Raw genomic sequence first — 211,144 nt, 5'->3', positions numbered from 1 at the left:
GCCGTATTGGGAACTACTGGCCGAAAATGGGATGCGCTTTTATTTTCTACCTCCTTACAGTCCTGAGCTGAATCGGATTGAAATGCTATGGCGCAAAATGAAATACGAGTGGCTGCCATTCCAATCGTTTACACCTACCGAACTTGAGGATGCTATCGATGAAATCGGCTCTGGTTTTGGCTCTCAATACCAATTTACTTTCTGCTAAGCACTTAATGTGTGTTTCCGAACAGACAGTCCACTAGGAAACAGACATTATAGCCATAACGATTGCCGTTGTATTCTGGCGGTTCGTTCTAGATACCCCTTTAGGTATTTAAAAATTTTTAAAGAAACCACTCTAAATAATCAAAACCGAGAATATGCTCAAAATTGCCAACCAAAAACGAGACCCAGTATTTTTTATACTATACGGCGTGGTGTTTTAGTTGACAAAGCATATCGGATTTGATTATTAAAACTTATACGCGATAGAAAACCAATAGATGATACCATTTCTTAAAATCCTCAAAAAGGAGTAGTTTGTATGAATATTCGACAAATATTATTAACGGGCACAACGGTTATGCTGCTAGCGACAGGTAATGTTTGGGCAAGAGGCAACAGTCAAGAGGGTAACAGCCAAGGTGGCAACAGCCAATGGGGCCACAGCCAAGGGAGCAACAGCCAAGGGGGCAACAGCCAAGGGAGCAAGAGCCAAGGTGGCTACTTGGTTCCCGAAATTGATGCCGCATCGGGAGCCACTGCGATAGCGCTGCTAACCGGTATTTTATTACTAGTAGGTGAACGGTCTCGATCTCGGCGTTCTTAATATTTATTACTTGACGTTAAGCTTTGAAGTCGGATCAAGCAATCGTATTCTGATCCGGCTTTTTTCTAACGAATAAGTTTACTTGATAATGCAAATTGAAGTGCTGGAAAACTCAAAGCGATTCATGATTCGCTGGATATTGCTTATAGCGCTCCAGGCACTCGAACTCGTGGCGATAACCGCGCGGTATGAAGCGCCTTCTCTCTTGATAAATAATGTCGGTTGGTCAGCGCAGCTATTCCAGTTTTCGAAAGCGATTTGGCCGGCAGGGCTATGGATTGCCGGCGCCTGTCTTATTGCACTCAGCCCTCGGCTCAAGATCATTCTTGGCGATTTGCGGGCGCAGTCGACTAAACATCGCTGGCAGGTTTGGCTAGTTTTTCACATCTTAGCTTTCGCTGCATTCGTGGTTGTTACCGAACTCGTTTTCGGAATACCCACCCATTCTACGCATCTCTCAACACCCTGGTTTGCAGTTTGGTTTGTGTTGGCATGTGCAACACTGTTGTTATGGTTGCTCGCTCTCGCTCCGGGTTATTTTTGGTTGCGATTGATTCGCCAAGAGCATATGGCACTGCTTGCGGGGTGCGTGCTGGGAATATGCGCCTCAATACTCATAGGCATACTCAGTCAGTATGAATCCTCTGTCCTCGGCCAAAAAGAATTTTGGGATTCTCTGTCCATACCGACTTTATATCTCGTCCATACACTGCTCGGCTGGTTTTATTCCGATCTTGTCAATCAGCCGGAGAGATTATTGCTGGGTACACCCTCTTTCCAAGTTAAAATCAGCTATGCATGTTCAGGTATCGAAGGAATTTCACTGATAACGATATTTCTCACCCTTTATCTCTGGCTATTTCGCAAGGAACTGCGATTTCCTCAGGCCTTTTGGCTATTTCCTTTAGGCATCATCTTCATGTGGTTAGCCAACGCCGTGCGTATCGCCATACTGATTGCAATCGGAGCATCCTTTTCTCCTGAAGTGGCGCTAAAGGGTTTTCATATGCAAGCCGGCTGGATAGCCTTTACCCTAATTGCAATCGCGGCGATTGCTCTGTCGAACCGGATGCAGTTTTTTACCGTTGCCAAGCCCGACTTTCCTGTTATTAGAACCCGCGAACCTCTTGCCGCCGCCCTTCTCGTTCCCTTCTTGGTTCTGTTGGCTGCATCGATGGTAACATCAGCGGTCTCCATCGGCTTTGATCTGCTATATCCCTTGCGCGTTACTGCTGTTGCCATCATGCTTTGCTATTTTCGCAAGGCCTATAATGACCTCGGTTGGAACTGGACTTGGCAAGCACCGGCAATAGGAACTATGGTGTTCATAATCTGGATATTGCTGGAACCGAATGCCGACAGCGACGAGACGGCGTTAGCCCATGGCTTGGCGAAACTTACCGGTGGCTCCGCGGCAGTCTGGCTGGTTTTCCGCGTGCTCGGCTCGGTAGTCATAGCGCCTATAGCTGAGGAACTGGCTTTCCGCGGTTACCTAATCCGAAAACTGATTGCGAAAGACTTCGAAAATGTACCGCTGAGGCAGTTCTCCTGGCTTTCGTTCCTGCTGACTTCCTTACTTTTCGGATTGCTGCATGAGCGTTGGATTGCCGGGACTTTAGCGGGGATGGGTTATGCCTTGGCCCTTTACCGCAGCGGCCAGTTTAGCGACGCTATCATAGCCCACATGACGACTAATGCGCTGATTGCCATTTTCGTTCTGACCCAGGCGAGATGGTCTTTATGGTCATAAGATGGGCGAGTTCTGCTTCAGTTCTGCCGATATGCTTCGGTAGCCATGACCGATAGGCCGGTTCGTTATGAGATGCGTTTATCATCGTAAGGCATACTTTATCTTTTCACTCGTTTGGACTGACAGACTGTTTTTCGATTGGCATCGGCATCTTTTTTCTGGACGGATCGGGTTTTGCACCCCCAACCTGAGCGTTCGGATAGCCCGCCGCAAACGAGAACCATCAAGTCTATCCGCTCGTATCCACACGGTGGCGCGCCACAGGCAATGGCTTATGCATCCCCCCGCATCAACCCCAACAGATCATCGGCCGACATCTTGCCGCTGATATCCGCGCCGTCGAGCAGGCTGTCGGCGAGGTCGCGCTTGTGGCTGTGCAGCGCGACGATTTTTTCCTCGATGGTCTGCTTCGCGATCATCCGGTAGATCGTGACCGGGCGCTGCTGGCCCATCCGATGCGCGCGGTCGGAAGCCTGATCCTCGACCGCCGGATTCCACCACGGGTCCATGTGGATCACATAGTCGGCCGCGGTCAGGTTCAGGCCGACGCCGCCGGCTTTCAGGCTGATCAGGAACAGTTCGCCGTCGCCGCGCTGGAACGCGTCGACGCGCTGCTGGCGCTCCTTCGCCGGCGTCGAGCCGTCCAGGTATTGGTAGGCGATGCCGCGCTGTTCGACATAGTCCTTGATGATCTGCAAATGATCGACGAACTGGCTGAACACCAGCGCCTTGTGTTTGTTGTCGAGCAGTTCCTCGACGATCTCGCCGAAGGCCGCCAGCTTGCTGCTCGGCAGGCTGATCTCGGCGTTGGCCAGGCGGCTGTTGCAGCAACTGCGGCGCAGCTTGGTGATCGCGGCCAGGATTTGCAGATGCTTTTGGCCGGGAGGTCCGTCCGTGCTGGCCAATGCGTTTAAACTTTCGCGGCGGATCGCTTCGTAAAACGCCATTTCGTCCGGGCTGAGTTCGACATAGACCGGAATTTCGGTGCGCGGCGGCAATTCCTGCAAGACCTGGGTCTTGGTGCGGCGCAGGATGAAGGGCTGGATCAGCTTCTTCAATTGCTGACGCGCCTGATGGCTGCGGTCGCGTTCGATCGGCCCCGCAAAACGCTGGTTGAATTGTTCCTGCGAACCCAATAGCCCCGGATTGATGAAGCGGAACAGGTTCCAGAGTTCGCCGAGATGATTTTCCAGGGGCGTTCCGGTCATGATGATGCGGAAATCGCCTTGCAGATTCATCGCGCCTTGCGAGCGGCGGGTCGCGGTGTTTTTGATCGCCTGCGCCTCGTCGAGAATTACCGTTTGAAAACTGATCTTCGCGAGCATCTCGGCGACCTGCTCCTGCTGCAACAGGCCGTAGCTGCAAATCAACAGATCGTAAGGCCCGAGACGGTCCAACTGCCGCTGGCGGTCGCCGCCGCCCAATTGCTGAGGATTCAGCGTCGGCGCGAAGCGGTTCGCCTCGATTTCCCAGTTCATGCATACCGAGGTCGGCGCGACGATCAGCGACGGGCCGTTCGGCGCGCGTTCGACCAAGAGGGCGAGGCCCTGAATCGTTTTGCCGAGTCCCATGTCGTCGGCCAGGCAGGCGCCGACGCCCCACTCGGCCAGCCGGGCCAGCCAGGCGTAACCGTCCATTTGATAATCGCGCAGCTCCGCCTGAAAGGTCGACGGCAGCACCGGCTGAAACTCGCGCGCCGATTTCAGCCGCCGCACCTGCTCCTGCCAATGCTTGTCGGCCTTGAAGGTGCCGCCGTCCTCGCCCCAGTCTTCCAGGGTCAAGGCGGCGAGCGGATTGAGCCTGACTTTCCTGCCGCTGATGTCGGCATAGGCTTTGAGGTCTTCCAGACGGCGGCGGAACGCATCGGTCAAGGCGACGAACTGGCCGTCCCGCAAGCGCAGGAAGCGGCCCTTGCTGTTGCCGAGCAATGCCAGCAATTCCTGCATTTCGATCACCGTCGCATCATTGATCTTCAATTCGCCCTGCAACGCAAACCAGTCGTTGTCGCGCTTGATGTGCATGCTGAAGGCCGAACTGCCGGCCTGGCCGAGCAGCCGGAATTTGACACCCTCCGGCCACTCGACGATCGTCTGCCCTTCCGGCAGCGCCTGTAATTGCAGCAGCAGCTCGAGGCATTGCTCCGGGTCCTCGAGCAGCCATTCGCCGGCCTCGTCCTGCACAGCCTGCGCCAGCGCCGGACAGGCGTCGAAAAGTTCGGCGGCGCGCTGTCTTTCGAGCTTCAGGTCGCGCCTGGCTTGCACACGTCTGCCGTCGATTTCGGCCAGCACGCTTTCGCCGCCCTGCCCCGGTACATAATAGGCGCCGTCGGTCGCAAAAGGCCGTATCAGCAAAGCGGCCTTCAGCCCCTCGCCGAGAGGCAAGAGATGCAGGCGCGGCGTGGCGTCGGCCTTGACCTGTTCGGCCGTGCTGGAACTGCCGCCGATGTCCGACTGCACGGTCAACAGCCCCGAGATGCCGGTCAGGGTCTGCAGCACGCGCTGCTGTGCGGACAACGGCACTTCCAACCCCTTAGGGCCCAGCACCGAATAAATCTTTTGATGTTCGGTGGTGAATTCGACGACTCTGAGACGGGTTGGGGTTTCCTTGCTGATATGGATTTTTTGTTCAACCCCTGGCGCCGGCTGTAACTTGATCCGTATTTTGTCGCTGTTATCCAGCTTGCTGACCCGCAATTCGGCCTCGCCCCTGACCACTTCAACCCTGACCTCGGGCGAATCCGCCCAAAACAGCAACGGATGGCCGACCAGTTCGATCGGCATCCTGCCGCCAAAGTCGAAATAGGTCGCCCCGTACCAGCTGCTGTCGCGGTACTCCTTGATCGTTTTGCACAGCTTCAGATCCTGTTCGCTCAGGTAATCGAAGCTTTCGCGTTCCGCATGCAGGCGCTTCAAGGCCACGGTCCGGCCTTTGCTCCAGCCGCCCTTGGCCTGCTGCCTCTGCTCGCGCGGCTCGATTTTAAGGGTATGACTGGCGTCATGATAGGAGACCAGCCAGATCAACCGGGCCGGTTTGTCCGCGGCCGCTGGCTGCTCGGCGCTTTTGGCGCCCTGCGGCGTGATGTTCAGCAACGCGTCCAGCGCCAGATCCCAGTCTGGACGGCTCTCGAACAACTCGGCCAGCGCGACTGGGCGCTCTGTCAAAAAGCCCGCATCCCAGTTTTTGGCCTCGTAAGGATTGATCTTCGCGAACAGCTTGGCCAGTTCCGCCGCCGGCCAGCGGTAACCGTTATCGTGCAGATGGTGGTACAGGCGTTTGTGATCGGGGGTTACCCTGCTGAAATGTGCCGAGTCGACCCAGAATTTGATGAGCAGCAAAAAGACATGCTGCAATAAACTCGGCCGCACGATCGTCGCTTCCGGGAGACCGTCTTCGGTAAAACCGGAACTGATCTTATACGGGATCGCAATCGAAAGTAATTCGGCGCGCCGCTGCAATTCGCCCTGTTGAAACTGCTGAAACAATGCGAAATAACGGTAAATCTCGGTCCAAAGGCCGTTCGCCTTGACCGCTTGCGCGAGCAGCGTATCCAGTTTCGCCAACTGCTTGCTATCCTTTTCCTTCAATATGGCCAGCGGATAGATCAATCCCGACAGACCGAGAAAATAGGAGGTACGTTTGCCGGTGGTTTTTCTGAGCGCCGCCAGTGCCTGTTCGAACTGGCCGAGCGCCTGCGCGGTATCACCATTCAGAAACGTCAGCGCGGCCGCTACAGCCTGCAACTCCGCTTCCTCGCGGCCACCTATCCAGCCCTGAAGTTCATCCCATTCGCCGCGCAGCAACTGCAATTCCGCGTATGTCCGTGTCGCCAGAGGCAACTTGGTGATGCCCGGCCGCAGCGCGCACTGCCGTAAAAAGTCATCAACGGAAGGATCGGCATGCAGATGCATCAACTGATGCAGGCCAATGTAACCGGCGATGTCGTTATAGATGACCGGATGCCGGTTCTGCAGCCAGCCGGAGTCGAGCGGATTCAAAATCCATAACAGATAGATATCGAACGTGTCCGGCAGGTGTAAGGTATACCGGCCGACTTTCAGACATTCATTCGCCTTCGCGTAATCGCGGCGATGAAACTGCATCCGCGCTTCGCGCAGGCAATCGTCAACCTTGCTGTAACGGTAGTAACCGCCGCGCACCGGCGCATGTTTTTCGATGCTGAGCGCGACTTTTTCGAACGCGCGCTTGTCTTCCGCCAGTTTTCGGGTCAAAAGTTCGATAAATCTCCGGGGGCAGCGGTAAGCGCCTTGTTTGGGGTCTTTCTCGACCAGTCGCAAGGCTTGCAGCGCCTCGAGATAAGGCAAGACTGTAGCGGATTTCGGCTCCCTGCCTTTCTTGTCCTTGAAACCCAGGTAGAACAGACATTTGCCGATCAATGTCGGCGTCGCATAGCCGTAATACACGGCCAGCACATTCATCACGGCTTGTTGTTCGGGAGGAAGTTGTTCGTAATGTGCGAACAGTTCGGCAAGTGGCTCTGGCGTCATCGTATGCGGGTCGTCATGCCGCTGGACAGGCTGCATGTTGATATTTTGGAGAATAGCGATGCAGGAAGGTTCTCCCGCATCGGTTTGAGGGGAATTTATTCAGCCGTGCCGAGGATCTCGGCAGTTCGTGCTTTCCTGAAATTGCGGTCGAAAATGATAGGCTGTTCGGGATGCACCGGCGCATCTTCGGCTTGCCCACCCCGTTGCAGGCCGGCGAAGTCGAAAAGCGCGGCATCGGCAAGCTGCGAAGGAGCAACGTTTTGCAAACTGGTGAAGATCGTTTCGAGACGCCCCGGAAACTGTTTGTCCCAGCCTCTCAGCATCTGCTTCATCGCCTTGCGTTGCAGATTTTCCTGCGAACCGCACAGGTTGCACGGAATGATCGGAAAATCCTTGAAGACGGAGAAACGCTCGATGTCCTTCTCGCGGCAATAGGCGAGCGGCCGGATCACGATGTTTCTCTTATCATCGCTCAAAAGCTTCGGCGGCATCGCTTTCAGTTTGCCGCCGTAGAAAATGTTCAGGAAGAACGTTTCCAGGATGTCGTCGCGGTGATGGCCGAGCGCGATCTTGGTCACCCCGTGCTCTTCGGCAAAACCGTACAGAATGCCGCGCCTGAGCCGCGAGCACAGCCCGCAGGTGGTGGCGCCTTCCGGGATCACCCGCTTGACCACGCTATAGGTGTCGCGCTCGATGATATGGTAAGGCACGCCGATCGATTCGAGGTATTCCGGCAGCACATGCTCCGGAAAACCGGGCTGCTTCTGGTCCAGGTTCACCGCGATGATCTCGAACTCAATCGGCGCGGTCTTTTGCAGATTCAGCAGAATGTCAAGCAGCGTATATGAGTCCTTGCCGCCGGACAGACAGACCATGACCTTGTCGCCGTTCTCGATCATGTTGTAATCGGCGATCGCGTCGCCGACGTTGTGGCGCAGGCGTTTTTGCAGTTTGTTGAATTGGGTGCGGGTTTTCGAGCGGGTATCCGACATGCGCGGCAACTAAAAAGCAGATTAAAGAAAAAGAAGACCTACGCGGGAGGGTTTGCAACCCCGCCCCTCGCGTTATTACCTTGAAAGGTACGAGACTATGCGGACGGGGCAACATGCCCCGTCCGGCCAGAGCAACCTTGCGGCTCTCGTGAAAATGCTTTAGCCGGTGTAGCGTTCGAACACCAGGGTCGCATTCGTGCCGCCGAAACCGAAGCTGTTCGACATGATCGTGTTCAGCGTAACATTGTCCTCGCGCGCGCGTACGATAGGGATACCTTCCGCGCCCGGATCCAGATGGGTGATGTTCGCCGAAGCGCTCAGAAAGTTTTCTTCCATCATCAGCAACGAATAGATCGCTTCATTCACGCCCGCCGCGCCCAAGGCATGGCCCGTCAGCGATTTGGTCGAACTGACCTTCGGCACTTGACCCGCGCCGAATACGGTGCGCAAGGCTTCGAGCTCGCGGGTGTCACCGACCGGCGTGCTGGTGCCGTGCGCGTTGATGTAATCGACTTTGTTACGCACGGTCGCCAGGGCCTGACGCATGCAGCGCACCGCGCCCTCGCCGGACGGTTGCACCATGTCGTAACCGTCGGAGGTCGCGCCGTAACCGGTCAATTCGGCATAAATTTTCGCGCCGCGCGCCTTTGCGTGCTCGAGTTCTTCGATCACCAACACGCCGCCGCCGCCCGAAATAACGAAACCGTCGCGAGTCTCGTCATAGGGACGCGACGCCGCTTCCGGGATTTCGTTATATTTGGACGACAAGGCACCCATCGCATCGAACAGCACCGACATGGTCCAGTGCACTTCCTCGCCGCCGCCGGCGAAGACGATGTCTTGTTTGCCCATTTGGATCAGTTCAGACGCATGACCGATGCAGTGAGCACTGGTCGCGCAGGCGGAGCTGATCGAATAATTGACACCCTTGATCTTGAACGGGGTCGCAAGACAGGCGGTGTTGGTGCTGGACATCGTGCGCGGCACCATGTACGGGCCGACTTTTTTGATGCCTTTTTCGCGCAGAATATCCGCCGCTTCGACCAGATTCGAGGTCGAAGGCCCGCCCGAGCCCATCACCAGGCCGGTTCTCTCATTCGAAATATCGCTTTCCGCCAGGCCGGAATCATCGATCGCCTGTTGCATCGCGATATAGTTGAACGCCGCGCCGTCGCCCATGAAACGTTTGATTTTGCGATCGATATGCGCTTCCAGATCGATCTTGATCGCGCCGTGGATATGGCTACGAAAACCAAGCTCCCGGTAAATGTCCGCAAAGCCGATGCCGGAACGGCCAAGTTTCAACGATTCGACAACCTCATCCCGGTTATTGCCAATACTCGAAACAATCCCCAAACCGGTTACCACAACTCTTTTCATTACCTTAAACCCTAGAAATCTTCTGTAGAAGTAAACAAACCGACACGCAGATCGGTCGCTTCATAAATCTTTTTACCGTCCACTTCCATCGTCGCGTCTGCAATGCCCATCACCAGCTTGCGCAGGATCAACCGTTTCATGTGGATGTGATAAACCACCTTTTTCGCGGTCGGCAGTACCTGCCCGGTAAATTTGACCTCGCCGACGCCGAGCGCGCGCCCTTTGCCAGGGCCACCCATCCAGCAGAGAAAAAAACCGACCAATTGCCACATTGCATCAAGTCCCAAACAGCCCGGCATCACCGGATCGCCCTGAAAATGGCAGTCGAAAAACCATAAATCGGGCTTGATATCAAGCTCGGCGATGATTTCGCCCTTGCCGTACAAGCCGCCTTCATCGGTGATCAGGGTAATGCGATCCATCATCAGCATAGGCGGTAACGGCAATTGTGCATTTTTGGGTCCGTACAGTTCGCCCCTCCCGGACATCAACAACTCCTCGCGCGTTAAGCTATGCTTTTTCTCCATTCGATGTTTACCTTGGCAATTTTTTATGGGGTTAGTTCCACATATTATCCATCAGGCACTAAAAAAAATCAGCTCATTTTTACCCGGACGGAATCGCCGGCATCAGGTCCCTCAACTTCAATGCATTTTTATTGAGCCGTTGTTGATAGATAATCGCATAAGATAAAACCGAGGCTACATATTTCCGGGTTTCCTTGAACGGAATCGTTTCGACCCAAATATCGGCGGGTATCGACCCCGTGCTCGGCAACCATTTCCCCACTCGTGCGGGACCCGCGTTATAAGCCGCCGTTGCTAAAACCATATTGCCATCGAAGCGTATCAGAAGTTTCTTAAAGTAATAAGATCCCAAGCGAATATTCAGATCAGGATCGAACAGGCTATAGTCAGAAGCCAGAGTTTGCTGAATTTCTCTGGCGATCTGCCGGCCGGTTGCCGGCATTACCTGCATCAGTCCCTTCGCGCCGACAGAAGACTCGGCCCGACTGTCGAGCATGCTTTCCTGCCGCATCAAACCGAAGACGACCGCGGAATCGAGATTATGCAGAAAGGCATTGCTCTGCACTTGTTCCAGATAACGGACCGGAAAACGCAAGGCCAGATCATCCCAGTAGTCGGCCTTGACCAAGGTCTTGATCGCGACATGCGGCCAGCCCCAAGACTCTGCCACCTTGGCGGCCTGCGCCAGTCTCTCCTTACTCAATTTACTGACCGCAAACCACCATTGCCGCTCCGCTTCCATGTCGCGATTTAAAGCCCTGAGTTCAAATACAGCCTGAAAATCTTGTTCGGCCGCCAAATCGTTCAGGCCATTCGCGGCCGGCAGCACCGGCTTATCGGTCAGGCGATAGGGTTGCGACACCGCATCGGCGGCCAAAAAGCCATAAAAACTCCGGTCGTTGGCAGCTTGTGAGTACTGCGTACGCGCAGCCTCATTATTTCCGGCGGAAGCCAGTAAGCGCGCCTGCCAATATTGCCAGCGCGCTTCTTTTAGCTCGTCAAGCGTCAGTCCCGACAACGCCGCTGCGATGTGCCCCCAGTTTTGTTCGAACAAAGCCGATCTGACTCGCCACTCCCTGACCTCGCTGTCATTGGCAATCAGACCTGTCAACCTGTCATAGGCCCCGGTTTTTCTTTGAGCGGCCAAGGCCAGCGCCAGTCGACGCTCGATCATTTGTTTAATGCTGTCTTCCAAAGGCAAACCATTTTTTTCGGCATCCCAAAGCAGCACCGCGGCATCCGGGTCCGACTTGGCCATACGCTCAATTCCGTACGCAAATATCCGTGAGGAAAGTTTATCCTTACGCAAACGGATTTTATCTTCCTTGATCAGTTCGGGATTCTTATCGACTTGCAGCCATGACTCAGCAGCGTCGCGGTCTAAACCTTTAATCTGGCGCGCAAGATACTCGGCCAATTGCCGATTGTTTTCCTTTAACGCCATCTCGAAACGCTGCCAAATCATCTCTGGGGTCATCACGGCAGAAATTGATAACGCAGTAAATAACGGCTCGCATTCGCTCGGCTGCGAACTGCCGCTCATCCAGAGGCGCTTGGCATGTATTAAAGCCTGATCTCGGAAGCCGGCTTGGTATTGCGCCCAGTGGTACAGACATTCTAGCGCCACATCGCCGTCGGCCTGATAGTTGTCGATATAGCCCCGCCACTGGCCATGCTCGGCCATGGTTTTGAGCCATTTGCCGCGCAACAGCGAAGCATAGCGCGTATCTTTATAAGCCGTTAGAAATGCGCGGATTTTATCGGTTTGCGTCAGGTCTTTTTTTAACCACTGGTATTGAAGGTAAGGATACAGCGGATACTCGGTTAACGCCCCGGCAAGTGTCTGAAAGGCGGGGGAATTGCCCTGCTCGACCGCTTGTTCGGCCAGCACGAAATCGGCGCGCTCGCGCTGCCAATCGCGAGCCCAAACGGCATCGGACGACAACATCAGGCATAGCGCCAAGAAAATGAATTGCAAAGACTTCATCCTGTTTGAGAAATTAGCTGAAAAATCGGCATAGGCAAGACAACCGGAGATTGGGCAAGCTATGCCGGAACCCGAGGCTCCGCTATAATGGCGCGGAAAATGAAGACTATGACTGAAAACGTGCATACCAAGCCCTCCAAATCCCAGGCAACGCCTTTTGGCTGGGATTATATCTTTCAAATCGCCCGCCAACATAAAAAAGCGCTGATTTATTCGAATATAATTGCGGTTTTGGCGATGGTCGCGAGCGTTCCGGTACCGCTATTCATGCCTCTGCTGGTCGATGAGATCCTGCTGCACAAGCCCGGCCTGATCATCCGAACACTGAACCCTCTCGTGCCGCCTGCCTGGCAGACGCCGATCTTTTATATCACCGCCGTCCTGTTTGCGAGCCTACTGCTCCGGATCATCGCGATCATTTTCAACATTGTCCAGGCCCGAGAGTTTTCCCGCATCGCGAAAGACATCATCTTCCGCATCCGCAAGCATTTGATCGGCCATCTACAAACGATTTCGATGGCTGAATACGAAAGCCTCGGCACCGGCTCGATCGCGACCCATCTGGTCACCGATCTCGACACGATCGACAATTTCATCGGCAACACGATCAGCAAACTCCTGGTCGCCTGCCTGACCATTTTCGGCACCGCAGTGATCCTGCTCTGGATGAACTGGCAACTGGGCCTGTTCATTTTGCTGTTGAACCCCGTTGTTATCTATTTCACACGCGTGGTCGGCGGCAAGGTCAAGGATCTGAAGAGCAAGGAAAACACCGCCTATGGTATCTTTCAGGAAGCGCTGACCGAAACGCTCGAAGCGATTCATCAGATTCGCGCCAGCAACCGCGAAAAACATTATTGCCGGCAACTGATCGAAGCGGCGCTGTATGTGAAGGATTACTCTGCCGCCTATGCCTGGAAAAGCGACGCCGCGAATCGGCTGAGTTTTTTGATTTTTTTGTTCGGCTTCGACGTATTTCGCGCATTGGCGATGCTGATGGTGTTTTATGCAGACCTGACGATAGGCCAGATGCTCGCGGTATTCGGCTATCTCTGGTTCATGATGGCGCCGGTGCAGGAAATTTTGAACATCCAGTATGCGTTTTACGCGGCGAAAGCGGCCTTGGGGCGGATCAACAAACTGAAAGCGCTGAAGCAAGAACCGCATTACCCGCATCTTGAAAATCCGTTTCTGGATAAAAAAACAGTCGCGATCCGCATCGATGATCTGCATTTTAGCTACGGCGAGGAAAAAGTGCTGAACGGCATCAATCTGACGATCAACGCTGGCGATAAAGTCGCCTTGGTCGGCGCGAGCGGCGGCGGCAAATCGACCCTGATCCAGACCTTGATCGGCCTGTATCCGGCCGAAAGTGGCACGATTTATTTCGATGACGCGCCGATGGAACGGATCGGACTGGAGGTAGTCAGAGAAAATGTGGTCACCGTTTTGCAGCAACCGATTTTGTTCAACGACACGATACGCGCGAATCTAACCTTGGGTCGAACCGCAACCAGTAAAGAATTATGGAATGCGCTGGCGACCGCGCAACTCGACGACATTGTGAAGGATTTGCCGACCGGTCTGGACACAGTCGTCGGCCGTCACGGCATGCGTCTGTCCGGGGGCCAGAGACAGCGCCTCGCAATCGCGCGGATGATCGTCGCGAAACCGAAAGTCGTGATACTCGACGAAGCGACCTCCGCGCTCGACAGCGAAACCGAACATAATCTGCATCAGGCGCTGGCCGAGTTCTTAAAAGGTTTAACCACGATTATCATCGCGCACCGGCTCAGCGCGGTCAAACAAGCCGATCATGTCTATGTGTTTGAGGAAGGTAAAATCTGCGAACAGGGGCGGCATGAAACGCTGATCGCGCAAAAGGGGCTTTATGCGAAACTGTACGGGGAATATCAATAACAGCAGGTTCAAGGTGCAATGGAATAAGTTTGCACGAATACAAAAAATTATAACGATAACAATAAACCATGCCAGAAATATATGACCTGCATTGCCATTCCACCGCCTCCGACGGCGCCCTCTCTCCCGCCGCGTTGGTCGAACGCGCGCACCAGCAAGGCGTGACCGCGCTCGCGCTGACCGATCACGATACCACCGCGGGGCTCGACGAAGCGAAACGCTCGGCGGACGCCGCCGGCATCCGCTTCATTTCCGGCATCGAACTCTCCAGTCACTGGCAAAGCAAATGCTTGCATATCGTTGGACTCGGCATCGATCCCGCCTATGTCCCGCTTGCCGAAGCGACGCATAATCTCCGCAATACGCGCCTGCAACGCGCCGAACAGATTGCACTGAAACTCGAGAAAAAACGCATTCCGGGAGCCTTGGCAGCAGTCAAAAAAATGGCCGGCGACAGCATGATCACGCGCACTCATTTCGCCGATTTTCTGCTCTCGCAAGGCCACGTGCTTAGCCAGCAGGAAGCGTTCGACCGCTACCTTGCGAAAGGCAAACCGGCCTATGTCTCAACCCCCTGGGCGGACATGAGCGTCGCTATCGACTGGATTATAAAATCCGGCGGCGTCGCGGTGCTCGCGCATCCGTTACGCTACCAATTGACCGCCAGTTGGCTCAGACGTCTGCTGAATGCTTTCAAGGAAGCTGGCGGCCAAGCGGTCGAAATCGTAACCGGACGCTATAATGCCGAAGAAATCAAAAATATGGCCGATTATGCGAAGCGTTTCGGCCTGGCGGGATCGGCTGGATCGGACTTTCATAGTCCGGCCAATCAATATGTCGAACTGGGCCGGCTTGCGCCGCTACCCCCGGAAATCCAACCGGTTTGGGACCTGCTTACATCGTGACAGCCACGCCCGTTCGACGAAAACAGGCAATAAAAGCTAATACGACTATTTATAAAATAAAGCCACGGCCGGCAAAAACCACAAGCTAACCAGGAAATACGCAATAACCGACGCCAGTATCCTCGATTCCGAGACACTGGATCAGTTATTGGACATCGGCAACTCCAGCTGTTCCGCCTGGGCCGACAGCGCCTATCTCTCCGAGAACACCGAAACGGACTTAAGAAGCCAAAGGCTACCACACGCAAGGATGCCCGCGGCAAACAGCAGACTGCATGTAAAAAGCAAGGCAACAAGACCCGTTCCAAAACCCGCTGGCGGAGCGGGCACATGTTTGCCTATACGGTTCAAAGTGGCTGCAAGGCTGTGTGCTGTATCAATCTCGCCCGCGCCGAAGTATGCATCGGCGTCATTAACTTGATCTACAACATGCTGCTTTTTGCACCCTCCGCAGAATATCGGCGTCTTGAAGACGGGGAACAGGGCGAAAGACTCCTTCAAAACAACACGGGAAAACATAAATTTATGCCAAAATGCGGGTTTTGATGGCGCCAAATGGCTGGAATTTCGGGTTTTTGTATTTTTAGAGATTCTCTTAACGCATTAACGTTAAAAAAACTAGGGTTATAAATGTTGACTATTTTAATGGGTTAAGATTAAAATCGGGTGACACTACTATTTTTTTGTAAGGATTAATGTTGTGCGCTTGACTACCAAAGGCCGCTATGCGGTCACCGCGATGCTTGATCTTGCTTTTCACAGCCAAAAGACCCCTGTTACATTGACCGACATCGCGACTCGGCAAACCATTTCGCTGTCTTATCTAGAACAATTATTTGCCCGCCTGCGCCGCGCCGGTATGGTCAAGGGCGTGCGCGGCCCCGGCGGCGGTTATACGCTGGCCGGCCAAACCTCATCGATCAATATTGCGGACATCATTGCCGCGGTCGATGAACAAATCGATGCGACCAAATGCGGCGGCGAAGCCAATTGCCAAAATCACAAGGCCTGCCTGACGCACGACTTATGGATGGGCCTCAGCGACCAAATCCGCGACTATCTAAAAGGCATTACGCTGGCCGATCTCCTGGAAAAACATCATGTGCAGGAAATCGCCCGGAGGCAGGAACAGGACGCCCAGCGCGTGATCGAGTTCCATCACCAAACAGGAATCAGCGCCTACCCTAAATGATCTATCTGGATCATAACGCGACCACCCCGATAGATGATCGGGTGCTCGAAGCGATGCTGCCCTATCTGAAAAGCTTTTACGGCAATGCATCCGGGCTGTACCGACTCGGCAGGCTTGCAAGAAGCGCTGTCGATACGGCACGCAATCAAGTCGCGGAACTGGTCGGCGCCTCGGCAAGCCAGGTAATTTTTACCAGCGGCGGCACCGAAGCGAATAACCAGGCCCTAGCGAATCTCGAACCGGCGGCCGGCCTTGCGGTGTCGGCGATCGAACATCCGTCCATCCTCGAACCGACCGAGCGCTTGCGGCAACAAGGCCATCCCGTGTCGATCATCGGCGTCGATCAACACGGATTGATCCGGCAAGAAGCCATCGACGAGATCATCCGCGATCCAAAAACGGCCTGGGTTTCAATCATGCTCGCGAATAATGAAACCGGCGTGATTCAGGATGTTACGCGCCATGCCGGACAATTGAAAGACCACAATATTTCGCTGCATACCGACGCGGTGCAGGCGGCCGGCAAGATCCCGATCGATTTCAAAAGATTGGGCGTGCAATTGCTGTCGCTGTCCAGCCACAAGATTTATGGCCCGAAGGGTGCCGGCGCGCTGGTTTTCGAGAAAGGCGTCAGACTCTCGCCGCTGCTGCTCGGCGGCGGACAGGAACAAGGCTATCGGGCCGGCACCGAGAACGTCGCCGCGATCGTCGGTTTCGGCAAGGCGGCGGAACTTGCAAAGTCCGAACTTGACCAACGCAATGAACGTCTTTCACTTTTAAACACCCATCTGGAAGATGGGCTCCGGTCGATTCCGGGCTTGACCATTTTTTCCGAAGCAGCCCCCCGATTGCCTAATACGGTACAGTTCGGCCTGCCGAATAGCGACGGCGAAATGCTGCTGATGAAACTCGATCAGCAGGGCATTGCGGTATCCAGCGGCTCTGCCTGCGCCAGCGGCGGCAGGGAGCCGAGTTATGTGTTGACTGCAATGGGCGTCGATCCGGTATTGGCCCAAAGCGCGCTTCGGATCAGCCTCGGAACAGCCAATACCCCTGACCAGATAACCCAATTTATCAAACTGTTAAAAGCCCTGGTTTGCCAGGAAGGATGAAAAAACTTATGTCAGTCATGCTCACCGAGAAAGCCGCCAAGCAGATCAAGAAACAGCTCGAAAAACGCGGCAAAGGCATCGGCCTGAAAATCGGCGTCAAAAAATCGGGCTGCTCGGGCTATGCTTATGCGCTCGACTATGCCGATCAGCTTGAGGATAATGAAACGGTGTTTGAGGAATACGGCGTCAAACTGATCGTCAAGCAGGCCGACCTACCCTACATCGACGGCATGGAACTCGATTACCGCCGCGAAGGCATCAACGAGGCGTTTCAATTCAACAATCCGAATGTGAAGGCGACCTGCGGCTGCGGCGAAAGCTTTAGCGTATAAATTAAAAATAAACCCTTTGGCTTTTCATTAACTCAACACCGCACCGAATTCAACAACGCGGTCAGTTCTTCGTCATGAATTGGCTTGGTCAGATAGGCATCGAAACCGGCCGCCAAGGCTTCATTGATGCGGCCTTCGTCGGCATAAGCGCTGACCGCGACCATTTTGAGGGCCTTGTCCCGACGTCTGACGATCGTCAATAATTCGAGACCGGTCATCACCGGCATATTCAAATCGAACAGCGCCAGTCGGTAATGGTTCTTTTCGAGAAACGCCAGCGCTTCCCTGCCGTTGGTAGCCGAATCGACGCTGCAACCTTCAAGCTCGAGCAAATTGGCCAGCAGCAAAAGGTTGATTTGATTATCGTCCGCGATCAGCACCCGCAACGGCCCGTCAATCGGCGGCCTCGCACTGTTGTCAGTCAACCCCGCTAACGGCTCATCTGCAACGATCGGCAACGGCAGCGACACCGAAAATCGGCTGCCCGAGCCGGGCTTACTCGTCACACTGATGGCGCCGCCCATGATATGGATCAATTCGCGGGTAATCGCCAACCCCAAGCCCAGGCCGGGCCGGATGAATTCATCCTCGTTCAGTTGCGTGAAGGGTGTGAAGATAGCATCCAAATCCTGTTCGGCAATCCCACAGCCGGTATCCTCGATTGTGATACACCAATGCCCGTCGACATAACCCGATGTCAGCGCCACCCTACCATTCTCGGTGTATTTGATCGCGTTATCGAGTAGATTGACGATCACCTGGCGAATGCGTTTTTGATCGCCTAACAACAACCGCGGGATCGCCAACACCTGCACATCGAGTTCAAGCCGCTTGGACTCGGCGTCCAATCGGCAAATATCGATGATATTTTTCAATAATTTATGGCTATCGAAGACTTTGACGTCGGTCCTGATTTTGTTCGATTCGATCGATGCAATGTCCAAAATGCCGGTAATCAACTCCAACAAATGGTTGCTGCATTGCTTGATCGTATTGATTTGCTCGTAATCTTCTTTCTGAAAAATGCGCTTCTTCAGCAAAAGTTGTGAGAAACCAAGTATCGCATTCAACGGCGTGCGCAACTCATGACTGATATTTGCCAGAAATCGGCTTTTTGAATCATTCGCCGCTTCCGCAGCGATTTTAGCCTTGAGCAACTCTTTGGTACGCTCCCTGATGACGGTCTCGGTCCGAAAATAGCGCCCGGTCAGCATCAGCAGACCGACGCCCAACAGACTGGTAAACAGCAAGCCACTGACCAATACCCACCAAATCGGCCAAGGCAACTGCGAATTTTCCCTGCCTTGATAGAAAGACAACAGCCAACGCTGCCCACCAGCTTCCGTCGCATACTGTCTAACGGCTTCGGTTTGCGGAAAACCGGCCGGCTGATTCGAATAAATCAAGTTATATGGCCCGGCCGCCCCTTTTTCCAGGACGATCGTCAGTAAACAGCCGGTATTTTTCAGTGCCTGTGTCGAAAAATGCACCAGATCGGCAATCGAAAACGAAGCCGATACCCATCCCCTAAGGCTCTTGCGGCTATTCGATTCGTGAGTGAAAACCGGGGAAAACACAATTGCCTGACCGTATTCGATCGTAAAATCAACGTCTTCCGCACTGATCCGGCGGCTTTTGAGCATATTTTTTTGATAGCTCGACAGGACGCCCTGCATAGACACATCTTTCTTCGAGGATTCGTTCAATACCGAGATAAATTCCAGCTTTATGCCGCCGTCTTTCGCAACAGTGATCCAACTGCTCGACTTGATTTCAGGAAACATCCCCAGCGTTTGTCGGGTAAACAACTCGAATTCTTGTTGCTCAACCCGGCGGGAGCCATAAAAAAAATTGCGCACCGTATAGATCGCATGCATGTCGCCCTGCAGCCGATTGATAATGGCTTGAGACAAAGTAACGGTTCGATCGTCGAATTCCTGGCGTCGCCGCTCCGCTTCGAGTTGCCGGACATGGAAATACAGGAAGATCACCAGCACAAACGTCGTCATCAGCGGCAAACCGACCGAATACCGGCGTTCGCCCCAAACCGCCCTGGGCTCGGCATAGGCGATCAGTATGACCGGGGTAAACACCAGCACGCCCATCATATCGTCTATCCACCACGGAAACCAATACGAGAATATTTCCGCAGCACCGATCATGCCTGCCTGTTGCAGCGCAATGACGCCCATGGTTGGCGTAATCAAACAGCTCAACGGCCCGCCGATCAGCATGAACAGTATGATGCTGCGATCTTCGATCAAAGGATTCGGAAAGCCCACAAACCTCTGGATCAGCACGCAACCCAGCACCGCCGATAGCGTCGCGGCCACCGCATTCACCGCATGAATCGCAACCATCGACGCATCGATGCTGAACCCATAGGCATAGGCGCTGATTGCAAAACTACCGAGAAACACGCCCGGCCATAGGCGATTGCCGAGCAACAGCAATGCCGCCTGAGCGATGCCGGAAGAGGGCCCTAAAACGCCTGCCTGGTTGGACATCACGGTCAGCAGTTGGCCCAGGATGCCGAAACCAAAACAAACGAGCGCCAGAACGATCACTATGAACAGATAATTCAACACGCGCATAGGGAATAAATCGCTCATCAATTACAGTCCTAGCCATAGTTCATCAATCCGGCACTCATTTTATCACCGTTGCGCGCGATCGATTTGAAAGCGCCCGCCTGATTTTTTTATGATCATCAACTTATCGTTCGGTCTGCAGATGCGCTCCGTGTGGTCCTGATTACATTACTCTTTCTATTTTTGTGGACACATGTTTGCAGCTGGCGGCCAGCCTCTATCAACGCCGCCCTAGAGGTCGATTCGACGAGCCGCACCGCCCGCCGTTTGCGGAATTATAGCCAGAACCAGCCGGCCGAAGCCCCAACACGGCCGCCATTGGCTATGTCATCGACAGCATGGTAATTCTGCACGCCGGAGAAATGATTCTCTTCAACTGCTTGGTCTGATCGGCACAAATCTTCTTGTAATCGATGCCCCTCCCCCTGCCCAGCGAATTGACGGCGATGACAGGCAAACCGAAGCCCTGCCGCAGACCGATTTGCCGCTCGCAAAAAAATAATAATCTGCGATTCATGAGTACGACCGAAATGGTGGGGGCTTTATGTACAAACCAGCGGCAGCGCCGAGCATACGCATTCCCGCACCGAAAAAGGCTCACGCGTGCAACGAATGTTGCATACCGAGCCATTGACGCGAATGACTGGTCGATCGCCGCTACGGCGAATTCATCGGTGTTGATATTCGAAGAACGGAAGAGATTACCGATTGCCGCCCGGCAATTAGTAATGAGGAGAAGCGAAAAAATCCGAAAGCTGAGCGCCGAGCGATTGTCAGGGTGCGCCTTAAACGCGCCCTGACCGATACGCGGGTTATTGATGCTCTTTAATTAAACGATTTGCCGGGCGTACCTGGCAAACGCGGCATCGTTTGCTTCGGGAACTCACCGGTAAGCGCGTTCAGAAAAGCAACGATATCTTCAATATCTTTTCTTTCCAGATCCTTGTTCAATTGCAGTTTGGCCATCACCTTAACGGCCTGATCCAACGATTTGACCGAACCATTATGGAAATAAGGCGCTGTCAACGCCACGTTACGCAATGTCGGCACTTTGAACAGATGCTCATCGGCCGGATTCTTCGAGACTTCGGCGACGCCCTTGTCTTTCGAGAAATGATATTGGGCTTCGAAATAGCCGTTTTCAAACACTGGGAATTTCTGGAACGAACCGCCGCCGTTGAATGCGGGCCCGCTGTGACAACTGGTGCACCCCAGTTCGGCCGCTTTATTCAAACCACGCACTTGCTGCTCGGTCAAGGCCGACTGATCGCCGCCGACATATTTATCATAAGCGCTGTTCGGCGTAATCAGCGTTCTTTCATAAGCAGCGATCGCTTTGGTCGCAGTGTCCTTAGAAATTTCTCCTCCCGGAAACGCTTCATCAAAAGCCTTCTGATAACCCTCTATCGTTTTCAAGCGCGCGACCACATCGTCCCAGCTCTTCATACCCATCTCGATCGGATTGGTGACAGGGCCTGCCGCCTGATCTTCCAGACTGGCCGCCCGGCCGTCCCAGAACTGTACTTTGTTGAATGCCGAATTCCAGACAGTCGGCGCGCTGCGGCCGCCGGTTTGGCCGTTCACGCCCATCGAATTTGGCCGGTTGTCTTCGCCGCCCAGCATCGTGTTATGGCAGGAGGCGCAAGACACGGTGCCCGTCGATGACAAACGCGGGTCATGATAGAGCATTTTGCCCAATTCGACTTTGGCTTCGCTAGTGGGATTGTCGGCCGGCGCGGGAGCTTCGGTCGGCAAAGTTTCGAGCGCCCAAGCCACTGAAACAGAACTCGCTAAAGCCAGCGCTGTCGCCAGCGCACGAAATTTAAACATATGATCCTCCTAAGTTGTTGTAGTTATTTTGTATAGCAAGACTTCATTGCTGTTGATCTTGAAAAAACATAGCGTTAAAGCCGGAACGCGAGGCGTAGGCGCAAACCGTCGAACGAAGTCAGCCATCCTGTTAAATATAACTCTATCGCCAATTGTAAGCAACGCTTCATTGACTCGGCCGGTATTCATTTCTGCGTAAAACCGCACTCGGCTCCATTCAGCCGCTATTTTGGCCTCAGCAAATCAGACTGCCAGATCATGGAGATGTAAACGACCGCCGAGCCACTTGCACATGAGTTATGAGCTTACTGGCTGTAATCGAGTTAATCGCCTAAAGTGGTGATTGGATAGCCGTAGAAAAGCAAAAAAAATGCCGGGCCAAACGGATTGGCCCGGCATTCCTTTCTTCTAAATCAGAAGTTAGCGTGATTATTTAGGTGCCGCTTCTGGCGCTGGAGCGGGAGCTGCCGCACCCGGAGCACCCGCCTCGCCCTGGGCACCCGCCGCGCCCGGAGCACCGGCCGCACCCGGGGCACCCGCTTCGCCCTGGGCACCCGCCGCACCCGGAGCACCGGCCTCGCCCTGAGCACCCGCCGCTGCAGGCTGAGATGTGCCTTCTGCCGCTTTGTCTTCAGACTTTTGGCAGCCTGCCAACAACGCCAGACTAACGATACCTGCTGCAATGATTTTCAAAGTTTTCATACTTGATATCCTAGGAAGTTATATTTTTATAAATCGCTACCCCTTTCCAGGGTCATAGCGTGCGATAACATACCAAATCCATAACGGCATTACTAGAACCTTTAGAGATAAAGTGTATCTGTCGCAACCTCAAGCGAAGCAAAAATTAAGTTCAAACCATGACAAAGAAAAAACGACCGTTTGCAACTCAGGCGGGCAGAAAAGCATTCACACCCGCCCTTGCCAATGCCCCGTATCTTACAGCTTCGCCAACACCTCGGCTACGGTCCCTCCCATCGAAGCCGGCGTCGGACAGATCGTGACGCCGAGTTCCTTCAGTATTGCAACCTTTTCGGCCGCGCCTTCGCCCGCCGAGGAAATGATCGCGCCGGCATGACCCATGCGGCGGCCTTCCGGCGCAGTAAGTCCTGCGATGTAAGCAACGACTGGCTTAGTCATGTGTTCTTTCGCGAACAGGCCGGCTTCGACCTCCTGCGGGCCGCCAATTTCACCGATCATCAGCACGACTTGCGTTTCGGGATCTTGCTCGAATTGTTCGAGTATGTCGCGGTGCGAGCTACCGTTGATCGGGTCGCCACCGATGCCGACCGATGTCGAAACGCCGATACCGAGACGTTTCATCTGGTCGGCGGCTTCATAGCCGAGCGTTCCTGAACGGCCGACGATGCCGACATTGCCTTGTTTATAAATATGTCCCGGCATGATACCCAGCATCGAACGACCCGGGCTGATCGTGCCGGCGCAATTCGGGCCGGTCAGAATCATACGTTTGTCTTTCGGAAAACGGCGCAAAAAATTCTTGACCGTCATCATGTCCTGAGTCGGAATACCATCGGTAATGGCGACGCAATACCGGATGCCCGCATCGGCGGCTTCCATGATCGAATCGGCAGCAAAGGCCGGCGGCACGAACACGATACTGGCTTCCGCATCGGCTTTTTGTACCGCTTCCTTAACCGTGTTGAATACCGGCAGGCCCAGATGGGTTTGACCGCCTTTGCCGGGCGTGACGCCGCCGACGACATTGGAGCCGTATTTGATCATGTCCTCGGCATGAAACGAACCGATCTTGCCGGTAAAGCCCTGAACGATGATGCGTGTGTTTTCGTCGATAAAAATTGCCATCTTGATTCCTTAACAACCTTCTGTAGCGTGCGCTGCTTTCGCGACGACCTGATTACGCGCCTGCACCGCTTTTTCGGCCGCCTCGGCCAGGGTATCGGCGGTAATGATCGGCAGACCGCTTTCTTTGATGATGCGCTGACCTTCCTCGACGTTGGTGCCGGACAGACGCACGATCAAAGGAATTTGCATGTCGATTTTTTTTACCGCGTGCACGACGCCCTCGGCGATCCAGTCGCAGCGATTGATGCCGGCGAAAATATTGACCAGCATTGCCTTCACGTTCTTGTCGGCCAACACCAAGCGGAAGGCTTTTTCGGTACGCTCTGCCGAGGCGCCGCCGCCGACGTCGAGAAAGTTCGCTGGTTCCCCGCCTGCCAGTTTGATCATGTCCATCGTCGCCATCGCGAGGCCAGCGCCGTTGATCATGCAGCCGATATCGCCGTCGAGGCCGACATAGCTGAGGCCTCGGTCGGCGGCGGCCATTTCGCGCGGGTCTTCCTGGGTTTTATCGCGCAACTCGGAAATTTTCGGCCGACGGAACAAGGCGTTGTCGTCGAAGCCCATCTTCGCGTCCAAGGCGACCAACTCGTTGCTGCGGGTAATTACCAGCGGGTTGATTTCGAGCATGCTGCAATCGAGCTCACGGAGTGCCTTATAGCAGCCTTTGATCGTCTTGACCGCGTGGCTGATGATTTCTGAGTCGAGACCCAACGCGAAAGCCATTTCGCGCGCCTGATAGTCGAGCAGGCCGACCGCCGGTTCTATGTAAATCTTGGTGATCGCTTCCGGCCGGGTCTTCGCCAGCTCCTCGATATCCATCCCGCCCTCGGCGGAACCGATCATCACGATCCGCTCGGCGCTGCGATCGACCAGCAGGCAAAAATACAATTCTTTCGCGATCTCGGTGCCCGCTTCGATATAAAGGCGGTTGCAGACCTTGCCGGCTGGGCCTGTCTGATGCGTTCGCAGCCGTTTGCCGAGCAGGCTATCGGCGGCCGCTTCAACTTCGTCGTGAGTCTTGCAGATCTTGATACCGCCGGCCTTGCCGCGCGCGCCGGAATGAATCTGCGCCTTGACCACCCACAGATGGCCGCCGATTTCGCGGGCACGCTGGACAGCGTCTTCCGGGCTGTAGGCCAGACCGCCCTCGGCGATCTTTACGCCATAGCCCTGTAAAATTTCTTTCGCCTGATACTCATGAATATCCACGACTCTTGCCTCTCCGCTATCAGTTATTATTTAGTTTTCGCGGCAATCGCTTCGGCCGCTCTGACGATATTGTTCGCCATTTTTTCGGAAGCCGCATCGATCAGGCGACCGTCCAGCGAGGCCGCGCCTTTGCCTTGCGCCGCCGCTTCCTGCATGGCAATCAGAATGCGCTTGGCTTTTTCGACTTCGGCGGCCGGCGGCGTAAACACCTCATTGGCCAATTCGATTTGCGACGGATGAATCGCCCATTTGCCTTCGCAGCCGAGCGCGGCGGCGCGCCGTGCGGCCTGTTTGTAACCTTCCGGATCTTTCAGATCGCCGAACGGTCCGTCGATCGGACGCAAGCCGTAAGCGCGGCAGGCCACGGTCATACGACTGATCGCCGCGTGCCACTGGTCGCCCGGATAGTCTGGATTCAGACCGCCGATATTGACGGTCCGCGCACGGTTGCTGGCCGCATAATCGGCGACGCCGAAATGCAACGCTTCGAGACGGCCGCTGGCGCCCTGTCTTGCGATGTCCTCGACATTGGCCATGCCCAGCGCAGTTTCGATCAACGCTTCGATGCCGATCTTGTTTTTCAGGCCCTGCTGCATTTCAAGCTGATTCAGCATCGCCTCGACCATGTACACATCGCCGTAAACGCCGACCTTAGGAATCAGAATCGTGTCGATTTTGGCGCCGGCCTGTTCGACCAGATCGACCACGTCGCGCACCATATATTGGGTGTCCAGACCGTTGATCCGCACGGACAAGGTAATGCCGTGGCCCTTCCAGTCCAAATCGTTGATCGCTTCGATGATGTTTTTGCGCGCCTGTAATTTGTCGTCGGGCGCCACCGCATCTTCGAGGTCGAGAAAAATGAAGTCCACACCGCTTTTCAAGGCTTTTTCGAACATGCCGGGATTCGATCCGGGAACTGCTAGTTCACAGCGCTGAATGCGCTGCACCGACGCCGTGTATAAAGTGTGACTCATTGTTGACTACCTGCCTATTGTTCGTACTGTAATTAAGATAAATCCGCCATTGTACTTTCGGAGATTTCAAAGTCAATGATTACCGCGTTTGTTTAGCGGTTACAGGGCGTGGGCGTCAGTGGCAGGGCTTTGCTCCGGCTATTGCCGATTGCAGCCCAGTATGTCATCATTGGCGGTTTTTGAATTTTGGCGCATTGAGTGCCCAACCCCGTTTTTATAACGTTTAACTACCCTGACGAGGCAAATCCATGGCTGGTCGCAACCACCTTTATATTCCTGGCCCTACCAACGTTCCTCATGAAGTTTTAAGCGCGATGCACGCGCCGATGGAAGACCACCGTTCGCCCAAATTCCCGACGCTGTTCAAGCCATTGCTCGAAGACATGAAAAAAGTCTTCCGCACCGAAAAAGGACAATGCTTCATTTTTCCCGCGACCGGCACCGCCGGCTGGGAAGTCGCGTTGACCAACACGCTGAATCCGGGCGACAAAGTGATCATTTACCGCTTCGGCCAATTCAGCCACCTGTGGGCCGAAATGGCGAAACGCTTAGGGTTCGATGTCGAAATCCATCAGGAAACCTGGGGCAAGGGCATTCCGCTGGACAAGTTGGAAGCGCGCCTGAAGGAAGACAAAAATCACGAAATCAAGGCGGTGTTGACGACCCACAACGAAACCGCGACCGGCGTGACCAGCGACATCGCCGGCGTCCGCAAAGCCATGGATGCGGCAGGCCACCCTGCGCTACTGTTCGTAGACGGCGTCAGCTCGATCGCCAGCCTGGATTTCCGGATGGACGACTGGGGCGTCGACGGCGCGATCAGCGGCTCGCAAAAAGGCTTCATGCTGCCGGCCGGCGGCGCGTTTCTGTGCTTCAGCCAAAAAGCATTGAACGCGACCGAAACCAGCAAATATCCGCGCTGCTTCCTGGATCTGCGTGATCAGATGAACCAGAACAAGGACGGCTACACGCCTTATACCCCGGCTCTGCCGATTCTGTACGGCTTGCGCAAGGCGCTGGATCTGTTGCTCGAAGAAGGTATGGACAATGTTTATGCCCGTCACCACCGTCTCGCCGAAGGCACTCGCCAGGCCATTGCGGCCTGGGGCCTGAAACTGTGCGCGCACCCCGGCTTCGAGTCCGATACCGTCTCGGCAGTCGTCGTGCCTGAAGACAAGGATGCCCGCGAAGTGATCAGCGTCGCGTTCAAAAAATACAACATTTCGCTCGGTGCGGGCCTGTCCGAATTGTCTGGCAAGGTATTCCGCATCGGCCATGTCGGCGACATGAACGATGTGTCGATGCTCGGCGCGTTCGCCGGCGTCGAAATGGCGATGCTGGATTGTGGCTTCGACATCAAGCCGGGCAGCGGCGTTGGGGCGGCAGTCGAATATTACCGTTCCACCGCGAAGTAAAAACGATAAGCCGGGTTGTGTGCCCCAACCCGGCTTTATAGGTGATTGACCTATGTTGAGATGATGCCATGAGCAAACCCAAAGTCGTCGTGACCCGCAGATGGCCCTCGGAAGTCGAGGCGAAATTGAAAGAATTGTACGACGTCACGCTGAATGAAACAGACGTGCCGATGACCGCCGACGCATTGAAAGGGGCGCTGCAAAATGCCGATGCGCTGCTGCCGACCGTCACCGATCCGATCACCGCCGATATTCTGCGCGTCCCGAACAAGCGCGCCCGGATCATCGGCAATTTCGGGGTCGGCTATAACAATATCGACATCGCCGCCGCAAAGGAACAAGGGTTGGTCGTGACCAACACGCCTGGCGTCCTGACCGACTGCACCGCCGATATTGCCATGCTGCTGCTGTTGATGTCGGCCCGCCGCGCCTCCGAAGGCGATCACCTGGTGCGTAGCGGCCAATGGGCCGGCTGGGGACCGACGCACTTGCTCGGCCAAAAAGTCACCGGCAAGACGCTCGGATTGATCGGCTTCGGCCGGATTGCGCAAGCGGTCGCAAAAAAGGCGCATCATGGTTTTGGAATGAAAATCCTATTTTATACACCACGCAATCCGCCGGCACAGGAAGTTATCGACGACGTTCAGGCCAGCCGCTGCGCGACAATCGAGGAACTATTGAGCAAATCTGATTTTGTTTCATTGCATTGTCCTGGCAGCGCTGAAAACCGGCATCTGATCAATGAAGAGCGTTTAAAGCTGATGCGTCCGGCCGGACACTTGATCAATACCGCGCGCGGCGATGTGGTTGACAATCGGGCCTTGTGCAAGGCATTGAAGGAACGCTGGATCACCGGAGCGGGCCTGGATGTTTACGAGGGCGAGCCAAATGTCTACCCAGGCTTCCTGGAACTCGACAACGTGGCCCTGCTGCCGCATCTTGGCAGTGCGACGGTGGAAACCCGCGTCGCGATGGGCAACCGGGTGCTGGAAAATATCGCGGCGTTTTTTGCGGGGCAGGAACCACGCGATCGGGTTGTATAATTTTAAAACTCTTTCAAGATTACGGTAATGTCGGGTTACGCTACGCTAACCCGACTTTTTGATCAATTCGGCAGATTTATAGCAAATGCCGGATCGCGTCCCGTTCTTCCTTCAACTCAGTCTCGGTCAGCCGCATCTTTTGCATGCTGAATTCATTGATATTTAGCCCTTTCACGATACTGACCTCGCCATGGGTGACGGTTACCGGAAAGGAATACATCAGATCCCTTTCGATCGCATAACTGCCATCGGAGAGGATGCCCATGCTGACCCAGTCGCCATCCGGCGTATCCAGGGCCCAATCACGCATATGATCGATGGCGGCATTGGCCGCGGAAGCCGCGCTCGACAAGCCGCGCGCCTTGATCACCGCCGCGCCGCGCTGCTGCACGGTCGGAATGAAATCATCGATGAACCAGTGGCGTTCGACCAAGGACAGCGCATCCTGGCCTTTGACTTTCGCGTGATGCAAATCGGGATATTGAGTGGTCGAATGATTGCCCCAAATCGTCATGTTCTTCACGTCGGTCGCCAACACGCCACATTTATCTGCGAGCAGACTGATCGAGCGATTGTGATCCAACCGGGTCATCGACGAAAAATTTTCAGGCCCAAGGTCCGGCGCGTTTTTCAGCGCAATCAGCGCATTCGTATTGGCTGGATTGCCGGTTACCAGGACTTTCACCTTGCGGCTCGCGACATCGCTCAAGGCCCTGCCCTGCACCGAAAATATCTCCGCATTCACTTCCAACAAATCCTTACGCTCCATACCCGGTCCCCGAGGGCGCGCGCCGACCAGAAACACATAATCGGCGTTTCTAAACGCAACACGCGGGTCGTCGGACGTTTCGACGCGGTGCAGCAAGGGACTGGCGCAATCCTGCAATTCCATTACCACGCCGTCCAAAACGCGCATCGCCTGAGGAATTTCGAGCAAGTGCAGAATGATCGGCTGATCGGGACCCAGTAATGAGCCCGAAGCCAGGCGGAACAACAGAGAATAGCTAATTTGTCCGGCAGCGCCCGAAACCGCGATATGAACGGGTGTTTTCATTTGTTATCCCTAATGATTAAATTTGTAAGTGTATTATTCGATAACGCTTGATTTGGAAAACATCATCGCTCGCGGCAAATAACCACTGCGGGAAGCCTGAGCATTCACGCCATTCGCATCATCATCGAGCCCTGTCTGCCTACGGTTAATGATAACGTCAAGCCCTCACGCCCGCAAGCCGATTGATCGCCGCTTGATCGTTAATTACGGCCTTAGGCCGGCCGACATCAACAACGCATCTCAGGTATAATAATCCCCCATTTAACATTTGCATTCGGCCGTCATCGGCCTGCTCTCCGACATCCATGAAAAAACTGCTGTTCCAATTCGATACCGACCTGCATCCCGCCGTCTTCGATACGGTCGTTGCCTATGACGGAGGCGCCGATCATGTGACCGGTTTCGGCGCACTCACGCCGGACAATATTGGCGGCCTGGTCGAAGGCGCGATTTTTACACGGGCGCCGAAAGACAAAAAAAATACCGCGATCTTCATCGGCGGCAGCGACATGATCGCCGGGCAAAATCTGCTGAAAGCGGTCCAAAGCAAATTTTTCCCAGGCTTTCAAGTCTCGGTGATGCTGGACAGCAACGGCGGCAACACCACCGCCGCGGCGGCGGTCGCCAAATTGGCGGTCAGCGGCACGTTATCCGGTAAAAAAGCGGTCGTCCTGGCCGGCACCGGGCCTGTCGGACAACGGGCGGCGGTGATGCTGAGCCGCGAAGGCGCGATCGTTTCGATGACCGGCCGCAAAATGGCAAAAGTCGTCGAGGCTTGCCAAGCAATGGAAGCTCGCTTCGGCGTCAACATCACCCCCATCGAAGCTGCCGACCATGACTCCAGAGGCCATGCGATCGAAAACGCGAACATCGTGTTTGCGGCCGGCGCGGCCGGCATCGAACTGATCGGCGCCGAACATTGGCAAAACAATCCCGACATCGAACTGATCGCGGATGCGAACGCGACCCCGCCAATCGGTATCGGCGGCATCGACGTATTCGACAAGGGCAAGGAACGCTACGGCAAGATCGTCTGGGGCGCGCTTGGCTTCGGCCCGTTAAAACTCGAACTGCACCGCGCCTGCATCGGCAAATTGTTTACCGACAACAAACTGGTTTTCGACGCGGAAAACATTTTCGAATTAGCCAAGCAAATGGCTTGATTACCGTTTCCACAAACCGATTCAATTCAGTGGAAAGTGAATCATCCCTCGCGTTGCGCGACAATGCCTTTGCCATTTACCAGGCGGGCGTGGCGGCGGCCGACCCGTATCTGGCAGTTAAAAACTGCCTCTCGGCCAGTGCGCGGCATTTGGCGATCCGCCTGGATATTGGCGACCCCAGCAAACAGCGCCTGGGCAAATGGCCAAAAATTCATCTGATCGCTTTTGGCAAGGCCGCCTCGGCGATGGCCAAAGCGACCGAAGAGATGATCCCCGAATCATTATGGGCGGGCAAAGGTATTGCCGTGACCTACTACGAGAACGTTGCTACGCTGGACCACACCGAAGTCTTCGGCGCGGGCCATCCGTTGCCGGACGTAGCGGGATATAAAGCCGCCCAACGGCTCGCCGAAAAAGCCAGCCGGGCGCAAGCCGGCGAACTGGTGCTGACGCTGGTCAGCGGCGGCGGTTCGGCCCTGATCCCCTGCCCTGTCGACGCTATTTCCTTACCCGAAAAATGCGAGGTTACCCGCCTATTGTTGGCCAGCGGCGCGGACATCAACGAGATCAACTGTGTGCGCAAGCATCTGTCGCAATTGAAAGGCGGCGGCCTCGCAAAGCTCGCCTCGCCGGCCGATTTGCACGCGCTGATTCTGTCCGATGTGCTCGGCGACGATCTGAGTGCGATTGCGAGCGGCCCGACCGTGCCCGATCCGAGCACTTTTCACGAGGCGATCCGCATCCTACAAAACCGACAGCTTTGGCAACAGGTTCCCGTTTCGGTCCGAGACCATTTGCAAAACGGTGCGAGTGGAAATGCCCCCGAAACACCGAAGCCGAATGATCCAATCTTTGAAAAAACCGGCCATACCTTGATCGGCAGCAATACGATCAGCCTGAATGCCGCAGCCCAAATGGCAAAGCATCTTGGCTATGAGCCCGTTATCTACAGTGATCATTTATGTGGTATTGCCAGAGAAACCGCCGAACACTGGGCGAATACTCTCGCCGACTTCCAAAAAATCCACCAGCCGATGGCCTTTCTGGCGGGCGGCGAAACAACCGTCAAACTGGCCGGCAACGGTCTCGGCGGCCGCAATCAGGAAATGGCGCTGGCGTTTGCATTGTTCGAAGAACGTAAGAAACTCGACGCGGACTGGGTTTTTCTAAGCGCCGGCACCGACGGCCGCGACGGCCCCACCGATGCGGCGGGCGGACGAGTGGATGCCGGTTCGTTGACGCGGATGCGCTCCCAAGGCATCGATCCCATAGCGTTGCTCAGCATCAACGATTCGTATCACGCCTTGCAAGCTTCGGGCGATTTACTGATCACCGGCGCGACCGGCACCAATGTCGCCGATCTACAGATTCTATTGATTCACCCGAAAACCTAGGGCTATACGATAACTCTTTGCACCACAGCCCCGACAAGCCCTAAAATATCCCAAATTCATAAGGAGATTCACATGTTTAATAAATCGATGACTATCAAAGGTTACGACGATGAACTGTTCCAGGCGCTCGAAGATGAACGCCGGCGCCAGGAAGACCACATCGAACTGATCGCTTCGGAAAACTACTCCAGCCCGCGCGTACTGGAAGCGCAAGGCACGGTGCTAACCAACAAATACGCGGAAGGTTACCCGGGCAAACGCTACTATGGCGGCTGCGAATATGTCGATGTCGTCGAGCAACTGGCCATCGATCGCGCCAAGCAACTGTTCGGGGCAGACTGGGCGAACGTACAGGCGCACTCCGGCTCACAAGCCAACGCCGCCGCCTACATGGCGCTGATCCAACCGGGCGACACCATTTTAGGCTTGGCGCTGTCCGATGGCGGCCATTTGACGCACGGCGCGAAGCCGAATTTCTCCGGTAAAATTTACAACGCCGTACAATACCATTTGGATCCCGCCACCGGCCTGCTCGATTACGATCAAATCGAAGCCTTGGCGCGCGAACATCACCCGAAAGTGATCGTCGCCGGTTTCTCCGCGTATTCGCGGATCATGGATTGGGCGCGTTTCCGTGCGATCGCCGACGCGGTCGGCGCCTACCTGCTGGTCGATATGGCGCATGTCGCGGGATTGGTCGCGGCAGGCCTTTATCCGAACCCGGTGCCTTACGCCGACATCGTCACCACCACGACGCATAAAAGTCTGCGCGGCCCGCGCGGCGGCATCATCCTGGGCAAAGCCAACGCCGAGCTCGAAAAGAAAATCAACTCGATGATTTTCCCCGGCATTCAGGGCGGCCCTTTGATGCACGTGATCGCGGCCAAGGCCGTCGCCTTCAAGGAAGCGCTGGAACCGGAATTCAAAGCCTATCAGCAGCAGGTGATCAAGAATGCACAGGCGATGGCGAAAGTCTTCATCGAACGCGGCTTCGACGTAGTCTCGGGCGGCACCGACAACCATTTGATGCTGGTCTCCTTGATTCCGAAAGGCATTACCGGCAAGGCCGCCGACGCGGCGCTCGGCAAGGCGCACATCACGGTGAACAAAAATGCGGTACCTAATGACCCGCAGTCACCTTTCGTAACCAGCGGCATCCGCGTCGGCACCCCGGCGCCGACCACGCGCGGCTTCAAGGAAGAACAGGTGATCAATGTCGCGCACTGGATGTGCGACGTGATGGAGAACATCGACGATGAAAACGTAATTGCGGCGGTGCGTGAAAAAGTCGCGGCGCTGTGTGCTCGTTTTCCAGTCTACGGTGCTTAAAACGGCCTACGCCAACGCATCCATTATGTAGAGTGGCCAAACGGCCTTACCGTTTGCCACCTTGAACATTCACTTACGGTGGGCAGTTTAGCGCTGCCCACCCTACGAGGAAAGCATGTCTGACATAGAAATCGCCCAGCAGGCCAAGATGAAGCCGATCATCGGCCTGGCGAAAGAGCATTTCGGCATCGACGCCGAACATCTCGATCCTTACGGCCATTACAAGGCCAAATTGTCGCTGGATTATGTAAACAGCCTCGGCGACAAACCGGACGGCAAACTGATCCTGGTCACCGCGATCAGCCCGACGCCGGCCGGCGAAGGCAAGACCACTACCTCGGTCGGCCTCGGCGATGCGCTGAACCGTGTCGGCAAGAAGACGATCATGTGCTTGCGCGAGCCTTCGCTCGGCCCCTGCTTCGGCGTCAAAGGGGGAGCCGCCGGCGGCGGCCATGCGCAGGTCGTGCCAATGGAAGACATCAACCTGCATTTCACCGGCGACTTTCATGCGATCGGCGTCGCGCACAACCTGCTCTCGGCACTGATCGACAACCACATCAACCACGGCAATGCGCTCGGCATCGACCCTCGCCGGATTCAATGGAAGCGCGTCGTCGACATGAACGACCGCGCGCTGCGCCACATCGTGGTCGGCATGGGCGGCCCCGCGAACGGCTATCTGCGCGAGGACGGCTACGACATCGTGGTCGCCTCGGAAGTGATGGCGATTCTCTGCCTCGCGACCAGCCGCGCCGACTTGAAGGAACGCCTCGGCCGCATCGTGATCGGCTACAAGATCGACAATAAGACACCGGTTTACGCGCGCGACCTGAATGCGCACGGGGCAATGGCGGCCTTGTTGAAGGACGCGATCAAGCCGAACCTGGTGCAAACGCTCGAAAACAATATCGCCTTCATTCACGGCGGCCCGTTCGCGAACATCGCGCACGGCTGTAATACGGTCACCGCGACCAAGACCGCTTTAAAACTGGCCGATTATGTGATAACCGAAGCCGGCTTCGGCGCGGATCTCGGCGCCGAAAAATTCGTCGACATCAAATGCCGGATGGCGGGATTGAAGCCGTCGGCAGCCGTCCTGGTCGCAACGGTCAGGGCTCTCAAATTCCACGGCGGCGTGGCGAAAGAAGACTTGAACCAGGAAAACCTGAGCGCACTCGACAAAGGCTTCGCAAACCTGGAGCGGCATTACCGGAACATCACCGAGCACTACGGCCTGCCTTGCGTAATCTGCATCAACCATTTCACCTTCGACACCGAGGCCGAGCTGAACCTGTTGCAGGACAAGTGCCGGACCCTCGGAGCGGTCTGCATCGTCTCGAACCACTGGGCCGAAGGCGGCAAGGGCGCCGAACAGCTCGCGCATGCGGTCGCCGAAACGGCCGATCACCATCACGACGGCTGCCGTTTCGTTTACGACGATCACCTGAGCCTCTGGGAAAAGATCGAAACGATCGCGACCAAACTGTACGGTGCAGCAAATGTCACCGCGAATGCGAAGGTTAAGGCGCAGCTTGCGGCCTGGAACGGCGAATACGGCCATTTCCCGGTCTGCATGGCCAAGACGCAGATGTCTTTCTCGACCGACGCCTCGGTCAAAGGCGCCCCTTCCGGGCACACAGTCGAAATCCGCGAAGTCCGCCTCGCCAACGGCGCTGGCTTCATCGTCGCGATTGCGGGCGACATCATGACCATGCCTGGCCTGCCGAAAGTACCTGCGGCCGAAAAGATCGATATCGACGAAAACGGGCGGATCAGCGGGCTGTTTTAACGCATCGGACAGCCTCGATGCGGTGCAAGGGCATCGAGGTTAATTGCCGTTTTTTGCCTCCTATAGCGATTTTGCCATCATTACCAATGTACCGGCATCGTAATGATGCTTAACCCACTCCACCGAAAATCCCCCCACAAACTCGGCAAGATTTCACTGCAACTTCATCGACGGTGCCTACCTGGAAATAGCCGGCGATGATCATGAACGCTATCTTGTAAAAATCGAAGATCTCGATGAGCCTGATTTTATTATGCAGCGCGAAGTCGAGGCCGGACAGTGGATAAGAACGCCGCATCGCTATTTCGTGCGCTGGCGAGTCAATGTTTTCAGTCAAGCCGATAACAGCCTGCTATACCATCACACTTACGATTGCCAAAATAAACGGGTTTACATCGCCTTCGAATCGAGTTCGCTGGGCGATACGCTGGCCTGGCTTCCGGCCGTCGAGGAGTTCCGTAAACGGCATCATTGCCATATGATTTGTTCGACATATTTGAACGATCTCTTCAGAGAAAATTATCCGGAAATAGAATTTATCGCCCCCGGAGAAACAGCTCACGATCTTTATGCCATGTATCGAATAGGCTTGTTTTATAAGGAAGACGGCGAATACGATTACAGCAAAAATCCCACGGACTTTCGAGAACAACCGCTGGCTCAACCGGCATTCGACATTTTGGGATTGCCTTTTAGCGAAATCAAACCGCTGATCAGCATCCCCGATTTGCCGCGCCTAATCGATAAACCCTATGTCTGTATCGGCCTGCACGCCACGTGCCAAGCGAAATACTGGAACAATCCCAAAGGCTGGGATGAAGTTGTGCGCTTTCTGCGTTATAAAGGTTATAACGTCGTACTGTTGTCGAAAGAAGGTAAGAAACACATGGGCAACAGCGCCCCCCAAGGGGTGAAATGTCTGCAAGAAGGCGGCTTGGAGACAGTGATCAACTATCTACGGCACGCTAAGCTGTTTATCGGCGTCGGCAGCGGCCTCAGTTGGCTGTCCTGGGCCACCGGCTGCAGGACCTGCCTGATCAGCGGCTTTTCCTATCCCTATGCGGAAATGCAGGACTGTATCCGAATATTTCCGCCGGGTGGAGTTTGCAGCGGATGCTTTAACCGTTACCGCCTGGACGCCAGCAATTGGGACTGGTGCCCCGATCATAAGGAGACGCCGCGTATGTTCGAGTGTACCCGGCTCATCAGCGGCCGCCAGGTCATAAGTGCCATCTCTCCGTATCTTTGAAAAAGCGGACAGGATCAAAGCCAAACTCACGGTTGAACTCCGAACAAGCCCGCAATGGGATAATCGTCCCCATTCCCCCGTTCCGAGCTTGATTGTCAAAAGGCCAGCTAACTTTCTAAAAAGAAATTCGCGCTAATTCCGTATTGGCGGTGGCTAAGTCATCGTCTCCATCATATTCAATGACGACAGAATCGCCCGTGTAAGCAGGGATATCGTTGGATTCGCAAAATCCTTTCCTTTCCTGATAAACCCCGTTGCGCGTCCGGACTTTTAATGAATACTTATAGTATTTACGGCTTTTCCCGATACCCTCCAGTTCGCAGACGGAATTATCGGGAAATCTTGCAATCACAACGCCCTCCTCAAAATTATCGTCGGTCACTAAACTGCCTTTACCGATATAGACCTTGAGTTCGAGGTCCTGTTTGAGACCGTTCTTTTTGAAGGTCTTTTTATGCGCGACTTTCACAGCCGGTTCGGAAATACTCGGGCTGACCGTACATCGAACCGATACGGACCGATCCGTAGAGCATTTCATCACTGAACTCCCTGACGATCCCGAAGTACCCGAAGTACCCGAAGTACCAGATGAACTCGACGAGCTTGAACTGCTGGACGAGTTACCGTCGTCTGAACCGCTCGCAAATACGGGGGCGGCGACAACCAGGCTGCCAACCAGTAAAAGCGCCAATTCTTTATGTTTTGTTGTTTTCATTGTTGTTCCTTCAAATGGGGAAGTTGAATTGCTCAAAAAATATAAAAACTTTTATCCTGTTGGTTCTATTTCATCCGCTGGTTCTAAAAGCTTCAACTACTGGATTCCTCGTACCTTGAAAAAGGTTCAATCGGAGCGAAAAATTGCTTCCGCGCCTAGGCGGCAAGACGCCGACATACCGATTGACAATACACGCTTCTCGTTGGCGGGGACCAAACCTACCGTTCTACCTGAGCATTTTCTCTAATATTCGAAAGGTTTGATATACTTTCAGCCATAGACACCTCCTGTACCCTATCCGGATTTAGGCGACTGCCCAGCGCGGCGATTCTTCTCTTGCACTTCGCCCCTGCCGGTGCCGAAATTCATGCATCGGCGACTGTCATGAGCGAGAACATCGGCAAAGGCTTTTCCAAAAGCACCGGTAAATTTTCGGGTCTTGTCAATCTCGATTATCAGCATGCGGCCGGTTTTTATTCTGACGTCAATACAGCCTATGTGAATTTTGGCGACAACAAGAATGCCGACGCCGCCCATATCGAAATCAACCCCTATCTGGGCTGGGCCTTCAGTTTGCCCGGTGATTGGCGGCTTGACGGCCAATGGTCACGCTATCTCTACGATGGAAATATTTTCGGGAAGCCATCGGATTACAACGAAATCGGCCTTTTTTTGCATTTCCGGGATATTCTGAGCGCGAACGTTTCCTTCTCCGAGGATTATTATCAGCGCGGCCATGCCGCCATGAATTATGAAATGACCGGCCGCTACCCCGTCACCGACTTTCTGGAATTTTCCGCAGGCATCGGCTATACGCAAGCCGAGCGCACTTTGGAATATGACTATTTGTATTGGAATGCCGGATTCAGTACGTTTTTCAAGTTTGTCACACTCGATTTGCGATACGTGCATGCGGTGGATACGGCCAGCAGCACAAATTCGCAGCCCGATGGTCACTCGGATTATTACCCTCCGCCCCTGAATCCGACTTTTTTGTTCAGCATTTCCGCCGGTTTTTAAGCACCCATAAAGCTAAATTTTTTCAGTCCATTGAACCTTTTCCGGTTGCACCGCGATATATCGGTAAATACTTACCGCCGGCGATGAATGTATTCAGGTAACCCATTGAACATCGACAACCAAACGCCCCCGGAAGACCCTGAAGCCGAACTTATGAACTTGATCGTGCAGGGCGACGAACAAGCTTTCGAACGGCTTTATCACCGGCTTTACAGCCGTTTGTTCCGTTTCGTTGCGCGCATGACGCGCAGACCCGAGCTGATCGAGGAAATCATTAACGATACGATGTACGTAGTTTGGGAAAAGGCCTCCACGTATAACCGGCAATGCCGCCCGTCAACCTGGATATTCGGCATTGCCTTCAACAAGGCGCGGCAGTCGCTGCGCAACGCGGTTCAGGGCAACACCGTTTGGCTAGACGATATGGAAGGCGATGCGCGGGAGCATGCGCTTGAAGACAACGGACCGCTGCAAATCGAACTGGACGATTGGCTGGAGTTTGCCTTGGACTGCCTCTCGCCCGAGCAGCGTGCCGTCATTGAGCTGACCTACTACCAGGAACTTCATTACAACGAAATTGCCGAGTTGATGGAGTGCTCGGAAAATACAATTAAAACGAGAATGCACTACGCGCGCAAAAAACTGGCTGCCTTTTTGAACGACAAAAGGAATTAATCAGGATTCTACGATGAAAGACGATAACGCAAACCCTTACCCCGCTCATCACGACATCATGCTGTTGTTGCCGTGGTACGTCAATAAAACCCTGGACGATGCTGAACTGAGGGCGGTCGAGAATCATCTCAAAGTCTGTTCTACCTGCAAGCGCGAAATTGCCGAGCTGAATAAACTGTCCTTGGCGATAAAACAAGCGGCTACCATCGACGACCCCCAAGCGTCTTTTTCCCGCTTGCGAGCGCGCATGCATCGGGGCGGCGATCGCAAGGAACAGATGACCACGAGTATGCGATCGCGGCAGGGAAAGAGAAAGTTCAACTTCGTATTGCCAATTTTTCCGTATCGGGCGATCGCGGCGCTGGCGTTGTGCATCTTGTCGATCCCCGCTTATTTTATCGTCGCTCGTCAGTTTGAAAACAGCTACCGGACCCTCGCCGCTTCGGAAATCCCTGTCGCGCACGACAATGAAATTCGGGTCGTGTTTTCTGAAAGCGCCGATAGCAGGCAAAGAAAGTCGGTGATCGATTCCATTGCCGGAGAAATCGTCGAAGGACCCAATACCCTGGGCGTGTATCTAATCCGCCTTAAACCGGCGCTCGCCACCCGGCAGGTTCTCGAAACACTGGCGACGCTGAGAAAAAATTCGCAAGTCATTTTTGCCGAGCCGGCGTTTTCGTTATCGGCTGCACTCATGCCCCAGGAAAAACCGCAATGAAACTTGGATGGTTATTATTGTGCTTTGCGAGCCTCTCGTTTGCCGCCGAAAGGGGCATCTCGAGTCCGGCTGCCGCGAACTTTCCCCGACAACCCAACCCGGCCGAGGCGGAGCGCATGATACTGGTCGGTTTTGCCGATCAATCCATCGACCGGAAGTCAACGCCGATGCCGCTTTCCAGTTACCGACGCCGCGGCGACTACCAGAGTTCTACCTGGAGCCGCCGCACCTCCGCGCAAATCGCCGAGGACTATCATCTGCAAAAGCTGGCCGAATGGCCGATGACCGCAGTCGGCGTGCAATGCGTGGTCTATAAAGTCCTGACCGCCGGCCCGATTGCGGACACGCTGGAGCTGATGGCCAAGGATGCTCGTATCAACATCGTGCAAAAGATGCATTGGTTTACGACGCAAGGAAGACACGTATACAACGCCCCCTATTTCAAGCTTCAGTCCAATCTCCATACCATGCAGTTGGATCGGGTGCATGATCTGGCCACCGGACGTAACGTCACGATCGCCATAATCGACACCGGCGTCGATCCCGGCCACCCCGATCTCTCCGGGCAAATCAGCCGGCAGGAAAACTTTGCGGACGATATGTCGCCGGGATTCGCAGAAGACATCCACGGTACCGCCGTCGCGGGCGTAATGATTGCCGGGAAAGACAATGGCGTCGGCATCACCGGCATCGCTCCCGACGCCAATCTGCTTGCATTGAAAGCCTGCTGGCCGGTAAAAGCCGGTACGATAGCGGCGGTTTGCAACAGCTACACGTTGGCGCTGGCGATCAATACGGCGATCAAAGCGGGCGCCGACATTCTGAATATGAGCCTTGCCGGGCCGCAAGACCCTTTGCTTGAACTGCTCTTGAACGAAGCGATTGAACGCGGGATTGTCGTCGTAGCGGCCGATGCGGGAACGGCGCAGGCGCAAGATAATTTTCCCGCCACGCTGAAAGATGTCATTCCAGTCCAGGCTTTATCAAACACCAAAGATCAGAAGTCAAATCCTGACGGACGGATAGAAGCACCCGGAGAAAACGTGCTAACCACACTGCCGCATAATACCTATGATTTCATTTCCGGCAGTTCGATCGCCGCTGCCGAAGTCTCCGGGCTTGTCGCGCTATTGTTGGAACTGAAACCCGGTTTGAGTTCTCAGAACATCAAAGCGCTGTTGCTAAAATCCCAACAAGAATTATTGCTTAAACCCGAAGTTGGCGAAAAATCGGACAAGTTTTCCGGCATCAATGCGAATCATGCGGTGGCGTCGCTCTGCAAAATTGCGAACTGTGCCGATGAAAGATTCGCTTTCGTATGGAGCCGATAAACGAAAACACTTTACATTCCGATGATTCCAGCAATCAGCCATATTCGGCCAGTAAATCCAACACAGCAGTTTCGCAAGCCCCGCACCCCGCGCAAGCACCTGTAAGCCTTGATATGTTGTCCAGATCGTCGATCCCGTTATCAACAAGCTCCTTAATTTTCTCTACAGTGGTCCCACTACAATGGCAAATAAAGTCCGTTTTTTTGTCTGGTTTGACATCATTCATAATGATGGTCGGGAAGATAGAACAAGGATTCGTAAGCTACAAATTAGCATGCCGGCTGGCTCATGAACCGGGCGTTCGCGTGTTTAAAGCGTTATAAATTTGTCTGGAATGCTTGCATGTGTTGCGGAAATATACCCAAAAAACATCGTAGCAAATACGAAGGTCAAGGCTCTATTGCAGACCGGCTTTCTGTTGGGGGGTACGCATTCGACGTTAATGCAGGTGCGGGAATCTACTCACACCTGCATAACGTGCGGATTACCTTGATTTGATGCTTTGGTTTTGGAAAATTTCTCCAGTCACGACCGACGGGGCCGGGATAGACAAAATTATTTTAAACCAGCGCAATCCTGATATTTGGGATGATCAGTACTCATCACAACCACCCGATGATGTTGGTCGGGCATGTTGTCGGGACCTTCCGCTTCGCCCGCCGCCTTAACGCGCAATTGCTCAGCCTTGGCGCCGTGTTCGACGAGCAGTTTGGTGACGGTTTCAGCCCTTCTCTCCGCCAAATTCTGATTGCTGGCAGCACTGCCAACGGTATCGGTATAAGCGGTCACATCGGCGAACGCATCGGGATGCGCCTGCAGATAGCTGGCCATGGCCGAGATCGCATGATGATCGGTGCTGTAAGGGACTGCACTGCCGGTTTTAAAATAGGCGGCGTCATGTTTCGCCACCTCGTACATATGATGATTAGGGCTATGCACGGCGGTCAACCACTGGCACAGCGCTTTTTCCGATTCGAGCCGGTGCTGGGAGGCGGCTCGGGCTGCATCGACCCCACGTTGCCCTTCTTCAATATTCCAGTAATGGTCGTTTTTCCAATGGTTTAATACATTATTGGCTTCTTCCAATTTTTCCTCGGCCAACTCTTCGTGATAAATGGACTGACCGTAATCGCCGCCGACAACGGCGTCAACTTCCGAAGTCAGCAGCGGAATGTCTTTATGAGGCGGCGTAGTACACCCGGCAAGAGCCGCGGCGAACACCACACAAGGCAAGTAAAAATATTGTCTGTTCATGATCTTATCCTCTTAATCCAAATCAACCGCAGTTACATGGCGAAAGCATGCAACGATTTTCTAATGGGCCGTTGAGCGAGCGTCGTCATCGCCATCATCCAATGGACCATAAGTGGTCCAGAAACCGGGATAATGCACACCAAAATAACGGGTATCCTCGCTAAAACGGTCCCAGACATAGGGCGGTGAAATGAATTCGTCGGTTGGGATGGGAGACGTAATTAGTTCACCCACGCCGAGAACGGTACGGCTGACGGCATGCCCAACGCCCCGGAGCAGCCCCCAGGAACAACCGACAAAAATATTTTGATCATGACTGATGTTGACAATATTCTTGGGAATTTCAATCCACCCTGCAGTCGTATTGAAAAATCCCTGACTTACCTTGGACGTAAAACCAGACAGATAGGTATGCTGCTCATCTGCATGAGACGGCCCCGCCGACAACAGAGCGCCTGCAAGAACACAGATGCCATAGAGGTGTTTGTTGTTCATTTTTGATTCCTCCTAAAATTTTAAACAATCAGACAATTTCTCGCCGAAACAAGTTCGGCCGGAAATTTAATCCACTGAGTCGAGCAAAAGAGATAAGACAGCTATAAATCCCTTTGCGCTAACATTATTACTAGATAAGAATAATGTCAAATGGTTTAACTGGCGTTGGCATTTATATCACTGGCTTAATTGCCGCGCTCCCTCACCTTGGCCACTCCATTTCGCCCCATCGGGCGCGACCAAGGATAGCGCGCGGCATTCGGGATTTCACCAGCAATATTGCCCCCGCAATTATTCAGACAAAGCGGATTTCAGAACAGAGTTATCATGGCAAGTTATTGTAAGCGACTCGTAACAAGTTTACAGACACTCGTTACTAACGGTGAAAGCTAAAACGATGCCGCAGAAACTTGAATGCCGCCGAACTTGTTGCTAACCACTTACTCCTTGAACCTGTTTTGATTTCTCTACCTTCTGTGTCTTGTTATATGAAAACACAATCAGTATAAATACTTAGCAACCTAGACTATGCTTCATATTTCCCATAGAGTCAGTATATCCCAGTGCAAGTAAACAAACTATTGGACTTTAGTCCAATGTCAAGACTGTAAAATAAGATCTTAACAACAAATCACCAGACGTTTAGATAGAGGGTTTTCAAAAACAACCGGGCAACGGAATGAGAATCATACGAACCGGACTGACTGTAAGCGAACGAGCATCAATGCCTCCAAAATGCCAGGTCATTCTGCGGTTTCCGAATTCAAAACGCTTTCTTCGTCGAAATCGCTGCCGTCCGACGTCGGCGGTTCGAGTAAATGATTCAGCCAGGCTTCGGCTGCCGCTTTCTGATTATCCAAAATCATATTGGGCCACAGCCCGAATGAAATGACCAGCGCTCCGAACAGACAGAGAACGCCGAGTTCGCGCGGGCGCAGGTCCTGCAATTGATTGACCGCAGCGCTTGCGGTCGGCCCCATGAAGGCGCGGCGCGTAAACGAGAGCATATAGGCAGCGCTGAGGACGGTTCCGGCCAGCGCGGCAATGGCGAGGCTCGGGTGGGAGGTCAAAGCGCTGACGACAAGCAACAATTCGGCAGGAAAGCCGTCGGTTCCTGGCAATCCCAAGCTAGCCAGCATGAACAGAAAATAAAAGCCGGTCAAACGCGGCATCACTTTGGCGAGTCCGCCCATGTGAATTCTTTCGGTACTGCCCAGACGGTGGTGAATGAAGCCGGCAATCAGCATCAAGGCGCTCGCATCGACCGAAAAATTGACCAATTGGAACAGCGCCCCCTGAATGCCCTGCAAGTTCAGCGAAGACAGACCGACGACGATTAGGCCGATATGACTGATGCTGGCATAAGCCAACAAGCGGCGTAAATTGCTTTGCTGCAAAGCGACCAACGCACCGTAGATCAGCGTGACCGCGCCGATGATGCCGAGCGCCCAGTTGTATTCGACCGCCGCGGTCGGCGCGAGAGGCAAAGCAAAGCGGACGATGCCATAAACGCCGAGTTTTAGACCGGTCAACAATGCGGTCATCTGCGTAGAGCCTTCCATCGCTACGGTCGGCAGCCAAGTATGAAAAGGCGGCAATGGCGCCTTGACCGCAAACCCGAGCATCAACAACAAAAATACCGCCGCTTCCCTATGACCGGATAACGGCGTGGTCAGCAGCACCGGCAGACTAAATGCCAGATCGTTAGGAACAGCGCCTTGTATCGCTTCAACATGATTGAACGCGAGCAGAATGATCGCAAACAATAAGGCAACCCCGCCGAACAGCATGACCAGCGTGTATTTCATCGCCGCATTGCGCCGACCGGGGCCGATGCCCCACAGCCCGATCAAAAAGAAGATCGGCGGCAGAGTCAGTTCCCAAAACAAAAAGAACAGCATCATGTCCATCGCTGTAAACACGCCCATGGTGATGCCTTCGAGCGCCAGCAGCAGAGCCAGATGGAAATGCGGCAGGCGCTGCACCGAATTCCATGTTGCGAGCAGAGTCAATAAGGTCAACAACGCCGACAGCGGCAACATCAGGATCGAGACACCATCGACACCGAGAAAATACTCGATGTTCAAACGCTCGATCCAGGCATGGTGTTCGACCCATTGCAACTCGTTGCCGCTATCTGACTGAAATCGGTCGACAGCGAACAGCGCAACGGCCAATTCGAAACCGGCAACCAGCAATGCGCCCCATTTGGCTGCCTGTCGATTTCGGATAAAGCCGACTAAAACCGCACCGGCCAAAGGCAGCCAGACAAGAATGCTAAGCAACGGAAACTCTGCCCCATTCATAACTGTTCATCCTCGGGCCGAATCTCATCCGGTTGCGGTTCTTCCGCCGGTTGTCCATGCGGCATCGAACTGTGAATCGGATAACCCTTCGTAATCATCGACGCATCCTGATCAACAAGCCTGAGCCAGGGCCGCATATAAAAACCGGTGCCGATCAGTAAGAGGCAAATCACCACAGTAATCAGGCGTTCTTTCAACACCGGATGGTGCAAACTCGAATAAGGTTGTGCAAAACGTTTGGAACTGGCTAAAAAGATGCGCTGGAAAGCCCAAAGAATAAAGGCCGCCGCCAGTAAGTTGCCGGTCAATATCGCAATCGCCAACAGCCAGCCATATTCTTCGATGGTGCCTTCGATGATGAGATGGGTCGCATCGAAGCCCGGTGTTCCCGGCTTGACCAACGTGCTCAGCGACGACACCAGAAACAACATACCCAACGTCAGATTCGAGTCGAACAAGCCGCCAAGCCTAGGCATCAGCGCGGTACCGGTCCGTTCATAGATCAGGCCGACGCTGAACAGCATACCAGCGGTCGCCAGGCCGTAAGCGACCGATAGCATGATACTGCCTTCCAGGCCAAAATCGTTAAAGCAGAACAGCCCAATCACCAAAATGCCGGTTTGGCTGAGCACTGCAAACGCCAACAAACGCCGGATATTGATTTGCAGTAAAGCCATCACCGCGCCGTAGAAAGTACTGATCAACGCCAATGTCAGCACCAGTCCGGCCCAGTCTTCGGCAACCCCGGGCAAGATCGGTAAAATAAACCGCAGCACCGCAAAAATCCCAAGCTTCAGGCCGACCAGAAAAATCGCACAGCTGGCGACCGTGCCGTGTTCTGCCAGAACCGGCAACCAGCCGTGAAACGGAAACAACGGCATTCGAATCGCAAACCCATAAAACAGCAGCACAAAGATCAAAGCTTCGTCATGCAGATACGCATTGTTCTGTTTGATCGTGAGCCAGTCGAAAGTCAAAGGATGCTCGGAATCGATCAGACCGAACGCCAGCAGTAAAAATCCGGTCAAGGTCATCAGAAAACCGCTAAGCCAGTATTGCAGGAAGCGGTCAACCGCCCAACGGCGGCGCAGTCCGGTGCCGGAGTGCAGCGTCAAATAAACCACCGGGACCAATTCCAAGACGCTCCAGATCCAGAACTGCATGACGTTTAAAGACGCAAACGCGCCGATCAGCACGGTTTCATAGCCCAGCACGCTGACCACATAAAAACGATCCCGATAACGATTTTGCGCATGCGAAAAGGTATAGAGCAGCACCAAAAAAGCGATCACGGCGGTCAGCGGAATGAACAGAATATTGACGCCGTCAACCCCTACCGTATAGCTCAATCCCGCAAAATTCGCCTGTTCGAACAAATTGATGCCGGAAACTTCCGAATCGAATACCACGAGTAAATAGATGCTCAACAACACGGTCAACGACGTGCCGGCAAAACCGAAACGCAAGGCTGCCGTCAACGAGCGCGAACAGAGCACCCCGACCATTGCGGCAAGCGGCGTCAGCGTCATCGCAGTCAGTACGGGAAAGGCCGCCGCTTCGGGCCAGGGATTAACGGGGAAATACATCAGCGCCTCAAAATGCGGCCATCAGAGTTATGAATACAAACAGCACCAGGTAGCGCGGCCTTATAATATAGGCTTCAAAGCGATTGGCGGATTGCCCGACCCTTCTGCCGAAATCCGCGGCATTTTTACCATAGCCACGCAGCATATAACGGCTTTCAAAACCATGAATCACCGCCGATGTCCATTCGGCCAGTTTGCCGGCCAGACCGCTGCCTTGCGCAAACTGGTCGGACTCGTCATTCAGGCGCGCTCCAATCTTTTGCTCTTCATATTGCGCCAGCGACGAAATCGCACGTATCGCGGGGGCGGGGGAGCCTAGAATCCGGTCGATGATATAGTCATCGAAATAGCGGAGATCGTGCGACAAGCGCCCTATCGGCCTGACCAACACACAATCGATCAGGGAATCGAGCCAGAACCGCTGCAACGAGACGGTATAAGCCCAGTAGTGTTTGGCCAGCGCGGGCTTAACCGGTTTGATCGGATTATCCAGAATATTGTGCATCAGCGATGGCGCAGCCAATAATTGATAGGCGCGAACGATTACATGCGCGCATAAATGCCAGCCCGCCAATTGCCAGAACCCCAAACCGCACTCCAAAAACATCAATCCCAATTGAACCGAGGTCGCCGCAATCAATGAGGTCTTCACATCGGTTTGAGTGAATCCGAGCAGATAACTGTAAACCGCTGTCGCCAAACCGACCACGGCCAGCGTAGCCATCGCAAATGGCGACATTTCAAAAAGCGGCTGCAACAGGTAAACCAAAAAAACGCCGGCATGCACCATCACCGATCCGTAGAAGACCGCGCTCGAAGGCGTCGGACCTTCCAGAGCGCGCAGCAACCAGGGCGTGAACGGCAACTGCGCGGATTTGACTAACGCTGCGAGGGCAAAACAAAATGCAATGCCGGTCGCCTCGCCCGTCGACAATTGTTTGGACAGCGCATTCAATTTCATCCAATCGACGCTTTCCGCAAAGGCGTAGCTTAACCCGATTCCGATCACGAAAGCTGCGTCACCGATACGGCTCGTGACGAAAACACGCGCCGCATTCGCGGCGGCGACCGGACGGTCATAGGCATAAGCAATCAACAAATAGGAGCACAGACCGGCGATTTCCCAACCCATGAAAGTACCGACCGCGTTTCCGGACAACACCAGCCACTGCATCGCCCCCGAAAACAGCGTCAACACAAAAAAGAAACGGTGAAAACCAACTTCCCGGTGCATATAATTGACCGAAAAGCGGAGCACCACGGCTAGAATGATCCCGAATAAAGCGGATAATCGAAGCCCGAAACCGTGGGTCAGGAAGTTGATTGAAATTTCGAACGTATCGCTTTGCAGCCAGGTTCCAAGAATGAACGAACCACGGTTCATTCCGAGTACATCCGCGCCGTACAAAGTCAATGACAAAAGACCGGACATCGTAACGGCCCACAACGCGATGCCGGCGCTCGCCCCTTCTTTTTCTTCGCCGGTCAGCCAATCGAACAAGATGCCAAGGCCCAGTATCGCCGCGGCGCTGAAAGGCAGTAAAGGGATCAGGATAACCAGAGAATCCATGCTTAGCCCCCCGCGGCAACCGGTTGTCTGATCAAAACCGGCGCGACCGGCCCCGTTTGGTCGCGGTAGGCGGCTTGCGAATTTTCGACCGTCAAAATCGGCATGTCTCCCCCTTGCCAGCGCACAAAGCCTCTGCCGCGTTCGAACATGAAGATTTCTCCTGTTTCGGGGTCGATCGAACTTAAATGAATCCAGCCGTTTGCGATCAACTCGCGAAGCGGGGCCTGGCGCTGATAAATTTGTTCCAAAACGGCAGTCTTGGCATCCACGATCACTTGCAGGCGCATCGGCTCGTGAATTTCGATCATCTGGCTCGGCAAGCCGGTGCGCAGATCGCTGCTCGCGCCTTCCATCACACCGAAGAGTCCGATCACATTATGCGGCACTTTGGTGCCGCAACCGAAACGGTCGTTATCTATGGTCGAAAAGTAATACTCCAGATTGATGCCGGCCCCGACCGGCCCTACCGCCAGCAGAATATTTTCGACGATAAGTCCTTCCGGATCCTGCGTCGGATCGTAAGAAATCAAAAACATCCGGCGATCGAAAAAAGCGCCCTGAGTAATCGACCGGCGGCCGACCAGCGCACAAGCGTTCGTCGCATGTCCCAGTTCCGGCCGCGCCTGCGAAAAATCGTCGGCACGTTCCTCGATATGCGCCAATGCCTCTTCCGGCGTCGGATTACGCGGCGCGGAAGCCAGCCGCCGGCAGCGTTCATGCGCGGACCTCCGGCGCACCTCGGACAAGGTGTCGCGGAGTCTCTGCAAAGCCGGTTGCAGCGCTGTAGGCAGATCGTTTTGATCGAACCAGATGATTTCTTCGTTGCAGGTATTATGTTCAGCACCGATAAACCAGGTGTCCGCCGGCACATCGATGCCGCGTTCGCCCAAAAGTTTGCGGATTTCCTGCCGGTTCGCCATCGCCGCAAACACGCGCGCGTTCGGACCGCCATGCCGCCCGCTGCAGGCGCCGCAGTCATAGGCGGCCCGGTGCGGGTTGTTCTGGCTGCTCGAACCGTGCCCGACCAGTACGACCAATGGCGAGAATCCATGGGTCAAGCCGGTGCTTTTCAAGAAACCAGCAACCCGGTCGGCCTGTTCCGTATCGGTAAAGCCCGGTTTCGCAAGCGCCGGCACGGCAGGCTGTTGATCCGTCGCGACAAATACCAGCCGCGTCGGCACCTCCGGCGCCACGGCTCCGGCCAAGCGGCCCAGCAAGCGGTTTTGCGGTTTAGGCAGTAAGGACTTTGCCAATAAGCCAAGCAAAACCGCAGGAGCAAACGCATCGATCATAAGATGCGCGGACATGAAGTTGCGGCGTAAACCGTGATGCAACAGATTGCCCAACCCCAGATTCAGCTTACGCCCTTCGCTATGCCGCCGTAAATCTTCCTCGCATCCAGAACGCGCGACTTCCCGCACCTCGTGGGCGGGCGTCACGACGACCGGGCACAGCGGCGATGTTTTGGTGTCGTCGAGTCCCTTGTAATACATAGGTATGCCGAAAAAACCGGCCGCTCCGAGCGTTTCTACGGCAGGATTCACTTCTTCGAGATGCCTCCGAAAACTTTCCTCGCGCTCATCCATGCAAAAAATCAATTGCGCCTCCGGCCCCTGCCTGCGACTGGCCCAACGCCCCCGCCCCCGATTGGCGCTCAATGCCTGAAACAGTTTTTCGCGGTAATTTCGCTCGTAAGCCGTCAGCCAGACCTTGCCGCGCTCGGCGAATGTAAATGCATTCAACAGCTTGAGCAATGCCTCGACCTCGCCTTGAGGCAAGGCTTCGACCGCGGCTCCGGTCATACCCAAATGCTGACAGAGGCGGAACAGTTGCCAGCCGCTGCTCCAGTGGTAATGCCGGTCCTTTCGCCTGGCCAGAGGACTCAATTGCCAAGTACGGATCTGATCGGAAAGCTCCTGCCATTCGGGTTTAAAATGCCGCTCGGAACGGGCACGGAGTATCAATGCCTTGGCTTTTTGTGCGAGGTATTCCGGCAACTCGCCTTTGTACAATTCACTTCGCACCATAAGCTCGGAAAGATTTTTCCGGAAGTAGCTTTCGATCGCATTGAGTCTGGCCTCAATTTTCCAGACATCCCGGCAAATTTGGCCGAGCCAAAGCCGGTCGTAGACCAGCCGGATCGCCAGATAATCGGCAAGGCTAACGTCCGTATGGTTGCCAATTAGATAACCTGGATGCTGCTGCCGCCAATTGATCATGCCCGACCAGCCCGGCAATTCGAGCGCCAAGCGCTGCAAATAGCCTGTCCATTTGGCGCGCGGAAGATTCAGATAGGTCAACTGCTCGATGATTGCATCGACTGCGTCCTCGGGAAGTTTATCCACCAATCCGGACCACTCCGGCAACTCGAGAAAAACCGGATTCACATCGCACCGAAACATTTTGCGCCAGCCGGCATAAAGCCCCAATGAATCGCGCTCCGGCAGTTGCCAGGGCGCCATGCCTTCGTCCATCGCCGAGGCGCAGATCCGAATAAGCTGCGGCCGGATAACTTCGAGAATATCGATGCCGGTGATCGCCCGAATAAAACCGCCTAAAGTCAGTCTCTCGCCGACTTCTGCGATAAAACGGCTCAAGGTTGCGCCGGCTTCCCTGCGCATCATTTCATGCAAGGTTTGAGCGGCGCCGTCCGGCTGATCCCGCATCGCCAAGGCCAGCCACGCCTCGGCCTGCTCCCGGGACAAATCGAGCAGGTTTTCAGGGTGCGGAACCGTTTCGTCGAGGTTCAGCTTCGCCAGTATGCGGTTCCAAAGCTGACGGACCCGATTTTTTTCGCCGATGGACGTTGCATCCTCGCCCAAGAAACAGGCCCTGACCTGCTTCGGCACATCCTGTTGTATCGCGTCCAACGCACCCAGTTCCTCGATATTCCAGTTCAACTGGCTTTCGGTGATCGGCTCCAGATCAAACAGCATGGCGATCCGGTAAACATCCCGACGCAGAATTTTTTTGCCGTTGACCGTACAAACGAGCTCTTCGGCGTTCGAATCCGCATCTTGCGGTAGCGCGGCAAACAAATCGTCATCGCTGATCCGGCCTTGCCGATAATAACCCCGGAACTTGCTTTCGGGCAGATAGCCGCAAATTCCGGTGATCCGCTCGGCTTCCGCCAATGCTTCTTCGAAAGGCAGATGCTGATAACCGTGCAGCGTATTATGGTGCACAAAATCGAGAATCGGCGCTTGCCCGGGCAATACATGATCCAGCTCGTGCAAAATACGGCCGATCTCGGCGCGCAGTGCGGCATCGCCGGCTTCTTCGTGGATTGCTGATGCCAGGGGTATGTCCTGCATGCCTAAACCTATGGCAATACTAATATTAAGGAATGAAGATGGGTAATGGTGGCCTCGGACAGATGAATCAACGGCTGCGGCATCACACCCAGAATTACAATGCCGCTAACCAGAATCCCGGCAGTGAACATCTCGGACGCGGTCAAATCGCCGACATTCTGCATCTTGGCCTTGACCGGCCCGGTGAACAGCAGGCCGACTGTCCGTATCGCATAAGAAGCGCTCAATAAAATACCGAGACTGAATAAGGCCATCCAGCCGCCCCATCGTTCAAAACCGCCGGTCAGTGTATGCAACTCGGCGACAAAACCGACAGTGCCCGGCAAACCCATCGCAGCGAACAAAGCCAGCGTGGTGAAAACTGCAAATCGCGGCGTCGCCAGCACCAAGGAACTGTAATCCTGAATGTTGCGGGTATGCGTTCTTTCATAAAGCAAACCGACCAGCAGAAACATCGCCGCCGCGATAAATCCATGCGCGGTCATTTGCAGTACGGCTCCGGCCATGCCGGTTTCGTTCAGCGACGCAATGCCCAACAAAACGATGCCCATGTGACTGATCGAGGAATAAGCGACCATCGCCTTCAAGTCGGTCTGCCGCCAAGCCAGCAGCCCCCCGTAAATCATCGCGATCAACGCCAGGATCGTTAATGCGAGTTGAAAAAATTGCGCCGCCTGCGGCAGCATCGCGATCGCGCGCAGCAAGCCGTATGCACCCATTTTCAATAAGATGCCGGACAACAGGATACTGACCGGGCTAGGTGCTTCGACATGCGCCAAAGGCAGCCAGCCATGCAGAGGGAAAATCGGCATTTTTACGCCGAAACCGATAATCAGGCCGAGCAGCACAAAAATCTGCTCGGTCCTGGACATCGAGACCGTGGATTGACTCAACGACGCCATCAGCGAGCCTCCGTATTCGAGATCGTACTGACTGATCGCCAACAGACTGATCAGCATGAAAATCGACCCACCCATCGTGTAGAGCACGAAATTCAGGCTGGCCGCATGACGGCGGTTGCCGCCCCAGCGGCCGATCAGAAAAAACAACGGGATCAGCGTGACTTCCCAGAAGACATAGAATAAGGCCCAGTCCTGCGCGAGAAAAACGCCCAACATGCCGAATTCCAGCAACAGGAGACAGAAATAATAGCCCTTCACGCCGTTGGTAATCGAATCGGAAACCTGCACGGCGCAACAGGTCAACAGTGCGGCCATGAACGCCATCGGCATTGATAGTCCATCAACGCCAAGCGCATAGGCACTGCCGACATCGGGGTTCAATATAAAAAACTCGCTGAACTGCAGATGCGCCTGATTCGGATCGAAAATTGCCAGCAACCGGCAGGCAAAAACTAAAGTCAGCAGCGAAAACGTCTGCGCGGTCAAACGAATGAAGAATGCATTATGACCCGGCAGTACCGCAAGCAAGAAAGCCCCCAGTACCGGCGTCCAGAGCAAAACGCTGAGTATCCCCATGATCGATGATCCTTTCACTGCGCAATGCAGTTCAATGTTTGCAATACGACAGCAGCGAACGCTCGGCGCAAACCGACGCATCCAACTATATCGAATCGATACCGATAATTATATTATGTCCATTATACCTTCCCTAAATCGCCCAGACAAAATCGTCTTCGCCTGCTCGTTGCAAGCGGACGGGAGAGGCGAAATTAACGCAATGCCGGAGACTTTACCCTGTTAACGCTCACGGTAGACCGTCAATTTAAATTTTGACAGAAAAAAATCTCCACTTCCCAATGCGCATGGCTTTCATAATCGCCGACGGTTTTAACCCGTATGGCGCGCCAATTCAGTTCAAATCAACCGATAAATGGTTTTTTTAACCAATCGATTGAATTTTTTAGTCACCCTGTCCTTTAAAAAACAATAATTTATAAATACGGCATGAAATATGCTGTATTTATCTGTAAAGAGCCGGTTTCGAAATGATCGGCAACATCACAGGGCGTTGTCCTCTCACTTTCAGGCTTGTACAAAAAAGACGGTTCTTTTTTTGATCAAGGCAGGCGATCAATAAAAGGCGCTTGAATAGGCCCGGTTCGTACACCCCGTCAGAAATTGGCTTTTTGATACTCCCTGTTTTTGATCGTCCGATTATCTTTTATTCTCGAGGTTTAATGTCTCAAGATGACCACTAGCACACCCGTTCGACCCGTAACACGCATCGCCGACGTCCGCAAAACGGCGCCTGAATTCAATTTGGATGCGACCATCGATCATATCTCGCATTGGCTGCCGACCCAGGGGCCGATCAAAGACTTTATCCACCATAATACCTTACATGCCGTACAGCACCATCCCTTTCATGAAGGCGTTGCGGTTGCGGCTAGAATTTTCGGCGCGCGCAGTTATTTGCCGCTGGCCGATTATCAAAAACGCTACCGGCAGGGCAGAATCACCGATAAGGCTATTTCCTGGGCTATCAAGCAGTCGGCAGCCGATATCAAGGATGTCGAAAAATTCCGCTGCTCTTTGTTTATTGAAGACGACCGCAGCCATTATCCCCCCGTTTCATTGGCCAACCAAGGCATCCGCAATACCTGGCTGACCGGACTGGAAATCGATCTGAATGCATTGGTGCACCCGGTGCTATTCCGCCTGCTCGCGAATTTTTTGGATCAAGGCATCAGCCGCTGGAGCCTGCCGCGCAGCGGCGAACGTTTTTGGGATTGCGTTGGGCGGCTCGTGCACAACAGTCTGCTGCCGCTCTATCCTTTCCATGAACCCGTCGTACGCGCGCTGCTGCTCGAAAAACCGGACCAGGTGATCCTGACTTGTCTCGAAAAAATGGTCGGCGATGAACAACTTTACGAACAATATATGCTCGAAATGCTGCTCGCGCATCCGGGCTGGGCCGGCATGGTACGCCTAATCGAGCTCAATCCGCAATCGTTGCTGGCCCGCCCCGCCATCTCCTTGAAAGAAATGATCGCGGTCGAACTCGCCTGCGAACTGGCTTTTCTGCATTTGAAAAAAGGACGCCAGTTTCAGAATATCGCCGGCTCGCCTAAATCCCATGCGGTCCCCTTGCTCAATGACCATGACTTCAAACCGGCAATACCGCTGCGGCTGAAGGTCTGGCATGAAGCAATGGAATGGACGCTGCACACCGAACTGCTCAAGGCGATGGCCACGGAGGCGGCGAAAAGCCCTGCCGCCGGCGTCGAAAGCCCCGCGCCTTTAGCGCAGGCTCTATTTTGTATCGACGACCGCGAATGTTCCTTGCGCCGCCACATTGAAGAGCTAAATCCGGCGATCGAAACCTTCGGCGTGGCCGGCTTTTTCGGCATCGATTTCCTCTATCAAGGGCTGGACGACGCATTTCCTGTCGCACAATGCCCGGTGATCATCCAGCCGAAACACCTCGTCCGCGAATCAAGCCTGACCCAAGAGCCCGCCAAAAAGAAGAACGGCGAGCATATGAATGATCTGCACGTCAAATCGCATTCCCTGTTCAGAGGCTGGCTTTATACGCAAACACTCGGTATCGGCTATGCGATCCGCCTCGCCTGGAACGTGTTCCGTCCCGACGGACAATTGCCGAATATCAAAAAATTGAGTGAAGTCAAAGCGCACACGCACCTGCATCTTTTGCGCGAAAGCGACACGCCTACCGAAGACGGCCGCATGCTCGGATTTTCCTTTACCGAAATGACGGACCGTATCGAAGGCTTGTTGCGCAATATCGGATTGACGCACGATTTTGCGCCGATGGTCGTGGTCGTCGCGCACGGTTCCAGCAGCGTCAACAATCCGCATTTCGCCGCTTACGACTGCGGAGCCTGCTCCGGCAAACCCGGGGCGCCGAATGCGCGCGCTTTTGCGTGGATGGCGAATCATGAATCGGTGCGCGCGTTGCTCCGCGAACGGGGCATCGACATCCCCGAGACAACCCGCTTTATCGCGGCGATGCATAACACTAGCCGAGACGAAATCACCTATTTCGATGAATACCTTCTCGAAAAGCATCCGTTAGCCGGGCTGCAAACCTTCAAGGAAACGATGCAGAGCGCGCTCGAACTGAATGCGCTCGAACGCTGCCGCTGGTTCGAGCTGGGCCCTCAAAACCATGACAAACAGGCGGCGCACGCTCATGTCAAGGGGCGCTCCGTATCGATATTCGAGCCTAGACCAGAATACAACCACTCGAACAATCTGTATTGCATCGTCGGAAAACGCGCGCTGACCCGAGATATCTATATGGACAGGCGCGCCTTTCTGCATTCCTACGACCCGGCAACCGACGCCCAGGGGGCCGTTCTGGCCAGAATCCTGAATGCGATCATCCCGGTCTGCGGCGGCATCAATCTGGAATACCTGTTCTCGCGCATCGACAATTCGGTGTACGGCGCCGGCACCAAGCTGCCTCATAACGTCATCGGTTTGCTCGGCGTCGCCAACGGCGTCGAGGGCGATCTTCGTACCGGCCTGCCGAATCAAATGATCGAAGTACATGAACCGGCCCGCTTATTGATCGTGATCGAGCAATCCCGGGACATCATCGACAAGGCCCTGGTCAAAATCGGCGAGTTGAGAGAGTGGCTCGACCATGACTGGGTCAGGCTCGCCTGCTTTGAACCGACCAGCCACGCCATGTATTTTTATTCCGGAAAGGGCTGGCAGAGCGTCGATTTGACCGACATCGCACCGACGCCCGAAGCGGCCTGTTCGGAAGCCGTTTTTGCCGGCCAGGTCAAGACCGTTCCGGTCCACCGCTTAACGAAGACACGGAGTGCATCATGAATGTCTTACTGCTGGACTGCCAGCTCATGCCCTTACTGGGTTTCCTGACGATCTTCCTGGCGCCGAAGGATCTGAAAAAATTTTCCGAATTTGAATACTGGAGCGTCGCGGAAAAAAGAATCGCCGCGATCAGTTACGGATTCGCGGTCGCGCTGGGCATCAGCATCGCCTCCCTGCTTATCGTTTGGGCGCTGGCGGGCTTCCCGGCTCACGAATACGAGGCCTTCATCCTTTACGAGAAAGGCGATTACCGCTTTCCGGTGCTGTTCTATCTCGACAAGGTCGGCGCGGTTTACCTGTTATGCGTCTGGATCATTTTTTCGATCATCATCCGCTACTGCCGCTATTATCTGCACCGCGAAGCCGGCTATAAACGCTTCTTTCTGACCATTTATGCGTTCGTGTTCGGCCTGATCATGGTCATTTTGTCCGGCTCGATCGATATGTTGTTCGCGGGCTGGGAGATCGTCGGCGTGTCGTCCTTTCTGTTGATCGCCTTTTACCGCCACCGACCGCAACCGGTCCGTAACGCCTTGCGCGCCTACACGATTTACCGTTTTTGCGACATCGGTCTGCTGCTGGGCGCCTGGATGACGCATCTGTTGTTCCATGAAAGCGATCATTTCAGTCAGATCGCCGGTTTATTCGAAAACGATGCGATGCCGCCTGCCGGCTATCCTGCCCTATTGTTGTTATCGCTATTGATCGTAATGGCCGCATCGGGAAAATCGGCGCAATTTCCGTTCAGTTTCTGGCTGCCGCGCGCAATGGAAGGGCCCACGCCCTCGAGCGCGATATTTTACGGCGCCTTGTCGGTGCATCTCGGCGTATTCCTGCTGCTGCGCACGATGCCGATCTGGTCTTACCACATCCTGACTCGCGCGATCGTGTTTCTAATCGGCTTGTTGACGGTTTGTACCGCGAGCCTGTCCGAAAAAACCCAATCCAACATCAAGGGCCAGATCGCCTATGGCTCGATTACCCAGGTCGGCTTCATGTTCATGGAATTGGCTTTGGGGCTGGAAGCGCTGGTACTGGTGCATTTTCTGGGCAATGCATTTTTGCGCTGTTATCAGTTGCTGGTATCGCCTTCGATCGTCGCTCATTTACTGCGGCTGGAAGGCTCCGCCGACACCGAGTTTTACATTAAAAGCGGCACGATGCGCGACAAACTGCCGGCCTCGATCCGTGACACCCTGCCGGACGTGCTGCGCAATACCTTGTATGTATTTTCGTTACAGGAATGCAATCTCGAACTGCTAGTCCGCTTTTTGTTGTGGGAGCCGCTGAAAAAAGTCGGCGCCGAGATGAACGCAATAAGCCCTTGGATCAAAGGATTGACCGCACTGATAATTTTCGGCCTGTTCATATTCGTGGCTGAAGTGGATTTGATGCATCACAAATATCTGGCCATTCCCGCCTCGATCTCGATGGTATTGGCCACGTTGAGCGGCTTCAGCCAAAAACACAGTCCTTTCAGAACCTGGAACGATATTGCGCTCAGCTACTTTTTCGCCTGCGTCGCGGTCTGGTTCATGGTCAATTCCGCCTGGGACGATGCGGTATTGTTTCTGACCGGCATCATCCCGGCCTGGCTGCTCGGCATCGCGGTATTAAACCGGATGTTGAAATCGGAAAATTTCGCGGAGACGCCGTTCGCCTATCGAGGCATGGCGGAAACCAAACCCGGTTTATCGCTGTTATTGTTCATCAGCTTTTTGGGACTGGTCGGCTTCCCGATTACACCGGCCTTCGTCGGCGAAGACTTGCTGCTCTATCACGCCAGCAGCCAGCATCCCTGGTTTGCGGCGCTGATAGCATTTTCGTTCGTAGTCAACGGCATCGCCGCCGCCCGCATCTTCCTCAGATTGTGCATGGGACGGCCGGTGGAGTTGAATAAAAGCTATTATTGAACAGAGTAGTCCGGATTCCGCTTCGCGGCATCCGGACTACTCGCGTTCTGACGGACTGACTGCGTCATTGATCCCTTGCCCTATGCCGTGAACCGCGTTTCTCGTGCCATGACCGATTTCCCTGGCCGCATCGCGTGTACCATGCCCAATCCCTTTGACCACATCGCGCGTACCGTGGCCGATTGCCCGAGTCACATCGCGCGTCGTATGCCCGATGACTTTTCCGGTCTGTTTGACCTCGGCGCATGCGCACAATAAACAGGATGAAAACAAAACCAAGAGCCGCCGGTTAAACGCTATCAAAATTTTCCGTTCCCGGCTTGCCACTGTCTCGCGCCCTGCAAGGTTACATCCCGATGCCGCCGCGCCGCGGTTTTTTGGTCGCCGGCTTGCCGCCGCGTTTCGGCGTTTTATTGTGATGCCGATAATCTTTTTTGCCGGATGGATTTTTAGGCGCCTTCGGATTCGCACGGTCCATCACTTTCAGAGAGACTGGCTCGTAACCGGTATCGGCGACCCGCGGCAACTCCCGTCCGAGCAGCTTTTCGATCTGGGCAAGCTGATAGGCTTCCTCGGGACAAACCAGCGAAATCGCTTCGCCGTTCGCGCCCGCGCGGCCGGTGCGGCCGATCCTGTGAATATAGTCTTCCGGGACTTGCGGCAGGTCAAAATTGATTACGTGCGGCAAGTCGTCGATGTCGAGTCCGCGCGCGGCGATGTCGGTCGCGACAAGAGCTGCGACCTGACCTGCCTTGAATTGTTCAAGCGCACGGGTGCGCGCGCCCTGCGATTTGTCGCCGTGCAGCGCGGCGGTGCGTATGCCGTCCTTGATCAACTGCTTTTCGAGGCGGTCCGCGCCGTGCTTGGTGCGCACAAAGATCAGCACTTGCTTCCAGTTGTTGCTGCCGATCAGATACGACAGCAACTCGCGCTTGTATTCCTTGCCGATGCCGTAACACAGTTCCTTAATGTTGTCGGCGGTCGTATTGTGCGGTGTGACCGATACTTCAGCCGGTTCATTCAGCAATTGCTTGGCGAGTCCCTTTATCTCCTCCGGAAAGGTCGCCGAAAACAGCAGGCTTTGCTTCTGTTTCGGCAAATGGCCGATGATCCTCCGGATGTCCGGCAAAAAGCCCATGTCGAGCATCCGGTCCGCCTCGTCGAGTACCAATATTTGCAGGTGGGATAGATCGATGTTTTTTTGCAGTAGATGATCGAGCAGGCGCCCCGGCGTCGCGACGACGATGTCGCAGCCCCTTTGCAGACTGCGGATTTGGCCGTTGATGCTGACGCCGCCGACGATCACTTCGGCAAATAACGGCAAATGCTTGCCGTAGGCTCTGACGCTGTCATAAACCTGTGCGGCCAGTTCGCGGGTCGGCGTCAGAATCAGCGCCCGGATTTTACGCGGTTTTTGCGGTTTGATTTCGGATTCGGCCAAAAGCTGCAACAGCGGCAGCGAGAAACCGGCAGTTTTGCCGGTGCCGGTTTGCGCGCCGGCCAGCACATCCCGGCCTTCCAGAATCAGAGGGATCGATTGCCGCTGGATCGGGGTCGGGGTGACATAGCCTTGTTCCGCAACTGATTTCAGCAAAGGCGCGGCAAGGCCGAGTTGTTCAAATGACATCAAGAAGCTCGATAAAAGATAAGGTAAGAAGACGCGCGGCCTAGCCGCCGGTCATGTTCATGTAGCGGAGGATCACCGGCTGTTCTTGCAGGTTGAACTCGTGGCGAAGGGGTTTGATCTGCATCGCGTCGATCAGCGTTTGTTTCAGCAGGTCGATATTGCCCGGATGCGTGCGGAGAACCTGTTTCAGATCGACCGAATGTTCGTTGCCGAGGCAGAGCAACAGGCGGCCTTCGGCGGTCAGCCTGACCCGGTTGCAGGCGCTGCAAAAATTATGGCTGTGCGGCGAAATGAAACCGACGCGGGTCACGCTGCCGGCGACACGGAAATAAGTGGAAGGTCCGCCGGTTTTTTCGGGCGTCGCGAGCAGCGCAAAGCGCGCCGCCAGATCCTTTTTGATCATATCGCTCGAATAATAAGACATTGACCGGTCGTGATGTTCGACAACACCGAGCGGCATCTCCTCGATAAAACTGATGTCGATTTCGCTGTCGACCGCGAATTGCACCAGATCGCAGACTTCCGTATGATTGCTGTCCTTCAGCACGACCGTGTTGATCTTGATTCGGTCAAAACCTTCGGCCTTCGCGGCGGCGATGCCGTTCAGCACGGTCTGTAAATTGCCGGTGCGGGTGATTGCCTTGAATTTTGCCGGATCGAGTGAATCGACACTGATGTTGATCCGTCTAACGCCGGCTTTTTTCAAGGCCGGAGCCATCGTTTCGAGCTGCGCGCCGTTGGTCGTAATCACCAGCTCCTTGAGTCCCGGCAACCTGCCGAGGTTCGCCAGTAAGTCCAACGCGCCTTTGCGAACCAACGGCTCGCCGCCGGTAATGCGGATTTTTTTGACGCCAAGCTCGGTAAATGCGCTTGCGATCGTCTCGATTTCTTCCAGTGTTAGAATTTGCGCGCGCGGCAGAAACGTCATGTCCTCGGCCATGCAATAGACGCAACGGAAATCGCAACGGTCGGTGATCGAAATACGCAGGTAATCGATCTTTCTGCCGAAACGGTCTATCAGTTGCCTGGCTTCAGAAGGTTGGGTCATTGCGACTCACATGGTGTTAAGGGTCCGCCCGCCGAAAAAGCGCCGAATCGCCGAAATTTTCATAAAACTGTCGAATTTTACCATAAATAAGACAGCTGTTGACGCCGCGGCTCGGCAATGGTTTATTTTCCGAATAGGGACAAAAACTTGCCATAGCCTTCCTTTTCCATTTCTTCGACCGGAATAAAGCGTAGCGCGGCCGAATTGATGCAATACCTCAATCCCGTCGGCTTGGGGCCGTCGTCAAACACATGCCCGAGATGCGAATCGGCGGCGCGGCTGCGAACTTCGGTGCGCGGCACGATCAAGAGAAAATCCTTTTTCTTGATAATGTTATCTTCGACCAGCGGTTTCGTGAAACTCGGCCAGCCGGTGCCGGAATCGTACTTGTCTTTCGATGAAAACAGCGGTTCGCCGCTGACCACATCGACATAGATGCCGTCGTGCTTTTCATTCCAATAAGCGTTTTTGAACGGCGGCTCGGTCGTTTCTTCCTGCGTGACTTGATATTGAAGTTCGGTCAGGCGCCTGGCAAGCTCTTCCTTCGAGGGTTTGGTAAAGGCGCCGGACTGTGCCTTAGGAGCAATATTCAAGTGCAAATCATCGCCCCAGGTTTTTTCCAGATACTGGTCGCGGCCCGAACGATAGCGGTAATATTTGTAGCGCAGCGGATTGTTTTTGTAATAATCCTGATGATAATCCTCGGCCGGATAAAAATTCTCGAATTTGCGGATTTCGGTCACAATCGGCGCGGAATAACGTTTCGATGCCGCCAACTCCGCGAGCGATTTTTCGGCCTGGGCTTTTTGCTCTTCGTCATGATAAAAAATCACCGAACGGTATTGATTGCCGCGATCGACAAACGAACCTTCGTTGTCGGTCGGGTCGATCATGCGCCAGAAGGCTTGCAGCAGTGTTGCATAATCGATCTCATTGGGGTCGAAATAAACCTGCACGCTTTCGACGTGGCCTGTCTTTCCGCCGGAAACTTGTTCATAGGTCGGATTGGCGACCAGCCCCCCGCTGAACCCCGAAATGACTTTTTTGACGCCGGGCAGTTTTTCGAAATCGGACTCGGTGCACCAGAAACAGCCCCCCGCAAAGGTCGCGACCGCCAAACCGGAAACGCCTTGCCGGCTGTCCTCGGCCTGACTCAGGGCTCCTTTCAGCACGCATGCAAAGAGCATCGCCAGCATAATCATCTTTTTCATTTTCTATCTTCCTCCGCTACTAAGACCAAGGGCTAAATCCGATGTTCAACGACAGGGCAACGCCCGCATATTATCGGCATAAACGGGCACACTTTGAAAGGGGGTCTCAACGCGGATAATCGATATGGCGCATCTGCCTAAGAATCCATTGCTGCCGCGCATGGACATAGGATGACGGACGCGCCGCTTTGAGGCGCAACGGATTCGGCAACGTCGCCGCGAGCAAGGCAGCCTGCGCGCGGCTCAATTTACTGGCCGGAACGCCGAAATAGCGCTGGCTGGCGGCTTCGATGCCGAACAGATGGTCGCCGAACTCCGCGACGTTCAAATAAACGGTCAAAATCCGCTCTTTGCTCCAGAACATTTCCAGCAGAACCGTAAACCAGACTTCGAAGCCTTTGCGGATAAGGCTTTTGGAAGGGCTTAAAAACAGATTTTTCGCCACCTGCTGCGAAATCGTGCTGGCTCCCCGAAGACGGCGTCCGTCGAAATAGTTATCGACCGCCGCCTGAATCGAGAGGAAATCAAAGCCCGCATGGTCAAAAAATCGCTGGTCCTCGGAGGCGATTACCGCCTGGTAAGCGGCAGACGAAATCTTTTTGGCGCCGACCCAACGGTAGTCTATCGATCGGAATGCGGTCTCGTAACGAAAATCCTCGACATGACGGTTCAGCATGAAAGCGGTCGTCGGCAGCGGCAGCCAACGGAACAGCAAACAAAATCCGACTGACGAAGCAATGAATGCCCACATGACCTGCCAGGCAAATTTGTAGAGAATGGCGCGGAGAGCTGGTGACCGGGAGTCGGTGCGCTTTGAGTGGCGATGTTTTCTGGTCAAGCGAGAGATAGTGTGGGAAACTTTCAGCATCATATGATATAGGCTTTGGGCGGGATTGAATACCCGAGGCCGATTTTTGATCGAATCTGCGCTAGGTAATTATACCAATAGCCAATAAGGTGGCTTTCGCGCACAATGACTCCCGCTGATTATTAACTGAGGATTACACTATGATGACCACCTGGGTAGTTGTTGCAGACCACAGCCGCGCGCGCTTCTTTCAAATCGACTCGTCTTCCGCGCCGTTACAGGAAATAGATACATTGGTGCACGCGGAAGGCCGTTTGCACGACCGCGAAATGACTTCGGACTTGCCCGGCAGGGTCAAAAATCCCGGCGGGCTCGGCGGCCATGCATTCGAACAGCCAACCGATCCGAAAAAGCACGAGGCCGATGTCTTCGCGACCGAAATCGTGCATTACCTCGAATACGCGCATAACACCAACCGTTTCAACCAACTGATCGTGATCGCCGGTCCGTCTATTTTAGGATTGATCAGACAGCATATGCCGAACCACTTGAACACGCATATTACTCTTGAACTGAACAAAAATCTTGCCGACTTGAGCGCAGCCGACATCAGAACGCATTTACCGGAGTTTTTGCCGTAATAGTCTGATGGCGGCAAGGCGGTTGCGCATATACGCGTATCGAGTTGACGGATAGGACGCGTCTCCGCGCCGGGCTATGGACCGTTCGAAGCGTTGTGGCTTCGCGGATCAGGGAGCGTTGATGCGCTCCCTGATCCGCGCTTTGCAATATTTATTGTGAGAAAGCGCCTAAATAAACCCCCCAAAATGCTCGGGGGCGACCTTCTTGGCGACTGCGCGTCCAACTTCGCTTAATTCATCGACATATTTGATCGAGTCCAGCTGTTGAACCTGCGCCGGCTGAATATGAGGCAAACCGAGATCAGTTAAGCCTTTGACGCTCAACTCGGCATTGTAGCGGGCATAGGTAAATAGTTTGGCGGCAGTGGGCCAATGCCGGTTTTGATCGATCAAATCGCCGATTTCGCTGTCCAGCTCGTGCCCGAACACGCATTTGCCGAATACCCGGCATAACAGATCCTGCTCATTCAGCGCTGCAAACATCAAGGCAGACGGAATCGATTTCGCATTGTAGATCAGATTCATTTCATCCGGCCCCAAATCGGCGTTCGCCTCCGCATTCGCGCCGGTGCCTATCGAAACGATCAATAATTTGTCTACCCCGGTTTGCCAATTCAACTTGTAGGGTCCAACCGTCGCCATCAAAAATGCCTGAAAGGACGGGTTGTTGTACATTGTAATACCGCCGTCAACAAACACGAAAGGATACGGCTGCGTCTTACCCAAGGTAATTTTTTCGGGCGGAAAATAGGTCGGCGCGGCGGTGCTGGCCCGCACCAGTTGCCAAAGCGGTAAATTCAAATTACAGTCGTCCCGGCTTTTATCATTATATTTTGCGTTCGGATTGTTGCTGACCGGCCATGGCGAATCGGTCGTCGCATTGCGCATTACCATCATCAACAAGGTTTTCAGATCAGGACTCCCCAGGGTCGTGTTCTGACCGAACTCCTGCCGCAACAGCCCTTTCAGCTCTTCATCTTCATAAGAATATTTGAATCTTTTCAGCAAACTGGCCTTGTCGAACATTTTAGCGCCGCTGCTGCGATAAAAATCGCGGATTTTATCGACCGGCCAGCCCAGGCTCAGACAGGCCGCGATGATCGCTCCGGTGCTGGTGCCGGCTATGTAATCAAAATAATCGGCCAATACAAAATCGCTGCCTCGATTCAATTCCTTGCGCAACAATGTCTCGATTTGTTTCAACACCTCGACCGTGATCATGCCCCTTATCCCTCCGCCATCCAGCGCCAGGATTTTTTTGGGGTGCGTTGCCTCGATTTTCTGCGCTAGCGTCATAAACTGTCTCCTGTTGAGGGAATATTAAAAAGGGTATGGGTATCCAATACATAAACGCGGCCAGCACGCTGTTTGACAGTATCATGCATTTGGCGCGTGCCACCGGGACCGTCGCCGCCCTTCCCGTCCCATAAACAGATAAAATAGACCTTTTCGGCCCCCCATGAAATCGCCGAATACAGTTGCCAAAGGTTATTGCGCTCGTAAGGATTGGTGTTGTGCGGCAATTCACCGAGTTCATCGGGCATCACGAACAGGCGCGTATTCGGATGATGCTGAACCGCGAAATAACGATCCCGCCAGTTATCTCCGGCGAAGCTGACCGATTTTTCGAGAAACTCCGGCACAGCGAAAGGAATACGGATCTGCAATTGCAAGCCATGCCGCAGGCACGCCTCGGCAAAGATCAAATCGCCGCCGCAAGCGCCGCCGCACATGGCAAGATCGTCAGGACCGGCCTCAAGAGCGGCTAACTGCTTCGCAATCGCATTGATCGCATCCTTTTCCTTAGCCGCCGGAAAACGTGGAGCGGTCCGGCCGGCCGCATCGACCATGTGGCCGCTGAACAAAAACACCTTGCGCGGCGGCCGGCTGCTTTCAGGCTTTTCCAGCGCGGCGAGCGCTTTGTCGAATACGTTAATCGCGGCGGATACCGGCTCCGGACGAAAATCGAGTGCCTGCAATAAGCGCAACTGCTGCCGGGAAGAATCCAGAGCGAACCAATCGTCGCGCGCCGCCGCGACCGCATATTTATAGGCCTTATCTACTGTTTTTTCGTCGCCGACCAAGACTTCGAGATCAGCCAGCGTGACTCTGGCCCAATAATTCTTTTTATTGGAGGTTTCGCGGGTCAACTCGCTAGTTACGGCCCAGCGCACGCCGCCGATCATCGCGGTCAATTCCTCGTCGTCCTTGTTTTCGTCCAACAAATACCGCAGCAAAAAAGACAGGGTCAAGGCGTTGATGCCCGCATAGTAGCTTTCCGGCTGTTCGATAAAGCCCTGACGATAAGCCCGGATCGCTTCCTTTAATTGCTCGCTCTCACAGGCCGCATCATCTTTCATGACATCCTTGCCAACGCCTTCTTTTCGCCACAGTCCGATCCAGCGTTCTTTCTCTAATCGGCCAAGTAACGCCCAGGTCTCGGCATCGCGGGGATGCTTATCCGATAAATCCTTGAACCATTGCCCGGCAAGCGCGGTTTTCCCGAGCCGCCCCAGTGCAATTCCTTTTTTCTGCGCGCAGGCCAAATCATCCGGTTCGATCGCCAGCGCCTTTTCGAATTGTTCGAGCGCATAGGCAAATTGGCCGACACTCATCAAGGCATTGCCGGCAGTCCGGTAGCCTTCCAGCTTCAATGCATAAGACGGCGCTTCATCGGCCAGCACCAGAATGTCGCCAGGCCTGTTATTCTTGCGCGCAACCTCGACCCGGCTTTCCCATTGTTCATGTTTGCGCCAGAACCCATCCGCGTTCTTGACGCGCAACGACTTCCAGTCGGGCTCCTGCAAATTGGGCAGATATTGATAGACCGGGCTGCTTGGCCGGCTTCGTTGCGATTGCAGGGTTTCCAACGCCACCTTGCCCAAAAGCGCTCGATCCTCCTTCAAAAACGCGGGATCGGGCGCGCCGTCCTGCAAATGGTAATGCAGGGTTCGATCCACACAGACATCGAACGGAATCTTGTCGGAACCTGAGCGAATCTGCACGATGCCGCGCGCGCGGAGGCCATGCCGCACACCTAGTTCATACCAGGCGTTGGCGTTGTTGATCGACAAATCGGCCACCACCAGATCGGCCATCAGCAATTCCTGAAACATGTCGGCGCGAATATCGCCCGGCAAAATATCTTCGTCGGCCCGAAACGGCTCCAGCCCAACATCCAATAAGGCCGGTTTGATCAAGTCCCGATAAACGCTGTTAAAGTCGATGCCTTCTTTGACGCCAAAAGGCATCACGATAAATACGTGTTGAGCCATGTCGGTTGGGTACTCCGGTTCGCTTGCGTTACATCTAGTCTAAGTGGACTTTGGCAGCGTTTGCAACTTTAATCCGGCTCCGGCAACCCGATAGGCTCCAGATCGCTCTCGATGCCCAACACTTCGACGCCGCGCAATTTTCTTTCCATGACCGCGGTGCGTGTCGTTTTCAGTCTTTCCAGTGAATTCGATGCGGTCGTGAGCTGCTTATAAACAGTATCCAAAAGTTCGGAATATTTACCGAATTCGGTCTTCACCTCGGCCAGCACCTTCCAGACCTCACTGCTGCGTTGTTGCACGGCCAATGTCCGAAAACCCATGTGCAGGCTGTTCAGCAAGGCCGACAAGGTGGTCGGGCCGGTAATCGTGACCCGGTAAGTGCGCTGCAATTTTTCGAACAGCTCCGGCGACCGCAGGACTTCCGCATACAAGCTTTCGACCGGCAGGAACATGATTGCAAAATCGGTCGTATGCGGCGGGTCCAGGTATTTGCCGGCGATATCCTTCGCGAAACTTTCGATCGCTTTCAGCAGCTGTTTTTGCGCCGCATCGATCGCCGCCGGATTGCCTTCGTCCAACGCACCGAGCAGTAATTGATAGCTTTCGAGCGGAAATTTCGAATCGATCGGCAGCCAAACGGTCTTATCGTCGGCTTTGCCCGGCAGTTTGACCGCATACTCGACATTCGCCTGACTGCCCTTTTTGGTCGCGACATTCACGCCGTATTGCTCGGGCGACAGGATTTGTTCCAGAATGTTGCCGAGCTGGTATTCGCCGAGGATGCCGCGCGTTTTGACATTGGACAGCACTTTCTTCAAATCGCCGACGCCGACCGCCAGATTCTGCATCTCGCCGAGCCCCTTATGCACCTGATCCAAACGGTCGCTGACCAGTTTGAACGACTCGCCGAGACGCTGTTCCAACGTATTGTGCAACTTTTCATCGACGGTCTGGCGCATTTCATTCAGTTGCCGGGAGTTGTCTTCCCGGATCGCAAGCAGCTGTTTTTCGATCGCTTCGCGGATTTCGCTGATGCCGGTTTTGGCCAATTGATTCGCTTCTTGTTGCTGGCGATTCAAATCGGAGAATTTAAGCCGTAGCTGTTCGTTGAAATCCTTGATGCCTTCGGCAAATTTGGCTTCGAACGAATTGAGTCCGAGGGTCAATTCCTGGCGGTTTTCCTTCGCATCGGCTTTAATGCCTTCCTGAAACTGTTTTAATGTCTCGGCGGTTTTATCCCTAAAATCGTCTTGTTTTCGGTTTAACGACTCGCCGGTCGCCTGGAACGACCGACTGACGCTTTCCCTGAATTCGCTGGCGTTATTGATCAGTCTTTCGGACATGTTTGCCAGGCCATTCTTGAATGTATCCATCTGCACATTTTGCGTGCGCTGGCTTTCGACGATCCGGTTCAACAAGGCATCCTGGAGATTTTTAAACGCTTCCTGCAACTCGCGCCGATTTTCCGCGCTGACCTCCCGGAGTTCCTTTCTGGAGTCTGCAAAGCCCTGCTGCAAAGCGGCTTCCATATTTTTTAACTTCAACAGAAGCTCCTGCAAACCGGCATCCTGCGCAGCCTTCAGCAAAACCTGCAAACGCTGCAATACGAGCAGTTGCATGATCACGCTCGCCACCAATAATAAACCGGCGATGATCGCCGCCGGCATCCAGTCAAACGCCATACCATTCCTCTCTCGTTTAAGTCAAAATGATCAACAATAGCCGCGGCCAACCCCATTTTGATGGCGAATTCAGCCCTAAGCAAATTTCGCCAAAAGTAATGAATGGGGATTCAACATTCCGCAACGCTTCATAAAACGCTCATAATTCTACGCTGTCCGATTCGCTCTCGCGTCACTGGGGATCGTCTGGCGAGTGATTCTTTAGCTTTTTGCCGTAGATAGCGCCGCTTATTGATAATGTCCGTCAATTCTTCGGTAGTGAGCTGCCGACACGGTCGCCGAATCATCGAATGACAACATGAACCGCTGGCAGCATAGAGGCTCTTCGGGATTGAAAGAGCCCTCGGATGTCGCTGTAGAATCACGCGTCGAAGAGGAAAAATTGATGGAATACAGCCGAATACGCACTGCCCCCTGGAAGCCCTTGCAGGGCAGGAATCAGTGCGAGTCTAGAATCCTCGCGATACCTGCCGCAATAATACTTTATATAACAATGTTTTATTATACATTAATCAGCGGTCGTGGACAGGTTCTTTAATTTGGCAAAGTATAATTAGCAACCTGATTTCTATCATTTTGCCAAAACCTCGCGGACATTCAGTATTAATCAACATGCAAAATTTTCCAGACATCGGCACACCACCCGCCCATGGCGATTGAAAGGTAAATGATCGATAATAATACTGTTTTTATTTTTTGCCTGGAAAATAAAATTGCTAAAAACCGGTATTTTTTTGCACGGAAATTAACAATAACGCCATTAAAACAATGGATTTCGCTAACTGAAACTAATACGATGGTAATATGGCCGCATCTAGATTATAACTTGATAGGTCTCGCCGGCCGGAGTGTATCGAGGCCGTGTTTGGAATCTTTTTCATCCGATAAGAGGAGCCGAGATAAATGAAAACGCGAAACAAACCGAGGTTATGGGCAGCTTTCGCTGCCGTTCTCACGGCAACTCCCTGTCCCAGCATCGGGCAGACACTCCCCAGCGCGCAGGCAGCACTCGAGTATAATTACTCGACCCCAATCATGCCAGGTATCGCGGCGCCGGACAGGATCGAAACGCACGTCGGCACGTTGAACTTTTTCGACGGAGTCCCCGACAATGCATCCGTCGAGAAGCTCTATGACAGCCTCGATTTTCAACGCGCGGTACAAGCCTATCTGCTGGCGATACCGGCCGTGAGCCAAGTCGCGAATCGCAACGCCATCCGTGAACTTGGGCCGGTGAATGGCACCGTGCCGATTTTCGAGCAATTAATGGACTCCCGTTCGATCTTTCTCACTCCGAACGACAACACCGTCTACAGTTGGGCTTGGCTCGATCTCAGCAAAGGCCCGCTGGTACTGAACGTGCCGCCGAAGGTGCTCGGCGCGATCAACGACATGTGGTTTCGCTGGGTAATTGATCTCGGTATTACCGGGCCGGACAAAGGCAAGGGCGGCAAGTACCTGTTGCTGCCGCCCGGCTACAAAGGCCAAGTGCCGAAAGGCTACACCGTCGTGCAATCGCCGACGTTCAATCTCTGGATCCCTTGGCGAAGTTTCCTCGTCAACGGCGACCCAAAACCGGGTGTGGAGCTGGTAAAAAAGTTCACGAAAATATACCCGCTCTCCCAAGCCGCCAAGCCGCCGCAACTGAAGTTCGTCGACCTCTCCGGCAAGCCTTTCAACACGGTCGCCCCCGCCAACTACGGATTCTGGGAACTGCTTGATCAGGTCGTTCAGGAAGAGCCGAGCGAGTCGCTCGATCAAATCCGGCTCGGGTTCTATGCTGCGGTCGGCATCCAGAAAGGCAAGCCGTTCGCGCCGGATAGCCGGATGAAGAAGATCCTCTCCGATGCCGCCGCGGTGGGTGATGCAACCGCCCGTGCGATCGCCTTCAAGATTCGAGATAAAGACGCCTATTACTATCCGAACAGTGCCTGGCAACTTCCGTTCATCGGTGGCTACAAATTTCAGACTCAGTCGAATGTGCTGAACCTCGATGCCTACATTTTTTACTACTTCATGGCCACCGGCGTCACACCAGCCATGGAGGAGAAAATGGTCGGCCGCGGCTCCCAATACGCATGGGCTGCCCGTGACGCCAACCGGGAGCCGCTCAACGGCGGGAAGAACTATAAGCTGCACTTGCCGCCCAACATACCCGTGAAGGATTTCTGGTCGGTGATCGTCTACAGCAACCAGACGCGCGCGATGCTCCAGACCGACCAGCAGTTCCCGAGCGTCTCCAGCCAAACCAAAGGGCTCATGGTGAATGAGGACGGATCGGTGGATATCTACTTCGGGCCGAAACCGCCCCCCGGCAAGGAAACGAATTGGGTGCAGACTATCCCCGGAAAAGGCTGGAACACGATTCTGCGCCTCTACGGCCCCCTGAAGCCCTGGTTCGACAAGACGTGGCGGCCTGGAGAAATCGAACTCCAATCATGACTAACTCACACGGTCCATTGGCGGAAGCGCCGACGGGCAGTTCAACAACGGGATGAATCTGACGCACAAATACCGGCGTTTCGTTGCGGTCTGAGCGCCGGCTTGCCCGAACGCTCTCAGAAACGGTAGCCTGCGAATTTAACTTTTTACAGTGGCGCCTCAAGGCTGCGTGTCAATCCAGCTGGATAACCACCATTTCTTAGGCAACCACATTTGGGCTAACGAGGTGAATAACATCACGGTAGAAGCAAGACTGTAGCCGATGCCGCCGATCATGGTCAACCAGGCAAATACGGGAAAGAACTTAGTGAGCCACCAGGATAGAACATCTAACATGAGGAATGCAAAAGGTGTTGCAATCAAGAGAATTTGCCAGCGGCTTGGAAATTCAGCCATCGCAAAAATCCAGCCCACAAACATAAAGATGAAAGAGATACCGAATAAATGAATATGGGAAACTCGTGTGAGCAGGCTAATACTAGCGCCATGATCAACCTGAGCGGCTTTTTCTAAGTTCTCAAGTTTGGTGAAATTGGGTAATTCCGAACCGCCATTATGACAAGAGGCGCAATACTTTTGAATTATCGGTTCGATTTTATCTGTCCATTGCGCGGCAGGTGCTCCGTCATGGGTCCATTGAATGAGTTCAAATCTGACTTCAGCGGGCGCCATAGCTTTCATCTGGCCGTTTAACATAGATTCCAACTTGGATCCTGTACGATTACCGTAGTAACTGTAAATGATGTCATTAATTGAAAGTCCGGGCTTGCCATCGGCCATACCATGGGTAAGCATAATTTGTGCGCCTGCCATCATTAAACCTAAGCCGATAACCATCAGGAATCCTGTAAACAGGACTTTATACTTTAGGGGAAGCAGAAAGAGCGAAGTCACTTGGGTCACTTGAGAAAACCTTGTCGGATTTGAAACAAAAGAACGAGGGCATGATTCTATTTAAAAAATGTCGCTGGATTTTACACGAATATGCGGTTAGCAATACTCTTGCTAATCATGATGAAATAATTGGTTGGGAACCCGCAACCAATATTTATCACTTTCAGTAACTGTTTTAATGGGGCACGCGCAATAAATTTTTATAAAAAATGCGGTCGGAATTATTTACACAGTCAAGTTTAGCACTGCTCCGCGGCAGATATTGTATGCCGCAGAACAAGGTTAATACCGGAAATACGCTTATACTTGGCTACATCTAATGCGCTTAGGAGGCTGGATGAAGATCGTCAACCGAATACTTAATGCGAATAAAGGCCGTGATCCCGAGCGGCTGGCCTTGAAATACAGCGCGATGCGTAGCAATGCTTTTGCTTTTCTAAGAGGTACGAACCATCTCTTCTATGACCGTTTGCCTAAGAGCGGCATCTGTAAATCGGCACCGCTGACGTGGTGTTGTGGTGATCTGCATCTAGAGAATTTCGGCAGCTATAAGGGCGACAATCGGCTCGTTTATTTCGATATCAATGATTTCGACGAAGCCGCGCTGGCGCCGCCCAGTTGGGAGTTGTCGAGAATGATCACAAGCATCATGGTAAGCGCACATTCCTTTGACATTTCTACCGAGAATGCAAAAAAGCTATCGGAGCAATTCATCGAGTCCTATGCTGAGGCACTGTTAACGGGTAAAGCCCGCTGGGTCGAGAGAGAAACAACTCAAGGAATGGTTAGAGAATTACTGGAGCAATTGCGGCAGCGCACTCGCGTAGATTTTCTTAATACTCGTACTCAGAAACAACACAAGCTACGGCATTTTATTTTGGATGGCAAGAAATCACTTCCGGTATCCGAGGCGCAGCGTACCGAAGTAACCCGCTTTATGGAGCGTTTCGCTAGCACTCAGCCTCATCCGGAGTTCTATAAAGTTTTGGACGTTGCTCGCCGTATCGCCGGAACAGGAAGCCTTGGTGTCGAACGTTATGCCATTCTGGTCGAGGGCAAGGGATCGCCTGACCAGAACTATCTGCTTGACTTGAAACAGGCGCGACCCTCGTCTATGGCGAAACATTTAACAACTATTCAACCCGCGTGGAATAATGAAGCGGAAAGAGTCGTTACATTGCAACGACGCATGCAAGCCGTTTCGATGGCCTTTCTGTATCCGGAAGTCATCGGTACGCGGTCCTACGTTTTACAGGCTTTGCAACCGTTCGAAGACCGTGTTCCGTTGGCTAAATACCACCGCCATATCGACAGCCTGACAGGCGTGGTGCAGGTAATGGGGCAGTGCGTGGCATGGGCTCAGTTAAGGAGTTCGGGGCGTCAAGGCTCGGCCATCGCTGATGAGCTCATTGATTTTGCGGAGCGCAAAAAATGGCGCTTCAAATTGTTGGAACTGGCCTACGAACTTTCAAATCAAGTCAAGGAAGACTGGCAGACATACTCCGAGTCTTATGATGACGGCGCATTCCAAGTTATCTAAAAAATAGGTGGGCACGAACATGATAACGATGTATCTATTAATGCCGGCAAACATCCTGCAGCTTACAACATGACCTGGCTAGTAGAGGCCTTAAATCAGGGTTCTTGCGCCCTCAACTGGTCAGGTCCCGGGTTGGCTGTCAACATCAAGCTGCTGATTAAATTGCTGGCCGCCCTTCTTCTCGGTGTGCTGGTCGGCTATGAACGCTTCTATCATGGACACGCCGCAGGCATGCGGACTTATGGACTGGTCTGTATGGCTTCATCCGGGTTGGTTGCAATTTCTGGCTACCCGGAAGCCTGGTTAGACGGTCATATTGCGGTTGCCAATATGACGGAACCGACGCGTGTTATTCAAGGAATCGTGACAGGCATTGGCTTTCTCGGAGCTGGCGTTATCGTGCACGAACAGTTTTCCACCCGCGGCCTGACCTCGGCGGCATCGATCTGGGCATCTTCGGTGATTGGCATCATGGTCGGCATAGGATTCTATCCGGGGGCTATTTTCCTCACCGCCCTCTCAGCAATGTGTATGGTTTTGGTTAAAACGATTGAAAATCGACTGCCCACACATGAGGAAATAGCCGTAATACTTGAGTTTCGCAAGGATGCCGCTCCGAGCGTCGAGCACCTGCGGCAGTATGCCAAGGAAAGAGGATATACTATTGCCAGCCGATCATTTTCCATCATTACCCGTGACGCGAAGGTTGAATGGCATTTCATTGCAGTGGCAATCGACCGCTCCGTTGAAGAGCCGATTGCCGCGCTCGCCGAAGAGCTATCCATCATTGACGGTGTCATCGGGTTCCAGTTTGCGTATGCACGCAATTAATATTGAATGTTCGGTCTTTCCTGCTGTGGCGGCCTCAAATCGACTCTGCGCCAGTCCTCAAAAATTCTGATTGGCCAAAAATTACCCCGCATCTTAAAGTCCTAGTCAATGCTAAAAATCGGCCATTGAGCACTTGAAGAAATCGGTCGCGGCAGAATTGCAGTTTTTTTAATCTCGGCGTTTAAATACAAACTCGTGCATCGGTTCAAGGCTTAATTTTGAGGTTTTACTAGCAGGTTTACGTCCACCGTCCGCTTGGTTTTTGACGCAGTGGCGAATAAAATTATCAAGCTCTTCCTTCGCGATTTTTTCGTTGCTAAAAGGCCCAAAGCTGCATTCCCGCGCATAAAAGAACCATTCTGTCATTCCTGTTTTAGGGTTACGTTGGCTATAAATTCTTTCTGCCTCAAACATTTTAATCTTCCCCCGATTGAAAATAGAACAGATTATCGTAGCAAACAAAGCACCACAAAAAGTCCCTTTTTTGATAGAGACAATGGCCGAAGGTTTTAATTGGGTTTAATGACATAGTTTCAATAGGACGCTGGCCGGAAATTTAAAAAAAATGGCGATAAACAGCAAACAGGAATAGTCTACCGAACGCCATAGTTTAGTTCGCCCCCCCAGAAATCTTCCTTCGGTGGATACGCAATTACTTGGTGACCTTGGACAACAGGTAGTCCAAGGTCTCTTCCTGATTGGGCGTAAGGGGCTTGTCTTTATTCAACCGCTGCCGTAAGTTCAATAGAAACTGTCCTTCAAAAGGCCTCAGCCTACTCTTATGCGCCTCGCAATCGTCAATCTGTTTAATAAGTTCGTCTTTCCAATCGGCCATGGTACTCACCTTCCTGAGGACATAAACTTTTGATAATCACTGCTTCTCCCATGTATCGAAGAAAGAAGGCACTTACTGTAAATATTCTTTGAAAAAGATTAGCAGAATGATTAGGTTCTGTTGACATTTTGTAACCACTATACAAAGTTCCCGCCCATTATAGACGAAGATGAGTAACGGAATTGAGCGACAACCAATGGAAAATACTTTATGCTGGATCATGGACGAGTCTGTTGGGCCCATAGAAACATGTCTTCCGTTTCCGAAAGCCGTGTTACGGATTTTGCGTAGCGGTACGCAAGGGCGTTTGTTGCCGACGTCATTGCGCAATTGGCATTCTGTTTTTAAACGATTCTCGCGCCGGTGCAAACAGGATGTCTGGAAAAGACTGCACGCAAGCTGTAGCTGCTACCGGATGTACGGCAAGTATTGGTCGATAGCAGGATAAAATGCTCTTCCTGTTGATACCGGTTGAAACTCTATCAAACATTTCGATTCTAAGCTATTAAATTTACAGGAAGAATCTTATCAATTCGTTGGCCGATCAAAATCCGGAATGAGTCCATAACGCCTGCCAAAATTCAATCGGTGCCAATACTTAAAAGGTTTCGGGCGGGAACGAGGCCCCTTCGATTGTTGTTTTTGCCGAACCGGACAATTCCAAGAGATCAATCACATTCAACCTAATCGCCAATCGCATGAGTTCTATGTCACTGGCCACGCCGAGTTTGCGTTTGATCACATAATGGCAATTGCAGACCGTTTTCGGGCTGATGTTGAGAGTTTGCGCAATGTCTTCGACCGTTTGCGCGTCGACCAGCAGGCGCAGAATCTCGAACTCCCGTACCGTGAGCGTCTCCAGGGCCATACGCTCGCTGCCCAGTTTTTCCAGCGCCAGAGCCTGGGCGATATCGGGACTCAGGGTGTACCGGCCGGCATAGACTTCGCCAATCGCACACAGCAAGACCTTCGGCGCACTGCTTTTGGTAATGTAACCCAAGGCACCGGCGCGGCATGCCTGCACCGCAAAACTCGGATTTTGATGCATGCTGAACACCAGAATCTTTGCCTCCGTACTGCGTTGTTTGATACGGCTGATGAGTTCCAGACCGCTGCTTCCGGGTAGGGAAAGATCGGTAATCACGACATCCGGACTGCATTCTTTGAATTGCCGATAGGCCTGGACAGCGTCTGCCGCTTCCGCGACCACCCGCAAGCCGGCGTGCTTTGCCAGCAGCGCGCGATAGCCTTCGCGAACGATGGCGTGATCGTCAACCAGGAGAATATTGATCGTTGCCGAAAAAGTCATGTCTACGCCTCAATCGGCAATTCGGCTTCGACCCGCAAACCGTGCGGCTGGACGATTGCAAGCGCTAGATGGCCCTGCAACGCAGTGACGCGCTCGCGGATGCCGAGCAGGCCGATGCCCGGCCCCTCGACAAAAGGCTGTGCGTTGGCGATGCCGTCGTCCTGGACGGTCAAAGTGACCACATCCTTGCCGACAGTCAGCGTCACGTTGGCCGTCGCTGCAGCCGCATGTTTCGCAATATTGGTTAGGCACTCCTGAGCAATCCGAAACAGCGTAACCGCCAGCGGCTCAGGCAGCGCGGCACAGTCGCCGACGATGTTCAGCCGATAACGGGTCCGGCCGCCGCTACGTGTATTCCATCCCGCTACCAGGCTATTCAGACTGGCGGCAAGCCCCAGTTCGTCGAGCTCGGCGGAGCGCAAACGCCCCAGCAACCCACGCACGCCGCCCATCATTCGCTGGCTGATTCGGCCGATATGCTCGGCTTCATCGATCAACGCCGAGCCCTGTTGCTCTGCGCTATGGGCAATCGATGCGGCGACGGCGTTGATGGCGGCCAGACATTGACCGAACTCGTCATGCAGTTCGCGCGCCAGATAGCGGCGCTCTTCTTCTTGCATATTGATAAGCTTGACGGCGAGCTTTTGGCGTTCTTCTAAAAGTTGCTGCTGACTGGCCGCGAGTTGATTGATGGCGGCGGCAGTACGTTGCCATTCAAGCAATTCAAACGTTGGCAGACGATAAGCTAAATTGCCTTTTCCCATCGTTTCCAATGCGGAGACAATAATGCCTGCCGGGCGTAAGGCCCGCTCGATACTTAGATAAACCAATGCGCAAACCGCCAAAACGGTAATCGCAGACAGCCCCATCAGGTCGCAGATATTGCTCCAGGTCTGCTCTATGTCCATCTCGACACTGGAAGCAACCGTCAGCGAACCATAAACCCGGTCATTAAATGCAATCGGTCGGCTTATCTCAAAACCGGGATTGAAAAACCGACGGTAAAAAGTCTCGAACACATCCGGCCATCCGTGCGTAGACGGTTTGGCCCCGTTGCACAGACTGTATGGGACTGAAGCGTCTACCGGCACAAAGCGGACACAAATTCCAGGCGCGCTGGCAGTCTGCTTCCAGAGCGCAAAATCAGGAAACTGGCGGGCTTGGCCAAAACCGGCGTTGATCCGCAACAACTGAAAGTCCAGTTGCTTGCCCAGCGATTCAGCGGTGTCCTGCGTCCTCTGTATGGATTGCCGGTCACTGCGATACAGCACATAGGCGGACGTAGCCAACAAGCACACCAAGGCGCCCACAACGATACGGGACAATAAATGGAATTGTAGATTCATGATCGGTCTGCCTGGCTACCTATCCGGCGGTAAACTGCATTCTAAGAGACGCGAAGCGCTCTGAAAAGAGGTTTGATCGAACGCGGGCAAATTGCCCGTACTTTGCAGGCAAATCTCGGTTTACGGCCCCTCCATCATGTCATAAATTGTTGCTTGCCTGGAGCCGCATCATAAGCCCAAGGCAATTAAAAAACACTCGATCCTCAGAACCCTAACAACCATAAGGAAAAATCCCATGTCCGGCCACCTTTTTGAAAACGCAGACATCAAATGGCAAACCTTGGGCGATATCGAGCATTTGCTTTATTCGATTCTTGATATTGACGAGCAGAACAAGATTATCGACATAATTTTTAAGTTTGCCGCACACCGGCAGATTGTGCTGCACAGGCATAAGGCCCTGAATAAAACCTTTGTTATACAAGGCGAGCATCGCCTGTATGAAGCCGATGGCAGACTCAAGGAAATCAGGCCGGTCGGCAGTTACACCTCCAGCCTGCCCATTGACGAACCGCATCGGGAAGGCGGCGGAGATCAGGATGCGGTCGTCTATTTCAGCATTCGCGGTAACGAGGGCGTACTCTATGAGATTCTGGATGATGACGGGAACGTAATTGCCACATTGAGTATGCAGGATTTCATTAATTTATACAAAAACCAGACGCAGTCAGCGTTAAATTGACTCACACTCGCCAGGAGAACACCATGAACCGGTTGACATTAACGGGAACCGTCCTGTCTATTCTATTGCTGGCCAGCCCTTCCGGACAGGCCGCGCCCCGCATCGCGATTTTGAGCTTTGAACTGAACGATATCACGTCACTACCCCATACGCCCCAGGAACAAGTGCGCACCGCATCCATTCGGCCATTGCTGGAACAAGCACTCAGCCGGGCCGGCGATTACGAAATCATTCGGATCGATGCCAACGATCAAGCCGCCGCCAATTCGGGCTTCGGCTATCTGTTCCGCTTCCATGAACTTGCCGCCAAATTGGGCGAGCAGTTCGGCGCCGACTGGGTGATTGTCGGCCAGCATAGCAAACCCAGCTTTTTGTTTTCCTATCTGCTGGCGAATGTGATTCAGGTAAAAAACTCATCGCTTGTTGCAAGCTATGCGATTGAACTCAAAGGCAGCCACGAAAAAGTCACTCAAAGAGGCGTAAATTCGCTGGCCGATAAAATTCAGGCATCGCTCGACCAATCAGCTCAATAGTTATCCGGCTACTCACCCTCAACCCGCCCCGATCGTGCCTATTGCAATAACCCAAACTTCGCCGACAACACGACGCATGTCGCCTCCAAACCGCAATCCTGCAAGACGACCACCTCAGAGACATCGGGAACGCACAAAGTCGTGTGCTGAAGATGCCGGACGACGATCTCAGCTCCATGACCGTAGGCATTGGCCTTGATGCAGAATCGCACTTGCCGTGTTCCGCTCCCTGTTGCTCAAACAGCCTGATGTTATGGACTCAACCGATCCGGATGCGGGCGGACCCTGGTCAGGCGACGGGGGGCGGAATCGATGCTAGGCGGACATGACGCGGTGATCGAACAAGCCGCCGCGGAAGCAACGCTTTTCGACGTAGAGCGAGGTCATCGCCGCCAGCAGTGCTGCGTAATTGAGATTGAAGGACAAGATGTCGCCGAGCTGGATGCGCCGACCAGCGCGGCCGGCTCAACCGGCGTGATGCCTTCGACATTGACATCCTGCCTGCCGATATTGACCAGCGCGTGCAAAATGTCGCCGTGATTCTCGAAATTCGGATGGCCGCCGAAGGCGTCTTCTCCACGCTCGCCGTTAAACGCCGAAGGCTTCTTTTTCAACTCGACGACTTCGGCCTGCAGCACGAAGGCATCCTGATAGGTGCCGGGCCAGGCGTTTCTGCGGGTGGTTTCGCGCCCCAGCAGGATACCCTCTCCTATCCGGGCATAATTGATGCGCGCAGGCAGCCTTCCCTCGGACAGCAGGATCAGGCCGCTGGAATTTAGGCCCGCAACCCATTCCAGCGATAGCGCGCAGGCCCGCTCGATTTCGCCAGCCAATTCGGAAAGATAGCGCATGTTGTTTCGGGTCGGCACAGTGCCTCCGAAACAGGCCAGGTTGGTGCCGATCCCTTTCAGCTTGATTCCTGCCAGCGGCATCATGGCTTTAGCCAAGTCGATGACATGATCGGGCCAGACTCCCTCGCGCAAATCGCCCAGATCGACCATCACGATCGTGTCATGAACCCTGCCCTGGCGCAGCGCTTATATCATGTTCCTCCTGGGGGCGATTACCATAGAGTTGCTTTTTCACTTAAACCAAGGTTCGGTTTTTGGGCGGCCATATCTAGAATCGACGCGTGGCGTTCACCGCCACGGCCCCGGATATCTGTTTGACGAATAAATTCAGATGGCTAAAGCTCAACCCTAACCCCCAACTCGACCACGCGATCCACCGGGATCTTGAAAAAGTCGATCGGACTCGTTGAGTTGTCGAACAAGAAACAAAATAGACCGCGTCGCCAGGGCGGCATCGGACTGCGCATCCGAAACGAAACGTGCTCGCTGCCGATAAAAAATGAAACCTTTTTCGGATCGAAAACTAGGCCTTCCCTGTTCAATAGTTCGAGCACTCGGCGCACATCCGCGTTTTGCTTGAAGCCATAATACAGTTTCACCCGGTAAAATTTACGGGTTTTACCGAACATTCGAATCTTAACCCGGTGCGCTTCATCCACATAAGGCTCGTCCTTGGTGACGATGGTCAGCACGATGATCTGTTCATGCAGCGCGTGATTGTGTTCGAGATTGTGCAACAGCACCGGCGGCACGCCTTTTAGCGTTCTTGCGAGATAAATCGCAGTGCCTTCGACAGTCACGAGGTTGCCGGCGATTTCCTGCTCGATCTCCTCGAACAATAAATGCTTCTCCTCCATATATTCAAGCAGCAATGCGCGTCCTTTGGCCCAGGTGGTCATCACGATATAGACGAGTGCGCCGACCCCCAACGGCACCCAACCTCCGGTCTGGATCTTCAGGCTGTTCGCAAACAGAAACTGGAAGTCGATCGCCAGAAATATCGCCAAAAAAGCCAGGCTCGTGGTTCTTTGCCATTGCCAGAGCGCCTGGATCACGATAAAAGCCAATACCGAATCGACAATCATCGTACCGGTCACCGCGATGCCATAAGCGGACGCCAGTGCCGAAGTCGATTGAAAATTGAACACCAACGTGGTCACAGCCAGCATCAAGAGCCAATTGACGGCCGGCAAATAGACTCGGCTCTTTCCGCCATCCGAGATATGCAATACATTCAGGCGCGGACAATAACCGAGCTGAATCGCCTGACGGGTCACCGAGAAGGCCCCGGAAATGACTGCTTGCGAGGCAATCACTGCCGCAAGCGTGGCCAAAATCAGCAGCGGAAATCGCGCCCAAGTAGGCGCTAGTAAATAAAATGGATTTTGCACCGCCTCAGGCTGTTCGATCAGCAAGGCGCCTTGGCCGAAATAATTCAGCAGCAAGGCAGGAAATACATAACCGAACCAAGCGAAGCGGACCGGTTTCAAACCGAACTGTCCCATATCCGCATAGAGCGCCTCGGCGCCGGTAATCACCAGCACGATCGCTCCCATGACCAGAAAACCTTTCCAGCCGACTTCGCACAAAAATTGCACTGCGTAATAAGGGTTGACCGCGAGCAGAACATCCGGATGCTGCATCAGATTGGTCAATCCCATCAAGGCAAGCGAGCCGAACCACACACACATCACCGGCGAAAAAATTTTGCTGACTTTTGCCGTTATCGAGGATTGAAAAATGAACAGACCACCCAGCGCCAGCAGCGCGATCGGCCAGACCTTGCCGTTCATGGGAGGCGAAATGATTTGCAGTCCCTCGACCGCGCCAAGCACCGAAATTGCGGGCGTGATGATGATGTCTCCGAAAAACAGCGCAGCGCCGAGGATGCCGAGCGTGACGACCGACGCCGCTTTCCGAGTATCATCCTTGCAGCCACTCAAGGCCAGCGCCATCAACGCCATGATGCCGCCCTCGCCTTTATTGTTAGCGCGCATGATGAAAAGCGTGTATTTGCACGATACGACCAGCGTCAGCGACCAGAAGATCAGCGACAGAACGCCGAAGACATGGATTTTTTCGACCGCGACACCATCCTGGAAAACTTCCTTCAGCGCATAGAGCGGGCTGGTGCCGATATCGCAAAAAACGACGCCGACAGCGCCAAACGCCAGATTGGCTATGTGTTCGCGGATAGGAGGCTGGGAATCTGAGGGCATGAAAGTATCCTCAAGAAAAAGAAGCGAGCTGGGCTGACAAGATCAGCCAGACATTGAATCTAAACTGCCGGGTTGCCAAAAACCAGGCAACCCGGCCTCAGCTAGCTGATAGCAAGAAAAATTTTATGCTTTTGAATATGACAGGCGATTTTACATATGGTCCAAAATCGCCCGTTTGACCGCATCGAGCTCGGCTTCGATCGTCAAGGTGCGCGCCGCCGAGCATTGCTTGATTGCGGTATCCGGATCTTTCAAACCGGCACCGGTTAGCGTACAAACGATCTTGCTGCCTTCGGGAATTTTGCCGTTGCGAATGTCGCGCCAGGCGCCGGCCACCGAAGTCGCCGATGCCGGTTCGCAAAAGATGCCCTCATATTGCGACAGCAGCTTTTGCGCTTCGAGAATCTCTTCGTCGGTGAATTTGTCGAACCAGCCGCCAGATTCCTTTTGCGCGGCCCAGGCGAAATCCCAGGACTGCGGATGGCCGATCCGGATCGCGGTTGCGATCGTTTCCGGGTTGTCGATCATATGGCCGGCCACGAACGGCGCGGCGCCGGCCGCCTGATAGCCGCACATGACCGGACGTTTCCGAGTCACCGCCTTATGCGTCTCGCTGTCGGTCGAATATTCCTTGTAGCCTTTCCAGTAGGCGGTGATGTTGCCCGCGTTGCCGACCGGCAGACAGTGATAGTCCGGCGCCTCGCCGAGCGCGTCGATGATTTCGAACGACGCAGTCTTCTGGCCGTCGATCCGGTAAGGATTGATCGAATTCACGATCGTGACCGGCGCGTGAGCGGCGACTTCCTTAACCAGATTCATGCCCTGGTCGAAATTCCCCCGGATCTGGAGAATCGTCGCATCGTACATCAGAGTCTGCGCGAGCTTGCCGAGGGCGATCTTGCCTTCGGGGATAATCACGAAGGCCTTGATGCCGGCGCGCGCGGCGTAAGCCGCCGCCGCTGCCGAAGTATTGCCGGTCGATGCGCAGATGATGGCGCGGCTGCCTTCCTCGACTGCCTTGGTGACCGCCATCGTCATGCCGCGGTCCTTGAACGAACCGGTCGGATTCAGGCCTTCGAATTTGACGTAGATGTCGACATCCTTGCCCGCCAGGCGCGGGATGTTCTGCAACTGAATCAGCGGCGTGTTGCCTTCGTTCAGGCTGATGATGCGCGTCGAGGCCGAAACCGGCAGACGATCGCGGTAACGGTCGATCAGACCGGTGTAATGTTTTGCATTAGACATGTGTCATTTATCCCAGGGTTTCCAGGCGAATCCGGCAGACTTGGCCGGTTACGGTTGGCAAGGCTTCGATCTTGGCGATCGCATCGTTCATTTCTTTTTCGAGCGTGATTTGGGTCAGCAGGATGATCGGCACCGCCGTCTCATTCGCCAGCGGCTCTTTCTGAATGATCGCTTCGATGCTGATCTGATGGTCGGCCAGAATTTTGGTCACGTCGGCCAATACGCCGGGCTTGTCTTCGGCGTTCAGGCGCAGATAATAAGCCGACTTGAAGCGGTCCGGAGAAAGTATCGGAATTTCCTTGATCGCGTCGGGCTGGAAGGCCAGATGCGGCACCCGGTTTTCCGGATCGCTGGTCAATGCCCGGACCACGTCGATCACATCGGCAACCACGGCCGAGGCAGTCGGATCGGCGCCAGCGCCGGCACCATAATAGAGCGTCGGCCCGACCGCATCGCCCTTAACCAGCACCGCATTCATCACGCCATTCACGTTCGCGATCAGCCGGCGCTCGGGGATCAGGGTCGGATGCACGCGCAGTTCGATGCCTTCATCAGTCTTGCGCGCGATACCCAGATGCTTGATCCGGTAGCCCAACTGTTCGGCATATTCGACATCGACGCGGGTTATCTTGGTGATGCCTTCGGTATAGACCTTGTCGAACTGCAGCGGAATGCCGAAAGCGATTGAAGCCAGAATCGTCAATTTGTGCGCGGCATCGATACCTTCGACATCGAAGGTCGGATCCGCTTCGGCATAGCCCAAGGCCTGCGCTTCGGCAAGCACATCCGCAAAATCGCGGCCTTTTTCTCGCATCTCGGTCAGGATGAAATTGCCGGTGCCGTTGATGATGCCGGCCAGCCATTGAATCTGATTGCCGCTGAGACCCTCGCGTATTGCCTTGATGATCGGAATGCCGCCGGCGACCGCCGCCTCGAATGCGACGATCACACCCTTGGCGCTGGCTTTCGCGAATATCTCGTTGCCATGCAGAGCGATCAGCGACTTGTTAGCGGTAACAACATGCTTGCCGTTCGCAATCGAGGCCAACACCATGTCTTTGACGGGGCCAGCACCGCCGATCAATTCGAGCACGATGTCGATTTCAGGGTCGTTGATCACATCATAAGGATCGGTCGTGACCGCAATACCTTCGGTATTGCAGATACGCGGTTTGCCCAGATCCCGGCTCGACGCGCGAGTCACGATAATTTCGCGCCCGGCCCGGCGGGCAATCTCGGCCGCATTGCGTGTAAGGACATTGACCGTGCCGCCGCCGACCGTCCCTAGTCCCAATATTCCGACTTTTACCGGTTTCAAAACAAACTCCCGAAATAGTTGTAGGGCACGCTGCGCGTACCATTTTTTATCCGACTGAATGCGCAAGAAAGGTACGCGCAGCGTACCCTGCATTGACCTAGCCGGCTATTATACAACCTTGTCCTTCTTCATCATATGGCGAATGCCGCGGACCGCCTGCCGGGTACGGTGTTCGTTCTCGATCAGGCCGAAGCGGACATGATCGTCTCCATACTGGCCGAAGCCGATACCGGGCGCGACCGCGACTTTCGCCTCGTGCAACATCTTTTTCGAAAATTCGAGGGATCCCATTTCTTTGTAAGGCTCGGGGATAGGCGCCCACACGAACATCGTCGCCTTCGGCTTCTCGACCGGCCAGCCGGCCGCGTTCAGGCCCTCGCAGAGCACGTCGCGCCTGCGCTGGTACATCGCGGCGATTTCATGCACGCAGTCCTGCGGTCCTTCGAGTGCGGTAATCGCGGCAATCTGGATCGGGGTAAAGGTGCCATAGTCGAGATAGGACTTGATCCGCGCCAAGGCGCCGACCAGCTTCTTGTTGCCGCACATGAAGCCGACGCGCCAGCCCGGCATGTTATAGCTCTTCGACAGCGAGAAAAATTCGACCGCGATATCTTTCGCGCCGGGAACCTGCAGGATCGAAGGCGCCTTGTAGCCGTCGAAGACGATGTCGATATAGGCGATATCGTGCACGACCCAGATCTTGTGTTCTTTCGCGAGTTCGATAATCTTTTCGAAAAAGTCCAGCTCGACGCATTGACTGGTCGGATTGCCCGGAAAATTCAGGATCAGCATCTTCGGCTTCGGCCAGGTTTCGACGATCGCGCGCTGCAATTCCTCGATGAAATCGACGCCCGGAACCAAGGGCACATGACGCAAATCGGCGCCCGCGATCACGACTCCGTAAGGATGGATCGGATAGGCCGGATTCGGCACCAGCACCACGTCGCCGGGGCCTAAAGTCGCCAGCGCCAGATGCGCGAGACCTTCTTTCGAGCCGATCGTGACGATCGCCTCGCTTTCCGGGTCCAGGTCGACATCGAAGCGGTTCTTGTACCAGGTGCAGATCGCCTTGCGCAGGCGAGGTATGCCTTTCGACATCGAGTAGCGGTGCGTGTCCGGCCGTTTCGCCGCTTCGAGCATCTTGTTCACGATATGATCCGGCGTCGGCTGATCCGGATTGCCCATGCCGAAATCGATAATATCCTCGCCCGCCGCTCGCGCTTTGGCCTTCAGTTCGTTCACGATGTTGAAAACATAGGGGGGCAAGCGGCTGATGCGGGGAAATTGGTCCATTTATTCAGATCTATACGAAAAAATAATTAAAGGGTCCGTCGTTGATCGACAGTATATTCTAGTCCGCCGAACCGAGAAACTGCTCGACGCGCTGCAAGTCTTCAAGCGTATCCACACCGGCCGGCGGAATTTTATCGACTATGCTGACCGCGATCGCTTCGCCGTGCCACAAAATACGGAGCTGTTCGAGCGATTCGGTTTTCTCCAGCAAGGAAGCGTCCCAGTTGCAGTAACGCCGCAAAAAATCGACCGTGTACGCATACATGCCGATGTGCCGGTAATAAGGCATGTTGCCTATCAAAGTTCTGTTGCCGGCAGCAAATCCGTCCCGATCCCAGGGAATCGGCGCGCGGCTGAAATACAACGCGTAGCCGTTCCGGTTCAGGACGACCTTGACCGCGTTCGGATTGAAGATTTCCTCGCTGTTCCGAATTTCGGCCGCCAGTGTCGCAATGCCGGCCCGCTGCTGGCCGGCTAGCACGGCCGCGGCGGCGCGCAGGTAAGCCGGATCGATTAACGGCTCATCACCTTGCAGATTCACGATGATGTCATCGCCGGCCCAGCCCAACTGCTCGGCCACTTCCGCGATCCTTTCGGTACCGCTCTGATGATCGGCTCGAGTCATTACCGCGTTGAGGCCCAATTCCCGAACGAACCGATAAATACGCTCATCATCGGTCGCGACGACGATCTCGTCCGCATCCGCCTCACGGGCGCGCTCGCAGACATGCGCGATCATGGGTTTGCCGGCGATAGCCAACAACGGTTTGCCGGGCAGCCGGGTGGAACCGTAGCGCGCCGGAATCACGACTTTGAAGCGAACGCTCATTATTTGCTCAGAGCTTCGGCTTCTTCTAGGCTCAGCGCACGCGCCTCATCCTCCAGCATCACCGGAATATCGTCGCGAATCGGAAAGGCCAGCCGGTCGGGCTTGCAAATCAATTCCTGTTTGGCTTTATCATAAATCAGCGAACTCTTGCAGATTGGACAAGCCAGAATGTCGAGCAATTTTTTATCTATCATGCTTCTCACTTAATAATTCGATTAACCGTACGGCAAAAGCGGGATCAACTTCCGCCTGCACCGGAACAGCCCAAAGCTTTTCATTGGCAAATTCTTTACATTTTACCGCATCCTTGTCGGTCATTAGAACCGGAAGCGTATCGCTGAATTCGACATCCTGACGCTGAAAGGCAAAATGATCTGGAAAATCATGCCGGATACAGGCCAGCCCGGCAGTTTCCAGGTGGTTAAAAAATCGCGCCGGATACCCGATACCGGCCACTGCATGACAAGCCCCACCCTTAAATTCAGCCAGCGGTTTGCATTGCCCAGTCACAAGATTTACCGCTTCCCGCCCTGTCATCCGCATCGTGAATTCATTCGGCTGCGCCTCGCAGCCGTTCACGACGACCAAATCGACTTCGCCGAGTCTTGTCACCGGCTCCCGCAAAGGGCCGGCCGGCAGACACCAGCCATTGCCGAAGCGCCTTTCGCCATCGATCATCGCGATCTCGATCGCTCTGCCGAGCGCGTAATGCTGCAAGCCGTCATCGGACAACACCACATTGCAATGCGCCCTTTCGAGCAGCAATTGACAGGCTTCGACCCTAATCGGCGACACCGTCATCGGGCAACCGGTCTTCACCGCGATCAGCAGCGCTTCATCGCCGACTGCACTGGCATCGCTCCCGGCGTCGACCCATTGCGGCCACTTATCCGGCTTGCCGCCATAGCCTCGGCTCACAATGCCCGGGTAAAAACCTTGTTCTTTTAAAAACCGCGCCAGCCAGATGATCAACGGCGTCTTGCCCGAACCGCCGACCGTGATATTGCCGACCACGATCACCGGCACCTGAAACGTTGTGGTTTTCAACAAACCACGACGGTAACACGCCCGGCGCAGCTTGACGATGCCTTCGAATAATTCGCTCAAAGGCCACAACAAAGCACCGACGCAAGTTTTCTGATACCAGATTCGTGCCGCCTGCCGCGACAGCCAAAGTTTCATTCGTCCTGTTTAGGCTGCTGCGCTTCGAAAGTAATATGCGTAAACCCGGCGCGGCCTGCCGCATCGAGCGCGCTGATCACCGCCTGATGCGGCGTCTTGCCGTCCGCGCTGATGATGAACGGCAGGTCGGTCAAGTTGGCAGCCATTTTTTGCAACTCGCGCAGCAGAGTCTCCGGCTTTTGATCGATCAGTTGATGCAGCATGCCGTCGGCACCCTTCATATAATACAGGCCGTCCGCATCGATCACTAACGTAATCGATTTTGGCAGCGCTTCAGCCTCGGAAGCGCTGGCTTCAGGCAATTTGATGCTGACTTGAGTTTGCCGGTTGAACGTCGTGGATACCATAAAAAAAAGCAAGAGTACAAAAAGTACATCGATCATCGATATCAATGTAATATCGATTTTTCGCCTTTTTCTACGCTGGAAATTCATAAAACCGCCTCGCGCTCGCCATGCATCATTTCGATCAGCCGCAATGCTTCCATTTCCATACTGATCACATAATCATCGACTCGGCGCAGGAAATAGCGATGAAAAATCAAGCTAGGAATCGCGACGGTCAGGCCGGTCGCGGTTGTGATCAGCGCGACCGAAATACCGCCCGCGAGGACCGTCGGATCGCCCGCGCCATGCTGCATCAGTTCGGAAAAAATCTCAATCATGCCGAACACGGTGCCCAACAAGCCAAGCAAGGGTGAAATTTCGGCGATCGTGCCCAGTGCATCGAGAAAGCGCTCGAGATCATGAGTCACCTGACGCCCCACGTCTTCAATCGATTCTTTCATCATCTCGCGGCCGTGCGCACTGTCCACGATACCGGACGCGATGATGCGGCCCAAGGGGGAACTGGTTTTCAGCCGGCGCAGCGTCATTTCATCGAGCCTGTTTTCACGATGCAGTTTCCACACCTGCACAACCAGATCCTGCGGTATGATTTTGTTGCGCTGCAGAGTCCAGAACCGTTCCGCCACAATGCCCATCGCGCCGATCGAACAGATTATCAAGGGCAACATCATCCAGCCGCCGCTTTTAATTATTTCAAACACATTACACCTTGTTATTCAAAAAAGTTTGCCAAGTCACGAAATCCCCTAAACCCGCTATTCTAGCCTTGCTGCGACGATTTCGCCATGCTTCCTCGCATCCCTGCACAGGCGATCACAAAAGCCAGAAAAGACAATAGTGCCGCGATCGCAAAAATTATGGCGGCGCCCAGCACATCCCAGAAATAACCACTGTACAGACTGCCCAGCATGCCGCCGATTCCGAAACTGAAACTGCTGTACAACGCCTGCCCCTTGCTCAGATGCTGTTCTCCAAAATAGTGCTGCACCAAATGGATCGCAGCAATATGGGCGGAACCGAAGCTCGCCGCATGCAGCAACTGTGCCGATACGAGAAATATCGGATTGCCCGCATAGCAACCGATCAGCAACCAGCGCGCCGTCGCCAACAGCAGACTCCAGAGCAGAATGCTCCGCAGGCTGAAGCGGCCGAGCAAGGGCCGCATGAAAATGAAAAGAATGATCTCCGCGAATACGCCCAACGCCCATAGACTGCCGGTCGTTGCGGCAGAATAGTCCAACTGCTGAAGATAGATCGAATAAAAAACATAATATGGCCCATGCGCGGCCTGCAACAACATCGATACCACCAGAAAAGCCAGCACTTCGGGGCGTTTCAATACGGACAGCACACCGGAAGTGGAAACGTGCGCCGGACGAGGAGCGGCCCGCGGCAGCATCAGCGTCACGATCCAGTTCAACAGCAGCAGCGTGATAATGAACAACGGCAACTGTATAAACGAACGATGGTCAAACCACCACCCAAGGCCCAGCACCGTCAAGATGAATCCCACCGAGCCCCAGAGCCGAATCCGGCTGTAGCGGTGCGCATCGTTGCCGAGATTCTCCAGGGTAACCGCTTCGAAAAGCGGCAACGACGCGTTCCAGAAAGCGCCAAAACCGAAGGTGCAGACTGCCATCCCAAGATAACCGCGCGCAACTAAAAACCACGAAAATGCCATGGCCGAGGAAAACAGCGTCAGCCGAATCAGACGCAGATTTCTGCCGGTCCGGTCCGCGATCCAGCCCCAAAAATTCGGTGCGATGATCCGGGTTCCGACCAGCACCGCCGACAAATTGCCGATTTGCACCGCATCGAAACCGAGATGTTTAAGGTACAGGTTCCAATAGGGCAAAAAGCCGCCGAGCGTCGCGAAATAAAACAGATAAAAACCCGACAGGCGCCAATAGGGAACGGACATCAAAACAGTTCAGGATAAAGGCCATTTGGCCGGATGGGGCGGGTCTCAGGCGCAAAGCGATACACTTTTGCGCCAATCGGGCTTATCTTAAAATCGGTAAGCCGGACCGCACATCGCTATTCTGCGCCCGATGCCGGAGATAATGATCCATGATCACGATCGCCATCATCGCCTCCGCGATCGGCGTTGCGCGAATGCCGACGCAAGGATCGTGACGCCCCTCGGTGACGACTTCGATCGACTCGCCGCGCACGTTGATGCTTCTGCCGGGGAGTCGCAGGCTCGAAGTCGGCTTCAACGCAATGCTGGCGATAACATCCTGGCCGCTCGAAATGCCGCCCAATATGCCGCCCGCATGATTGCTCAAGAAACCGTCCGGTGTGATCTCGTCGCGAAACTGGGTGCCCTTGCTGTCGATGCAGGCGAAACCGTCGCCGATCTCGACACCCTTGACCGCATTGATGCTCATCAGTGCATGCGCGAGGTCCGCATCGAGCCGGTCGAAAATCGGCTCGCCGAGGCCCGGCGGCACATTCGTCGCGACCACGTTGATGCGCGCACCGATCGACTCGCCTTCTTTGCGTAGCGCATCCATAAATTTTTCGAGTTCAGGAACGCGCTCCACATCCGGGCAAAAAAATGGGTTTGTATTCACGACCGACCAATCCAGCTTGTCGATCTTGATCGGGCCCAACTGCGCCAGATAGCCGCGAATCTCGATGCCGACCTTTTCCCGCAGATATTTTTTCGCGATTGCGGCCGCCGCGACCCGCATCGCGGTTTCGCGCGCCGACGAACGGCCGCCGCCGCGGTAATCCCGGAAGCCGTATTTATGTTGATAGGTGTAATCGGCATGGCCGGGCCGAAACGACTCGGCGATTTTCGTATAATCCTTTGAACGCTGATCGGTGTTTTCGATCAGCAGGCCGATCGGCGTACCGGTGGTTCTGCCCTCGAATACGCCGGACAATATCTTCACTTCATCGGCTTCGCGCCGCTGCGTCGTGTGCCGGGAGGTACCGGGCTTGCGACGATCGAGGTCGTGCTGAATGTCGGCCTCGCTTAATTCCAGCCCCGGCGGACAACCATCGACGATGCAGCCGAGCCCGGGCCCGTGGCTTTCGCCGAAGGTGGTGACGGTAAACAATTTTCCGAAGGTATTGCCAGACATATTAATTCAAAGCCGCGATGAATTGATCGTGATAGAGCGCGAGTTGTTCGCCAGTCAGTAAAAACACCCCGTCGCCGCCGCGCTCGAAATCGAGCCAGTAAAAAGGAATGTCAGGGAACGTATCCTGTAGCGTTTGCGCGCTGCTGCCAACCTCGGCGACCAGGATGCCATGCTCGGTCAAATAATGGTTCGCTTCGGCCAGAATGCGCAGCACAATGTCCAGACCGCTCTTGCCGCCGGTGAAGCCCATTTTAGGCTCGGCGTGGTATTCGGCCGGCAGGCTTTCCCATTCGGCGATCGCCACATAAGGCGGATTGCTGACGATAATGTCGTATTGGTTGCCCGGCAGTCCTTCAAATAAATCGGACTGATACAGCGTGACCGAATCCTCGGACTGATGCTTGGCAACATTGATCTTGGCCACCGCCAAGGCATCGGGCGACAAATCGACCGCATCGACTGCCGCGGTCGGAAACGCATAAGCGCAGGCAATCGCGATGCAGCCGCTGCCGGTGCACAAATCCAGAATATTATCGACCCGGTCTTCCTCGACCCACGGCGCAAAACGCTGTTCGATCAGTTCCGCGATCGGCGACCTCGGCACCAAGACCCGCTCATCAATATAAAATGGCAGGCCCGCAAAAACAGCTTCATGCGTCAGATACGCGGCGGGTTTTCTTTCGTTGACACGGCGTTCGACGATATCAATCACCGCCTGTCTTTCCGGATGGGTCAATACCGCCTCCAGATAATACGACGACACGTTATAAGGCAGATGCAGCGTGTGCAATATCAATGCCGCCGCCTCGTCGATCGCGGTCAGAGAGCCGTGGCCAAAATAGGCCTTGGCATCGGTAAAGCGGCTGGCCGCCCAACGGATATAGTCCCGTATCGTGGTTAAGGTAGTGATGACTTCGGTCGATGAATCGTACATGATAAAAAAATCTTGGCTGCTCGGCTTTACGCAAAGATGGAAATTTTAAACTAAACTTATCCCACATGTCCGAATTTTAAGCTATTCCGATGCAAGAAGTTGCCGAACCGATAATAAAAGACTCCGGCGCCGGCCCGGCCGAAAATAAGCTGTTGCAGGCGTGTTGCAAGGATCTCGAAAAAAATGCATTGATCCTGCCGACGATTCCCGAAGTCGCGTTCAAAATCCGCCGCGCGATTAATGATGAAAAAGCCAACAGCACCAAGATCGCCCGCATCGTACAAGTCGATCTCTCGCTGACCGCGCGCCTGATCAAGATCTCTAACTCCCCCTTGTACCGTGGCCGCAAAACCATCGAAAGCTGCCCGGAAGCAATCACCCGGCTAGGTCTGAAGGCTGCGCAAGACATCATCACCGCATTCTCGCTGAAAACGGTCTTTGCCGCCAAGTCGCCGTTCATCCGCCATAAAATGATCGAATTGTGGACGCACAGCAGCTTTGTCGCATCGATCAGCGCGGTACTGGCGCACAAGGCGAAAGGTTTCGACCCCGACCGCGCGATGCTGGCCGGATTAATTCATGATATCGGCAAGGTCCCGATATTGATCTTTGCCGATCGGCACAACGAATTGGCCCTGAATCTAAATCATCTTAATGAAACGTTAGCCAGGCTGCATAAACCGACCGGCCTGAATATTATCCGGCAATGGAATTTTCCGGCCGATTTTGAGGATGTCGTGACCCACTCGGAAAATTGGCTGCGCGATACCGCCAAACCATCCGATTATGCCGACATCGTGATGCTGGCACAATTCCATAGCTTGATCGGCAAAGTCGATATTAAAACGCTGCCCAAAATCGGCTCCCTGCCCGCCTATAAAAAAATCGCGCGCCATCTCGACGCGAACGACAGCATCGCGATTCTGGATATTGCCAAGGATGAAATCGAAATGATTCAGCAAATACTCGGATGAACCAATACGAGAACGCATCCACCAATAACTCATTAATATGATTTAGTCATGAAAACCCAAAGAATATTAGTTAAAAACTGTATCGACGAAATCGCGGACACCCGCGAAGAACTTTCGCGCCTGTTCTTCCGCGAACTGTTTCATCTCGACATCAATCTCAAAAAGTTCTTACCGGGCAACACCGTGTTTCTGAACCGGAAGTTTTTCAATATGCTGGCCGCGCTGCAGAACGTCAAATATCTCGAGAATATCGCCGAATCGGTCGTCAAACTGGGCGAACGCCATCTTATTAAATACGGCGCGCAAATCGAGCATTTCGATACACTAAAGCAGGCGCTGCTAAAGGCCCTTGAACAGCATCTTGGCGACCGCTTCACGCCGCAATTGCAAGAGGCCTGGAACGGCGTTTTCGACGAAGTCGCCGCAGTGATGAAGCAGGCGATGACCACGGCCGACCGCCGTATGGAAACCCGTCCGCAGTATGACGAAAGCACCTACGACCCGAATTTGTTGCACGAAATCGGCGGCGAGGAAGGCGTTTACCGCGTCCACGAGCGCTTTTACGAAGTAATGTTCAACCATCCCTGGCTCGGACAATTCTTTTTCGGCAAGTCCGAAGAGGTGTTGATCGCCAAACAGACCCAGTTCATGGTCGCCGCCTTTAACGGCCCGAACAACTACACCGGCGACACCCCGGCCTTCGTGCACATGCATATGTTCATCACAGAAGATATGGCCGATCTGCGCGAGCAAATTCTGCGCCAAGCGATCCTTGAAGAAGGCTTATCCGAATCGGTCGCGGACCGTTGGCTGAAAGTCGATCAAAGCTTCCGCCCGGCGATTGTCAAAAAATCGATCGATGAATGTGTATTGAAATGCGTCGGGCAGGTCCCGGTGACGGCTACGAAGCCTTTGCTTATGGAGCCTTGACCTTCGCTTTGTCATGCATTCTTTTCAAGAGTCGACTTTAAGATTATCGTGCTAGTTTTCTGAAATTAAACGCGGTTTTAACGGCTCAACATCAATTTCGAAATCTATCCGAATGCGTTTCGCGACGGCTTTCACTTCTTTTTTGTTTTTAAAAGGCCCAGCGATGACCTGATAGGCATTGTCTTTTCGAATTTTACGCGTAGGTATGATCGGCCCCTGATGATTGAGCATGGTTGCCAGTTTTTGTGCTTCCGTCTCGTTATCGAAGCTAGCCACCAAAATCGACCAGTCGCTATCCTTTAATTCTGCAACAATAGGTTGTTGATAGAGTTGTTCAGGATGCTCCAACTGCACTGCGTTTGCCGCGATGTCTGCCAGGTCCGGGCTTTGCGCAAGAATCGGCGTAGGAATGCCATCCGATCGCTGAACAATGCGCTCGACTTTCTCCCAATCGATAGTAACATGCTTTTTTGAGCTGATTTCATGCAATTGTTTAAGTAACTGTTTTTTTAGTCGGGATTTATCATGAATCCATTTTGACAGCGGTTCGTTGGCTTCAAGATAAAGCATGTCCTGATGCCAAGCCGCTAGATAGGGCTGGTGAATTATCCGCACCGGCATTCCTACCGATACTTTTTTGAACAGCACAGCAATATCCTCTGGGTAAAGTTGCACACAGCCATGGCTAATTTGCATCCCGATCCCATAAGGCTTGTTGGTGCCGTGGATCAGATAACCGGGAAAACCGAGGCGCATTGCATAAAGCCCCAAGGGATTATCAGGTCCCGGGGATACTACTTTAGGTAAAGAATGGCCTTTTTGTGTATGCTCCTGCTGAATGGATACGGGTACAACCCAGCTTGGATTGGCTTTTTTAGCAACGATGCTGGTTAAGCCCAAAGGCGTGTTCCATCCTTGCCGACCGATGCCGACAGGATAAACGAACACCTTATCTGGCTGCTTTTTGGGATAGTAAAACAATCGCATTTTCGCCAGATTCAGAACAATACCCTTATGGGGAGTACTGGGTAGAATAAATTGTAAGGGTAATAATACACGGCTACCCGTCGCGGGCGTCCAGGGAGCAATAGCGGGGTTGGCTTTGCTAATATCGTTATAACCAAGACCGAAATGCCGGGCAATATCAGACAATGTGTCACCTTCGCGCGTGTTGACCGCGGCAATCGTCCCGACCATAGTTTGACCATCGGATAACGGAAATACATGGGTCTCTATGGTTTTTGATTTGCTTTCGGTTTCCGGGTGTAATTCGGGTGCGACACTATTTGCGGTTACCTCCGGATTTTCAATTAAATCGGGAAAAAATGCCACATGCTGGCAACTGCTGGTTAAACCACTGAGCAGAACCACTCCTAACAATTGGATAACATGCGTTGTTGATTCTTTAAAGTCTGACAAAGTCACTTGAATATTATCCAGGAGGCATATTGGTATGAGTCGCCGATACAACTATGATCATCTATGGCGTAAAATCGTTTCAATACAGTGACGATTAATGGATTAAGAAGTGTGACAATCACCCTTCATAAGGCATAAAAATATGCACGGCGGTTTTCCCGACGGGCTGTTTTCTGCTCTAAAACAACAATGATTTATTGCATTATTGGCACCGGTTAAAAATTAGCCGGTAAACCGACAAGATTCTTCCTGTAATTTTGTAAATTTATCGTCAAACCGCTTGATCGAATTGCAATCCGCACATCAGATCGATGCGCATCAGCCGCATTAAGGAAAGTAGCATCCCGGCAAAACAATCCAATCGACACTTGCCCCAACCTGGATGTCCTTTTAGAATCTCTCAATCCATCGCTCAATTCCATTTCGCCTCCTATTTTGTCGCAAAAAAGTGAAACCGATTGGCGATCGGACTTTCGAGCCCGCTATTTGTCCGTTTTGTTAATCACTGGGTTAGGATTTTTGCCGTGCACGGAGGTTTCGTTGTTGAAAAAGGTTGCTAACCCGCCGCGCGGACCTCTACCAAAGGAGATGAACGCTTGGCGAGCTATCACCATAATCGTAACCGCAGCGATCGTCACCGGTGTTTCATGCTTTGGCTGGCCGACAGCAGCCGTTGCGCGGCCGATCAGGCCCGCGGCCAAAACGACCGCGACCGTTGTGGGTACATTACCGCCACCGTCTACGACAGACCTTCCCGGAAGTACAAACGCTCCGTTCGCAACTTCAGTCGCTCCGGCGACGACACGTGATCAGGGTCCGTTTCACCCGTCCAAGATGCTTAAAGTCGGCTCGCGAGGCGAGGCGGTGCTGGCTCTGGAGAAACGGCTTGCGGAACTTCGTTACGACGTGGGTGCTGTTGATGGTCGTTACGACCAACAGACGTGGCAGGGCGTCGTGGCGTTTCAGAAGTACGCCAAACTGAAACGCACCGGCACATACACGCTGGAAACGCAGGAAGCATTGCACGCAGCGATTCTTCCTGAAGGGCTTCATCCTGAGTTGGGTTTACCTCGCATCGAGATCGATATTAAGCGTGGAATACTCCTGTTTTTCGATGAGCAAGGACTTAACCGCGTTATCGCAGTCTCAACGGGCTCGAATCGCAAGTATTGCGAAACGTCGAAAAAATCGGGAGAACGGATTTGCGGCGTGGGCCATACGCCTCGAGGCACGTTCCGCATTCAATACAAAATTTCCGGTTGGCGCGAAAGCGATCTCGGAAAGCTTTATAACCCCTTGTATTTCAAGGACGGGTACGCAATTCATGGGTCGCCGTCAGTTCCGGCCTACAATGTGTCCCACGGTTGCGTCCGAATGTCTATAGCAACATCGGAATGGTTTTTCGGCACCGTCAAAAACGGTACGCCAGTCATCGTGTTTGGCTGATTTAACGCATCAGCTTCCAGTCATCTGGTGCAGTTTTTCGGATTGGACTCGATTACTAAGATTCTCTAATAATGCCGTAAACCTTTTAGAAATGACCAACTTCCCCACAGCCAATGCTGATTGCTACGAGAACAGCTTATCGAAGCAAGCGGCGTTGATCGGGAAATCAGACCTTCCACCGCTTGGGTAAGGCGACCAATCAACTCCTGTTTCGCAGCATAAGATGAGCCGGGAGGCGATATTCGCTTGTCTACCAGGTTCTAAACCTGCCAGTATCTAAATGGACAAAATTACTCTGTGGATAATAACCCACGCCGCCTTGCGCCATCGTCAGCGCTGCGTTTCTAATCGTTTTGGATGAGACGCCTTCAACCCTTATGTCGATAGCCCTGCCTTGCATGTGAAAACTATGTTCCGCAACCCCATGACTATGTTTGTGTAACTGGGCATTGGTAAACGGAGAACGATAAGCGGAAATGATGTGAAAAGGTTTATTAACGCCAAGCGTTTGTTTCAGATAAAACAGCTGATCCAGTAATGCGGTGTCAATGGGATGAATATCATCGGTACGAAAGTCGCGGAGCAGATAATTGATTTCTTGCAGTGCTTCTTTAATATAACTGCCGTCTTCAAAATAGGTTAATTTTAATTTATCGCCGGTATGCGTATGCTCGAAGGAAAGTGTTTTGTATTCGGAAGCATGCAGATAGGGTGTCGGAGTATGCTGTGTAAAATTACGCGACTGAACTTGTCGCGCATGAGTGTGGATCGGTTGTGCATGCGCACGACTGTGCCCGTGCCGCCCCGGAATGATGACATGTCGAACAGCCGCTGCCGCAACCTCGGATCCGCCCAATGCCATCAAAGATCCACACGCCAGCTTCTTCAAAAATTTACGTCTTGATGCCAACGTAACATCTTCGTCAATCTTCGTGTCTTTTGATGGTTGCTTATTCATAGTTTTCATCTGGTAACGCTTTCTTCTATTTTCCGCTATAAAGCCTTAATTTGATCTTAAATAGATGCTCATTGGTGGACTGATCTTGTCCTGATTGTAAAATGGCTTTTAATCTTTTCCACAATTCAGCGCTGTTTATTTCGCTCGGCAAAAATGACCTATGAATTGAAAACTAGGTCAGCCTCGTCAACATCACGTTTTGCATGACTTTAATCCCTTGCTTATGCAACCAGACCACTTGCTTGCACCTTTTATGCATTTGGTCCTATGTTCGATATTTTGCATTTTCTTTATGTAAAAAGGTTAGGCCGCAAATATTATTGAAAGTTCAAACTGCAATGACACTGATCAATAGCGCGCCTTTTTCAATACAATCGGTCGAATTCAGCTAATCGGAATCAGATAGAGGCATGGATTAAGCCAACTGATGTTACTGAAGTGGCGAATACCTTGCGTTTCAGGTATCCGGCATATTGGCCGGCTCATACGCGCCGAGCAAACACCGCAATGCCTTCTGCACGGTCTGTCGCCGTATCGCATGCCGGCCGCCTACTAAATGCTGTTCCAGGCAACGGCACGGATGCCCGCGCAACTGCCAGGCTATGAATACCAGTCCGACCGGCTTTTCAATCGTACCACCGCCGGGACCCGCGATTCCGGTGACGGCCAAGGCAATATCCGCGTCGCTGTGTTCCAATGCGCCGGCAACCATTTCGCAAGCGGTTTGCGAACTGACCGCGCCATACTGCTGCAAGGTGTTTTGACTGACACCGAGCATCGTGATTTTCGCGGCATTGCTATAGGTCACAAAGCCCCGGTCGAACCATGCAGAGCTGCCGGCGATTTCGGTTATGCTTTGCGCAATCCAGCCGCCGGTGCAGGATTCGGCCAGAGCCAGCAGGTGGCCTGCCTTATACAGTTGTTGGCCCAACTGCTCGGCGAGCGCTATTAAATCGTCATGCATGATCGTCACATTATGAAAAGTTATAGCGCCCTACCCTCCTAGTCGGCCGATACCTCGATAAATCCGTGCAGGCCGCGTTTGGATTTGACGGCCAGCCAGTCCTTCAAAAACTTCAACTCCGGGGTTTCCTCCAGAGCATCCAGGCTTTTTTTATTTTTCAACAGACGAAACGCTGCCGACAGCACATTGTAGCGCTCGCCGGTGATGCCGGCCCGTCTCAAGCCGACCGTATTCAGCCGGTAATGCCGCGCCGGCCGGCCGCCGACCAGCATGAACGGAATCACGTCCATGTTCAGACCGGTGGTGCCCTGCACGATCGCATACGCACCGATCCTGCAAAACTGGTGAGCGACGACCGCACCGCCCATGAACACATTATTGCCGACTTCGACATGGCCGCCGATCGCGACATTGTTCGCGAAGATCGTTTTGTCGCCGATCGAGCAATCGTGGGCGACATGGCTGTTGTTCATGAAAAAACAGTCGGAGCCGATCCGCGTTTCGGCGTTTTCCTTGCTCGCGCGGTGCGCGGTGAAGCCTTCGCGAAACACATTGTTGTCGCCGATGATCAGCCAGCTGACCGTTTCCGCCTTGAAGCCAAGGTCCTGAGGCAGGCCGCCCAACACCGCATGGGGATGTAGAATATTGCCCGCCCCCATTCTGACATGTCCGTGCACGACCGCATGCGCGCCAACCTCACAGTGATCGCCGAGCACCGCTCCGCTCTCGATCACCGCGAACGGCCCGACGATGATGCCGTCTCCGAGCTTGACATCGGAGCCGATATAAGCGGTCGGGTGAATCTGTTGCGTCATTTTGGTTAGCCTCGTGGGTGGAATTTGGAATGTAAATCTTTGAGCCGTTCGCGCGCGATGTGCGTGTAAATCTGCGTGGTCGACAAGTCCGCATGGCCGAGCAACAATTGCACCACGCGCAAATCGGCGCCGTGGTTCAGCAAATGCGTCGCGAAGGCGTGCCGCAAGGTATGCGGAGACAGTTCCTTGGCAATGCCGGCTTTTTTCGCATGCCGCTTGATGATATGCCAAAAGGCCTGCCGGGTCATGCCTTCCGCTCGATTGGTCACGAACAGATAATCGCATTGGCGCGCGACGAGCAGGTCCGGCCGCGCCTGGTTCATGTAGGTTTCGAGCCAGCTCATCGCGACTTCGCCAACCGGCACCAGCCGTTCCTTGCCACCTTTGCCGGTGATGCGCACCACACCCTGGCGGAAACTGATCTGCTCGAACGTGAGCCCAACCAGTTCGGACACCCGAAGTCCTGTCGCATACAAAATTTCGAGCATCGTTTTATCGCGCAGGCCGCGCGCGTTCGAAACCTCGGGCGCTTCGAGGAGGCGTTCGACATCCTTTTCGGACAACGACTGCGGCAACGGCCGGCCGATGTAAGGCGATTCGATCAGCGCGGTCGGATCGGCGACGATCCGGTTTTCGCGCAAATGATAACCGTAAAAACCGCGCAAGGTCGAAAGAATACGCGCGGTGGAGCGACTGCCGATGCCCTGCTGATAGCGGAATGCAAGGAACCGCGAGAGTTGCTCGCCATTGGCTTCGAGCAGCGATTTTCCTTTCAGCCAGCCCGCGAAAATCCGCAAGTCGCTGCCATAGGCGGCCAGCGTGTTTTCGCTGAGTCCCTGCTCTGCCCATGCCGCATCCAGATATTGGTCGATCGCATCCGCGGCTCTCATCGGCAATGTTCCGCCTCGAAACGTAACAGTTTGATCTTGATGTCGAGCAAGGGGCCCTCGGTGGCGCCACAGTAGCCGCCCATGCCGGATGCCGAAACGACCCGGTGGCACGGGATGATAGGCGCATACGGATTGTCGCGGCAGGCATTGCCGACCGCGCGGGGCGAGGACGCCAAGTTTTTGGACAAGGCCGAATAACTGGCTGTCGTTCCGCAAGGGATCCGGCAGAGTGCGCCCCATACGCGGCGCCGGTAAGGACTGCCCTGCGCCAGCAGATTCAACTCGATCGTGTGATCCGGCGTGGACCAGTAGGCATCAAACACGCGCTGCCAGAACTCGCTGACAGGCGGCGCCATGTCATGATCGAGCAGCCAATCGGTATTCACGATCACATCCCCGCATACCGTCAAGGCCAACAAACCGGCAGGCGTTTGCGTCGCGACGATTTGCGCCGGCCCGGTACAACCCTCCACCCATGTAATCGAAAACGACATCGCTTTACCCATTTTATCTTACAGACAGCAAAAACCGGTCTTGCGGGCCTGCCGAGTTACTTTGACTTGAGATTACAAGCTGTTGAGTCATCTGAATAATCTTTATTCGCGCCCGATCCCATTTCATGGTTGACAACAAATCCCGGTTAGGTTCACAATTAGAATGATAATTTCGACTAGAAACACAAATGACTCGGTCAGTGCAAGTGATTTTTTTAAGAAAATTCTCTTGCGAATGCACGCTACCAACGCGAGCTGAGTGCTATTCTTAAGTGCTATTCTAACCGAGTTTGCCGAGGAATCATCCAAAACGGATTCAGCTCCGTCTGCACGGTAATTACAATAAAAAGAGGCCGCATCTAAAAAATCATCATCTAAACCGCTTCATCAACGGAGGTTAACCACACCATAGCGTAGTCCAACCGTGCAATCCATTTGCATGATTTTCACTTTTACTGGGGAGACTAAAAATGAAACTGAAAAAATCAGCCCTTGCGCTGATGCTGACCGGAGTCGGATTTATCGGCCTGGCTGGCTACAGCAGCGTGAGCTTAGCGACGCTTTTTACCAGCAAGGCCTGCAAAAACGCAGCAGACGAGATTCTGGACGAGGCCATGTGCGTCGGCCGCACCGCCGACAGCCTGAAAGGCGCGGACGAAGACTACTTCCGCGACATGGACTACGGTATCACCAAAAATCCTGAAGAACTGGCCAAGACTCTAGCGCCGTTCGTTCCCGGCATTACGCCCGAAGAAGCCGCCAAACGCGTCGCGATCGGCCGTAACAACTGGATCGTCTGGACTGCGGGCAACGACCGCCTGTGGGACACGATGAGCTATCGCAGCGTCGGCACGCTCGATTTTCTGAAATCCCTGTCCAATCACCCCAGCCTGAAATTCAGCCGTAGCAACCGCTGGAATTATTTGGGCCTGGTCAACGAACCCTGCTTCGAAAAACCGGCCGGGCCGCGCAAAGACCGTTACGGACTCTGGCTCGACGTGCGTTCGAAAGATTGCGCGCCCGATCCGTTCGAAAATGAAACCAAATATCCAGGGGTAAAATACGGCGCGCGCGGTAAAAACATCCCCGCCGGATCCTACTACGGTTATGCGACCGGCATCGTCGGCGTGCGGCTGTTTCCGAACCCTGACTTCGACGCGGAAGCGGAAAAGAAATGGGACCCTGAACGTTACTATACCGATCCGAGTTATTACAACAACAAGGACTTGGTTCGGCCTTACCGCGTCGGCATGGCCTGCGGCTTTTGCCACGTCGGCCCGAACCCGACCAACCCGCCCGCTGATCCCGAAAATCCGAAATGGGAAAACCTGAATTCGAATCCGGGCGCGCAATATTTTTGGATCAACAGGATCTTCTCCTGGGATGCCGATAGAAGCAGCTTCCCTTATCAACTGTTCACCACTTCGCGTCCCGGCGCGCTGGATACCTCGCTGATTTCGAGCGACTACATCAACAACCCGCGCACGATGAACGCGGTCTATAACCTGGTGCCGCGCTTGTTGAACGCGCAAAAATTCGGCGAGGAAAAACTCGGCGACGGCAGCTTGAACAACAAGCAGTTGAACGACTACGTGCCTGCCGATTCGCCGCTGGCCGGATTCTACAAAGCGCCGGATACCGTATTCACGCCACGCGTCTTGAAAGACGGCGCCGATTCGGTCGGCGCGCTGGGTGCATTGAACCGCGTCTTCATCAACATCGGCCTGTTCAGCGAAGAATGGCTGACCCACTTCAATCCGTTGATCGGCGGCAAGCCCATCACTCCGATTCCGATCAAGCAATCACGTAAAAACTCGTCCTATTGGCAGGCCAACGAAGCTCAAACGCCGGATCTGGCACTGTTCTTCATCGCCGGTACCCGTCCCGACTACCTGAAAAACGCGCCCGGCGGCGACAAGCATCTGAGCACCGATGCGGCCGTTTTGACCCGCGGCAAGGAAGTGTTCGGCGAACGCTGCGCGCGCTGCCATTCCAGTAAATTACCCCCTAAAGCCTACAGCTTCTTCCCGAACGGCGGAGTCGGCAAGGATTACCTGAAATATTGGGATAATTACTGGAAATGGACGCAAACGGATGAATTCAAGAAAGCGATCGGCGAAATTGTCAAAAAGGATGACTTCCTGCAAGACAACTTCCTGTCCACAGATCTTCGTGTCCCGGTCACGTTACTCGAAACCAATGCGTGCAGTCCATTGGCGACCAACGCGATCGAAGGCAACATCTGGAACGACTTCTCGTCGCAATCGTACAAGAATCTGCCATCGGTCGGTAAGTTCACCGTGCATCATCCGATGACCGGCAAGCCTTGGCAATTCGACATGCCGGGCGGCGGCCGCGGCTTTACCCGTCCGGCTTCGCTGGTCAGCGTATGGTCAACCGCGCCGTTCCTGCTGAACAACTCGGTCGGCGATTTCAACCCAAGCCCGGCGGTCGAAGACAGACTGCAATCGTTCGACAGTTCGATCGAACAAATGCTGTGGCCGGAAAAGCGCAAGGGCAATATTCAGTACCAAACCGCGAACGGCAAGCTACTGCCGGGCTGGATCGACAGAACTTACGACACCAGCTACCTCAGGGTTCCGTCCGGCTATCTGCCGACGTTGCTGAACAAGCTTGCCGGCAAGATCGAAGGCGGCAAATTTGCCGGCGAACAAGGTCTGGAACTCGGTCCGATTCCAAAAGGTACGCCAGTCAACCTGCTGACCAACATCGATCTGGACCAACGCACCGGCTTATGGAACAAGCTTACACATGGCGTCAAGTTGCTCGATGTTCTGGTTACACTCAAGCATGACCTGAAGAAGTTGCCGAAAGACGCGACCGACGAGCAAGCCGCCAAGGTGTTTGCGAACGCGGTCGAACCTTTGGTCAACGCAAGCAAATGTCCTGACTATATCGTCAACCGCGGCCATTATTTCGGCACCGATTATTTCAAGGAAGCCGACAAAGAGCCGGGCCTGAGCGATGCCGACAAGAAAGCGCTGATCGCATTCCTGAAGACTTTCTAAGCCTTCGTTTCGATCGGGGGCGGCATGACGCAGCCCCTCCGAACCATCAGGGACAGCGCGACGAGACCGCCCGACCGTCACCGATCGGGCGGTCTCTATTCATTAGAGCAGGAGAACTGACAATGACCGATAACTATAATACTGCAACTTACGATTACATCGTCGTCGGCTCCGGAGCCGGCGGCGGCACGGTGGCCGCGCGGCTCGCCGAACGCGGCAAGAAAGTGCTGGTGCTGGAAGCCGGCGGCGACCCGAAACAACTGCAAGGCGACAATTTGGCCTTCCCCGGCGAAAAACGGCTGCCCGATGACTATGACGTGCCTGTCATGCATCCGTTTTCGACCGAAAACGAAGCGATGCGCTGGGACTTTTTCGTGCGACATTATGAAACCGAATCGATTCAGGCCCAGGACCCCAAATACACCAAAGCCGAGAAAGGCGTATTGTACCCACGCGCCGGCTGCCTCGGCGGCTGCACCGCGCACAATGCGATGATCACGGTCTATCCGCACAACGCCGACTGGGACGAAGTCGCGGAAATCACCGGCGATACGTCCTGGAAGGCCGACAACATGCGCAAATATTTCGAATTGATGGAATACTGCGAGCATCGGCCCATCCTTAGGAAGCTCGCCACCTGGCTCGGCATCAATCCGTCGCGCCACGGCTTCAAGGGCTGGTTTCAGACCGAAGCCGCGCTGCCGCTCGAGGCCTTGTCAAAAGACAAAAAACTGATCGAGGCAATACTCGATTCGGCAATCAAGGCCGCCGGCACGCTGCCGAACTTTTTTGACCGTCTGAAATGGCAAATCCAGGGGCTGGCCGATCCGAACGACTGGCGTCTGGTCAAGGAAAATTCCACGGGTCTGCGCTATCCACCGCTGGCTACCCAAAACGGCAAACGCCACAGCACCCGAGAACGCCTGCTCGTGGTGCAGCAAAAACATCCCGACAATCTGACCATCGAACTCGATGCGCTGGTCACCAAAGTGATTCTCGACGACAATAACCGGGCGGTCGGCGTCGAGTATCTGAAAGGCGCAAAGCTTTACAAGGCACACGCGAATCCGAGCAACGAGCCCGGCGAAGCCCGCAAAGCCTATGCCGCGAAAGAAGTGATTCTGGCCGGCGGCGCCTACAATACGCCGCAACTGTTGATGCTGTCCGGCATTGGCCCTAAAGAGGAACTGCAAAAGCACGGCATTCCGGTCAAGCATCACCTGCCAGGCGTCGGCACCAACTTGCAGGACCGCTACGAAGTCGGAGTCGTGAACAAAATGAATCAGGACTGGGAAGTGCTGAAAGGTGCCAAGTATTCCCCCGGCGATCCGCAATACAACGAATGGAAGAACGAAAACAAAGGCGTATACACGACCAACGGCGCGGTGCTGGCAGTGATCAGACGTTCCGTCGAAGAACGACCGCTGCCCGATCTGTTTTGTTTTTCCTTGCTCGGCAATTTCAGAGGCTATTTCCCAGGCTACTCCAAATTGATCAAGGACGGCCTGAACTACCTGACCTGGGCCGTGCTGAAGGCGCACACGATCAACCGCGCCGGCGAAGTCAGATTGGTGTCCAGCGATCCGCGCGACCGTCCTTACATCAACTTCCGCTATTTCGAGGAAGGCAGCGACGTTCTGGGCGAGGATCTCGATTCGGTCGTCCAGGGCGTCAAATTCGTGCGCAGCATCACCAAGCCGTTGTTCGAACAAGGCATCCTGACTGAAGAAGTCGCGCCCGGCAAGGACGTGCAGACTGAGGAGCAACTGCGCGACTTCGTCCGCTATAACGCCTGGGGCCACCACGCTTCCTGCACCTGCCCGATCGGCGCCGACAACGACCCGATGGCGGTACTGGACAGTAAGTTCCGCGTCCGCGGCATCCAGGGCCTGCGCGTCGTCGACGCGTCGGTATTCCCGAAGATTCCGGGCTTCTTCATCGTGTCCTCGGTGTATATGATCGGCGAAAAAGCCGCCGATGCGATATTGAACGGTTAACCAGCAATCCACGGTGGGCAGCGCTTTTCTGCCCACCGCCTTTTCCATTCATAGCCAACATGCGTTATCCTAATAGGGCTTGATCAGTTCCGGTTAGACTTTGCAACAGGGAGGGGAGAAGACCTTCCCAAGCTTGAACGGCTAGCTGGCGAGTGCAACCGGACCCATAAACTATCAACCGTTGGAGTTCGCCGGCTTATGAAGATTGCGATCATCGGCACCGGCCATGTCGGCTCGGCGACCGCTTATGCGCTGGTGCTGAAAGGCCTCTGCGACCATCTGGTCCTGGCCGGCAGGAATCTTGCCAAAGCGCACGGCGATGCGCTGGATTTGCAGCACACCCTGGCTTTTTGCGAACGCTCGATAACCGTCGAAAGCGCCGCGCTCGATGAGGTCGCCGATAGCGACATCCTGGTCGTAACTGCCTCGATGCCCTCCTCCGGGCATATGACTTCACGCCTCGAACTCGGCCCGGCCAATGTGCAATTGTTCCGGCAATTGATCCCGATGCTGGCGCGCAACAATCCGCAGGCGGTTTTGATCATCATTACCAATCCGGTCGACATCATGACCTATCTGGCGACGCAGATCTCGGGATTTCCGGCCTCAAGAATCATCGGCGTCGGCACCCTGGTCGATTCGGCCCGCTTCCGGTCGCTGCTGTCGATCCAGGAGCAGATCCATCCGGACGATTTACGCGCTTATATCCTCGGTGAACACGGCCCCAACCAGTTTCCGTTGTTCAGCACCGCCTCGGCAGGCAGCGAACATATCGTCGATAACACCTCGCATCGCGAGATTTTCAACGCCGTTTACAATGCCGGATTCGATGTTTACAACGCCAAGGGTTACACGAATTATGCGATCTCTGCTGCGGCCTGCGAGGTGATCAAGGCGATTGTTTACGACTCGCATCGAACCTTGCCGCTCAGCACCTACCTTGAGGATTGGCTCGGTATCCGGGATAATTGTTTCAGTATCCCGGTTGTGGTCGGCCGGCACGGTATCATTCGCCATCTGCATCCCGACTTGAACCGCCAGGAAAAAAAGGCGCTGGAAAAGGCAGCAAGATTGATCAAAGATCAGATCGATCATTTGCTTTTACCTGAAGACCGCTCGCGTTAACTTGGAGAACCGAATGCAACCCCATCCCCCGGAAGCCCATCGCACCCATCGCACCGGCTGGCTGCGCGCCGCGGTATTGGGCGCCAACGACGGCATCGTCTCAACCGCCAGTTTGATCGTGGGAATTGCGGCCTCACAGGCAACGCAACACGATGTCCTGCTGGCCGGCGTCGCGGGGCTGGTTGCCGGCGCAATGTCGATGGCGGCCGGCGAATATGTCTCGGTCAGCTCGCAGGCCGATACCGAAAAGGCCGACCTGGCGCGCGAACGTAAAGAACTAGAGGAAAACCACCCGTATGAACTGAACGAGCTAACTGAAATTTATATCCAGCGCGGCCTCGATCCGCTGCTCGCCGAACAAGTCGCGACCCAATTGATGGCGCACGACGCACTCGGGACGCATGCGCTCGAAGAATTGGGCATTTCGACGCAAGGCTCCGCCCGTCCGCTTCAGGCCGCTTTTACCTCGGCGACGACGTTTGCGATAGGCGCGGCGCTACCTTTGCTAACCGCGCTATTCGCGCCCGGCCCCTTTATCGCGCGCGCGGTCTCGTCGTCATCGCTGCTTTTTCTGGCGCTGCTCGGCATCGTCGCGGCTTATACCGGCGGCTCGAGCCTGCTCAAGGGGGCGGTTCGGGTCACTTTCTGGGGCGCATTGGCAATGGGCCTAACCGCCGGCGCCGGCGCGTTATTCGGCGCGGCCGTTTAAAGGGCGATGACCTGGTTTGTCTATATAATCCTGTGCAACGACGACACCTTTTATACCGGCATCACGAATGACGTGTGGCGCCGATTCGAGCAGCACGCCAGCGGGCGCGGCGCGAAATATTTCTACGGACGGCAGCCTCGACGGCTGGTTTATCTGGAAGCCGGTCATGATCGCAGCTCTGCCAGCCAGCGCGAGCTTCGCCTGAAAAAATTGAGCCGGCGAGAAAAAGTGTTGCTGATCGAGTCGGATTGCAACCGGATCGACGATTTCCTGACTGAATCTGCCGCACTACGGCCGGCGGAAGACCATGCCTAATCCTTCATTGATCCATATCTTCGGCGAAGTGTTGTTCGCCCATTTCCCGGACGGCAGCCGCGTTCCGGGCGGCGCGCCGTTCAATGTCGCCTGGCATTTGCATGCTTTCGGACAATCGCCCCGCTTGATCAGCCGCATCGGAGATGATCCGGAAGGACAGGAAATCGTCCAATTGATGCGCGACTGGCGCATGCGCCCCGATGCCCTGCAAACCGATCCAACACATCCGACCGGTAGCGTGCAGGTATCGATCGATCGCGGCGAACCTCGCTACGAGATTGTCGTCGATTGCGCCTACGACTTCATCGACGCAAGTCTCTTGGCCGACAAAACCAGCCAAGGCATTTTCTATCACGGCTCGCTGGCGATCCGCACTCCCGCCTCGCTCGCCGCCTTGCAAACGGCAAAAGACAAGCATCGAGGCAAGATATTTATTGATGTCAATCTGCGTCCGCCTTGGTGGGAAGCAGTTACGCTGCAGCCGCTGCTGCACGATGCGGAATGGGTCAAACTGAATGAAGACGAACTGCTCACGCTATGCCCCGGTCATCCCGACTTGGAAACCGCCATGCAGGCATTCTTTGAAGAATTCAATCTCGAAATCTTGTTCACCACCCGCGGCGCACAAGGCACTCTGGCTTATGACCAACAGCATGGGTTTATTTCAGTCAAACCGCCTTCCATAACAACCGTGGTCGACACCGTCGGTGCGGGCGATGCATTCGCCTCAATCCTGCTGTTGGGCCTGAACGAGCAATGGCCGCTACCGACGACGCTGGAACGCGCGCAAGCTTTTGCTGGCGCGCTGGTTAGCAGACGCGGGGCGACTATCGGCGACAAGGCTTTTTATCGTACATTCGCAAACCAATGGGGCACGCCTTGCTTTTAACAAGATGCTTTAGGAATTGCACTTTGACTTTAACTTCAAGGCCATTCTACATGGCTAAGTTATTGTCAGCCTTCCCATTCCAATTCCGCAAACGCCGTCGAAACATTTTTGCGGTGAAAATCGTCGAAGAGTTTCCACGCGGATTTCTCGCCATAGCCGATTGACTCGAGCGCCTGTTCCAGAAATCCGCCGCTTTTGATCAAGGCTCTGATGTCGTTCAGCAGCGACTGCAAATAGCGCTTTTCAGGTTGCAGGCTTTGTGGCCAGTCGGTGACTATCGGGCCGTGGCCCGGAATTACAATTTTGTAGGCGTGACGTTCCAACTGCTCTATCTCTGCGAGCCAGCCTTTCAGGCTGCCGTCGATTACGGGCAGGTGTTCGAGGAATAACAGATCGGCCAGCCAAAGGGTGTCGGTTAGCGGATCATAAACCGAGAGATCATTGTCGGTATGCGCGGGCTGGTGCGCGGTCAACTTCAGGATGCGCCCGCCGAGATCGATATCGAGTTCCTTTTCGACTGTAATGTCGGGTGGAATTATGTCACCGGCGGTGAGATCGATGCCCAACAGTTCCTTCGCCTTGGCAAGATAAAATGGTCCGCGCGCGGCCATCGCTCGGCCAAGTTTATGGTGACCGACAAACTTGACACCCTCGGCTTTGAATGCGCTGTTTCCGTAAATGTGGTCGGGGTGCACATGCGTATTGATTACATAACAGATCGGCTTGTCGGTCGTATGTTTGATAGCATGGTAAAGCGCCCTGCCCTGGCCGGGATTGCCGCCGGTGTCTATCACTGCGACACAGCGTTCGCCGACGATGAAGCCGACATTCGCAATTGCTCCGTGATTGTGGGCGTCGGGAATTTCATGAGGCCCAAGATGCACATAGATGCCAGGGGCGACCTGGGTTACCGACAACACGGCTGCGGCTGTCGCAGGCTGAATCGCCGGTAACAAAAGAGTCGGCAACCATAGCATCAGTGCATAAAGCAGGTCGATAGTCGTTCGCTCGCGGCTCGACATAGGCAGACCGAGGAGTTGATGATTGAAAGGAATAAGGGACGAACAAGCTCAGCTCATTGCAGATAAGATTGCAAGGGGATGGAAAGCAAAGCATATCCTCCCCTAAATCCTGCAATCTTAATCAACAATGCAAAGCGGATTCCCAAACCGAAAACAGACTCGGGACGGTACAAGCCGGTTATTTTTTGGCCTGTTCTTCTTTCAGGATTTCAGCCAACTGTTTTGCCGGCACATAGCCTGGCAACAAATTGCCTTTTTCGGTCACGATCAGCGGCGTACCGCGCGCTTCAAAATCTTCCGCCAGTTGCATGTGCTGATCGACGGGGTTATCGCAGGTCTTTTCCTTCGGCGTCGAACCTTTTTTCGCACTGGTCAGAGCGGCGTTACGGTCGTCCGCGCACCAGACCGAAACGGCTTTTTTATAGGAGTCCGAGCCTTTGCCGGCGCGAGGGTAAAACAGATATCTGACCGTGATGCCTTCGGCAAGATACTGATCGATTTCGGAGTGCAACTTACGGCAATAACCGCAATCGATATCGGTAAACACCGAAATCATGTATTTGCCGATCTTCGGCTTGAAGATGATCATGTTCTTTTCACCGACCTTGTCGAGCGCGGCCTTGCGGGCGCCGCTCAATTTTTCTTCGGTCAAATCGATGTGTGAAGCCAAATCGACCAGATGCCCTTGCAACAAATATTTACCGTCTTCGCTCACATAGAAAATATTGGCGCCGACCATCACTTCAAACACACCCTTAATCTCGGAGGGCTTGACCGAATCAAGCTTGACCGATGGCATGGCCTTAGCTAATGCTTCCTTGACGGCGTTTTCATCCGCATGCAGCGTTCCGACAAATAGCGCCGATACAGCGAAAGCGGCAACAGAAATAATTTTCTTCATGATCTGCTCGTTTTAAATAGTGAAAAGAGTTTGCGGATTGTGGAAAAATGAAAAGACTGTTTATTGGAACAGGCGTTGAATGTCCATCACCATTCCCAATGCCATCAGGGTGACGAGTATAGCAATGCCGATTTGTTGAAAGAACAGCTGGCTTCTTTCGGAAAGCGGCCTGCCTTTGACGGCTTCGATGCCGAAAAACAATAAATGGCCGCCGTCCAGCACCGGTATCGGCAACAAATTCAGCACACCAAGACTTACGCTGACCAACGCAATGAACTTCAAGAAATGCACGAAACCGATTTCCGCGGATTCGCCCGCATATTGCGCGATGCTGATCGGGCCGCTCAAATTTTTGATCGAGGCCTGACCGAGCACCATCTTGCTCATCATTTTGAGCGTCGAAAGCGAATAATCGTAGGTCTTGATGAATGCGGCGGGCACCGCTTCGAGCGGACCCAGCGAATATTTGGCCGTCAGCGAGTTTCTGATTTCTTCGGGAATGAACACCGATGCGCCTATTTTTCCTTCGGCTTTCGGCGCTTCGCCTTTGGTGGCAGAAGGAACCGGCACGACTTTCGGTGTGATCGACAAGGTCTGACGCACACCGTCACGCTCGATTTCGACCGCTACCCGTTGGCCGGGATGGCTTTTGACATATTCGACCCATTGCTGCCAATCGTCGATAGGCGCACCATCGGCGCTGATCAGCAAATCCCGCGGCTTCATTCCGGCCGCCAAGGCGGCGCCGTCCGGCAACACCTTGTCGACTATCGGCTGCAATTTCGGCATCCAGGGAGTGAATCCGAGCCGTTTATATAATTTCTCAGGATCCACGACGTCGGCATCAAGCAATTTGATCCAACGGACATCTTCCCTGCCCTGCCGGTCTTTAACGACCAGCTTGATTTCCCGGTCGCCGTCGAGCGCTGCGCTGATGAAGACATTCAACGCTTCGGTCCAGGTTGGCGCCGGCTTGTCATTGACCGAAATGAATTCGTCGCCTTCGAGCAGGCCCGCCTCGGCCGCGATCGTGCCCGACTCGATCTTGCCGAGAATCGGTTTGGAACCTTCTTCGCCGGCAACCAGCACGACCCAGAATAGGGCAACGGCCAGAATCAGATTAAAAATCGGCCCTGCCGCAACGATCGCGGACCGCGCTGCAAGCCCTTGCCGATTAAAGGCATAAGGCAGATCCTCGCTTTTGACTTCACCCTCGCGTTCATCGACCATCTTCACATAGCCGCCCAATGGTATCGCCGAGAGCACATATTCGGTCGTCTCCGGCGCTTTTTGATAAGACCACAGCACCTTGCCGAAACCGACCGAAAAGCGCAACACCTTGACGCCCGCTTTGCGGGCGACCCAAAAGTGCCCGAATTCATGAAACGAAACCAGGACGCCTATCGTGATGATGAAATAAAACAGAGTGCTCATGAAAAATTAGCCAGTCAATTGCTCGATAATTCGATTAGACACAATTCTAGCTAATTTATCCTGATCCAAAATGATTTCGAGTGAATCGGCCGTTTTGACTTCGATCGCATCCATGCAGCGTTCGATGATGACCGGAATGTCGGTAAATCGCACCCGACGATTCAGGAAGGCATCCACCGCGACTTCGTTCGCCGCGTTCAATACCGCCGGCATCGTGCCCCCTGCTTCGATCGCCTTGTAGGCCAGACGCAAACAAGGAAAACGCTCAAAGTTCGGCTCGTCGAAATCCATTCTGCGCACGTTGAAGATATTCAGCGGCTCCGCGCCGGACTCGAAGCGCTCGGGCCAGGCCAGTGCATGCGCGATCGGAATGCGCATGTCCGGATTGCCCATCTGTGCAAGCACGGTGCCGTCGATGTAATCGACCATCGAATGAATCACGCTTTGCGGATGGATCACGACCTGGATCTGCTCCGGCTTCATGTTGAACAACAGACAGGCTTCGATCATTTCAAGGCCTTTGTTCATCATCGTTGCCGAATCGACCGAGATTTTCTTGCCCATATCCCAATTCGGATGCGCAACAGCCTGTTCCGGGGTCACATGTACCAGATCGGCGACCGGCGTCTGCCGGAACGGGCCGCCCGATGCGGTCAGCAGGATGCGCCTGGCCGCCTTCGCGGCCACGCCGGTCGTATAAGTAGCCGGCATGCATTGAAAAATCGCGTTGTGTTCGCTGTCGATCGGCAAAAGTTGAGCACCCGAATCCACGATCGCCTGCATGAAGATGCCGCCGGACATCACCAAGGCTTCCTTATTCGCCAACAACACAGTCTTGCCGGCTTTCGCCGCCGCCAAAGTCGGCAGCAAACCGGCCGCACCGACGATCGCCGCCATCACCGAATCGACATTATCCAGCGTAGCAGCTTCTGCCAAAGCCGCAGCTCCGGCTAGCACCCTGACGCCGTCAACCGCCGTACCGGCGATTTTTTCTTTGAATGCCGCGGCTTTCGCTTCGTCGGCGACGACGACCAGTTCCGGCCGATGCCGCAGGCATTGTTCGAGCAATAAGTCGATATTGTTGTTCGCGGTCAGCGCGACGACCCTGTAAAGATCAGGATGTCTTGCGACTACATCGAGCGTGCTGACCCCGATCGAACCGGTCGCACCGAGTATGCATATGCCCTTTTTCATCAGATCAGCCCAGCAATCAGGTAAATGCCGGCATAAAACAACGGAATCGCCGCGATCAGGCTGTCAACCCGATCCAGAATGCCGCCATGTCCGGGCAGGATCGCGCCGCTGTCCTTGACGCCGCGCTGGCGCTTGACGACGCTGAAAAACAGGTCTCCGTAAACCGAAATCAACACGGTCAACATCGACAACAAGGCGAAATCTGCCGCGTAAACATAATTGAAACGGTAGATCAGGCTCAGCACGATCGCGCAGACCAAACCAGCGGCCAAGGCTCCGTAGAAACCTGCAACCGTTTTTCCGGGACTGATGTCCGGCGCCAATTTAGTTTTGCCGTATTTCTTGCCGAAGAAATACGCACTGATATCGGCCGCCCAGATCAGCACCAGAAAATACATGGTCATCGGCGGCTCGTAAAACGCGCGCAACCGGGTCAGGAACATATAGCAGGCGAGCAGGATGAACCAGCCGATTAAAGCCTTATAACGCAAGCGCAGTTGCAAGTTCAGCACACTGTTCGGCAGATTTCGGATCGAAATCATCACCACGATCCAGAACAGAATCGGCGGAATCACTAACCATTCGAGAATACCCGAATAAAACCGGATATCCGGCCACTTGGTCAATTGCGCTAGCAGTTCCAGAAACTGTGTCCACAGATGCAATCCAATCATCGGCAGGATCAACGCGAGCAGGAACAACAATTTTTTTGCGATCGACCGCACGTCGATCAGATACAGCCATTCCCAAGCCGCGGCCAGCGTCAGGATGCCGAGCAACAGAGAAAAATATTGGGAAGAAAGCGTAAATACCGCCGTAGCAATCAGGGCGGCCAGAATCGATGCAGTGATAATTCGCTTGAGCAACATTGTTATAATTATCGTTAAAGTTAGAGGGTAACTGCTTTGCCGAGCACCTGCTCGCCGGTATGACCGAAGCGCCTTTGCCGGCCTTTGAAACTCAAGATCGCCTCTTCGAGCGATTTCTGGTCGAAATCAGGCCAGAGGGTATCGGTGAAATACAATTCGGAATAGGCGAGTTGCCATAATAAAAAATTACTGACACGCTGCTCGCCACCGGTTCTAATGAATAAATCCGGTTCCGGCAAATCCGCGGTCGATAAATGGCGATTGATCAGATTTTCATCGATGTCTTGCGCCTTCAATTCGCCGGCCAAAATTTTTTGATTAACTGTGCGAAATGCCTGACATAAATCCCAACGGCCACCGTAGTTGACTGCAATAACCAAGGTCAATGCAGTATTAGCGCTGGTTTGCGCCTCGCCTTCGAGCATTTTTTTTTGCAATGACTCAGAAAAGCGGCTTCTATCGCCGATGAAGCGCAGGCGAATATTGTTTTTATCCAGTTTGTTGATTTCACCCTGGAGCGTCGACAAAAACAATTCCATCAACAGCGACACTTCCTCGGATGGCCGCCGCCAGTTTTCGCTACTGAATGCGAATAGAGTCAACACTTCGACCCCATCTTTGGCGCAGTGCTCGACGATTTTGCGAACCGCCTTCACGCCCGCCCGATGACCGACGGCGCGAGGCATGAAGCGTTTCTGCGCCCAACGGCCATTGCCGTCCATGATGATCGCGATATGGCGCGGAACGCCGTTATCGATGGGGTTAAAGCAAGCGTTGTCTGACGACATGGCTGGCATCCGAATCAAAGCGACAACAGATCGGCTTCTTTGGCTTCCAACAACTTTTCGACTTCCTTGACAAATTGGTCGGTAATTTTTTGAATTTTTTCTTCCGCGTTGCGAGCGTCATCTTCGGAAATCAGCTTTTCCTTCAAGGCTTCCTTGATCGCGTTATTTGCGTCGCGACGGATGTTGCGGATCGCCACCCGGCCGTTTTCGGCCTCGTGTTTGACAACCTTGACCAGTTCGCGGCGGCGTTGCTCGGTCAACGGGGGCAACGGGATACGGATCGTCATGCCGTTGGTGGAAGGGTTAAGACCGAGATCCGACTTCATGATCGCTTTCTCGATCGCCTGCACCATGTTTTTTTCCCATGGCGTAATCGTCAACGTCCGAGCGTCCTCGACCGCAATATTCGCGACCTGGGACAGCGACGAATCGGTGCCGTAATAAGACACGCTGATCTGGTCGAGCAGGCTCGGATGCGCGCGCCCGGTTCGGATCTTCGAAAACTCATGTTTCAGCGCTTCGATGCTTTTGCCCATGCGGGACGCTGCATCCTGTTGAATATCATTCATCATTATTTTGTTCCTCGTTCAATCAGCGAACCGATTTCTTCGCCCTTCATCAACCGCATCACCGCACCCTGTTCAAAGATGTTCATTACCCGCATCGGAATGTTATTGTCACGGCACAGCACTAAGGCGGTGGTGTCCATCACATTCAACCGCTGGTCCAGCGCCTCGTCATAAGTCAGACGCTGATAGAAGACGGCGTCCTTGACTTTTTCGGGGTCGGCCGAATAGACGCCTTTGACCTTGGTCGCTTTGATCATCAATTCCGCATTGATTTCGATCGCCCGGAGACTGGCCGCCGAATCGGTCGTAAAGAAGGGATTGCCGGTGCCGGCCGCAAAAATCACAATCCGGCCTTTTTCCAGATGACGGACCGCGCGGCGGCGAATATAATCCTCGCAGACCTGATTGATTTTCAGCGCGGACATCACCCGGGCCTGCAAGCCCTGATGCTCGAGCGCATCCTGCATCGCCAGCGCATTGATCACGGTCGCCAGCATGCCCATCTGGTCGCTGGTGACCCGGTCCAATCCCTCGGAGGCCTTATCTGCGCCGCGCAGGATATTGCCGCCGCCGATTACCAGACCGATCTGGACGCCGAAATCGGATAATTCCTTGATTTCGGCGGCCAGGCGATTCAGGATATCGGAGTCGATGCTGCCGCCCGTTTCGCTCATCAGCGCCTCGCCGCTCAGCTTTAATAAAATTCTCTGGCAAATCGGTTTTTTCATAGTTCTTTGTCGGATGGTTTATTAATAGCTTGTTACAAGGCCTGCCGTCAGACCAAATTTAGCTGGCCCGCACTTGCGCCATCACTTCTTCGGCAAAGTTTTCTTCTTTCTTTTCGATGCCTTCACCGACTTCCAGGCGGCTGAAACGCACGACGCCGTTGCCTTTTGAAGACACCAGCTTGCCGACCGAAACTTTGTCGTCCTTGATGAACGGTTGACCCAGCAAGGTCACTTCCGCGAAGAATTTGCTGATCCGTCCGGCGACCATTTTTTCGATGATGTCGGCTGGTTTGCCACTTTCGGCCGCTTGCGCCTTAAAGATTTCCTTTTCCTTTTCGATAGTTTCCTGGGAAACCTCAGCCTCTGAAACGCAGATCGGCTTGCTCGCCGCGATATGCATCGCCACATCCTTGCCCAATTCCTTGTCGGCTTTGGCCAGCTCGACGATCACGCCGATCTTGCTGCCGTGCAGATAGCAAGCGGTGCCGCCTTCCGCTGTGTGGAATCTTTCGAAGCGTCTGACCGTGATGTTTTCGCCCAGTTTCGCGATCAGCGCGCGGCGGGTTTCTTCAACGGTTGCGCCGTCGCCCAGTTTTACGTCGAGCAATTGCGCATCGGTCGCAACGTCGGCGTTAAGCAAAGCGGAAGCCACGTCGTTCACGAACTTGACGAAATCCGGCGACTTGGCGACAAAATCGGTTTCACAGTTGATGTCGACGATTGCGGCGGTTTTTTCGTCGTCGCTGATCTTGGCGCCAATACTGCCTTCCGCCGCGATACGGCCGGATTTTTTGTCTGCCTTCGCAAGACCGGCCTTGCGCATGTTTTCAATCGCCAACTCCATGTCGCCGTTGGCCTCTTGCAGGGCTTTTTTACATTCCATCATGCCAGAACCGGTTCTTTCACGCAGTTCCTTAACCATACCCGCAGTAATACTCATTCTCTTTTTTTCCTCAACTTGTCATCACTATGAAAACGCCCCCAAAAGGAGGCGTTTTCAGGTCTCATCGAAACGCTGTTTCGGCTTATTCGGCTGCCGGAGCCTCTTCAACGAAGTCATCCGCTTTGGCCGACAATCCTTGCGTCGCGGCTTTCGCTTCTAAAACCGCTGCGGAAGCGCATTCGCAATACAATTTAACCGCGCGGATCGAATCGTCATTGCCCGGAATCACATAATCGATGCTTTCCGGCGAGTTGTTCGAATCGACAACGCCGACCACCGGAATGCCGAGTTTTTTGGCTTCGCTGATCGCATTTTTTTCGTAACCGACATCCAGCACGAAAATCACGTCCGGAATGCCTCTCATGTCTTTGATGCCGCCCAGGCTGCGCTCGAGTTTCTCGAGTTCGCGTTCCATCATCAGGGCTTCTTTCTTGCCGAAGCGCTGATACAGGGTGCCGTCGGCCTTCATCGCTTCCAGTTCCTTCAAGCGATTGATCGACTTTTTGATGGTCTTGAAATTGGTCAGCATGCCGCCCAGCCAACGATGGTTGACATAAGGCATGCCGCAACGGCTCGCCTCTTCCGCAATCACTTTGCGCGCCGCTTTCTTGGTGCCGACAAACAGGATGTTGCCTTTGTTTGCGGACATTTGACCCAGATAATTCATCGCGTCGTTGAACAGAGGAAGCGTTTTTTCCAGATCGATGATATGGATCTTGTTACGGGCGCCGAACAGGTATGAAGCCATTTTCGGGTTCCAGTAACGGGTTTGGTGTCCAAAATGAACGCCTGCTTCCAACATTTGACGCATTGAAACTGCCGCCATTAATTTTCTCCTAAGTATAAAATTTCGGAACAAAGTTCCGGTGGGTTACGCCTCCCTTTACCCCGCTTGCCAACCCGCTGCAGTATCGATTAAAGCAGGCACCCTGGCAAGTGTGACGGTAACGGTGAGTATTTATTTCAGAAAAACTGAACCTAACTTTATACCATATTCTGACGCAATCAACAAATTGTATTCCTGGCCGCTGCCTGTTACGCCCTGGCATAAGTTCATCACTATGGGGACAAATCAACCCAATAATACATCGGCGTATTACCGCGAAAAACATACCTCCAAAGCCCGCCAGTAATCCAGATGTGGTATATTGTAAGGATTATTTACGGCAACTCTCAGGATGTTCCTTGCGCCGTAAACCAGCAATGCCACTTTACCTTTAATCAAACTCTCTAAATTGCCCCGAGTCTTTGCCCAATCCATGAGCATCACCATCAAAACCGAAACTGAAATCGAAAAAATGCGCATTGCCGGCCGCTTGGCCGCCGAAGTGCTGGAAATGATCGAACCGCATGTCGTTCCGGGCATTACGACCAATGAACTAAACAACATCTGTCACGATTACATCGTGAATGTGCAAAATGCAATTCCGGCGCCACTGAATTACCGCGGCTTTCCGAAATCGATCTGCACCTCGATCAATCAGCAGGTCTGCCACGGCATTCCCGGCGAAAAAAAGCTAAAGTCCGGCGACATCGTCAATATCGACATTACCGTGATCAAGGATGGCTATCACGGCGACACCAGCAAAATGTTCTGTGTCGGCGAGGTCAGCCCACACGCCAAGCGCTTGATCAACGTGACTCGGGAATCGATGTATCTTGGCATCCAGCAGGTCAAACCGGGCGCGACACTGGGCGACATCGGCGAGGCGATCCAGAAGCACGCGGAAGGCAACCGTTACTCGGTAGTCAGGGAGTTTTGCGGGCACGGCATCGGCAAAATCTTTCACGAAGACCCGCAAGTGCTGCATTACGGTAAAGCCGGCACCGGCGAAGTGCTCCAAGCGGGCATGATCTTCACGATCGAACCGATGATCAATCTTGGCAAACGGCATATCAAGGTGTTGTCGGACGGTTGGACCGTCGTGACCAAGGACCGCAGCCTCTCCGCGCAATGGGAGCACACGGTGTTGGTCACCGCCGACGGATACGAGATACTGACGTTACGACAAGAAGAAAGGTAACTCCGTTGCGCAACATCACCGATACCATGCCCTTCTCCGCCTCCGACAGTCTGCCGTTCTTTAAGCAACTGCTCAAGGAGAAGAACACCGAGCTTAGCTTGCAATTCGATCCGCACCGGTCGGTGTTGCCGCTGCTGCACGCCAGGTCCGATTTCATCGACGCTCTCCTGTGCCGTTGCTGGCGTCGCTTTCTTGACGACCATGCGCTCCGCCTGAGCCTGGTCGCGGTCGGCGGTTACGGACGGCGTGAGTTGTTTCCTAGTTCCGATGTGGACATCATGGTCCTGCTCGATTCGGAAGGAGACGCGCCTCATCAGGACGCGCTAGTGCAATTTTTCACCTTTCTCTGGGACATTGGCCTTAAACCCGGCCACAGCGTGCGTACGATCAATGAATGCGTGCGTCTGGCGAGGGACGACCAGACCATCATCACCAGCTTGATGGAAATGCGCCTGATTTGCGGCAATCAGGATCTCTATGAAACGCTCAGGGAAAACATTTCGCCCGATAGGATTTGGCCTTCGGACCAATTTTTCGTCGCCAAGATGGAAGAGCAACGGCAACGTTACGCCAAATTCCATGACACTGCCTATAACCTGGAGCCGAACATCAAGGAAGGCCCCGGAGGGTTACGCGACCGCCAGGTGATTGCTTGGGTATTCAAGCGTCATTACAATTCATCGACGCTGAAGGAACTGATCAAATATGGCTTTTTACCCATCTCGGAATATAACGAGCTAGTGGATGCGGTCGAGGTGCTCTGGCGTATCCGTTACGCGCTGCACCTGCTGACCAACCGCTGCGAAGATCGTCTGATTTTCGACTATCAGCGCGAGCTGGCCACTCAATTCGGCTTTAGTTGCGAAGATCAGCATTACAACCAAGATGTCGAACTGTTCATGCAGTTCTATTTCAAAACCGTGCAGGGTCTCGAGCGTTTGAACGAAATGCTGCTGCAACTGTTTCACGAACGCTTTATCAACGGCCATACCGACATCAAGCCGATTCCGGGAAACGCGCAATTTGTTGCGATCAACGGCTATCTGGAAGCGGTCGACGAACAGGTCTTCGCCAAAAATCCTGCCGCCCTGCTCGAACTGATTCTGATACTGGAACAAAATCCCAAACTCAAAGGGGTACGCGCGGCCACGATCCGTCTTATCCGCAAAAATCTGCACCTGATCGATGATAACTTTCGCCATGACAAGAACGCGAATCGTCTGTTTGTCGAAATTTTCCAGCAGCCCAGCGGCCTGACCCATGAGCTGCGCAGGATGAACCGCTATGGAATCCTGGCCGCCTATCTGCCCTGCTTCGCGAATATCGTCGCCCGGATGCAGTACGACCTGTTCCATATCTATACGGTCGATGAACATACGCTGTTCGTGATCCGCAATCTACGCCGTTTCTCGCTCGAAAAGCACAAAGATGAACTGCCGTTCTGCAATCAGATCTTCCTTTTGATCGGTAAACCCGAACTGCTCTACCTGGCTGGACTTTTTCACGACATCGCCAAAGGCAGAAACGGCGACCACTCGTCGATCGGCGAAGATATCGCCCGAGAGTTCTGTCAGCAACACGGTTTTTCCGCGCATGACACCAAACTGGTCGCTTGGCTGGTGCGCAACCATTTGATCATGTCGATGACCGCGCAACGCAAGGACATCGGCGACCCGGACATAATCCATGAGTTCGCTCAACAAGTCGGCAGCGTCGAGTATTTGAACCACCTCTATCTCTTGACCGTCGCCGACATTCGCGCGACCAATCCTGAACTGTGGAATTCGTGGAAGGATTCACTACTCAAAGAGCTTTATACCGCGACCCATCTGATGCTGCGCCGAGGTTTGCCGAACCCTGTCGGCCAAACCGACCGCATCCTCGAAACCAAGAAAGAAGCGCGCGACGAACTAATCCAACTCGGTTTGTCCGAACAAGATATCGACGCCTCTTGGCAGCATGCGAACGACGATTATTTTCTGCGCTATTCGGCCAATGAAGTCGTCTGGCATACGATTGCAATTGCCTCTTCCAGCGAAGAGGAGTTGCCGCTAGTCCTGCTGCGTCCGCAAACCCAGCGCGGCAGCGCGGAAGTTTTCATCTATACGAAAAACGCAGGGAACATCTTTTCGATCAGCACCGCTACACTGGACCAATTGGGTCTGACCGTGCTCGACGCCCGGATCATGACAACAACGGACAATTATGTCCTGAACAGCTTTCAAGTACTCGAACAAAACGGCGAACCGATCAGAGACCTGATCCGTGAAGTGCATATTTGCTCCGCACTGCGTAACAATTTATTACATAAAGCGGTCCAGGAGCGTAAAAACATTCATCGCCAGTCCCGGCAAGCCAAACACTTTCCGATTCCGACCAGCATCCGGTTTCATGATGATCCTTTGAGCCATTGCACGATCATCGAGTTGATCACCACCGACAGCGCCGGCCTGCTTTCCAAAATCGGACGCGCGTTCGTCAAGCAACACATCAACCTGCATAACGCCAAGATCACCACGATCGGTAGCCGCGTGGAAGATATGTTCTACGTCACCGACAGCACGCTGCGACCGATTACCGATCCCGGCACTCAGGAAAAACTGCGGAAAGAAATCATTAGCGCACTGGAGGGGTAAAAAACTTGGGGAAACTGAATTTTGTCTAACTCCTCCCCCTGTGAGCGGAACCTGGCGCAGCCACAAAGGGTGAATTGTATAGGATGTGGCGGCCTGCTTTCTAAATCGGCCGATGCGCCTGATTGAATCCAGCCGATTTACTAATGTAGCTAACCAACCGATTCAGACTGTTATTTTCGATTTCGACGTAACGCATGCAGATCATGCACTGCTCCTTCGATAGACGCCGTGCATAGGCAATATGACATTTCGCCTGCACAGGAACATTTTGCCCCTCGCCATCAGGGAGATTCAGCGCAATCGATAGCCGCATGGGACGCCCGCCGATCACAAAATTACCGCCTGGCGCGATCGCATCACGCTGATAAATATCGCACAAAACATTTACGCCATCCCCCGTCGTTTCGACAGCAGTCACATGCAGTTCACTGCCGCCTTCATTGAAGATGGTCGCAGGAAGTTTCTCCGAAACTCTACCATATATTTTCTTCTCCATCACTCTCAGCCCTCTCGTTATCATTCATTGTGAATACAGGTGCGAAATCTGCTCTTTTATATACGGTAAGTTTTGTCTACTTTTCTTAAAAGTCAATCCTAAATATTCAATAATGTTTAGGGCTGAACGTTCGTCCGAAACTTATCGAAAGATAGGTGGCTTTGGCGCTCTGTTTCACGCACCGCCAAAGCAATGCAAAACGGCAATCCGGGCCGAGATCGGAAATGATACAAAGGGAGGACGCTTTTTACGTGCCGCTTGAATGTAAGGAAAGGCTGGCAACCACTCTTTCCATCTGACCGCAAAGCACTATATAGGGATACAAATTGGTCGGCGTAAAATGATTAATCTCCTGGACTAGATTCGAATAACGGATCATATCGTCATGCGCTTTGAACGCCTCGAAATAGGCGCCGCAAGAAGGCGCGGAACCGGCCATGATCTCGATCAACAGCCTGCCGGTCAGCATCATCAACTTTTCCCGCAAGGAGCCGTTGACCCTGCTCTGCCATGCATCCTGGCTAGGCAATAGCGACAGCCGCTTAAAGACCGCATCTAACCCCAAAAGCCCCCTGACTTCCTGATTCCGTTGCGAAACAACCGCCAACTCCTGCCCGGTTTCTTCCGCTAGGTCAACGAGCCATAAAAAATCATCCAAACCGGCGATGAAAGCCATCCTGAGAGCGAGATCACTTTCGATTCCCTGCGTTTGATAGCGCGCCACGTGGGCCTTGACCGACTCATCATTCACACCGCCCTGTTCGCTGAAATAGCGCCAAGACTCCTGCAAATAACGCTGATAGCGCTCCATTGTCGCGTTGTCTAGCCGGATTCGGCGGTGATGGCGCAATGCCCAGCGACAGAAGCGTTCGAGCATGTTTTCGGTGCCCAGCAAGCACTCATATTGCAGTGCCGCCGGGATTTTATTATCTAAACCCTCGATACGCCGCCGCAGATCATCCGCCTGCAGGATACGTTCAAACCCGAGATAACAGTTGATCCGTTCCAACAGATCGTTTTTCTCGCCATCAACCCACGTACTCAAAAAACAGCAGCCCGCCTGATTGATGATCTTGTTGCTGATAAAAGTCGCCTTGATCTTGTCCGCCAGAGGGTGTAGATACAACACGTCTTGATAATCCCTGACGAGCGGATCGGGAAAATAATCGTGGAGATAACCATCGCAACACGGGTCACCCAGCAGAGCCGTATGCTCTTGAATTAGATCGGTGAAAAACATTTTGACGGCCGACATCAACACCGCGAACTCCGGGCGGGTAATTGTCTTGGCTAGACGGTTCTGCACTTCTTTCTCGCTGGGGAACAATTCCGTTGCCCCTTCGAAAAAGCCGGCGGCTTCCAGACGCTCGGCGACCTCAAAAAACGGCGCGGCACTTTCCGCCGCGCGCAATTGTTCCAGCGACAGGCATTGGCTCTGTGCATAATTGTCCGCCAGCACCAAACGGCAAACCTGGCCGGTCATCTCGGCAAACAACGTTTGGCCTCCGCTCAGCAGATTTTTCTTGTGCAGCAGCGTCAGAAAGATTTTTAAATTGACTTCATGATCGGAGGTATCGACGCCGGCCGAATTGTCGACCGCATCGGTGTTGATCTTGCCGCCCTTCAGGCTGTATTCGATGCGCGCTTGCTGGGTAAAGCCCAGATTCGCGCCCTCGCCGACCACCTTCGCGCGCAACGCGGATGCATCGACACGCACATTATCGTTCGCGCGATCGGAGACATCTTCATGTTTTTCGGTGCTAGCCTTCACATAGGTGCCAATGCCACCGAGCCATAACAGATCGGTTTCGGCGGTCAACAGATAACGAATCAACGATTCGCCGTCGAGCGAGCGGTAATGTACGCCGAGCCATTTTTTCAGCTCGGGCGACAACGGAATGTCTTTCGCGGAACGCAAATAGACGCCGCCGCCTTCGGACAGCAGCGTGCGATCGTAATCATTCCAACTGGAGCCTGGCAACTCGAACAGGCGTTTGCGCTCCCGCAACGCCGCATCGCCCTCCGGAGGGTTCGGATCTAGAAAAATATGCTGGCCGCTGAATGCCGCGAGCAACCGAATGCAGGGCGACAACAACATGCCGTTACCGAACACATCGCCGTCCATGCTGCCGACGCCGATCACGGTAAACGCTTCGCTCTGGATATTTTTGCCGAGTTCGCGGAAATGCCTTTTCACGCACTCCCAAGCGCCGCGCGCGGTAATGCCGAGCGCCTTGTGGTTATAACCGTGCGAGCCTCCGCTCGCAAACGCATCGCCCAGCCAGAACCGATAATCTTTTGACACCGCATTCGCGATGTCCGAAAACTGGGCCGTACCCTTGTCGGCCGCGACGACCAGATAGGGATCGGGATCGTCGTAAACGACCAGATACGGCGGATGCAGCACGGCCTGAGCATCATCATAATTATCGGTCAGATCGAGCAGCCCCTTGATCAGCGTCAGATAAGCCTGTTTGCCGGCCTCCTTGATATCGCGCCGCAAACCGATGCTGGTCAATACAAAACCGCCCTTCGCGCCGGTCGGCACGATCAGTGCATTTTTGCTGACCTGAGTCTGCATCAAGCCGAGAATTTCACTGCGAAAATCGTCGGGCCTGTCGGACCAGCGGATGCCGCCCCGCGATACCTTGCCGGCGCGCAGATGAATACCCTGCATCGCGGCCGCATGCACAAAAATCTCATACTGCGGCTTCGGCGGCGGCATCTCGATCACGCCGAGGCTGTCGATTTTAAAAGCGATCAAATACTCGGACGACTGCCGCCGCAGATGGAAATTGCAGCGCATCGTCGCGTCGATCAAATTGAACAGATTGCGCAAGATCCTGTCGTCGTTCAGATCGGCGACCCTTTCCATGCTTTGCAATAATTCAAGATGCATCGGTAACAAGGATTCCTCTTCCCTGAGCAAGGCATCCTCATCGTCGAGATAGGGTCTGAAACGCGCATCGAAATAATGATACAGGCACAACGCTACGCCGGGATTGCAGAGCAGCGCGTGATGAATGCTCGCGCGGGTGGTGCGGTGGCCCAATTGCAGATAATAATTTCGGTAGGCGCGCAGCACATCGATCTCCTGCCAGTCCAGGCCGGTCAGAATGATCAACTTGTTCAGCGCGTCATTTTCGACGCGCATCTCTAAAATCGCCCGAATCGCCTCCAACAGACGCCGTTTCAACCGCGCCATCGACGCGCAAGGATTTTGCGCGGGCTTGATCGTGAAGCTTTTGATAAAGTACGACGAACCTTCGACATCGGCGATGAACTGCACATGATCCATCGCTCTCAGATGCAGGTTTTCGAGCACCGGGATATATTCATCGAGAAAGCGTTCCTCGCGACTGTAAAAATGCAGACGGTAATGCTCGACTTTTTGGCACGGACTCAGAATGCCTACCGACGGACATTCCGCCGACAGCAGCCACTCCAGATGCAGCATGTCTTTCAATGCAAAGCGCGGTGCAACCAGCGACTGATAGCTCTCGGTCGTCAATGACCGGTATTTGGAGCACAACGCGCGCCCCTGTTCCTTACCGAGCGCGCGTTCGGCCAGCCGCAGCAAAGCATGACGCCAGGTTTCGTAATTTCCCTTCATCAACGCCCTATTCATTTCAGATACTTGATAATTTCGAGCACGTTACCGTCGTTAATCCGCGTGTAGGTAACAGAGTCCATGAATGTGCGAATGAAAAAAATCCCCATGCCGCCTTCTTTCGGATGATCGAAATCCGGGATATCCACTTTTTCCAGATCGAAGCCTTGGCCGTGATCGTAAACCTTGATATTCAATTCCTGATCGTCGATATGAATGGTAATCCTGACGGTATCCTTCGGATCATTGTAGTTGGCGTGCTTGATCGCATTGGCGGTCGCCTCGGTCAAGACCAGATTCAGATGATAAGACAACGCCTCGCGATCGCCGGAGTAATCCTCCAGATCTTTCGCAATTTGTTCGCCGATACTACCGATCAGATTCAGATATTTGGTCTGCGTCGGTATGATCACTTCAACCTGGATAATGGGATCGCACATGGCCAACCTTTAATTTTGACTTCCTAGAGCTTCTGTTAGATCGACATAAATCTCAAAAATTCGGTTCAACCGCGTTAATTCGAACATCGACACCACCTGTTGTTTACATCCCGCCAAAATAAACCGGCCCGATTTTGCCATTGCATTCTTGTGCCCGGACAAGAGAGCGCCAAGACCCGAACTATCGATAAAGCGCACCCTGTCCAATTGCACGATGATGTCGGCTTCTCCCTGCTCGATCAGGTGCAGAAAGATTTCCTTCAGTCCGGCCGAATTATGCGCGTCGATGCGCTCTTCAAGCACATTCACCACGCTGTAGCCGTTGATTTTTTCCAGATTCGCATTCATCGCTGCTTCCATTGTTATTCGTTGATCTTATCAAACCCTCCGCCTCGCGCCAGGCAAAAACTGACGAACTTCCGAAGAACCATAACGGCCAAGAAAATTTTCATCAGCCTGATCGAGGCAATGGCTAGACTTTCGTTCCCCTGCTGATTATCATGCGGAGGGCATCGTCTGTAAACGGTGTTCCGATCCTAATCGCTCAGACAAAAAAATCTTGTCTTGCTTATCGGCCATGCGCGCCGGAGCCGGGCCTCCGCTGAGTGTACCATAATAACTATAACGCTATTTGAGGTGTTCGATGTTAGAAAAACTGCAACCCGCCCCGATGTTCAGAGCATTGAATCAGAATGGTCAACTGGTCAGCCTGTATGATTTCGCCGGCGATAAAAACATCGTTTTATATTTCTATCCGAAAGACGACACTCCCGGCTGCACGATCGAGGCAAACGACTTTACCCAACTGGCCGACGAATTCGCCAAGCTTGATACGGTCGTGATCGGCGTCAGCAAGGACACTTGCCAATGCCATGCCGATTTCATCAAGAAATACAATCTGAATGTAGAACTGCTCGCCGACACCACAGGCGAAATGTGCGTGAATTACGGGGTTTGGCGTGAACGCGAGAAAAATGGTGTCAGAAGTATGCACATTCTGCGTTCGACCTTCATCGTCGACAAGGATGGTATCTTGCAGGACGTCGCCTACGGCGTCAATCACGAAGGACATGCCCAGGCGACGCTGGATAAACTGAAAAATCCGCAGCCCGAAGAGGGAGCCGCCTCGGAAGCCGAGGCGGAATAAGCTTTGCTAAGGCGATTCTGGTTCCCGCGCGGCGCGTGGGAACCAGAAAACCACTTGAGTCCGTTTTAAGAAATATCTTGTTGTCCGGCAATAGACATTCAATGCTTGATGCGATTCCGCTTAGGCGTGGAGCGATTGAATGTGAGTTCAGCGCCATTAAATTTTTACCGGATCGGCATTCGGACTGCCGACCGCTGGTGCTGCTACTGCGCAGTCTTTGAAAGCTTCGAAAAACTGCTGACAAAATCCCGGCATCGCTTTTTCGGCTGGTCTTTGTATGCCGTTAGGCGAAATAGCCGGGTTTATCAATAGGGATTCGAGGACGAAAAAAAGCATCGCGATCAATCCGAGCACAACCCAATGATTGGATAAAAGCGGCAAAGCGACTCATCGCCATTCTCGGGGCAAACAAACTGCGGCCAGTTCCAGAATCTGTTTCCAGGATAAATTATCTTGCTCGCAAGATGCGTTTTTTATTTATCGATTCGAATTTGTTGGCAGGATTCCAAAATAGAACGTTTCCGATGCTCCGAAAAATCATGAACAGAATCAAACACGCGGTACGGATCAAAAAACATCACGACCCGCGAACACGAGAAACCGTCAACCTGCCCTATTTCGATGACCTGCTGAAACTGCTGCATGACGGCAACAAGGAGGTCGAACAAAGCTTCGGGCGGCACGTTCACTGGGGATATTGGGGAAATCCGCAAAAGGCCGAACCGACCGGCGCCGATTTCGCCGAGGCCGCGGAATCTCTGAGCCAGGAAATTTGCCTGGCAGCCGGCGTCCATAACGGCTTGAGCGTGCTGGACGCCGGTTGCGGCTTCGGCGGCACGATCGCGCATATCAACGATAATGACACAGACATGCGGCTGACCGGCCTCAATCTGGACCCACGCCAGTTGCGACGCGCGCGCTCGCAGGTAGTCGCACGCTCCGGAAACCGGATCGAATTCGTGCAGGGCGATGCCTGCAAGCTGCCGTTTCCAGACCAATGTTTCGATGTGGTGCTTGCAGTCGAATGCATTTTTCATTTTCCGAGCCGCGAACAATTTTTTCGGGAAGCTTGGCGCGTATTGAAACCGGGCGGCACTCTGGCCTTATCCGATTTCATTCCTGCGCCGATCATCGTTCCATTCTCCAAAATCAGGCTGCCGGAGCGTCTGAGCCGTGGGTTTTACGGCAAATGCAATGTGCGCTATACGCTGAAGGACTATCGGCATTTAGCCCGTGAATCGGGCTTTGCTATTCAAAGCGAATGGGATATTACCGTAAATACCCTGCCCACCTACCCGCACCTCAGGCGTCTGGCGTGGGAAACCTCTTTTTTTAATGGCTTCGCGATGATCGAGACTGCGACACTGGAACTGTTAAGCCGGCTCGGCTTGATCAAATACTATATCCACGCTTTTCAAAAAGACGATTAGAAACGGTCGGCTAAACATCAGCCACGCCGTATAACTAGCGCAGATTCCCGCAGCTCGATTTACCGACTGATCCTGACCGGCGCGATCGGCAACATAATCAAAAAGCCGATGCCCGATCCGAGCGCCAGCCATTTTACGATCGAATAAAGTCGGCGCAGCTTGCGGTTAGCTTTATTGATGATCGTAAATTCGTTCACATAAATCGTTTCGCAAGCGCCGTTGCCGGTGTCTTCGCGGATGGTGCTGGTGCCCCGGCGGAAGCCGTTGCCCGGATTAGCATATTCGGCAAGCAAACCGGAAAGGCGGATGTGATCACCCGGTTCCGCACTCATCAGCGCGGCTTTCACCTGATCCTTGTCAACAAGCAAATGATTATTCGACAACGCGTTCATTTTAAACACATTGCCGGTTTCCCTGTCCGGCCAGGAAGCCCAGCAGGTCCAACTGTCGTTATGAAAGTTGATCCGGTGATAAACGCCCGACTGCACATTCTGGCCCCAGATCACGCATAAATCGCGCAGGTTCAAAAAATCCTGCCAGCGGCCGTGATGCCAGATGTCGTTCAATTGATTCGCATCATGCAGGCTGACCACAACGCCGTCGAGTCGATACGAAAATTTAGGCGTAATCGTATAGTTCTGGCCGTTCACCGAGGCGCTGAACGCAGTCTCGGCGGTAGGCTCTTGCAAGGGTTCCTGCAACTCATCGAGCTCGTAATAGGAAGGCTCGGGCATCTTGTCCTTATACGCATACAACCCGGCCAACGCCAAGGCGCTGAACCAGAATAACCGTTTGAACAGCGTCTCGAGAAAGGAGGACAATACCACAGTTACACAAGCCCGGCGTCACCTGCTTATCGGCAAATGCAGCGCCATTTTTCTTATCGCCAACGCGCCTTCGTAGAGCGCTTCGGACAGGGTGGGATGCGCATGGATCGTTTTCGCAAGATCTTCGCTGCTGGCCGAGAATTCCATCGCGAGCACCGCTTCGGCAATCAGTTCGGAAGCTCCAGAGCCGATCATGTGCACGCCGAGAATCATATCTGTTTCAGCATGCGTGATGATCTTGACCAGGCCGTCCGTGCGCCCCATAGTCAACGCCCGCGACGAGGCGCTGAACGGAAAAACGCCGACCTTCAACGGCTCGCCGAGCGCCCTCAGCGCCTGCTCGGTCTGCCCGACCCAGGCAATCTCGGGATCGGTATAAATCACGCTCGGCAGCAGATCGTAATTGATCATTGGTTGCAGGCCTGCGATCTGCTCGGCCACGAATACGCCCTCCTCGATGCCCTTATGCGCGAGCATCGGGCCAAGCAAAGTCAGATCGCCGACCGCATAGACGCCGGGTAGATTGGTACGGCAATTTTCATCGACATGCACATAGCCCGATTCGTCGAGCAACAAGTCGGCTTCAGGCGCAGCTAACCCTTCGGAACTGGGTTTGCGGCCGATTGCCACGATCAGGCGGTCAACGCGAAGCATATGGGTGCCCTCATGATCCTGATATTCGATCGTGACTTTCTTGTTGCCCTTCTTGGCCGAAATAACCCTTGCGCCGAGGCGCAATTCCATACCTTGGCCGGCGAAGATCTTATAGGCTTCGCGCGCGATTTGCTGATCCGGCAGATTCAAAAAGTTTTCCTGGGCTTCAAGCAGTATCACTTCGGCGCCCAGTCGCTTCCAGATGCTGGCGATTTCGAGGCCCTTGATGCCCGCCCCGATGATCGCCAGACGTTTCGGCACGGCCGTCAAACTCAACGCCTCGCTGGTGTCGATGATATAGTCGTGATCGATCGGCGCGCAAGGCAAGGTCAACGGCGACGATCCGGTCGCCAGAATGATATGGTCGGCGACTAGGCAGGACGGCGCGCTGCCGTCGACCGGCACAATTTCGACGTGGCCAGCCTGCAACAGGCGGCCCCTGGCAGGGATATGCGTGATCTGATGCGCTTTGAACAGCCCGGCGATCCTTTGATTGATCTCCGAAACGATTTGATCCTTGCGGCGAACCATCGCGGCCACGTTCAGCGTCACATTTTCGGCACTGATCCCGTGCTGCTCGAGGCCGCTAGTCAGCGTGTGATAAATCTTCGCCGATTCGAGCAAGGCCATCGAGGCGACGCAGCCGGCATTCAAATAGGCGCCGCCCAGATGGGGTCGGCCGAATTTGTCGCTCCAACTGTCGATGCAGGCGGTTTTTAATCCCAACTGCCCGCAGCGTATCGCGCTGACGTAACCGGCAGGACCCGCGCCGATAATGATCACATCGTATTTCGCTTGTGGCTTCGGCATAATTTAAATGTTCAATAGTAAATGGGCCGGCGACTCCAGACACTCCTTGATCGTAACTAAAAACTGCACCGCTTCCCGGCCGTCCACCAGGCGGTGATCGTATGACAGCGCAAGGAACATAATCGGCCGGATCACGATTTGGCCGTTTTCGGCGACCGGCCGCTCCTTGATCGCATGCATGCCGAGAATCGCGCATTGCGGCGGATTCAGAATCGGTGTCGACAACATCGAGCCGAAGATGCCGCCGTTGGTGATCGTAAAGGTGCCTCCCTGCAGATCCTCGTAGGTCAAGGTGCCCGAGCGCGCCTTCTCGCCGAAATCGGCGATACTCTTTTCGATGCCGGCAAAATCCAGTTGATCTGCGTCGCGCAGCACCGGTACGATCAAGCCGCGCGGCGTCGACACCGCAATGCCGATGTCGTAATAACCGTGATAGATGATATCGTTGCCGTCGATCGACGCATTGATCGCCGGAAATTTCTTCAATGCCTCGATCGAGGCCTTCACAAAGAACGACATGAAGCCAAGTTTGGCATTGTGTTTTTGCTCGAAGCGGGTCTTGTACTGATTGCGCAGATCGATCACGCTCTGCATGTTGACCTCGTTGAACGTGGTCAGCATCGCCGCGTTTTGCTGCGCCTGCAACAGGCGCTCGGCCACTTTCGCGCGCAATCTCGTCATCGGCACGCGCTGTTCGGGACGCAGATTGTTGGCGCCGACCTGATGACGCTCGGCCTCCCTGGCGCGCGGCGCTTCCTGTATGGCTGCGGGCGCCTGTTGCTCAACTTCGACGGGAGCTTGTTTCTTCAAATGATCGAGCACATCTGATTTGGTAATCCGCCCGCTTCTGCCGGTGCCGGTAATGGCCTGAGGATCGATCGTCGTTTCATGCAGAAGCCGCCGGACCGACGGGCTTAACGGCATTTCCGCGGCCTCATGATGAATTTCCTGAGGTTTTGCAGCGGTGGCGGAGCTTTCGACCGGCGCTGGCGCGGCAACGCTCCCGGCCGTCTGGATCACCGCCAATACCTCGCCGGCGGTCACCACCGCGCCGTTCTCTTTCAGTATACTGGCCAACACGCCGGATTCCGGCGCCGGCACTTCCAGTACAACCTTATCGGTTTCCAGATCAACCAAATTTTCGTTCCTGACGACCGTATCGCCGGGTTGCTTGTGCCAGACAACCAAGGTCGCATCGGCGACCGATTCCGGCAAGTTGGGTACTACGACTTCAATGCTCATTATTATTTTCCTGCGGAATGACCGTATAACGCCGATTCGACCACGGCTTTCTGTTGTTGGATATGATCGTGAAAATGACCGACCGCCGGCGCCGCGGACGCTTCGCGTCCACTGTAGCTCATACGAATGGAGGGTGTCAGATTGTCCCGAAAATGATGATTCGACTGATACCAGGCGCCCTGATTTTTCGGCTCTTCCTGGCACCAGACGAATTCTTCCAAATTCGGATATTTGGCCAATTCCGCCTTGAACAACTCCGTCGGAAACGGGTAAAGCTGCTCGATGCGGGCGATCACGACATGTTTCAGATCGGCCTCGCGGCGCGCTTCGAGCAGATCGTAATAAACCTTGCCGCCACAGAGCACGAAGCGGGTCACTTTTTTCGGATTGATCTCGTCCACCTCGCCGATGATCGACTGGAAATGACCGCCGGTCAAATCCTCCAGCGTCGACACCGCTAGCTTGTGCCGAAGCAGGCTTTTCGGGCTCATCACGATCAACGGTTTCCGGTAAGGCCGGATCAACTGGCGGCGCAGCAGATGGAAGATTTGCGCGGGCGTGGTCGGCGTGCAGACCTGAATATTGTGCTCGGCGCAAAGTTGCAGATAACGCTCCAGGCGCGCCGAGGAATGCTCGGGCCCTTGTCCTTCGTAGCCGTGCGGCAACAACAGCACCAGGCCGCACAGACGGCCCCATTTGGTTTCGCCGGAACTGATGAACTGATCGATTACGACCTGCGCACCGTTCGCGAAATCGCCGAACTGAGCCTCCCAGATCACCAAGGTATTCGGCATCGTGGTGCTGTAGCCGTATTCGAAGCCCAATACGCCCGCCTCGGACAACAGTGAATCATAAATATCCGCACGTCCCTGGTCTTTGTCCAGATGCTGCAGCGGAATGTATTCTTCATTCTTCAACTGATTGTGCAGCACCGCATGGCGGTGCACGAATGTACCCCGGCCGACATCCTGGCCGGTAATGCGCACATGATACTTTTCCATCAGCAGCGTCGCATAGGCCATGTTTTCCGCGAAGCCCCAGTCCAGCGGCAAGGCGCCGGCGGCCATCTTACGGCGGTTGTCCATCACCTTCGCGACGCGCGGGTGAATTTCAAAACCGGCCGGCAAACGCAGCATCCGGTCGCTGCAATAGCGCAACCGGTCGAGCGAAATGGCTGTGTCGCCCGGTGCTTCCCATTGCCGGTCATGAAAATGATTCCACTGGTGCGTATAGGTATAGACTGGGTTTTGCGATAAGGGCCTGGATACCACCTGCCCCTGATCGAGCATTTTTTGATAGTCGTTTACCATCGCCGCGGCTTCCTCGGCGGTAATGACGCCTTCGGCTATCAGCTTTTCGGCGTAGAGCCTGCGCGTCGTTTTGAGATTGCGGATTTTTTTGTACATCATCGGCTGCGTCGCAGCCGGCTCGTCTGCCTCGTTATGACCGAGGCGCCGGTAGCAGATCAGATCTATCACCACGTCCTTCTTGAACGTCATCCGATAATCGAGCGCCAGTTTGCTGACGAAGACCACCGCCTCCGGATCGTCGCCGTTTACATGAAACACCGGCGCCTGGATCATGCTCGCAATGTCGGTGCAATAGAGTGTCGAGCGCGCATCGCGAGGATCGCTGGTCGTAAAGCCGATCTGGTTGTTGATCACGACATGGATCGTGCCGCCGGCCGCAAAGCCACGCGTCTGCGACATGTTCAGCGTTTCCATCACGATACCCTGTCCCGAAAAGGAGGCATCGCCGTGAATCAGTACCGGGATCACCGACTCTTTACCGTCGATACCGGCCCGATCCTGACGCGCCCTGACCGAACCTTCGACGACCGGATTGATGATCTCCAGATGCGACGGGTTGAAAGCAAGCGTCAAATGCACCGGCCCTGTCGGTGTATCAATGTCGGAGGAGAAGCCCATGTGATATTTAACATCGCCGGTACTAACGCCCGGCGACGCCGCCGAATGGCCCGCGAATTCATCGAACAAGAGCGCCGGGCTCTTGCCGAGAATATTAACAAGCACATTCAAACGGCCGCGATGCGCCATACCGATCACGATTTCGTTAACGCCCTTAGTACTGCACCCCAAAATCAGTTCGTCGAGGACCGGAATCAACGACTCGCCGCCTTCGAGCGAAAAGCGCTTCTGGCCGACAAATTTGTTATGCAGATAAACTTCGATGCCTTCGGCCGCGGTCAACAATTTGAGCACCCAGCGCTGTTTTTCAGGATCGAGGGTCAGATTGCCTTTCGCGTTTTCCATCCGGCTGATCAGCCAGCGGCGCGTCGCAGTATCGGCGATGTGCATGTATTCGGAGCCGATACTGCCACAGTAAATTTCTTTTAGATTTGCGATGATCTCGCGCAAGGGCAGACGGTCGACGCCATGCAAAATGCCGGTGTCGAACCAGGTGTCCATATCCGGCTCCGCCAGCCCGTAATAGGCCGGATCCATGTCGGGCGGCGGCGGCAGGGTCTTACCGAGCGGGTTATTATTCGCGATCTGATGGCCGCGCACCCGGTAATGATTGATCAGCCGCGCCACGGCTGCTTGTTTCTTGACGCTCTCCTCGGTAAAGCCCTGCATTTGCGCAAGCCTTCCTTGCGATTTCAGCGCCAGTTCGGCAAAACGCTGGACGATCGGGCTGTGCGGCGTTTCATAACCGCCGCCGTTCTGCATCGCCCGAAAACGCTGCCGCCAATCGGGGTCGACCGCTTCCGGATCTTTCAAATAACGTTCGTATAAATCTTCGATAAACCAGGCGTTGCTTCCATAGAGCGAGGAAGATTCCCGGAATTTTTCAAGCAGCGAGGCCATGATCGGTGTCCTGATGGGAAGAGCGGAAATGTCTGTCGGTCCGGATATCGGATGTATAGTCGTACAAGATAGCGTAGTGGTATATTACCAGCATGCAGGGTCTTTGCTAACTAAAAAGTAAGCTTAAGTCCCGGAAAACCGTTTAGCTCAAAGCCTGATCGATAAATTGATATGACAGACTCAAAAAACATCGTAATCAAAGTCAAATACACTGCGCCGGATGCTGCGGCGGAATTACCGCCCAAAATGATAACAGAATGGAATAGCAAACGAATAGCCGGCGCATTAGGCCTTGTGCTGCTATTGCTTGCTGCGTTCTTCTTCTGGTGGAACGGCAAGTCCGGCGATACCGGCAGCACAAGCCAACAAACCGCAACGACCGAGGCGCCGGCACCCGTGCCCTCCGTGAACGCGGCCAAACCGCAACGACCGCCCGCAGCCCCCGCTTCGATTCCCGCCGCAGCGAGCGAAACCCTCAAGCCCATTCAAGCGCCGCCAGCACCTGTCAAGGCGAGCCAGGGCGGCAGAATCCGCCGGGCCGCGCTCGCCTACCGCATCGTCGGTAAAAAGCCCGCCGATTTGATCGGGTCAACCGTCAGGGTCCGCAACGGCAAACCGGTGCCAGTGTATTATTTTATCGAAGTCAGAGGCAAGAAGGATCAGACTCTCTTCCACGAATGGCTGAAAGACGGGCAAATGATCCTGCGGCATCCGCTGGCGGTCGCCGCGGAAAGATGGCGCACGTCGAGCCAACGTCAGTTGGGATTGGACGACCAGGGACTTTGGCTCGTGCGCACGGTGGATGATAAAGGCAGCGTAATGAATGAAATTCAATTTACAGTATCCGCGAAATAATCTTATTTTCGCCGATATTAGCAATCAGGTTCATCTTCCTTTTTGAATTAATATCGACCTCAGTCTGCTCGTGATTTGAGTTATTACTGATTCTTTTATAATGCATTTAAAAACCGGTATTCATTATGTTATAATTTCTCATTTGCATAATCTTGAGAACCCAATATGACTGACTATCAGAATCTTTCTGTGAACGAATTACAAACTGTTATCGATAACGCCGAGAAGGCATTAAAAAATAAACTTGTGAACCATCGCAAGGAAGTCATTGCGCAGATCAAGGAACTGGCCGCCTCAATCGATGTTACGGTGGAAATCATCGAAAGCGACAAAAAATCCCCTCGCAAAGGCGTTAAAGTGCCGGCCAAATACCGCCACCCTAACGATCCCGATAAAATCTGGACTGGCCGGGGCATGATGCCGAAATGGCTGCGCACGCTGATCGACCAAGGACACGACAGCGCTGAATTTAAAATTTAAAGCGATATCTTCGATACTACCTATAAGCGCTTAGCAATAAATCAACAGGTATGCTCTGTTTTCGTAATGCCATACTGATTGGACCCGACAGAAAACAATACATGTGAGCTTTTTGTAAGGCGCTTATAGAGGCCGTCAAGGTCGCCTCTATATTCCAAGATGTTTCATCTCAAAGCGTCGGCCTTTACAATTTTGCGCAGATAGATAGTCGCGCCGATCACCGCCGCCGGAGCCACAATAATATTGATCACCGGCAAGGCCAACCCTGCCGCCGCCAGTCCGCCGAAACTCAACGCCCCCCATCTGACACTACGTATCAACTTATGTTGCTCGGAAAACAAAACCCCGGCATTCTCCAGAGGATACGCCAGATATTCCAGTGCCATACCCCAGGCGCCAAATAACGCCCACAATACTGGCGCAAGCACATTAATGCCCGGAATAATCGACAATATCACCAACGGTATTGCCCGGACCCCCAAATAAACCGCCCGCTTCAATTCTGCCTTGATCACCTTTAACCAGGGCACTTCGACAAGCATTGCCGATTCTCCGCCGATAATCGACAGCGCTGCCGCAGACAGCATGCCGTAAAAAGGTGCTGCGATTAAATTAGCCACCACCGTAAAGGTAAAGAATCCGGCGATAAAAAAACTGATAAAGAACAGCGGCCATAATATCCAGCGCAGCCATTGCAGCCAACCCGGAATGAAGTGATCGATCATATCGGCAAGATAATAATAACCGAGCGTGAATGCGATTCCATATACTAAAAAATTAATCAAAACCGGAATTAAGACGAATTTTCGCAATTTCGGCTCGCCTAGCAAGCTCATCCCTTGTATAAAAGATTTAATCGCCAACAAAGGATTATTTCCCTTTTGATCAAATACCATAAGCAATACCTCCAGGGTTTTGATTGAGAGTCAGAATGCTCTCAATCGGGCCATGCCTTCGGCGGACGGATTTAATACCACGCCGCTTTCGGTCACGATCGCGCTAATCAAGTCAGCCGGCGTCACGTCAAACACCGGATTCCATGCGTTAACCAATGTTTGCTGCTCTCGGTAGCATGCGGGCAACAACTCCGCCGGGTCGCGTTCTTCGATCTCGATGCGACTGCCGTCCGCGATCGTCCAGTCGATCGTCGAGTTCGGCGCGACCACCATGAACTTAACGCCATGCTGCCTGGCCAAAACCGCCAAGGCATAAGTGCCGATCTTGTTCGCCGCATCGCCGTTCGCCGCGATCCGGTCCGCGCCGACGATAACCCAGTCGATCGCGCCGGAGCGCATCAGCCAGGCCGCCGCCGAATCGGCGATCAGGGTCGCCGGAATGCCGTCCTGCGATAATTCCCAAACGGTCAGGCGCGCGCCTTGCAGCCAGGGTCGGGTCTCGTCGGCATAGACCTTGACCGGCTGGCGGGCATACAAGCTGCGGATCACGCTCAGCGCGGTGCCATAGCCGCCGGTCGCCAAGGCCCCGGCATTGCAGTGCGTCAATACGCCTTTGGCGCCGTCGATCAAATCCGCGCCACGCTCGCCCATTGCCCGGTTCGCGGCAATGTCGTCCGCATGGATTTTCTCGGCCTCGGCCAGCACAGCCGCCAATGGATCAGCATGAGACGCATCAAGCACCGCTTTCATCCGGCCCAAGGCCCAAAACAGATTGACGGCGGTCGGCCGCGATTTGGCCAGCATGTCGATATCGGCATCGACCTTGGCGCGCCAGTCAGCCGCATTTTCCGCGACATGCCGCATCACCGACAACACCACGCCATAGGCCGCCGCAATACCGATCGCCGGCGCTCCACGCACGCGCATCGAAGCGATCGCATCGCCGACCCCTTCGGCCTCGCCACAGTCCTGATAAACAATCTGCTCAGGCACCTTTCTTTGATCCAGCACCTGCAATTTATCGCCGACCCACTTCAAGGCTTCGACAGACAATCTATTTTGTTTCGTCATTATTTGGTCAACAATTCATATAAAAAGTTATAATTTACCGCTTGATTCAAGGAACCTTCATGCAAATCGATACCCTAATCCATGCGCGCTGGATTATACCCGTAGAACCCGAATCAGTAACCTATGCAAACCATAGCCTGGCGATCGACGGCGGCAGGATTGTCGATCTGTTACCGACCGATCTGGCCAAGCAAAAATACGCCGGCACGCACACCGAAGACCTCGGCGACCATGCGCTGTTGCCGGGCCTGATCAATTGTCATACGCACGCCGCGATGACGCTGCTGCGAGGCATCGCGGACGATCTGCAACTGATGGACTGGCTGCAACATCACATCTGGCCGCTCGAACAGCGCTGGGTCAGCGAAGCCTTCGTCAGGGACGGCACCGAGCTGGCGATCGCCGAAATGATTCGCGGCGGCACGACCTGTTTCCAGGAAATGTATTTCTTCCCGGAAGTCGCGGCGCAACAGGCTATTCTACACGGAATCAGAGCCAGCATCGGCCTGGTTGTAGTGGATTTTCCGACCATCTGGGCCGAAAACAGCGACGCCTATATCGAAAAAGGCTTGGCTCTGCATGACCAATTGCGCCACGAACCGCTAATCACGACCGCGTTCGCGCCGCATGCGCCTTACACGGTCTCCGACGAACCGCTCAAAAAAATCCGCATGTTCGCGGACGAACTGGAGCTGCCGGTGCATATTCATCTGCACGAAACGCGGCACGAAATCGAACAGGAACAGGCCAAAACCGGCATAAGGCCGCTTCAGCGCTTGCAGGAACTGGGCCTGGTCACGCCCTCGCTAATGGCGGTGCACATGACACAATTGACTGGTACAGAAATGGACCTGCTCCGGGAAAGCGGCGCGCATGTGGTGCATTGCCCGGAATCGAATCTGAAACTGGCCAGCGGCTTTTGTCCGGTCGCGGAACTCCTCGCTCGCGGCGTCAATGTCGCGCTCGGCACCGACGGCGCGGCCAGCAACAACGACCTCGACATGTTCGGCGAAATGCGCACCGCCGCGCTGCTGGCCAAAGCGGTCGCCAACGATGCGAGCGCCCTGCCGGCAATGACGGCCTTAAAAATGGCAACGATCAACGGCGCGAAGGCGATCGGCATCGAACGGGAGACCGGCTCGCTCGAAATCGGCAAGGCGGCCGACATAATCGCGGTCGATTTGAGCGCTCTCGAAACCCAGCCCCTGTATTGCCCGATCTCGCAAATCGTTTATGCGGCAAGCCGCCGGCAGGTCAGCGACGTATGGGTGGCCGGCAAACGGCTGTTGAAACAGCGCGAACTGACCACGATCGATGTCGCGGAATTGACCGAAAAAATCGGCCAATGGCGGCAGCGACTGTCGTCCTAATTTGCCCAACGTAAGTTTCGCATTTATGTCCCAGAGGGTATCGCGCACCTTCCCAAATACGCTGAGCTTCGAAAAGGTATGCGTTGCGTAACCTAGATACAATATTGATTTGCCCAAAACTATTAACCTAGTAAAATAGTAAACTATAGCATTCACCTACGCCAATCTCTTATGACTGCATCAAACAACGTGCATTTGCACGAAATCAACAAATTCGGCTCCCGTGCCGAGCGCTGGTGGGATCCGCAGGGCGAATTCAAGACCCTGCACGAGATCAATCCGCTGCGGCTCCAGTTCATCAAGCGCTTCATCGGCATCAAAGGCGCGCGGATCGTCGATGTCGGCTGCGGCGGCGGAATTTTGACCGAAGGCCTGGCCAAAGAGGGCGCGGATGCGCTGGGCATCGACCTCAGCGAAGAACTGATCGACATCGCCGATCTGCACGGCCTCGAGACCGGCGTCCGCGCGCAGTATCAGAAAATCAGCGCCGAAGACCTGGCCGCGCAACAGCCGGCCGGCTTCGACCATGTGACCTGCATGGAAATGCTCGAACACGTCCCGGATCCCGGCGCAATCATCAACGCCTGCGCGACGCTGGTCAGACCGGGCGGCATGGTGTTTTTCTCAACCTTGAACCGCAAACCGAAAGCCTATTTATTGGCTATCTTTGCCGCCGAACATGTGCTGAACATGCTGCCGAAAGGCACGCACGATTACAAGACCTTCATCAAGCCGTCCGAGCTTTGTCAATCGGCGCGCAATGCCGGCCTCGAACTGCAAGGCATGGTCGGCATCGAATACAATCCGTTCAGCAAGCGCTTCAGCCTCGGCAAGGACATCGACATCAACTATATCGCCGCTTTCCGGCGTCCCGAGTAAGCGCCGATGCGACTCAGCTGCGTCATGTTCGACCTGGACGGGACCCTGGTCGATACCGCGCCGGACCTGATGCGCTGCCTGAACTTGGCTTTGCTTCAGCACGGTTTCGCGGAGGCCAGCCCGGCGGCAATCAAGCCGTTCATTTCGTTCGGCGCGCGCGCGATGATCGCCGCCAGCCTGACCGCGCCGGCCGATAATCGCACCGAGGAAGCATTGCTAGAAACGATGCTCGATTGCTATGAAAGCCATATCGCCGATCACTCGGTATTTTTTGCCGGCATCGAAGACACCCTGAAGCTGATCGAGGCACAAGGGTTGAAATGGGGCGTCGTGACGAATAAACGCAAGCGCTTCACGAATCCGTTGATGGCGGCATTGAATCTGACCGGCCGCGCCGCGTGCATCGTCAGTGGCGATACGACCGCTTTCGAAAAACCGCATCCCGAACCAATGCTGACCGCCTGCAAACTGGCCGGCGTAGAACCCGAGCAATGCGTCTATATCGGCGATGCCAGCCATGACATCGCAGCCGGCAAAAACGCGAACATGAAAACGCTGGCCGCACGCTACGGCTACCTAAAACCGGGCGACCGGCCGGAAACCTGGGGCGCGGACGCGGTGATCGAATCGCCCGCGCAAATTACCGACTGGATTGGAGCGCATACATGCCACTGAGCAAGCAAGTAGTTTTGATTACCGGCGCGGGCGGCGGCCTCGGCGCGACGGCCGCGCTGGCCCTGGCCAAACATGGCGCGCAAGTGATTCTGCTCGACAACAAGTTGCCGAAACTCGAGGTGGTTTATGACAAGATCGTCGAGGCCGGCGCGCCCGAGCCGATCCTGTATCCGTTCGATCTGGCAGGCGCGACTGAAAATGACTTTCAGGAACTGGCGGATCGGATCGAGGAAAAATACGGCTCGCTGCAAGGCATCCTGCATTCGGCGGTCGAATTCAGCGGCTTCACGCCGCTGTCGCTGCTCGGCACCAAGGAATGGGGCCATGCTTTGAACGTAAATCTAAACGGCCCGTTCCTGCTCTGCCGGGTATTGTTGCCGGTGCTGCAAAAAAGCGAGCACGCCTCGATCGTGTTCACCTCCGACTCCTCCGCCCGCAACACGCCGGCTTATTCCGGCGTCTACGGCGTGTCCAAATGCGCGCTGGAAGGTCTGGCGCACATACTGGCCGAGGAGGTCGAAGCCTTCGGCAAAATCCGGGTCAATATCATGGTCCCCGGCCCCGTCGATTCGCCGTTGCACAAAAAAGCCTATCCGGGCGTCGATAACAGCAGGCTGCCTTCCATGGAATCTCTCGCGCCGGTTTACCTATACCTTTTCGGCCCGCAAAGCATCGGCGTGAACGGCCAGATCATCGATGCGCGCACCTTTCATCTCTAAACACTTTTATGTCTGAACGAGAAGCCTTTGTCCTAACCCGCGACGTCGACATCATTACAATACCGGACGGCGTACCCGGCACCCTGAAAAAGGGCGAAACGGTCGTGATCCACCAGTCGCTTGGCAACAATTACACAGTCGTAACCGAGTTCGGCCATATGGTGCGGATCGCCGGCAGCGACGCCGACGCGCTCGGCAAGGAAACCCACGAATTGCATACCCTGGTGTCCGAGACCAGCCCGGAAGCAGTTGAGAAAAACTGCTGGGAAGTGATGAAGACCGTCTATGACCCGGAAATTCCGGTCAATATTGTCGATCTGGGCCTGGTGTATTCCTGCAAGGTCACCCAAGTCGATGAGCATCTGAACGACGTGCATGTCCGCATGACCTTGACCGCGCCCGGCTGCGGCATGGGACCGGTCATTCAAAGCGATGTCGAAAAATGCATCCGCGCCCTGCCCGGCGTCGATCACGTCATCGTCGAAGTCGTGCTCGACCCGCCCTGGTCGCGCGAGATGATGTCGGAAGTGGCGCAGTTGCAGTTGGGGTTGTATTGATTCAATTTCCCTCCCTATAGCGGTAGCATGCGGTGACCGACTTAACTTTCCATTACCTTAAAAATACCCGTTGCTGGCTGCTCCTGTCATAAAAAGGTCATATCCAAATGTTAAAAGTTGTATTTTTTCAGCCATTTGGAGACTTTCTTATGAAAAAAGCCTTGCTGCTTCTGTCTTTGTACGGAGCATCGGCGATTTGTGCGGCCGACCCTCAACTCATGGCCATCGGCCGTCTGAGCGATGAACACGATCTCTCCGGCTTAACCGGAACCCTTGAGAATGGGGTTGATAGCGCCAATGTGCTGGGCGGCATTGGTTCCGGCCTGGCTTATGCTGGCAACAACACCTTTCTGGCGCTGCCCGATCGAGGCCCCAATGCAACCGAATGGAATGCCGACGTCGACAACACCACTTCCTATATTTCAAGATTTCATACCGTTTCGCTGCAACTCACCGACACGCCATCCAATGGCTTGCCGATGACATTGGCGCCACAACTGCAAAGTACCACCTTGTTATTCAGCCCTTCTACATTGACTTACGGGGCAGCCGTTCCCGATATCAATACCCGTAACCAGCATTTCTTCAGCGGTCGGTCGGACAACTTCGGCGAAGGCGTTTCCACGAATCCCTCTCATGCCCGTCTCGACCCGGAGGCTATTCGTGTAGGACACAATGGCAAAATCTATATTTCCGATGAATACGGCCCTTATGTTTATGAATTTGACCGGCTCACCGGAAAACGCACCCGAATTTTCAGTCTACCGGCCGCATTCACTGCCGACCATCTGAGCGCCAAAGGCGCCGATGAAATCGCTGCCAATACCCAGGGCCGTGTTGCGAATAAAGGCATGGAAGGCCTCGCCATGACACCGGACGGCGGCACGTTGATCGGCTTCGAGCAAAGCCCGTTACTGCAGGACGGCGGCGATGGCGGCAGAACGAACCGGATCGTCACGATCGACATCGAAACCGGTAAAACGCATCAGTATGTTTACGACAACTATCTGGCCGATAAGGGCAAATCGTATAACAGCAGCGAAATTCTGGCGATCAACGATCATGAATTTCTCGTGCTGGAACGCGACGGCAAAGGTTTGGGCGACGGCAGTAAAGCGGTTGTAAAACGTTTATATAAAATCGACTTGAAAGGCGCAACCGACATTGGCCCGCTGAACATTAGCGGCGAAAACAACTTGCTGCCCTTTGCCGTAGAAAAATCATTATTCCTCGATATTGTAAAAATGTTAAATGAAAAATATGGCATCGACGTTAAAAACATTCCCGCCAAACTGGAAGGCATCGCGTTCGGCAGCGATGTGGTTTCAAGCGGCGTCACTTATCATACCCTGTGGATTGCGAACGACAACGACTTTTTGCCGACCGTCGCCGGCGGCAATCTGTTTTATGTCGTTGGTTTCACTGACCAAGACTTGATCGACTTATCGGTTAAAGACGGTCTCGTCGAACAAAAATTCGACCGTCGCAAGCCATTGCGTTGAAAGAAATGAAAAAAATCCGGGTCGTTAAACCCGGATTTTTTCAATGGTTGTTGTCGAATTTCAGCTGACTTTCTCAAAAAAGCCGAATTACAGCCGAACGATCACCGGGCGTTCGGTCAAAGATGGCTCTCATCGTATGGTGTTGTAGCATCTCTACCCGCTCATTGCCCAACACCCTACGGCAATCTTCGGCAATATGAAGCGAAGAGGCGCCGCCAGTCCGAACCCGATATACGAGGCCGCGACCAAGGCATAATATCAAGTTCCGTCCTCCGCTAGTCAGCGACTTGATTCCCAGAACCTGCGCTAAAACTTAGCCAACCCCTCTATTGCATTGCGGTTATCGGCTCCAAACCACGCATTCAGTTATCGATAATCGTTTGACACCCCCCAAGAATCCGCAGAAAGGATGACAGAAATGTGCCAACCGGTTCAAGATCAGTATTTGTGAATTTTGACAACAGTGATCGCTTCAATCACCGAATAAATATGCTCGTCATATTTCCTGTGTCTAATGATAAGTCGGCATCGTTACCAACCTAAACTTGAGGCGAAATCATGAATATCATCCGCTACTTAAAAATTGCCGACTGTTTTACGCTGGGAAACCTGTTCGCTGGCATCTTAGCCGTGTATTTTGCCGCTCTAGGCCAGTTGACCCTCAGCGCTGCTTTATTATTCCTTGCCGCGGTTTTTGACGTACTCGATGGCAAAGTGGCGGGATGGCTGAATGAAAAAAATCAGTTCGGCAAGGAAATCGATTCACTGTCCGATCTGGTATCCTTCGGCGTGGCTCCGGTTCTTGTGTATTTTGTACTCGATACTCCCGGACTTTTCAGAGTGCTAACGGGATTATTTTTTGCCGCTTGCGGCATGTTGCGTCTGGCGCGCTACAATGTGACCGAAAATAGCGGTTTTGAAGGCGTACCAATCTCTGTAAACGGAGTTATTTTTGCGGTGTTATTACTGGTTCAGACCGCTGTTCCTGAAACGCTGCAATTTTGGCCATACCTGTTTTTATTACAGGGAGGGTTGATGATTTCTACGTTTAAAATACAACGGCTATTTTGAAAAAAACTATGCCGGCGCTTAAAAAACGTGCTTCATGACAGCAACGGCCAATAGCCAGGAAATGCTTTGTGCATTGGGCAAAAGAATGAAAGGCGGCTTACCGGCCTGCCCTCATAAAAATTTTTCAACCCGAGATTGATTCAAATTATGGATTCGACAAAATCCGGACATCACATTTCCGGCCAATTTGACATTGAAATTGAATACATCCGCGACCAAGTTCTGTCCATGGGTGGTTTGGTCGAACAGCAAGTCAAATTCGCCATACAGGCCTTCATCAATGGCGATCCCGAGCAAGCTGAAAAAGTCATTCGCCAGGACAAACAAGTACACCTTTACGGAACCATTCTCGATCAAAAATGTGCGGAGATCTTGGCGCTCCGCCAGCCTGCGGCATTCGATTTGAGAATGCTGATCGCCGCGATTAAAATCATCATCGAACTTGAAAGAATCGGTTATTTTGCCGAATATACCGCCATTAAATCGATTAATTTATCCTCGGTTGAAAAAAAAACCGAGAGTTGCCCCGAAGTTCAGCATCTTTACAAATTGAATAAAAAACTGCTTCATGATGTGCTGAATGCATTCGCACAACAGAACATAAACAACATCAATGCGATCATCACCCAATACCGCAACATCGCTCGCGAATATATCCTCATTTTTCGACAATTGAGCGCACGCATGAGCGAAAATCCGCGCGACATCCAACGCACAATGCATTTGCTGAGCACGGTCCGGGACATAGAACGTATCGCTGAACATGCGTTTCACATCTTCGAATACGTGGTCTACCTCGTCAAAGGCGAAAATATCAGACATTTAAGCGCCGAGGAAATAGCGCGCAAATTTGCCAAGCGGGATAAACCGTAAATGAAAGGCTTAAATCGGGGCCGGCATAATGCTCTGCTGAAATAGGATGTCGCCTTCCAAGTTTTTTAGAGTCACCGTCATGATCCGGCTGTCACCGTCGATATCGACCTGTCCGAAAGATTGCATTCCGGACAGCGGCGACAGATTCGATACAGGCGAGGCTTTTTGAAAGATCACTTGCGGACCGAAGGTGTCGTCGAGCTCGTGCGGACCGAAACTGCCCGCATTCAAAGGACCGGCGACAAACTCCCAGAACGGCTCGAAATCCTTAAATCGTGCCTTTGCCGGATCGTAAAAATGCGCGGCCGCATAATGCACATCGGCGGTCAGCCAGAGTGTATTCTTGATGGCGTCCTGCTTCATGAATCCCAGCAACTCGGCCAGTTCAAACTCACGCCCTTGTACCGGACCGTCGCCGTTCGCAAAACTTTCGAATTGCGGCCGGTTCATCTGATCGACGCCGTCCTGCGATTGCAGGCCGAGCGGCATGTCCGCAGCGATCACTTTCCACTCCGCAGCCGAATTTTTCAGCCCGTCTTTCAGCCAATCCAATTGCTCGCGGCCCAGATAAACAGTATCGTCCCCCGGGGTTGTCTGGCGATTGTGATTGTTGCCGCCCCGATACGAACGCATGTCCAGTACGAACACATCGAGTAACGGACCGTAAGACAATTTACGGTAAATCCGCCGAGCCGAATCGGCCACCGGATAACGCATCGGCGCATATTCCATCGCAGCTTTCCTGCCGTGCGCCTCCAACGTTGCGATCGATTTTTCGCGATAGCGCGGATCGCCGTTCACATCCTTCGCGGGAGACCAGTTATTGGTGATCTCATGGTCATCCCAAAGCCAGACGGTCGGCACTTCCGCGTTGAAACGGCGCAGATTATCATCGAGCAGATTGTATTTGTAGCGGCCGCGAAATTCGTCCAACGTTTCGGCGACCTTGGCGACTTCCGGAATCACGAGGTTGTGCCAGATCTCTCCGGTCTGCGGCACGACCTGAGACTCCTGAATCGGGCTGTCGGCATAAATGCTGTCGCCGCAATGGATGAAAAAATCCGGTTCGGTCTGCCGCATCGTTTCAAAAATCTTCATACCGCCAATGTCAGGATTGATGCCCCATCCCTGCCCGCAGGTATCGCCGGACCAGAGGAAACGGATAGCCCTTACGTCGTCGGGCGCAGTCCGAAAATGGCCGTAACAGGGTTGACTCAGGTTTTTTCGATCATCGATGTCCTGAAACATCACTCTGACATAAATCTCCCGGCCCGCCGGCAACCCTGTCAAATCCATACGAACCGTATAGTCGGACTTGGCCAATGCCCGCGGTCCGGTCAGCAATTTGGCTTCGGTAAACGTGGGATTTAAGCTGAATTCGACCAACATTCGGCTCGGACGGTCAGAGCGGCTCCAGACCATCGCCCGGTTCCGCAGCACATCGCCGAATTGAATGCCCTGCGCCAACTGCGGCCGGTCGAATGCCCCCGCCGAATCAACCGACTCGGCAATAATACTGCTGCGTCCGCTCATGGTCGGGACAAAACCCGCACCCAATACCAGCCCCGACGTTTTGATGAAATGGCGGCGGGATTTTTGAAAATCATTCAACATAACACAAACTGAATCCTAATTATTGGTCTGTATTATTGAATGCCTGTTATGACAAGCTCATGACGGGATAATGAACATATGAAGATAATGCAAAGAGTGCGCAAAAAGTGGTCCAGACATCTCTTACGAAAAGGTCGGAATTGACTACACTTTACGATTTACATCGGCTTGCGATCGTCATTCAGCGAGTTGAGATCAATCAGGAGAAAAAATGAAACTCGAATTACCTCGCTCATTTCGAAAAGATTTGCATTTGCATGGCCTGATTTTTCATAACGGGGAAGAGCGGAGCATCATCGTAAAGAATCTGTCGATCACCGGCCTGCTCGCCGAGCTGGATCAGCAAAAAGGCGCCGAAAACGATATCAAGGATATTTTCAATTCGCGGCAATCTTCAACCTTGGTCGACATCTTCATTCCGTCGATGCGTCTGGCCGGCGAAATGGAAGTGGTCAGGGCCGATTCTAAAAAAAATAAGCTATTGATTGCACTGGAATTTAAAACTGTTTCTTACGATGTCGAAGATTTTATCTATAAAAGAAAAGTGTACCGAAAAAGAATGCCGGGGCCCGGCCGCATCTTGTTGAATGGCAATTTTCACCCCTTCACGGCGGTAAATGTTTCAGTCGACGGCCTGATGATTCTTCTAAACAAGAGGATTACGATCGAGGAAACCGACGAGAAGGCTTATTTCGAATTTATAAATCTCGGATTGACCGGAGAAGCAAGCATCGTCTGGACAGACTATCCGCACGAAAACGAAACGTTAATCGGCCTGCGTTATGAGCTTCTGAAGCAAGGCGAACTGAGCGGACTTCCGATTTTTGTGAACAGATAATTGGAACGGAAACATTCGCCCGACATCCTTAGGGCTTTATTCAAAATAAACTGAACAACTTAAGGGACGGCGGAAGCATGGGGTGACGGGCTATTAGTGATGTGCTATGCCATCACTCACCAGATGGGCCTGTTAGCCACATTAAAGGCAGCCCCATCATTCAAATCCCCATAGACTGTCGCCGATCCAGACTCCCCGCTGTGTAGCCTGTGGTTTCCTCCCTCGAGACTTGTCCGACGCCTGCCCCAAGTGCTGTCGCATCTTGCAGTCTTGCGGTTAAGGGCAGGCATCTGGCAACCCTTAACATAAGCTGTCGATCACAATTGGCAAGTGAATGAACGGTCAAGTTTATAAAGCTGTCATTCGTAACTCAATGCATTTCGCATTTTTTATGTGTCCAAAGCGATGACATTACCTTCAACTGAAAAATCCATTTTGCGCAACTGCATTGATCGCTCACGCCGCATACTCACTGAGGCAATTTTTGCCTTTGGTGGTAATAAACAATTGCCGCGAGTTTATTACACCCAAAGAAAACATTTTAACGGAGAATGAAGTGCGATAATGCTGCCGAGCCTTAGGAAGAGAAGATGACTTAAATATTTGTTTTATAAAATATTTATACTAATCGCCTTCTATCTTTAAAAATGGATTTAGTGCTGGCATATAGTTTGCTTTCCTCATCATTAAGAAAAACGTATTTCTTTCCAGCTCATTGGTTTGGCAATCGAAAACTCTTGTTGAATTACCAGATAGATAACGTTAAAACTGAGTGAATGAATGCCCATAGCAATACTTTGAACGAGTTGATTGCTATTGTTCAAATGTTATTTCTAAGCATGCGTTCTCTAACAAAGTCTTACAAAACACTCGAGCTTATGAATTTTTGAAAGAGACCACTATGTCAGTTATTCAGCGATCAATGATAGGTATCTTATTTATTACACCAATTTTCTTTTTAGTTGGCTGCCAAGGGAATTTACCTTACTTTGTTAGAGGACCTGGAAACAGTGTTTACAGCCACAATAACCAGGGTTTCTACAATGGTCTGCAAACCTATGGATACCCGAGCAATGGGTATGCTGGCTACAGTAATGGCTATTCTCAATATCCCGCCTACAGCTATTATGCTTATCCTCCCTATTACACACATCATCGCCATCATCACGACAATGACCGTGATGGCGATTAAAGAGAAACTTTCATGACAAAACTCTATTATATTAAAACCGCAAGCGCTCTTTCCGCAACAATTCTCTTAGTAGCGTCCGCCGCCGGCTTGGCCGATCAGAGCCTTGAAAAAAAACAGGTAAAGACTCCCTCAGCATTACAATTATCCAAGCATAGGAGCCAAGCCCATCAAATCAGTGCGGAGAAAAAGCGCCAATTAGTCAAAGAAGCGGTTGAAACCGTAATGGAAACAGAAAACGCGCTCACAGCCTTGTATAACCACAATACTGAGCAATCCTTGCATTATCTGCAGGACGTTTCCGCAAAACTGCGCATACTTTCTTCCAGGGATAGTAAGTTTAATCTGATTCCCGTGTCCTTTCAGGAAGAAACCGTTATCTACCAGGGCAATCTCGATGACGTAAAGGCAACGACTAAAAAGGCAATGCAGCTTATTGAGGCTGAACAAATACAGCAAGCCAAAAAGCTTCTTGCAGAACTTGCCAGCGAGATCAGAATTAATATTGTCAGTCTACCCTTAAGCGAATATCCAGGCGCCATCGATGAAGCTACGGCGCTAATCAAAGCCGGAAAGGAAGATGATGCTAAAAAGACACTAGAAAAAGTGCTTGATACTTTGGTAGCCAACACCGAAATTTACCCATTACCCGTGCTATCCGCTGAAGCCGATCTGACGGATGCTTATGAATTAGAACATAATTCCGGCTTAAGCAAGAAAGACGGTAAGAAACAAATTCTCCAATTGGCTGATAACACTGAATATCAACTCAAATTAGCCGAAGCCCTTGGCTATGGAGATAAGAAAGATTACGCAACACTTTATCAAGGAATTCAAGCTTTAAGAGACACACTGCATACCGATTCCGACAAATTCAAAGAAACTTGGGAACAAGTTAAGGGCGCCATCGGCTCTCTTAAAGAAAAAATCATTCATCCCAGGTTAAACGTATGAAATAAAGTTGTTCAAACCTAATCAGACAATAACTGGTTTTTTAGAGATTTCTATCAGGTTAAATTCGGCCTAGAAATTTTTTCCAGTCTTTGCCATAAACATAATGATAATATTATGGTCTCAGAATTAGACTTACTGAGGAAGGATATTCCAAGATTGGAGCAGCAGTTCGGAGCGGACAGCCTATTTGTCGAAGTTTTGAAAGCGCAGTTAGCTTCGATGGAAAATCAAACAAAGCAACCGACGCAAGGGGAAAAGAAGCGGCGAGAGTTTGGGAATTTTAAAAATGCTTCAAGCCCGGAAGAGAAATGAAAGTCAAGACAAAGACAAGACCTTTGCTCGCTGCTACGCTAGCAACATATCTGGCGTTTTGTTGCAGTGGTTTAGTTTCCGCACAAGCAATGCCGCGCATCGTCAACGGCCAGCCTACACAGGATAGTGCTGCATCGGGCGCCTTATTGCTTTCCACGCCGACAACTAGTAATACTCCCTATTATCAACAAATTTGTTCAGGGACTTTAATCGGTTGCCAGACGTTTCTGACTGCCGCGCATTGTGTTTGCGCCAATGGGAGCGCTGGCGGTCACAGCTTTTCCACTTGTACCCTGCAAGCTCCCGACAATTTGCTGATCTATTTACAAAACGGGGGCATCTATCCCGTAGCCTCGGTAGAAATGAATCCAGCTTATGTGTTCGGCGGGAGTGGCGACAACGCTGTCCTGACATTAAAAAGCCCTGTAGTCGGGATTCCCCCAGCACACATTAATATTACCGGAACTCCGGCTTTAGGTACCATCGGGACGATTATCGGCTTTGGCAAGACAGGAGGGGCGACTAGCGATTCCGGAATCAAGCGCGAGGGCCGTGTGGCTTTGGCAGACTGTAACAGCGCTATCTCGGGCGTAACGCAACCCGGAAACATATGTTGGCAATATAGCTCCACTTCTACATCGGACACCTGCTTCGGCGATTCGGGCGGACCTATGTTTGTCAATTTGAATGGTACCGATGTAGTTGCTGGCGTGACCTCGGGGGGAACCGGCTCACTTTGTCAAAGTCCCGATTTATCATGGGATGATGACGTCTATTTATCGAAAGGGTTTATTCAAGGAAATATTGATCCGATTAACGATACATTGAAAATTAACAATACATTGAAAAAATGCCGTAATGCGGTGCGGACCTACGCTAGAAAATATCTGGAACAAATCTATACGGCAAACAGAAATTGCCTAGACGCTGTTGTTGCGGGAAAGATTAACAGGGCTTGCCCTGATGCGACAGCGCAAAAATCGATCTCTAGTGCGGCAGCGCTCCTCAATTCAGCAAACATTGCGCAGTACTGTCCTGCAGGCATTCTAGAAAACAGTGGACTAGGGGGCGTTTGTGCCAATGCGAAAACCGCCGATGATCTTAAAACTTGTATTATGGCGGCCGGCGACAGCGCTGTAACGCAAATGCTGAATGTAGAATATGCCGATGATACCCCTTCAGAGCCGATTGCCGATAAAGTCGCCAGAAAATGTCAAAAGGCCATCGCGAATATTTCAAACTCCTATATGCTGGGAAATTTGAATGCCCTTAATAATTGCCAATCAAGAAAGGACAACAATAAAATCACCGATTGTCCTGATGCGACGGCGACTAATAGAATCGATAAATTGAATCTAATCACGGCAAAGAAATTTGCCAAATCCTGCACCAATTCCGCCATTGCCACGCTCATGACCGGAAACTCTGCCGGAAATCCTTTCGGTGTGGGTTGCGTGGGCGCAAATAACGTTTCGGATATCGGCGCTTGTCAAATCGCCGAACACCGTAACGTGGCGAATAACCTGGCTGCTCTGGCTTCAGGACAAGCCGGCGTAAATCCCCCCCCCGCATGTGGTGCTAATACTCAGGTCGGAGACGGAAACACCTTTGTATTGAAACTGGATAATAAATCCGGCGTGCCGGTAGCGATGGGGTATGAACATACATTCGGTTTACCGCCCGGTTTCTCTGTGCTTAGAGTATCCTTGAATGGCATTGAAGATCTCAGCAACGATATCGATCTTTACATAAAATACGGCGCGACGCCGGTTCCTGACCCGACGTATGTTCATCCAAATGCCGATGCTTATTCATTTAATTACGGCGTTTTCGAAGCTGTCGAGATTGCTAATCCTCAAGCCGGAACATGGTATGCACTGGTTGTAGAATCCGGCACGAGCAACCCGATACCTTATTATCAGCTAACTATCACAGCTTTAAAGCCGTGATAGATCCTCGCATTAAGACGTCGAGGATCCTATTTGTGCCTAATTTTATTTTAAAGCCCCAAAAAAACTGATCTTCATGCGTCGGCATAATTAAGTACTCTCACTTTTCACTTCCCAATTGCAAGCAGAGTCTTGGGAGCCATTTATACCGTCACATCCAATCTTTGTTCCGCCGCAATGGTCATTGCCTGTCAAGAAGCGTTGGTCATTGATGTCATACGCTTATGACACGCATCATCAACGGCTCGAATTTGCCGCGACTTCAGCCGTTGAACAACATGGCTGTCAATCAGGGTCGAATTTTTGCCAGCCGAGGTAGATATTCCCAGCATGGGGTATGCCAGAAAAAATGTCACAACTTCGTTGGCATGTCTGTCTAACTATTCAACTCGCATCCGTGTTGCTTGATTAGATTTTACGATCAACATCAGCTTTGAGGTGACGTTATCGGACAATTGCAGTCTTCCCGTGTTCACAAAACGTTGAAGTCAAACGGCCGCTCCCAGCTATAACAAAGACAGTTATTGTGAATAAAAGGGATGTATACCCGCATGAGCTACAAATATATCTCACATTAATTTATTGTCATTGGCTTGTAACCTTCGAGATGTAGCCTCGGACTGCTTTGGTCGCTAGCTTGACCAGAGCGCCCTCTCTGCTCAGGCAACTGGAGCAAATCTCACCGCCATTTCAACAGGAAACTACCTATGAAAAAAATGCTATCCTCAACGGCACTGCTGGTCTATGGGCTAGGCGCAATCACGCCAGCGATCGCAGACAATAACAAGTCGTTTAACTCTCAATCCGAAAATACCGTCACTCTCGCAGTTTACGGAGACTCTCCCTATGGTTGCAAAGCGGGAGAATGTCCATCCGATCAGCCTAATATCAGGCCCGACTCCAAGGACGGCCCGAATCCCGGCGATCCGAGACAGATAGAGGCAACACCCGCCTTCATCAAGGCGATCAATGCTGATCCGAAAGTCCGCCTCGTGCTGCACGTCGGCGACATTCATTCGGGCAGCCAATATTGCACGCTGGCGTATAACCGGACAATTTTCGATCTTTGGACCCAGTTCAAGAATCCGCTCGTCTATACACCCGGCGACAATGAATGGACCGACTGTCAAAAATCCAAGGAAGGCGGTAACGTCAAAGACTCAAACGGCAACTACGTCGATTACGCCAATGGCAATCCAGTTGCAAATTTAGCGCTTATCCGTTCAATATTCTTTACCAATCCCGGCGAGACGCTCGGAGGACATGAAAAGAGGGTGATTTCACAGGCACAGGCATATGATCCCGCTCATCCTCAGGATGCGGAATATGTCGAAAACGTGATGTGGGAGCAATCAGGGGTGCTGTTCGTGACCTTGAACATCCCAGGCGGTTCAAACAACGATGCCGATAACTGGTATGGCACCACGACTAAAACCGGAGAGCAGATACAGGAAGCTGCGCAGCGGACAGCCGCAGATATTCGTTGGCTGGACGCAGCGTTCGAGAAAGCGCAGACCGATGGTATGAAAGCAGTCGTCATCGCGGAGCAGGCCGACATGTGGGATCTGGATGGCACAAATCCGGCGGACCAACACATTGCCAACTACAAACCGTTCATCGAGAGCATCGCTTCGCATACCGCCGCATTCGGCAAACCGGTCCTGCTGATGAATGGCGACTCGCACAAGTACCGCTCGGATAATCCGCTTATAGACAACACTCCTTGCGTAATTGAGGCAGCGGTTGGTACTGAGGCAGCATGTACAGACGACAGTTACGATAATCAGCCACACGGCTACAATGTCCAGAACTTTCACCGAATTGTCGTGCACGGCAGTTACTTCCCGCTCGAATACCTGCGCCTGTCGGTTGATCCGCATGCAAATTACGCGGAAAGTGATTCAGCCTTTGGTCCTTTCACCTGGGATCGAGTGATTCCATAGTATTTTAAGCATCCGTTTGGCGGAACGTTTCGAATGCTAGCGCGGTGATGCGCAATTCGTTTCGCCAGACATTTCATGTCAAATAACACCAGTTGGAATGAGTACCACTAGAACTCAGTCATTGTTGTTATGTCGGGTACCATTTGAAACGAACACGGCTAAATGCCGCTTCCAGCAAGGAATAAGCCGAACACAATTCACTGATTAGTCAATAATCCAATCTAAGGACGCTTAAAATACCCAGCATAGGCAGCAGGGACTATAATCGTGAAGCGCCAATTTCGGGGCCCGCATGGCCTACAGCAATATAAGCGACACTCGAGCCCGCGACACCCTGGATCGTCTATCCGGCTAGATAAAGCGCGTCACCTTTCTCAATGAGAAATCAGGTTTCAGCGTTGCGCGACAAAGTCAAAGGCAACCGTGACTTGGTAACTGCCATCGGTTCGGCGGCCAGCGTCACGGCCGGAGAATTCATCGAATACCTTGGGTTTTGGAACAACGGCCAGCACCCCGGTCCGCAATCCACAGCGGACGATTTGGCATTTCCACTCCCGCCTCGTCTGGAAGCCCCCCGAACTTGCAGACATGAGGAGGTTTTACCTAAACTATTTCAGTCCCCACATCATTTCCGGCACATATTATGAAATCAACAGCCAAAATCATTGTCGGCTTGGCCTTGACAGGATTACTCGGCGCATGCTCCGGGCACAAGCCCGCCACCACGACCGTCACGGCAAAAACGGCCACCACAGCCAGCACCATCGACGCCCGCCCGCAAGCTCAGGCCGACCGGAAAATGTATTACATCCTACTTAGCGAGCTGCCCGGCCAACGGACCGTGGAGGATATTCTGCAAATTTACGGTGCATACGCGACGAGCAAACTCAAACCCTATTTCGCCAAGGCCAAGGTGCCGTATCCCCCCCGGGAAGTTACCTTCATCGCTTTGAAACAGGAAAAGAAACTGGAACTATGGGCCAGGGACAGCGGTGAATTCCGCTTTATCCGCGACTATGGCATCTGGGATGCCAGTGGCGTAGCCGGCCCCAAATTGCGCCAAGGCGACAGGCAGGTGCCGGAAGGCATTTATCGCATCGCGGGGTTGAATCCCAACAGCCATTACCATTTGTCGATGAAAATAAATTATCCCAACGAATTCGACCTCTTCTATGCCTCACAGGAGGGGCGCGCCGATCCGGGTTCGGATATTTTTATCCACGGGAAAGCCGCCTCCCTCGGTTGCTTGGCCATGGACGATGAGGCAATAGAGGAACTTTTCGTCGTTACCGCGCAAGTGGGCGCCGAAAATGTGAAAGTCGTGATTGCCCCGCACGATCCCAGGACCCACCCTCTGGAAGCTGACTCCGAAGAACTCCCGGCATGGACCTCGGAGCTTTATTCGATCATCTCCCGCGAAATTAAAGCCCTGTCACCCGTAGTGAAGTCAGCAAAAACCGGGTTATGATCATAAAGACCGGATTTTATTAGCCAGACTCAGAGGGAAAATGGATAAAGCTAGGATGAAGTGGCGCGGCTTAGCCGCGATTGAAGGCAAGAATCGCGACTAAAGATGCTCCTACCACATCGGCGATCCAGGGAGTTTTTTAATCAAATCCTTAATCGCCGATCATGCCCTTCGCCTGCAAATCGGCATGATACGAAGAGCGGACCAGCGGTGCGCTGGCTACCTGTTCGAAGCCCATTGCATTAGCCGTTTTGCCGAATTCGTCGAATTCCGCCGGTGTGATATAGCGCTTGACCGGCAGATGCGATTTACTGGGTTGCAGATATTGGCCGAGCGTCAGCATCGTGCAGCCGTGGTCGAGCAAGTCCCGCATGACCTGATAGACCTCCTCCGGTTCTTCGCCCAGACCGAGCATCAACCCGGATTTGGTCGGCGTCTGCGGCAGCACTTTTTTATAGCCTTCGAGCAGTTTCAAGGAACCCAAATAATCGGCTCCAGGCCGGGCCTGCTTATACAAGCGCGGAACGGTTTCAAGGTTGTGATTGAACACATCGCAAGGTTCGTCTACAAGAATCGAGATAGCCTTGTCCATCCGTCCCCGAAAATCGGGTACCAGAATCTCGATCTTGGTTTGGGGTGATTGCTGCCTGATTTCCTTGATGCAAGCGGCGAAATGCGCTGCGCCGCCATCGCGGAGATCATCACGGTCAACCGATGTAATCACGACATAGTTCAGCGCCAGCGCCTTGAGCGCTTCGGCCAACTGGCGGGGTTCGTTCGGATCGAGCGGCAGCGGTTTGCCGTGCGCAACATCGCAGAACGGGCAGCGACGCGTGCAAAGGTCACCCATGATCATGAACGTCGCGGTGCCGTGCCGGAAGCATTCGGCCAGATTCGGGCAGGCGGCTTCCTCGCAGACCGTGTGCAGGTTATGCGCACGCAGCAGCTCTTTTACGCGGGTCACTTCATTGCCCGCGGACAGTTTGATTCGTATCCATTCCGGCTTGCGCAGCGGCGACTCGGTGGTTTCGACCTTGACCGGAATGCGTGCGAGTTTTTCGGTACTGCGTTGATGAGTTTCCGGCGTGGCGCGAGAGGGCGCTTGATAAGTCATGATTGTAGTTTTCCCGTCAGTATTTGAAGCACGATTCCAGCCAGTTCATCATGGCTGGCAGACACACCGAGATCGGCCAGTTGGGTAACTTCGAGGCCGGCATAGCCGCAGGGGTTGATGAATTTGAACGGAGTCAAGTCCATCGCGCGGTTCAGACTTAGGCCATGATAGCAGCAATGGTTCTTGATACGAATCCCGATCGAGCCGATTTTTTTGCTCTTTACATAAACGCCCGGCGCTTCAGGCCGCGCGCTTGCGCTGATGCCGTAGCGCGCGAGCGCATCGATCATCGTTTGCTCCAGCAAAGTCACCAACGGCCGCACGCCGAGTTCGCGTCGTCTGAGGTTCAGTAACGGATAGACGACCAGTTGTCCCGGACCGTGATAGGTTACCTGCCCTCCCCGATCCGTCTGAACAACCGGGATCGCGCCGGTATTCAGCAAATGCTCGCGTTTGCCGTTCAGACCGAGCGTATAAACCGGCTTATGTTCGACGATCCAAATCTGATCCCGCGTCTCCGGTGTCCTGTTCAGGGTGAAGCGCTGCATGGCCTGCCACGTGGCTTCGTAGTCCTGTAAGCCGAGTTGCCGGATCGTAATCGTCATAAGATAGGCCGATAGCCGAAAGGCTTTCGCCTGATTTATAACGTCATCAGAATATGCGGACTGCGGTTCAAGTCCAGATAAATCGCATCCAATTGCTGGCGGCTGTGCGCTTCGATCACAACTGTGATCGCTGTATAATTACCGCCCTTGCTCGGGCGCGAAGAGACCGCGCCCTCGCCGAAATTTGGACTGTGCCGGCGCACGATTTCGACGACAACCAGGTCGAGTTCGGGGCTGCTCTTGCCCATCGCCTTGATCGCGAAGGTGCAGGGGAAAGTTAAGAGTGATTCTTCGCTCATCGGAAAGAGTGTTTGTAAGCCTGAAACAGGCGGTTGACCGTTTGCCAAACCGGCCCTGGCTTGCCGCCGCCAATGGTCTGGTCATCGAGCGCGACGACCGGCACGATTTCGCGGATCGAACTCGCGATCCATATTTCATCGGCTTTTTTCAGGTCATCGATCGAAATGGCTTGTGCATGGCAAGGTATATGGTTCGCCTCGGCAATTTTCAAGATCACCTGCCGGGTGATGCCATCCAAAATGCCGGGGTTGAGCTGCGGAGTTAACACGATGCCGTCAATTACGGCGAACACATTGCTCGATGAACCTTCGGTGACAAAGCCGTTTTTGATCAGGATCGCCTCCGCACCCCCGTGTTCGAACGCTTCCTGTCTGAGCAGGACATTGGCCAGCAAGGTGATCGCCTTGATATGGCAATGCTGCCAGCGGCTGTCTTCCAGGCAAACCGCCTTGATGCCGCTAGCGCGGGCGGGATAAGGCGGGATCGGCGAACTCAATGCGAAGACAGTCGGCGCGACCTGTTCCGGAAACAAATGATCGCGTTTGGCGGCGGCGCCGCGGGTAATTTGCAGATAAATGTATTGGTCGGTTCCGTCTTGCAATAGCGGCGCAAAAATGTCGCGCCACTCATCCAAGCTGTGCGGATTGCCGATGCGGATGCCTGCAAGACTGTTGTCAAGCCTTGCCATATGCGCTTTGAGTTCAAACAGCCGACCCTGGTAGGCCGGGATCACTTCATAGACCCCGTCACCGAACAGAAAGCCGCGATCGAGTACAGAAATGTGCGCGTCTTCGATAGGCAAATAATGCCCGTTTAAATAAACGGGTTTATTTGCCATCCGATTTTGCAAAGCGCATCAATACGCCATCGAAGAGCTTGCGGAACATATTGCCCTCGCCAACCGCTTTCAATGCGACCAAATCTTTCTGATCAATCGCCTTGTCTTTGTAGGTCACCTGGACCGTGCCAAGCTTGTCGCCTTCCTTAATCGGAGCAATAATCGGCTCATTGATGCGAATCAACGATTTCACATCCTTGCTGCCGCCGCGCGGAACGGTGGCATGGAGGCTTTCCGCCAGACCTAACGGCACGGTTTTGGCGTCGCCTTTCCAGATGCGCGCGTCGGACAAAACTGCCTTGCCTTCGTAGAGACGGGGAGATTCAAAGAAACGGAAGCCGTAATTCAGCAGATTCTGGTTTTCAACCGCGCGGGCGCTGGCGCTTTTCGTACCCATCACGACCGAAATCAGGCGCATGTCGTTTCTGAGAGCCGAGGCTACGAGGCAATAACCCGCATCATCGGTAAAACCGGTCTTGACGCCATCAACCGTACTGTCTCGCGACAGCAGTAGATTCCGGTTATGTTGGACTATGTTGTTGTAGGTGAATTCTTTTTGCGAAAACCAGGGATAATACTGCGGAAACTCCTTGATCAACGCAGTCGTCAAAATCGCCAGATCGCGCGCCGAGGTGTAATGATCTTCGATCGGCAAGCCGTCCGCGTTTTTGAAATGTGTATTCTTCATGCCCAGGCGCGCGGCATGCTGGTTCATCATATCGGCAAAGGTGGATTCATCGCCGGCGATGTGTTCGGCCAACGCGACGCTGGCATCGTTGCCGGATTGGATAATCACGCCTTTCAACAGGTCTTCGATTTTGACCTGTGCGTTCACTTCGACAAACATCCGCGAGCCCGAAGTTCCCCAGGCTTTTTTGCTGATCGTGGCGAGATCTTCCAGACGCAGGTGACCATTCGCAAGCTCCTTGAACACGACGTAGACAGTCATGATCTTGGTCAGACTGGCCGGCGGGAGCCTTTCATCGGCATTGTTTTCGGCCAGCACTTTGCCGGTCATGGCGTCCTGCAAAACAAATGCTTTCGCATCGATTGTTGGCGGCGCGGGCGTTTCAATCTCCACGGCCTCAGCATTGGCCTGCAACACGGCGGCGAACAGGGCAAACGCGCAAAGCTTAACGATCGGCATCGAATATCTATTAAAAAACATTATGCTACAAGGCTAACTGATAAACATTAGCGCTATTGTATCATGACGCTTCCGTTTTGGTCGTTTTCCGTCGCATATTGAGCCCCGGTGATGCCCAAGTTGGACAATTGTAGATTCAACTTGTCGACGCCGGATTGACCGTCAAGCGGACCGACTTGGACGGTGTAGAACGTGGATTCGTGATAATGCGAAGGAAGCACTTTAGCTTTAGCCAGATGTTTCGCGGCGATCTTGCTTCGCAGCTTATACGCCTGCCGGGCACTTTTGAATGTCCCCACCTGCAAGTAAATGCCCTGCTTTTGCTGCTCTTGCGCAGTCTGCCGCATCTTGCGGATCGCCTGTTCGGCCGATATGGCCTTGATTTCGACCGGCGCAAGGCCATTCATATCAAGTTCTTGGGCGGCCGCGTAAGACAAATCGACCAGCCGATTGCCGACAAAGGGACCTCGGTCGTTGATGCGCACGATGACCTTACGATTATTTTCGAGGTTAGTGACTTCGGCCCAGGAAGGGATCGGCAGGGTTTTATGCGCGGCGGTCAGCGCATACATATCGAATATTTCCCCGGTCGCCGTTTTTTTGCCGTGAAATCTAGGGCCGTACCAAGAGGCGATGCCCTGTTTGAGATAGCGCGCGATGCGCGGCAGTAAGGCTTCACTCTGTACGGATTCCTCCTCGGTTTCGGCGGGAGTCTCTGTAGATTTGCTGACGTTCAGTACAGCATGATGGCGGAATTGGTGGCTTGCGGTCAGGTGCCGCCGAGATCGCTCTTCGGGCTGCGAGGCTGCGGTTTCCGCCATGGCGGGCGGTGTAGCGATGATGTCCGCGGTGACTGAAGGAGTTTTGACTTGGGTGGTTGAGCAACTGCAAAGCACAGTAATAGAGAGAGCCGGTATGATTTTATTCATAGGGAGTTGGTAATTGATAATTTAAGAGGGCCTGGCTGAGCTGATAAACGGCCATGGCATAAAGTGAACTGTGGTTATAACGCGTAATTACGTAAAAGTTGTCTAAAACAGCCCATAACTCATTGCCATGTTCTTGCTCGAAAGCCAAAAGTTTTACTTTACTGTCTAAAGGTAGCGGTCTTGAAAATTCAACACGGGCCGATTCTAACTCATCAATTCTTAAATTAGGCTTAATCTCGTCATTTAAAAGCGCTTTGTAGTTCTCGTTTTTGGCAAAAACCCGCACCGCAACCGGCTGATTTTTGATCCAGCCATGAGCCTTGAAATAGTTGGCGATACTGGCGATAGCGTCTTTTGGGTCATGCCATAAATCGCGATTGCCGTCGCGGTCGAAATCGGCTGCAAAAGAGCGGAAACTGCTCGGCATGAATTGCGGCATTCCCATCGCGCCGGCATAAGAACCTGCCGGTTGCAAGGGATCGACCTTTTCTTCGCGGCACAAAAGCAGAAATTGCTCCAGTTCGCCGGCAAAAAAACGGCTCCTCGGCGGATACGCGAACGCTAACGTCGAGAGGGCGTCGATGACCCGGTAGGAGCCGGATCGCCGGCCGTACAGTGTTTCGACGCCGAGTATCGCGACGATGACTTCCGGCGGCACACCGTATTGTTCCGAAACGTGCTTCAGAGTCTCCGCATGCTGACGCCAGAATGCGGCGCCTTCCTCGATCCGAGAATCGGTCAGGAAAATTTTGCGGTATTTGTACCACGGCAAAGCTTCGGCGGGCGCGGCAATTTTTTTGAGCACATCGTCATTGATTTTAACTTGGTCAAATAAAACCTCAAGTTCGTGCTGGGAAAACCGATGTTTGGCGACCATCGTGTCGATAAAGGCGCTCTTTTCGCTCCGATTCGCGCAGGCAACGGTCATCAAGAAACTACAGATCAGAACGATGCGGACGAGCATAAGAAATATTCCTAAGCAATCGAAAATTTTTGGTGGGTATGGATCGACATCAGAATGCCGAAACCGGAAAGCAAGGTCACGATCGACGTGCCGCCATAGCTGATCAAGGGCAGCGGCACGCCGACAACCGGCAGGATGCCGATAACCATGCCGATATTGACGAAAACATAGACAAAGAAAGTAAATGCCAACGCGCTGGCCAGCAAACGGTTGTAACTGTCGCGCGCCTGAGAAGCAATGTACAAACTGCGCGCGATGATGAACATATATAAGGCCAGCAAGCCGAAACATCCGAACAGTCCGAATTCCTCCGCAAATACCGCAAAAATGAAATCAGTCGAGCTTTCCGGCAGAAAGTCGAGTTCGGATTGCGTACTGCCGAGCCAGCCCTTGCCGTAAATACCGCCGGAGCCGATCGCGATCTTCGACTGAATGATATGGTAGCCCCGGCCTAAAGGGTCGGCTTCCGGATTCAAAAAAGTCCGCACCCGATCTCGCTGATAGTCGTGCATCAAATGCCATATAACCGGCGTCGAGGCGCCTATCAGCCCAACGATTGCAAGGATGAAGCGATAGGAAAGACCGGCGAAAAACAGCACCGCCGCTCCAGCGGAGGCAACCAGAAGCGCAGTGCCGAGATCCGGCTGCTTGGCGATCAGCAGGGTCGGCAGTATGATCAGAAAACCGGCGACCAAGACCTGTTTCGGCTTCGGCGGCAAATGGTGTTCGGCCAGGTACCAGGCAACCATCATCGGCGTAGTGATCTTGATCATTTCGGACGGTTGAAAGCGGAAAAAACCGAGATCGAGCCAGCGTTGCGCGCCTTTGCCGATCTGCCCCATAATCAGCACCGCGATCAACAGAAAGATGCCGATGCCGAACAAAATCGCCGAATAGCGTTTGAATTGCATCGGATTGACCTGTGCCAACGCGATCATCAACAGAAACGCGAGACCGACACGCGCACCCTGACGCAACAGCACGCCGACATCCTGGCCGCCGGAACTGTAGAGAATCACAAAACTCAATAACGAGGTCAGAAACAGACAGAGAAACAACGGAATATCGATATGCAACCTTCTCAGTAATTTGCCCATCACTGATGGAGGATGAAAATGTTCACGGCGAGTTTCAGTTTTCATGAAGATTCTGTAAATATTGCTTGATCACTTTGCCGGCGATCGGCGCGGCTACCGAGCCACCGTGCCCGCCATGCTCGACGACCACCGCGACCGCGATTTTCGGGTCGTCGGCCGGAGCAAACGCGATAAACAACGCATTATCGCGCAATTTGAAATCAATTTCGCTCTCGTTGTATTTGGCGCCCTGCTTGATTCCAAACACCTGCGCGGTACCGGTCTTGCCGGCGATCTGATAGGAAATGCCATTACCGATCCGTTTCGCGGTGCCGTTAGCGCCATGCACGACATTGATCATGCCGGCGAAAATAGAATCGAGATGACCGGCCTTCAGCGGGATAGTTCCGACATGTGTTTCCGGCCCCTTGCGGACGCCTTGCGCGGAGATAACTTTATCGACCAGGAACGGTGTGACCACCTCGCCGCGATTGGCCAGCGTCGCGGTCGCACGCGCCAGTTGCAGCGGACTGACCTGATGATAACCCTGGCCGATGCCGGAAATCAGCGTTTCGCCCTCGTACCATTGCTGTTTTCTCTTTGCTTGCTTCCAGGCTGGCGACGGCAACAAACCGGACGTCTCGCCATAGAGATCGATGCCCGACTTTTCGCCGAAACCGAATTGTTGCAAAAAATCATGCATGCGCTGAATGCCGAGCATTTGCGCCAAGCGGTAAAAATACACGTCGCAGGATTCCGTGATCGCGCGGACGATGTCGACTGAACCGTGTCCGCCCTTGCGCCAGTCGCGATAGCGGTGATCAACGCCGGGCAAGGTGTAATAACCCGGACAATACAGGCTTTGCGGTGCGCGAATCTTGTCATATTCGAGGCCTGCCAGCGCGATGAAGGGTTTGATCGTCGAACCCGGCGGATAGAGGCCGCGTAGCGCGCGGTTATAGAGCGGCTGATTTTCCGATTCGTTCAATGCCTTATAGGCTTCGCCGGAAATGCCGACCACGAAAGGATTCGGATCGAAGCCGGGGCGACTCGCAAATACTAAGACGCCGCCGGTCTTCACCTCGATCGCGACCACCGCGCCGTTATAAAAGTCGAGCGCGTCATAAGCGGTTTTTTGCAGGTCGATATCGAGGGTCAGGTAGAGATTAGCGCCGGGAATCGGCTTGACTTCCTTCAGCGTATTCAGCGAGCGGCCCTGCACATTGGTTTCGATTTCCGCGTAACCGGTCGTACCGTGCAGTTGCGTCTCATAGGTTTTTTCAATGCCCAACTTGCCCATGTGGGTGCTGCCCTGATATTCCGGCATCGGCAATTCTTTCAATTCAGCTTCGTTGATGCGGCCGACATAACCGACCACATGTGCGGCAAGATCATAATAAGGGTAATGCCGCACTTGATGCGTCTTGATTTCGACGCCCGGAAAAAAAGGCATCGACACTGCGAATTTGGCAAGTTCTTCGTCTGTCATCGCGAGCAGCAGCGCAATACTATTGAAACGTTTTTCGCGTTTGCGCTGTTTTTGAAACTGTTCGATTTTCTCGTCCGGCAGTTCGAACAGTTTTTGCAACCTGGCCAAAGTGTCATCCATGTCCTTGATCTGTTCGGGGATCAGTTCGAGACTGTACAACGGCGTATTTTCGGCTAGAATCTTACCGTTACGGTCGTAAATGATGCCCCGACTCGGCGGCACCGGGGTCAGTTTGACGCTGTTTTCTTTCGCCAGTGTCGCATAGTGCTCATGGCCGACGATTTGCAGATAAATGAGGCGCACTACCAATCCCGCGGACATCAGCACAATGAAAATCAGCGCGGCGTAGATGCGGCCCAAAAACAAGCGGTTTTCGGCCAGATCATTCTTTATCGAAAAGATGCGGTCCATCAGCGAGCCCCGCTTACTTCGCGCGCTTGATCAGACGGACGAAGCGTAGCGTCGTATAGACCAATGGCCAACTCAACGTGCCGGTGAACACCGGCAGCCAGAAATTCGCCTGTAATTGCGCCGGGTGTTGCGCGTTTTTGATGAAAAACAGCAACAACTGCGACAGCAGCAAACAGAAAAAAATGAACAACGCCTGTTGTATCAACGGAAACTGACGCAAGCGTTTGTGCAATTTGAGACAGAGATAAATCACCAGCGAATAAGCCAGCGCGTACTGGCCGAAAAGCCTGCCGAACAACACATCGGTCAACAAGCCGAATGACCAGGCATAAAAGATGCCGACCCGTTCCGGCACGGCTAGCGCCCAATAGATCAAACTCAACAAGACCCAATCTGGATTCAACAAGGCCAAGACGTCTGGCAGCGGCAAGATTCTCAATGCCATCGCCAACACCAGGGTAATGACGATGCGGACACGGGCATACCTGTTATTCGATAGCATCTTCAAGCACCTCGCGTTGTTTGTCCGCATGTTTCCGGACCAGTGGAATCGGCGTCGAGTCGCTCCACACGATCATCAGCTCCCGACTACGGTCCAGGAAGGCTTTCGGGGTTGCGGTCACTGTCGCGAACGGTTTATCGGATTCCGAGGTGAATTTATCGACCACCGCGACCGGATAACCCTGCGGAAACACGCCGCCAAGGCCTGAAGTAATCAACAAATCGCCGGGCTTAATATCGGCGTCGTTCGGCAAAAACGGCAAGTTCAACCGATTCATCTTCCCGCTGCCGACCGCGATCGTCAAGAGGCCATTACGGTTCACTTGCACAGGAATCGCATGGTTCGGGTCGGTAATCAGCATCACCTCCGACGTCATTGGGAAAGAGCGGATCACTTGGCCGACCACGCCATTTTCATCCATCACCGGCTGCTGCGGGTGCACGCCGAAACGGGTGCCTTTGTTTACGGACACGATATGTTCGTAAGGCGCCATCTTGATTGACAATAGCTCGGCGATCATCACCTGTTCGCCGAGCTTGAATGAGTTTTCGAGCAACGCTCGCAGACGGATGTTTTCTTTTTCGAGCTCATCGAGTTTCAACAGTCGAGTCTGCTGCATCAAGTGATCTTCCCGCAAGCGTTCATTTTCCTTTTTTAACATTGTGTACGAACTGAACGCGTCGGCGGTTTGCCTGAACAGAGAGATCGGCATGTCGACCAGGTATTTGACAGGGTCGGTCAGCAACGAAAGCGCGGAGCGCAAAGATTCCAGATGCTGGGTTTTTTGGTCCAGAGTCAATAGCGCACTCGAAGCGAGCACGGCGATCAACAAGCGGGTATTGATCGATGGACCGGTGGCGAATAACAGTTTAATAGCGAAATCCTCGGCGGTGGCTCCCGTCCGTGGCATATGGCCTGCGGCCGTCAGTTGGGGTTAGCTGTTTACATCAAGAGGCAGAGTTGGCATAGCCGTCCGTACTGCTATCTGAAACGCGGGCCGGATCATTCCAGGGAAAAAGCAGAGACGCCTTTCTTGTCCATCATTTCGAGCACCATACCGCCGCCGCGGGCGACGCAGGTCAAAGGGTCGTCCGCTATGAATACCGGCAAGCCGGTTTCCTCCGCGATCAGCCGGTCTATATCCTTCAGTAGCGCGCCGCCTCCGGTCAGATAGATGCCGCGATTCGCGACATCCGCACCCAATTCGGGCGGGGTTTGCTCGAGGGCGGCCTTGACCGTACTGACGATGCCGGACAGCGGCTCCTGCAATGCTTCAAGAATTTCATTACTGTTCAACGCGAAACTGTGCGGCACGCCTTCGGCCAAGTTGCGGCCTTTCACTTCCATTTCCCTAAGCTCGCTGCCGGGGTAGGCGGCTCCAATTTCCATCTTGATTTTTTCGGCGGTCGCTTCGCCGATAAGCGTGCCGTAGTTGCGGCGCACATAGTTGATAATCGCTTCGTCGAAGCGGTCGCCGCCGATTCTGATCGATGCCGAATAGACGATGCCGTTGATTGAAATCACCGCAACTTCGGAGGTGCCACCGCCGATATCCAGCACCATTGAGCCGCAGGCTTCATCGACCGGCAGGCCCGCGCCGATCGCGGCGGACATCGGTTCCTCGATCAGATACACTTCGCGCGCGCCGGCCATCGCGGCGGACTCGCGAATCGCGCGGCGTTCGACCTGAGTCGAACCGCAAGGCACACAGATTAAAATACGCGGGCTCGGCCGCAATAATTTACTTTTATGCACTTTTTCGATAAAAAAGCGCAACATGCGCTCGGTGACCGCAAAATCGGCGATCACGCCATCTTTCAGCGGGCGAATCGCGGTAATGTTGCCAGGCGTCCGGCCGAGCATGCGCTTCGCATCCGCGCCTACGGCCGCGATCGTCTTGGCGCCGCGGACTTTGTCTTCTTTAATCGCAACGACCGACGGCTCGTTCAGAACAATGCCCTGCCCGGGGATGTAAATTAAAGTATTGGCGGTACCGAGGTCGATGGACAGATCGTTGGAAAAAATTCCGCGAATTCTTTTGAATAGCATTGAGGTGGGTTCCTAATAAGAAATAAAACTAAGGCCAATTTAACCAATCGAGCGGGTATTGTAGCAATATATAGTATCATATTTTGAAAGCCGGATTATCAATAGCAGTCCGTGCTTCCCTCATGCAACTCGCTAGCGAATGCAGTCATGCTGCTGGCGATGGACCGGTAAAAATCCGCGCCAAAGCGAACAACACCTTTTATCCGGCGGCTGTTTTAATTTTTTGATGGAGTCAATCGATGTCGATAACGGCAGACGAAGTAAAAAAAATCGCGCACCTTGCGCGCCTTGGTATCGACGAACAGGATGTTCCGCATTATGCGGAAGACTTGTCCGGCATGCTGGAACTGATGGCCGCAATGGGCTCGGTCAATACCGGCGATGTATCGCCGATGGCGCATCCTTTGGATCTGCAACAAAGGCTTAGAAGCGATGCGGTGACCGAGCGCAATGAACGCGAAAAATTTCAGGCGATTGCGCCGCAAGTCGAGGCCGGACTGTATCTGGTGCCGAAAGTGATTGAATAAGGAATAATCAGGAATGCATAACAAGACCCTCGCGGAGTTGGCCGAAGGACTCCGTAACCAACAGTTTTCAAGCCGCGAATTGACTGAGGCATATCTCACAAGAATCAACCAACATCAGGAACTGAATGCGTTCATTACGGTGACCGCAGAACTGGCGTTGGCGCTGGCTGACGCAGCGGACGCACGCCTCGCTAAAGGCGATGCGGGACCATTAACCGGCATCCCGATCGCGCACAAGGATATTTTTTGCACCGACGGCGTCAAGACCAGCTGCGGCTCGAAGATGCTCGACAATTTCATCGCTCCGTACGATGCGACCGTCGTCGCGAAGCTGCAGCAGGCGGGCGTGGTGATGCTCGGCAAGCTGAACATGGACGAGTTTGCGATGGGCTCGTCGAATGAGACCAGCTATTACGGCCCGGTCAAAAACCCTTGGGATTTGAATGCCGTGCCGGGCGGCTCATCCGGCGGCTCGGCCGCAGCGATCGCCGCCCGGCTCGCCGCGGGCGTGACCGGCACCGATACCGGCGGTTCGATCCGGCAACCGGCCGCGTTTTGCGGCATCACCGGCCTGAAGCCGACCTACGGCCGCGTATCGCGCTATGGCATGATCGCTTATGCGTCCAGCCTGGACCAAGGCGGACCGATGGCGCGGACAGCCGAAGATGCGGCCATACTATTGCAGGCAATGGCGGGTTTCGACGAACGGGATTCAACCAGCGTCGACCGGCCGATTCCGGATTACCGAGCGGCATTGAAAAAGCCCATCGATAACCTGAAAATCGGCTTGCCGAAGGAATTTTTCGGCGAGGGCTTGTCTGCCGAGGTCGCACAAGTGATTGAGACTGCAATAGATGAATATCGCAAACTGGGCGCCGAGGTTATCGAAGTCTCGATGCCGAATCTGAAGCTCGCGATTCCAGCTTATTATGTGATTGCGCCGGCCGAATGTTCGGCAAACCTGTCGCGCTTCGACGGCGTGCGTTTCGGCTACCGCTGCGCCAATCCCACCGACTTGACCGACCTTTATACGCGTTCGCGCGGCGAAGGCTTCGGCCGCGAAGTCAAGCGCCGGATTCTGATGGGCACCTATGCGCTGTCGGCCGGCTATTACGATGCCTTTTACATCAAGGCGCAAAAAATCCGCCGGCTGATCAGCGAGGACTTCAAAAAAGCGCTGTCCGAAGTCGATGTGTTGATGGGACCGGTCGCGCCATCGGTCGCGTTCGGCATCGGCGAAAAAATCGGCAATCCGATCGAGATGTATCTGTCCGATATTTATACGATCGCGGTCAATTTGGCGGGACTCCCGGCGATGTCCATCCCGGCGGGGCTCGCCTCCGGCAAACCGGTCGGCCTGCAGATCATCGGGGATTACTTTGCCGAAGACCGCCTCCTTACCGTCGCGCATCGCTATCAACAGACCACTAACTGGCATCAACTCACCCCGCCCGGATTTGCTTAGGAGACTTGATAATGGAATGGGAAACAGTCATCGGCCTGGAAATTCACACCCAACTGGCCACAAAATCGAAAATATTTTCCGGCGCGGCGACCACCTATGGCGCCGAACCGAACACCCAGGCCTGTGCGGTCGATCTCGGTTTGCCGGGCGTCTTGCCCGTATTGAACCAGGATGCAGTCAATATGGCAGTCAAATTCGGACTCGCAATCGAGGCCGAGATCGCGCCTTATTCGGTATTCGCGCGCAAAAACTATTTTTACCCGGATCTGCCGAAAGGCTATCAAATTAGTCAGTTCGAATTGCCGATCGTCGGCAACGGCCATCTGGATATCGAAGTCGATGGCGTTAGCAAGCGCATCGGCATCACCCGCGCGCACCTCGAAGAAGACGCCGGCAAATCGCTGCATGAAGATTTTCACGGACTGAGCGGCATCGACCTGAACCGCGCCGGTACGCCGCTGCTCGAAATCGTCTCCGAACCGGACATGCGTTCGGCCAAGGAAGCGGTCGCCTACATGCGCAAGCTGCACGAACTGGTGCGCTATCTCGGCATTTGCGACGGCAACATGCAGGAAGGCTCGTTCCGCTGCGACGCAAACGTATCGGTACGGCCGAAAGGCCAGAAAGAATTCGGCACTCGCGCCGAACTCAAAAACATCAACTCGTTCAAATTCGTCGAGAAAGCAATTAATTACGAAGTCGAACGGCAAATCGATCTGCTCGAGGCCGGCGGCAAGGTCGTGCAGGAAACTCGCCTTTACGATGCAGTGAAAGACCTGACCCGGTCAATGCGCAGCAAGGAAGAGGCCAACGATTACCGCTATTTTCCCGACCCCGATCTACTGCCGGTCTTTATCTCCGAAGAATTTAAAACCCAGGTACAGGCGGCGATGCCGGAATTGCCGGATGCGAAGAAGCAACGCATCAAGGATCAGTTCGGGCTCGATGACGAAAGCACGACGACTCTGACTTCATCGCGCGAAACAGCCGATTATTTCGAGGCGCTGATTCAGGCTTCAGGCTGCGAAGCGCGGCTCTGCGCAAACTGGATCACCGGAGAATTGTCGGCCGCACTGAACAAATCGGGACTTGAAATTACCGAATCGCCGGTCAGCTATCAACGTCTGGCGGGACTCTTGATCAGGATTGCGGATAATACAATCTCAGGCAAGATTGCGAAACAGGTTTTCGAGGAGATGTGGCAAAGTGAAGCCGGCGCGGACGACATCATCGACACGAAAGGCTTGAAACAGATCACCGATAGCGGCGCGATCGAAGCGATCATCGACAAGATCATCGCCGATAATCCGGGCCAGGTCGAACAATACCGGAGCGGCAAGGATAAGGTGTTCGGCTTTTTTGTCGGCCAGGTGATGAAGGCGATGCAGGGTAAGGCCAACCCCGAGGAAGTCAACCGAATGCTGAAAGAGAAGTTGCAACCCTGAGCCTACCAAAGCTCTGGAAGCAAAAATTCGTTGCGCATCGCAAAAGGCTGGCATACATTAAAGCAAAAAAATATAAACCACTAGGGGGGGGGAGAGCCATGATGACGACGGTAGAACCGGTGAGACCGGAAAGAAGGCAGCGCACCGTTCAACTTATCACCGAGTTGCAAAACGAAAGGAAGGATTTGTGGGCATTATATTGCCAGATTGGCGAGATGAAACCGTTTACCGGCGTTGAGCCTGTGAAAACAAAACTAACGCAGTTTGCGCAGGTTCTGGTTGATTATGTGTCTCTGGGGCATTTCGGTCTTTATGAGCGGATTTTGTCTGGGACCGAACGCCGCGAAAGTATCATGACATTCGCGACCGATATTTATCCGGAATTCTCGGAGGTCACCGAGTTATCAGTCTCTTTCAATGATAAATACGAGAAAGCCAAAAACGCCGAAGCCTTTAAAGACTTGGCGAGCGATTTATCCTTTCTGGGCGAATCATTGGCCAAACGGTTCGAATTGGAAGATCAGCTTTGCGCCCTGATGCGACGCTAAGCTGATTCCGTTTCACGAAAAAACAAAGGCGGGTAATCCAATGTAATGTTGCCCGCCTTGTCTATTACGGAGAAATGGCCTCTTTTGCAGTACCCGTCCCGCCGGTTTCCGATGCTGCCTTCAAAAACTTCTGTTTCAGGTGATTGAAAGCCAACCATAAGGTTTTATCCATCACGACTTCATTACCGATCGACACAATCACCCGCCGCAATTCCGGTATTTTGACCTTGGTCGATACCAAATAAACGGGCTGCACATACAGCACAGTCTTGCCCATAGGCAGAATCACCATACGGCCCAACTTGACACGCGATCCAGACTGATCCCACAAGGTAAATTGCGCGGAAATTTCGGGATCTTGATTGATCAAGGCTTCCACTTGCGCGGGCCCGTTTACCTGAACTTCCTTACGGAACTTATAGATCGTAAGGCCGGGCTTGTAATTAAAACCGCAAGTCTCCTTGTCCAGAACACTCGCGACGCCGATCATGCTCAAATTGTCCCGATTCACCGGCGTCATCGGATTGATCATCACGAATTCTTCCAGATCCTTACAGTTGCCGAAATCCATCGTCTGGTAATACGGTCTGACCTCCTGATTGCGCACATTCGCGAACTGCCAAGTTTCGGCCTGCTCATAAAACAGCTCGGGAATGGTTTGATGATATTTCGCATACACCTTCATCTGCATGTAAAAAATGTCGCGCGGGTAGCGCAAATGCTTTTGCAGCTCGACGGGCATTTCCTCCATGTTTTTAAATAAACTCGGATACGCTCGCGCATAGGCATTGATGATTACATCCGAAGGATCGGCAATGTAATAATCGACCGTGCCATCAAAGGCATCGACGGCGATCTTGACCGAATTCCGGATATAGTTGAACGGTTGATCACCTTCCAGATAATCATCCGCGGCCGGTTTCGAGGCCGGATACCATTTCGATATCGTATAAGCATCCTGTATCCAGTAGAAGCGGTCCTTGGTCATCACAAGATAAGGGTCCTTATCCAACTGCAAAAAGGGTGTGATCGCGTTGATACGCTCGGTAATGTTCCGGCGAATCATCGCTTTACTGTCTTCGGTGGATACCCCCAAGGAAAAGAATATTCTTTCGTCCTTGAAATATAAAGCCAACAAGGCCTTGCGGAACAGAGACCGTATCGGAATGCCGCTTTGGCCAGTATATTCTTTTTCATCGACGTATTGATCGCCGACTTCAGGCCCTTTACCGACTTCAAGCCCTTTAACCTTTAGATTGTTGGGCACGATGGCGTAGTCATACTTGCCTTCGCCGTAATAGATCTCAGGGTTTTTCGTGCTGAGCCCAACCGGCGAAGACATATTCAAATCACGCAGATAAAAAACCAGCGGCATATCCGCGTCTTGCGCAGCCGGCGAGACGACCGCGCCGGTACCGTGCGTATAACGCAAGTGTGTGTTTTCCCAGTTTTGCGCCGATTCGGGAAGCTTGCTGATATTAACTTCCCGAGCAGCCAGATTGACCTGTCGGATATGGTCCAGCAGGAAATATCTATCCTCATCGACCGACAAGAACTGATAATAAGGTCGGATCACCTGCAATTGCTGATAACTGTCGATCAGAAACTCCCGGTCCCAGACTGGAATGTTTTCAAAACGCTTCTGCGCACTCCAGGTCGTGATGTCCTCGGCCGCATTCACGTTGATGTCCTGATCGATGACGCGGATGTTTTTTAGGTCGTAGGCATTAAGCGTCGCATCGATGTTGAACTGCATGAACGGCTTTTCAGCCTTAACCGGATTCGGATTGACGATGTATTTCTGGATCAGATTCGGAATGGAGTCGACATTCGGCAGATACCAGGCAAACAAAAACGCGGCCGATGCGACCAAAAACGGGGCCTTGATCCGGTGTTCCTTCGAAAAGATGAACAGACAGGCGGTTACCGCGAAGGCCAGGAACGTGATGATGCCGAGCCAGATCAACGGTAACTTATAATAAATTTCGACGAATCCCGGCCCATAAAACACCGGTGCATGGTTGTGCGAATAAAGCAACGAAAACCGTTCCAGCATGAAGCCCCAGACCACGAACAGCACGATGAAGCCGAGCAAGACGGTCAGATGAATCTTCGCGCCGATGTGATACTCCTTGTTTTGATTCGGAATGAAGACATGCTCCAGCCAATACAAAGTCCCGACCGCGACAAAAATGATGATGGCGGTCGTCAATAATTCTTTCTGGATCAACAGATAAATCGGATACGACAGCATGTAAAAGCTGACATCGTTGCCGTATACCGTATCGGCGACGCCCGAGGACTGGCCGAAAAAATACAACAGTGCGGTATCCCATTGCTGATAAAACGGTATGGCGATGAACACGGCCAAAATCAGCGAGATCGGCGTATAAACCTTGACCGAGTCGCCCATGAACACATCGGCGAAGCGCTGAAAACGCCTACGCTTGTCCAGATCGGCCAGTACTTCATCCGGCGGATTCAGGCCCAGATAACGCGAAGCGATCCAGAAATGAAAAAAGAAAATCAGGAAAAAAGCCAGAGTCACGCCGCCGGACAGGAAAAACCGGTACAGCAGCCTGAGCCAGAAATACGGTTCCTGTTTCAGCGATTGAAACCACCACAGATCAACGAACAGATCAAGGAAAATGAAATAAAAGGCGACAATGATGACCGCGATTCCCAGGATCGCTCCAATCAACACGGGTATAAACCTCAGATTCCGCATAGTATCCTCATGCTTTAATTAGAATGTATTGTTTTGACGCCGAGCCGCGCACCGTCTGGATGAGCTCCGGGCAAAGAATCTCCGATCATGGCAGTATTTTAACACCCAACAACCGGAGCACCGCCGCTTTTATCGCACCGCTTTCAGGAATAGCGCCACCATATGCATAACCATGCATCTTCCGGTTACTATTGCGTACATCCGGGAATAATGCAAATGCTCCACCATGAAGCGCCTTGCCTACCCTCCCCTTGTGTGAGCTTAGCGAGCCGAAATCGCCAGGATCGGAAGGCCTGGCGATACGTATTTGATGTTTTTATATATTTTTTTAAAAGTTTTAGGTTAAAATAGTCGGCTATCGAAACTGGGCGAGTGCTCGGCAATAAACGTAGGTTAAGGCCAGCGCTCGACGTTGAACCAACCGCCAGGCTTCGATGCGTTCCGTCCAAACCCTTGGTTACCATGACTGCGGTCTTCGGCATCAGGCAGCAGGTCACGCCTTGCACCGTTCAAACCTCCGGTCGAATTTGCTTGAGTGAATACACGCGGACGGTTAATGCAAAAAGATTTTCATGCCCAACATTTAGAGTACCAACATGACTGATTTAAGCCTTTACAGAAACATCGGCATATTCGCGCACGTGGATGCCGGTAAAACCACCACGACCGAGCGCATCCTGAAGCTCACCGGCAAGATTCACAAGCTGGGTGAGGTGCATGAGGGCGAGTCCACCATGGACTTCATGGCGCAAGAAGCCGAACGCGGAATCACCATTCAATCCGCGGCGACGACCTGTTTCTGGAAAGACCACCGCTTCAACATCATCGACACCCCAGGCCACGTTGACTTTACGATCGAAGTTTATCGCTCGCTGAAAGTTCTCGACGGCGGTATCGGCGTGTTCTGCGGTTCCGGCGGCGTTGAACCGCAATCGGAAACCAACTGGCGCTATGCGAACGACTCCAAGGTCGCCCGCCTTATCTACGTCAACAAACTCGACCGTATCGGCGCCGATTTCTTCCGCGTGATCAAGCAGGTCGAAGACGTACTGGGCGCAGTCCCCCTGGTCATGACCTTGCCGATCGGCGTTGAAGACCAATTCTCGGGCGTGGTCGACCTGTTGACCCGTAAGGCATGGATCTGGGACGATTCCGGAGATCCGATGAGCTACCGCATCGAAGACGTTCCTGCCGACATGGCGGACAAAGTCGAAGAATGGCGCGAAAAGCTGATCGAAACCGCGGTCGAGCAGGACGACGACGCGATGGAAAAATATCTGGAAGGCGAAATGCCCGATATGGATACCATCAAACGCTGCATTCGCAAAGGCACCATCAACATGGCGTTTTTCCCGACTTATTGCGGTTCGTCTTTCAAAAACAAGGGTGTACAACTCGTCCTGGACGGCGTCGTTGATTACTTGCCGAATCCAACCGAAGTCAAGCCGCAACCTGAAACCGATCTCGAAGGCACTCCGACCGGCGAATATGCGATCGTCGATCCGAAGCGCCCGCTGCGCGCCTTGGTATTCAAGATCATGGACGACCGTTTTGGCGCACTGAACTTCATTCGGATTTATTCAGGCACGCTGAAGAAAGGCGACACCTTGCTGAATACCTACACCGGCAAAAACGAAAGAGTCGGCCGCATGGTGGAAATGCACGCCGACAACCGCTCCGAAATCGAATCGGCCCAAGCAGGCGACATTGTCGCACTGATCGGCCTGAAAAACGTGCAAACCGGACATACCTTGTGCGATCCCGACAAGCCGGCGACGCTTGAACCGATGGTTTTCCCTGAACCGGTTATCTCGGTTGCGATTACACCGAAAGATAAAGGCTCCAACGAAAAAATGGGTGTCGCGCTGGGCAAAATGGTGGCGGAAGATCCGTCCTTCCACGTGATGACCGATGAAGAAAGCGGCGAAACCATTCTGAAAGGCATGGGCGAGTTGCATCTTGACATCAAGGTCGACATTCTGAAACGGACCCACGGCGTTGACGTCGTCGTCGGCAAGCCACAAGTTGCTTACCGCGAAACGATCACCCGCCGCGTCGAAGACAGCTACACGCACAAGAAGCAATCCGGCGGCTCCGGTCAATACGCGAAGATCGATTATGCGATCGAGCCGGGCGAGCCAGGCAGCGGCTTTGCATTCGAATCCGCGGTCACCGGCGGTAACGTACCGCGCGAATACTGGCCGGCGGTTGAAAAAGGCTTCAAGAGCATGCTGGACCAAGGCGTCTTGGCCGGCTATCCGTGCTTGGACTTCAAAGTCACCCTGCTCGACGGTGGCTTCCATGCGGTTGACTCCTCATCGATTGCGTTCGAAATCGCCGCGAAAGCCGCGTTCCGCCAATCGATTCCAAAGGCGGCACCACAACTGATCGAACCGATCATGAAGGTTGACGCGTTTACACCGGAAGACCATGTCGGCGACGTCATCGGCGACTTGAACCGCCGCCGCGGCATGATCAAATCGCAAGATCCGGGCGTCACCGGCGTACGGATCAAGGCGGATGTACCGCTGAGCGAAATGTTCGGCTACATCGGCGACCTGCGTACGATGACTTCCGGCCGCGGCCAGTTCTCGATGGAATTCTCTCACTACCTGCCATGCCCGAAAAACGTGGCTGACGAAGTGATCAAGGAAACCCTCGAACGCAATAAAAAGAAATAATCCGGAAGACCGGATTATCAGCAAAAAAGGCCGGGCAGCAGTGCTGCCCGGCCTTTTTTATTTAACCTGTTGCAACAAATTAGTTCAGAAACAGATTAGCCACGAAGGAAAGAAGGCCATCAAAACCGATACCATTCCGTTCAATAGCGCTCATTCCATTCAACCACACGGATCGAACCAAAGCCAGAACGACGCCTAGGGGCTCTTACTGATTGTCTAATGCAAGGACAATACCTCGTTACGCAATGCTGCGTTTCAGCGTAGGGCGGAGCTGTTATGGTTTCTGATCGCAGCATTTTCGCCGGCATTATACGCTGCCACGGCAAGCTGCAAATCGGAATTGAACAAGTGCGGCCAGCGTTTCAGCGAGCGCGCAAATTTTTATTGAGCTAATCGGCATATAGACCCAATGCCCCCTGTTCCGGATCAAAAGACAAACCATGGCACTATAATTATTTTTAATAATTAGAGCGGATTTTACTCCGCCAAACAATGACCGGTTCCTACCGATATCCGCCGATGTCGATGATGCCGACTTGACTTTTTTCAATTTTATGATTCTATGGAAAGATCGGCTTGAAGGAGGTTGATATGAAACAAGACTGTCATTACTTGCATACGTCTTTCGATAATCCTGTCCTAGCTATCGTGCAGGGCATCGACCGCGATGTCGAACATGGCGAAGATTTGTTAATGCTCGGACTCGGGATCGTGATGCTATCGTCCACTTTCGCCCCGGTCGCACCGCCTATCGTTCTGCTACCGTTAGTCGCACTGACATTCGCCATCACGGTGTGTTTCGCCCATAGGAATTACCGATGTATGGAGCAAAAGCTGTTCGCATCGATGACGCGGCTGAACAGTCACGAAATTGCCCTGCTCCGCCCGATCTCCGCAGTGTTTATCGATACGCCGGCCGGCTCACTGGCGGAGTCGTTCAACCCTGTCAAAAATTTGAAAAGAACCTTGAAAAGCGCGCTTGGTGGCGTACTGATCAATCCGCTATGGATGCCGATTTTTTATATGATGGGCATTCAGATCAATGCGGAAAAAAATCTGATATTGTTGAATCGGGCCATTGTGGGGGTCGAGCACAGAATTCGCCGGCCTTCCACTTTAACCTGATGCAGGAACCGAGGCTCGGGGTGGTGTTACGTGCCTGTCAGCAAACGCTGCCACAATGACTCAGGAAGCTCATAGTCGCGCATTCGCTTTACGACGCCCTCAACTTCATAGGGCAACGTGATATAGCTCAATTCCTTCTTTTCCCGATCATATATCGCGAATTGCGTGCCGAGCTTGCCGTTGCGAGGTTGACCGACCGATCCTGGACAAACCAACGCATGTTTATACGAGTCCAAATTGATGGTCTCCTCGGTCACATGATGGTCCGTTCTGCGCTTGTCGCGCGCAAAGACTCCCGGCATGTGCGAATGGCCGTGGAAACACAGCGTCCTGTTTTTATTCTGTAAATGCTCCAGATTGTCTTCGGCGGTCATCGAGTAAACATAGCCGTTAAAGAACGTCGGATCGATTGGGGCGCCGTGCACAGCAAGCCATTCATCATTTTCGATCACGGCCGGCAAATATTTCAGCCAATCCCGGTGCTCTTCGGATAAGCGCTCCACCGTCCATTTGATTACAGCTTTTGCAGTATGCGAAAAGCCGGTTTCCGCCTTATTGATCGCGGCGGCATGGTCGTGATTGCCTTTGATGATGTTCAAGGAACTATCCTGCAATCTTTCGATACATTCGGCGGGATCAGGACCGTAACCGACAATGTCGCCCAGAATGATGCCTTCCTGGATATTTTCGGTTTTTAAATAGCCGAGAACACGCTCCAGCGCTGGATAATTGGCGTGAATATCGGCTAACAACGCAAAATAGCGCGACGAGCTGCGACCCGAAGCACCCGGCCTCTTACTACGATTTTTCGCTGCTGCTTCCTTGGTAAACAATAACAACGTATCGATCAATTTCCGCACCAACTGCGTTTTCTCTTCGCTGGGCATGAACAGCGAGCGCAATTGTTCGGCCACAATCACGTTGCAGTGAGGGTCCTCAAACACGGCATCGACTGAATTCGCGAGATCCCGCCCCATTCGCTCGATAAAATCCTGATCGAGCCATGCGTAAGTCCGAATGTAGACGCCGAGCATGATCGAAAAGGACACAAAGTTGTCCCAGACGTAATACTCGTCATCCAGATAAAATACCTTGCCTTCGACATCCACTCCGAAATTGGAGAGGCCCTCATCGAGTTTCACTTGCATGCGCTTGGCAAGATTCAAATATTTATCAAATACCGCATGCAAAATGCCATGATATTTGCTTTTGGTCGCAGCCGAATCCGGCCGGGCTTCGAGCAATGTATGAATGGGCTGAAGGCGCGGACAAATATTGCCGATAACGACAGGTTCCACCGCGTTATCTTCACCGCTAACATCGATCAGAAACCAGGTTTTATGCGGATGATGAACTCCCAGCTCGCGCTCTTTTTGCAATGCAGTGTTGATCCAACGCACCGCCCTGGCTTTGTTAAAACTCAGCTCGCTGCGTAATTTAACGACATTTTGTTCCCCCGAGTAAATACGGGTGTTCGGCCGGCCGACAAATTCGGAACCATAGGCCAACGAAGTCATATCCTGAGAAAGAATTTGGGAAATGGCGCCGATGTTGTAATGATCGCCGCCGTCATGAGAACCGATCAGTTCTATTGCTTGCATTATTGAGATCGAAATTGGCGGAAATAAATGCGAGGAAGAATTTTACGATTGTTTTAGCTTTCCTTAGCACATGCGGATCGGCTCCGTTCAACTTCTAACTTGCCTGCCGCTCAGCTCTTCTCTTTCTAATCGGCAAGTAACGCTATTTTGTGCAGGATACCACCCACTAACGCCCTCCGCTGATTGGCATCAAACACAGGCGTGAACCTTGCTTGCGCCAATCAAGCGGAAGAGGAATATCCCAAACGCTTATGGGCAAAGAGGCGCAATCGATGCCATATTGCTGCGTACAGCGGACCAGCCCATCCCCAGGTTAGCAGTTTTGCTGGTGATCAATACAACCAGTGAATCCGGCTTATCAGGCACGGTCGCCATGAAGTGATAGGTTTTGTCGGTAGTCATTTGAACTTCCTTAATCATGTTCTGGACCGTTTTGCCGCGCTGGCTGGACAGCAGGGATTCAACCGCTCTGACATTTTTGCCGCGCATCATATCAACCGCCGCAGCTGCAACCGCTTCCAAATAAGATGAGGTAAAATAAGGTACGTTATGAGCTACGCCGAGCAACAAGCCGCTCGACAGATCGACAACCGCGCATCCCAAGGCGCCGTCAACGTCGTTCACAATTTTACGTACAACATCATCAAGTTTAGCCATGTATTTTCTCCATTAAATTAAAGTAATCGCACTAACAATCAAAACTATGCTTGGTCAATCGACTTACGCATATTCCAGGGTTGTCAACAGCGTATTCAGCAATAACCTGACGTCATCGCTCTCACGCACATCGACATGAAGAACGGGCCAAGGATCGCCCCGTTCCGAAAGACATTGGTAGTAATCATCGACGCTGGGCTTGGTCGATAAATCATAGTGAGTCACCCCAATTACCGCAGCGCCTTGATTCAGGAAAGCAGCATTAAGGTTTAAAAAATAATCCAGTTCGCCCATTGGGTCAGGATGCGTATTGTCCACCAGCACGATCAACCCGAGAGCTCCCTTGGTCAGCAGGTGGCACATAAAATCGAAGCGCCGTTGCCCTGGGGTTCCATAAAGATAGACTTTTTCACCGTCGTCCAGCGTCAGTTCGCCATAATCCATCGCAACCGTCGTAGAGCTCTTGCGCCGCACGACGCTGTCTTCGGTCGGCTTTGCTTCGGTCGAAATCGGCACGACTTCGCTGATCGTGGCGATCGCGGTCGTTTTGCCCGCACCGACGCAACCGGTAAAAACAAACTTGATTTTATGATTCTTGTCCATAACGCATCCAAAGCTTATGCTGGGTGGGCTTTATTCAGTCGCGATCTGATTTTCGAAAACAAACTGACCTTTTCGGGATTCAGCTGTTTGTTATGAATATCCGCTTCCGAACTCTGCTCGATCAATCCGACGATCTCACAGGCATTATAAAAATCGTGGATCAGATTGATCGGAATGCCGGTTTTGTCCGCAACCGTCTGTAAACCGGCTGCATTGCTTTGCATGAACGCGGCAAGTTTGATCAAGTCCTGACAATCGGAAAGATTCAAGTCCGGCCAGCGTTTCAATCGCACTGGCTTGTCCGCCGCCGCCCCCTCCAGCAACCGCCCTTGGGAAGATTTGAAAACCCCGTACCAAAGCAGACTTCTCAACGTATAAGGCTTCAAATTTTCGGCTTCGGATAGCTGCTCAAGATCTGCCTCGGTCACATTGCTTCGGGTCGTGCAGGAAATCAAATTCTGATCCGCGGTAAAAAATGGCGCCAGTAGATCCAGGCTAGCCGGACTGTAAAACACCTGCTGCTCAGGATGAACATAAATACGGCCCGGAGAATTCGGGATATTCAGTTCGTATATCAACAACCCGGTTTTGTCCGCCGCCCCCAGCAACTGCCCGACAAAACCTTCTCGCGCAATAAAGGCTCCCCCACCCGCAGCCAGCGCAACTTCCACTGCCGCTGTCGCGGCGACGTTGCTTGGCGGCGATTCCGTCGTCCGTAACACAGGCCCCTGATTTCTTCGCTCGGTCAGCGTATCCTCGCAAAGAAGATTGAACAACTCGATCATTGAGCGAATGCGCGGCACCATACGGGAATCGCACAACAACCAAACATCATCACGCCCTCTATCCGCATTGCCTCCTTCTTTAGTGGAAAAGATGCAACGGTCGCGCGGAAGCGCTTTCAGCCAATCCTCTTGATCCATCCGCGCGCACAGGCTTTCCGGCAGCAGGTAGTAATCTACCGGCGGGTCTGTAACAAGCCGCCATTTTTTAAGCAACCCCCGTTCAGCCAGGGAAAGAACGGATTCGATATTTTGCTGCTCGAATTCACTAAATCCGACTAATTTGAGGTTAATTGAATCTTGTGACATATTTTTTATCAAGTCATCTAAGAAGTGAGAATTCCGGCCTAAATGCTTATTTTTGCCGCCTTAACTAAGCTCTTTGCTTAACCTTAAATCAAGTATAGTTGGATTTATTAATATTGCCTGGTTAATCCGAAGAAAAGTTTTGGTAGTCCACACCGGAATTATGTATGATAAAGGGTTATTTATTACGCCAGCTTAAGCCGGGCATATCCTGTTCGGCTCAATCCGCAGACAAGCATTGCTTCAGAATTTCAGCGACTGCACAAAAATGTAGTTGAATGCTCGGGAAATTCAATAAAGCGCAAAAAACAATCTGCACTTTTTTATCGATGATGACTGGAAACTTAGGCGTCAGCGCATCAACGCTCAAAATACAGAAGCAAGAGAACGATTTATAGTGCTAAGTGGACTTAATGAGTATTGAAAATGCCCGCAGTCTGCCCTGTGAACGGCAAAAAAAATCAAGCGGTTTTAGGCAAGAATATCGCCCCGATCATGCAGTAGACCGGGGCGACGATTTGAAAGAATTACTTCTGAAAGGAATAGACCAAGGCGGCGATGATCAACTGCAGAAACACCAGCCCCCAAAAATAGAGCCCAAAGAGCACGGCCTTGACTTGGACCGCATACTCCTTGGGATGCCGCCTGACCAGCAACCAGCCGCCGCCCGCCGCAAGGGTCAGAATGACAATGCCGATCAGAGTCAATTGCACGACTAATCCCTGACCGGCGCGGGCGCCAGCACGACACGGGAGCCGTTCGATTCGGCCGGGCTAACCACTCCCGCCGCTTCCATCGTTTCGATCATCGTCGCGGCGCGGTTATAGCCGATTTTGAAGCGTCTTTGCACGCTCGATATCGAGGCCTTGCGCGTCTCAGTCACAAACTGCACGGCTTGATCATACAAGGCATCGCCTTCGGGGTCGCCAAAACTGCCTGCGCCGCTACCCGCACCATAACTTTCGCCTACCTCGGAAACTTCGCGGGTAATGTCTTCGAGATAATTGGTCGGCCCCGTCAGCTTCAAAAACTCGACGACGCGATGCACTTCATGGTCGTCGACAAATGCCCCATGGGCACGAATCGGAATGCTGGTGCCCGACGGTAAAAAAAGCATGTCCCCATTGCCGAGCAATGCTTCCGCGCCGCCCTGGTCGAGAATGGTCCGGGAATCGATACGGGATGAAACCTGGAATGAAATACGGGTCGGAACGTTGGCCTTGATCAATCCGGTCAAGACATCGACCGACGGCCGCTGCGTAGCTAATATCAAATGAATACCGGCCGCGCGCGCTTTTTGCGCCAACCGCGCGATCAGTTCCTCGACCTTTTTGCCGACGATCATCATCATGTCGGCCAATTCGTCGATCACGATCACGATGCTCGGCAGCATCTCCAATACCGGAGGTTCTTCACCCTCGGCCAACGGATTCAACGCCTGATACATCGGATCCTTAATCTTCTCTCCGCGCGTCTCGGCGTCCACGACCAGTTGATTGAAACCGGCCAAGTTCCTGACGCCCATTTTCGACATCAATTTATAACGCCGCTCCATTTCCGCAACCGCCCAACGCAGGGCGTTGCTAGCCTCCTTCATGTCGGTAACGACCGGCGTCAACAGGTGGGGAATGCCTTCATAAACCGACAGCTCCAGCATTTTCGGATCGATCATGATCATCCGCACCTGCTCTGGCGTCGATTTGTAGAGCATGCTCAGAATCATTGTGTTGATCGCGACCGATTTTCCCGAGCCCGTCGTGCCTGCGACTAGCGCGTGCGGCATCTTGCCAAGATCGGCAACCAAGGGCGCGCCGGAAATATCCTTGCCCATCGCCAGCGTCAAGTTCGACTTCGACTTGACAAAAGCGCCGGAAGCGAGCAATTCGCGCAGATTGACCATTTCGCGTTCGCGGTTTGGAATTTCGAGACCGATCACCGACTTTCCCGGAATCACTTCGACGATACGGACGCTGGTCACCGACAATGCCCTGGCCAAATCCTTCGATAAGGAACTGATCCGGCTGACCTTCACGCCGGGCGCCGGCTGCAGTTCGAAACGAGTAATCACCGGCCCCGGCAGAAACCCGACGACCTCGACGTTCACATTGAAATCCTGCAGAATGTTTTCGACCAGCCTGGACATTTCTTCCAAGTCGGTCTGCGTATAACCTTTTACACGCGTATCGCGGTTATCCAATAATTCGAGCGCCGGCAAAGCCCCCAGATTCTCAAAGCGCACGACCGGTGTTTTTTTGGCGACCTGTTTGGCCACTGCTTTTTGAGCATCGGCCAACACCTTTTCGAGGACCGGCGACATTTTCACCGTGGCTTTTTTGACGGTTTCGGTTTCAGTTTTGACTGGCGAGGTCGGCACAGGCTCGATGTTCACCAAACTGAAAGATTCTTCCTGATCATCAGCCTCTTCCCGCACCACAAATCTTCTATCGCTTGCACCCGTACCGGCAATACGGCCAAGCAACACCTTGACCAGCATGACCGTATATTTGCCGATCAAATCCAGCACTGCGAGCCAGGAAACTTTGGTCGCCAACGTAATACCGCCGAGCAGACCGACCATTAGAAATAGGGTCGCACCGGAATTGCCGAGCTTAATCACCAGCGTGTTGCCGATTTCCTGTCCGACGATACCGCCGGTGCTGTTCGGTAAATCGATGCCGGGGCGCAGTAAATAGAGATTCAGTAAAGCTGCCGCCGAAATGATCGTCGCGATGATGCCCAGGGCATGCAAAACCACCGGGATAATCCTCGGGACTTCCCGTTGTTTATGCAACTTGTAGCCGGCCCAAAAAATAGCCAATGGGAACGGATAGGCCAATAAGCCGAAGAAGCTGAAGCTCACATCGGCCAGCCAGGCGCCGAATACGCCACAGCCATTTGCGATCGTCTTTGTCGTCCCGCTATGCGTCCAGCCGGCGTCCTCGAGGCTAAAAGTCGCCAGCGCAATCAGGAAAAACAAGCCGCAGGCAAAAAAAACCAAAACGGCGATTTCACGCAAACCACGAACAGTTTTTTCTTCCATTACCGCAGACATGACATTTCTCGGAGAAAATAAATACTAATAAAACATGATTATAGATCAATCATCAAAGAGATTACATGAATAATTTTACAGGCAACCGTTGATTTGACAGGGATGCGCCCCAATTTCATTCCCATATTTTTTCGGTTTACGAACTCTGCATTCACCTGCATAATTTATTGCAGAATTTTGTCTATCCCTGAAGAGGTCTTAATGAGCAACACCAAACACTGCAGATTGTTGATTCTTGGCTCCGGCCCTGCCGGCTATACCGCCGCGGTTTATGCCGCGCGAGCGAATCTTAATCCGGTCATGATCACCGGCCTGCAGCAAGGCGGCCAGTTGACCACCACCACAGATGTCGATAATTGGCCCGGCGACGTCGAGGGACTGCAAGGCCCCGATCTGATGGAAAGAATGCGCCACCATGCCGAGCGCTTCGACACCGAAATCATTTTCGACCATATTCATACCGCCAATTTGTCAGTGAGGCCGTTTGTACTGACCGGCGATGCAGGCAGCTATTCGTGTGATGCGCTAATCATCGCGACTGGCGCGTCCGCCCGCTATTTGGGGCTCGAATCAGAAGAAGCATTTAAAGGCCGGGGCGTTTCCGCTTGCGCGACCTGTGACGGTTTTTTCTACAGAAACAAACCGGTCGCGGTGATAGGCGGCGGCAACACCGCAGTCGAAGAAGCGCTTTATCTGGCGAATATAGCCTCCCACGTGACTATCGTACATCGCCGAGACCAATTCCGCTCCGAAAAAATTCTCTCTAATAAATTACTCGAAAAAGCCGTAAACGGCAACGTCACAATTGAATGGAATCATACGCTGGATGAAGTACTCGGCGACGACATGGGAGTCACCGGCATCCGAATCAAAAATGCCCAGTCCGGCGAAACCAAGGAGATCGACGTCCACGGTGTCTTCATCGCGATCGGTCATACCCCGAACACCGGCATTTTCGAAGGACAACTCGAAATGGAACACGGCTATATTAAGGTCAAAAGCGGTATTGCCGGCAATGCGACCGCAACCAGCGTTGCCGGCGTTTTTGCGGCAGGAGACGTGATGGATGCGATCTACAAACAAGCGATCACATCGGCCGGCGCGGGTTGCATGGCCGCCCTCGATGCGGAAAAATATCTCGATGAATTGAAATAAGGGCGCACGGCCTAGCAGCGCTCAGGTTGATTTAAACCTAACGCTTTTTAGCCTGTGCCTACTTGATGAAGATAGCCATACTCGATCCCCACCGGCCGGAGCAACCGTTCCCACCGCTGAGCGCCGCGCTGGCCGAACCAAACGGCCTGCTCGCGGTGGGGGGATGCCTGTCGCCGACGCGGTTGTTGAACGCCTATCGGCACGGCGTGTTTCCGTGGTATAACACAAATGAGCCGATTTTGTGGTGGTCGCCCGATCCACGGCTGGTATTGTTTCCCGAACGCCTGCAAATCTCGCGCAGCCTAAAAAAAACCCTACGTAAAGACAGGTTTAGCGTGACTTTCGACACCGCTTTCGATAGGGTGATCGCCGCCTGCGCGGACTCCCGGCAAGGCCGGGAAGGCACCTGGATCACCAAGGACATCGTGCACGCCTATCGTGAACTGCATCTGTTAGGCTTCGCGCATTCCGCCGAAACTTGGTGCGCCGGCGAACTGGTCGGAGGTTTATACGGCGTCGCGATGGGCCGCGTGTTTTTTGGAGAGTCGATGTTTCATACGATCACCGACGCCTCCAAAACCGCTTTCGCGGTGTTAGTTCAACATCTCAAAGATTGGAATTTTGAATTGATCGACTGTCAGGTTCATACGCACCATCTGTCCAGTCTCGGCGCCGAATTGATTGACCGCGACACCTTCATCCACTTTCTGGACCGTTTCTGCACGGTGCCTGAGGCCGCCTGTGCCTGGCAATCATCATGACATCCATTCCGTTATTCATTACCGGCGATCATCCGTGCAGTTATCTTGACGGCGAAAGCGCGCGCTCGGCATTCGTGCACCCGGCCTTTCAGATCACTCCGGCGATATACGCGGAGTTGTTAAAGCATGGTTTCCGGAGAAGCGGCAATGATGTGTATGCGCCGCAATGTCGGCATTGCTCCGCCTGTGTCTCGGCCAGAATCCCTGTCGCCCGCTTCGACCCGGACCGCCGGCAAAAACGTTGCCTGAAAAAAAATACCGAAACCCACGTTGTGCTAAAACCGGCTGTGTTTGAACAAGCCCATTACGACATGTATCTGCGTTATCAAAACAGCCGCCATGCAGAAGGTTCGATGGCACATGCCGGGGCCAGTGATTATATCGACTTTCTCGCTAGCGACTGGTGCGACACCCTCTTCGCCGAGTTTTCGATTGCGGGCGAACTGTCGGCGATCGCAGTGATCGATCGCTTCCCTCACGCATGGTCGGCGGTCTATACCTTTTTCGACCCTAAATTCGCCGACTCTAGCCCGGGCGTTTATGCGGTATTATGGCAAATCGAAGAAGCTCGCCGGCAGCAGCGCGAATTTTTGTATCTCGGCTACTGGATCAAAAATTGCCGGAAAATGGCTTATAAAAGCGACTATCAGCCCCTACAGTTGTATATAGACCAAGTGTGGCGGGATTTTCCCGGTTTATAAGCGGCGACGCCTCACGTCCATAGGCCAGCCTTATCGAAATTCGTTTCGGTGGACACCGAAGCTTTGGGAAACTGAGACTGGCGATATTGCAAGGCACCAATAATAAACTCACAAAACGGCGCTAGCCTCCATATTAAATCAGTTGACTGCTAGCGCCGCTGTATAATGGGATTAAGCCTTTTACCTAAAATCGGGAAATGCCCGCCAGATAAAACAAAGAGCTTATTGAAGCAAAATATCCTTTTTATTTTTTTCGACGGTCTTCTCGCCGATACCCGCTACATTAGCCAGTTCTTCGGCAGTTTTAAACGGACCTTTTTCGGTCCTAAATTTGACGATGGCCTCTGCTTTTTTCTGACCAATACCTGTCAGCGAATCCGAAATTGTTTTCGCATCGGCGGTATTAATGTTAACGGGTGTTGCGAGGGCATTGAAGGCAAACAGAGTCAAGAATACAAATAAAACTTTCATAAAAAACATCCTCATAAAAATTGAGACAACGGACAGGAACAGCCAGTTGGCGTTAGTCTAATTTTACCGGCTATTCAAGAAACAGTTTAGAAATACACTCTAGTTTTACAACAGAGTCTTTTAAAAAATTATAACGCTGTCACATTTTTCTCGGCTCACATCAATGAACCATATCCCCCAACCTTAGCTCACCACTGCCTGCATTGCCGCAAACCCTGCCATCTCCAAAAAAGTAATTTCCAAGACACCTAAAAAGACAGCCTATCGCACTTGTGCCCTCAAGGCCTCGACACAATTGTCCTTCAACGTCCAATATCGACAACCGATCGGGAATGGCCTTTATCTCATGGTTTTCTCGCCCATTGCACGTTGCGCCAACACCTAGCGCACTTGGACGTTATACGCGCTTAGAAAAAAATTAAGACACCACGCGCAACGGCACCCAAGACGATCGTTGTCATATCGATCCTGTTCAATTTGCTTTTTGTCTCGCGGCGAGGGTCTTTGATGCATTCGAAATGCTGCATCGGATTGAGCAACATTCTTGTTTCCTCTACAAATTGACAATTTCATACTTTTCTCAAAGGCGGAAATAGCGTGATTGCCCTGAGATTCTACGACGTCGTTTTGTTGTTAGAGGCTTGCTTGTGATATGATTGCCGGTTTTAACAACCGGGATTAAAACCATGGCTAAAGAAGATCAAATTGAAATGGAAGGTAAGGTCATCGATACCCTTCCGAACACGATGTTTAGAGTGCAACTGGAAAACGGCCATATCGTGACCGCGCATATTTCCGGCAAGATGCGCAAGCACTATATCCGCATTCTGACCGGAGATACGGTCAAAGTCGAGATGACACCTTACGACCTGACCAAAGGCCGGATCACCTTTCGGATGCGCTAACCCCGGTAGAACCGGGGATCGCGCAGCCGACCTTTCAAATGCTTCCGACCTCTCAAATGCTTTCGGGCACGATCAATTCCTTGCTTTCAATCGCAAAAGCCAGTTCGTTATTTTCCACGTAAATTCTGACATGACCACCGTGGGTCAACTTGCCGAACAGCAGGTCGTTCGCCAGCGGTTTTTTGATTTTTTCCTGTATCAGCCGCGCCATCGGCCGGGCGCCCATCTTCGGATCGCAGCCATTTTCGGCCAGCCATAAGCGGGCATCGTCATCCAAAGTCAATGTAACTTGCCTGTCGGCCAACAGCGCCTCCAGCTCGAAAATAAATTTATCGACTACATGACCGACGACCGATATATTCAACGGTTTGAATTGAATGATAGCATCCAGCCGGTTTCTGAATTCCGGCGAAAAACCTCTTTCGATCGCTTTCATGCTGTCGCTCACATGATCCTGTTGCGTGAAGCCGATCGAGGCGCGGCTGCCCTCTTCGGAACCGGCATTGGTCGTCATCACCAGAATGATGTTGCGAAAATCGGCTTTGCGGCCATTATTGTCGGTTAAGGTACCGTGATCCATCACCTGTAACAGCAGATTGAATACGTCCGGATGCGCCTTTTCAAGCTCGTCGAGCAGCAGCACCGCATGCGGATGCTTGGTGACTTGTTCGGTCAACAGCCCTCCCTGATCAAAGCCGACATAACCGGGAGGCGCGCCGATCAATCGCGACACGGTATGCCGCTCCATGTATTCGGACATATCGAAACGGATCAACTCGACGCCCATGATTTTGGCCAGTTGTCGGGTCACTTCGGTCTTGCCGACGCCGGTCGGCCCCGCAAACAGGAATGAACCGATCGTTTTTTGCGTTTCACGGAGCCCCGCCCGCGACAATTTGATCGCGGAAGCCAATGCCGCAATCGCTTCGTCCTGGCCGAACACCAGCATTTTCAAATTTTTTTCAAGACTGGCAAGCTTGTCGACGTCATTCGAGGAGACAGATTTGGCCGGCACCCTGGCAATCTTTGACACAATTTCTTCGATGTCGACCGTATCGATCACCTGCTTGCGCTCCGCCTCGGAAAGCATGCGTTGCCGCGCGCCGGCTTCATCGATCACGTCGATCGCCTTGTCCGGCAGATGCCGGTCATTGATATAACGGTCGGACAACTCGGCCGCCAGACGCAGGGATTCGGCCGAATAAATCACATCGTGATGCTCTTCGAAACGGGCTTTCAGGCCTTTCAAAATCAGCACCGTATCCTCGACAGACGGCTCCAGAATATCGACCTTCTGGAAACGACGCGCCAACGCATGATCTTTTTCGAATACGCCGCGATATTCCTGGAATGTGGTCGAACCGATACAGCGCATCTGCCCGGAAGCGAGCAGTGGCTTGATCAGATTCGACGCATCCATCACTCCGCCCGATGCCGAACCCGCACCGATGATCGTATGAATCTCATCGATGAACAGAATAGAATCGGGTTCTCGCTTGAGTTGATTCACCAACGCCTTCAGGCGTTTTTCAAAATCGCCTCGGTATTTGGTTCCGGCCACCAACGCGCCGAGATCCAGCGCATAAATCACACTGTTCATCAGTACGCGCGGCACGTTTTCCTCGACGATTCGTTTCGCGAGGCCTTCTGCGATCGCGGTCTTTCCGACGCCGGCTTCGCCAACCAATAACGGATTGTTTTTTCTACGCCGGCACAGAATCTGTATCGTACGCTCGACTTCCGCCTCCCTGCCGATCAACGGGTCGATGCGGCCGCGGCGCGCTTCCTCATTCAGGTTGGTCGTATATTTGTCCAACGGACTGCCCGACGACTCGGCATCCGGATTGGACGCATCGGCATTGCGTTCTTCGCCGGCCTGATTTTCCTGATCGACTTTCGAGATGCCGTGCGCGAGATAATTGACCACATCGAGTCTTGAGATGTCTTGTTTGTTCAGCAGATAGACCGCATGCGAATCCTGCTCGCTGAACAACGCAACAAACAGATTCGCGCCCGAAACTTCTTTTTTATCGGAAGCCTGTACATGAAAGACGGCACGTTGCAAAACCCGCTGAAAACCCAAGGTCGGCTGCGTTTCGCGCTGCACGCCTTGCGGAATCAGTGAAATGGTTTCGTCAATGAATTGCGTCAATTGCCCCCGAAGCAGTTTGATATTGCAGCCGCAGGCTTTCATGATCGCTTCGGCGGAAGGATTATCCAGCAATGCCAAGAGCAAATGTTCAACCGTTATAAACTCATGCCTTTTCTCATGCGCATTCTTAAAGGCATTATTCAGGGTAACTTCAAGTTCTTTACTTAACATAAGCTCACCAATTTATGCTTCTTCCATAGTGCACATCAGGGGATGCTGATGTGCTCGTGAATATTCATTGACCAGGTATACCTTGGTTTCCGCCACATCCTTGGAATAAGTCCCACACACGCCGACTCCCTGCATATGAACCTGCAGCATGACCTGCATAGCCTTATCATGCGGCATGGCAAAAAACTCCATCAATATATCGACCACAAAATCCATCGGTGTGAAATCGTCATTCAACAGGATAACCTTATACAACGGCGGCTTTTTAAGCTTGGGTTTGGCCTCCTGCAAAGCCAACCCGTTATGGTTATCGTGGAATGGTTCAAAATCAGACATGGACATCGCAGCAAAAAATCTTAATCTGCTTAACAATAATACCAAATGATAGTTGATTTCAAGCTCATAAGCATTAGGATCATCTTCGTTTAACGCGAAATCGGAGTATAGCGCTTTTTTTATAGAGCCACCGCATGCAAATATCAGCAGCCGCTTCTACTCGTTGCATTTGACAGAATGCAGGCGAAGAGTTCAATTCGTTGTCCCTGTCAACGGCAAATCGGGTAAAATAACCGCTTTGAATATTGAGAAAGATGAATGGTTTGGAAGCCGCATGTAACCGTGGCCGCGATCATCGAACGCGGACAGCGATTTTTGCTGGTAGAGGAAGAAACTTCCGATGGCATTAGACTGAATCAGCCGGCAGGCCACCTCGAAGAGGGAGAAGACCTGCTTACCGCGGCCCGACGCGAAGTGCTCGAGGAAACCGCCTGGCATTTTGAACCGGAACATATCGTCGCAATACAACTCTGGCGCAGAAACCCCGAATCGCCAAGTTTCCTGCGCATCTGCTTTTCCGGAAATTGCCACAGCCACGAACCGGAAACCACGCTGGACACCGGCATTATCGCCACCCATTGGCTCACGCGCGAAGAAATTCTGTCAGACCCCAAACGACTCAGAAGTCCGTTGGTCGCCTTGTGTATCGATGAATATCTCAAAGGCACTCGCTATCCATTATCGTTAATCAAATCTCTGCTCGATCTGAATCATGGCTAAACATATCATTGTCGGCATGTCGGGCGGCGTCGATTCCTCGGTGACCGCACTACTGCTTTTGGAACAGGGCCATCAGGTCACCGGCTTATTCATGAAAAACTGGGAAGAAGACGATGGCACCGAATATTGCACCGCAATGCAGGACCTCGCCGACGCGCAGCAGGTTTGCGACAAACTCGGCATCGAACTCAAAACGGTCAATTTCGCAGCCGAATATTGGGACGAAGTGTTTGAAGTATTTTTGTCCGAATTTGCGGCCGGCCGCACGCCGAATCCGGACATTCTGTGCAACAAGCATGTCAAATTCAAGGCTTTTTTGAATTATGCCATCGAAGACCTCGGCGCTGAATACATCGCAACCGGCCACTATGCCCGGGTCGAGGAGCGGAACGGCGAATATTTTCTGTTAAAAGGCCTCGATCCGAACAAGGAACAAAGCTATTTCCTATATACGCTGGGCCAAAAGCCGCTGTCGCGCACGCTGTTTCCGATCGGCCATCTGCATAAGACCGAAATCCGCGCGCTGGCGCAAAAAGCCGGCTTCGACAACTACCGCAAAAAGGACAGCACCGGCATCTGCTTCATCGGGGAGCGCAAATTCAAGGAGTTTTTGCAGCGCTATCTGCCGACCCAGCCCGGCGACATCCGCACCCCGGAAGGCCGCACGATCGGCCGCCATCACGGCCTGATGTACTACACACTCGGTCAGCGTCAGGGCCTCGGCATCGGCGGCGTCCAGAACACACCCGACGAGCCCTGGTATGTGCTCGAAAAAGACCTCGGCAACAACGTGCTGCTGGTCGGCCAGGGCCACGATCATCCGTTGATGCTGCACAATGAGCTCGAAGCGGGCCAACTGGACTGGTGCAGTAACCGGCCGTTGACCGAAACGATCCGCTGTGCGGCCAAAACCCGCTACCGGCAAGCCGACCAGGCCTGTACGCTTTCGCCTTTGCCGGACGGCCGCTGCAAAGCTGTTTTCGACGAACCGCAACGCGCTATTACGCCGGGACAGTCGGTTGTATTTTATGACGGCGAGGTTTGTTTGGGCGGCGGTATCATCGAAAGCAAAGCTAACGAATAATTTTTCCTTATCATTTATTAAATGTTATTTTCATGACTCAATTTGCCCTTACCGCCATCTCTCCCATCGACGGCCGCTACGCAGACAAAGTTGCCTCACTGCGGCCGATTTTCAGCGAATACGGCCTGATCCGTTTCCGCGTGCTCGTCGAAGTGCGCTGGCTGCAAGCCTTGGCCGCGCATCCTCGGATTAGCGAAGTGCCCGCCTTCAGCACGGAGGCTGCACAAGCATTGAATGCGATTGCCGCCGGCTTTTCGGAAACGGATGCACAACGAGTCAAGGACATCGAGAAAACCACCAATCACGACGTGAAGGCGGTCGAATATTTTTTGAAGGAAAAAATCGCTGGCCATGCGGAACTCGAAAATGTCTCCGAATTTTTCCATTTCGCCTGCACCTCCGAAGACATCAACAACCTGTCTTATGCGTTAATGTTGAAAGAAGGCCGCGGGGTGATGCTTCGGCAAATCGACGCCTGCATCGCGGCGATCAAAAAAATCGCAATCGACACCGCCGGGCAACCGATGCTGTCGCGCACGCACGGCCAATCGGCGAGCCCAACGACCGCCGGCAAGGAATTCGCTAACGTCGCAGCCCGGATGGAACGCCAACGGCAACAACTGGCTACGGTAGAACTGCTCGGCAAAATCAACGGCGCGGTCGGCAATTACAATGCGCACAGCGTCGCCTATCCAGAAGTGAACTGGGAAGTCTTCGCACAAAACTTTGTCGAATCGCTGGGGCTGACCTTTAATCCTTATACAATCCAAATCGAACCGCACGACTACATCGCCGAATTTTTCCATGCGCTGTCACGCTTCAACACGATTCTGCTCGATTTCGACCGCGATGTCTGGGGTTACATTTCACTCGGCTACTTCAAACAAAAAACCGTCGCGGGTGAAGTCGGCTCGTCGACGATGCCCCACAAGGTCAACCCGATCGATTTCGAAAACTCCGAAGGCAATCTCGGCATCGCGAATGCCCTGTTCGCGTTTTTGGCCGAAAAATTACCGGTATCGCGCTGGCAGCGCGATTTGACCGATTCGACCGTGCTGCGCAACATCGGCGTCGGCATTGCGCATACGCTGATTGCGATTCAATCTTCCTTGAAAGGCATCGGCAAATTGCAGATCAATAGCGAGGCGATCGAGGCCGATTTGAACGCGAATTGGGAAGTGCTCGCGGAGCCGATTCAAACGGTCATGCGGCGCTACGGCATCGAAAAGCCGTACGAAAAACTGAAGGAACTGACACGCGGCCAGCGCATCACGCCGGACGAAATGCGCGCCTTCATCGAAAAACTGGAGATTCCGGCCAAAGCGAAGGCCGATCTGCTGGACTTGACGCCTCGTGGTTATACCGGCTATGCCGAGAACTTGGCAAAAAAAATCTAATCCGCCTTGAAATTTGTGGGATACATTCTAGAATTATATGTAATGATTTGCCATGCATAATGCAAATTCATTGAATTTCTCCCCCGTTTTGAGAGTTTGGTATTTCCTCTCCCAGGCTGCGCCGTTCGGTGCAGCCTTTTTTTTGCCTGCGCGATCCGCCAACGGATTATCGACCCGTGCTGCTTAATCTGATCTGGATCGGTTTTTTTCTGATCGCCTTTATCACCGCGACGGTCAAGCTGCTTTTTTTCGGCGATACTAACATCTTCGCCGACATCATGACCTCGCTATTCAGCCAGTCGAAAGCCGCGTTCGAGATTTCACTGGGCCTGACCGGTGTGCTGTCGCTCTGGCTCGGCATCATGCGCGTCGGCGAAAAAAGCGGCTTCATGCAATTGTTGACGCAAGGCTTGACGCCGTTATTCAGCCGCCTGATGCCGGACATTCCGAAAAATCATCCCGCACTCGGCGCGATCGTGATGAATATTTCGGCCAACGCGCTCGGCCTCGACAATGCCGCGACGCCGCTCGGCATCAAGGCAATGAAGGAATTGCAGGCGCTGAATCCGAACCCGGAGACCGCCAGCAACGCGCAAATATTGTTTCTGGTGATCAACACCTCCTCGGTGACGCTGTTCCCGGTCACGATCTTCACCTACCGCGCGCAGCTCGGCGCGGTCAATCCAACCGACGTGTTCATCCCGATCCTCATCGCGACCTATTGTTCGACACTTGCCGGCCTGCTGGCGGTCGCCTGGATGCAGAGGATTAATCTACTCGACAAAGTCGTGCTGGCCTATCTGGCCGGCATGACTTTGTTGATCGGCACCCTGCTCGTCTATTTCACTGGCCTGCCGAAAGAGGACATGCTCACTCAATCGGCGCTGATCAGCAATGTGACCCTGTTCTCGCTGGTGATCGTCTTCATCGCCGGCGCGCTGCATCGAAAGATCAACGCCTACGAAGCGTTTGTCGAAGGCGCGAAGGAAGGCTTTCAGACCGCAATCACGATCATCCCGTATCTGGTCGCGATGCTGGCCGCGATCGGCGTGTTCCGGGCCAGCGGCGCGCTGGAACTTTTGAACGAATGGATACGCTATCTGGCCGCTTTATTCGAACTCGACAGCCGTTTCATCGACGCCTTGCCGACCGCCTTGATCAAACCGTTCAGCGGCAGCGGCGCGCGCGCGATGATGATCGACACGATGAAGACACTCGGTGCCGACTCGTTTGCCGGACGCCTGTCCTGCATCATCCAGGGCAGCACCGAAACGACCTTTTATGTGCTGGCGGTGTATTTCGGCGCGGTCGGCATCAAAAATATCCGCCATGCCGCCGGTTGTGGGATAATGGCGGATTTTGTGGGCGTTATCGCCTCCATTTTGATTTGTTACTGGTTTTTCGGATAGATGTTAGTTCACTTGCAAACCCTCGGCTGCCGGCTCAACGAAGCCGAACTCGAAACCTGGGCGCAGGATTTTCAGCGCTCCGGTCATCAGATCACCACAAAGCCGGAAGCCGCGCAATTGATCGTGCTGAACTCCTGCGCGGTGACCCAGGATGCGGCACGCAAATCGCGCCAGCTTATTCGAAGGATTCACCGCGACAACCCGCAGGCCAAGCTGGTCGTCAGCGGCTGCTATGCGACCTTGAATCAACAGCAAGCCGAATCCGAAATGGGCGTCGATCTGGTGATCGGCAATCAGGATAAGGACAAACTGGTCGAAAAAACCCTGAGCGAACTGAATTTGACCAGCATGCCGGCGCAAGCGACAGAACCCGGCGAATTTTCGCTGTTTACCCGCGGACGCCAACGCGCGTTCGTGAAAGTCCAGGACGGCTGCCGCTACCGCTGCACGTTTTGCATCGTGACCGTCGCCCGAGGCGAAGAAAAAAGCCGACCGATCGAGGCGATCATCGAGGAAATCAATACCCTGCACGGCCAAGGCATCGCCGAAGTGGTGCTGACCGGCGTGCATCTAGGCGGCTACGGCAGCGATCAGGGCTGCAATATGGCCGATTTGATCCAGGCGATCCTGGCGCAAACCGACATTCCGCGCATCCGGCTCGGCTCGCTCGAACCCTGGGAATTAACCGACAGTTTTTTCGAGCTGTTCGACAATCCGCGCCTGATGCCGCACCTGCATCTGCCCTTGCAGAGCGGTTCGGACAGCGTGCTTAGGCGGATGGCGAGGCGCTGCAAAACGCAGGAATTCACAGCGATCATCGAGCGCCTGCGCCAGCAAATCCCCCACTTCAATGTCACGACCGACATCATCGTCGGCTTTCCGGGTGAAACCGAGGAGGAGTGGCAGGAAAGCCTCGACTTTATCAAAAAAACCGGCTTCGGCCATATCCATATCTTTACCTATTCGCGTCGCGAAGGCACCAAGGCCGCTACGCTGCCCGGCCAGGTGAACAATGCGATTAAAAAACAACGCAGTGCGGTTTTGCACCGCCTGGCCGAAGATATGAGGCAGAAGTTTTACCAGGACAATCTGGAACGAGAGTTTCCGGTGTTGTGGGAAGGCTATAGCGAGGCTTGCGGCGAAGACCGACATCGCGTATTCGGCTATACACCGAATTATTTGAAGGTCGGTTGCATCGTGAGCCGGGACCGAACGATCGAAAATCAGGTTATTCATGCCCGCCTGACCGAAACAGGCCAAAACTGGATTACTGGCAAATTGCGCGAATAACCCCTCGATTGCCTTCTTTCCATCCCCAAACTACCCGCGACAGAGCCGATGAGCATCATCAAAAAACTCGCCTCGCAAACCGCCATCTACGGCCTCAGCAGCATCTTCGGGCGGTTTCTGAATTATTTGTTGGTGCCACTTTATACCTATCATTTCTCTGCGGCCGAATACGGGGTCGTCTCGGAATTTTATGCCTATGCCGGTTTTTTTGCTGTATTGCTGATATTCGGTTTCGAAACCGGCTATTTCCGTTTTCGCGATAAAAACGCCCCCCAACGCGATAACGCTTATGCCACCGCGTTATGGTTTGTGCTGCTGGTCAATCTGTGTTTCCTGCTGCTGATCCGGCTCATCCGGGCTCCGCTTTCCGATGCGTTGCATTATGCCCATCACCCGGAATATGTGCAGTGGTTTGCGATTATTTTGTGCCTCGATGCAGTCGCCTCGATCCCCTTTGCGCGGCTCAGGGCAGAAAACAAGGCGTTCCGTTTTGCCGGCATCAAGATCGTCGAGATTCTGGTCACGGTCGGCTTGAGCCTGTTTTTCATCGCCTATTGCCCGCCGCTTTACGCCAAAAACGAACAGATCTGGTTCGCGCCGATCTATGATCCCGGCATCGGTCTCGGCTATGTGTTCATCGCAAATCTGGCCGCCAGTGGCGTCAAATTCGTCCTGCTGACGCCGCAGCTAAAAGGTCTGCTCTGGGGCTTCGACAGGGCACTGTTCAAAAGCATGCTGCGCTATTCGCTGCCGATGGTGGTCATCGGTTTCGCCGGCATCATCAATGAAATGCTCGACCGCGCGTTGCTAAAATATCTGCTGCCGCACGATCCGTTGACGAACATGCGCATGCTCGGCATCTACAGCGCCTGCTACAAGCTGTCGATCCTGATGTCGCTGTTCATCCAGGCGTTCCGTTATGCGGCCGAACCGTTTTTCTTCGCCTATGCGGACAAGAGCGATGCGCGCCAGATTTATGCGGACGTGATGAAGTATTTCGTGATTTTCTGCATGGCGATCTTTTTGTTGGTGACCCTGTATCTCGATTTCTTCCAATATTTTGTCGGCAGGGAATTTCGGGCGGGGCTCGGCGTGACGCCGATTCTGCTGCTCGCGAATCTTTTCCTTGGCATTTATGTGAATCTGTCGATCTGGTACAAACTGACCGACAAGACCTTGATGGGCGCCTTCGTCTCGCTCAGTGGCGCGTTGCTGACGATAGGTCTAAATCTGTGGTGGATTCCGCTTTACGGCTATGTCGGCTCGGCCTGGGCGACGCTGGCCTGTTACGCAGGCATGGCATCCATCTCGTATCTTTTAGGCAGAATATATTACCCGGTCGCTTACGATCTGAAACGGATAATTTTTTACATCGTGTTCGGTCTCGGCTTATATTTGGCCCGCGAACCGTTGTTGACATCCGGCTTCAAGCCTTGGCAGGCCGCAACGATGCTGATGTTGAGTTATTTATTGACCGCAACGCTGCTGGAACGCCGCCAGCGTATTGCCATTGACTGAGGATTCGGCCCGACAAATCAGCGACCGTGATTTTTTGGGAAATGGTCGAGCGAACGCCCTCCAAGATCGCCGAATCAAGCATCGCGCGACCTTCGTCAAACATCGCTTGGCCAAGAGATGTTTGACGATATATCGTATGCTTACGTCATGACTTATTTTTAGCTGCAGAATGTGCGTTAAACGCCGACATCAATCTTCAACCAGCAGCCACTTCGCACTCAAAAAAACCAGGCTCATCAGCAAATAAGCCAAAGCCCATTCCCATGCCGGCGTCAATGACAACACGGTATCCGCCGGTGTCCAACGGTAGGAATGCATCAGACCTGAGGCCGACAATAGACTGGCCGAAGCGCTCCACAGCGCAGCCTTGATGAATTCGCGCTCGATCACCGAGACCGTCAATGCGGCCAGAATCATCGCGGTAAAGATAAAACCCTGTTCCAATGCGAATGTGCCTTCGATCCAAATATCCGCCTGTTGAAAACGCGCCAGCATCGATTCCGAAAATGCGGGCATCGGCTCGCCGCCATAGTCAGCCGCGCGTACCCCGCTTTTGGCCATGAACGCGCCCCAGGCCGCGATGCCGGGCAGCAGCCCCATCACGACCGCTGGCGCGTGGCTTTTCGGAGTTTCCTGAAATGCCTGCGCCGCGATTACGATGCCGATCCATAACACGATCGCCATGCCGGCGTCGATCGGCACCGCCCAGGCGATGTAAGACAGGCTGCCGGTCAGGCAGATCACCGTGATGAATACGCCGTTCAAAATCGAGTAACCCGAGCGGGCGCCCATCGCCTTCCAGCCCGGATGGCCGATATAGATCGTGGTCGGAAAGCAGGAGCCGAACAGACTGGCCGCCAAGGTGCCGAGGCCGTTCGCCGCCAGCGAGGAACGCGTCGGGTAGCTGTCGCCGGCCGCTTCGGCCGATTCGATGTTTTGCAGCGAGCCGATTAGATTGAACAGCCCCATCGGAACGATCACCGACAGATAACTCAGGCTATCCTTTGCAACCAGAGCCTGAAACAAATCGCCGGCCACCGGTATCGGCAAATACATGCCGAGTGAATTATCCGGCAAGGGGCCAACCGGCGCGATCCCCATACTCCAGGACAATAACACGCCCAACACCACGGCCACCAAGCCGCCCGGCAGATTGCCCCGAAACCGCAGCCGGCCGAAATAAACCAGCAAGATCACCGCCAGCGTGACCAGACCGACGACCGGATGCGCATAGGCGCGGAACAAAAATCCGAGAGAAATGAAGGTCAGCGCGATGCCCGCCAAGGTCGAGAGCAATGCGGCGCGCGGCGTCGCCTGGCGTAATTTCTCCGCCACGAACGCGCCGCCCAGCTCGATAAGCCCGGACCCGAAACAGGCAAACAAACCCGCCTGCCAGGCGATATGCTCCGGATTTTCGGCCCCGCTTGCCTCTGCGGCCATTTTCGCGGGCAGCATCACCAGAAAAATATACGCGAAAACAGCGATACGGTGTTGATGCCGTATGGCAAGGCGCAAATATCGTCGCGGCCGGTCGCCGCCGCCAGTCGTTTGGCCTGGTAAGCGTAAAAGAGATTGCCGAGCAATACCGACACCGCCGCGCCAGGCAAAATGTGGCGATAGATCAAGTCGTCGGAGAAGCCCAGCACGGGCCCGCACAATCCCACGATTACCAGCAACTGCACCAGATTATCCAGCGCCAGACCGAAAAAGCCGTCGATGTCGGCGCGTACGAACCCTTTCACCGTGAAATCCCAATACCCAATCAAAAAAATTGCTTCACAGTATAAATAAATCAATCGCCATTGGACACCGCCTGAAACGTCAACCCAAACCGCAGCAAATATTGTTTCAAGCGGTGACTGTCGTTCATGCTGGTTTTAAGATTGCGGCTGGCGTTATATAGCTTACGTCCTGCCTCGGCCATGTTGCGACTCTCGCGGCAGACCTTCACCACTTCGGCAAGCTGCATTCGGTCGAATAGATCGAGTTCTCTGAGCGCCTCCGCCGGCAGGATTTCGGCCAATGAATCAGTTGCGACGGGCGGCCCCTCGACAAACCCGGACCACGCCTGCTTCAAGCGCTCGATTTCGCCCTCCACAATGTCCTCGGTGATTCGTCCGCCGGTCGCGAGCGTCGCCATACGCGTCACGCTGGAGTTCAGATCGCGAAAATTGGCCCGCCACAAGGCTCCGGGCGCATAGGCGAAGGCAAGATACTGCGTCCTCGCCGCCTTATTGAAGCTGACCTTGTAGCCGGCCTTGACCATGAACTGCTGCAACTCATGTTCGAGATTCGGTTCGAAATCCTCGATGCGCTGCTTCAACGGCGGCAACTGGTAGGTCCATAAATTGATCCGCGCCAGTAAGTCTTCACGGAATCGTCCGTTGCGTACCTGTTCGTACAGATTGCGGTTGGTGCCCACGATCAATTGAAAATCGCTGCCGGTTTCGCGGTCGCCGCCGAGCGGCGTGAACACCTTGTCTTCGATCGCGCGCAACAGCATCGCCTGCTCGTCCAGACCCAACTCGCCGATTTCATCGAGAAACAACAGCCCCTTGTCCGCCTCGCGGAGAAGACCGGTGCGCGGATTTAAAGCACCGGTAAACGCGCCTTTGACATGGCCGAACAGCGCCGACATCGCATTGTCGCCGCGCAGGGTCGCGCAGTTCACTTCGACCAGCCTCCCCGTCAACTGGCCGCGCTGCTTTTTCAATTCATAGATGCGCTTGGCGAGACGCGATTTACCCGCGCCGGTCGGACCGGTCAGCAGCATCGGCGCGGACGATTTGATCGAGACCTGTTCGATCTGCGAAATCAACCGGTTGAATGCCGGATTCCGGGTTTCGATGCCGCTTTTCAGATAGGCGATGCCGTCCCGAGCTTCCTTTTCGAAGCGTGAAGCGATCTGGTCGTAGCGCGACAAATCCAGATCGATGATCCGATAGCTGCCTTGATTGCCTTCCTTGCTCGGCGAGGTCTGTAGCAATTTGCCCGGAATGTAGTTCGCCTCGGTCAATAGATACAGGCAGATTTGCGCGACGTGGGTGCCGGTGGTGATATGAACGTAATACTCGTTCTGCTCGGGATCGAACGCATAACCGCGCGTGAAATCGAGCAACTGGCTGTAAACCTGTTCGAAATCCCACGGATCGGCATAATCGACCAGATGGGTCGTGATGTTCGTTAGCGGCGACAATTCGCGCATGTCGCCGACCGTGATCCCTGCCAATTCCCGTTCTTCGGGATGATGCAGCAATACGAATTCGTCGACCGGCAGACTGTCGTGCATCACCAGCGACACGGTCGGACGCCAACGTTCGTGGCGTTTTCTGCCGAAGCCCGCATGATCCAAACGCGCGCCCAACAGGCCGATGATCACTGTTTTCATTTGAATCCCCATCAATGTAGCCTCGATGCAGCGCGGCGGAATCGAGGGATTGACGGCTTCGAAACCTCGATTCCGTTACACTCCATCGAGGCCACGTCTTATCACCTAGAGACCGGCTATAAATATTTATATCGATAGCTATCTATCCTAATAGATATATCAAGAATAACCATGCTCAACACCAAATTTTCCTGGCCATCAAAATCCCTGTTTTTTTTACCCTTCAAAAACATCGCTTTATAGAAAGCCACAAAGCCTTGCGCAATACTGGCACGCGCGTTGCTATAACCTAATCGTCAGCAACCGAAAGAGAATAACGATGACCACTCCCTACGAAGTCCTGCACGAACCCGGCCGGCATCCGATCAAAGCCTGGACGCGCGGCGTCAGCTTCGACGACAACTCAAAACAACAATTGCGGAATATCGCGGCAATGCCGTTCATCCACAAATGGATCGCAGTGATGCCGGACGTGCATCTGGGAAAAGGCGCGACGATCGGCAGCGTGATCCCAACCCTCGGCGCGGTGATTCCTGCCGCGGTCGGCGTCGACCTGGGCTGCGGGATGATCGCCGTCAAAACCAGCCTGAGCGCGAGCCAGTTGCCCGATTCATTGGAAGCGCTGCGCAGCCGGATCGAAACCCTGGTGCCGCACGGCCTGCAAAAAACCGCGCGCGGCGCCCGCGACAAGGGAAGCTGGGGTGAGCCGCCAGAAGACGTATTGACTGCCTGGACGGCATTGAGCGGCCGTTTCGACCGCCTGTGCGAAAAACATCCGTTCCTGAAAAACACGAACAACCTGACGCAGCTCGGAACGCTTGGCACCGGCAACCACTTCATCGAGATTTGTCTCGACGAGAACGATGCGGTCTGGATCATGCTGCACAGCGGCTCGCGCGGGGTCGGCAACAGGATTGGCTCGCACTTTATCGAGCAGGCCAAACTGGACATGGAACGCTGGTTCATCCATCTGCCGGACCGCGATTTGGCCTATATCCCGGAAGGCAGCGCGAATTTCGACAACTATATCGAGGCGGTCGCCTGGGCGCAGGACTTCGCCAGAATCAACCGCGAGGTGATGATGGCGCGCACCGTACAGGCGCTCAGCGACATATTGAAAATCGAGTTCGAAGCGAACGTCGAAGCAGTCAACTGCCATCACAACTACATCCGCCGCGAACACCATTACGGCGAGAATGTCTGGGTGACCCGAAAAGGCGCGGTCAGCGCAAGGCTCGGCGAAATGGGGATCATTCCGGGAAGCATGGGCGCGAAGTCGTTCATCGTGCGCGGACTCGGCAACGAAGAAAGCTTTTGCAGTTGCAGCCACGGCGCGGGCCGGATTATGTCGCGCACCGAGGCTAAGAAGCGCGTGTCGCTGGCCGAACATATCGAGGCGACGGCCGGCGTCGCGTGCCGCAAGGACATAGAGGTGATCGACGAAACGCCGTCCGCTTACAAGCCGATCGATCAGGTGATGGCCGCCCAGGCCGATCTGGTCGAAATCGTGCATACCCTGAAGCAGGTCGTCTGCGTCAAGGGTTAAAGAATTTGGCGGGCCATCGCGGTTCGGAGCAGTTTCAACAGACTGCCTGACGCCGGACGGGGCATATTGCCCCGTCCGTAAAGTTTGCCGGATGCTGTCGAATGTCGGCACCGTTGAAACGCTTGAGATGGGGTTGCAAACCCTGTCTCGCATGGGCACAAACCCTGAAGCAGGTCGTCTGCGTCAAGGGTTAAAGAATTTGGCGGGCCATTGCGGTTCGGAGCGGGTTCAACAGACTGCCTGACGCCGCCCGACGCCGGACGGGGCATATCGCCCCGTCCGTAAAGTTTACCGGATGCCGCCGAATGTCGGCACCGTTGAAACGCTTGAGACGGGGTTGCAAACCCTGTCTCGCATGGGCACAAACCCTGAAGCAGGTCGTCTGCGTCAAGGGATAACGAATTTGGCGAGCCGTTGTCAGCAGCGGAGCAGGTTCCAAAGCCTGCCTGACGCGAACGTTTAACGCAGCGCGTATCGATGACAACAAGACGCCAAACGCCGCCGTAGCTCAGCCTGGAAGAGCGCCGCGCACAACGCGGAAGTCGCAGGTTCGAATCCTGCCGACGGCTCCATTGCTATAGCTCAGTGGGTAGAGCAACTGACTCATCATCAGTCTGTCGCCGGTTCGACCCCGGCTAGCAAACCTACCTTGCCAAGGTAGCTTGATAAACCGGCCTAAAGGCCACGGCGGACCTCCGGGCCGCGAGTTAGGAATCCGCAAGGAGGCGGCATGCGGCTGGGTTAGCGCATGTCGATTGGGATGCCGCAATCCGAACGCAAAGCAACATCGGCAAAGCCTGACGGCGAAGACCGGCCGACGCGCGCCGCGAAGGACGCGCGACGCCCGCCGATTGGAGCGCCAGCAGCCCGCGCCGATGCGGAGGTTCCGTCAACCTTCACTTATTTATATGGCGTAGGGTGGATAAGCAAAGCGCATCCACCACCAAGACCTATAAGGTGGATGCGCTGCGCTTATCCACCCTACTTTGGAGTGAATCTTCACGGCCATATGTTTTACGGAGAATATGATGTCAATTAACAAGAAAATGATCATCACCGAAGCCCAGCGCGGCCTGTTGTTCAAGGATCAGCAATTCGTCAAGGTTCTACCGCCCGGCGTTTACCGGCTCTGGGACTGGCTGAACCGCTACCAGCTGCAGACCGTCACGATCACGAACGCCTTGCAGCAAACCGTCACCGGCGATCTGTTGAACCTAGCGCAATTGCACGCGGAAGACTTTGCACCGCACTTGCTGCTTTGGGAAACGTCCGATGATGAGGCCGGCCTGGTCTATCAGAACAACGTGCTGAAAGACATCAAGGCGCCGGGCCAGCAGGGCGCATACTGGAAAACGCAAAACGCAATTCGCATCGACAAGATCGACATCAGCCGGGATTTGGCCCTGCCGAAGCCGCTCGCCGCGCAGTTGTGCAATGCGAAGGAAGAAATGCTGAAGAAAGCCGCGCTGAACGCGATCGCGATCTTCAGCATTCCCGACCATCACGTCGGTTTCCTGGCCGTGGACAACGAAATCCAGGCGGTGTTGAGCGCGGGAGTGCATGCCTGGTGGCGGTTCAATCATAATCCGACGCTGACCCTGTTCGACCTGCGTCTGCAAAACATGGAAGTAAACGGCCAGGAAATCTTGACCAAGGACAAGGTCAGCCTGCGCATGAATCTGTCCGCGACCTGGCAAATCAGGGAAGCGGAAAAGACCCGCGCGGAACTGGCCGACGCGAAGGAGTTTCTGTACCGCGAACTGCAACTGGCCCTGCGCACGATCGTCAGCACCCAAACGCTGGACGAACTGCTGGCCGACAAGAACTCGCTGAACCGACAGATTCTCGAGATCGTGGCCGCGAAAGCGTCCGTTTACGGCATCGAGGTCAAATCGGTCGGCGCGCGCGACATCGTCCTGCCCGGCGACATGAAAGCGATTCTGACCCAGGTCGTCGAGGCGCAAAAAATGGCCGAAGCGAACCTGATCAAGCGTCAGGAAGAAACCCAGGCGACCCGGTCACTGCACAACACCGCGAAAGTGATGGAAGGCAATCCGATCTTGCTGCGTTTGAAGGAACTGGAGTCGCTCGAAAAAATCACCGCGCGGATCAATACTCTGAATGTTTATGGCGGATTGGATAGCGTGATGAATGGGATGGTCAGACTGATCGACAAGACGAGTCCGGTTTAGAATGACCTCTCAATTGTATGTTGGGTTAACTTTAGCCAAGTAGGGGGCGCATCGCGCCCCTTTTCGATGCCAACTCATGACAATAAACTTGGCAAGCGGGATAGATGACCCGCCGGAATGCGTTAAAACAGTCTGATTATTTAACATTCGGAAATGGTGAACAGTGCAGAACCCTAAAAAGTTCGCACTCCTCAACTCGGATCACCCAACGTTTTTCGGGGCGACAGGTGAATCAAATCGCTTAAAGTCCGATCACCCAGGACAGCCAACGCAGCATCTTCGATATGAATCGCCAAAGCCAGCACGCTCTCGGCGATTTTGGGAGTCATCATGGTCATTTGCGCCTGCCCGTCAAACGCGCGCAGACAGCCGTAAATCGCCTTCAGGGTGATCGTATCTATCTCTCTGGCGGGAACATAGGCATTCGGTTCGGACTGGATCGCAATCACGAATCCTGCTTTTTCCAGACCCTGCAACGTATGCTGGACCGCTTCCCAAGGTAAATCGACCTCCTCCGCCAAGGCATGCAATGTCCAGGGCGCTTTGCCTTCATAATACGCCCTGCCGATCAAATACATGATCAGGAAGCCGAGAGTTTCCTGTTGGCGATGGGTGAGATCGGGTTTTTTGTTTTTGTGCAGAAGATAGCGAGGATGTTGATGCAGAAATGAAATCACGCCGCCCAACAGCACGATCAGCCAACTGACATAGAGCCAGATCACCGACAGCAGAATGATCGCGAAACTCGAATAAATCGCGTTATAACTGGCCGACTTCTCGACGAAGATGCCGAACACCCACCCTACTATTTTCCAGGTCAGCCCGGCCGCGATGCCGCCGGCCAGCGCGGAACGGAAATTGACCCGGGTATTCGGCATGAAGATATAAAGAAAGGTCAGCGCCGCGATGATCAACACGTAAGGCAGAATCAACCCGGCCAGATAATAGGCGCTGCCGAAAGGTTCTTGCGCTATGAGCTTCCGCACCAGGCCGGTATCCGCCATCGACGCCATCACGCCCAGCGCGGAAACTACCAGCACCGGCCCGACCAGCAACATGCTCAGATAGTCGCTGCTGCGGCGAATCCAGTTTCTGGACATCTCGGCGCGCCAAATCCGGTTGAAGCATTCCTCGATGATGTTCAGCAGTGAAATCACCGTATAAAGTAAAAACACCAAGCCGGCCGCACCCAACACGCCGATATTGATGTTTTCGACGTAACCGATGATCTGGGCGGCCATCTCCACGCCTTTGTCGCCGAGCGGCTCAAGTACGCTCAGCAGCAATGGTTTCAGTTGGTTATGCACGCCGAACGCCTTCAGCACCGAAAAACTGACCGCCAACAGCGGCGCCAGCGACAACAGGGTCGTATAAACCAGCCCCATCGCCCGGTACCGCAAATCGCCCGCGGTCGCTTCCTGAACCAGAATCAGCACCCCGCGCAGTAATGCGGCCGTTCGTTTGGCAAAACCGGAACCGGGTTCGCCGCTTTCCTGCCATATTTCAATCGTCAGGTAATGTTTGATCGTATCGAAGTTCGACATCCGCTGGGTTTCCTTATCGGCAATCTGAAAAAAGCGCCTTATCAAATCGGATAGTAACGACCGACACGACGTTTTAAAAGCAAAATTCGCTTTTTTGTGGATTTTTGAAAAAAAGGAAATCAGGTTGGCCGCATGGGAACGCCAACAGCAAACGCGGGAGGTTTTGAAGAGCGCTGACGGCGAAAGCCGTCAGCACAGGGATCGGGAGAAGGTACGGTTTATTCGTCGCCGCCGAATACGCCGAGCAACTGCAACAAGCTCAAGAACAGGTTATAGATCGAAACGTACAGCGAAATGGTCGCCATAATATAATTGGTTTCGCCGCCATGCACGATGTTGCTGGTTTCGAACAGAATCATGCCGGCCATCAGCAGGATGAACATCGCGGAAACCGCAAGCGACAAGGCCGGAATCGTAAAGAAAATCGCGCCCAAACCTGCCAAGAATGCGACCAGCACGCCGACCATCAAGAAGCCGCCCATAAAGCTGAAATCCTTGCGGGTGGTCAGCGCATAACCCGACAGGCCGAGGAAAATCACGCCGGTGCCGCCCAACGCGGTCATCACCAACTGATCACCGTTGGCGTAAGCATGCAGATACATATTGATGATCGGTCCGAGCGTCAGCCCCATGAAACCGGTCAAAGCAAAGATCGACAACAGGCCCCAGGCGCTGTTGCGCAGCTTGGTGGTCAAAAACAGCAGGCCGAAATAGCCGACAAGAGTAATCAACATGCCCGGATGCGGTAGATTCATCGCCATCGACAATCCTGCGGTCATGGCGCTGAACAATAACGTCATCGACAACAGCAGATAAGTGTTACGCAGCATTTTATTGGTCGCCAGGATCCCGGACTCGGGACGGGCGATCACGGCTTTATTGATGTTCATCGAATGTTTTCCTCGTGAAAGAATGAATGTCTAGAGATTGACTGCTTAATCTTACAAGAGTTTCCAGGCGTAAATAAAGCGATTTCATTCCTGAAAGAACGCGATCCGGCTCAGGCCGCCGGCGCGCCGTCCGCTCCAAATCGAAAACAGGACGGCAGAAAGACCGATCAGCAAGCCCCTCGCCAGCGCCGAATAAGGGTTAAGATTTTCCATGCGGCCGGCCTACCGTTAATCAAAAATGCTTGGACCAACCCAGTTGAAAGGAATACTGTTCCATCTCCAGCGCGATGTTCTGACTGGGGCTCAGCGGATTGGGCCCCTTGACCGAATTGCTCGGCGAGTACATGAACGCAAAAGTCACTTCGTCATGCTTGCCGAGTGTTCGGCTGAATCCGGTTGTTAAATGCCACTCCTGCACACCCGGTGCCAGGATATTGAACAACACTTCTGACTTAGGGATGGGTTGCTCACCGTAGCTTAGGCCGGCGCGCCAGGTCCAGAGATTGTCCGGCCGCCATTCGGTGCCGAATTTGAAGATGGTCATGTCCTTCCAGCCGAAACCGGGGCCGCCATCCTCGCCGAGCCGCTTCGTCAACAGATTCGGAAACATCGGGTTGCCGACCGATTCGATTTGACTGTAACGGATGTGCTCGACGTCAAAACTGGCGGTTATCCGATCGCTGATATCCCAGGCCAGACCGAAGTTGAAACTTTCGGGTATGTCGAAACCGCCCTGTTCGGCAAACAGCCCCGCATAGTCGTCGAGTTTGGACATCGTGATGCGGCTTTTGTAGGATGCTCCGAACCTTACGCCCGGCAATAGCTCAGCCAAACCGCCGACCCTGACTCCACCTCCAAAGGAATAGTTATAGCCTTGGTTGGACACATGCCCAGGATCGCTCGAAAATGGAGCGAACGCATTCAAACCGCGCGCCTTGAAGCGCTGAATCGCAAAAATCGGCGCGATGCCGAGCGAAAACCGGCCATCGCCGAAGCTGTGCGCGTAGCTCGGCACGATAAATGCCTGCGCCTTGTCGATGCCGGTCGTGCCGGCGCAAAACGTGCCTTGGCCGCCTGGAAATGGGCATAGCGGATTCGGTGTCGCCACATAATCGGTATTCATGCCGCCGTTGCCGTACATCGTCACGCCGACAGCCTGGTCCTTGTCGATCCGGTGATTCCAGCCGATTGCCGGCACCGGAAACCATTCGCTGTCGCTTTCGACGGTGCCGGAATTCAACGGAAATGCCCCGGGGGCCAGCGTCGGCGTTCCATCGACAGTATATTTGCGCCGCGGACTGAACAGCTCGATTTCCGCATCCAACCGGTCTCCGATATACGCGATACTGGCCGGATTGACCGCGGCTGCAAACGAATCGAGCGGCCTCGCGGTGCTGGCGCCGGCCAAGGCTTTGCTACGGGCACCGTAGCCATGCGCAAAATAGCCGTTGGTCGCCGCCGCAATGGCTGGCAGCCCGCCTAATATGGACGTCGCGGCAATTGTCAGATACCTTTTTGTCGAAATCATGTTTGGCTCTCCCTAATCATTTTTAAAGCTGTGCCGTCATGGAACAGACTAACTGCCTTATCCGGACCTGCCACCCAGCCGCCAAGTGTTGAAATGATTAATGATGATAGAGAGATCTTTACACGGGATAAAACGCTAATATCAGATAGCGATAACGCAAAATTCGATAAGCTTTCAGAAATCGGTATTCAAGTCATAAGCGATTAAGTGAATAGCAACAAGTTCATTGGCATTTCTTGAGCTCTCTAAGTCATTGATTTGCTATTCACAGGTTGCAAACGAACTTCTCGCGAAGCACTTACCATATGATTAATAGGATTT

The 211,144-nt window shown here is 53.5% G+C and carries 181 protein-coding genes, 2 tRNA genes and 2 pseudogenes; 79 read left to right on the top strand and 106 right to left on the bottom strand.

Features of this window, described 5'->3' with window-relative positions; all coding sequences use genetic code 11:
* Positions 1-130: pseudogene (locus tag U2W12_RS18880) on the top strand (transposase); the annotation flags it as partial.
* 769 nt (positions 131-899) lie between these two features.
* Entirely contained in the window at positions 900-2,561 is a 1,662-nt protein-coding gene (xrtE, locus tag U2W12_RS18875; RefSeq protein ID WP_326502240.1) for an exosortase E/protease, VPEID-CTERM system, read from the top strand.
* A gap of 272 nt (positions 2,562-2,833) precedes the next feature.
* Here the strand turns inward: xrtE and U2W12_RS18870 are convergent, their stop codons facing one another.
* From U2W12_RS18870 to U2W12_RS18850, 5 genes are all read right to left on the bottom strand, one after another.
* Positions 2,834-7,102: a DEAD/DEAH box helicase gene (locus tag U2W12_RS18870; protein ID WP_326502239.1), complete on the bottom strand. Its 4,269-nt coding sequence runs from the start codon at positions 7,100-7,102 to the stop codon at positions 2,834-2,836.
* A 59-nt stretch (positions 7,103-7,161) separates the two neighbouring features.
* Positions 7,162-8,058 carry a tRNA 2-thiocytidine(32) synthetase TtcA gene (gene ttcA / locus U2W12_RS18865; RefSeq protein ID WP_326502238.1) on the bottom strand — a complete coding sequence of 299 codons (897 nt, stop codon included), beginning with the start codon at positions 8,056-8,058 and terminating at the stop codon, positions 7,162-7,164.
* A 159-nt stretch (positions 8,059-8,217) separates the two neighbouring features.
* The gene (gene fabB, locus U2W12_RS18860; protein WP_326502237.1) at positions 8,218-9,438 is read right to left on the bottom strand and encodes a beta-ketoacyl-ACP synthase I; all 1,221 of its coding nucleotides are present in this window, start codon (positions 9,436-9,438) and stop codon (positions 8,218-8,220) included.
* An 11-nt stretch (positions 9,439-9,449) separates the two neighbouring features.
* Entirely contained in the window at positions 9,450-9,965 is a 516-nt protein-coding gene (fabA, locus tag U2W12_RS18855; protein ID WP_326502236.1) for a 3-hydroxyacyl-[acyl-carrier-protein] dehydratase FabA, read from the bottom strand.
* A 79-nt stretch (positions 9,966-10,044) separates the two neighbouring features.
* Positions 10,045-11,952, bottom strand: coding sequence for a transglycosylase SLT domain-containing protein (locus U2W12_RS18850; protein ID WP_326502235.1), 1,908 nt, complete (start codon positions 11,950-11,952; stop codon positions 10,045-10,047).
* 108 nt (positions 11,953-12,060) lie between these two features.
* On the opposite strand from U2W12_RS18850, the gene U2W12_RS18845 reads away from it, so the two are divergent.
* The 6 genes from U2W12_RS18845 to U2W12_RS18820 all read left to right on the top strand — a co-directional run bounded on the left by U2W12_RS18845 (position 12,061) and on the right by U2W12_RS18820 (position 17,413).
* Complete coding sequence (locus U2W12_RS18845; protein ID WP_326502250.1) at positions 12,061-13,872, top strand: ABC transporter ATP-binding protein; 1,812 nt, start codon at positions 12,061-12,063, stop codon at positions 13,870-13,872.
* A gap of 68 nt (positions 13,873-13,940) precedes the next feature.
* Entirely contained in the window at positions 13,941-14,777 is an 837-nt protein-coding gene (locus tag U2W12_RS18840) for a PHP domain-containing protein (protein WP_326502234.1), read from the top strand.
* A 330-nt stretch (positions 14,778-15,107) separates the two neighbouring features.
* Positions 15,108-15,323: a hypothetical protein gene (locus U2W12_RS18835; RefSeq protein ID WP_326502233.1), complete on the top strand. Its 216-nt coding sequence runs from the start codon at positions 15,108-15,110 to the stop codon at positions 15,321-15,323.
* A 154-nt stretch (positions 15,324-15,477) separates the two neighbouring features.
* A complete protein-coding gene (iscR, locus tag U2W12_RS18830; protein WP_326502232.1) occupies positions 15,478-15,969 on the top strand; it encodes a Fe-S cluster assembly transcriptional regulator IscR in 492 nt (163 codons plus the stop codon).
* Positions 15,966-17,081 carry a cysteine desulfurase family protein gene (locus U2W12_RS18825; protein ID WP_326502231.1) on the top strand — a complete coding sequence of 372 codons (1,116 nt, stop codon included), beginning with the start codon at positions 15,966-15,968 and terminating at the stop codon, positions 17,079-17,081. The genes iscR and U2W12_RS18825 overlap by 4 nt, the downstream gene beginning before the upstream one ends.
* An 8-nt stretch (positions 17,082-17,089) precedes the next feature.
* Positions 17,090-17,413, top strand: a complete 324-nt coding sequence (locus U2W12_RS18820) for an iron-sulfur cluster assembly accessory protein (RefSeq protein ID WP_326502230.1) — start codon at positions 17,090-17,092, stop codon at positions 17,411-17,413.
* 32 nt (positions 17,414-17,445) lie between these two features.
* Here U2W12_RS18820 and U2W12_RS18815 read toward each other — a convergent pair whose 3' ends face one another.
* The 7 genes from U2W12_RS18815 to U2W12_RS18785 all read right to left on the bottom strand — a co-directional run bounded on the left by U2W12_RS18815 (position 17,446) and on the right by U2W12_RS18785 (position 25,847).
* Positions 17,446-20,025 carry an ATP-binding protein gene (locus U2W12_RS18815; RefSeq protein WP_326502229.1) on the bottom strand — a complete coding sequence of 860 codons (2,580 nt, stop codon included), beginning with the start codon at positions 20,023-20,025 and terminating at the stop codon, positions 17,446-17,448.
* A 301-nt stretch (positions 20,026-20,326) separates the two neighbouring features.
* A complete protein-coding gene (locus tag U2W12_RS18810) occupies positions 20,327-20,521 on the bottom strand; it encodes a hypothetical protein (protein WP_326502228.1) in 195 nt (64 codons plus the stop codon).
* A gap of 308 nt (positions 20,522-20,829) precedes the next feature.
* Positions 20,830-21,834 (bottom strand): cytochrome-c peroxidase, encoded by a 1,005-nt coding sequence (locus U2W12_RS18805; protein ID WP_326502227.1) that lies wholly within the window; start codon positions 21,832-21,834, stop codon positions 20,830-20,832.
* 429 nt (positions 21,835-22,263) lie between these two features.
* Entirely contained in the window at positions 22,264-22,536 is a 273-nt protein-coding gene (locus U2W12_RS18800) for a hypothetical protein (RefSeq protein WP_326502226.1), read from the bottom strand.
* A gap of 237 nt (positions 22,537-22,773) precedes the next feature.
* Positions 22,774-23,661 carry a succinate--CoA ligase subunit alpha gene (gene sucD / locus U2W12_RS18795; protein WP_326502225.1) on the bottom strand — a complete coding sequence of 296 codons (888 nt, stop codon included), beginning with the start codon at positions 23,659-23,661 and terminating at the stop codon, positions 22,774-22,776.
* 9 nt (positions 23,662-23,670) lie between these two features.
* Positions 23,671-24,870: a malate--CoA ligase subunit beta gene (locus tag U2W12_RS18790; RefSeq protein ID WP_326502224.1), complete on the bottom strand. Its 1,200-nt coding sequence runs from the start codon at positions 24,868-24,870 to the stop codon at positions 23,671-23,673.
* Positions 24,871-24,896: 26 nt separating this feature from the next.
* On the bottom strand, positions 24,897-25,847 hold the full coding sequence (locus tag U2W12_RS18785) for a CoA ester lyase (RefSeq protein ID WP_326502223.1): 951 nt from the start codon (positions 25,845-25,847) through the stop codon (positions 24,897-24,899).
* 248 nt (positions 25,848-26,095) lie between these two features.
* Between U2W12_RS18785 and U2W12_RS18780 the strand changes: the two genes are divergently transcribed.
* Positions 26,096-27,262, top strand: a complete 1,167-nt coding sequence (locus U2W12_RS18780; RefSeq protein ID WP_326502222.1) for an aminotransferase class V-fold PLP-dependent enzyme — start codon at positions 26,096-26,098, stop codon at positions 27,260-27,262.
* 68 nt (positions 27,263-27,330) lie between these two features.
* Positions 27,331-28,305 (top strand): D-glycerate dehydrogenase, encoded by a 975-nt coding sequence (locus tag U2W12_RS18775; RefSeq protein WP_326502221.1) that lies wholly within the window; start codon positions 27,331-27,333, stop codon positions 28,303-28,305.
* Positions 28,306-28,381: 76 nt separating this feature from the next.
* Here U2W12_RS18775 and U2W12_RS18770 read toward each other — a convergent pair whose 3' ends face one another.
* A complete protein-coding gene (locus U2W12_RS18770; RefSeq protein WP_326502220.1) occupies positions 28,382-29,359 on the bottom strand; it encodes a malate dehydrogenase in 978 nt (325 codons plus the stop codon).
* A gap of 305 nt (positions 29,360-29,664) precedes the next feature.
* Here U2W12_RS18770 and U2W12_RS18765 point away from each other — a divergent pair, with 305 nt between their 5' ends.
* The 5 genes from U2W12_RS18765 (at position 29,665) to U2W12_RS18745 (ending at position 36,283) form a co-directional block, all read left to right on the top strand.
* A complete protein-coding gene (locus U2W12_RS18765; RefSeq protein WP_326502219.1) occupies positions 29,665-30,522 on the top strand; it encodes an NADP-dependent methylenetetrahydromethanopterin/methylenetetrahydrofolate dehydrogenase in 858 nt (285 codons plus the stop codon).
* 29 nt (positions 30,523-30,551) lie between these two features.
* Positions 30,552-31,916, top strand: a complete 1,365-nt coding sequence (locus tag U2W12_RS18760; RefSeq protein ID WP_326502218.1) for a glycerate kinase — start codon at positions 30,552-30,554, stop codon at positions 31,914-31,916.
* A gap of 72 nt (positions 31,917-31,988) precedes the next feature.
* Positions 31,989-33,245 carry a serine hydroxymethyltransferase gene (gene glyA, locus U2W12_RS18755; RefSeq protein WP_326502217.1) on the top strand — a complete coding sequence of 419 codons (1,257 nt, stop codon included), beginning with the start codon at positions 31,989-31,991 and terminating at the stop codon, positions 33,243-33,245.
* A gap of 115 nt (positions 33,246-33,360) precedes the next feature.
* Positions 33,361-35,034: a formate--tetrahydrofolate ligase gene (locus U2W12_RS18750; RefSeq protein WP_326502216.1), complete on the top strand. Its 1,674-nt coding sequence runs from the start codon at positions 33,361-33,363 to the stop codon at positions 35,032-35,034.
* A 166-nt stretch (positions 35,035-35,200) separates the two neighbouring features.
* A complete protein-coding gene (locus U2W12_RS18745) occupies positions 35,201-36,283 on the top strand; it encodes an autotransporter strand-loop-strand O-heptosyltransferase (RefSeq protein WP_326502249.1) in 1,083 nt (360 codons plus the stop codon).
* Between the two features lie 115 nt (positions 36,284-36,398).
* Here U2W12_RS18745 and U2W12_RS18740 read toward each other — a convergent pair whose 3' ends face one another.
* Positions 36,399-36,998 carry a hypothetical protein gene (locus U2W12_RS18740; RefSeq protein WP_326502215.1) on the bottom strand — a complete coding sequence of 200 codons (600 nt, stop codon included), beginning with the start codon at positions 36,996-36,998 and terminating at the stop codon, positions 36,399-36,401.
* A gap of 336 nt (positions 36,999-37,334) precedes the next feature.
* Here U2W12_RS18740 and U2W12_RS18735 point away from each other — a divergent pair, with 336 nt between their 5' ends.
* The 4 genes from U2W12_RS18735 to U2W12_RS18720 all read left to right on the top strand — a co-directional run bounded on the left by U2W12_RS18735 (position 37,335) and on the right by U2W12_RS18720 (position 40,742).
* Entirely contained in the window at positions 37,335-38,018 is a 684-nt protein-coding gene (locus U2W12_RS18735) for a TorF family putative porin (RefSeq protein ID WP_326502214.1), read from the top strand.
* A gap of 105 nt (positions 38,019-38,123) precedes the next feature.
* Positions 38,124-38,693: an RNA polymerase sigma factor gene (locus tag U2W12_RS18730; RefSeq protein ID WP_326502213.1), complete on the top strand. Its 570-nt coding sequence runs from the start codon at positions 38,124-38,126 to the stop codon at positions 38,691-38,693.
* Between the two features lie 13 nt (positions 38,694-38,706).
* Entirely contained in the window at positions 38,707-39,411 is a 705-nt protein-coding gene (locus U2W12_RS18725) for a zf-HC2 domain-containing protein (RefSeq protein WP_326502212.1), read from the top strand.
* Positions 39,408-40,742, top strand: a complete 1,335-nt coding sequence (locus U2W12_RS18720) for a S8 family serine peptidase (RefSeq protein WP_326502211.1) — start codon at positions 39,408-39,410, stop codon at positions 40,740-40,742. The genes U2W12_RS18725 and U2W12_RS18720 overlap by 4 nt, the downstream gene beginning before the upstream one ends.
* A 34-nt stretch (positions 40,743-40,776) precedes the next feature.
* On the opposite strand, the gene U2W12_RS18715 is transcribed toward U2W12_RS18720, so the two are convergent.
* The 3 genes from U2W12_RS18715 to U2W12_RS18705 all read right to left on the bottom strand — a co-directional run bounded on the left by U2W12_RS18715 (position 40,777) and on the right by U2W12_RS18705 (position 42,491).
* Complete coding sequence (locus tag U2W12_RS18715) at positions 40,777-40,968, bottom strand: (2Fe-2S)-binding protein (protein WP_326502210.1); 192 nt, start codon at positions 40,966-40,968, stop codon at positions 40,777-40,779.
* Positions 40,969-41,297: 329 nt separating this feature from the next.
* Entirely contained in the window at positions 41,298-41,996 is a 699-nt protein-coding gene (locus U2W12_RS18710; RefSeq protein ID WP_326502209.1) for an OmpA family protein, read from the bottom strand.
* A 60-nt stretch (positions 41,997-42,056) separates the two neighbouring features.
* Positions 42,057-42,491, bottom strand: coding sequence for an exosortase system-associated protein, TIGR04073 family (locus tag U2W12_RS18705; protein ID WP_326502208.1), 435 nt, complete (start codon positions 42,489-42,491; stop codon positions 42,057-42,059).
* 143 nt (positions 42,492-42,634) lie between these two features.
* Between U2W12_RS18705 and U2W12_RS18700 the strand changes: the two genes are divergently transcribed.
* A complete protein-coding gene (locus U2W12_RS18700; RefSeq protein ID WP_326502207.1) occupies positions 42,635-42,835 on the top strand; it encodes a hypothetical protein in 201 nt (66 codons plus the stop codon).
* Between the two features lie 399 nt (positions 42,836-43,234).
* Here the strand turns inward: U2W12_RS18700 and U2W12_RS18695 are convergent, their stop codons facing one another.
* From U2W12_RS18695 to U2W12_RS18675, 5 genes are read right to left on the bottom strand one after another with little or no spacing between them, the layout of a single operon-like run.
* Complete coding sequence (locus U2W12_RS18695; protein ID WP_326502206.1) at positions 43,235-44,797, bottom strand: NADH-quinone oxidoreductase subunit M; 1,563 nt, start codon at positions 44,795-44,797, stop codon at positions 43,235-43,237.
* Complete coding sequence (locus U2W12_RS18690; protein WP_326502205.1) at positions 44,794-46,383, bottom strand: NADH-quinone oxidoreductase subunit M; 1,590 nt, start codon at positions 46,381-46,383, stop codon at positions 44,794-44,796. Before U2W12_RS18690 ends, U2W12_RS18695 begins: the two co-directional genes overlap by 4 nt.
* 7 nt (positions 46,384-46,390) lie before the next feature.
* A complete protein-coding gene (locus U2W12_RS18685) occupies positions 46,391-47,953 on the bottom strand; it encodes a proton-conducting transporter membrane subunit (protein ID WP_326502204.1) in 1,563 nt (520 codons plus the stop codon).
* Between the two features lie 2 nt (positions 47,954-47,955).
* Positions 47,956-51,267, bottom strand: coding sequence for a DUF2309 domain-containing protein (locus U2W12_RS18680; RefSeq protein ID WP_326502203.1), 3,312 nt, complete (start codon positions 51,265-51,267; stop codon positions 47,956-47,958).
* 8 nt (positions 51,268-51,275) lie between these two features.
* The gene (locus U2W12_RS18675) at positions 51,276-52,745 is read right to left on the bottom strand and encodes an NADH-quinone oxidoreductase subunit M (RefSeq protein ID WP_326502202.1); all 1,470 of its coding nucleotides are present in this window, start codon (positions 52,743-52,745) and stop codon (positions 51,276-51,278) included.
* Between the two features lie 672 nt (positions 52,746-53,417).
* Here U2W12_RS18675 and U2W12_RS18670 point away from each other — a divergent pair.
* Both U2W12_RS18670 and U2W12_RS18665 read left to right on the top strand, forming a co-directional pair.
* Entirely contained in the window at positions 53,418-56,033 is a 2,616-nt protein-coding gene (locus U2W12_RS18670) for a DUF2309 domain-containing protein (RefSeq protein WP_326502201.1), read from the top strand.
* The gene (locus U2W12_RS18665; RefSeq protein WP_326502200.1) at positions 56,030-57,946 is read left to right on the top strand and encodes a proton-conducting transporter membrane subunit; all 1,917 of its coding nucleotides are present in this window, start codon (positions 56,030-56,032) and stop codon (positions 57,944-57,946) included. The genes U2W12_RS18670 and U2W12_RS18665 overlap by 4 nt, the downstream gene beginning before the upstream one ends.
* A gap of 36 nt (positions 57,947-57,982) precedes the next feature.
* Here the strand turns inward: U2W12_RS18665 and U2W12_RS18660 are convergent, their stop codons facing one another.
* The 6 genes and pseudogenes from U2W12_RS18660 to mtgA all read right to left on the bottom strand — a co-directional run bounded on the left by U2W12_RS18660 (position 57,983) and on the right by mtgA (position 62,583).
* Entirely contained in the window at positions 57,983-58,249 is a 267-nt protein-coding gene (locus tag U2W12_RS18660) for a hypothetical protein (protein ID WP_326502199.1), read from the bottom strand.
* Positions 58,250-58,292: 43 nt separating this feature from the next.
* The gene (locus tag U2W12_RS18655; RefSeq protein ID WP_326502198.1) at positions 58,293-59,573 is read right to left on the bottom strand and encodes a DEAD/DEAH box helicase; all 1,281 of its coding nucleotides are present in this window, start codon (positions 59,571-59,573) and stop codon (positions 58,293-58,295) included.
* Positions 59,574-59,613: 40 nt separating this feature from the next.
* Positions 59,614-60,621, bottom strand: a complete 1,008-nt coding sequence (gene moaA, locus U2W12_RS18650; protein ID WP_326502197.1) for a GTP 3',8-cyclase MoaA — start codon at positions 60,619-60,621, stop codon at positions 59,614-59,616.
* A gap of 122 nt (positions 60,622-60,743) precedes the next feature.
* Positions 60,744-61,208 (bottom strand): peptide-methionine (R)-S-oxide reductase MsrB, encoded by a 465-nt coding sequence (msrB, locus tag U2W12_RS18645; protein WP_326502248.1) that lies wholly within the window; start codon positions 61,206-61,208, stop codon positions 60,744-60,746.
* A gap of 81 nt (positions 61,209-61,289) precedes the next feature.
* Positions 61,290-61,808: pseudogene (gene msrA, locus U2W12_RS18640) on the bottom strand (peptide-methionine (S)-S-oxide reductase MsrA); the annotation flags it as partial.
* Positions 61,809-61,938: 130 nt separating this feature from the next.
* Entirely contained in the window at positions 61,939-62,583 is a 645-nt protein-coding gene (gene mtgA / locus U2W12_RS18635) for a monofunctional biosynthetic peptidoglycan transglycosylase (RefSeq protein WP_326502196.1), read from the bottom strand.
* A 257-nt stretch (positions 62,584-62,840) separates the two neighbouring features.
* On the opposite strand from mtgA, the gene U2W12_RS18630 reads away from it, so the two are divergent.
* Positions 62,841-63,281: a host attachment protein gene (locus U2W12_RS18630; RefSeq protein WP_326502195.1), complete on the top strand. Its 441-nt coding sequence runs from the start codon at positions 62,841-62,843 to the stop codon at positions 63,279-63,281.
* A 168-nt stretch (positions 63,282-63,449) separates the two neighbouring features.
* Here the strand turns inward: U2W12_RS18630 and U2W12_RS18625 are convergent, their stop codons facing one another.
* The 3 genes from U2W12_RS18625 to rmuC form a co-directional block, all read right to left on the bottom strand.
* Positions 63,450-64,577, bottom strand: coding sequence for a patatin-like phospholipase family protein (locus U2W12_RS18625; RefSeq protein ID WP_326502194.1), 1,128 nt, complete (start codon positions 64,575-64,577; stop codon positions 63,450-63,452).
* Positions 64,574-66,556: a TRAFs-binding domain-containing protein gene (locus tag U2W12_RS18620; protein ID WP_326502193.1), complete on the bottom strand. Its 1,983-nt coding sequence runs from the start codon at positions 66,554-66,556 to the stop codon at positions 64,574-64,576. The genes U2W12_RS18625 and U2W12_RS18620 overlap by 4 nt, the downstream gene beginning before the upstream one ends.
* Before the next feature lie 68 nt (positions 66,557-66,624).
* Complete coding sequence (rmuC, locus tag U2W12_RS18615; RefSeq protein WP_326502192.1) at positions 66,625-68,238, bottom strand: DNA recombination protein RmuC; 1,614 nt, start codon at positions 68,236-68,238, stop codon at positions 66,625-66,627.
* A 903-nt stretch (positions 68,239-69,141) separates the two neighbouring features.
* Between rmuC and U2W12_RS18610 the strand changes: the two genes are divergently transcribed.
* Positions 69,142-70,680, top strand: a complete 1,539-nt coding sequence (locus tag U2W12_RS18610) for a DUF1254 domain-containing protein (protein WP_326502191.1) — start codon at positions 69,142-69,144, stop codon at positions 70,678-70,680.
* Positions 70,681-70,839: 159 nt separating this feature from the next.
* Here U2W12_RS18610 and U2W12_RS18605 read toward each other — a convergent pair whose 3' ends face one another.
* On the bottom strand, positions 70,840-71,583 hold the full coding sequence (locus tag U2W12_RS18605; RefSeq protein WP_326502190.1) for an elongation factor-1 alpha: 744 nt from the start codon (positions 71,581-71,583) through the stop codon (positions 70,840-70,842).
* Between the two features lie 328 nt (positions 71,584-71,911).
* Here U2W12_RS18605 and U2W12_RS18600 point away from each other — a divergent pair, with 328 nt between their 5' ends.
* A complete protein-coding gene (locus U2W12_RS18600) occupies positions 71,912-73,114 on the top strand; it encodes a DUF2252 domain-containing protein (RefSeq protein WP_326502189.1) in 1,203 nt (400 codons plus the stop codon).
* Between the two features lie 69 nt (positions 73,115-73,183).
* Positions 73,184-73,945, top strand: a complete 762-nt coding sequence (locus U2W12_RS18595) for an MgtC/SapB family protein (RefSeq protein ID WP_326502188.1) — start codon at positions 73,184-73,186, stop codon at positions 73,943-73,945.
* A 168-nt stretch (positions 73,946-74,113) separates the two neighbouring features.
* Here U2W12_RS18595 and U2W12_RS18590 read toward each other — a convergent pair whose 3' ends face one another.
* From U2W12_RS18590 to U2W12_RS18575, 4 genes are all read right to left on the bottom strand, one after another.
* Entirely contained in the window at positions 74,114-74,359 is a 246-nt protein-coding gene (locus U2W12_RS18590; RefSeq protein WP_326502187.1) for a hypothetical protein, read from the bottom strand.
* A 238-nt stretch (positions 74,360-74,597) separates the two neighbouring features.
* Positions 74,598-74,780, bottom strand: a complete 183-nt coding sequence (locus U2W12_RS18585; protein WP_326502186.1) for a hypothetical protein — start codon at positions 74,778-74,780, stop codon at positions 74,598-74,600.
* Positions 74,781-75,378: 598 nt separating this feature from the next.
* A complete protein-coding gene (locus tag U2W12_RS18580) occupies positions 75,379-76,089 on the bottom strand; it encodes a response regulator transcription factor (protein ID WP_326502185.1) in 711 nt (236 codons plus the stop codon).
* 2 nt (positions 76,090-76,091) lie between these two features.
* A complete protein-coding gene (locus tag U2W12_RS18575; RefSeq protein ID WP_326502184.1) occupies positions 76,092-77,435 on the bottom strand; it encodes a histidine kinase in 1,344 nt (447 codons plus the stop codon).
* A 235-nt stretch (positions 77,436-77,670) separates the two neighbouring features.
* Between U2W12_RS18575 and U2W12_RS18570 the strand changes: the two genes are divergently transcribed.
* On the top strand, positions 77,671-78,117 hold the full coding sequence (locus U2W12_RS18570; RefSeq protein WP_326502183.1) for a regulator: 447 nt from the start codon (positions 77,671-77,673) through the stop codon (positions 78,115-78,117).
* 23 nt (positions 78,118-78,140) lie between these two features.
* Positions 78,141-78,650 (top strand): DUF2380 domain-containing protein, encoded by a 510-nt coding sequence (locus U2W12_RS18565; RefSeq protein WP_326502182.1) that lies wholly within the window; start codon positions 78,141-78,143, stop codon positions 78,648-78,650.
* Positions 78,651-78,688: 38 nt separating this feature from the next.
* Here U2W12_RS18565 and U2W12_RS18560 read toward each other — a convergent pair whose 3' ends face one another.
* The 14 genes from U2W12_RS18560 to prmB all read right to left on the bottom strand — a co-directional run bounded on the left by U2W12_RS18560 (position 78,689) and on the right by prmB (position 91,960).
* Positions 78,689-78,862: an alanine racemase gene (locus U2W12_RS18560; RefSeq protein ID WP_326502181.1), complete on the bottom strand. Its 174-nt coding sequence runs from the start codon at positions 78,860-78,862 to the stop codon at positions 78,689-78,691.
* A 171-nt stretch (positions 78,863-79,033) separates the two neighbouring features.
* A complete protein-coding gene (locus U2W12_RS18555) occupies positions 79,034-79,684 on the bottom strand; it encodes an alanine racemase (protein WP_326502247.1) in 651 nt (216 codons plus the stop codon).
* 152 nt (positions 79,685-79,836) lie between these two features.
* Positions 79,837-81,720, bottom strand: a complete 1,884-nt coding sequence (locus tag U2W12_RS18550) for a potassium transporter Kup (protein ID WP_326502180.1) — start codon at positions 81,718-81,720, stop codon at positions 79,837-79,839.
* A 150-nt stretch (positions 81,721-81,870) separates the two neighbouring features.
* Positions 81,871-82,965 carry a threonine synthase gene (gene thrC, locus U2W12_RS18545; RefSeq protein ID WP_326502179.1) on the bottom strand — a complete coding sequence of 365 codons (1,095 nt, stop codon included), beginning with the start codon at positions 82,963-82,965 and terminating at the stop codon, positions 81,871-81,873.
* 7 nt (positions 82,966-82,972) lie between these two features.
* On the bottom strand, positions 82,973-84,283 hold the full coding sequence (locus U2W12_RS18540) for a homoserine dehydrogenase (protein WP_326502246.1): 1,311 nt from the start codon (positions 84,281-84,283) through the stop codon (positions 82,973-82,975).
* 108 nt (positions 84,284-84,391) lie between these two features.
* On the bottom strand, positions 84,392-85,576 hold the full coding sequence (alaC, locus tag U2W12_RS18535) for an alanine transaminase (protein ID WP_326502178.1): 1,185 nt from the start codon (positions 85,574-85,576) through the stop codon (positions 84,392-84,394).
* A gap of 58 nt (positions 85,577-85,634) precedes the next feature.
* A complete protein-coding gene (gene kdsB / locus U2W12_RS18530) occupies positions 85,635-86,405 on the bottom strand; it encodes a 3-deoxy-manno-octulosonate cytidylyltransferase (protein WP_326502177.1) in 771 nt (256 codons plus the stop codon).
* Positions 86,405-86,596, bottom strand: coding sequence for a Trm112 family protein (locus U2W12_RS18525; protein WP_326502245.1), 192 nt, complete (start codon positions 86,594-86,596; stop codon positions 86,405-86,407). Before U2W12_RS18525 ends, kdsB begins: the two co-directional genes overlap by 1 nt.
* Entirely contained in the window at positions 86,589-87,587 is a 999-nt protein-coding gene (gene lpxK, locus U2W12_RS18520; RefSeq protein ID WP_326502176.1) for a tetraacyldisaccharide 4'-kinase, read from the bottom strand. The genes U2W12_RS18525 and lpxK overlap by 8 nt, the downstream gene beginning before the upstream one ends.
* Complete coding sequence (locus tag U2W12_RS18515) at positions 87,584-88,021, bottom strand: biopolymer transporter ExbD (protein WP_326502175.1); 438 nt, start codon at positions 88,019-88,021, stop codon at positions 87,584-87,586. The genes lpxK and U2W12_RS18515 overlap by 4 nt, the downstream gene beginning before the upstream one ends.
* Positions 88,018-88,635, bottom strand: a complete 618-nt coding sequence (locus tag U2W12_RS18510; protein WP_326502174.1) for a MotA/TolQ/ExbB proton channel family protein — start codon at positions 88,633-88,635, stop codon at positions 88,018-88,020. Before U2W12_RS18510 ends, U2W12_RS18515 begins: the two co-directional genes overlap by 4 nt.
* Before the next feature lie 59 nt (positions 88,636-88,694).
* Entirely contained in the window at positions 88,695-89,855 is a 1,161-nt protein-coding gene (locus U2W12_RS18505) for an MFS transporter (RefSeq protein ID WP_326502173.1), read from the bottom strand.
* A gap of 82 nt (positions 89,856-89,937) precedes the next feature.
* A complete protein-coding gene (gene aroC, locus U2W12_RS18500; protein ID WP_326502172.1) occupies positions 89,938-91,026 on the bottom strand; it encodes a chorismate synthase in 1,089 nt (362 codons plus the stop codon).
* 1 nt (position 91,027) lies between these two features.
* Positions 91,028-91,960 (bottom strand): 50S ribosomal protein L3 N(5)-glutamine methyltransferase, encoded by a 933-nt coding sequence (gene prmB / locus U2W12_RS18495; protein ID WP_326502171.1) that lies wholly within the window; start codon positions 91,958-91,960, stop codon positions 91,028-91,030.
* Positions 91,961-92,049: 89 nt separating this feature from the next.
* On the opposite strand from prmB, the gene U2W12_RS18490 reads away from it, so the two are divergent.
* The gene (locus tag U2W12_RS18490) at positions 92,050-92,934 is read left to right on the top strand and encodes an HDOD domain-containing protein (RefSeq protein WP_326502170.1); all 885 of its coding nucleotides are present in this window, start codon (positions 92,050-92,052) and stop codon (positions 92,932-92,934) included.
* A gap of 48 nt (positions 92,935-92,982) precedes the next feature.
* The gene (locus U2W12_RS18485; protein WP_326502169.1) at positions 92,983-93,864 is read left to right on the top strand and encodes a globin domain-containing protein; all 882 of its coding nucleotides are present in this window, start codon (positions 92,983-92,985) and stop codon (positions 93,862-93,864) included.
* Between the two features lie 51 nt (positions 93,865-93,915).
* Here U2W12_RS18485 and U2W12_RS18480 read toward each other — a convergent pair whose 3' ends face one another.
* A complete protein-coding gene (locus U2W12_RS18480) occupies positions 93,916-95,289 on the bottom strand; it encodes a L,D-transpeptidase family protein (protein WP_326502168.1) in 1,374 nt (457 codons plus the stop codon).
* A 590-nt stretch (positions 95,290-95,879) separates the two neighbouring features.
* On the opposite strand from U2W12_RS18480, the gene U2W12_RS18475 reads away from it, so the two are divergent.
* Together U2W12_RS18475 and U2W12_RS18470 are read left to right on the top strand one after the other, a co-directional pair.
* Positions 95,880-96,092, top strand: a complete 213-nt coding sequence (locus U2W12_RS18475) for a hypothetical protein (protein ID WP_326502167.1) — start codon at positions 95,880-95,882, stop codon at positions 96,090-96,092.
* A 25-nt stretch (positions 96,093-96,117) separates the two neighbouring features.
* Positions 96,118-96,729 carry a L,D-transpeptidase family protein gene (locus U2W12_RS18470; protein WP_326502166.1) on the top strand — a complete coding sequence of 204 codons (612 nt, stop codon included), beginning with the start codon at positions 96,118-96,120 and terminating at the stop codon, positions 96,727-96,729.
* A gap of 250 nt (positions 96,730-96,979) precedes the next feature.
* On the opposite strand, the gene U2W12_RS18465 is transcribed toward U2W12_RS18470, so the two are convergent.
* The 5 genes from U2W12_RS18465 to U2W12_RS18445 all read right to left on the bottom strand — a co-directional run bounded on the left by U2W12_RS18465 (position 96,980) and on the right by U2W12_RS18445 (position 100,850).
* A complete protein-coding gene (locus tag U2W12_RS18465) occupies positions 96,980-97,687 on the bottom strand; it encodes a DUF882 domain-containing protein (protein ID WP_326502165.1) in 708 nt (235 codons plus the stop codon).
* A 457-nt stretch (positions 97,688-98,144) separates the two neighbouring features.
* On the bottom strand, positions 98,145-98,651 hold the full coding sequence (locus tag U2W12_RS18460; RefSeq protein ID WP_326502164.1) for a CinA family protein: 507 nt from the start codon (positions 98,649-98,651) through the stop codon (positions 98,145-98,147).
* A 38-nt stretch (positions 98,652-98,689) separates the two neighbouring features.
* Positions 98,690-99,466 carry an acyl-ACP--UDP-N-acetylglucosamine O-acyltransferase gene (lpxA, locus tag U2W12_RS18455; protein WP_326502163.1) on the bottom strand — a complete coding sequence of 259 codons (777 nt, stop codon included), beginning with the start codon at positions 99,464-99,466 and terminating at the stop codon, positions 98,690-98,692.
* A 5-nt stretch (positions 99,467-99,471) separates the two neighbouring features.
* Positions 99,472-100,356: a site-specific tyrosine recombinase XerD gene (gene xerD / locus U2W12_RS18450; protein ID WP_326502162.1), complete on the bottom strand. Its 885-nt coding sequence runs from the start codon at positions 100,354-100,356 to the stop codon at positions 99,472-99,474.
* Positions 100,353-100,850, bottom strand: a complete 498-nt coding sequence (locus U2W12_RS18445) for an MGMT family protein (protein WP_326502161.1) — start codon at positions 100,848-100,850, stop codon at positions 100,353-100,355. Before U2W12_RS18445 ends, xerD begins: the two co-directional genes overlap by 4 nt.
* Positions 100,851-101,320: 470 nt before the next feature.
* Between U2W12_RS18445 and U2W12_RS18440 the strand changes: the two genes are divergently transcribed.
* The 6 genes from U2W12_RS18440 to U2W12_RS18415 all read left to right on the top strand — a co-directional run bounded on the left by U2W12_RS18440 (position 101,321) and on the right by U2W12_RS18415 (position 108,914).
* Entirely contained in the window at positions 101,321-103,879 is a 2,559-nt protein-coding gene (locus U2W12_RS18440; RefSeq protein WP_326502160.1) for a hypothetical protein, read from the top strand.
* A 122-nt stretch (positions 103,880-104,001) separates the two neighbouring features.
* The gene (locus U2W12_RS18435; protein ID WP_326502159.1) at positions 104,002-105,876 is read left to right on the top strand and encodes a GMC family oxidoreductase; all 1,875 of its coding nucleotides are present in this window, start codon (positions 104,002-104,004) and stop codon (positions 105,874-105,876) included.
* A gap of 198 nt (positions 105,877-106,074) precedes the next feature.
* Entirely contained in the window at positions 106,075-107,001 is a 927-nt protein-coding gene (locus tag U2W12_RS18430; RefSeq protein ID WP_326502158.1) for an NAD(P)-binding domain-containing protein, read from the top strand.
* Between the two features lie 13 nt (positions 107,002-107,014).
* Entirely contained in the window at positions 107,015-107,710 is a 696-nt protein-coding gene (locus tag U2W12_RS18425) for a VIT family protein (protein ID WP_326502157.1), read from the top strand.
* Between the two features lie 6 nt (positions 107,711-107,716).
* Positions 107,717-108,025, top strand: a complete 309-nt coding sequence (locus tag U2W12_RS18420; RefSeq protein WP_326502156.1) for a GIY-YIG nuclease family protein — start codon at positions 107,717-107,719, stop codon at positions 108,023-108,025.
* The gene (locus U2W12_RS18415; RefSeq protein ID WP_326502155.1) at positions 108,018-108,914 is read left to right on the top strand and encodes a carbohydrate kinase; all 897 of its coding nucleotides are present in this window, start codon (positions 108,018-108,020) and stop codon (positions 108,912-108,914) included. The genes U2W12_RS18420 and U2W12_RS18415 overlap by 8 nt, the downstream gene beginning before the upstream one ends.
* 65 nt (positions 108,915-108,979) lie before the next feature.
* Here U2W12_RS18415 and U2W12_RS18410 read toward each other — a convergent pair whose 3' ends face one another.
* From U2W12_RS18410 to rpsB, 10 genes are all read right to left on the bottom strand, one after another.
* The gene (locus U2W12_RS18410) at positions 108,980-109,891 is read right to left on the bottom strand and encodes a quinoprotein relay system zinc metallohydrolase 2 (RefSeq protein ID WP_326502244.1); all 912 of its coding nucleotides are present in this window, start codon (positions 109,889-109,891) and stop codon (positions 108,980-108,982) included.
* Between the two features lie 223 nt (positions 109,892-110,114).
* Positions 110,115-110,837 carry a DsbC family protein gene (locus tag U2W12_RS18405; RefSeq protein ID WP_326502154.1) on the bottom strand — a complete coding sequence of 241 codons (723 nt, stop codon included), beginning with the start codon at positions 110,835-110,837 and terminating at the stop codon, positions 110,115-110,117.
* Positions 110,838-110,897: 60 nt separating this feature from the next.
* The gene (rseP, locus tag U2W12_RS18400) at positions 110,898-112,271 is read right to left on the bottom strand and encodes an RIP metalloprotease RseP (RefSeq protein ID WP_326502153.1); all 1,374 of its coding nucleotides are present in this window, start codon (positions 112,269-112,271) and stop codon (positions 110,898-110,900) included.
* Positions 112,272-112,277: 6 nt separating this feature from the next.
* The gene (gene ispC / locus U2W12_RS18395; RefSeq protein WP_326502152.1) at positions 112,278-113,465 is read right to left on the bottom strand and encodes a 1-deoxy-D-xylulose-5-phosphate reductoisomerase; all 1,188 of its coding nucleotides are present in this window, start codon (positions 113,463-113,465) and stop codon (positions 112,278-112,280) included.
* Positions 113,465-114,334, bottom strand: coding sequence for a phosphatidate cytidylyltransferase (locus tag U2W12_RS18390; protein ID WP_326502151.1), 870 nt, complete (start codon positions 114,332-114,334; stop codon positions 113,465-113,467). Before U2W12_RS18390 ends, ispC begins: the two co-directional genes overlap by 1 nt.
* A gap of 20 nt (positions 114,335-114,354) precedes the next feature.
* Positions 114,355-115,122: an isoprenyl transferase gene (locus U2W12_RS18385; protein WP_326502150.1), complete on the bottom strand. Its 768-nt coding sequence runs from the start codon at positions 115,120-115,122 to the stop codon at positions 114,355-114,357.
* Between the two features lie 14 nt (positions 115,123-115,136).
* Entirely contained in the window at positions 115,137-115,694 is a 558-nt protein-coding gene (frr, locus tag U2W12_RS18380; protein WP_326502149.1) for a ribosome recycling factor, read from the bottom strand.
* The gene (gene pyrH / locus U2W12_RS18375; protein ID WP_326502148.1) at positions 115,694-116,419 is read right to left on the bottom strand and encodes a UMP kinase; all 726 of its coding nucleotides are present in this window, start codon (positions 116,417-116,419) and stop codon (positions 115,694-115,696) included. The genes frr and pyrH overlap by 1 nt, the downstream gene beginning before the upstream one ends.
* Before the next feature lie 58 nt (positions 116,420-116,477).
* Positions 116,478-117,359, bottom strand: coding sequence for a translation elongation factor Ts (tsf, locus tag U2W12_RS18370; RefSeq protein WP_326502147.1), 882 nt, complete (start codon positions 117,357-117,359; stop codon positions 116,478-116,480).
* Positions 117,360-117,444: 85 nt separating this feature from the next.
* Positions 117,445-118,188: a 30S ribosomal protein S2 gene (gene rpsB / locus U2W12_RS18365; protein WP_326502146.1), complete on the bottom strand. Its 744-nt coding sequence runs from the start codon at positions 118,186-118,188 to the stop codon at positions 117,445-117,447.
* A 433-nt stretch (positions 118,189-118,621) separates the two neighbouring features.
* On the opposite strand from rpsB, the gene map reads away from it, so the two are divergent.
* Together map and glnD are read left to right on the top strand one after the other, a co-directional pair.
* Positions 118,622-119,386, top strand: a complete 765-nt coding sequence (gene map, locus U2W12_RS18360; RefSeq protein WP_326502145.1) for a type I methionyl aminopeptidase — start codon at positions 118,622-118,624, stop codon at positions 119,384-119,386.
* 26 nt (positions 119,387-119,412) lie between these two features.
* Positions 119,413-122,022, top strand: coding sequence for a [protein-PII] uridylyltransferase (gene glnD / locus U2W12_RS18355; protein ID WP_326502243.1), 2,610 nt, complete (start codon positions 119,413-119,415; stop codon positions 122,020-122,022).
* Positions 122,023-122,122: 100 nt separating this feature from the next.
* On the opposite strand, the gene U2W12_RS18350 is transcribed toward glnD, so the two are convergent.
* The 4 genes from U2W12_RS18350 to U2W12_RS18335 form a co-directional block, all read right to left on the bottom strand.
* Positions 122,123-122,518 (bottom strand): PilZ domain-containing protein, encoded by a 396-nt coding sequence (locus tag U2W12_RS18350; RefSeq protein ID WP_326502144.1) that lies wholly within the window; start codon positions 122,516-122,518, stop codon positions 122,123-122,125.
* A 247-nt stretch (positions 122,519-122,765) separates the two neighbouring features.
* Positions 122,766-126,146, bottom strand: a complete 3,381-nt coding sequence (locus U2W12_RS18345) for an NAD-glutamate dehydrogenase domain-containing protein (protein WP_326502143.1) — start codon at positions 126,144-126,146, stop codon at positions 122,766-122,768.
* On the bottom strand, positions 126,143-126,568 hold the full coding sequence (locus U2W12_RS18340) for an ATP-binding protein (RefSeq protein ID WP_326502142.1): 426 nt from the start codon (positions 126,566-126,568) through the stop codon (positions 126,143-126,145). Before U2W12_RS18340 ends, U2W12_RS18345 begins: the two co-directional genes overlap by 4 nt.
* 9 nt (positions 126,569-126,577) lie before the next feature.
* Positions 126,578-126,916 (bottom strand): STAS domain-containing protein, encoded by a 339-nt coding sequence (locus U2W12_RS18335; RefSeq protein ID WP_326502141.1) that lies wholly within the window; start codon positions 126,914-126,916, stop codon positions 126,578-126,580.
* 295 nt (positions 126,917-127,211) lie between these two features.
* Here U2W12_RS18335 and U2W12_RS18330 point away from each other — a divergent pair, with 295 nt between their 5' ends.
* Positions 127,212-127,715 (top strand): peroxiredoxin, encoded by a 504-nt coding sequence (locus tag U2W12_RS18330; RefSeq protein WP_326502140.1) that lies wholly within the window; start codon positions 127,212-127,214, stop codon positions 127,713-127,715.
* Between the two features lie 539 nt (positions 127,716-128,254).
* On the top strand, positions 128,255-129,145 hold the full coding sequence (locus U2W12_RS18325; RefSeq protein WP_326502139.1) for a methyltransferase domain-containing protein: 891 nt from the start codon (positions 128,255-128,257) through the stop codon (positions 129,143-129,145).
* Positions 129,146-129,204: 59 nt separating this feature from the next.
* Here U2W12_RS18325 and U2W12_RS18320 read toward each other — a convergent pair whose 3' ends face one another.
* From U2W12_RS18320 to U2W12_RS18305, 4 genes are read right to left on the bottom strand one after another with little or no spacing between them, the layout of a single operon-like run.
* A complete protein-coding gene (locus U2W12_RS18320) occupies positions 129,205-129,972 on the bottom strand; it encodes a hypothetical protein (RefSeq protein WP_326502138.1) in 768 nt (255 codons plus the stop codon).
* Between the two features lie 18 nt (positions 129,973-129,990).
* Complete coding sequence (gene lpdA, locus U2W12_RS18315; RefSeq protein ID WP_326502137.1) at positions 129,991-131,436, bottom strand: dihydrolipoyl dehydrogenase; 1,446 nt, start codon at positions 131,434-131,436, stop codon at positions 129,991-129,993.
* 3 nt (positions 131,437-131,439) lie between these two features.
* Complete coding sequence (gene odhB / locus U2W12_RS18310; protein WP_326502136.1) at positions 131,440-132,678, bottom strand: 2-oxoglutarate dehydrogenase complex dihydrolipoyllysine-residue succinyltransferase; 1,239 nt, start codon at positions 132,676-132,678, stop codon at positions 131,440-131,442.
* Positions 132,679-132,680: 2 nt separating this feature from the next.
* Entirely contained in the window at positions 132,681-135,509 is a 2,829-nt protein-coding gene (locus U2W12_RS18305; protein WP_326502242.1) for a 2-oxoglutarate dehydrogenase E1 component, read from the bottom strand.
* 168 nt (positions 135,510-135,677) lie between these two features.
* Between U2W12_RS18305 and U2W12_RS18300 the strand changes: the two genes are divergently transcribed.
* Positions 135,678-136,361, top strand: a complete 684-nt coding sequence (locus U2W12_RS18300) for a DUF2914 domain-containing protein (protein ID WP_326502135.1) — start codon at positions 135,678-135,680, stop codon at positions 136,359-136,361.
* Positions 136,362-136,526: 165 nt separating this feature from the next.
* Complete coding sequence (locus tag U2W12_RS18295) at positions 136,527-136,841, top strand: H-NS histone family protein (protein ID WP_326502134.1); 315 nt, start codon at positions 136,527-136,529, stop codon at positions 136,839-136,841.
* A 164-nt stretch (positions 136,842-137,005) separates the two neighbouring features.
* Here the strand turns inward: U2W12_RS18295 and cysZ are convergent, their stop codons facing one another.
* Together cysZ and mtnA are read right to left on the bottom strand one after the other, a co-directional pair.
* Complete coding sequence (gene cysZ, locus U2W12_RS18290; RefSeq protein WP_326502133.1) at positions 137,006-137,737, bottom strand: sulfate transporter CysZ; 732 nt, start codon at positions 137,735-137,737, stop codon at positions 137,006-137,008.
* Between the two features lie 30 nt (positions 137,738-137,767).
* A complete protein-coding gene (gene mtnA, locus U2W12_RS18285) occupies positions 137,768-138,808 on the bottom strand; it encodes an S-methyl-5-thioribose-1-phosphate isomerase (protein ID WP_326502132.1) in 1,041 nt (346 codons plus the stop codon).
* A gap of 59 nt (positions 138,809-138,867) precedes the next feature.
* On the opposite strand from mtnA, the gene U2W12_RS18280 reads away from it, so the two are divergent.
* From U2W12_RS18280 to phoU, 8 genes are all read left to right on the top strand, one after another.
* The gene (locus U2W12_RS18280; protein WP_326502131.1) at positions 138,868-140,178 is read left to right on the top strand and encodes a TRZ/ATZ family hydrolase; all 1,311 of its coding nucleotides are present in this window, start codon (positions 138,868-138,870) and stop codon (positions 140,176-140,178) included.
* 171 nt (positions 140,179-140,349) lie between these two features.
* A complete protein-coding gene (gene ubiG / locus U2W12_RS18275) occupies positions 140,350-141,057 on the top strand; it encodes a bifunctional 2-polyprenyl-6-hydroxyphenol methylase/3-demethylubiquinol 3-O-methyltransferase UbiG (protein ID WP_326502130.1) in 708 nt (235 codons plus the stop codon).
* Between the two features lie 6 nt (positions 141,058-141,063).
* The gene (locus U2W12_RS18270; RefSeq protein ID WP_326502129.1) at positions 141,064-141,732 is read left to right on the top strand and encodes an HAD-IA family hydrolase; all 669 of its coding nucleotides are present in this window, start codon (positions 141,064-141,066) and stop codon (positions 141,730-141,732) included.
* Positions 141,723-142,451 (top strand): SDR family NAD(P)-dependent oxidoreductase, encoded by a 729-nt coding sequence (locus tag U2W12_RS18265; protein ID WP_326502128.1) that lies wholly within the window; start codon positions 141,723-141,725, stop codon positions 142,449-142,451. Before U2W12_RS18270 ends, U2W12_RS18265 begins: the two co-directional genes overlap by 10 nt.
* A gap of 8 nt (positions 142,452-142,459) precedes the next feature.
* The gene (gene sufT / locus U2W12_RS18260) at positions 142,460-143,008 is read left to right on the top strand and encodes a putative Fe-S cluster assembly protein SufT (RefSeq protein WP_326502127.1); all 549 of its coding nucleotides are present in this window, start codon (positions 142,460-142,462) and stop codon (positions 143,006-143,008) included.
* Positions 143,009-143,157: 149 nt separating this feature from the next.
* Positions 143,158-144,510 carry an esterase-like activity of phytase family protein gene (locus U2W12_RS18255; protein ID WP_326502126.1) on the top strand — a complete coding sequence of 451 codons (1,353 nt, stop codon included), beginning with the start codon at positions 143,158-143,160 and terminating at the stop codon, positions 144,508-144,510.
* Between the two features lie 558 nt (positions 144,511-145,068).
* Complete coding sequence (gene pssA, locus U2W12_RS18250) at positions 145,069-145,581, top strand: CDP-diacylglycerol--serine O-phosphatidyltransferase (RefSeq protein ID WP_326502125.1); 513 nt, start codon at positions 145,069-145,071, stop codon at positions 145,579-145,581.
* Between the two features lie 147 nt (positions 145,582-145,728).
* Positions 145,729-146,454: a phosphate signaling complex protein PhoU gene (phoU, locus tag U2W12_RS18245; RefSeq protein ID WP_326502124.1), complete on the top strand. Its 726-nt coding sequence runs from the start codon at positions 145,729-145,731 to the stop codon at positions 146,452-146,454.
* A 9-nt stretch (positions 146,455-146,463) separates the two neighbouring features.
* On the opposite strand, the gene U2W12_RS18240 is transcribed toward phoU, so the two are convergent.
* A complete protein-coding gene (locus U2W12_RS18240) occupies positions 146,464-148,068 on the bottom strand; it encodes an alkaline phosphatase D family protein (RefSeq protein ID WP_326502123.1) in 1,605 nt (534 codons plus the stop codon).
* Between the two features lie 211 nt (positions 148,069-148,279).
* Here U2W12_RS18240 and U2W12_RS18235 point away from each other — a divergent pair, with 211 nt between their 5' ends.
* The 7 genes from U2W12_RS18235 to U2W12_RS18205 all read left to right on the top strand — a co-directional run bounded on the left by U2W12_RS18235 (position 148,280) and on the right by U2W12_RS18205 (position 156,721).
* Complete coding sequence (locus U2W12_RS18235) at positions 148,280-148,906, top strand: PilZ domain-containing protein (RefSeq protein ID WP_326502122.1); 627 nt, start codon at positions 148,280-148,282, stop codon at positions 148,904-148,906.
* Between the two features lie 901 nt (positions 148,907-149,807).
* The gene (locus tag U2W12_RS18230) at positions 149,808-150,098 is read left to right on the top strand and encodes a hypothetical protein (protein ID WP_326502121.1); all 291 of its coding nucleotides are present in this window, start codon (positions 149,808-149,810) and stop codon (positions 150,096-150,098) included.
* Positions 150,099-150,110: 12 nt separating this feature from the next.
* Complete coding sequence (locus tag U2W12_RS18225; RefSeq protein ID WP_326502120.1) at positions 150,111-151,049, top strand: YfdX family protein; 939 nt, start codon at positions 150,111-150,113, stop codon at positions 151,047-151,049.
* A gap of 114 nt (positions 151,050-151,163) precedes the next feature.
* On the top strand, positions 151,164-151,361 hold the full coding sequence (locus U2W12_RS18220; RefSeq protein WP_326502119.1) for a hypothetical protein: 198 nt from the start codon (positions 151,164-151,166) through the stop codon (positions 151,359-151,361).
* A complete protein-coding gene (locus U2W12_RS18215; RefSeq protein WP_326502118.1) occupies positions 151,358-153,310 on the top strand; it encodes a trypsin-like serine protease in 1,953 nt (650 codons plus the stop codon). The genes U2W12_RS18220 and U2W12_RS18215 overlap by 4 nt, the downstream gene beginning before the upstream one ends.
* Before the next feature lie 707 nt (positions 153,311-154,017).
* Positions 154,018-155,253, top strand: a complete 1,236-nt coding sequence (locus tag U2W12_RS18210; protein ID WP_326502117.1) for a metallophosphoesterase — start codon at positions 154,018-154,020, stop codon at positions 155,251-155,253.
* Between the two features lie 643 nt (positions 155,254-155,896).
* Complete coding sequence (locus tag U2W12_RS18205) at positions 155,897-156,721, top strand: L,D-transpeptidase family protein (RefSeq protein WP_326502116.1); 825 nt, start codon at positions 155,897-155,899, stop codon at positions 156,719-156,721.
* Between the two features lie 151 nt (positions 156,722-156,872).
* On the opposite strand, the gene lipA is transcribed toward U2W12_RS18205, so the two are convergent.
* From lipA to U2W12_RS18145, 12 genes are all read right to left on the bottom strand, one after another.
* Complete coding sequence (gene lipA / locus U2W12_RS18200; RefSeq protein ID WP_326502115.1) at positions 156,873-157,835, bottom strand: lipoyl synthase; 963 nt, start codon at positions 157,833-157,835, stop codon at positions 156,873-156,875.
* Positions 157,832-158,440 (bottom strand): lipoyl(octanoyl) transferase LipB, encoded by a 609-nt coding sequence (gene lipB, locus U2W12_RS18195; protein WP_326502114.1) that lies wholly within the window; start codon positions 158,438-158,440, stop codon positions 157,832-157,834. Before lipB ends, lipA begins: the two co-directional genes overlap by 4 nt.
* A gap of 35 nt (positions 158,441-158,475) precedes the next feature.
* Positions 158,476-158,739, bottom strand: a complete 264-nt coding sequence (locus tag U2W12_RS18190; protein ID WP_326502113.1) for a DUF493 domain-containing protein — start codon at positions 158,737-158,739, stop codon at positions 158,476-158,478.
* Positions 158,736-159,578 (bottom strand): D-amino acid aminotransferase, encoded by an 843-nt coding sequence (locus U2W12_RS18185; protein WP_326502112.1) that lies wholly within the window; start codon positions 159,576-159,578, stop codon positions 158,736-158,738. The genes U2W12_RS18190 and U2W12_RS18185 overlap by 4 nt, the downstream gene beginning before the upstream one ends.
* Positions 159,568-160,725, bottom strand: a complete 1,158-nt coding sequence (locus U2W12_RS18180) for a D-alanyl-D-alanine carboxypeptidase family protein (protein ID WP_326502111.1) — start codon at positions 160,723-160,725, stop codon at positions 159,568-159,570. Before U2W12_RS18180 ends, U2W12_RS18185 begins: the two co-directional genes overlap by 11 nt.
* A gap of 53 nt (positions 160,726-160,778) precedes the next feature.
* Entirely contained in the window at positions 160,779-161,654 is an 876-nt protein-coding gene (locus U2W12_RS18175; RefSeq protein ID WP_326502110.1) for a septal ring lytic transglycosylase RlpA family protein, read from the bottom strand.
* Positions 161,647-162,618, bottom strand: coding sequence for a lytic murein transglycosylase B (gene mltB, locus U2W12_RS18170; protein WP_326502109.1), 972 nt, complete (start codon positions 162,616-162,618; stop codon positions 161,647-161,649). The genes U2W12_RS18175 and mltB overlap by 8 nt, the downstream gene beginning before the upstream one ends.
* 11 nt (positions 162,619-162,629) lie before the next feature.
* Complete coding sequence (gene rodA / locus U2W12_RS18165) at positions 162,630-163,760, bottom strand: rod shape-determining protein RodA (protein ID WP_326502108.1); 1,131 nt, start codon at positions 163,758-163,760, stop codon at positions 162,630-162,632.
* Entirely contained in the window at positions 163,750-165,594 is a 1,845-nt protein-coding gene (mrdA, locus tag U2W12_RS18160; RefSeq protein WP_326502107.1) for a penicillin-binding protein 2, read from the bottom strand. The genes rodA and mrdA overlap by 11 nt, the downstream gene beginning before the upstream one ends.
* 13 nt (positions 165,595-165,607) lie before the next feature.
* On the bottom strand, positions 165,608-166,096 hold the full coding sequence (mreD, locus tag U2W12_RS18155; protein WP_326502106.1) for a rod shape-determining protein MreD: 489 nt from the start codon (positions 166,094-166,096) through the stop codon (positions 165,608-165,610).
* Positions 166,083-167,006, bottom strand: a complete 924-nt coding sequence (gene mreC, locus U2W12_RS18150; protein ID WP_326502105.1) for a rod shape-determining protein MreC — start codon at positions 167,004-167,006, stop codon at positions 166,083-166,085. The genes mreD and mreC overlap by 14 nt, the downstream gene beginning before the upstream one ends.
* A 92-nt stretch (positions 167,007-167,098) precedes the next feature.
* Positions 167,099-168,145 (bottom strand): rod shape-determining protein, encoded by a 1,047-nt coding sequence (locus U2W12_RS18145; protein WP_326502104.1) that lies wholly within the window; start codon positions 168,143-168,145, stop codon positions 167,099-167,101.
* Between the two features lie 239 nt (positions 168,146-168,384).
* On the opposite strand from U2W12_RS18145, the gene gatC reads away from it, so the two are divergent.
* From gatC to U2W12_RS18125, 4 genes are all read left to right on the top strand, one after another.
* The gene (gatC, locus tag U2W12_RS18140; protein WP_326502103.1) at positions 168,385-168,672 is read left to right on the top strand and encodes an Asp-tRNA(Asn)/Glu-tRNA(Gln) amidotransferase subunit GatC; all 288 of its coding nucleotides are present in this window, start codon (positions 168,385-168,387) and stop codon (positions 168,670-168,672) included.
* 13 nt (positions 168,673-168,685) lie between these two features.
* Entirely contained in the window at positions 168,686-170,137 is a 1,452-nt protein-coding gene (gene gatA, locus U2W12_RS18135) for an Asp-tRNA(Asn)/Glu-tRNA(Gln) amidotransferase subunit GatA (RefSeq protein ID WP_326502102.1), read from the top strand.
* A gap of 11 nt (positions 170,138-170,148) precedes the next feature.
* Entirely contained in the window at positions 170,149-171,582 is a 1,434-nt protein-coding gene (gene gatB / locus U2W12_RS18130; RefSeq protein ID WP_326502101.1) for an Asp-tRNA(Asn)/Glu-tRNA(Gln) amidotransferase subunit GatB, read from the top strand.
* Between the two features lie 98 nt (positions 171,583-171,680).
* Positions 171,681-172,130, top strand: coding sequence for an Rsd/AlgQ family anti-sigma factor (locus U2W12_RS18125; protein WP_326502100.1), 450 nt, complete (start codon positions 171,681-171,683; stop codon positions 172,128-172,130).
* A 64-nt stretch (positions 172,131-172,194) separates the two neighbouring features.
* On the opposite strand, the gene U2W12_RS18120 is transcribed toward U2W12_RS18125, so the two are convergent.
* Positions 172,195-174,858 (bottom strand): UPF0182 family protein, encoded by a 2,664-nt coding sequence (locus tag U2W12_RS18120; protein ID WP_326502099.1) that lies wholly within the window; start codon positions 174,856-174,858, stop codon positions 172,195-172,197.
* Between the two features lie 596 nt (positions 174,859-175,454).
* On the opposite strand from U2W12_RS18120, the gene fusA reads away from it, so the two are divergent.
* Together fusA and U2W12_RS18110 are read left to right on the top strand one after the other, a co-directional pair.
* Positions 175,455-177,539 (top strand): elongation factor G, encoded by a 2,085-nt coding sequence (fusA, locus tag U2W12_RS18115; RefSeq protein WP_326502098.1) that lies wholly within the window; start codon positions 175,455-175,457, stop codon positions 177,537-177,539.
* 591 nt (positions 177,540-178,130) lie between these two features.
* On the top strand, positions 178,131-178,664 hold the full coding sequence (locus tag U2W12_RS18110) for a hypothetical protein (protein ID WP_326502097.1): 534 nt from the start codon (positions 178,131-178,133) through the stop codon (positions 178,662-178,664).
* A gap of 26 nt (positions 178,665-178,690) precedes the next feature.
* On the opposite strand, the gene U2W12_RS18105 is transcribed toward U2W12_RS18110, so the two are convergent.
* The 6 genes from U2W12_RS18105 to U2W12_RS18080 form a co-directional block, all read right to left on the bottom strand.
* Positions 178,691-180,265, bottom strand: coding sequence for a metallophosphoesterase family protein (locus U2W12_RS18105; RefSeq protein WP_326502096.1), 1,575 nt, complete (start codon positions 180,263-180,265; stop codon positions 178,691-178,693).
* A 249-nt stretch (positions 180,266-180,514) separates the two neighbouring features.
* Positions 180,515-180,922: a hypothetical protein gene (locus U2W12_RS18100; protein ID WP_326502095.1), complete on the bottom strand. Its 408-nt coding sequence runs from the start codon at positions 180,920-180,922 to the stop codon at positions 180,515-180,517.
* 63 nt (positions 180,923-180,985) lie between these two features.
* Positions 180,986-181,525, bottom strand: a complete 540-nt coding sequence (locus U2W12_RS18095; RefSeq protein ID WP_326502094.1) for an ATP/GTP-binding protein — start codon at positions 181,523-181,525, stop codon at positions 180,986-180,988.
* A 14-nt stretch (positions 181,526-181,539) separates the two neighbouring features.
* Positions 181,540-182,616 carry a hypothetical protein gene (locus U2W12_RS18090; RefSeq protein WP_326502093.1) on the bottom strand — a complete coding sequence of 359 codons (1,077 nt, stop codon included), beginning with the start codon at positions 182,614-182,616 and terminating at the stop codon, positions 181,540-181,542.
* 524 nt (positions 182,617-183,140) lie between these two features.
* Positions 183,141-183,326, bottom strand: coding sequence for a hypothetical protein (locus U2W12_RS18085; protein WP_326502092.1), 186 nt, complete (start codon positions 183,324-183,326; stop codon positions 183,141-183,143).
* Between the two features lie 2 nt (positions 183,327-183,328).
* A complete protein-coding gene (locus U2W12_RS18080; RefSeq protein ID WP_326502091.1) occupies positions 183,329-185,665 on the bottom strand; it encodes a DNA translocase FtsK 4TM domain-containing protein in 2,337 nt (778 codons plus the stop codon).
* A 201-nt stretch (positions 185,666-185,866) separates the two neighbouring features.
* Between U2W12_RS18080 and trxB the strand changes: the two genes are divergently transcribed.
* The 3 genes from trxB (at position 185,867) to U2W12_RS18065 (ending at position 188,282) form a co-directional block, all read left to right on the top strand.
* Positions 185,867-186,820, top strand: a complete 954-nt coding sequence (gene trxB, locus U2W12_RS18075; RefSeq protein WP_326502090.1) for a thioredoxin-disulfide reductase — start codon at positions 185,867-185,869, stop codon at positions 186,818-186,820.
* A 65-nt stretch (positions 186,821-186,885) separates the two neighbouring features.
* The gene (gene aat, locus U2W12_RS18070) at positions 186,886-187,581 is read left to right on the top strand and encodes a leucyl/phenylalanyl-tRNA--protein transferase (RefSeq protein WP_326502089.1); all 696 of its coding nucleotides are present in this window, start codon (positions 186,886-186,888) and stop codon (positions 187,579-187,581) included.
* On the top strand, positions 187,578-188,282 hold the full coding sequence (locus U2W12_RS18065; RefSeq protein ID WP_326502088.1) for an arginyltransferase: 705 nt from the start codon (positions 187,578-187,580) through the stop codon (positions 188,280-188,282). Before aat ends, U2W12_RS18065 begins: the two co-directional genes overlap by 4 nt.
* 222 nt (positions 188,283-188,504) lie before the next feature.
* On the opposite strand, the gene U2W12_RS18060 is transcribed toward U2W12_RS18065, so the two are convergent.
* Positions 188,505-188,753: a helix-hairpin-helix domain-containing protein gene (locus tag U2W12_RS18060; RefSeq protein WP_326502087.1), complete on the bottom strand. Its 249-nt coding sequence runs from the start codon at positions 188,751-188,753 to the stop codon at positions 188,505-188,507.
* Between the two features lie 686 nt (positions 188,754-189,439).
* Here U2W12_RS18060 and infA point away from each other — a divergent pair.
* Positions 189,440-189,658, top strand: a complete 219-nt coding sequence (gene infA, locus U2W12_RS18055) for a translation initiation factor IF-1 (RefSeq protein ID WP_202051417.1) — start codon at positions 189,440-189,442, stop codon at positions 189,656-189,658.
* A gap of 52 nt (positions 189,659-189,710) precedes the next feature.
* On the opposite strand, the gene clpA is transcribed toward infA, so the two are convergent.
* Entirely contained in the window at positions 189,711-191,981 is a 2,271-nt protein-coding gene (gene clpA / locus U2W12_RS18050) for an ATP-dependent Clp protease ATP-binding subunit ClpA (protein WP_326502086.1), read from the bottom strand.
* A gap of 12 nt (positions 191,982-191,993) precedes the next feature.
* Complete coding sequence (gene clpS / locus U2W12_RS18045; protein WP_326502085.1) at positions 191,994-192,317, bottom strand: ATP-dependent Clp protease adapter ClpS; 324 nt, start codon at positions 192,315-192,317, stop codon at positions 191,994-191,996.
* Between the two features lie 258 nt (positions 192,318-192,575).
* Here clpS and U2W12_RS18040 point away from each other — a divergent pair, with 258 nt between their 5' ends.
* The 6 genes from U2W12_RS18040 (at position 192,576) to U2W12_RS18015 (ending at position 199,735) form a co-directional block, all read left to right on the top strand.
* Positions 192,576-193,037, top strand: coding sequence for an NUDIX hydrolase (locus U2W12_RS18040; protein ID WP_326502084.1), 462 nt, complete (start codon positions 192,576-192,578; stop codon positions 193,035-193,037).
* A complete protein-coding gene (gene mnmA, locus U2W12_RS18035) occupies positions 193,030-194,121 on the top strand; it encodes a tRNA 2-thiouridine(34) synthase MnmA (RefSeq protein WP_326502083.1) in 1,092 nt (363 codons plus the stop codon). The genes U2W12_RS18040 and mnmA overlap by 8 nt, the downstream gene beginning before the upstream one ends.
* 32 nt (positions 194,122-194,153) lie before the next feature.
* Positions 194,154-195,518: an adenylosuccinate lyase gene (purB, locus tag U2W12_RS18030; protein WP_326502082.1), complete on the top strand. Its 1,365-nt coding sequence runs from the start codon at positions 194,154-194,156 to the stop codon at positions 195,516-195,518.
* A 179-nt stretch (positions 195,519-195,697) separates the two neighbouring features.
* Positions 195,698-196,927 (top strand): nucleoside recognition domain-containing protein, encoded by a 1,230-nt coding sequence (locus U2W12_RS18025; protein ID WP_326502241.1) that lies wholly within the window; start codon positions 195,698-195,700, stop codon positions 196,925-196,927.
* Positions 196,928-198,217, top strand: a complete 1,290-nt coding sequence (gene mtaB / locus U2W12_RS18020; protein ID WP_326502081.1) for a tRNA (N(6)-L-threonylcarbamoyladenosine(37)-C(2))-methylthiotransferase MtaB — start codon at positions 196,928-196,930, stop codon at positions 198,215-198,217.
* Between the two features lie 48 nt (positions 198,218-198,265).
* The gene (locus tag U2W12_RS18015; protein ID WP_326502080.1) at positions 198,266-199,735 is read left to right on the top strand and encodes an oligosaccharide flippase family protein; all 1,470 of its coding nucleotides are present in this window, start codon (positions 198,266-198,268) and stop codon (positions 199,733-199,735) included.
* A 189-nt stretch (positions 199,736-199,924) separates the two neighbouring features.
* On the opposite strand, the gene U2W12_RS18010 is transcribed toward U2W12_RS18015, so the two are convergent.
* The 3 genes from U2W12_RS18010 to rtcR are packed head-to-tail and all read right to left on the bottom strand — an operon-like array spanning position 199,925 to position 203,123.
* The gene (locus tag U2W12_RS18010) at positions 199,925-201,190 is read right to left on the bottom strand and encodes an NCS2 family permease (RefSeq protein ID WP_326502079.1); all 1,266 of its coding nucleotides are present in this window, start codon (positions 201,188-201,190) and stop codon (positions 199,925-199,927) included.
* Positions 201,190-201,477, bottom strand: a complete 288-nt coding sequence (locus tag U2W12_RS18005) for a hypothetical protein (protein WP_326502078.1) — start codon at positions 201,475-201,477, stop codon at positions 201,190-201,192. The genes U2W12_RS18010 and U2W12_RS18005 overlap by 1 nt, the downstream gene beginning before the upstream one ends.
* A gap of 50 nt (positions 201,478-201,527) precedes the next feature.
* Entirely contained in the window at positions 201,528-203,123 is a 1,596-nt protein-coding gene (gene rtcR, locus U2W12_RS18000) for an RNA repair transcriptional activator RtcR (protein WP_326502077.1), read from the bottom strand.
* Positions 203,124-203,442: 319 nt separating this feature from the next.
* Here rtcR and U2W12_RS17995 point away from each other — a divergent pair, with 319 nt between their 5' ends.
* The 4 genes from U2W12_RS17995 to U2W12_RS17980 all read left to right on the top strand — a co-directional run bounded on the left by U2W12_RS17995 (position 203,443) and on the right by U2W12_RS17980 (position 206,861).
* Positions 203,443-204,669: an RtcB family protein gene (locus tag U2W12_RS17995; RefSeq protein WP_326502076.1), complete on the top strand. Its 1,227-nt coding sequence runs from the start codon at positions 203,443-203,445 to the stop codon at positions 204,667-204,669.
* 497 nt (positions 204,670-205,166) lie between these two features.
* A tRNA-Cys gene (locus tag U2W12_RS17990) sits at positions 205,167-205,241 on the top strand.
* Positions 205,241-205,310 (top strand) — tRNA-Met (locus tag U2W12_RS17985). Before U2W12_RS17990 ends, U2W12_RS17985 begins: the two co-directional genes overlap by 1 nt.
* 387 nt (positions 205,311-205,697) lie before the next feature.
* Complete coding sequence (locus U2W12_RS17980; protein ID WP_326502075.1) at positions 205,698-206,861, top strand: slipin family protein; 1,164 nt, start codon at positions 205,698-205,700, stop codon at positions 206,859-206,861.
* Positions 206,862-207,052: 191 nt separating this feature from the next.
* On the opposite strand, the gene U2W12_RS17975 is transcribed toward U2W12_RS17980, so the two are convergent.
* The 4 genes from U2W12_RS17975 to U2W12_RS17960 form a co-directional block, all read right to left on the bottom strand.
* Positions 207,053-208,405 carry a YhjD/YihY/BrkB family envelope integrity protein gene (locus tag U2W12_RS17975; protein WP_326502074.1) on the bottom strand — a complete coding sequence of 451 codons (1,353 nt, stop codon included), beginning with the start codon at positions 208,403-208,405 and terminating at the stop codon, positions 207,053-207,055.
* A gap of 218 nt (positions 208,406-208,623) precedes the next feature.
* Positions 208,624-209,295: a Bax inhibitor-1/YccA family protein gene (locus U2W12_RS17970; RefSeq protein WP_326502073.1), complete on the bottom strand. Its 672-nt coding sequence runs from the start codon at positions 209,293-209,295 to the stop codon at positions 208,624-208,626.
* Between the two features lie 84 nt (positions 209,296-209,379).
* A complete protein-coding gene (locus U2W12_RS17965; RefSeq protein WP_326502072.1) occupies positions 209,380-209,508 on the bottom strand; it encodes a hypothetical protein in 129 nt (42 codons plus the stop codon).
* Between the two features lie 19 nt (positions 209,509-209,527).
* Positions 209,528-210,823: an outer membrane protein transport protein gene (locus tag U2W12_RS17960; protein WP_326502071.1), complete on the bottom strand. Its 1,296-nt coding sequence runs from the start codon at positions 210,821-210,823 to the stop codon at positions 209,528-209,530.
* Positions 210,824-211,144: the final 321 nt, after the last annotated feature.

The sequence above is a fragment of the Methylomicrobium sp. Wu6 genome (assembly GCF_035916875.1).
Classification (GTDB): domain Bacteria; phylum Pseudomonadota; class Gammaproteobacteria; order Methylococcales; family Methylomonadaceae; genus Methylomicrobium.
The sequence above is the reverse complement of the archived record's forward strand: the minus strand, read 5'-3'. Positions and strand labels throughout refer to the sequence as shown.

Bases quoted from the DNA above. Each gene is read 5' to 3' on its own strand.
- mtaB (WP_326502081.1), top strand. From the start codon at position 196,928: ATGTTAGTTCACTTGCAAACCCTCGGCTGCCGGCTCAACGAAGCCGAA.
- U2W12_RS18065 (WP_326502088.1), top strand. From the start codon at position 187,578: ATGACATCCATTCCGTTATTCATTACCGGCGATCATCCGTGCAGTTAT.
- U2W12_RS18190 (WP_326502113.1), bottom strand. From the start codon at position 158,739: ATGAGCGAAGAATCACTCTTAACTTTCCCCTGCACCTTCGCGATCAAG.
- prmB (WP_326502171.1), bottom strand. From the start codon at position 91,960: ATGTACGATTCATCGACCGAAGTCATCACTACCTTAACCACGATACGG.
- purB (WP_326502082.1), top strand. From the start codon at position 194,154: ATGACTCAATTTGCCCTTACCGCCATCTCTCCCATCGACGGCCGCTAC.
- U2W12_RS17975 (WP_326502074.1), bottom strand. From the start codon at position 208,405: ATGTCGAACTTCGATACGATCAAACATTACCTGACGATTGAAATATGG.
- U2W12_RS18850 (WP_326502235.1), bottom strand. From the start codon at position 11,952: ATGAAGTCTTTGCAATTCATTTTCTTGGCGCTATGCCTGATGTTGTCG.
- ispC (WP_326502152.1), bottom strand. From the start codon at position 113,465: ATGAAAAAGGGCATATGCATACTCGGTGCGACCGGTTCGATCGGGGTC.
- U2W12_RS18800 (WP_326502226.1), bottom strand. From the start codon at position 22,536: ATGAAAACTTTGAAAATCATTGCAGCAGGTATCGTTAGTCTGGCGTTG.
- U2W12_RS18690 (WP_326502205.1), bottom strand. From the start codon at position 46,383: ATGTATTTCCCCGTTAATCCCTGGCCCGAAGCGGCGGCCTTTCCCGTA.
- U2W12_RS18610 (WP_326502191.1), top strand. From the start codon at position 69,142: ATGAAAACGCGAAACAAACCGAGGTTATGGGCAGCTTTCGCTGCCGTT.
- fabA (WP_326502236.1), bottom strand. From the start codon at position 9,965: ATGGAGAAAAAGCATAGCTTAACGCGCGAGGAGTTGTTGATGTCCGGG.
- U2W12_RS18080 (WP_326502091.1), bottom strand. From the start codon at position 185,665: ATGTCTGCGGTAATGGAAGAAAAAACTGTTCGTGGTTTGCGTGAAATC.
- U2W12_RS18325 (WP_326502139.1), top strand. From the start codon at position 128,255: ATGAACAGAATCAAACACGCGGTACGGATCAAAAAACATCACGACCCG.
- U2W12_RS18335 (WP_326502141.1), bottom strand. From the start codon at position 126,916: ATGAATGCGAATCTGGAAAAAATCAACGGCTACAGCGTGGTGAATGTG.
- U2W12_RS18185 (WP_326502112.1), bottom strand. From the start codon at position 159,578: ATGGCAAATAAACCCGTTTATTTAAACGGGCATTATTTGCCTATCGAA.
- U2W12_RS18600 (WP_326502189.1), top strand. From the start codon at position 71,912: ATGAAGATCGTCAACCGAATACTTAATGCGAATAAAGGCCGTGATCCC.
- U2W12_RS18430 (WP_326502158.1), top strand. From the start codon at position 106,075: ATGAAGATTGCGATCATCGGCACCGGCCATGTCGGCTCGGCGACCGCT.
- U2W12_RS18770 (WP_326502220.1), bottom strand. From the start codon at position 29,359: ATGAAAACACCCGTTCATATCGCGGTTTCGGGCGCTGCCGGACAAATT.
- mrdA (WP_326502107.1), bottom strand. From the start codon at position 165,594: ATGGACCGCATCTTTTCGATAAAGAATGATCTGGCCGAAAACCGCTTG.
- U2W12_RS18505 (WP_326502173.1), bottom strand. From the start codon at position 89,855: ATGTCCGTTCCCTATTGGCGCCTGTCGGGTTTTTATCTGTTTTATTTC.
- U2W12_RS18330 (WP_326502140.1), top strand. From the start codon at position 127,212: ATGTTAGAAAAACTGCAACCCGCCCCGATGTTCAGAGCATTGAATCAG.
- U2W12_RS18340 (WP_326502142.1), bottom strand. From the start codon at position 126,568: ATGTGCGATCCCATTATCCAGGTTGAAGTGATCATACCGACGCAGACC.
- U2W12_RS18100 (WP_326502095.1), bottom strand. From the start codon at position 180,922: ATGGCTAAACTTGATGATGTTGTACGTAAAATTGTGAACGACGTTGAC.
- sucD (WP_326502225.1), bottom strand. From the start codon at position 23,661: ATGGCAATTTTTATCGACGAAAACACACGCATCATCGTTCAGGGCTTT.
- U2W12_RS18515 (WP_326502175.1), bottom strand. From the start codon at position 88,021: ATGAATTTCCAGCGTAGAAAAAGGCGAAAAATCGATATTACATTGATA.
- U2W12_RS18765 (WP_326502219.1), top strand. From the start codon at position 29,665: ATGAAAAAACTGCTGTTCCAATTCGATACCGACCTGCATCCCGCCGTC.
- lpxK (WP_326502176.1), bottom strand. From the start codon at position 87,587: ATGAAACTTTGGCTGTCGCGGCAGGCGGCACGAATCTGGTATCAGAAA.
- U2W12_RS18845 (WP_326502250.1), top strand. From the start codon at position 12,061: ATGACTGAAAACGTGCATACCAAGCCCTCCAAATCCCAGGCAACGCCT.
- clpS (WP_326502085.1), bottom strand. From the start codon at position 192,317: ATGTCTGATTTTGAACCATTCCACGATAACCATAACGGGTTGGCTTTG.
- U2W12_RS18580 (WP_326502185.1), bottom strand. From the start codon at position 76,089: ATGACTTTTTCGGCAACGATCAATATTCTCCTGGTTGACGATCACGCC.
- ubiG (WP_326502130.1), top strand. From the start codon at position 140,350: ATGACTGCATCAAACAACGTGCATTTGCACGAAATCAACAAATTCGGC.
- mltB (WP_326502109.1), bottom strand. From the start codon at position 162,618: ATGCTCGTCCGCATCGTTCTGATCTGTAGTTTCTTGATGACCGTTGCC.
- U2W12_RS18490 (WP_326502170.1), top strand. From the start codon at position 92,050: ATGCAAGAAGTTGCCGAACCGATAATAAAAGACTCCGGCGCCGGCCCG.
- U2W12_RS18665 (WP_326502200.1), top strand. From the start codon at position 56,030: ATGAATGTCTTACTGCTGGACTGCCAGCTCATGCCCTTACTGGGTTTC.
- U2W12_RS18405 (WP_326502154.1), bottom strand. From the start codon at position 110,837: ATGAAGAAAATTATTTCTGTTGCCGCTTTCGCTGTATCGGCGCTATTT.
- U2W12_RS18570 (WP_326502183.1), top strand. From the start codon at position 77,671: ATGTCCGGCCACCTTTTTGAAAACGCAGACATCAAATGGCAAACCTTG.
- U2W12_RS18235 (WP_326502122.1), top strand. From the start codon at position 148,280: ATGAAACTCGAATTACCTCGCTCATTTCGAAAAGATTTGCATTTGCAT.
- U2W12_RS18215 (WP_326502118.1), top strand. From the start codon at position 151,358: ATGAAAGTCAAGACAAAGACAAGACCTTTGCTCGCTGCTACGCTAGCA.
- U2W12_RS18620 (WP_326502193.1), bottom strand. From the start codon at position 66,556: ATGGCTCAACACGTATTTATCGTGATGCCTTTTGGCGTCAAAGAAGGC.
- rmuC (WP_326502192.1), bottom strand. From the start codon at position 68,238: ATGGCGTTTGACTGGATGCCGGCGGCGATCATCGCCGGTTTATTATTG.
- U2W12_RS18465 (WP_326502165.1), bottom strand. From the start codon at position 97,687: ATGAATAAGCAACCATCAAAAGACACGAAGATTGACGAAGATGTTACG.
- U2W12_RS18870 (WP_326502239.1), bottom strand. From the start codon at position 7,102: ATGCAGCCTGTCCAGCGGCATGACGACCCGCATACGATGACGCCAGAG.
- U2W12_RS18565 (WP_326502182.1), top strand. From the start codon at position 78,141: ATGAACCGGTTGACATTAACGGGAACCGTCCTGTCTATTCTATTGCTG.
- U2W12_RS18680 (WP_326502203.1), bottom strand. From the start codon at position 51,267: ATGCAGGACATACCCCTGGCATCAGCAATCCACGAAGAAGCCGGCGAT.
- mnmA (WP_326502083.1), top strand. From the start codon at position 193,030: ATGGCTAAACATATCATTGTCGGCATGTCGGGCGGCGTCGATTCCTCG.
- U2W12_RS18125 (WP_326502100.1), top strand. From the start codon at position 171,681: ATGATGACGACGGTAGAACCGGTGAGACCGGAAAGAAGGCAGCGCACC.
- odhB (WP_326502136.1), bottom strand. From the start codon at position 132,678: ATGAGCATTGAAGTCGTAGTACCCAACTTGCCGGAATCGGTCGCCGAT.
- U2W12_RS18040 (WP_326502084.1), top strand. From the start codon at position 192,576: ATGGTTTGGAAGCCGCATGTAACCGTGGCCGCGATCATCGAACGCGGA.
- U2W12_RS18815 (WP_326502229.1), bottom strand. From the start codon at position 20,025: ATGAGCGATTTATTCCCTATGCGCGTGTTGAATTATCTGTTCATAGTG.
- clpA (WP_326502086.1), bottom strand. From the start codon at position 191,981: ATGTTAAGTAAAGAACTTGAAGTTACCCTGAATAATGCCTTTAAGAAT.
- glnD (WP_326502243.1), top strand. From the start codon at position 119,413: ATGCCCTTCTCCGCCTCCGACAGTCTGCCGTTCTTTAAGCAACTGCTC.
- gatA (WP_326502102.1), top strand. From the start codon at position 168,686: ATGCATAACAAGACCCTCGCGGAGTTGGCCGAAGGACTCCGTAACCAA.
- U2W12_RS18010 (WP_326502079.1), bottom strand. From the start codon at position 201,190: ATGCTGCCCGCGAAAATGGCCGCAGAGGCAAGCGGGGCCGAAAATCCG.
- phoU (WP_326502124.1), top strand. From the start codon at position 145,729: ATGGATTCGACAAAATCCGGACATCACATTTCCGGCCAATTTGACATT.
- U2W12_RS17980 (WP_326502075.1), top strand. From the start codon at position 205,698: ATGTCAATTAACAAGAAAATGATCATCACCGAAGCCCAGCGCGGCCTG.
- xerD (WP_326502162.1), bottom strand. From the start codon at position 100,356: ATGAGAGCCGCGGATGCGATCGACCAATATCTGGATGCGGCATGGGCA.
- U2W12_RS18090 (WP_326502093.1), bottom strand. From the start codon at position 182,616: ATGTCACAAGATTCAATTAACCTCAAATTAGTCGGATTTAGTGAATTC.
- rseP (WP_326502153.1), bottom strand. From the start codon at position 112,271: ATGAGCACTCTGTTTTATTTCATCATCACGATAGGCGTCCTGGTTTCG.
- gatB (WP_326502101.1), top strand. From the start codon at position 170,149: ATGGAATGGGAAACAGTCATCGGCCTGGAAATTCACACCCAACTGGCC.
- pssA (WP_326502125.1), top strand. From the start codon at position 145,069: ATGAATATCATCCGCTACTTAAAAATTGCCGACTGTTTTACGCTGGGA.
- infA (WP_202051417.1), top strand. From the start codon at position 189,440: ATGGCTAAAGAAGATCAAATTGAAATGGAAGGTAAGGTCATCGATACC.
- U2W12_RS18655 (WP_326502198.1), bottom strand. From the start codon at position 59,573: ATGTCATTTGAACAACTCGGCCTTGCCGCGCCTTTGCTGAAATCAGTT.
- U2W12_RS18425 (WP_326502157.1), top strand. From the start codon at position 107,015: ATGCAACCCCATCCCCCGGAAGCCCATCGCACCCATCGCACCGGCTGG.
- U2W12_RS18210 (WP_326502117.1), top strand. From the start codon at position 154,018: ATGAAAAAAATGCTATCCTCAACGGCACTGCTGGTCTATGGGCTAGGC.
- U2W12_RS18445 (WP_326502161.1), bottom strand. From the start codon at position 100,850: ATGTCGTTTTCGATTACATGGGTGGAGGGTTGTACCGGGCCGGCGCAA.
- U2W12_RS18120 (WP_326502099.1), bottom strand. From the start codon at position 174,858: ATGCGGAATCTGAGGTTTATACCCGTGTTGATTGGAGCGATCCTGGGA.
- U2W12_RS18385 (WP_326502150.1), bottom strand. From the start codon at position 115,122: ATGTCGTCAGACAACGCTTGCTTTAACCCCATCGATAACGGCGTTCCG.
- lipB (WP_326502114.1), bottom strand. From the start codon at position 158,440: ATGACGATTACGATCCGGCAACTCGGCTTACAGGACTACGAAGCCACG.
- U2W12_RS18820 (WP_326502230.1), top strand. From the start codon at position 17,090: ATGTCAGTCATGCTCACCGAGAAAGCCGCCAAGCAGATCAAGAAACAG.
- U2W12_RS18700 (WP_326502207.1), top strand. From the start codon at position 42,635: ATGTCAAATGGTTTAACTGGCGTTGGCATTTATATCACTGGCTTAATT.
- U2W12_RS18280 (WP_326502131.1), top strand. From the start codon at position 138,868: ATGCAAATCGATACCCTAATCCATGCGCGCTGGATTATACCCGTAGAA.
- U2W12_RS18835 (WP_326502233.1), top strand. From the start codon at position 15,108: ATGTTTGCCTATACGGTTCAAAGTGGCTGCAAGGCTGTGTGCTGTATC.
- rodA (WP_326502108.1), bottom strand. From the start codon at position 163,760: ATGAAAACTGAAACTCGCCGTGAACATTTTCATCCTCCATCAGTGATG.
- U2W12_RS18740 (WP_326502215.1), bottom strand. From the start codon at position 36,998: ATGAAAACAACAAAACATAAAGAATTGGCGCTTTTACTGGTTGGCAGC.
- aroC (WP_326502172.1), bottom strand. From the start codon at position 91,026: ATGTCTGGCAATACCTTCGGAAAATTGTTTACCGTCACCACCTTCGGC.
- U2W12_RS18255 (WP_326502126.1), top strand. From the start codon at position 143,158: ATGAAAAAAGCCTTGCTGCTTCTGTCTTTGTACGGAGCATCGGCGATT.
- U2W12_RS18625 (WP_326502194.1), bottom strand. From the start codon at position 64,577: ATGACGCTAGCGCAGAAAATCGAGGCAACGCACCCCAAAAAAATCCTG.
- U2W12_RS18460 (WP_326502164.1), bottom strand. From the start codon at position 98,651: ATGCATGACGATTTAATAGCGCTCGCCGAGCAGTTGGGCCAACAACTG.
- U2W12_RS18295 (WP_326502134.1), top strand. From the start codon at position 136,527: ATGACTGACTATCAGAATCTTTCTGTGAACGAATTACAAACTGTTATC.
- U2W12_RS18180 (WP_326502111.1), bottom strand. From the start codon at position 160,725: ATGCCGATCGTTAAGCTTTGCGCGTTTGCCCTGTTCGCCGCCGTGTTG.
- U2W12_RS18710 (WP_326502209.1), bottom strand. From the start codon at position 41,996: ATGAACAGACAATATTTTTACTTGCCTTGTGTGGTGTTCGCCGCGGCT.
- U2W12_RS17995 (WP_326502076.1), top strand. From the start codon at position 203,443: ATGACCACTCCCTACGAAGTCCTGCACGAACCCGGCCGGCATCCGATC.
- U2W12_RS18060 (WP_326502087.1), bottom strand. From the start codon at position 188,753: ATGAAAGTTTTATTTGTATTCTTGACTCTGTTTGCCTTCAATGCCCTC.
- U2W12_RS18595 (WP_326502188.1), top strand. From the start codon at position 73,184: ATGACCTGGCTAGTAGAGGCCTTAAATCAGGGTTCTTGCGCCCTCAAC.
- U2W12_RS18145 (WP_326502104.1), bottom strand. From the start codon at position 168,145: ATGCTATTCAAAAGAATTCGCGGAATTTTTTCCAACGATCTGTCCATC.
- U2W12_RS18015 (WP_326502080.1), top strand. From the start codon at position 198,266: ATGAGCATCATCAAAAAACTCGCCTCGCAAACCGCCATCTACGGCCTC.
- U2W12_RS18590 (WP_326502187.1), bottom strand. From the start codon at position 74,359: ATGTTTGAGGCAGAAAGAATTTATAGCCAACGTAACCCTAAAACAGGA.
- U2W12_RS18390 (WP_326502151.1), bottom strand. From the start codon at position 114,334: ATGTTGCTCAAGCGAATTATCACTGCATCGATTCTGGCCGCCCTGATT.
- U2W12_RS18225 (WP_326502120.1), top strand. From the start codon at position 150,111: ATGACAAAACTCTATTATATTAAAACCGCAAGCGCTCTTTCCGCAACA.
- U2W12_RS17970 (WP_326502073.1), bottom strand. From the start codon at position 209,295: ATGAACATCAATAAAGCCGTGATCGCCCGTCCCGAGTCCGGGATCCTG.
- U2W12_RS18810 (WP_326502228.1), bottom strand. From the start codon at position 20,521: ATGAATCGCAGATTATTATTTTTTTGCGAGCGGCAAATCGGTCTGCGG.
- map (WP_326502145.1), top strand. From the start codon at position 118,622: ATGAGCATCACCATCAAAACCGAAACTGAAATCGAAAAAATGCGCATT.
- U2W12_RS18470 (WP_326502166.1), top strand. From the start codon at position 96,118: ATGCTTAAAGTCGGCTCGCGAGGCGAGGCGGTGCTGGCTCTGGAGAAA.
- thrC (WP_326502179.1), bottom strand. From the start codon at position 82,965: ATGTCTAATGCAAAACATTACACCGGTCTGATCGACCGTTACCGCGAT.
- cysZ (WP_326502133.1), bottom strand. From the start codon at position 137,737: ATGGTATTTGATCAAAAGGGAAATAATCCTTTGTTGGCGATTAAATCT.
- U2W12_RS18825 (WP_326502231.1), top strand. From the start codon at position 15,966: ATGATCTATCTGGATCATAACGCGACCACCCCGATAGATGATCGGGTG.
- sufT (WP_326502127.1), top strand. From the start codon at position 142,460: ATGTCTGAACGAGAAGCCTTTGTCCTAACCCGCGACGTCGACATCATT.
- rtcR (WP_326502077.1), bottom strand. From the start codon at position 203,123: ATGAAAACAGTGATCATCGGCCTGTTGGGCGCGCGTTTGGATCATGCG.
- U2W12_RS17960 (WP_326502071.1), bottom strand. From the start codon at position 210,823: ATGATTTCGACAAAAAGGTATCTGACAATTGCCGCGACGTCCATATTA.
- U2W12_RS18345 (WP_326502143.1), bottom strand. From the start codon at position 126,146: ATGAATAGGGCGTTGATGAAGGGAAATTACGAAACCTGGCGTCATGCT.
- mreD (WP_326502106.1), bottom strand. From the start codon at position 166,096: ATGCTATCGAATAACAGGTATGCCCGTGTCCGCATCGTCATTACCCTG.
- mtnA (WP_326502132.1), bottom strand. From the start codon at position 138,808: ATGACGAAACAAAATAGATTGTCTGTCGAAGCCTTGAAGTGGGTCGGC.
- glyA (WP_326502217.1), top strand. From the start codon at position 31,989: ATGTTTAATAAATCGATGACTATCAAAGGTTACGACGATGAACTGTTC.
- moaA (WP_326502197.1), bottom strand. From the start codon at position 60,621: ATGACCCAACCTTCTGAAGCCAGGCAACTGATAGACCGTTTCGGCAGA.
- mtgA (WP_326502196.1), bottom strand. From the start codon at position 62,583: ATGTGGGCATTCATTGCTTCGTCAGTCGGATTTTGTTTGCTGTTCCGT.
- U2W12_RS18675 (WP_326502202.1), bottom strand. From the start codon at position 52,745: ATGGGGATACTCAGCGTTTTGCTCTGGACGCCGGTACTGGGGGCTTTC.
- U2W12_RS18775 (WP_326502221.1), top strand. From the start codon at position 27,331: ATGAGCAAACCCAAAGTCGTCGTGACCCGCAGATGGCCCTCGGAAGTC.
- U2W12_RS18715 (WP_326502210.1), bottom strand. From the start codon at position 40,968: ATGAATGATGTCAAACCAGACAAAAAAACGGACTTTATTTGCCATTGT.
- U2W12_RS18410 (WP_326502244.1), bottom strand. From the start codon at position 109,891: ATGCTATGGTTGCCGACTCTTTTGTTACCGGCGATTCAGCCTGCGACA.
- U2W12_RS18175 (WP_326502110.1), bottom strand. From the start codon at position 161,654: ATGAATAAAATCATACCGGCTCTCTCTATTACTGTGCTTTGCAGTTGC.
- mreC (WP_326502105.1), bottom strand. From the start codon at position 167,006: ATGCCACGGACGGGAGCCACCGCCGAGGATTTCGCTATTAAACTGTTA.
- U2W12_RS18220 (WP_326502119.1), top strand. From the start codon at position 151,164: ATGGTCTCAGAATTAGACTTACTGAGGAAGGATATTCCAAGATTGGAG.
- aat (WP_326502089.1), top strand. From the start codon at position 186,886: ATGAAGATAGCCATACTCGATCCCCACCGGCCGGAGCAACCGTTCCCA.
- frr (WP_326502149.1), bottom strand. From the start codon at position 115,694: ATGATGAATGATATTCAACAGGATGCAGCGTCCCGCATGGGCAAAAGC.
- fusA (WP_326502098.1), top strand. From the start codon at position 175,455: ATGACTGATTTAAGCCTTTACAGAAACATCGGCATATTCGCGCACGTG.
- U2W12_RS18265 (WP_326502128.1), top strand. From the start codon at position 141,723: ATGCCACTGAGCAAGCAAGTAGTTTTGATTACCGGCGCGGGCGGCGGC.
- gatC (WP_326502103.1), top strand. From the start codon at position 168,385: ATGTCGATAACGGCAGACGAAGTAAAAAAAATCGCGCACCTTGCGCGC.
- lipA (WP_326502115.1), bottom strand. From the start codon at position 157,835: ATGACTTATCAAGCGCCCTCTCGCGCCACGCCGGAAACTCATCAACGC.
- U2W12_RS18780 (WP_326502222.1), top strand. From the start codon at position 26,096: ATGGCTGGTCGCAACCACCTTTATATTCCTGGCCCTACCAACGTTCCT.
- U2W12_RS18695 (WP_326502206.1), bottom strand. From the start codon at position 44,797: ATGAATGGGGCAGAGTTTCCGTTGCTTAGCATTCTTGTCTGGCTGCCT.
- trxB (WP_326502090.1), top strand. From the start codon at position 185,867: ATGAGCAACACCAAACACTGCAGATTGTTGATTCTTGGCTCCGGCCCT.
- U2W12_RS18485 (WP_326502169.1), top strand. From the start codon at position 92,983: ATGAAAACCCAAAGAATATTAGTTAAAAACTGTATCGACGAAATCGCG.
- U2W12_RS18105 (WP_326502096.1), bottom strand. From the start codon at position 180,265: ATGCAAGCAATAGAACTGATCGGTTCTCATGACGGCGGCGATCATTAC.
- pyrH (WP_326502148.1), bottom strand. From the start codon at position 116,419: ATGAAAAAACCGATTTGCCAGAGAATTTTATTAAAGCTGAGCGGCGAG.
- U2W12_RS18670 (WP_326502201.1), top strand. From the start codon at position 53,418: ATGACCACTAGCACACCCGTTCGACCCGTAACACGCATCGCCGACGTC.
- fabB (WP_326502237.1), bottom strand. From the start codon at position 9,438: ATGAAAAGAGTTGTGGTAACCGGTTTGGGGATTGTTTCGAGTATTGGC.
- U2W12_RS18205 (WP_326502116.1), top strand. From the start codon at position 155,897: ATGAAATCAACAGCCAAAATCATTGTCGGCTTGGCCTTGACAGGATTA.
- ttcA (WP_326502238.1), bottom strand. From the start codon at position 8,058: ATGTCGGATACCCGCTCGAAAACCCGCACCCAATTCAACAAACTGCAA.
- U2W12_RS18110 (WP_326502097.1), top strand. From the start codon at position 178,131: ATGAAACAAGACTGTCATTACTTGCATACGTCTTTCGATAATCCTGTC.
- U2W12_RS18350 (WP_326502144.1), bottom strand. From the start codon at position 122,518: ATGGAGAAGAAAATATATGGTAGAGTTTCGGAGAAACTTCCTGCGACC.
- U2W12_RS18805 (WP_326502227.1), bottom strand. From the start codon at position 21,834: ATGTTTAAATTTCGTGCGCTGGCGACAGCGCTGGCTTTAGCGAGTTCT.
- U2W12_RS18630 (WP_326502195.1), top strand. From the start codon at position 62,841: ATGATGACCACCTGGGTAGTTGTTGCAGACCACAGCCGCGCGCGCTTC.
- U2W12_RS18550 (WP_326502180.1), bottom strand. From the start codon at position 81,720: ATGCCCTCAGATTCCCAGCCTCCTATCCGCGAACACATAGCCAATCTG.
- U2W12_RS18300 (WP_326502135.1), top strand. From the start codon at position 135,678: ATGACAGACTCAAAAAACATCGTAATCAAAGTCAAATACACTGCGCCG.
- U2W12_RS17965 (WP_326502072.1), bottom strand. From the start codon at position 209,508: ATGGAAAATCTTAACCCTTATTCGGCGCTGGCGAGGGGCTTGCTGATC.
- U2W12_RS18230 (WP_326502121.1), top strand. From the start codon at position 149,808: ATGTCAGTTATTCAGCGATCAATGATAGGTATCTTATTTATTACACCA.
- U2W12_RS18785 (WP_326502223.1), bottom strand. From the start codon at position 25,847: ATGAGTCACACTTTATACACGGCGTCGGTGCAGCGCATTCAGCGCTGT.
- U2W12_RS18095 (WP_326502094.1), bottom strand. From the start codon at position 181,525: ATGGACAAGAATCATAAAATCAAGTTTGTTTTTACCGGTTGCGTCGGT.
- lpxA (WP_326502163.1), bottom strand. From the start codon at position 99,466: ATGACGCAACAGATTCACCCGACCGCTTATATCGGCTCCGATGTCAAG.
- U2W12_RS18415 (WP_326502155.1), top strand. From the start codon at position 108,018: ATGCCTAATCCTTCATTGATCCATATCTTCGGCGAAGTGTTGTTCGCC.
- U2W12_RS18725 (WP_326502212.1), top strand. From the start codon at position 38,707: ATGAAAGACGATAACGCAAACCCTTACCCCGCTCATCACGACATCATG.
- U2W12_RS18585 (WP_326502186.1), bottom strand. From the start codon at position 74,780: ATGGCCGATTGGAAAGACGAACTTATTAAACAGATTGACGATTGCGAG.
- tsf (WP_326502147.1), bottom strand. From the start codon at position 117,359: ATGAGTATTACTGCGGGTATGGTTAAGGAACTGCGTGAAAGAACCGGT.
- U2W12_RS18750 (WP_326502216.1), top strand. From the start codon at position 33,361: ATGTCTGACATAGAAATCGCCCAGCAGGCCAAGATGAAGCCGATCATC.
- alaC (WP_326502178.1), bottom strand. From the start codon at position 85,576: ATGGACCAATTTCCCCGCATCAGCCGCTTGCCCCCCTATGTTTTCAAC.
- lpdA (WP_326502137.1), bottom strand. From the start codon at position 131,436: ATGCCGAAGCCACAAGCGAAATACGATGTGATCATTATCGGCGCGGGT.
- U2W12_RS18240 (WP_326502123.1), bottom strand. From the start codon at position 148,068: ATGTTGAATGATTTTCAAAAATCCCGCCGCCATTTCATCAAAACGTCG.
- xrtE (WP_326502240.1), top strand. From the start codon at position 900: ATGCAAATTGAAGTGCTGGAAAACTCAAAGCGATTCATGATTCGCTGG.
- U2W12_RS18575 (WP_326502184.1), bottom strand. From the start codon at position 77,435: ATGAATCTACAATTCCATTTATTGTCCCGTATCGTTGTGGGCGCCTTG.
- U2W12_RS18705 (WP_326502208.1), bottom strand. From the start codon at position 42,491: ATGAACAACAAACACCTCTATGGCATCTGTGTTCTTGCAGGCGCTCTG.
- U2W12_RS18685 (WP_326502204.1), bottom strand. From the start codon at position 47,953: ATGGATTCTCTGGTTATCCTGATCCCTTTACTGCCTTTCAGCGCCGCG.
- U2W12_RS18270 (WP_326502129.1), top strand. From the start codon at position 141,064: ATGCGACTCAGCTGCGTCATGTTCGACCTGGACGGGACCCTGGTCGAT.
- U2W12_RS18840 (WP_326502234.1), top strand. From the start codon at position 13,941: ATGCCAGAAATATATGACCTGCATTGCCATTCCACCGCCTCCGACGGC.
- U2W12_RS18420 (WP_326502156.1), top strand. From the start codon at position 107,717: ATGACCTGGTTTGTCTATATAATCCTGTGCAACGACGACACCTTTTAT.
- U2W12_RS18435 (WP_326502159.1), top strand. From the start codon at position 104,002: ATGACCGATAACTATAATACTGCAACTTACGATTACATCGTCGTCGGC.
- kdsB (WP_326502177.1), bottom strand. From the start codon at position 86,405: ATGAGCGTTCGCTTCAAAGTCGTGATTCCGGCGCGCTACGGTTCCACC.
- U2W12_RS18720 (WP_326502211.1), top strand. From the start codon at position 39,408: ATGAAACTTGGATGGTTATTATTGTGCTTTGCGAGCCTCTCGTTTGCC.
- U2W12_RS18440 (WP_326502160.1), top strand. From the start codon at position 101,321: ATGAAACTGAAAAAATCAGCCCTTGCGCTGATGCTGACCGGAGTCGGA.
- rpsB (WP_326502146.1), bottom strand. From the start codon at position 118,188: ATGGCGGCAGTTTCAATGCGTCAAATGTTGGAAGCAGGCGTTCATTTT.